Genomic DNA, 230,686 nt, shown 5'->3' on the forward strand with positions numbered 1-230,686 from the left:
GGGGGAGATTAAAAGCTTGTCCAGATTGTAAATGGGTGTTTTACGATCAATCTCGTAACGGTAGTAAACGTTGGTGCGGTATGTATGCTGAAGGAGAAGGGGGACGTGCTTGTGGTACAATCGCAAAAGTAAAAAGGCACCGGGCGAAGAGAAAAGCGAGTTCAATTTATATAAAATAGCGGAAGCTTTGCAGTATGCAATGCTTCCGCTATTCTCTTACTTTTTACACTGAACAATGTGTTGCATAACATATTTATGTTGAATGCAACTTGCTGTTTTTGCTGTATAATATGGACGATGTTGTTCTAATTTTACTCTTTGCTCCATTGTTTTCTTTTCATGGTCGGATATACGTAACATGAAAATCATCTCCTTTTATCTAACAATATAGTTAAGTAAAATAAGAAACATATTGTTAGGGTTAAGGAGGGATGCTTTGTAGCATAAGTAAAAAACACCTTCCTCTCTCAATGCGCTTACGAGGTTAGCTGTCGGACTCGGAATGTGAGAGTATCCCTACTTAAACAAAGATTCGCCCCAAGTGGTATGTGCCACAGAAATGGTTTCCCCGCTCCAAAATTTGGACTCAGCAAAAGGTTGTATATAAAATAAATTAACATATTTATCCAAAACAATCAATTTATTTTAGCTTTTTCAATTGTACAAGAACGAGGTCGTCTGGTAATGTAACTTCTTTTGTTTCTATAAAATTATGTTTCTTATATAAAGAAAGAGCAGGCGTGTTTTTCTTACCGGTTTGTACAATATAGTCTGTTGTTTCTTCATGTAGTTGAAATAGGTGTTGTAATAGTGCTGTTGCGATGCCTCTATGGAAATACGTAGGGGAAACAACGAGGCGATGAATATCAACAACAGTATCCACATATTGAAACGAAATAAATCCAGCTAACGTATCATCAATGAAGTATCCATAAAAGATTTCATTACAATTTTGAATATCCAAAATCGTGTCATATAATCGCGGAATTGAATTGTTTTGAATGTACTGTGCTTCAATTTTATATGCGGGAATTTGAACTCCTAAAATTTCCGCAGCTTCTTCAATAGAAGAAGGAGATAACTTTCGAATCAAATGAAGGCCCCCTTTTATGAAAAGAGTGAGAACCTTATATTCTCACTCTTTCGTATCGTTATTTTTTATATTTTTACAAGTAATTGATTGGCATATTGACGTGCCCATTGATCAGCTGCTAATACTTCTTCTAATGAAGGGTTTGCAATATTATGATGAGCTTCTAATGCAGAATAGATTGTTTTTTCAATGTCAAAAAATGAAATTTTATCTTGTATATATAAAGCATTCGCAATTTCATTAGCAGCATTTAATACAGCCGGAGTTGTCCCACCGATTTTCCCAGATTCATAAGCATAGTGAAGGCAAGGAAATTTCTCTAAATCAGGTTTTTCAAAATGCAAGCTACCAACTTCTAATAAATTTAATTTTTTAAAAGAAGATGGTAAACGTGATGGATAATGGAATGCATATTGAATCGGCATACGCATATCAGATGCCCCAAGCTGAGCCATAATAGAGCCATCTACAAACTCTACAAGAGAGTGAATAATGCTCTCTTTATGAACCATAACATCGATTTTTTCATAGGGAACGTCAAATAACCAACGTGCTTCCATTACTTCAAATCCTTTATTTAGTAAGGTAGCACAGTCAATTGTTAATTTTGCTCCCATTAGCCAGTTTGGATGTTTTAGCGCATCTTTCGCTTTGAGAAGTTGCATTTCTTCACGTGTTTTATCTCTAAATGCACCGCCAGATGCTGTTACAATTAACTTTTCAATTTCTTTATTATTTTCACCATTTAAGCATTGGAAAATAGCAGAATGCTCACTATCTACTGGAATAAGGCGGCAATCATTTTTCTTTGCTAATTCTGTAACAATATGACCTGCTGCCACTAATGTTTCTTTATTCGCAATCGCAATGTCTTTTTTCGCTTTTAGTGCTTCAATTGTTGGAAGCAGTCCTGCTACACCAACGACGGAAGTTAAGACAAGATTACTATCCGGGTGTGTAGCAACTTCAATCAAGCCATCTTCTCCGTATACAACTTTTGTTTGAGTAGAAATTCGTGAGCGCATTGTATCTGCTAATTCTTTCGTACTCACACTTACAATGCGCGGCTGAAATGTTTGGATTTGTTGTTCTAGCATTTCAATATTTTTATTTGCAGTTAAACCGATAATTTGAAAATGTTCTGGGTGAGCAGCGACTACATCTAGAGCTGACGTCCCAATCGAACCAGTTGATCCCAGAATGGAAATGTATTTTACCATAATAAATCCTCCGTAATTGAATGAATCGTTTCCGTAAACTTATATGTAATTAGATAAAAAAAGGAAAATTCCTGCTTAATAAGACAGAAAGTTCTCTTTTATCTAAAAAAACACCGTGGTATAATAAGGAAGAAATAAAAGAAAAGGCAATGAAAGAGAAGAGTACATATTTGGAACTTCACAGAGAACTGATGGTTGGTGAAAATCAGTAAGGGAAAAATATGGAATGGACTCTGGAGCTGCAAGCCGAATTGAGTAGGTTTTGACGGTTGTTTCGACGTTATTCGAATCATAAAGAGAGCTATAAAATTGTAGCTAATAAAGGTGGTACCGCGGGAGTCCCTCGTCCTTTTTAGGATTGAGGGGCTTTTTTATATGTAAAAGGAGGAGTAGTTGTGAATAAAAAAGTTATGTTAACAGGGATTAAACCAACTGGACATCCGCATCTTGGAAACTATATTGGGGCAATTAAACCAGCATTGCATCTTTCTAAACATAGAGAAGGAGAAGCGTTATATTTTATTGCTGATTATCATGCATTGAATGCCGTACAAAATTCAAAGGAGTTTCGTGAATATACAAAGGAAGTAGCAGCGACATGGTTATCATTAGGTTTAGATGAGCATGTAATCTTTTATCGTCAATCAGATGTTCCAGAAATCTTAGAATTATACTGGATTTTAGCTTGCCTTACTCCGAAAGGCTTAATGAATCGCGCTCATGCTTATAAAGCAAAGGTTGATCAAAATATAGAAGCAGGGGTAGATGTAGATACGGGTATAAACATGGGATTATATACGTATCCTATTTTAATGGCTGCCGATATTTTATTATTTCAATCAAACTATGTTCCAGTTGGAAAAGATCAAATTCAGCATGTAGAAATTGCGAGGGATATTGCTTCGTATTTTAATAACGCATTTGGGGAAGTCTTTATATTGCCCGAGTATATCATTCAAGAAGAAGGAGCAATTGTACCAGGCCTTGATGGACGAAAAATGAGTAAAAGCTATGGAAATGTCATTCCGTTATTTGAAGAACCGGAAAAGCTGAAAAAACTTATTTTCAAAATGAAAACAGATTCTTCCTTACCAAGTGAACCGAAGGAACTTGAAACATTATTTATGTTGTATAAAGAATTTGCGACAGCTGAGGAAGTCGCAAAAATGAAAGAGCAATACGCAACAGGCATCGGCTGGGGAGATGTTAAAAAAGAGCTATTCCGTGTCATCAATCGTGAGCTAGAAGAGCCGAGGAAGAAATATAAAATGTATATGGCTGAGCCTCACTTGCTTCAAGAAGCAATGGAAAAAGGAGTCGAGCGGGCAAGGGAAATTGCGAGGGTGAATTTAACAGAAATAAAAAAACGGATTGGCTGTTAATGTGGAAAGGAACCAATTGATTTGGTTCCTTTAATCAAGATTGTTCTTTACAAATGTATCTAAAACTAATTTATGCACTGATCCAATATTCGTAGGGAGATCGTGGATGGGAAAGAATCGCAACTCTTTTGATTCAGCGTGATCGACGCGTAATGTTCCTTCAAAATCACGACAAATATATGTAACAAGAACACCATATACTTGATCTCCATTTGGATAAATATTAAAAAATTCTTTCCCAGAAAAATTTTGAAAAGTTTCTAACTGTTTCACGATTAACCCTGTTTCTTCAAAGACTTCTCGCTTAGCGGCTTCTTCTAACGTTTCGCCGCATTCAAGTGCACCGCCAATAATGCCCCAGCAATTGTAATCACTGCGAAGCTGAAGAAGTACTTCATTATTTTTGTTTAATATAATTACATGTGAACCTACTAAAATGAGTGGACGATTCCCAACTAAACTACGCATTTCTTCGATATATCCCATATAGACACCTGTTCCTTTATTTATATTACATACATGCAAATTGTAAGTATGTTTCGTATGAAGTAAATTTTAACTTTTCAAAAATGGGAGCAGAATGACTTGCTCTTGCCTGACATATTGCTAAAATAAGGCTATTTCCCTCTATATTAATAAAATGCTGGCAGTTCTTTTAACATCATTTCTGCCTGAGATGTTATATTACTAAACTGAATATTGGGTACCGTTCTAAAATATAAACTGCGCAGGAAAGTTTTTATATTTGTACATAGATTACAAAAATCATTGACTGGAAGTCTTGCTTTGTATTGTGGGAGCAAGTTTAATTTGACACGAATAATATCAAAAAGCTGCTTTTGTGAGAAGCCTTTTGATATTATGGAAAGAAGAGGAGTAATAATACGCTCATCTTCATCAAAATGATATACAATCGAATAAACGAATATTTTATTTAAAAGACAATGAGTTAGTTCTTCGTAATATTGCTGCGACAGTTTTGGATTATGAATAAGGGCATCAAAAGTATCCGCTGCATGAGCAACACTATGCGCCCAGCCGTGAGGATGTACATATCCTCTTAAATCAATTTCTCGGTTCATATAATCAACTAATTTTTCTTTTACAGTAATAATCGTTTCTGGAGATAAAAAATTCGTTTTATTATCTGCACATAATATTAAGGCGATTAATAACGTTGTGAAAGAACGTGTAAACACGCTATCATCATTATCATTAGAAGTGATGCCGCAATATAAGTATTGTTCTTTCAAAGTTAGCATAAGTAATTTTTCTAACTGAGCTTCATGAAAATATTCACGTGAAATGAGGTAAGAAAAGGTAGAGTAAATCAATTGATCACGTAAATAGCTGTCTAACGTTCCAATATGCTCTAGCATATGTATGCTTAATTGATTTAAATCGATATTTTGAGGCAATAAATATCCGTTTTTTTGAATAGTTTCTAACAATTGCTGCAGCATAATGGTATTCAATGATGCTCCTCCTCTTTATAACTTTATCGATAAAATCCCTTTTCTTGATGAAAGATTGCTGTTATAAATATCAAATTTCTAGTATTCTACATATTCATCAAAACTCCTGCTCATGCAATAAAAAATATGCTATTGTAATAATTTTACAGAAAGAGGTAAAAGAATGAATCAAATTGTTAATATGGAACGAGATTTCAAAGTATTAGGAGGAGAACCGCACTATATTACAATTGAAGAAAATAATACAGTTTCTTTTACAAAGGAACAAGTGACAGAGATTGTCCAATATTGGCTAGAGAAAGCAACAAATAAAGGAGTTTTACATTTACACTTTGTTATTTCATCAAAAAGTCCAAATTATACCCATTATGAAGAAGTGTTTCAACGTTTACAATTTCAGCATCAGAAAAGTTGTGTTATGGTGCTAAAAGATTTATCTGATGTTACAGATGTGGAAGTTCCGTTTACGCTGAAAACAATAGATGAAGTAGGCGAAGACGCATTTAAAGCAATTTGGTTTGAATCTATGAAGGATTCTTTAAATACGAAAGAAACGTTATCTATAGACCAATTATTATATGCTTTTCAAACAGAAATTGGCGGTAGATGGAATGAACATTGTTTAGTCGCCATTCAAGGAGAAGATCCAGTAGGTGTTATTTTGCCGCATATAGAGCCAGGTACGGTAGAAGAAGGGCGATTGTTTTATCTTGGTATTGTCCCGGAAATGCGTGGTAAACATTACGGGACAATGCTTCATGAAAAAACATTATACATTTTAAAAGAAATTGGTGCCTCATATTATGTAGGTAGCACTGACGAAATGAACGATGTCATGAAACGAGTGTTTTCTAACAATAACTGTATACAGTTAGGGAAGATAAAGAAATACACAAGGTTGATGAGAAAAGGGTAAATGAAGACTCCCCTCGAAGTATTGAAGAAATAAAACAAGGGGGAATTGGATGTTACAACAATCATTTAAAAGAATGATTCCTTTATATCCAGAAACTTTATTTTCAGACTGGCATGTAGAGCACATATCGCAGCGACAGGAGAATGAAAAGTGGGAAACGCTTTGGTTTCAGGTGATTACTCCTACAGGAATATTTCGGGTCAAACAGTTTTTTCTTGATATTATGGAACCGACTTTTCCAGACAGTTGTCTGTATCACGCGCAGGGTGAGTGTTTTCAATATAATAAACTTACCTATTGGCGTGGGATAAATTATAAAGGGTGCGATAGTTACGTCACTTCTAAGTGGAAAACACAAATTGAAATTTCTATTGATGATGGAGTTATCGAACAACAACAAATGGAGGAATTTTTATATGGATTACAGCCGATTGAATTAGAGAAAGCAAAACAAAAAATGAACTTACCATTTCATCGTCTAAGTTTTCAGGCTCAGACAGAAAAGGGTGGAGGAGAAATCAGTCGTTGCTTTGGATGGTGTTCTCCTGAAGAAAAGGAATTTGTATCATTACCGCTTCTAGTACCACGTTCATGGGATTTAGAGTCTGTTGGTTTTGGGGATAACGAAACGCAGTATGTATATTGGGATGCAAAAGAGCAGTTATATACATTATGGGCATGTCGGCATACCAATTATAGCTATTATCCTGTATCCTCATGGATAAGAAATTATAGTTCCCCGCAAAAGATTGGAAACTGCGAATACTATTTACATCCACAAAGAGGTACAGTTGTATATCAAGACTTGGGGAATGAACAAATTGCTTATGTATTTCGGGGAATACCTTGTACATCTTTTACAGATATACAAGATATGTTTTCTCTATATGTATAAATTGATTGCAGAGTGTCGAAATATGTAAGACGCGTTACCATATGTGATATAGAATAGAGATTAGAAACAATAGAGAAAGTGATAGGTGAAAGAATGGAAACGAACATGAAACAACCAAGTTTAGATGTAACAGTAGAGCGAGAAAACGAGAACACTTTATCTATAAAATGGGGTAGTGTAGAAGAATCAGTATGTGTTTATTGGAGTACATCTCCGAAGAGTATTGAAGAAAATGGAACATTATTAACGATTGTAACAGAAGCTTCTGCGGTTACAATTGAAGATCCAAACCCGGCTGTACGTGTTTATTTTCGATTAGTAACGAATAAAGGAGATCGTATTACAGTAGCAGAGCGCCGCATACCGCTGCAAGGTGCGTTTAACTTTCGTGATTTAGGCGGGTATGAAACAAAAGATGGCCGTGTGGTGAAATGGGGGAATTTGTACCGTTCTGAAGAATTAGCAGGGTTAACAGAAGCGGACATTCATTATATACATAATTTGGAATTAAAAACTGTCTGCGATTATCGTACAGATTTTGAAGTGCAACATAAACCAAACCCTGAGATGCAAGATGTTCGCCAAGTTTCTTTACCAGTTATGCAAGATTTAGCAAAAGACTTAAATATCAATGAATTTTTTAGTTTAGGAGATTTATCAATGCTTGGCAAACCAGGTGAGTATTTAGTGAAGATGAACCGAGATTTCGTGACTAGTAATGAAGCATTTGTGACATTTTTAGAGCTGATACAAGACGCAAACAACTTACCAATTGTAAACCATTGTACAGCAGGAAAAGACCGAACTGGATTTGCATCTGCATTATTATTACTTTTACTAGGTGTGCCGGAAGAGACGATCATGGAGGATTATTTACTAAGTAATGGTTTTCGTGAACAGTTGAATGAGAAAATGATGGCTTTTTTAGGAGCGCAGCTTCAAGATGAAGCAAGTATTGAGATTTTAAGTGCAATGTTTGAAGCGAGGGTTGAATATTTACAAGCGGCATTCGATGAAATTCATAATGTATATGGTTCAGTGGATCAATATGCTGAAAAAGGAATTGGACTTACGAAAGAACAATTAGATGATCTGCGCGATTTATTGTTAGAAGAAAAGTAAAATAGGAGGTAGAGATTTTAAAAAGTCATGAGATTGCTTTTTAAAATCTCTATCTTTTTTATTTTCTTTATTTTACAATTAATTTGAAAATTGTTGAAATAATCACAAAGATATCCACATTATAAATAGTATAAATAATGCAAAATTAGAAATGTAGGGGGATGGGGAAATGTTAACATGGATATTAGGGGTATTAATCATAGTAGCAGTGACAGTTATGTTGACGATTATGGTAGGAAAAAATGAAGAAGAGAATTATGGAAGTTCAACGAAAGGAAATATTAAAAGGCTTTCAATTATTTATCTTCTTTTAGGAGTAGTTTTAGCAGTTGGGGTAGCTTCGTATATATATTTTTATGGATAAGAGAACATAGAATAGTAGAAATAAAGTAAGACTTCCAGCAGTGGGGGGCTTACTGCTCGTTAATGTGGGAGGAAGAAGATTTTTTAGCATCTGATAATTCTAAAAAGTTACAAAATGCAGAAACGTATTATGTTACAATTAGAATGTAATTATTGGAAAATAAGAGAAGGGCTGGATATGAATGATTGAAATTATTAATGTATCAAAGAGCTATAATGGTAGTAAATTTGCAGTGAAAGATTTAAATTTAACAGTACCAAGTGGAGAGATATTTGGTTTTTTAGGCCCAAATGGTGCCGGGAAATCAACAACAATTAAGATGATAACAGGTATTCATTCTCTTGATAGCGGGACGATTTCGGTAAATGGAAAAGACATTGCGAAAGAGCCGCTTGAAGCGAAAAAGCTATTTGGATACGTTCCTGACAGTCCTGATATGTTTTTACGCTTAAAAGGGATTGAATATTTAAATTTTATGGCGGATATGTATGATGTTCCGAAGGACGTACGCCAAGAAAAGATTCGAACACTAGCAGAGCGTTTTAGTTTGTACGAAGCATTATCTGATCAAATCCAAAGTTACTCACATGGAATGCGCCAAAAAATTATTATTATTGGAGTTTTGTTGCATGATCCAGATGTTTGGATTTTAGACGAGCCAATGACGGGATTAGATCCAAAATCGGCATTTATATTAAAACAAATGATGCGTGAACACGCTGATAAAGGGAAAACAGTGTTCTTTTCAACACATGTGTTAGAAGTTGCTGAAAAATTATGTGATCAAGTTGCGATTATTAATAAAGGAACACTTCAATTTCAAGGGAATTTACCAGAAATACGAGAGCACTTTGAATCTAATGAATCTCTTGAAAAAATGTTCTTGGAGATGACAGAAAATGAATAAAATTTGGATGTTAACGAAAATATTATTAAAGATGAACTATGCTGATATGGTAACTGATAAGAAGAAGCGTGTTACATCTTTATTTTCATTATTAGGTCTTTTGCTTGTTGGGTTTTTATTTATCGGTCCACTTGCGAATGGTATGTATGGAGTATTAAAACAAGTTAATCAGGAAAACGTACTACTTGGCATGGGATTAGCTATTGGTAGTATCTGGATATTTGTGTTTAGTATTACGACAATTTTAACAGTGTTTTACTATAGCAATGACGTTGAAATGTTATTACCACTACCACTTAAGCCCGCCCACATTATTACTGCGAAGTTTATTACCGTTTTAATTACACAATATGTAATGACTTCGTTTATTTTATTTCCTATTTTCATTGTGTATGGATTACAAAGTGGTGCATTTATTACATATTATGTTTACTTTTTAATTGTTTACGTATTTTTCCCGATTATTCCGTTAGTTCTTGCTTCACTTCTTATGATAATCATTATGCGTTATACAAATATTGCAAAAAATAAAGATCGAAATAATATGTTTATAGGGTTATTTACTTTATTACTAGTTGTCGGTATTAATATATTTATACAATGGAAAAATAGAAGTGCTGCTTCTGGGCGATCAGCAGCAGACTTTCTTGCAAATAACCAATCTTCATTTCTAGTAGAAATGACAAACTATTTTCCAACTACATATTTTGGAGCAATGGCATTAACAGAAAGTGATTCGTGGAAAGGCTTTTTATATTTACTCCTTTTCGCTGCGATTTCGTTAGCATTTTATGTATTGTTTTTCTATGTTGCAGAACGTACATATTTAAAAGGGGTTATTGGGATTTCAAATAGTACTGCGAAAAAAGAAGTGATTTCTTCTGAAGATTTTAATAAAGCTACCGTACAAAATTCACACTGGAAAGCATATGTGAAAAAAGAATTTCGTATTTTGACACGTACGCCACAATTTTTTATTAATTGTATTGTGCAAACTTTCGTGATGCCAATTATGTTTTTCTTTATTATTTTTGTGCAAGACGGTAACTTAGCTTGGATAAATAAATTTATAAATGATAGTGAAACAACAGGTCTTGCGCTTGGTCTTGCTTTTTGTGCAGGTATGTTTTTAATGGGGTCCAACGTTATTGCGACAACATCTTTTTCAAGGGAAGGTCGTACGTGGTTTATCAATCGTTATTTACCAGTTAAGGCAGAAGGCATTTTCTTTGCGAAAGTATTTACAGCTTGGCTCATTAATACTACTATTTTAGCGATCGTTGGTCTAGTGCTTATCATTGTAGGCGGTGTGTCACCAGTATTTATTTTACTTTGGTTCTTGCTTTGTGCAAATGGGTTATGGTTAAACAATTTAATTGGCACACGCTGGGATGCGCAAACAGCTGATATTCATTGGGATAGCGAACAAAAAATGTTTAAAAGTCGTTATACTACGCTTTGGAACTTTTTTGTGAATATACTGTTAGTGGGCATTACTGTTGGCGGGGTATGTGCGTTATTTTTCTCATTAGGAGTTGGAATGTGGGGGATGTTTTTCAGTATCCTAGTTATTTTTACAATAGTAAATGTTATTGTGTCTCGTAGTTTACAACTTGGTGCTGAACGCATCCTAGCAAATATTAAATAAAGTGAAACTTCCATCAGTGAGTGGGCTTCATCACCACTGATGGAAAGCCCTCACCTATCTTTTTTGCTGTCCTTTCAATCTTAAGGTGGGGGTCTTACTGCCCGTGAATGCGGGATAAATTGTAAATCCTCTGTTATTAAACAGAGGATTTATTGTATATTACTATCGGAAAATTGCAATATGGTATAAAAGCAGCGTGTCTGACGGGATAGGTAATTTATTCGAATGAAGGATTTTATTGAGAAATTTGTATTTTAAATAAATAATAAAAAGGGATTTTTGGAAGTATATAGAAACTTATTTGGGAGGCGAAATTGTAATTTTAGGAGGCTTATTATGAAATTGAAAAAAATATCGATTGCTTCATTGGCAATTGGAGCGATGCTCTCCATTACAGCTTGCGGTACCTCGACAGAAAAAGATCAAGCAACTCAAACTAAAAAAGAACAAACAAACAATCAAGAAGAAGCGAAAACAACAAGTGCAGATCAAACAACTACGGGTAAAAACGAAGAAAAAGATTCAAAAACAACAAATGCAGATGGGAAAACTGAAACGAAATCAACGAATGCAGATCAAACAAAAAATGAGAAAACCGGAACAACTGAAACAAAATCAACAAACGGAAAGCAAAATGCTAGTGTGAAGAGTGGAGTAAAAGAAGTTGTACAGTTAATTGAAGAAGTGGACAAGCAATTGAAAGCTAATCCAAAACAAGAAGCTGTAAATAAACTTGGCAAACAACTTACTGATAAATGGGATGTAGTTGAGAAAGAAGTTGAAGCACAGCATGCAACCGATTATAAAACAATTGAGCAAAATTTATATCCACTCCTTGTTGAAATGGGAAAACAGAAACAAGATTTAAAGAAGCTAAAGACATTAACGATGAAAACAAAGCAAGATTTAAATCAACTTTTGAATAAGCTTTAATCGAAAAATGAATGCAAAATCAAATCTTATCTTATATATAGCTTATGTAATAAAAGGAGAAACGTAGCAGCAGTGTACGTCTCTCCTTTTATGATTAGTTGCAACAAATACATAAAAACATTCAGTATGCGCGGGGGGGGGCAATTCACGTCATAAATATTGTTTGAAAGTTCCATCTTCAATAGAAGCAAGAGGAATGGTTTGTTCTGTTCCTTCCTTCATATTTCGTAAAACAGCTACATTGTTATTTATTTCTTCTTCCCCGATAATAAGTACATATGGGATGTTTTCTTTGTTTGCATAGTTAAGGGCTCGTTTTAGTTTACGATCTGCCAGTTCAAGTTCTATCTTTAAATTTTCATTTGTTCGCAATGTGTGAGCAATTTTTAAACACTGTGCCTGTGTTCCGAGTGGAATGATAAAAATATCTACAGAAGAGGAGGCACGTTCTTTTTGGATAAGAGCAGTATAAATGACATCTAAACCAAGCGATATTCCGACTGTTGGATAAGGTTTATTTTTATTTCGAAATGCACCGATAATGTAATCATAGCGCCCACCACTGCCTATGCTAGAAGTAATACTACCATCCGTTAAAAAAATTTCATAAATCGTTCCAGTATACATTGTAAGACCCCGTGCAAGAAAAGGGGAGAACATTGTATTAGCTTGAACGCCTAGTGTGGCTAGGTATTGTTGAAGTTCTTGAAGCTCAGTAACTCCTTCCTTAACAAGAGAATTTGGGAACATTTTATTAAATTCAGAGAGCGCCATAGACATACATGTTTCTAACGTACTACATAACACGTCAATCATTTCGCTTTGTATCCCCCGATTTATTAAATCATTTCTTACACCGTCAATGCCGATTTTCTCAAGTTTATCTACAGATAAAATAACATCTTGTACTTGTGATTCAGGGATTTGAATTGCTTGTAACAACCCTGTTAATAGTTTTCGATTATTATATTGAATGGTTACGTCTAATTTTAATTTGTTAAAAACGTCAAGAGCCATTACCATTAATTCTGCTTCTGCTAAGACAGATTCAACGCCAACAATATCTACATCACACTGCATGAACTCTCGAAATCTCCCTTGTTTAATTGGACCGTTACGAAATACTTTCCCAATTTCATAACGTTTAAAAGGAAGGCGGATTTCTGGATTCATAGCGATAACTTTTGCAAAGGGAATGGTTAAATCATAACGCAGAGCAAGTTTGCGATTCCCTTGATCTTGAAGCGTGTACATCTCCTTTAATATTTCAGATCCTCCCCCGTATTTATAAGCCATCAAATCATACATGTTCAAAATAGGTGTTTCTAGCGGTTTGCAGCCATATGCCTCAAATATTTCTTCACAAGTCCGTTTAATTGTATTACGCAACATTTGTTCTTCTGGTAAATAGTCTTTCGTCCCTTTTACATTTTGTAAGTTCATATTTATCACTCCTTTTTGAAATAAAAAAAGCTATGCGGGTATGAAAAGACCCACATAGCTTTATAATCGCTTCGTGGGTAAACAGGAATAACCCTGTACCCGCGAAGAAAAATTTCTTCGGATACAAGGCTTTATGTATGATGATGAAGTTGGAAAGAACAATCTATTCTAAACATAAGCAATCTCTCCTATAGATTTTTAAGCATTATACTATGAATTATTTAAATTATCAAATTATACTTCAGATTAAAAAACGATTGACAAAATTAGGAATGTTTAATAGTGTATTAAGTGTACTATATGTAATAGTACACTTAATAATAAGAAGATGGAGGAATTCTATGATTGAAGTAAAGAATTTATCATACTCTTTTAAAGTCGGTAAAAAAGGAAAAGAACAATCTATTCGAGTGTTAGACAATGTTTCATTTTCTATAAATAAAGGGGAGCGAGTAGCAATCGTTGGTAGAAGTGGTTCGGGAAAATCAACTCTATTACATTTATTATCAGGGTATATAACACCAAATATGGGCAGTGTTTTCGTGCAAGATACTGATACAACAAATTTTACTGAAAAAGAATGGGCTCTATTTCGATTAGAACATTTTGGATTTGTATTTCAGAACTTTCAACTGATACCTAGTTTAACAGCTTTTGAAAATGTGGAACTCCCGCTTACACTGAAGGGAATAGAAAAGAAAGAAAGGAGAGATAGGATTTTAGAATTATTTAAAAAATTAGGATTGCAATCATATATGAATCATTATCCGAATGAATTATCAGGTGGGCAGCAACAGCGTGTTAGTATTGCAAGGGCACTTATTACAGAGCCGAAGATTATTTTAGCTGACGAACCAACTGGAAGTTTGGATACAGAAACAGAACAGGAGATTTTGCATCTGATTAAACAATTGAACGAAGAAAAGAAAATTACCTTTGTCATGATTACCCACGATGAAGCAGTGGCTTCAATTGCTAATAGGAAATTACGTCTAATTGATGGGCGTTTAGTAGATGGGGGTGTTCCATTTGAAGTTTAAAGATCAATTACAATTTGTATGGCGGAATATGAAGAAAAATAAGTTAAGAGTATTTATGACGATTTTTGCGACAACAATTGGTTGCGCATTTCTTATTGTCTTAGCCTCTGTTGGTTTTGGACTACAAAAGAGTATTACAGATGAAATATTATCAAGACAAATTGTTACGGAAATTAGTATTCATGGAAAAAAAGATAAAAAAGAAATTTCTGAGGAAGATTTAAAGTATTTAAAGCAAAGTTCTGAAATAAAAGCTGTAATTATGCGGAAATATTGGGCGTCTCACACTGAGGCTTTCTTTGAAAATCGTATTGGAAATGTACAAGCAGTAACAACGAATATGGAAGAAGAAATGAAAGCACAAGCAGAACTAGCAGAAGGCCGCCTTCCGAAAAACAAAACAGAAGTGGTGATTGGTCATAATTTCGCGAAGAGTTTGTTAACTGCGGAAGAAAAACAAGTAATAGAAAATGAGCCGGATAAAAAGGTGGCTGGTTATGAAGGGAAACTTTTAAATAAGAGTATAATTATAAAAATAAAGGATGAGAAAGGCGAAGTGAAAAAAGAATACAATTTTACAGTTGTCGGAGTTTTAAAGGCACCATCAAGAGATTGGATGGAAGACAATCGGATTTATATGAATGCAGAAACAGAAAACGAAATAAATGAATTATTTAAAGAGCACGGGGAAAAAAACGAACTATTTCATCCTGAAATAAAGGTATATGCAAAATCGTTTGAAACAGTGGCAAGTACAACAAAAATGTTAAAAGAAAAGGGATATCATGTTTATTCTGTTAGTGAAGAGATTGAACAAGTAGATACCTTCTTCTTAATTGTAAAGATTGGACTGATTTTTGTAGGTACAATTGCTGTACTAATTGCATCAATTGGAATTTTTAATACGATGACGATGGCTGTAACTGAGCGGACAAGTGAAATTGGTATTATGAAAGCCATTGGAACAAATCCAGCAATTATTAGAAGGATGTTTGTAATGGAGAGCGCAATAATTGGGTTTGGTGGTTCTTTGTTAGCGATTTTCATCTCATACCTTATTAGTTTAGGTGTAAATGAATTAATTCCAATCTTATTAAAAGAATTTGCAAAAACGGAAGCACCAAAAGGATTTATGTTTTCAATGATTCCTCCATTTCTTATTGTTATTTCTGTTTCTATTAGTATAATTATTGCAATTTTTTCTGGACTAAGGCCGGCAATAAAAGCAACGAATATTAATGTGTTATCAGCAATTCGCCGAGAAATGTAAACAAAACCTGTCTCATCTATTGAGACAGGTTTTGTTATGAAGTAATGGAAGTCAGTGTTGCGTTACTAACTTTGATTAGGTCAGCGCCGTTCATAAAAATTTGTAGTCCTCTTTTTCCGGCACTAATGCTAATTGGGTCTAGATTTGCAGCAGATTCGTCAATAAAGAGTGGATAATTTTTCTTGACTCCAAGTGGTGAAACGCCGCCGCGTATGTAACCTGTTAATCCGAGTATTTCTTTCATTGGAATCATTTCAACTTTTTTATTTTTACTTGCAGATGCCAATGCTTTTAAATTGAGCTCTTTATGCGAAGGGATACAAGCCATAATCACCCCAGTTTTATCGCCGCGAAGGACAAGTGTTTTAAAGACTTGTTCTAATTGTAAATGAACTTGGTCAGCGACATGTTTCGCATCTAAGTTCTCTTCATCCCATTCATATTTATGAACTGTATAGGCGATTTTGTGTTTATCTAATAAACGACAAGAGTTTGTTTTACTACTCATGTTACACACTTCCTTTTTTATTTCTTCTATTTAGTATACAAAATTTTGCAACATAAGACAGGGGAAATAAGAAAGGACAAGAATATGTAACATAAATTATGAAAAGAGAAGAGGGAAAATGATGTGGAGAACGACTGATCTTTATGATATCAATGAAATGGAAGTGCAAGTGTGTAAGCCATTATTTCAATCATATGGAAAGAAAAAGCAGTTTTATGGAAAAATCGCGACGGTGAAAGTAAAAGATGATAACGTACTCGTAAAAAGAGCAATAGAGACGCTACCAGAGGGAACGGTACTAGTCGTAGATGGAGAGGGTTCAACAAATTGTGCATTACTTGGTGATAACTTAGCAAACATAGCAAGAAAGCGCAATTTAGTAGGTATCATTATCTATGGATGTGTTCGCGATTGTGCAGAGCTTCGGAATATCGAACTCGGTATTTTAGCGATTGCGACGATGCCAAAGCGAAGTATGAAAGAAGGGAAGGGAGAAACAAATATTCCGCTGTCTTTTGGCGGAGTCTCTTGGATTCCGGGAAATTATGTTTATGTTGACGAAGATGGTGTAATTGTATGTGAAAAAGAAATTCATCGGTGAGTTATTATAAAAAATGAGGAGATAAAGTGAATCTTCTATTAATGTTTTTCATTCCTTATTGGGTTGTGACGAGGTCTATCTTTTTCTTGATTTCTTACAATCTTGAGATGAGGGGGGGATTCCTACAAATAGTCATATAAAAATATTGTTAATCTTAAGAAGGAAATATGAGAAATGATAGACAAAAAAATATATAAATAGTAAAATAGTACAGAATTTTGTAACATTATGGATTTGCAAGAGCGTAAAATCTATGATGTAAAACAGTGTTGTTTCCTATATAAAGGAAGCAACAGAGATGTTAAACACTTATTGAATATTTGTTTAGCTGCGTGTTTATGTGGCATCTATTGTGGGTGTTTTAAATCCCGCATTAAAGGGCAGTAAGACTCCCACTTCAGGGTTGGGAGAGAAGAAAATAGGTGGGGGATGAAGTCCCCCCACTGATGGAAGTTTCACTTTATGTGATTTATAGGAGAGGGGATGATTCATCAGTATGACGAACATGAAAAAGTGGTTAATAACGTCATTTATGACAGTTACATTGGTTGTTTTGTCTTTTGTAAATACTGTACATATTACGTTTGCTGAAGGGAATACAGCAACGTTAGCAATTGTTGGAGATTCGCAAAAAGGAATTATGCTATGTCCAAAAGAAGTTGCAATTCAAGATGGAGAGACAGCCTATAGTTTCCTGCAAAAAGAAATGGGTAATAAAGTAACGGCAGAAAACACACCATATGGTGCATATATTAAAGGTATTGATGGCTTAATGGCAGGTGCAACAAGCGGATGGACATATGAGGTAAATAATCAATCACCAATGGTTGGGGCAGATAGCTATAAATTAAAGGCTGGAGATGTTGTGGCGTATCGCTATGTTGTTGATTGGAACAATATGAGTCAAGAAACTTTGCAGCAAGTGTTAGATAAACTTGGTACATGTAAGAAGGATACAGATCAACCGAATACAGAGAAACCAAGTACTAATAAGCCAGATGCACCAAAACCACAAGAACCTACAAAAGTTGATGTAATAAAGAAAGTTGATGAAGCAATTACAAAAACTGCCCAAAAGATGATGATAGATGGTATTGATGGTGACTGGGTTATGATTGGACTTACTCAATCAGGCCAAAAAGTTTCTAAAGATGCAAAGTTTAATTATTTACAATCGATAGTAGAACGTGTAGAAGAAAAAGAAAATAAATTTTCTTCTACTGAATTAGCACGTACTATTTTAGCAGTTACAGCAGTAGATGGAGATCCAACAAACATTGCTAGTAATAACTTAATTTCAAAGTTATATAACTTTGAAAATACAAATTCTATTACAGATTACGTTTTTAGTTTAATTGCGTTAGATACAAAAAAATACGAAGTGCCAGCAAATGCAAAATGGAATCGTGACGCCTTAATTAAAGCTATTTTAACATTACAACATACAGACGGTAGCTGGGCGTATATGGGTAAATTAGAAGAACCAGGTGATGCTGATGTAACAGGAATGACCCTTGTAGCATTAGCACCATATCAAGATCAAGCAGAAGTAAAACAATCGTTAGAAAAAGCAAAGCAATATTTAGCTAGTACACAAACAGGTAAAGGTGGATTTTCATCTGGTGGTGTAGAAAATGCTAACAGTGTAGCACAAGCTGTTCTTGGACTAGCGGCAGCTAGTATCGATCCAACGAGTGCTTTATTTACAAAAAACAATTATAATGCAGTCCAAAATCTATTATCCTATCAACTAGAAAATGGTGGATTTAAATGGTTGCCAGCTGATACGGAAGAGAGTGGCATGACAACAGAGCAAGCAATGTTAGCACTTGTACAATATAAGAACTTTTTAACGGGTAAAGGCTCTGTTTATGATTGGACAAAAACAGAGGCGTCAACAAATGAAGGAAATAAACCAACTGATGAGTCAAAACAACCAGTAGCAGAAGAACCGCAAAAGCAAACGAATAAACCTTCTGCTTCAAATGATGAAAAGCAATCTGTACAAAACGATACGAAAGTAGAAAATCGTTACTTACCAGAGACAGGCATGTCAGGCGGAGGTATTGCTACGTCAACTACGTTAGGCGTATTATGTATGACCAGTGCATATGTATTATGGAGAAGAAAAGCGGCTTGACAAAATTAGGAGCAAATATTTGCTCCTAATTTTATTATGAAAGGTGTGTGTGTAAAAGATGAAATTGATGAAATGGCTTGTATTGCTAGTTTTCTCAATTAGCTTTATTGCGGGATGTAGTCAAAATGAAGTGAAAACCGACACAAAAGTTGTTGGAAAGCAAATAGAGAAAAAAGAAGAGAAGAAGCAAGAAGAGAAAAAACAGGAAGAACAAAAACAAGAAGATAGTAAGCAGGAACAAAAGCCGGCAGAAGAACAGAAACAAGCAGAGAAACAAAAAGAAGAAAAAGCTGCAGAACCAAAATCTATAGAAGAAAATCAGTCCCAAACGAAAACTGCAGAACCATCACAAAATCAACAAGAACAATCCAAAGCTGTAAATGAATCGAAAGAAACACCGAAACAAGAAAATGTACAGCAAGCACAAGTAAATCCTGTACCCACACCAGAACCAAAATCAAAACCAGAGGTAAAGACGGTTACGTTATCAGTAAGAGATGATCAAAGTACAATCTTAGGAGAAACGGAAGTAGAACTTCAAGACGGGGATACAGTCTTTAAAGTGTTAGGCCGAACATTGAAGAAAAAAGGGGTTCAAATGGAATATACAGGTTCGGGAAGCGGCGTATATGTTCAAGGTATTAATAATTTATACGAGAAATCTAAAGGTGCCGGGAGCGGATGGATGTATCGTGTGAATGGTGTTGCTGTGAATAAGGGTGCAGGTAGCTATAAAGTGAAGCAAGGCGATAAAATTGAATGGTTTTATTCATTATATTATAGGAAAGAAGATCGGTAAGGGGTAATGAAACTAGCATTTTCTTCAATGCATCCATTCATCAATTTTCTGTATTATATAGGGGTGATAATACTATGTATGGTATGTCTTCACCCTGTTTTTTTGATTGGTGCAATTTGTATGATCCTTATATTAAATATTACGCAAGGCAATGGAGAAAAATTGAGAAAAATGTTACCTAGTTCACTTTTTTTCGCTTTTATTATTACGATAGCCAATTCGTTATTAACGCACCGAGGGAGTACAATTTTATTTTATATTGGTTTTAATCCAATTACATTAGAAGCTGTAATATATGGATGTACAATGGCGTTATCATTGATTGTTATTATGTTTACGTTTACTTCTTATAATGAAATGATATCGAGTCATAAGTTTTTATACTTATTTTCCCGTATTTCACCGAAGGCAGCATTACTCACGATGATTACAGTACGCTTTGTACCTTTATTTATGAGACGTCTTACTCATATTACCCTTGTACAAAAAACAAAGGGAGTTCAAGTGGACGTGGGCTCTTTGAAAGAAAGGGCGCAGAACGGCATGAAGCTTTTACAAGTATTATTAGTTTGCTCATTAGAAGAGGCCCTACAAACTGCTGATTCAATGCAAGCACGTGGATTTGGAGTGACGAAACGAAGTACATATATTGGGTATCGTATGGGCCGCAGAGATTGGTTTGTTCTTAGCTTGTTCGTCATTTTATTTGTATGTTGTCTTTTTGGTGTAAGTAAGGAATATGGAATTTTAACAATCTATCCAAAAGTAGAGGCGCTTTTTTTAGATCGGAATGATCTATTTGTATTTATTCCATTTCTTATGTATATAAGTCTACCAATTCTAATGGAAGGAAGGGAGTGGTTATGGTGGCGCATGCAGAAATAAAAGAGTTGTCATTTACATATACAGATGAGGAGTCTGCTGCTTTATGTAATGTATCTTTATCTATTTCCCATGGAGAATTTGTTGTATTAGCAGGCCGTTCTGGTTGCGGTAAGACGACGCTATTAAAACATTTTAAAAAAGAACTTCTCCCAATTGGTATGAGAGAGGGCAACATGTATTATGATGGAGCATCCTTAGAAGCAATACCAGACTTATTATCGGCTCAGGAAATCGGTATGGTATTTCAAAATCCAGAGAATCAGCTTGTGATGGATACGGTAATTCAAGAACTTGCATTTTCATTAGAGAACATCGGCTATGAAACAACTGTCATTCAAAAAAGAATTGCTGAATTAATTAGTTTTTTAGGATTTCAAGATATGTTGCATCAATCTGTACATACGTTATCTGGAGGGCAAAAGCAGCTTGTAAATTTAGCTGCTGTACTTGTTTTACAACCTAAATTGTTGTTGTTAGATGAACCGACAGCACAGTTAGATCCAATTGCAGCAAAAGATTTTTTAGGACTATTGAAACGAATTCATGAAGAATTAGGAATTACAATTATTATGAGTGAACATCGTTTAGATGAAGTAGTTCCTCTTGCCGACCGAATTGTTTTTATAGATGAAGGAACTGTTGTGTATGATGGAAAGCCAAATGAAGTGATACCAGAAATGTGGAAAGTAGAAGCGTTTCGTCCATATATTCCGCAAATCCCACGGTTGTTTTTAGAGTGGAAGGCTGAACATGTTCCGTTTACCGTTCGTGATGCACAAAAACAAATTCGTCCTATTTTAAATGAGTTTCGGTGTGATATACCATTACAGCATATAGAAAAAGGGGATGTAATACTACAAGCAAAACATGTTTCATTTCAATATGAAAAGAATGGACCGTTCATTTTACAGGATTTGACGTTGAATGTTAAACAAGGGCAATGGACAGCGCTTGTTGGAAAAAATGGTACTGGGAAATCAACGCTATTAACGCTTCTAGCAGGAGTGCAAAAGTGTCGCAGAGGAAAAGTAGTTTGGGAAGGAAAGCCCATTCATAAAGTGGAAGCGAAAGAACGCTTTCAAAAAATCGGTTATGTATCGCAGTATCCTTACTATCATTTCACCCATGATACTGTTTGGGACGAGTTGCTTAGCCGCGCAGAAGAACTATATAAAAGGGAAGCAAATGAAAAAGTAGAAGAAATGCTTCGGAAGTTTTCAATCTTTCATATTCGTAATCGCCATCCGCATGATTGCAGCGGTGGGGAACAGCAATTAATTGCTCTTTGTACAGTATTATTATTAAAGCCAAATCTCTTAGTATTAGATGAACCGACAAAGGGACTAGATCCAGGGAAGAAAGAAGAACTGGGGAAGTTGTTTCAACAACTACAAAGAGAAGGAACGACAATTGTTATGGCGACGCATGATATTGAATTCGCAGCAAAATATGTGGATAACTGTATTATGTTATTTGATGGGAAAATTATCATGGAAGAAACACCGGCGCGCTTTTTTAGTGAGAACTTTTTTTATACAACGTCTATTAATCGGTTTATTCGTAAACAATTGCCGTATGCTTTAACGTGGGAGGATGTGTTTGAGGCGTGTCCAGAAGATATGCTTGTATCGTTTTAGCTATTTTAACCGTATTGATTAGTACACTTTTATTTACATCATTTGTGGCGGACCAATACTACATATGGTGCAGCATTTTCTTTTTAATTATGATTATGCTACCATTTTATGTGCGTTTTGAGAGAAAAGCTTTTGTTTCACGTGAAATTGTACTGGTAGCTGTTCTAGCGGCAATTGCAGCGATTAGCCGGGTTCCGTTTTCAATCATTCCAAGTGTACAACCAACATCGTTTGTGATTATTGTATCAGCAATTGTATTTGGCAGTGAGACTGGTTTCCTTATCGGTGCAACAGCTGCCCTTGTTTCTAATATCTTTTTAGGACAAGGACCTTGGACACCATGGCAAATGTTTTGCTGGGGTATGATGGGGTTTTCGGCAGGATTATTGCGGCATACGTGGATGATGAAAACTTTATGGGGAAGAGTCCTCTTTGGCTTTATCGCAGGATTTGCTTTTAACTGGATAATGAATTTATGGTTCCTTATTGGCTTTTTGAAAGAATTAACATGGGATACTTTTATAAAAGCATATATGACAAGCTTTTATTTTGATCTAGCCCATGCACTTTCCAATGTCCTTTTTCTTTGGATGTTTAGTACATCCTGGCTTAAAATATTGACACGCTTTAAGAGGAAGTATGGCATATTAGAGTAAGGAACTATCACTTACGTAAATAGTGAATAAATTTTTCTTGTACGACATAAATATATACAGTAGGATCGCGACTTACATATTCGTTTGCCTTTTGAGACACTTCTTACATTCAGTAGGAGGTGTCTTTTTTATCTTGAAAATTTAATTAAATAGCGATTCGATATAATCACTAAATACGATAATGACAGGTAAAAAGAATGGGTTTCACTTTTAAGTGTGAATGAGAAGAAGATGAAAGAAAATACTCCAAAGAATAGTGAGAGTACTGATATAGTCTTTTAAAAAAGAAGATAACCCCCCAGGGGATTATCTTCTTTTTGGTTTTAGTATATTGATAAATATTTTGTTGTATATTCAAAGTAACCACTATATGAATTATCTCTGAATAATGTATTTTTTTATTGTAAAATCAAAACGTTTTTCCATGTTCTTCTTGAACAGAGTTTAGAGCATCTGATTGTTTCATGAATGTTTTACCATGTTCCGCCTGTAATGTGTTTGAAGGAGTATACCCAATAAGTCCTGTTAGTAGTAAAGTTAATCCGAATGTAATTCCAAAAAATTTAGCTGTTTTTTTCATTATTTTAAAGCCTCCTTATCTTGTAGTTTTTGTTCGGCTTCGTGTGACTTGTAAAAATATTGACTTGCTTTATCTGATTGATTAGAAGCATAAAACTTTAAAGCCAATTGTTTAGAGTAGTCATGTACGAATCCTAATAAATCTTCTTGCTCAAAGTATTGAATTCCTTCTTTAATTATTATTTCAAATGTACTAGTTGGTGATTTTGTATTTAATGCATGAAGGATGGAGAAGTGGTGTTTATATTCAATTGCTTGTAAACGATTACAAATTTCCAATCCCTTTTCAATTAATTTATTTGTTTCTTTAGTATGACCTAATTTAAAATGTTCTCTTGCCAATAGAAAGGTACATTTATAATCAGTTTCAGAATCTTCAATAGAAGCAGATAAATTTCTAATAGCAGCCTCAGATAAGTTTTGCTCAGCATATAAGAAGCCTAAATTATGTCTGATTTTTAGAGCAAGTTGTGTATTTTTCTTTTTATTAACAATATCTAAAGCATTTATGAAATATTCTTCAGCAGCTTCATATTGACCTAAAGAAGTGCATGTAAGTCCTAAAATATTGGTACAACCAGCAATATTAATTTCATTTCCTAATAAATTTTCATAATATTTTTTGGCTTTTGTTGCATAATTGATAGCCACAAGTGGTTGACGAATTTGATAGTTGAATGCTGCGAATTTGTAGGAAAATTCAGCTTTCTCAGCTTCTTCAGGTATATTCTTTAGTAACTCTTTAGCATTGTTAAAGTACTCGTTAGCTTCTTTAAATTTACCAATTTCAGTAGCATGTATTGCTTTAAAAAAATAATAGTAATATGTTAAAAAATTGTCAGCTGGTTTTTCAAAGCTGTTTATTTTTTCTGACAAAATTTTTGATTCTCTAAAATCATTTATAAGTAATTGATATCTAAACTCTAGTAAAGAGTAGTAGAATAAAATATTTTGATTTCCCTCGATGTTATCAATTTTTTCCTTTACATCATTTCTAATTTCAAGTGCAAGAACAGTATTTTGATTACGAATTGAATCGTGCCATTTATTTAGTAGAGATGTAATTTGTTCTATCGCAACTTTTGTAGTCTCCATTCATAAACCCTCCTAATTTATATTTATTCAATTGTATCAAGTTTTAAAATATTTAGTTATTGAGAAATTTTTTTCTTTTACTAAGATTTTAAAGAGGTCTAAACTTGGTTAAAGGAGAGGGGAAAAGAAGTGATTGGAAGTCAAGGAAAAGGGAGCGAAGAACCGATTGTTCAAAGCTGAATGTCGGCAGCGAGTATATATTTTCTCGATTATGATGGGAATGAGTTAGAATTTATTTCTTTGTTATTTGATGGGCCTAACGATCATGAATATTACCATATTTAAGTGAATGGGAGAAGGAGATAGAGAATAAAAGGGTTTGAGGAAAAAATTTTATAATGAAAAAAGATTACAGTGTGTTGTTGTAACTGGAATTGTTCAATTAAAGACACCTAAAGACACCTAAAGACACCTAAAGACACCATGGTTTGTCATTACGTTTATTCCAAGCTGCATTCGAGCTATCGTTTTGTATGGTAAAAAAGTATCTGTTTTAAAAGTGGGTGTGTGGGAAATCGTCAATTCAATTTATTTTTTCATTGCTACTATAGTGTTATTTCAATTTACGGGCTGATATTAAGTAATAAAAAAGTAAGCATGATTCATATGTGCTTACTTTTTTTTGTAAGGCATTTTTATTCTTGAGATAAAACTTCAGCTGTACTATCACATTGATGCAGTGCATGTTGAACAGCTTGTAAAGATTGTTCAATGCGTTGACGATTATCTGATTTCTCAACTGTTTGTAAGGCATTTTGTAAACAATTCTTTGCTTCGTGTAAAGCTTGGCAAGAATCTTGAACGTGACCACGTGCATTTTTTTGCATGACTGCGCCTCCTTTGGTCTTATACATTTGTAGTATGAGCAAAACAAAATAAAATATCAGAGCAGTCTAAAAAATAAATCCTGATTATTCTTATGAGAATTGACTTTTTAGGTTATATTCATTATAGTAAGAGATAAAGTGAATATTTTCTTATCCAGAGAGGTGGAGGGACTGGCCCGATGAAACCCAGCAACCACGATGTAGGTGCTAATTCCAGCAGAACAGTTTTGTTCTGACAGATAAGAAGGAAGAGATATGTACCGCTTCTTCTTATCGAAGAGGTTTTTTTATTGCAAAAAAAACCGATAATGAAAGATGGACAACGAGAAGAAAGGAACGAGCATGTTATGACACTTGAGAAATATATTACACTACGTAATGCAATTTATAAATATATGGAAGAGAAGGAAGAACCGATTACATTATTAGATATTCAACAACATATTGCAGCAGAACATGAAGGGAAATTTGCGAAGAAGATGCTGCAGCAATTTTACTTACTACGACTGCTAGATGAACTAAAATTAGATGGGAAAATTACGTTAGCAGAGCAACATAAATGTATAGATGATAAGGGGATATATTACATTGTAAAATAACAAAAAGGGGGTTACTCTCCTTTTTTATAGTATTATTTATTTGAAAATTCATTTTGTTCGAAGAGCGTTATGTAGATAAAAAGACTGTGTTATGCAGTCTTTTTACAAGAGAATGGTGCTGAGTGTGTAGTGTTAAAAAATTAAATGTGCCCCTAAAGATGAGCGTTTTCGGCTAACAAATAAAAAGGACACCATCGCCGAATAGGTGTCAGTTGTTTTGTCAAAGAGGCTTGCCCCTTGACATGTATTAGAATAGCATGTGAGCGTAGAAAAAGTCAAAAGGGAATTAAAGGAAGGTGTTGTTTACAATGAACATATTAATTGTATATGCACATCCAAACTCTTATAGCTTCATCGGTGCCATTTTGAAACAAGTGAAAAATAGTAAACAAGAAAAAAGAGAGAAATGGCTGCAAGAGATATATGAAAAGGCAACAAGATTATGAAAAATAGGGAACTGATTTACAAAATTGCGAATGTATGTAAAAGAGAAGATGATTTGTTTTTTTCTTATCTGGATTGTTTACTTGGTATAAAGGAGAATAGTAAGCAATTTTCTAAAGTCAAACAAGAAGTGCGAGAAGAATATCTTATAAGAGGTATTTGTGAGAGAGAAGTAGACATATTAGTAGAACAAAGTGAACAAGTTGTAGAGTTGTATATACCTAAGTTGCTCCAATGGAAATTTTTACAGGAAAATGTTCATTATATAGAAGAGATCTGTTCTATGGTATTTCAGTTAAAACCGTTATGTTTTTCAGAAGAACAATGGAAATATGTAATTACAATTATAGAGAAAGAGCTGTCATGAGACAGCTCTTTTCGTAACAAAAATTTAGGGATTTGAACTTAATTAGAGGACTCTCTCTGCAAGTATTCAGCAATTTGCAAATACATTTTGCTATATGCGGATTGTATTTCTCCATTATGATTCGCATTGGAAGAAAAATGAACGATAACCATATGTGCAGTTGGGTCGATATATAATCGTTGTCCATAACTGCCTAGTACTTCAAAGGCATTATGTTCATTGTGGGAGATCCACCACTGATTATGATATGAATATTCTTCGCCATCGCCAACAGGGAGATCGTATTTTTTAATATCCTTAATTTCTTCAATTATAGAAGAAGAAATAACTTGTTTCCCGTTATATACACCATTGTCTAAAATCATCTTTCCGAATCTCACCATATCTCGTGCAGTGGTATTTAATCCTGCACTTGCCTGTTCCACTCCAGTTTTGTCAACAACGTAATATGCATTTTCTTCTGCGCCAATTGGTGACCAAATCCGTTCACTTACTAAATCTGCGAGTGATTTTCCTGTTACAGTACGAAGGAGCCAGGCTAGTGTTTCAGCAGAACCGTTATTATATGAAAATGTTTCCCCTGGAGCAGCGGTTTCATTTGCTTCTAGTAACATGTCGTATATTGTTGTCGGTCCATTATAGTATTTACCACGAGGAAGAAGATTGCTTGCTAAATATAATTGTGCATCTTGGTTATCTAATCCAGCCTGTTTAAAACCGTGAGTTGGATATTTTGCTGAAACTTGCATATCTAAAAGTTGTTGAATTGTTGCGATTCCAAATGGTGTTCCTTGTAACTCTTTTACATATGTTTCAGCAGTTGCATTGGGTTGTAGCTTTCCTTCTTCAATGAGTGAATTAACGAGCAGTCCTGTAAATACTTTTGCTACTGATGCCATACCGTGCGGTTCGTTTTCTTTATATCCATGAAAGTACCGTTCATATACAAGCTTTCCATCATGTAAAACAATAAAGGCATCTGTTTTATGTTTTTCTAATAATTTCCGAACCGTGGTATTATTTTCATCTTCATCTGTGATTTCTAGATGATCTAGATTTTGCAAATTAGTTGGAATTGAGGATACATAATTTTGATTTTTAACAACAACTTTTGTTGATGTTAATTCACACATATGTGAATAAGACCAACGGAGATAAGGATCTTGTAACCAATTTTTTTTCGTTACTGTTTGTCTTGAAGAAAAACTTTTATTTGGATTGAATAACGTAAATCCCATACCAGTCAAGATACATAAAAAAATCAAAATGATTAAAATGAGCGGGGATTTTTTTAGTCTCATAATAAGCCTCCTTCTAGTTTTATTATAAGAGATAAGCCTATTGAGAAGCAAAAAAAAGGAGAGTAAACGTAGAAGTTTACTCTCTCTTATAGGATTAAGCAGATAATTTTTCTTGCGTTGTTTGCTTTTTGAACTTTTGTTTCCGTCCATGAAGAATATAGTAAATCAGTAATGTAAATGCAACGATAATGGAAGAAATAAAATACATATGATGATAACTTGAATGTGCTGCGATAATTCCTAGAACGAATGAACCAATACCAATCCCTGTATCGAAGAATGAGAAATAAGTGGCTGTCGCAGATCCGCGTCGATGATCTGGTGCAACACTAACTGCAATTGTTTGGAAGCTTGGAATTAGAGTTCCATATCCAAAGCCGATAAGTACGCCAGAAGCTAGTAACCAAAATGGAGTATGCGATTGGCTTAAAACGAACATTCCAATCATAAAGATAATAATTGATGGATAAATGAGAACATTCTCTCCGAACCGATCGAATATTTTTCCTGAAAATGGCCTGGAAATAACAACTACAATGGCATATACAACAAAGAAATAACTGGCAATATCTGCCATGCCGAGCTCTTTCGCATAAACGGGAATAAATGAAAGAATACCGCTATAAGCAAAGGAAAGTACACAACCTGTAAGGGCAATAGGAATTGTTGAAGGCTCAATTAAATCTTTCCATTGCATACGTTTCTTTTCGTTATTGCCTGATGTTTTTTCGTCAGGAATATTTACTAATAGTCCGCATAAAAAAGCAAGTATAGAAAATATAGAACAAAGGATAAATAAACCTGTAAACGAGAACTTGGAAATGATTGTTAAACCTAAAAAAGGACCGATAACCATCGGTAAGCTCATAAATACTCCATAATAACCAAGTGCTTCACCGCGCCTGTGGGGTGGTGCTACATCTGTTATGATTGTACCAGTAGCTGTTGTTGCCATTCCAAATCCGATGCCATGAAAGAAGCGAAGAGCAAGCAGTAAGAATAAGCTTTGTGCACCAAAGTACATGATTGTTGCAGCTAAAAATAACGAAAGGGAGATGAATAAAATCTTCTTCCTTCCTAAATCATCAAGCCATTTCCCTGTAAATGGTCGGCAGATTACAGAAGAAATAAGAAACACTGTAGCGACAAGACCCATTTCTTCAGGCTTTCCTTTTAATCCGTCAATAACATATACAGGTAAAGTGGTGATAAGCATATAAAATGTTAAAAAGAGAAATAGACTACTCAAACATGTTCCAATAAAGTCTTTCGTCCAAAGTCTTTGACTTTCCATAGTCATCCCTCCAATTTTTAATCAAGATTTTGAATTACTTTTTGTAGTACGTGAAAAGCAAGGCGTAGTTCTTCCTCGCTAATATCTTGTAATGTCTTTTTCTCAAATGAATCTACTTCTTCCTGCCAACTTGGTATCATTGCAATTGCTGTTTCTGATAAAGAAATGAGTTTCTCGCGTCGATCTGTTCCCTCAGTTCGAGTAATCCATTCCATTAATTCCATGCGTTTTAAAGTACGGGTCATTGTTGGAGATTCAACGTTTAAATAATGACACAATTCTGTTTGTGTACAAGGTCCAGTTTGATTTAGCCTGAAGATCACAGCCCACTGCGCACTGTATAAACCGGTTGGGGAAACACGCTCATTGAAGTGTTTAGAAAATTTCCGAGCGGTTTGGCTGACAGTGTGAAAAAAGTGTTGTTTTTCGTCCATAGTGTATTCCCTTTCTAATTAGTTACCTAGCTAACTATATCTATTTTTTTCTGAATTGTCTAGTAGTATATTGCTATGCTTATGTGAAAAATAAATTAATTTCAGATTGAGAACATACATTCTGCGTAATATGATTAAATTAGAATTTTCTGTTTTTTCGTTATTGATAATTTTAAAGGGGGAAGCGAATAATGAAACCGACCATTATGAAATCAGTAGCATTATCAAATGGAGAAACAATTGCTTATCAAGAAGCGGGAAGTGGAACAGAAATAATAGTGCTTATTCACGGGAATATGACATCTTCACAGCATTGGGATTTAGTTATCGAACAACTACAAAATTCTTATCATATTTATGCCCTTGATTTACGAGGTTTTGGCTTTTCGACTTATCATCATCCGATTGATTCATTGAATGATTTTACAGAAGATGTGAAGTTGTTTGTAGATGAACTGCAATTAAAGAATTTTTCATTAGTCGGGTGGTCAATGGGGGGAGGAGTTGCTATGCAGTTTGCAGCAGCTTATCCGATGAATGTAAATAAACTCATATTGGTAGAATCAGTAGGCATGAAAGGATATCCGATTTTTAAGAAGGATATAAATGGTCAACCCATTGTATATAACCTTTTAAAAACAAAAGAAGAAATAGCCGAAGATCCTGTTCAAATTGCACCTGTTGTTGAAGCTTTAAAACAAAAGGATAAGCAGTATTATCGCAATGTCTGGAATTTACTTATTTATACGCATCATCAACCTAGTTCGGATCGCTATGAGAAATATCTTAATGATATGTTGACGCAGCGCAATTTTGTTGATGTAAATTATGGACTTGTAACATTTAATATATCCGATGAACATAACGGAGTTGTACCTGGAAACGGGGATATGAATCGCATTCAAGTACCAACATTAGTTCTCCAAGGTGATCGTGATTATGTAGTACCAAAAGTAGTTGGTGAAGAGTTGGCAAAACATTTACCAAATGCAAAATTGGTCATGCTAGATGATTGTGGACATTCTCCATTTATTGATTGTTTAGATGTGTTTATCAATGAAGTAATTACATTTTTGAAAGAGTAGCTACATTGTTTCCTACTTGTAAATACGAAATGTATCCTGTAATAGAATGTTGTATATGCTTATTCAGAAATTATATTTTTAAACATTCTCTCAAGTGTATGGGAAGGCTGAAAGCTAGAAGTATGGACTTCTAGCTTTATTTTTGTGGAAATTAAGAGTATACGATTTATGGATAAAACATCTATAATAAAGGATGTGAGTTTATCGAGGGAGCGTAATAAAATGGGTAGAAAGTATACGTTTTGGATTATGGTTGGAATTGTTGCGATTTCCGGACTTTCACAAGGTATGTTGTTACCGGCAATTGCAATGATTTTTGAGAAAGAGGGAATTAGCTCAAGTTTTAATGGCATTCATGCAACGGCATTATATATTGGTATTCTTGTTATTTCACCTTGGCTTGAGAAACCGATGCAAAAATTTGGAATGAAACCGCTTATTGTAATTGGAGGATTTCTTGTTGTTGCAGCATTATTTGTATTTACGCAAACATTTTCTTTTTGGGTATGGTTTGTTCTTCGTTTTTTAGTTGGGGTAGGGGATCATATGCTACATGTTGGAACGCAAACTTGGATTACGACAACAGCAAGTCCGCACAAAGTAGGGAAACAAGTGTCTATATACGGAGCATTTTTTAGTATCGGCTTTGCGCTGGGGCCTTATTTAGCAAGTACAGTACAATACGGTATTGCAACACCATTTATTGTATCAACTGTCCTCTGTTTAATAGGATGGTTATTGTTGATTCCAACGCAAAACGCATTTCCTGACCAAGGAGAATTGAATCAAGAAAATGAATCATCTTTGCAGCGATATAAGCAAGTATGGATAATAGGGTGGATTGCGCTACTTGGACCCTTAGCATACGGAGTATTGGAAGGGATGCTTAATAGCAACTTACCAGTATATGCGATGAGGAAAGAGTGGTCCGTTGAACAAATTTCATTTTTATTGCCAGCATTTTCGATTGGTGGAATTGTTACGCAAATCCCACTTGGTATACTTAGTGATCGTCTTGGAAGAGAGCGTATTTTAACATGGGCGTTTAGCGTCAGTACAGTGATTTTTCTATTTGCAGCTATATTCGATAAATATTATTGGCTTGTATTTATATGTATGTTGCTTGCTGGTATGGTTATTGGATCATGTTTTTCACTTGGACTTGGTTATATGACAGATTTATTATCTAAACATTTATTACCAGCAGGAAATATTTTGTGCGGAATTGCTTTTAGTATCGGAAGCATTACTGGGCCTGTATTAGGTGGACTATTTATAGAGAAAATACAGTATACAAGCTTTTTCTTTGCCGTTATGATCATAATGGCAGTCATTTCAATTGTTTATGTGACATATATGAAAAGTCAAGCAATGATAAGGAAAGTAGAAAGTAGGTAAAACAATGACAAAGCAATTAAAAAAGAAAAAATTTGAAGTATTGCCAGATGAAACGATTACACAGTGCCTAGAAAGAATGGAAAAGGAGGGCTACGCACCGTCTCGTCGTATGGAAGAACCTATTTTTCATGAGGTGAAAAGAGATGGAAAAACGGTTGTAGAACCTTGTGGACGAAAAATAATTTTTGAAGGAAAGATAAAAACGGTATAAAGTTCAACGTTATATAAATACAAATTAAAAAATCGACATAAAAACCCTTTTTCTTTTTAGGTGGGTGAGAGCATCTAGCCATGCATAGAAGCGGTCAGGGACCTTTTTCTGCCACATGCAAGGTTTAAAACAGGGGGAGAAAGCGAGTACGGGTCATGTTGTATTCTGCATAGCAGCGACTTATATGTCTAAAAATTAAAATGGATATATAGATTGCGTGGATTTTTTATTGGAAAGTTGGCAAGTAACCGCTACTTTAAGATTCAAAGGAGATAAGTAGTAGGAGTTTTCCTTTCATGCGAAGAAGGTAATTTGTTTAAGAGAAAAAATAAATATAAAAATGGGAAAATTCAAGAATTCCATGCATATAATATAGCGAAAGGCCTTTCACCATTTTTCACCAAGGGGGCAATCATAATGAAATTTTTGTCTTACCTTACAGCAATTCTGGTGATTATTGGCGGTTTAAACTGGTTATTTGTTGCGTTAGATTTTAATCTGGTGGAAAAACTTTTTGGTTCTGTGCCAGCACTTGTTGATACTGTTTATTGGCTTATTGGTATTTCTGCATTATATCAAATTTATGACCGTTTTTTTGCAAGTAATTAGCAATTATACAATTATTATTCAAAGTGTTAAGCAGACGTGCTTAACACTTTTTTTGTGTCAATACGAAAGAGAAGTAAAGAACTTCATTAAAAAACACTTATGAGAACGGTTCCAATACTTCTTGGAATAAAATAGGGAAAACAATTTGACCGGGTATTTTATATGAGTTATAATTCAGAAAGTTTTAAAATTTATAAAAACGAAGTAGAAAGAGGGGAATATGATGCATCGAGTATACAATTTTTCAGCGGGGCCATCTATACTTCCTATTCCTGTTTTAGAGCAAGTACAAAAAGAATTACTGAACTATCAGGAAACAGGTATGTCGATAATGGAAATGAGTCATAGATCAACAGCTTTTCAGGAAATTATAGACGAAACGAAAAGTTTATTATGTGAGTTAATGAATATCCCTGAAAATTATGAAGTCCTTTTTATACAAGGAGGCGCATCTTTACAATTCTCCATGATTCCACTAAATTTAATGCACCGATATAAACAAGCGGCATATGTACATACAGGCTCCTGGTCAAAAAAAGCAATCGAAGAAGCAGAAAAAGTAGGAACGGTTTCGGTTGTTGCATCTTCTGAAAATGACCGATTTACATCCATTCCAGAATTCAATCGTACACTTCTTTCTCAAGAAATAGATTATATGCATATTACAACGAATAATACAATTGAAGGTACGCGTTATGTAAACATTCCTGAGACAGGAAAAATCCCACTCATTGCTGATATGTCTTCCAATATTTTATCTGAAGAGTATGATGTTACAAAGTTTGGACTCATTTATGCTGGAGCACAGAAAAATTTAGGACCTGCAGGATTAACGGTTGTCATCGTTCGTAAGGATTTAATTGGCGCTGCTAAATCTTCTTGTCCGACTATGTTAAACTATGAAACTTACAGTAAACATAATTCACTTTATAATACCCCGCCAGCTTTCAGTATTTATGTAACAAAACTAGTTTTGCAGTGGCTGAAAGTACAAGGAGGCGTACAGGAAATTGAAAAAAGAAATTACAAAAAAGCAGAAATTTTATACAATTTTTTAGATGGATCAAGCGTGTTCACTTCACCAGTACATACTACATATCGATCTTTAATGAATATTCCATTTACAACGTCTTCAAATGAAAGAAATGCATTGTTTATTCAAGAAGCGAAAAAGCATGGCCTTGAAGAATTAAAAGGGCATCGCTCAGTTGGCGGTATGCGTGCTAGTATTTATAACGCAATGCCAGTGGAAGGTGTACAATCACTTGTGAATTTCATGTATGCATTTGAAAAGAAGTTCAAATAAGGGGATGAAAAAATGTTTCATATTCAAACATTGAATCAAATTGCCGAAAAAGGAATTGCTACGTTTTCAAAAGAGAGATATAGAATAGGAGAAACTATTGAGAATCCTGATGGTATGTTATTACGAAGCTACTCATTGCATCATGAGGAGTTTTCAAGTGATTTAAAAGCAATTGCAAGAGCGGGGGCAGGTGTAAATAATATACCAGTAGAACGGTGTACAGAAAAAGGGATTGTTGTTTTTAATACACCTGGAGCTAATGCAAATGCTGTAAAAGAACTTGTACTTGCAAGTTTAATTATGTCATCTCGTAATGTTGTAGACGGTATTGTATGGACAAAAGGTCTGCAAGGTGAAGAAGTACCTCAACTTGTCGAGAAAGGGAAAAAGCAATATGTTGGTTCAGAAATCGCCTCGAAACGTCTTGGGATTATTGGACTAGGTGCAATTGGGGCCCTTGTTGCAAATGATGCTTTATCATTAGGAATGGACGTCGTTGGTTATGATCCATATGTTTCTGTTGAAACAGCTTGGCGATTATCAAGACAAGTGCAGCGAGCGTTTAGTTTAGAAGAAGTTTTTGCGACATGCGATTATATTACCTTACATGTTCCATTGGTTGAACAAACGCGAGGTTTTATAAATGAACATGCACTTCAAGTAATGAAAAAAGGAGTTCGCATTTTAAATTTTTCTCGCGGCGAGCTTATTGACGAAGATGCGTTGGAACGGGCGCTTCATACGGGGGCAGTGAATCATTATATAACAGACTTTCCAAACGAGCGTGTGCTGCAAATGAAAAATGTCATTGCAACGCCGCATCTTGGTGCATCTACATATGAATCAGAGGAAAATTGTGCGATTATGGCAGCACGGCAACTGCAAAGTTTTTTAGAAACGGGTAATATCCGCAATTCAGTAAATTATCCAGATGTAGACCTACCGTATATCGGCAAAAAACGAATTACAATTGCGCATCAAAATATTCCAAACATGGTTGGACAAATTACGGCATGCTTAGCGGAGCATCATATAAATATTGCAGATATGATTAATCGTAGTAAAGGCTCTTTTGCCTATACAATGATTGATATTGATAATGGGATAGATGATATTCTTAAAGAAGATATTGTGGGAAATATTAGAAACATTACAGGTGTCGTAGCAGTGCGAATGATTGTATAAAGTGGTAGGTGCTTCTAGAGTTTACTACCTATTAATGAGGATAAGGAGGAGATTTTGGTGGCAACAATTAAACCATTTCGGGCAGTTCGTCCTATACAAGAGCGAGCAAATGAAGTAGCTGCTCTTCCATATGATGTACTCAATAGTAAGGAAGCTAGAGAAACTGCAAAAGATAATCCATATTCGTTTTTGCATGTTGATAAGGCAGAAATTGACTTAGATTCATCTATTTCCCCATATGCTAATGCGGTGTATGAGAAAGCGAAGGGAAATTTACAATACTTAATTGAAGAGGGTGTGCTTATACAAGAAGAACGACCATGTTTTTACATTTATGAACTTACAATGAATGGTCGTTCTCAAACAGGACTTGTTGTTTGTACATCAATTGATGAATATATAAACGACACAATTAAGAAACATGAGCGGACAAGAGCTGAAAAAGAAAAAGATCGTATCCGTCATGTTGATGTGTGTAATGCTCATACAGGACCTATCTTTGTAACATATCGCGGGAACAATGAAATTGTAAATGTAATCGCGAATTGGAAAATAACGCATGGCCCTGTTTATGACTTTACAGCCGATGATGCAATTGGACATAAAGCGTGGATTATTCATGAAGAAAGAGTTATCGCTACATTAATCGAATTGTTTGAGGACATCCCTTCTTTATATATTGCTGACGGTCATCATCGCTCTGCATCGGCTGTGAAAGTGGGAATGATGCGCCGCGAAGCGCATGCAGACTATACAGGTGAAGAAGAGTTTAATTACTTTTTATCTGTACTTTTTCCGAAAGATGAATTAGAGATTTGGGATTATAATCGCATTGTAAAAGATATAAATGGGTTATCAGAAGTACAATTTTTACAAGCGATATCTCAAGCTTTTTATGTAGAAAAAGCAGAAGTAGCACCTTTTAAACCGACAGAGCGTCATACGTTTGGAATGTATTTGAATAAAGTATGGTATAAATTGACTGTAAAAGAAGATAGGGTTGATGAAAAGGATGTCGTAAATAGATTAGATGTATCAATTTTACAAGATCAATTATTACATACCATTTTACATATTGATGATCCGCGTACAAATGACAGAATTGATTTTGTTGGAGGAATACGAGGACTGAAAGCGTTAGAGAGAATGGTTGATGAGGAAGGATGGACCGTTGCTTTTTCAATGTATCCAACAACAATGGAAGATTTATTAGCTATTGCAGATGCAGGGGAAGTAATGCCGCCAAAATCAACATGGTTTGAACCAAAACTTCGCAGCGGTTTATTTATTCATTCGTTGGAATAGAAGAGGGAGCAAATTGCTTTCTCTTTTTTTCTTGCATATTATGTACCTATCTTATAATGTATAGTCGTACTGACTGAAGGAAAGGGTTTGATATATATGATACATATTTTGTTAGCTGATGATGATTTACATATAAGAGAGCTCCTTCGTTATCATCTTCAAAAAGAAGGGTATACAGTGTGGGAAGCAGAAGATGGAAAAGCAGCACAGTCTATATTAGAGAAAGAAACGATTCATTTAGCAATTGTTGACATCATGATGCCGCATGTAGATGGTTACACACTTTGTGAAGAAATTAGAAAATATTATGATATACCAGTTATTATGTTAACAGCAAAAGATCAGTTAGTAGATAAGGAGAAGGGCTTTTCCGTCGGGACAGATGATTATATTGTAAAGCCATTTGAACCTGCTGAAGTATTATTTCGAATGAAAGCATTATTACGCCGTTATCAAATGCTAAGTGCAGATGTCATTCAATTGCATGGAACGACAATCGATCGAAAAAGCTATGAAGTACGTTGCAAGGAACAAATCATTTTGTTGCCGTTAAAAGAATTTGAGTTGTTATCACAGCTTGCGAGTTACCCCGGACGGATTTTTTCTCGTGAAGAATTGATTGAACTTGTGTGGGGAGTGGATTTTGCAGGTGATGAACGCACTGTAGATGTCCATATTAAGCGATTGCGTGATCGTTTTTCGAAACGGACAGATGATTTTCAAATTAAGACGGTACGTGGTCTTGGATATAAATTGGAGTTGAAATAAAATGCGATCATTATATTCAAGATTTGTAATAATATCGATTGTCATTATGTTAGTTAGCAGTATGATTGGGTTTTTATTATCGAATGTGTATTATCATCTTTATTTGAAACCATATAACAGTGAAAAAATTTTAAAATACGCACAAGAAGTAAAACATTTATATGAGCAATCCGATGAACAAAATCGAGAAGAATATTTGAAATCTATTTCTAATCTCGGTTTTGAAATTTATGTAGTAGATGATCAAAAACAAGGAAAACGATATGGAAATGCATTTCGAAAAATTAATGTGAGTGACGAAACAATAGAGAGTGTATTAAAAGGTCATACATATAATGGTATTTCAACTTATCCGACACGGTTGTTTATAACAGGCTTTTTTGATAATGAACTTTTAAATAGTATTGGGATTCCAATCCAACATGATGATAAGCAGTATGCGCTCTTTATTCGTCCTGATATTCAGCAACAATTTGGTGAAATGCGTATTTTCTTTTCTGTATTATTATGTTTAATGGTTGGATTAAGTATTATTCTTATTGCAATTGCAGCTCGGTTTATTGTGCGTCCTATTCAGCTTTTTACAAATGCAACAAAAAAAATTGCAAACGGAGAGTATGAAGTAGCCCTGCCAGAATATCGAAAAGATGAAATTGGAACACTGGCTGTCAGTTTTCGTAAAATGGCAAAAAGCTTAAAGGATTTAGATCGGATGCGACAAGAGTTTGTTTCAAACGTTTCCCATGAATTTCAATCTCCACTTTCATCGATTCAAGGATTTTCGAAGACGTTACAAACAAATGAGATGAGTGAATCTGAGCGTAAGCGTTATTTGAAAATTATTGAATCAGAAAGTAGACGTATGTCTAGTTTGTGTAAACAATTATTAACGCTTGCATCTCTGGATAAAGAAGAGAGAGTTTTAGATAAGAAAACATTTGATGTTGGAAAACAAATAAGAGATGTTATTTTTATGTTAGAGTGGCAATGGCGTGAAAAAGATGTTGCAATTGAATTGGATGTTCCAGGTATACAAGTGTACGGTGATGAAAACTTACTCCATCAAGTGTGGACAAATTTACTGACGAATAGTATTAAATTCACAGAAAGTGGCGGTACCATTTCATTTTATGGAGAAGAGAAAGAATCGGAATTGTGTCTTACGATTTCTGACACAGGGATTGGTATGGGCGAAGATGAGATTGACAAGCTTTTTGATCGATTCTACAAAGTAGATGAGGCGCGAAATAGAACGATTGAAGGTAGTGGACTTGGGCTTTCAATTGTAAAAAAAATTATTGACCTTCATGAAGGAAGTATTACTGTCCAAAGTGTAAAAGGCGAAGGAACTACGTTTACAATTTATCTTCCGAAAATAACTAATAATGTTTAGGGTATATAAGTTAAAAACGACCTAAAAACCTCTTTACTTTTTAGATGGATGAGAGCATCTGACCTTGTATAGAAGCAGTCAGTTCTTTTTTACCACATGTAAGGGGAGAAAGTAAGTGCAGATTATATTTTATTTTGCATAGCAGCGACTTAGATGTTGAAAAATTTCATAGAAGGCTTGTACAAAAAGGATTGATAAAATGAAAAACCGTGGTGGAATTTTACTGCGGTTTTTTATGTTTTGTTTCAAAACATTGAATTTACTCTCCATTAGGAAGGATTTCACTTTCAGTCAAGCTTTAGATTTTATGGTATAGTGAGAAAGTATGTTTGCAGTAGAGGAAGGAGATCTAAACATGATTACATCTGCGCAAACTCCTTCATTAACAAAAACGATGAAAGAGTGGCATGAAGCGTTAACATATGAAATTAAACATTGGAAGACAGTTGGTGGAAGCAAATTATCCATTATAAATGGCCGGTTTTTATATACAGACTATGAAAGTAGCGTCTATGTATTTCAGCTTATTTCTGAAATAAGTTTACCAGACGGAACACCGATTCGAATTGAATTTGACGGTGAGGAAGCAACAGGGGAAGTACTATCTGTTCAAGGATTGGATATTGAGGTCAAACTTAATTGTTATATGCAGCAACATATACAGGAAGCAGTATTATATAGTGAGCCGTGGCAGCTGTTAGAACAGTTACAAGAACGTTTAAAAGAAGTAAGAAAAGATAAACAAAGACGTCAGCGCGTGAAACGGTTACTACAAGGAACGAATGAACCAAAACATATTGCGAAAATGAAAAAAGAGAAAAATGAACTTGCATACCGCGCTTTTTATAATGCAACAACGTACGTCTGGGGACCGCCAGGAACCGGGAAATCATACAATTTATCACGTATTATTGCAGCTCATTATCAAAGTGGAAAATCTGTTCTTGTATTAGCTCATAGTAATGCAGCAGTTGATGTATTAATGAGTGAAGTAACAAAACAAATTGAGAAAAAAGAAAAGTGGGTACCAGGAGATGTGATTCGGTATGGTTTTAGTCAAAATGACCAAATTCGTAATCATGAAACGTTACTAACTACGCGATTAGTGGAATCAACAAATGAAGAATGGGAAGAAGAGAGGCTCTATTTAGAAGAATTAAGACAAGAATTAAGACAAAAAATTCTTTCTTTTAAAGCGACTTCTGCTGAAAAAAGAAAAATGCAGGAAATAGAGGGCGATCTTCGCAAGCAAAAAGCAAAAGTGAAAGAAGTTGAAAAAGAGTATATTGAAAATGCAAAAGTCATTGGGGCAACATTATCGAAATGTGCAATCGATTCACTTGTTTACGAAAGAACATTTGATCTTGTAGTTGTCGATGAAGTAAGTATGGCATATGTTCCGCAACTTGCATTAGCAGCTTCTTTAGGAAAGCGTATTGTTGTGTGCGGAGACTTTCTACAATTACCACCAATTGCTTTATCAAATCATGAACTTGTAAATAAGTGGTTAAAAGAAGATATGTTTTATCATGCGGGTATAGTGGAAGCCGTAAATGCCCGTAAAAAGCATCCGAATTTATATATGCTGCAAGAGCAGCGGCGTATGCATCCGCATATTTCAAGTTTTACGAACGAATTTATTTATAAAAACGAAGTGTTCGATCATCCTTCTGTTATAGAGCGAGATAAAATAGCGACTTTACAGCCCTTCATGAAAGAAGCAGCGGTTTTACTAGATACAAGTAATATGGGCGCTTATTCATTAAAAGACGTAGCATCAAGCTCACGTTATAATATTTTTTCTGGATTAATAGCGATGCAGCTTATGCTAATTGGCTTAATGGATGAAATACCGTCAATTGGTATTGTAACACCATACCGTGCTCAGTCGCGCTTTTTATCAACGTGCATAAGGGAATTTCTTCAAAAAACAAAGTTCAAAAATGCACCGGTACTAGCGGCAACTGTTCATAAATTTCAAGGATCTGAGCGTGATATGATTTTGTTCGATACAGTTGATAGCTATCCGCAAGAACGACCGGGTGTGCTCTTCTTTGATCAAAAAAACCACCGTCTCGTTAACGTTGCAGTTACGAGGGCGAGAGGGAAATTTATTCAACTATCAGATTGTCAATATATGAGGAAAAATCTTTCGCGAAAACAAGCTTTATCTCATTTAACGTCTCATATACAAAGGCAAGGAGATGTGTATGATCGTACAACATTGAGGACGATTTTAGAGCGGAAGATTACGAAAAGATTACGGTGGTTTGTACAAACAAGCAAAGAAGAGACGAAAGTATTATTAAAAGATATGATCTCAGCGAAAAAGAAAATCATTGTATCTATTCCTAATTCAAGTCGTATAGATAAAAGAGTATGGCAAGCATTAGCACGTGCAGAAGCGTCGGTAATGATCTATACAGAAGGTCAAGTTCCGATAAAAAACGTACAAGTGTATCGTCAAAATAAAGTGATGCCATTTGTTATTATCGATGACGATATCATGTGGGTAGGTGCCCCATTAACATCTCAGATGATCTTTGATGGTAGTCCAGAATTTCCGTATATAACAGCAAGACTACAGGCTCCGCAAACAATTGGAGTACTAAAAGGGTTTTTAGATATAAAAATATAGAGTTTTTTTCAAAATGGATTTATATGGTATGGGAAATAAATCAAAAATAACCTCAGACAAAAGTGTCTGAGGTTATTTTGATTAAACATAGGTTGTAAAGGAATTATTTCGAATTTGTCGAATAAATGTTATGAGGTGAAAGAAATGGAATTGTTAACAGAAATAGATGAAAGTTGTAAAGAAGAAATACGATGTTGTTTATATAGGGAAGAGATGTTTCAAACATTAGCAATTCAAGGTTTGGAAAATGAACAACTTGGAGAATGGTATGTGGAGAAGGATGACAATGAAATAACTAGCATTTTGTATATAAAAGATGAAGGTAATACATATTTTACTACGTTTTGGATAAAAGACAAAACCAAACTTTTAGTTATCGCAAAACAGATCGAGTGTTTGAAAAGAAATTCTATACTTCTTGCTGGGAAGAGTGAATATGTAGAAAGTATTTTTAAGTATTTAGGGATAAAGGAGGAGATTAGTAGGGATACTCATTATGTATATGGTCAGAAATGTACGAAAGATAAAGATGTTCCAATAGTTAGAAAAGCTATTCATAATGAATATGATATATCGTTCATTCATAAATTTTTCATTCACTTTTTTCAGCCGAGTAATGAAGAACAGTTGCAGCGTTTGATCAATAAAGAAAAAATAAGCAATGATATTGAGAAAGGGATTTTTTTTGTGATGCATGACAATGTGCCAATCGGAATGGGGAGATATGGAAGTTATACAAAGAATTACATTGAATTCACAACATTTTATGTTGAAGAAAAATTTCGTGGGCAAAAATATGGAAAAATATTATTGTCTCATATGATTTTAGATTGCTTGAATTGTGGTAAAATCCCTATTTTACAAACATCTTCTAATAATATATCAGCTAGAAGTTTATACGAAAAACTCGGGTTTACAGCAGTAACAGACTATAGTTTCACATTTATCCCATATTAACGGGCAGTAAGATCCCCCACCTCAAAAATGAGAGAATCAAAGAAGAGAGGTGGGAATTGTGAATTAAGAACGAGACCAATTCTTCCTTATTTCCTCTACTACAACCTCTGGATTATCACAATGTAGCATGTGAGTTGTATTAGGAATGCATTTTACTGTTCCTCTTGTTTTCTGCTCAAAAATGTTTGCTGTCTTATCTCGATATTCATCCATGCTGCTCGGTAATGTAGCTCTTAGTAATATGATATTGGATGGCAAGTTTTCATAAATATCTGCTGTTTCGTGTTTATGCATAGCTTTAATAATATTTCCAGCTGTTATGCCTCTTGCGTGCCAATATATTTTATTGTTCTGTTCTAATCCAAAATCTTTTACTGACATTTCTATGAGCGGAGACCACCTTGTATATACTTTTTTTCACGATTGAAGAAATCTTTCCAATTATCAAACACATATTCTTCAAAATCTTTTTCATAGTACGCTACTTCTTCTTCCATAGTTTGGTTCTTAAGTCTTTTCGTTTGATAGCCACCATCAATGAGAATGGAACCTTTTACTCTTTCTGGATATTCCGCTAAATAAAATAATGATGCAAAACTTCCCCAAGAATGTGATAAAAAATAAAATTGACCAATCTCAAGATGATCAAATAAGTCGTTTAGCCACGTTGCCAAACGAGGCATTTCGTATTCTTCAGCTTGTTCAAATGGAGAAGTTTTACCGTGTCCAGGCGCATCAATTGCAATCAACCTATACTCCTCTTTAAGTTGCTCAGCAACTTCGATAAAGCTAAGACTCGTGCTGCCTAATCCGTGTAAACAAAAGATTACAGGGTTATTTTCATTGCCTCATTCTGTAATATGTACATCTGTTTTCCCGTTGTTGATAAAATAGCGTTTCAAAATATATTCCCCCTAAGTATTTTTAGTCTGATATTTTGAAGATTTATACAATTGATATTATTATATAATAGAGATGGAAAGAAAAGGGGACTGTTTTATGGAATTTATATATAATCGAGCAAAATTGCAGTTATTATCTATAAATGATGTTAGGCCATTGTATGCTATTATTGAAAAGCACCCCGACATTTGGGCATATTTAATAGCGAAAATGGATTGCATGGAAGATATGGAAAGATTAGTTGAAGAATCATTAGAAAAGTATAAAAGGGGAGTTGATCTTCCGTTTATTGTGATTGATCAAACAAAAAATGAAATTGTGGGAACGACGCGGCTATACAACATGTCAATGGATTGCAAAACAGCAGAGCTTGGACATACCTGGTACAGTCCAAGCGTTCAACGTACAAGTGTAAATACAGAGTGCAAATATATGATGCTTCGCTACGCATTTGAGGAGCTAGGAATGTTGCGTGTACAAATTAAAACAGATGCTCGCAATGAAAAGTCACAGCGGGCAATTGAAAGGCTAGGAGCAGTTAAAGAAGGTGTAATGCGAAATGAACGTAAACTTCTAAATGGATATGTGAGGGATGCGGTTGTTTATAGTATTATTTCGGAAGATTGGCCAAGTGTAAAAGAGCAATTAGAAAATAAATTAATGTGTTATAAGTAGAGGGGGATTAAGTTGCCGTATATAGAAACAGAACATTTAAAAATGATTTCTTTCACTTTAGAGTTAGTAGAGGCTACAATAAAAGGAAATGAGGAACTTTCGAAAGTAATTCCTTATAAAATTTCGGATCAGTGGCCAATGCCTGATTATGCGGAAATTTTACCGTGGAAAGCAGAGCGACTACAGGAAAATCCGGAAAGTAGTAGGTGGAGTGGTCTTATTATTCATAAAAAAGATAATACAATTATTGGCGACATGGGCTGTAAAGGTGGTCCAGATGTGAATGGGATTGTGGAAATTGGATATAGTATTGTCCCAGATTACCAAGGAAATGGATATGCTACAGAAATGGTAAAAGGTCTTGTGAAGTGGTTATTAGATCAGCAAAATGTAACGACGATTAAAGCGGAATGTTTAACAAATAATACTGCTTCTGCGAGGGTATTGGAAAAATCTGGTTTTTATTGTGTGTTACAGGAAGAATATATGAAATATTGGATTTTGAAATAACAGTTTGAGAGAAATGTCTCCTAGCATGCTAGGGGGCATTTTTTCTTACAAAATGATTACGTATTTTATATACTTTTGATTCATGATTCCATTCTGCAGAAAAATTCGCTACAATATAGAAGTTGAGAGTTTGAGAGAAATATAAGTTGTTATTGTAAATAGACCACTCATGTCAGTGTGAAATATAAAAGTCTCTTTTTATAGCAACCTCTTTTTTAGAACTGTTATATAAGAAAACTACCTTCTTTCAGATGAATGTAAATGATAAATTGACCGATTATTCGATGAAACGAATTTTTTATAAAGTATGTATGAGTTACGGGGGCTATAAGTTTATGAAGAAAAAAAGAAGTATAAAAATAAGGGTGGTGCAGGCACTCTTATTCGTACTTGGTTCCATTATTGTATTTGTTAGTTATGCGGCGTATGATATTTGGAATTATTGTTCTAAGACAGATCGAGTTGATACAGATGTGGCAGTTGTGTTAGGTGCTGCTTCTTGGAATGGGAAACCATCACCAGTACTTCGCGAGAGAATAAATCATGCTATTTCTCTTTATCAAAATGGAAATGTTAAAAAAATTATTTTTACAGGTGGTACGAAATTTGAAGCGGAATTAGAAGAAGCGCGTACATCAAAAATATATGCACTAAAGCATGGTGTGAGAGATGAGGATATTTTAATTGAAACAGAGTCGCGTTTTACAGAAGAGAATTTAAAAAATGCTCTGCAGATTGGAAAAGAAAATGGCATACAAACGTATACAGTTGTAAGCGATCCACTTCACATGAAACGAGCAATGCAAATTGCTAAGCATCTCGGTATGGATGCCTATTCTTCACCAACACCAACGTCTGCGTACCGCAGCCTAGATACAGAGTTACCGTTCTTTTTTAAAGAGTTATGCTCTTATATTGGTTATGTTGCATCCTTACCTGTTCGGTTTATAAAGGGTGATGAATAAAGGAGATTTCCTAATGTTTTAGGAAATCTTTTTTTGTTCAAAACATTGTTTTTATATCGGAATAGTGTAACAATTGAGGTGTGGATTAATATGTTTAAGGAAAAGAATGTGTAAAGTGAAAGATCAATGAACGAAATATTTAGTGTGTTATAACGAAAGAGAACTGAATGCATATAATTTTAGGATGACGTGGAAAGGGTTGATGAAATGGATTTTGTAAGAACGAAAGAGCAACAAGAGCGGCTTAGTAAATTACAACCATATATCACTCTATTTTCAAAGAGAGAACAGCAGTTAGATAAATTGTATTCATTTCCTTTTGAAAATGTAGTAGATTTAAAAGGAATTGGATATACATCATGGACAGTCCCAAAGGACGAAGGTGGGATAGGCATATCTTTATATGATTTTTTACTATTTCAAGAATACATTGCACAGGGCGATGGTGCAACGGCACTATGTATGGGATGGCATCTTGGGATTATGCATGAACTATCAGAAAATCGTTCATGGGATAAAAAAATGTTTTCTTGGCTTTGTAAGGCGGTGAAGAACGGGGCACTTATAAACCGTGCTGCAACGGAAAGAAATACGGGAAGTCCGACAAGAGGAGGAAGGCTAGAGACAATTGCAGTACGAAAAGGAGATAAGTGGATTATTTCAGGACAAAAAACATTTACAACAATGGCACCGGTATTAGATTATTTCCTTGTTTCCGCATCTATAGAAGGAACAGAAAAAGTAGGAGAATTTCTTGTTCCGTGTCGTACAGAGGGCGTTTCAATTGAGGAAACGTGGGATAGTGTAGCTATGCGCGGTACAGCAAGTCATGATTTAATTTTAGAACAAGTAGTAGTTCCGTATAAATATTTTGTTGAGAAAATCTCTCCGCGTAGTATAGAAAAGAGAAGAGGATGGCTTCTGCACATTCCGGCTTGTTATCTCGGAATTGCCCAATCAGCGCGGCAGTATGCTTTGCAATTTGCTGTAACGTATCAACCAAATAGTTTGAAAGGGCCGATTGCGACGGTGCCAAATGTACAAAGATTAATAGGAGAAATAGAATTAGAGATGATACAAGCTCGTTCTTTTTTATATAGTGTTGCAAAGCGCTATGAAGAAGAAAGTAAACAGTGTATGCAAGCCGAGATGGCAGCGGTAAAATATACGGTGACAAATGCAGCGATTTCTATTGTAGATAAGGCGATGCGTATCGTCGGAGCAAGGAGTCTATCTGAAAAAAATCCATTACACCGTTATTATTTACATGTACGCGCTGGCCTTCATAATCCTCCAATGGATGATATGACAATTTCACTATTAGCTCAGCGCGCTTTGCAAGATTTTGGTGTTGAAAAATAGGTACTACTTTCCTTTTTCGTATATAATAAAATGGACAATGTACAAAAAGGAGTTAACGAATGCTAGAAGTCATCGCAACATGTTTAGAAGATGCCAAACGGATTGAGCGTGGCGGTGGGAAACGGCTAGAATTAATTACAGCTTTTACAGAAGGTGGTCTTACACCAAGCTACGCGTTAATAAAAAACGTGATAGCTGCTGTTTCTATTCCGGTGCATGTAATGATTCGTCCGCATGCTAAGTCTTTTGTATATTCTAATGAAGAAATAGAATTAATGAAAGAAGATATTCGAGTGGCAAAAGAGCTTGGTGCAGCTGGTGTTGTATTAGGTGTTTTAAATGAAAAGAATGAAATTGATGAAGAAAAGTTGGCAAAATTATTAGCAGTAGCTGAAGAAATGAATGTGACGTTTCACCGCGCAATTGATGAAATGGCGGATTTAATAGCGGCCGTCAAAATATTGCGGAGGTCGAAGAAAGTCACACATATTTTAACATCTGGCGGACAAGGAAAAATAGAAGATAACATTTCGGTCTTGCGCCAAATGCACGAAGCAAGTGAAGGGCAAATAGAAATGATTGTTGGTAGTGGTGTCACGAAAGAAAATGTACAACGATTACTGCATGAAACAGGGATTACAGAAGCCCACGTAGGTACTGCGGTGAGAGAAGGGAAATCGTGCTTTGGTGAAGTTGTAGTTCAAAATGTACAAGAAATCGCAAAAATGACTAGTTGTTAAAGGAGATAGTGGATAGATGAAAAAGAGTGAGATTATGTCATGGGTTAAAAGTATTGCTTTCGCTTTAATTATTGCATTTGTTTGTCGAGCATTTTTATTTACACCATCGCTTGTACAAGGGGAATCTATGATGCCAACGCTGGAAAACAATGAGCGGATGGTTGTAAATAAAATTGGCTATAGCGTACAAGGGTTAGATCGTTTTGAAATTATCGTCTTCCATGGGAATGAAGGGCATGATTTAGTGAAACGAGTAATTGGGTTACCGGGAGACACAATCGAATATAAACATGATGTTTTATATGTAAATGGTAAAGCAGTAGCTGAACCATATTTAGATGAATATAAAAAGCAAATATCAGGTGAGGTGTTAACTCCTGATTTCACATTAGAAGGAATAACTGGACAAAAAACTGTTCCAAAAGGTTCTGTATTTGTACTAGGAGATAATCGTCAAGTATCTAAAGATAGCCGAGCATTTGGAGTTGTTTCTGAAAAACAAATTGTTGGGAAAGGTTCAGTAGTATTTTGGCCACTGCAGCATGCTAGAGCGTTATAATCGTGTTTGGAAGGAATCAAAACTCATTTGGAGTTTTGATTCCTTCTTTTATTTTTTAGGAAAATGTGCAATCAATATTTATGGAGTAGACGGGATACCTTATTAAGGGGAAATTTCCAAGTTATTGCGAATGCCTGTTATAATGAAAAAAGAATGATACATAGAGGTGAATGTTGTGCAGCATTATGGAGAAGTGCGTTCTATTATTAAAAGTGCTAAGAAAATTACAGTGTTAACTGGAGCGGGTGCAAGTACAGAGAGTGGAATTCCAGACTTTCGTTCAGCAAATGGTTTGTATGCAGATGCAAATGTAGAAATGTATTTATCAAGGGGATATTATAATCGAAACCCGAAAGGATTTTGGAAACATTATAAAGCAATTTTTCAAATTGATACATTCCATCAATATAAACCAAATGAAGGACATACGTTTCTTGCGCAGTTAGAGCAGATGGGAAAAGATATTGTAGTGTTAACACAAAATATTGATGGTCTCCATCAATTAAGCGGGAGTACGCATGTCATTGATTTACATGGTACGCTTCAATCTGCTCATTGTCCAAAGTGCCTTGTACAATACAACTTACAATATATGATTGAACATGAAGTGCCGCGCTGTGAAAAGTGTAATTTCATTTTGAACCCAAATGTTGTGTTATATGGAGATACATTACCGCAATTTCAAAAGGCAGTTGAAAGGTTATACGAAACGGATGCATTGCTTGTGATGGGAACGTCATTGAAAGTACAGCCTGTAGCATCCTTTCCGCAAATAGCAAAACGAGAAATAGGGGCAACAACAATACTTGTTAATAACGAACAAACAGGACAAGAACAATATTTTGATTATGTATTTCATGAAACAATTGGAGAATTTGTGAAGGGAATTATCTCAGATCAAGAAAGTCCAGAGTAAATACACTGAAGCCTAAATTGTATTATATTTGTTAGAATTACGTTAAAATTCCATCATAGTTACTAAAAAAGAGAGTTGTTGCAAAGGGGAGAGTAATTTGGGGGAGAACGAAAGAAAATTGTTAGAAATAATTGAAAATAACAGCGTAGGAAGTCGGTTTATTTTAGGGATAGATGGTTTAAGCCGTTCTGGCAAAACAACACTAGTGGAAAAGCTTATTCAAAATATGAAAGAAAAGAAGATATCGTTTCATGTCTTTCATATTGATGATTATATTGCTCAGCGTGAAAAACGTTACAATACAGGGAATGAGGAATGGTATGAGTATTATAAATTACAATGGGATACGGATTGGTTAAGTCGTAATTTTTTCAGTAAATTAAAATCAGCTAACCATCTTATTCTTCCTGTATATGATGATGAATCCGATACACATAATCGGCAGGAAGTTCAATTTTCTAATGCTTCAGTTATTATAGTAGAAGGTGTTTTTCTTCAGCGTAAAGAGTGGAGAAGCTTCTATGATTATGTCGTATATCTAGATTATCCGAGAAGTAAGAGGTTTCTTCGTGAAAGTGAGGATACACAAAAGAACATTACAAAGTTTGAGAAAAGATATTGGAAAGCTGAAGAATTTTATGTTAGTACGGAAGCTCCTGTCCAAAATGCTGACTTAGTTCTAAAAGGATAAGATAAGACAAACAACGCATTGTGTTTCTCAATGCGTTGTTTAAAAAGTATTATTTTTTCAGTGATAAACCATAAACAATTGTTTCACTCGGTGTTGTGATTTTAAAACCTGTATTGTAGTCAAGCGTCATTGTATTTCCAATGTAATCTTTTGTAAAATCGTCCATTTGAATTACGAGTTGTTCATCTTGAAATACAACATCATTTTCATTGTATTTATCAATGATTAAATCAATGTTTACATAGACAGTACAAGTGTTTCCGATACTTCCTTTTATTCTAACAATGATTTTATCTTCGTTTTGTTGCAATTTTTCTTTTGCTTTATTTGTAACACGGATATTCATATAATCACGTCCTTTTCTTAAACTCTTATTCTATTATGGCAAAAAAACAATAAAACGGCTACGTGTATAAATCCATTTTGGTTTTTCAACATATTAGTCAATGATATGCCTAACAAAAGATGACTGCTACTTGCTTTCTCGTTTTGTTTTAACTTTGTATATAGAGTTGCACAAGAAGACCTATCAACGAAAGTTGATAGGTCTTAATTGTTAAAGCTCGCATTTATCTAATGGGATAACTTTTGTTTTCTTTGTAAATTTATAGCCTAACCAAAGTATTAAGAAAAGAGGTAAGCCAATATACGAAACGAGTACACCGTTCCAATCAATAGATTTTCCCATAAATGCACCGTAGTTTTGACCAAGGATAACGATTAAGCATAATGCAAATGCAAAGATAGGACCGAATGGGAACCATTTTGCTTTATAAGGTAAGTCATTTAAGTCTTTTCCTTGTGCAATGTATGCTTTGCGGAAACGATAGTGACTAATTGCAATTCCGATCCAAGCGATGAAACCGGACATACCAGATGCATTTAATAGCCATACATATACAACACCATCACCGAATAAAGAAGCTAAGAAAGCAGCACATCCAACTAATGATGTTGCAATCAATGCATTTACTGGTACGCCGCGACTATTTAATTTTCCTAAAAATTTAGGTGCTTTACCTTGGTTTGCTAAATCCCAAAGCATACGTGCTGATGCATACATGCCGGAGTTACCAGCTGATAAAACAGCTGTTAAAATAACGGCGTTCATTACTGATGCCGCAAAGGCAATCCCGGCTTTTTCAAATACAAGTGTAAATGGACTTACTGTTATATCACTTGCTGCAAGGTTTTCGTTTGTATAAGGGATTAATAAACCGATTACGAGAATCGCAAAAATATAGAACAATAGAATTCGCCAAAAGATGCTGCGAATTGCTTTTGGGATGTTGCGTTGTGGATCTTCAGTTTCGCCAGCCGCAACTCCTAATAATTCTGTTCCTTGGAATGAGAATCCAGCTGCCATGAATACACCGATGATTGCCATGAAGCCGCCGTTAAACGGTGCATCTGCAACTGTAAAGTTTTTAAAACCAACAGGTTCTCCGCCCATAATACCGAAAATCATAAGAAACCCGACAATTAAAAAGGCAATAACAGTTACAACTTTGATAAGTGCAAACCAATATTCTGCTTCTCCAAATCCTTTAACAGATAAATAATTTAATAAGAACATAATAGCTAAACAAATGCCGCTCCAAAGCAAGGAAGGCGTATTAGGAAACCAAAACTTCATAATTAATGTAACTGCAGAGAGTTCAGCAGCAATGGTAATAGCCCAGTTATACCAGTAATTCCAACCTAGTGCGAATCCAAGTGATGGATCAACAAACCTTGTTGCATAGGTGCTAAATGATCCTGCTACAGGCATGTAGGATGCTAATTCTGCTAAGCTTGTCATTAAAAAATATACCATAATACCAATTGCAGCATAGGCGACAAGAGCGCCACCAGGACCAGCTGTGTGGACAACGCCACCGCTCGCTAGAAATAAACCTGTTCCAATTGTACCACCAAGTGAAATCATTGTAAGATGGCGAGATTTCAATCCGCGTCGTAGTTCGTTAGTTGTTTGTGCAGATTGATTTGTAGTTGTAGAGGTAACGTTAGTAGTTGCGCCGTTCATGTTCAACACTCCTTTTCTTGTAAGATAGGAAGGAGCGGGGGGAATTAAAAAAACCGCCAAAGGACTTTAGCGGAGCAATTCAAAAATAACCACCCCATCATACCTTCCGTTAAGATAGCGCCCCACGTTTACACGGTAATTTTGTAAACGTGACAGTTCTGTTCCTATTCGAAAACAGCCCCAGCATATACTCCCAGAGAAGAAGTATAAACTTCGGCAGCTTTTCCTTTTATCTAGAGTTATTGACATTCTCTGTGTCTCGTCTAGATTACTAATAAAAGCCGCAACCTCTACCTCATCGGATTGATGAGGATTTTTCTATTACTATGATTTTTAATATATGGCAATTGTAATGATTTTCTGAAAATAGTGCAAGGATTTTTTTATAGAAATAAATGGTTATTTTGGAAAAGCGCTTTCGAAATTCATCCCGGTCCTAAAAGAGTATGTATTAAGTGACTCTCTGATAAAAAAGGTTATACAATAGTTTCGTATCGTGTTTCAAAAAAACCTTTAAATTAATAGAAAATTCAGAAAAAATTTTTCGACAAATCTATTTAAAATGATTATCTTAATTTCAAGAAGTATCGTGTTAAACCTAAATTATCTTTTAGTCCTCCAATTACTTTTTTCAATATGATAAGCATGAATTATCTAGTTTTCAGAAAATTTAAATTGAAAAGAACAATTGAAAAGTAATACACTAAAAGGATAAAAATAAGGGTGGTGAGGAGATGTTACAGTTTGATCATCTTGTTCATGTCGTTCCATGCTCTCCAGCTGAGGTAATCAATCAAATGAAAATACACGGATTTCATGTAGTCCAAGGAGGAGAACATCCGAACTGGGGGACACATAATAGTTTATGTTATTTTGATTTAGCGTATATTGAGTTTTTGGCGGTGCAAAATCAAGAAATTGCAAACCAATCGGAAAATCCACTTATTCAACAAGTTGTTCAAAAGTTGCATAAAGGAGAAGGGATGCTTCAAATTGCGCTACGCACAGAACATATGGAAGTGCTTGCTGAGAGATTGATAGAACAGGGATTTCACATAAATGGTCCATTGGAAGGGAAACGGATGAGGGATGACGGCACACTCTTGAAATGGAAAATGCTGTTTATTGAACAAGAAGAAGAAGGTCCTAGATTTCCATTTTTCATTGAGTGGAGTGAATCGAATGAAAAAAGAAGGGATGATTTACAGAAAAAAGGAGTAATATCGCTTCATAACAATCAAATAATAGAAATGAAATCAGTGTTCTACGCTGTTACAAATGTAAATGAAATAAGCAAGCGCTGGAAAGATTTACTGCAAATTGAAATGAGTCCACTGAAAATAAATAAGAACTGGAATGCAATAACTCAAAGTTTTTCTCTAGGAAAAATAACAATTCAATTTTGCGAACCTATAGGGAATGGAATCGTCCAAAATCAATTAACGAAAAACGGAGAGGTACCATTTGCGATAGAATTTGAAGGAAATGAAGAAAATATGAGAGTAAGTCATATATGGAATGGTATGTACATCTTTTAGCTGGTATTAAGGTAATGAAGATTACCTAGAGTACAGATACATACTGTATTTCTAGGTAATTTGTTTGCTTTCTGTTTAGAGATAATAAAGTTGTTTAATCTCGGAATGCGAATGTTTACATATAGCCTCCCTTTTTTACACATGAAATATTGGAATATTCTTTCTTTCATTATAGAGCATACAAATAAAAGGATGGTGTGAAATTACAATTCATACCATCTTTTTGAATAACTATTTTATTTTAAAAAGGAAAAAGGAGATAGATTAACCTTTTATATACGAGACAAATGAATCGCCTGTTGCAGACGAGAGACTCCTTCAGTAATGTGATTTATATCTACTTTTCCATAAGATAGACGAATATAACCATCTTTTGCACCGAAAATACTGCCGGGCATAAAAGAAACTTGTTGTTTTAAACTTTGTATAATTAACTGTTTTTCATTGATAGGTTGATGTAATTTTCCCCATATATAAATTCCCCCTCTTGGTATAGAGAATGAGAGTTCTTCGTGAAGTGAGTGTTGCAATGCATCTATTAAAACATCTCTTTTTTGTACTAACTTTGAACGTAGTTGCTGTAAATGTGTTTCAAACGGAACGGTTTCAAAAAATTGCTGCATAAGCCATTGCGGGAAAATACTTAAGCCTAATTCCATTTGATGTCGTGCATCTGATAAGCGTTCAACAACGGATTGAGGAGCAACGAGCCAACCGATTCGTAATCCTGGTGCTATCATTTTCGATAGGGAATGAACATAAATGACTGTTCCATTTGTATCAATTGATTTTAAGGTTGAACATGTTTGTTCTTTCTTTTCTAATGTTAATAAACTAGATGGATCATCTTCAACAATCGCAATACGTAAATCTGCACATAAAGATAACAGAGCTTCTCTTCTTTTTGGATGTAGAAGCGTTCCGGTTGGATTTTGGTAATTTGGATTTAAGAAAATCATTTTAATCCGATGTCTACGGTAAAGCTCTTCTACATCATCGGGATTAATCCCGTGTTCATCAACAGGTAATGGGAAAATACGAATGCCAGCCGATTGGAAAAGAGGCAACGAATAACAATGCGATGGACTTTCAAATGCTACTGCATCACCTGGATTTAATAAACATTGCACAATAAGATGCAGTGCTTGCTGGGCGCCGGAAGTAATCATAATCGATTGTTCTGTTGCATCAATTTGTAAATGCTCCTTCATATATGTAGCAACAGTTTGTCGTAATGGTAGAAAGCCTTGTGGATGATCATAACTTAATGATTGTGTTAACGGTTGTTCGTGTAAAATTGCTTGTAATTGCTGGTGCGGAAACAAATCGCATCCAAGTTCTCCATTAGCAAAATCAATGATACTTTCATTTTGCTGCACTTGCTCACGAATATAACGAAGAAGTGGTAAGTTAGGTAAAAATGTCCCGCCCTCTACAAACCCTCTCCAATTCGGTGTGAATTTTGGTGATACGCCCCACATATGTGTGCTGACACGCGTTCCTTTTCCGGTCGTACTTTCAACAATTCCCATTGCACGTAGTTCGTTATAGGCTGTCGTAATTGTACTTCGATTCACATGGAGATGCTCTGCTAGCATACGTTCTGACGGAAGAAAACTGCCAGGTGGAAGCTCACCGTACAAAATACGTCTTTCAATATAATCAACAACTTGTTGATAAATTGGAATTTTACTATCAGTATCTAATGTCCATTTCATTTGTAGCGTCTCCTTTTTTTTCATTAAAACCATTATAGCAAATTGGCTGGGTAAAAAAACAGCCAATTGGATGGTGTTTCATTGGGCCAATTTTACTATCCTTAATGAGGGAAGGAGAGGTTTTGATGAAACAAAGGAAAATGGAAGTGCTCCTGATGTTAGTTGCTTTAGTATGGGGAGCAAACTATACGATAGGAAAATATGGAGTGGCATATATGTCATCCTTTCAATTTAATAGTATGCGTTTTTTAGTGGCATCTCCAGTTTTATTGCTAATTACTTTTATTATGGAACGCTCATTACGTATCGAGAAAAAAGACTGGCTTAGACTTTTGACGGTGGGTATTGTAGGGACTACTTTATATCAAACACTGTTTATGCTTTCCGTAAAATATACATCTGCGACGAACGCTTCATTATTGATTGCAATGTCACCGATTTTTACGGGGATTTTAGCGGTCTTACATAAACAAGAACGCTTTTCTTTAAAAATCCAAGTTGGATCACTGCTGTCATTTAGCGGAGCAGCACTTGTGTTATTAACAGGCCATACGAATCAGTCTGCATATGAATATGCGTGGATTGGAAATCTTATTGGATTAGCTGCAGCGATTGCGTGGGGCTGGTATCCGATTCTGGCACAGCCGCTTATTACGAAATATTCAGCAATGCGCGTAACTGCCTGGTCGACTTTGGTAGGAATTGTTCCACTTGTAGTTTACTGTTTTATAAATGTCGGCTCTTTAGCGTGGCCAACTGACATGTTAAGCTGGGGGTCATTAGGGTACTCTATTAGTTTTGCGACAATCTTTGGACTTGCAATGTGGTATGTTGGAATTAGTAAAATTGGTTCAACAAAAGTAATGGTTTATATGTATCTTGTTCCGTTATTCGCTGTTATATTTGCAGCCGTAACGATTGGCGAACAGGTAAACATGATACAGTCGTTCGGTGGATTGGTTATTTTCGCTGGATTATATGTTGTGAAAAAAGGAACAGTGAAGAAGCCAGTATTTAAATTAAAGAAGATAAGTTAGTATGGAAATGACTACACCGTGAGAGGTGTGGTCATTTTTTTGTGTTTAGAAAAGAGTTTTAATTTTTTGAATTGAAGGAAATGAACAGGAAGTAATATAATGGAAGGAGTACCATAGGTAAGCGTATTTTCGCTGGAATTATACTCCTTACCAAACTTCTAAATGATGAGTAGTTACAATAAAATTAAACTTACTTTTTGTGGAATAAAAGAGCCGGAAAAAGTAATTATTTTTGTTTGTGTACTAACGTTGCTTGCTTCACAGCCCATTGTTGATGATCGTGAACAAGCAACTGCTGTGCTTCAGAAGAAGATACCCAATACAGGATATAGTCATCTTCCTTAGGCACATGCTTTTCTCGTGTTTTGCTACATATGTAAAAATATCCATCATTTAAATAGTAAACGCCTTCTTTTTCAGCATAAAAGTAACGCTCAGCATTTCCAATATACTGCTGCACTTCAATTGCCCAGCCTAATTCTTCTAATAGTTCACGATGTAAGCAGCTTTCTTTTGTTTCATTATTTTCTATTCCACCGCCAGGTAAAAAGTATCTTATTCCTTTTTGGAGAACGGCTATTTTACTAGTATCTTCATTAAAAATAATTGCATAAGAGCTTGGTCGTGAGATGTATTCTATATGTTGCTTTTTCTCGCCAAAAGAAGGTTTTATGTGCATGTTTTTCACCTAATTTCATTTGTTTTAATTGAATTATCTCATATGATGATAGGAATCTGAAAAAATGAATTTTTAGTTAAAAAGGAAAATGCATCTCAATATTTAATAACATAAGTATAACTGGAAAAAGAGAGGACATGACATATGTACATAAGAAAAATTAGGTCTGAGGACTATACTACAATTCATTCTGTTATTAATGATTGGTGGGGTGGGAGACCGATGGCGGATATGCTGCCAAAGCTCTTTTTTGTTCATTTTCAAGAAACTAGTTTTATTGTTGAAATAGACAATGAAATTGCCGGATTTTTATGTGGATTTTTCTCGCAAACTTTTAAAGATGAAGCATACGTTCATTTTATCGGTGTGAATCCGCAATTTAGAAGACAAGGAATTGCATCGGCATTGTATTCTTCTTTTTTTGATGCAGTTCGTTCCAATGGTCGTCACGTTGTAAAAGCAATAACATCTCCGGTTAACAAAAAATCTATTCAATTTCATCGTGAGATTGGATTTGATATTGAAAGAGGAGATGATGAAATAGAGGGAGTGTCTGTACATACAAACTATGATGGAAAAGGTGGAAGTCGAGTGTTATTTGTAAAGTATATATAAGTGATGTAAGTAGCAAAACGATATAAAATTTTTAATAAAAATCAATATAAAAGGAAATATAAGGAGGGTTGAAATTATATTTCGAAAGGAAAGATCGCAAATGAACAAAGTTTTATACATTACTGCAAATCCAAAAACACCAGATCAATCATATGGACTATCAGTTGGACAAGCTTTTTTAGAGGTATATCGTAGCGAGGCTCCAAATGATGAAATTATTGAACTTGACTTATATAAAACTAATATTCCTTACATTGATGCTGATGTATTTAGTGGATGGGGAAAGCTACAACAAGGGACAGCGTTTGAAAATCTTTCTGCAGAAGAGCAAAATAAGGTCGTTGCAATTAATAAATTAACAGATCAATTTGTAGAAGCGGATAAATATGTATTTGTAACACCGATGTGGAATTTTAGCTTTCCACCGCTTATGAAAGCGTATATTGATACAATTTGTATTGCAGGAAAAACATTTAAGTATACAGCAGAAGGTCCTGTTGGTTTGTTATCTGGTAAAAAGACCGTTCATATTCAAGCACGCGGTGGTATATACTCAGAAGGACCAGCAAAAGAAATGGAATTTGGAGATCGTTATCTTCGGGCCATTATGAGTTTTGTTGGAATTACAGATGTGCAATCTATTTTTGTAGAAGGTATGAATCAAATGCCGAATGAAGCAGAAAATATTAAAGAAAAAGCAATTGCACAAGCGAGAGAAATTGCAAAAAAATTTGCGGAATAATTAGAAAAAAGCCCACAAATTTCTTATAATGGAATTTGTGGGTTTTTTATTTGTCAGATAGATATGGGGAGGAAATCGGGATGGATATTGTTTTTGCAGATAATGGGAAACGTTTTAATTATCGCGTAGCAGCTGTATGTATAGAAAATGGAAGAGTTCTTCTTCATCGCGGGAAGGGAGATAGCTTTTGGTGTTTACCTGGGGGAAGGGTTCAAATGCTTGAAAATAGTGAAACAGCCTTAAAAAGAGAGTTAAGAGAAGAACTAGAAGTGGCTGCAAATATAAAACGATTACTATGGGTTGTTGAGAAGTTTTTTACATATGACAACCATAAATTTCATGAAATATGTTTTTACTACGAGACAAGTTTAGAAGATTGTTCGATTCCGAAAACGGGTTCTTTCATAAGAGAGGATGGCGGGCGAGAGTTTGAATTTCAATGGGTACCAATAGAGGAACTGCATCTTTTTCATACACAACCGGCTTTTTTAAAAACAAAGCTAAAACATTTACCTGAGTGTGTGGAACATATTGTGACAACGTAAAGAAATAGGGAAATGTATGATAAAAAAGAGGATATAAAGGTATCCTCTTTTTTACGTGATGGAATGACCCATTACATATTAAAAGTAGCGGAAATCTCCTTATTTCACTTCAGCCATTGGTAAGTTTTCATGCTTAACGAAACACGCTGCAAGTAAGCCTAGACCGAGTATGGCTGCAAGTAGAATAAACGTCGTAGTGAAACTGAAAGCTTTCATAAATGTAAAAGAGATAATTGGACCAAAACTTGTTCCGGTAAATAAAATGACTGTGTACATTGATATTGCAATACTACGAGCTTTACCTCCTAATTGACCAACAAGAGAAACTAAAGAAGGTACGGAGAGTGCAATGCCACTTACAAAGACTATACTCATTACTGTTAAAAAGAATATGTTTGTAAGAAAGCCCATCGAAGCTAGGGCGAAAATGGAGAGAAGTAGCGCCCACCGAAGTACAAACAGTACGCTAAAACGTTTTGCTAATTTACCTGCTAGTGGAGACAATATCATTCCTAGGACCCCGAATGAACGAATATAAAGAAGTTCGTGATTGTTCATTTGGAAAGGTAGATTAGTTAAATATTGTCCTAAGGTGGTGTACATACTAACGAAAGACATGAGTAGAACAAACGCTATTACATAACTAAATATTAGATTTTTATTAGTAAAGACAATGCCGAGTTGCTTCATTGGCTCCCAAATATTTTTCTTTTGATTATGACTTATACTTGTTGGTAGTAACCAGAACACTATTGATGCAGTAAGAATATAAACTGCAGAAAGGGAGTAAAAAACAAATTGCCAATGAAATTGTTGGCTTACGTAAGCACTAAACACTTGACCGACGATTCCGGCAACGAGGAATCCTGTACTAATAAAACCAACAGCACCAACCTTTCTTTCGTTAGGGAATACTTCTAGTGTGTACGCTAACGCTACTGGTGAAAATGTTGCAGCAGCTAAACCTTGTAGACCTCTTAATACAACAATATATGAGAAAGAATGAACCATTCCAAGCAGTAATGAAATGACACTTAAAGAAATTAGTCCAATGCATATAATGTTTTTGCGGCCATATTTTTCAGAAATCGCACCGTAAATAAAACATCCACTAGCAAAACCTATTGAAAATATACTAGAAGTTTTAGCTGCTTGCGATAGAGAAACATGAAAATTATCACTAAACATGGTAATGAGTGGGATACTTACATATAAACTGGACATAACAACCATTCCAGTCCAGCATAATATGAGTGTCATAAGATTATAGTTGTGCTGTTTTTCAAAATCAATCGCGATCATAAAATCACCTTCACCTTTATTTTAATTATATTAACTTATAGTTAGATAACCTAATTAAATGGTCGAAAAAGAGCTACTATCGCTTTGGATAGGTAGCTGTTAATTGTTATTTATCGCCCAATTCCAAGTCGTACTTGCATATTTTCATTTAATTTCTTGATGATTTTCTCAAATACTTGGCGCTCAGTAGGATCTAATTCATCAAAAATAGAGGCACAAACGGACCAATATGTTGGCAATACTTTTTCAACAAACGTACGGCCTTCTTCGGTAATACTGACATGGATTTTTCTACGATCAAACGAGCTGGGTTTTCGTGTAACAAAGTTTCTTTTTTCCAACCAATCAATCATAGAAGTTGCAGATGCCCGCCTAATTCCTAAACGTTCAGCTATTGCTGAAGGAGTTATCACTTTGTTATCATGCAGAGTTATTAAGATTAGCAAATCAAGTTTGCTTTCTGTAATCCCGAAGTGAGCTAATTCTTGATCCATTACATCTAAGATATTATCGCTTAACCATAACATGATTAAGCCCATAGAGGCATCATTACGGTTTGTACTTGATGATGCAGAGTGATTAATAAGGTCTAAATAAGGGTGAATACCCAATTTTGGTAAGGTATCATCTGAATATGTTCCTTTTCCGTTCTTACGCATTTTCGTTATGTCTACTCCTTTGATTAGATTACCTAACTATAATCTATTCTAACTACCAGAAAGGAATTACGCAAGAGGAATTGTAGAGAAATTCATCCTTTTTTTAGGGGCTGTTATTTTAGAAGGAGAAAGATAATAAATTAGAGCATGTTTTGATTAAATCTTAATTTCTAAATTTAGACAGCAATAAGCCAAAAAAATAATGATGGCAGTTTTCACTTAATAAAATAAAGGAGAGCACATGTTGTAAATGACTAATGCATACTCTCCTTTATTTTTTACATTGCTTTCATGGAAGTCTTGAAAGCTTTTTATATTATTTTTTCTTATTAACTACCTTTTTGTAGTTATATAATGTATGCGCTTCTGTTTTGAATTGCTGAAGAAGGGTGCTATCTTCTTTCTCTCCATACCTGGCAGTACTATATGCTTCTATAATAATGTTGGACTGAATATATATGTCTTCTTCAGTTCCAAGTCTTTCCATCCACTGTTCTACTGTTTCACCACGTTGCCGATTTAAGGGCGGTTTTAATTTTTTTTCAAGTTTAAAAATTTCTTTGCGAATTGCATTATTTGGTGGTCGTAACTTTCGGTTTCGTTTTTGTATATTTTCTTGTTCTGGACCAACAACGATAGGTTCATAGGAAGACATACGCCCAAATGGGATTTCATGACGCTTTTTATATAGTTTCCGAATCACATATATCGCAATAACTACAATAATCAAGATGGTAATACATTGGATAATGAAAGGATTATATTCATTTCCTGGAAGCGGTGGAGGCACCAAATTACCTTGCGTCAAATTACTATTTAAAGAAACGTCTGTCTGCTTCCGTTCAGCTGCTAGAAATAGTGGTTTTAATATATATCCCAATCCTAAAGCAATCCATTGAAGGGCATAAGTAATACCAGTTCGTACGTAAGAGAGTAAAGGGATGAATAATAAGACAATAATCCCAATAGCTGTAATTGAGAATAAACGCAACATTTGTTGGTTCCGATTGAAACTTGTAATCCATAATGTTAGGAATGTATGCAAAATAAGTAATCCTATTTCCCATATGTTTGGAAGTTGCATATGGAGAAGAATCGAACAAAAGGACCATAGAAATGCTCCTAATAATTTATGAAATGGTGAAACATCATCTTTTGCATACACAAGAAAAAAGAAAAACGGTAATAATACGGAACTTATTGAAGAAAATAACGCCAATGAATAGCAAACAATGATTTGTAGAATGAATAGTGCTACGAACCATGTTTTTTTCTTTTGTCCAATCTTCAAAATAGGTAGTAAACAAATATGACTAACTAGCAGAAATAAAATAATGAGTACAATTTCTCCTTTTTCAGTTAATAAAGAGAGAAGGAGAAGAAGAATAAAATCATTAACGTACCGTAGCCATGTATTCAAGCTGTTCCACCACTCCTTCATCGTGAACAATATATGTTGGCTGCATTGTATGAGGGATATTATGTTTAAGGATGCCAAGGAAAAACATCGTAGACGACCTCACTCTTTTTCGCATCATATAATGCAGAAAACCCTCTCTCGGCAGTAATGTGTTATCTTCTGAAATACGTGCAAGTTCTTCCAATGCCTTTGCATAATGCATGGGACCTTCATTTAGTGTCAAGTGCAGCGGCCCATCTTCTGCTAAAATACTAATAAATAATTCAAAGGGAATTTTCTTTTTTGTTGCAATTTGACAAATGTATGTCGCATAGGAAATCAAGTCTTCTATATTTTCTTTCCATCCAATTCCTCGTTCTGATGCAAGGGATATGCAGATGGTCCAGCTATAATTTTTTACAGCTTCATATTGCTTTGCTTGTAAGCTTTGCATTTTCGCTGATGCTTTCCAATGGATGGAACGAAATGACTCCCTTTCATACTGTTTTACTCCGACAATTGACGTTTCATCATGAAAAAAAGAAAAATTTGTTCTGTAAGTGCCTAGTAATAGTTGCTGTATTTCTTGTAACCCCGCAACTTGCTTCGGGTTAGGATAGACAATAATTTCTGTTTTTAATTTATGCATAACGGGTAAATGAGCTTGAATGATGTTAAAGGGATCACCAATGATGCATTCAAACTGTTCAATTTGGAAAACGCCTCGCCTTGTCGCTGTGAACGATAAATCCCATATATTCTGTGAGCGAGCACGTTGTGAAAATGGGAAAGAAAAGAGCGTTTTTGATATTTGATCTAGACCATCGCTTGGCTGCATAACGAGCGACGGATTAATATGAAAAAAACATTTCCCATTCACTAGCGGTAATTTTGCTTCATTTTGTAACGCAACGGATAGTTGTCCGTTTTCTTCAGGAAACAATCTTGTTGTTTGTTTTTTATTCATAATTTGAAAGTGGTCTTCTATGTAAGTGACATACCGATAAATAAAAAAAGAAAATATATAATAAAACAGCATCAGATATACGATATATGACTGCGGTAAAAAAAATGTGAACAACAGTGCAATCGGGAGCGTTAATTGTGCGACACGTTTCCTCATAAGTGTGTAAACACGAAATAGGAGGGTTATCAATTTGATAACAACAACTGATTGACTGAAAGTAGGAATGAAAGCCGTCAGGTTGAGCTGAAACTACTTATCTGATACTCCTACATGCAAGGCGTGATAGTAGTCATAAATTGTATGAAGCTAGGTGAAGTCGGCTGAACAAAACCTAAGTGAGAAATCATATGGTAATGGATAGGTCGGGATGCTACAAAATATCTATGGTGAGAATGTCCAAATGGACTGGCAAACTTGCGAATGTACGGGTCTAAACGCTTAATACATTAGAAATGTGTATGTCGTCAATGACGACGTTATCTACCGAAAAGTAAGAGTAATTAATATGAAATTCGGAACATCTAACAATGAGGATGTAAAGATAACAGGCTTAAAGCAAGCACCTAAGGATATATGTATAGCTAAGTCAATCGGAACGTGGTAAGCAAGAAACTGTCACTAACGTCTACTAACAGACAGGTGTATATAAGGTTCTAACGAACCGAAAATACTTCATTCTTGTGAAGGTGGGGACACAGTACCGACGAAGCATGTAACAAATGTGGAGGGATAGTCCCTAGTCTTGTTCTTTGAAAACTAAATTAACTAGATGTAACTCACAGGATCGAGTAAGATGATGGGACTTTTCGTAAGAAAGGGGATTTAATACATCGGTGAGTACAACATTACGACATGCAGAATACTACGATATGCAAAAAGTGTTCGATGATTTATATCAACGTAGCAAAAACAATGCTACTAAAGGAATAAATTTATATAAACACATCATATCAAAAGAAAATATTCTACTGGCATATAGAAACATAAAGGCTAACACTGGCTCTAAAACTGAAGGAACAGATGGTATCACAATCGACCATTATAAAATGAAAGACGTAGATTCTTTCGTTGATAACATAAGAAATGCTCTTATAGACTACAAACCAAACGCGGTACGTAGGGTAGAAATACCCAAACCAAATGGAAAGAAACGCCCATTAGGAATACCTACAATGAGAGATAGATTGATTCAACAAATGTTCAAACAGATTCTAGAGCCAATATGCGAAGCAAAATTCTACAAGCATTCATATGGGTTTAGACCCAATAGGTCAACACATCATGCGATGGCTAGGTGTCAATTCTTGATGAACCGTGGGGGATATAGTCACGTAGTTGATATTGATATACAAGGTTTCTTTGACAACGTAAACCACTCCAAATTACTAAAACAACTATATAACATAGGTATAACTGATAGAAGAGTGCTGACAATCATCTCGAAAATGTTAAAAGCACCAATCAAAGGAGAAGGCATTCCTACAAAAGGCACTCCGCAAGGAGGAATTCTAAGCCCATTACTAAGTAATGTTGTATTGAATGACCTAGATTGGTGGATATCTAGTCAGTGGGATAATATCAAAACAAGAAAACCATATACACTACCAAATAAAAACTATCATCTATCAAAAACAAAATTGAAGAGAATGTATATAGTTAGGTATGCAGATGATTTTAAAATATTTACAAACAATCACAAATCTGCAACTAAAATATTCCATGCAGTGGAAGGTTATCTCGAGAATCAATTAAACCTTAACATATCTAATGAAAAATCAACTATAACTAACCTAAAAAGAAAATCTTCGGATTTTCTGGGGTTCTCTATTAAATTCGTTAAAAAGCGCAAAAGATATGTGGCAAACACACATGTAAGCGAGAAAAAGAAAAAGGATATCCTTGAAAAATCAAAAATAAGGATTAAAGCAATTCAAAAGAATCCATCAGGGAAAACAGTGCAGGACTATAACTCTTACGTGCTTGGCATTAAAAACTATTACAAAATTGCAACACATGTAACTATAGACTTTGCTGAAATAGCCTTTCGTCTCTCGAAAACTTTGTTTAATCGTCTAAAATCAATAGGGAAATATAAGATTCCTACCAATGCAAATGCATTATACAAAAGAACTCACAGGAATAATTATAGAACCTTTGAAATAGCAGGTAATCATGTATATCCACTAGCGGACATACAAACAAGATTCCCTCAAAGTTTCAGTCAAGACATATGCAACTACACTATAAAAGGAAGACAAAAGCTCATCAAAAGCCTAAAAGGTAACATTGCCAATGAAATGCAGAAGATGTTGCTATCCCCCAATAAAGGGCAGAGCGTGGAATACACAGATAACAGAATATCAAGATATTCCATGCAAAATGGCAAATGCGCCGTCACAGGAATCTTTTTACTAGCTGAAGATGTGCATTGCCATCATAAACTACCAAGAGATATGGGAGGAACTGATGAATTCAACAACCTAATTATTGTGTATGAATTTGTCCACAGACTGATACACGCTACAAATGTAGAGACGATTAGAAAATATATGAGATTACTTCAACTAAGTGATAGTCAATTGAAGAAAATAAACAAACTTCGTAAAGTTTGTAATCTAGTTACTTTAGTATAAAAGGATAAGATGGGGCGCTGTATGCGATGAAAGTCGCACGTACAGTGCTAAGCGGGGGAAAAGATGGAGATAACTTCAAAGTCTTACCTATCGCAACTAATGATATGAGTTTGAAATAATAATGGGATGGAGACGAGACGTTGACCATTCATGCTTGCTCAATCTCCACCGGTACATCCACCTCTTTTAAAATTGCTTCTATAATCTCTCGTTTTGTTGTACGAAGAGCACCTTCCATAGATAAAATAATACGATGCTTCCAAATGTAAGGAAGTAGGATTTGTACGTCTTTTGGTGTACAAAATTCGCGATTACGTAAAAAGGCAAGAGCTTGAATTGCCCTCACTAAAGCGAGTGTTCCACGCGGACTAATTCCATTTGCAATGAAATCATGATTACGAGTTGCATTTGCAAGTTTGATAATGTAGCTTTCTATAGGTTCTGAAACATGAACATCCTTTACTTTATTTTGTACGTGGATTATATCTTCTAGTGAGATAATTGGATGAAGTTCATCTAACGGTTTGTTCGTTCGAAAACGTCGCATCATTTGAAGTTCTTCTTCTGAAGTAGGATAGCCAATCGAAACAGTCATTAAAAAGCGATCAAGCTGGGCATCTGGAAGAGGAAATGTTCCTTGAGATTCAATTGGATTTTGCGTTGCGATTACGAAAAACGGTTTTGGAAGAGGGGTGGAGTGCTTTTCAAGTGTTACTTGTCTTTCTTCCATTGCTTCTAATAAACTGGATTGTGTACGTGGCATCGCGCGGTTAATTTCATCTGCTAATAATAAATTTGTCAAAACAGGACCAATACGCAGTTCAAATTCACTTGTTTTCGGATTAAAGTATTCAATACCCGTTACATCACTCGGTAATACATCAGGTGTGAATTGTACACGCGAAAATTGCCCGCCAATACTTTTCGCAATTGTTTTTGCCAGCAATGTTTTTCCTGTTCCAGGTACATCCTCTAATAAGACGTGTCCATCTGCTAATAAAGAAACGAGAAGGAGATCGATTACATTTTCTTTTCCAACAAAAACAGAAGAGATATTCTCTTTTAATTTATGTATCATTTGTTTCTTCCTTTCTAGTACAATCTTTTTGAATATTTTAACAAAATTTTCTGAAAAATAAAACTATTTTTCGTTATACAACAATGTAGACCATCTCTTAATGAAGAGATATAAAAATGAGAAGCCCTAGGATAAAGGGCTTCTTGTAATTTGTTTTTGTAGTATGGAACAAAGTTGTTTTCTTACATTTTTATCATAAATATCTCGAAATTGTACCCATTCATCGTTGAAGTAAATCGCGATGTGAGAGCTGAAGAAATAAGGATGCTCTTTTACTTCCTTGACATTTTCGTAAATGTATTCTTCATATCGCATAGGATTATAGTTGTCTTTTTCTTTATATATAAACAGCAGCCTATTATTTGTTATTACTATTACTCCCGGTACGGAAGGCCCATTATGTAGAAATAAAGATAGAGAACATTGTGTGTGATAAAGGATCATTTCATCTTTGTGAAGTAGGTTTTTTACTGTATTTTGTAATGTTGACATTGTATTCAGTCCTTTCTGTATATTATGATTATATCATGTGCGTTTGTACGATTTAGAAAAAAGTAATGAATAATAGGGGGGGTTTTATGGTTGAAAAACGCGATTATATTCGTTTCATCCGAGAGAAAGTGGGGTCTGAACGGATTTTTCTTAATTTTGCAGGTGGACTTATTTGTAACGAGGAAGGCGAAGTACTTTTGCAAAAACGAGGAGATAGGAATGCGTGGGGGTTTCCTGGCGGCGCAATGGAACTTGGTGAATCTGCCGAAGAGACAGCCATTCGTGAAGTATATGAAGAAACAGGGTTAAAGGTAACGGTTGAACACTTAATTGGGGTGTATACAAAATATTTCGATGAATATCCAAATGGAGATCAAGCGCAGACGATCGGATTCTTTTTTCAATGCAAGCCAGTAGGTGGGTCTTTAAAAGCAGATGGCAAAGAAACATTAGAGCTTAAGTATTTTCCAGTTGACGAATTCCCGCCACTCTTTGTGAAACAGCATGAAGATGTTTGGGAAGATTGGCTTTCGAATAAGAAGGGGTGTTTTAGATAAAGTGAAACTACCTTCAGTATAGAGTTTTACTACCTGTTAATGTCAGATAAATGTAGTAGAGGTGAGACACTTTTAATGAAAAAAATCTTTAAAAATCAGCATCGAAGGTTAGAAAGTAGGTCACCTTTTTGGATGCAATCTGCTAAAAATCGAGATGTGGTTCTTAAAGCTATTGCGAAACTAGAACAAAAGGAAAAAGCCTTCAAATAAGTGAAGGCTCTCTTTTAGATGATAAGTTAATATGTCCATCATTTAAAAACTAAAATGATTGATTTTGTGCGGGTTTAATAAATTGCTCTGGATTTTCAATTAATCCACACGCAGCGCATTGTACACGATATGTAGGACCTTGGTAGGCCATATGAAATGCACTTATATTATCATTTGTATATTCTTCTTCAATTTGGCCAGTCTGTGGATTTAATTTTACTGGTTTTACTGATTGTTCAATAATGTTGAATCGTGTGCGGTTTGTTTTACAATTTGGACAAAGCATTGGTTCCATTTTAACACACCTCCATCGTTAGCATTTGTAACTATGAAGGTATTTATTCACGAGGAAATTTTAGAAAGGATTTTTGCGTATTTTGTCAAATAGAGTAAGGATGTGAAGGAGGAAGAAATGTGAAACTTCAAATGAAATATATCATTTTATATGCGAAGCAATATGAGGACTGTATTCGTTTTTATCGTGATATATTACAGCTACCGATTAAAGGGGAGCACGGTACATATATTGAATTTGATACAGGCTCTACCATTTTGGCAATCAATAGGAGAGATGATGTTCGAGAGTTAACTGGATTACCAATTCCGAAGGCGTTATCGGAATCATCTACATTTGAAATTGGATTTGTGGTCGACGATGTTACGGAAACGATACATAACTTCAAAAAACATGGGGTAAAGGTGTTAGTAGAGCCTATTACAAAACCATGGGGGCAAACCGTTTCCTACATTTGTGATCCAGATGGAAATTATATTGAAATTTGCAGTTCATTAGACTGAGGAGGAAAGGGCATGGAGAAGTTTCCTAGTTTAGAAACAGATCGTCTGCATTTAAGAGAATTAACGTTAGTCGATGCAGATGCAATGTTTCATTATTTTGCAAAAGAGTCTGTTATTCGTTATTTTGGAATGGATTCGTTTCAAAATGTTGAAGAAGTAAAAAATGTTATTAAAAACTTTAGGAGCAGATATGAAGAAGGATCTGCATTTCGCTGGGGAATTGTCTTGAAAGGAACAGATCAACTTATTGGAACGTGCGGCTTTCATTTAATTAATAATAAACATAAACGAGCTGAAGTTGGTTATGAATTAGATGAAACGTATTGGGGAAAAGGATATGCAATAGAAGCGCTGCAAGCTATTTTGAAATATGCATTTGAAACACTTTACTATTTACGCATTTCAGCACTTGTGTATCCGAAAAATACATCATCCCGCAAATTATTACAAAAGGCAGGTTTTAAAGAAGAAGGGTTACTTCGAAAATATATGATTCAAAATGAAGTAGCGCACGATGCGATTATGTATTCGCTGCTACAGGAGGAGTGGGTAACATCACTTCAAGGTACGATGAACACGTAAAAATGAAAAAAGATAATCTGAAATCTGAACTGTACCCTATAAAATGGACGGTTTAACAAAAAATTATAAATAAAAACAAAAAAGCATTAGATATAATATTATTCTCTTTAGGCAGACAGTGTAAAAAGACCATACACACATGGATGTTACACTATTACTTGGAGGGGATTATTCTAACACTTTTCCAAATATCTGAAACCGAGAATTCAAAAACCGCTTACAAAATGAAGAACTCGTTACCGATATTACGGTAATGTATAAAATTCTGCATGTTTTATAATATCTGAAAGTAGGGTAATTCCTTGTTATAAAAGGATTCTCGACGATATCCAACTTTTTATAATGAGACGTTATGTTAACTTTACATGTATAGGATATACAAGATAAGAGTTAAGAAACAAAGAAAAAATGCTTCTCTTTATGGTGAAATTTGTTATAAAAGGAGGCGGAGTAAAATGATTGGTGGATTTATTACTTGTATAGTTGTTGCTTTAATTATGATTATTATAGGTTATCAAATTCATATAAAAAAGAAACTATGGCTCATTGCAGGTTATCAAGAAGAAACATTTGTGGGTAATAAAAAAAATTAGCAAAGATATTTGGAGTTTTTTCGTATGTTGTAGGAATCGCAACTTTTTTATTACCTTTTGGATTAGAGAGTATAGGAGATATTGTTGCCATTATTTACACTATATTAGTAGTTTTGGGAACAATATTAGTAATTGTATGGGGAAATATTATTAATAAACATTCATAAATTTAACTTCCGCTAACGATAATTATACGAACATGAAAGTCCTCCAGTTAAACAATCTGGAGGACTTTTAATAGTCTTCGAAATACATTAAATTCCAATGATGTTACGTTATGTTAACTTTACATGTATAGAATATACAGGATTCTTTGTTCAAATAAAGGTACAGAGTTATTGAAGAAGGAATTATCATTATGAAATAGTAAGTATGGAGGGAATTTATGAGGGGCAAACCAGAACTGAAAATAGAGACAGAAAAAGTTTACAAAACAAAGATGAACTCCAATAAAATGTTTATAGCACGCATTATACAAATACCTAAAGAAGAAAAACTAGACTTGGTTTTAGTTATTCAAAATCGTAAGAACAAAAGGATTATTTATAGAGAAGTCTTAGTCACAACAGACAATGATTATTATTCTTTTCGACTTGCACGGGGGAATATCCAATGGGTTTCTTTAAATACAGTTGCAGTATGGGATTGGATAGGTCATAAATTAGTGGAAGTATCAGCTATAACAGGAAAAGAAAATTATCGCATTTCTGATGAATATTCTTCAGCTTATCGGGAAAAAAGACCATAATTCCAACAGTCAGTACTTCCAATAACGTGAATTATGTATTTTTTGACCAGCGTGTTTTTTTCCAAAATGCTGATGGTACCTCTAGATGCAGAGTGCCGAAAAAAGTAAAGTAAACAAAAAATAACTCCAAAATCAACCCTTATTATATATTTTGGAGTTGCTTTACGTTTACCGTCTACAGATAGTACTGCTCTTTTTTGCATGAATTTCACGTCTTAATTGTATGAATTTTATAATTAAATCTCCAAGTGGAACCAGGAAAAATAATGATAAAACCTTTGGAACAGGGTGTTTATCGACAATACGCCCTGGTGATCTATGTATTCGGGAGTTAGGCTATTATTCACTAATGTTTTCTTAAAAAGAACTTGTAGTGATTGCTACAAGTTCTTTTTGTTAAACTCCGTTTTGTTTGTTAAGAGATATACCACACTTTTTATTCTTTACACGTTTGGATAGATTGTTGGTTGAGAAATGATTTGAATTTTTTCACATGAATCTCCAAAATGACAAATACCTGTAACATAAAAATGCTATAACAATTTTTAAATAGTAGTTTTTTATGATAAATACAGAGGTGACGTATGAAAGATAGTTTAGAATATACTCAGAAAAATGGACTAATAGTAAAGCCAATCCATTCTTTGAAACAATCAAAAAGAGGGATGTCCCGATGGAAGTTTAAGCGAGCATGTATCATTTTCCTTATAATCTTCATTTTCCCAATCGCTATTTATTTATATGCGTTTCAGTTTGAACCGAAATCATTGTCCATTACATGGACTGATATCGAAAGTCCTAATATTCCCAAAGGATTTCAAGGTGTAAAGATTGTACAGTTTTCAGACACACATTTCGGACCTAATTTTTCTCATGAGCAGCAAAAAAAGCTAGTCGATCAAATAAATGAACTGAAACCCGATATTGTAGTTTTTACAGGTGATTTAATTGATAAGTTTGCAGAGTATGGTTCTAAAAGAAAAGAAACACAAACGATTTTGTCACAAATTCATGCTCCTCTTGGAAAATATGCGGTATTTGGCAATCATGACCGCGGGGGAGGCGGAGGGTATTTGTACAAACAGTATATGGAGGAAGCGGGTTTTACTGTTTTGGCCAATGAAACGACAAAAATCAAGGCAAACAATGGTGACTATATTACGATTTCTGGTCTTGATGACTTTTTACTTGGCAAACCAAAGGTGCAACCTACCCTTCAGCATTTACAAGAAAAAGATTTTAACATACTGCTAGTGCATGAACCGGATACGGTAGATGAGGTTCTTGCATATCCAGTTGATCTACAACTATCTGGTCACAGTCATGGAGGACAAGTGCAACTTCCATTTATTGGTCCTATCATCACTACTAAATTAGCAGATCAATATGTAGAAGGATTGTATTCATTACAAGGGAAAACGAGACCGTTACAACTGTATGTAAATTGTGGTATTGGAACGACAAGAATGCCCTTGCGCTTTTTGAGTAAACCAGAACTCTCTGTCCTTTCATTAAGAAATTCATAACGTTAAGTTAAAATGAAAGATTTGTTAGATATGATGAAGTCAATCTTGCTATATTTAAAATTTGGTTGTAGTTAGGGGGATCCTGCTGACAAAAATGAATTACCCTAAAAGAATAAAAATAAGTCTTATTATTTTAAAAGACACCAAATTTTCATTTAGAAGGTGACATAAGATCTTAAATTGCTGGCGATGTGACAGGGTTTCTATTAAAAATGACACAGAATATGTATTCTGCTTCACTTTTTAATTATAATCGATAGAAAGAGAAATCAATATCGGAGAGTTCACGATGAAAAAAGGTGATAGAGAGTGCTATGGATTTTAAAATTATCTTTTGGAAAAAGGTAAAAAGAAAACGATTTATATGACTCATTTAGAAAAATGGAGGGTGTGTAGCAACGGAGAAATTTTATATAAGAAGTATTAGTTGGTATAAGAGGTAATAAGAAATGTAATTTTTGGTTCATCACCGTAACATGGGGTTGATTTTTTGAAAATGACTCATTTTTCATACACGGAACGGAGAGTGGCAACTCGGAGTGGAGTGTACATCTATCTATATGTCACCTCCGTCTTTTGGTGATGAACTTACGAAAATTATTTTTTTAGAATTCTGAACAAAATTATAAGAATAAATTATTGATGGAGGAAATATGAGCGTACTGATTGTAGACGATGAAAAGGATATGCTGCGGATTTTAAAAGCTTATTTTGAGCGAGAAGGTTATCATGTGTTTCTAGCTGAAGATGGAGAGCAGGCCCTCAATATATTTTACGGAACGAAAATTGATTTAGTGATTTTGGATTGGATGATGCCCTATGTTAACGGGCTTAATGTGTGTAAAGAAGTGAAGAAGCACAGCGATGCAAAGGTATTGATGCTGACAGCGAAAAGCGAGCATGAAGACGAGCTGATGGCACTAAACACGGGTGCGGATGATTATGTGAAAAAGCCGTTTCACCCAGGTATTTTGCTAACGCGGGCGAAAAAACTGCTGAAAGAGGATAAAGTCATATATGTACACAATATTAAAGTTGATATGCAGGCGAAGAAAGTTTATAAAGATGATGAAGATTTAGAATTGACGAAGAAAGAGTTTGAGCTTATGAGCTGTTTTTTGCGGAATCAAGGCAGTATTTTGTCACGCAAGGATTTACTGGATCTTGTATGGGGGATTGATTATTTCGGTGAAGAGCGAACGGTAGATACCCATGTGAGACGATTGAGAGAAAAAATAGGTACGGATTTAATTAAGACACATAGGGGAATGGGATATAGCATGGAGAAAGGACATGAATAGACTTGGGAGAAAATTTGCTTTTACCATTTCTATTTGTATTATTTGCATTTTTACGTTCTCTATGTTGATTACCAACTATTTTCTGCCCTACTATTATGTACACAGAGTGAAACAGGATTTGAATGCCATTTCAAAAGAAATTACATCAATGGGATACAACGATTTTATAAATTCCATGGCAGACCTGGAGAAAGAGCATAACTTGACGATTGTATATGAGCCAATTAGTAATGATGAGGCAAGTTTCAATTGGTCGCTGCGTGAACAGCTGGCAAAAAAGGGGCTGACATTGAATAAGTTTTGGGTTACGAAGGAAACATTGCAGAACGTGAAAAGCGGAACCCTTGTAAATAAGCTATACGATCAAGGGAAGCTGAAGTCGAGTTTTTTGACAAGTTATACGGTAAAGGAGGGCGTATTTATAATGGTAGGTGAATCTATCGTACATTTTAATGAAACAGCCTATATCATTAATACGTTTAACCTGTATGTCCTCATTTTTGCTATTTTTGTTCTCGTTGTATTGGTATGGATATGGTCGCGGAAAATTACAAGCCCTTTACAGAAGCTGACAGATATTTCTAAAAATATCGCCATGCTGGATTTCAAAAAAACTGATATACAAACAAATGATGAAATCGAAGATCTAGCCAATAGTATTAATGTGATGAGTGATGCGTTGAAAGCAGCGCATGAGGATTTAAATAGAAAAAACAAAAACTTAAAACTGTTCATGTCAGATATTACGCATGAGCTAAAAACACCCCTATCTTTAATTAAAGCATATTCCTTAGGCATTCAGGATGGCCTAGATGACGGCACGTATGTTCAAACAATATTGAAGCAAACGGATAATATATCTGCGTTGATAGACGAATTACTCGAATTTTCAAGGATAGAGCGGGAAGAATTGTACAAGGAGCCACTTGATTTGCTAGCTTTGTTTCAACATTGTTTGGCGAAGCATGAAATTGAAATCCAGCTCAAAGAAATTCATCTTTCAATCCAACAGGAAGATAAGCCATTATGCATTACAGCAGACCGCGGCAAGATTGAGAAGGTGCTAAACAATCTGCTTAGTAATGCCATCAAGTACACGCAAAATAAGAAAATTGATATACGATTTGAAGAAAAGGAGGATAGAATTCTTTTCATAGTGGAGAACGGTACGAATATGAAAGAAATTGAAATTAGGAACATTTGGGAACCTTTTTATGTGACTGAATCTTCACGAAGCAAAGATAGATCTGGCACCGGTCTAGGATTAACGATTGTTCAGTCTATTCTGAACCGCCATCAATTTGATTACGGTGTGTCCCTATGTGAAGACATCATTCAATTTTATATTTGTTTTCCGAAGAGTGTCTCTTCCGATAAAAAAAGCAGCTAGCCATATGTGAATGGGTAGCTGCTTTTTTTGTTATTTCACCGAGTTTGTAATATTGGTGTCACAATGTGGGCTTATAGTAAGTGACAGAAGGAGGTTTACAAGATGAAAAAGACCATTTTTTATGCGATTATTTCTATTTCATTGCTTATTACACCACTCGCTGCGTATTGTGCAAAGGATAAAAATAAGAAGGTAAATGAGAAACAAAGCTTTCCATACAGCGATTTTTCATTTGATGTTACACCAGAAACGGGTGAAATTGTTGTGGAGAAGGACGGTGTAAAGGAGAGTGCTTCTCTTCCTTTTCCAAAGAAAAAGGTTGCGGATGTAAAAAAGACAGACCGCCTGATGTCGTGGAGCTATCCAGACGATAAGATGGAAATCAAGGTAGAGAAAAAGAAATGTTATTTGGATATTACGCTGAAATCAGATGGAGCAAAACAATTCGAATGGCCAAAAGTAAGTGCAAACAGCTATACTTTACCCCTATGGGAAGGTAAGCGAATACCAGCTGATGATTCGTATTGGAAAGAGTTTTTGAAGGATGAAGAATTTTCTTTTATCGAAGATTTTTCAATGAGGTTCTTTTCATTGGATAAGTCTAAATATTCGATTGTATATATTGCGGACAATATGTTTAACGATACCATCCACTTCCATACGGATGATCATATACAATTTAGCTTCATCCATCAGTTTCCGTCCATTAACAAGAACAAGGAGTATGATTTCAGATTATATGTGACAGATTCCAATCCTACTCAAATCGCGCAAGTATATAAAAACTATATAAAGGAGAAAGGAGAGTTCAAAACACTTACGGAGAAAGCGAAAGGAAATCCGAACATCAAAAAGCTGTACGGTGCTCCTCATATATATTTATGGAATGAAAATGCGATTACAGTGGAGAATATTCATTGGAATCAGTTGAAGAGTAAACTGGATGAATCGTTTATCGCTTGGATGGAACAATTGCTGAAGCAGACAGAAGACGGCTCCACTGAGTTTGAAGCAGCTATTAGTGAATTGAATAAACAAGACTATATTGATAAATATCAAAAAAATGTAATTATTCGTTCGTTTAATAAAGTACTGAAACTAGATCAGTTCTATAATAATGCAATATTCCCGAATACGGATATCGAATCGAAAAAATTATTGGAGAAAGGAATTTCTCATTTAAGTGAACAAGAACTGTATACACTCAATAAACTACTACTAAAAAGTAAGCTTACGGATGCAGCAGATGACATCAAGCAGTGGGGCGAACAGGATTCTACTAATTTGATTGAGGACATGCATCAGTCGGGAATCAAACATGCTTGGATTGGTTTGCCAAACTGGTCAAACGGTTTAATGAACCCAAGTATGGTGAAGGAGGCAAATGATTTAGGCTATCTTATTGGTCCTTATGATTCTTATCACTCTATTCAGGAGAATGCAAGCAAAGATTGGAACACTGCTTCTTTTGAAGATAAGAGTTTATATGAAAAGGCGACCATTACAAATAAGAATGGAGAAAAAGTAAAAGGTTTCTTAGGAAAAGGAAGAAAACTGAATCCGACTCTATCGTTACCTAGTGTGAAGCAACGTACAGGTAGTATTTTACAGAATGGTATTCCATTCAATTCTTGGTTTGTAGATTGTGATGCGACGGGTGAAATATATGATGATTATTCTCCAGGCCATATTACAACGCAAGCACAGGATTTGAAGGCAAGGTTGCAAAGAATGGACTATATTGGAAAAGAAAAACATATGGTAGTTGGTTCAGAAGGTGGTAATGATTTTGCAAGCAATGATATTGCTTTCGCACATGGTATTGAAACACCTGTAATTAAATGGGATGATGAGGATATGAGAAAGAATAAAACGAGTCCATACTATGTAGGCGACTATTGGTCGTCAAATGGTGCAACACCTGAACGTTACAGCAAGACTGTGCCAATCAAACCGTTGTACCAACACATTTATCTAGATCCAGTATATTCTATCCCTCTTTATAAGCTTATATACAATGATTCGGTGATTACGACGCATCATTGGGAATGGGGAAGCTTGAAAATCAAAGATGAAGTTGGAAACAGAATGCTGTCCGAGTTATTATACAATGTTCCACCGATATACCATATCGACAAAGATACTTGGAGTACCAATAAGGATATGATCGTTTCCTATGTAAACATCTGGTCTGATTTTCATCAAAAAGCAGTGACAAAACCAATGACAAACTTTAAGATTCTTTCTGAAGATCGTTTAGTTCAATGTACGGAGTTCGGAGAGGATATGAAAATCATTGTGAATTTTTCAAACAAATCGTTTAAATATAAGGGCGAGGAGATAAAAGGAAAAACAGCTGTTATATATGATGGGCATTCCAAAAAAGTATGGGGTACATCGAAATACTAGAATGATTTTTGTTTGTGCAAGGAGAGGAAGATATCAATGAAAAGGATTGTGGTGTCAGTTCTGGTCCTAATCATTGCGGTTATAATGGCTTTCCGTGCAATCTATGAAGAGTATACGCATAAGCAGGAAGTGCGGAAAGTAAAAGAGACAATTACTCATATAGCAAAGCAGTATGATATACCGCCATGGATTCCACTTTCCATTGCTCAACACGAGAGCGAATTTAATCCGAATACTGTAGGGGACGACAGTACATCATTTGGGCTGTTTCAATTGCATTGAGGTGGATTGGCTCCTTCCAACTTGACTGATGAAGTACTGAAAGATTCAGAAGTAAACACAAAAATCGCGATGTCTCATATGGCAGATTCATATAGAAAAGGAATAAAACAAGGATTAGAAGAATTGGAACTCCTTAGGTACGTCGCAAATACTTCGGGCTGGCCCGGTAACTTAGGAACAAAATGGACAGATGAAAATATAAAATACAATAAGAGATTGGCGGAAGCATTCTTTGCTATAACTTCCAGCTAAAACTTGTAGGCGTTTATGTATTTTGGCAGTCAATGTAAAAACTCATTTATAAAGTCAGGAGATCTTCCCATTTGGGAGGGTCTTTCTTTAAAACATATGTAATTAATGTCCGCTAATGTTTATTGCGTGATTTGGTTCCATTGCTACACAGACTCCATATTTGGTCTGTAACTAAAAAGGTAAACTTTTTTACTGATATTGGTGAATCGATACAAGACAAAATCATCGAAAAAATAAACGCAGCCACTTCAGAAGATTAAATAACCATACATGCCCATCAACTTAAGATCACCTAATACCCTCATTATGAAAATTTTGTGCATTTTGCTCGTTTTTTTGTTTTGGGGTAACCTGTTCTTTTTAACTTGATGGTGATAGGGAGATACTCCTATTTGAAAACTTGGCAACACGTGATCGACTGCTCATCGAGAGTTTGAAAACGACCTTGAAAGAGAGACAAGAAGAACAGAAAATGGAACAGAAGAAAGGATTCTTTTCCTATTTTTTGGATCATGAGGACAAGCTTAAGTGTAGATTCTTATAATGTTGTTGAGTGGTCTTTTTTGATTTTTTCAACTAAATAGCAAAATAATTTAAAAACTTTATACAAAAGTCTTTTCTTGGTTGGAATTCCCTGGTAATATCTAATTTAGAGATGTAAAGAAAGGGGAATCTGTACATATGTGGAATACCTTGAAATGATTATTTAATTGGATAGAGACAGTGGCGGTCCTTAGTTCTTAAGGATGCGTTTATTTGTCTATCTTAAATCATTCAAGGGATACATGGTGTGGACAATTAAATTCCCATTGCCGAGCAGATACCTTTGTATATCTGCTTTTATTTATGGGTAAAAATACATCTCTATTGACACAATCATAGAGTCCCTAAATGGGGGAATTTTAATGAAAAATCAGTACGAAAAAGAAGAAGCACTAACAGGAGGGAATGTCTCCAATGTATATCGTTTGGGAGATACGGTTCGACGAGAATTAAAGCCTGATAGTGTTAAAATTCATACATTGCTAAAACACCTTGAAAACAAAGGCTTAAACGGTGTGCCAAAGTTTTTAGGTATTGATGAAAAAGGCAGAGAGATTTTATCCTTTATCGAAGGAGAATCTGGCAATTATCCGTTAAAAAAATACATGTGGTCGGATGAGACTTTAAAAGAGATCGCAAAAATGCTTCGTCTCTATCATGATGCGGTGAGTGATTTTTCAGTGGAAGAATGTTGGCAACCCATTGATAACACCCCGCAGCCATTTGAGGTGATGTGCCATAATGATTTTGCTATCTATAACATTATCTTTAATCGCGAAAAACCAGTAGGGGTGATTGATTTTGATTTGGCTGCTCCTGGTCCAAGACTTTGGGATATCGCCTATACGCTTTACACTTGCGTTCCTTTAAGTAGGCTTTATCATACGGAAGCAGGCGAAGCTATTTATTATGATTCGTTAAAGGATGCTGAGCGAATCAAACAAAGGGTTAAATTGTTTTTTGATTCCTATGGTATGGAGGGAATAGAAAAAGGTTTTTTAGAAATGGTATTGCTACGAGTAGAAGGATTATGTAAAACCATACAAAGGAAAGCTAAAGAAGGCGATATAGCGTTTCGAAAAATGGTCGAAGAAGGACATTATGATCATTATGAAGAGGAACTTCGATTTATTCGCGAACACGGAAAAGAGTGGATTTAAATTCATAGTTTCTTTTGGATAATCCTACCATCATATATACATTCCAAAACATCTAAGAACCCTCATAATCACTTCTAATTACACACTAATATGTAATAAATAAGCCGCTTTTTTTCTTGGAGTAGAAAAAGCGGCTTATTTTATGTTGAAATTTGCTTAGTATAAGTTAAAACAAACATTGTAAATGAATATAATCTAAAACGTTGAAATATTACGGTTTTAGTAATTTGTTTTTGAATTAGCTTTTGGTTATAAAAAATCGATTTAAGAAGCGGAATATAAAAGCACCACTCAGAGTCACTAAAAAACGTTCATTTTCGCTTGATATATCCTTTAGCGTAAGGAATTTACAGTTTCACATTCTAATACATGTCATAGCGTATGAATATCACATTTTGTCGGCGAGACCTCAGTTACACTGAATTATAGGACAGTCTTATTTTTAATGTTATTTTTAGTGATTAGAAAATACAAATTTTGGATTTACCGGGCTATTCTTTTGATTTAAAATAAGAAGTAATGTTCTGAAAAATATAAAGAGTATAAAGGTTGGAAAAATGAATGGTTTTAAAGATGGGAGATTATGATTATGAGTGAAATATTTAATACAAATATTTTTTGTAGCTCACCAATAAATCAAATAAAGGTAAAGAAAAGAGAAATAGATACTATGTTCCCAATGCCGATATTTGATCAGATTGTTAAAGAAAAAATTAAGGTTGATTTTGTACACATATCTATAGAGGAAGTCTTATTTTCTGTAGAGAATGAAAAATTAACAAAGGCAATTACAATTATCGAACAGTTAGACTATATTCCTGAAATCAATCCAGGGTGTATTAAGGTAACCATAGAAGGGGCAGCTGAATTTTCTGGGGTGCCAGGAATCGTAGCACAATTCAGTTCAGCTTTATGGAAAAAAGGTGTGAAAATCCTACAAGCAGCTGATAGTCATAAGACGATTTGGGTTCTGATAAAAGAAGAAGATAGAAAGGTAGCAGTGAATGCATTATGTGAAGCTTTCAATGAATTGAACAGATTTTGTAGGAAAATCAATAAAGATAAACTAAGTGCTGTGCCTTGTTAAAAGATATTACTGTGGATTTGAAATAAAGTTACGATGCTCATAAAAAAGGAATTAGCAAATATAGTAAATGATCGAGTGAGTTATACGGAATGTAAAAGTGAGTTTGTAAATAAGATTTTAGAAGAAGTAATGAAATCATCTTGAACTAAAAGACTATTTATAATGTAACATCCGATACCACTAATTATGCGAACGGAAGTCTTTTCAGGTCTTCTGAAGAGACTTTTAAATCTTTTGTGATACATTGGTTTTATTTTAACAAAAGATGCTTTCATATATAGAAAATAATTTTTCAGTCTACAACCATTTTTAAACAGTCTAAAACATTTTTTTAGTGAAACGGTAAAGTAGGTGAATGAATTGGTAAATTATGAACAATGTATTTATAAAATTTTTTATCTACTTGCATGACAGGGAAATTTGTAGGTAATGTATCAATTTCTATATTTTCAAAATGATGCTTCTCGTAAAACCTGTGGGCCGCTACAAACTGTAATGTCGTTCCTAAGTATATTTCTTTCACTTCTTTTGTCTTTGCCCATGCAATCGCATTATGTAATAAAAGACTAGCTGCTTGAAATATTTTTCCTCTATACTCTTTTTTTACAAACATTTTTCTCAATGCTACTTGATGATTGCCAATATCTAAAAGGGCGATAGTTCCTACAACTTCTCCTTGATAAAGTGCTATCCAAAAGTTACCGTTTCCAGATTGGTAAACGCTTTCTATCTTAAGTAAGTCAGGTTGATCCTCTTTTGAAATAGGCATATTATATTCATCTTGTTGAATGGAGAGAATTAAATCTAAAATTTGAGATTGATAGTCAGAAGAGTATTCTTGTATGGTAAGATTCTCATTCATATATAACACCGTCCGATTATAGTAGATTTTCATTACTTCTTTTATTATACAATATTTTATATTGATTATTCTAACAATTTGGTGGTGAAAAATTTCGCAATTTATTCTGAAAGTATCGGATAGGAATGTTTAAGGTTTTATAAGTAATCGAATCATAAGTGTAAAGGAGTAGGATTATTGTATGAAAAGGGTATTGTTTCTTGCTTATCCAGAATATGCTGATTTTGAAATAGCTCATGTACTATTTTTACTTAGAAAAATGGGTAAAGCGAAAATTACTACTGTCTCCGTAGATGGTAACCCAGTAGAAAGTATTGGTGGGTTATGGACCCAAGTTGAAGCTTCTTTATCTGAAATTAAACTAAATGAATTTGATCTAATTCTTATTTCTGGAGGAGATGGTATTCATAAAATATTAGATGAGGCAATTGTTAGTAAGATGCTAATGAACGCTTTTAACTTAAAAATTCCCATTGCTTCTATATGCGCTTCCGCTATTTTGTTGGGGAAGGCAGGGATACTTAACGGTAGAAGATTTACGTGTCTTCAGCATACATATGAGAATAACAAATCCCTATTTGAAACATCGATATATACGGGAGCAGATATTGAGGTAGAAAATACAATAATTACTGCAAAGGGTACTGCATTTGCAGAGTTTGCAGTAGCTGTTTGTCAATTAATGGACTTGCTGAAAGAGAAAGAAAAGTTAGATTCAACATTAAGGTTTTGTAAGGGGATAACCTCTTAACTTAAGAATCTTTTTAAAGAGAATTTCAATAAAGAAGAAATAGGGGGATAGGATGTTGGACCACTTTTCAATTATAAATATCATGTTTACTATTCTTTTCTTCGCTTTAATACTGGTATTTTTTATTTCGCTCGGTGCGTTTATACGCTCAAGACTCGTCAATCAATCTAGTCAAAGCACTCCATTAGTTGAAATTGAGAAGAAATTAGATAGATTAATTGAGATGTTGGAAGAGAAAGAGAAAAATTAACAACATGCTTGATATAACAAGTAAGAAAATATATGAAATTAGAAAAGAACAAGTGATTTGGATAAAGCAAATTACTTGTTCTTATATCGTGAACATAAATGCTGTCTGAATGGTTAACTTATAATAGTATTATATAATTCTAGGGCTTCTTTTACATTTAATCCATTTTTTACGATACTATGAATAGATTGAATCATTGCGATCGGATGTTCAGATTGCCAAATATTTCGCCCCATATCAACACCTACTGCACCTTCTTGCAGTGCATTGTATGTAATTGTAAGCACTGCTTCAATTGTGTCTAACTTTGGTCCCCCTGCAATAACTACTGGAGCTGGACATGTACTTGTTATTTTTTCAAAGCCTTCACAATAATACGTTTTAATGATATCAGCCCCCATTTCAACACATACGCGTGAAGCTAACGCTAAAAAACGTGCTTGTCGTTTTTGCAGTTCTTTTGCTACCGCAGTAATTCCAAGTACAGGTAAACCATAATCGTGCGCTTCAGATACAACATTCGCAAGGTTTGTTACAGTTTGTGTTTCATAATCAGAGCCAACAAAGACAGATACGCCAACTCCAGCCACGTTATGACGCAAAGCTTCTTTTATTGGAGTAACAATTGTTTCATTCGAAAGATCTTTTCCAACTACAGTAGCCCCGCCAGATACACGAAGAACCATAGGAGTTTTACAATCTTCTGGTATACAAGAATGAAGAACGCCTCTCGTTAAAAAAAGGGAGTCTGTGTATGGAAGAAGGTTTTTTACCGTTTCATGAGGTTGTTCCAATCCATGTATTGGTCCTAAGAAGTAACCGTGGTCAATTGCTAACATAACTGCTTTTCCATCAGGCAAAATAGTATTTAGGCGATTTTGAAATCCCCAAGTCATAGGGTATCACTCCTTAATTACAGTTTGGATTTTTTGTTTGCACAGTATCTTTTTCTTGCAAATGAGGTGATTTAATAAAGAGAGCTTTAAAATTTTGTGAAGAACGGTTGATGAGATAGTGAGATTCATGAGGTTGAACTTGTAAGACGTCACCTTGTTTAATAGGTACCTTTACGTGATTTATATAGAAATCTATCTCACCTTCTAATGCATAGAAAATTTCTTCACAAGTTGTATGATAGTGGTTTTGAAAATCTTGTCCTGGTTTAATGACAACAACACCTATATCAATATTAGGGCCCTTTACTAAATATTTTGGTCCACTATCACCGAAGCGGTAGGAGAAATCTTCTTCATTTACTTTTAACATGCTTTTCACTCCTTGTGTAACAATTTATAGAGCGCCAGGTGCAATCCACATATGAGAAGTATAGCCTTGATCAGCTAATTGGAGTTGCTGCTGATATACATTACTCCAGTTTTTGTATAGTTTTTGGTATTGTTTATGGTTTTCGTTGTTCGGTATATAAGTAGTTTCCCATTTTACAAATTGTTCAGAAATAGACTCCATTGAATGATAAATACCGGTGCCAATCCCTGCTACAATCGCTGTTCCTAAAGCGGCTGCTTCTTTGACCACTGGTACTTTTACAGGAAGACCTAATACATCAGCTACAATTTGGCACCATAATTTTCCCTTTGATGCCCCTCCGGCAAAGACTACTTCTTTCGGAAATTGACCAGTTAATTCTTCAATTAACTTTAAATTCCCATATGTCACGAAAGCAGCATTTTCTTCAATAGCTCGAAATATTTCTTTCTTCCCGCATTTTTTAGAATCTAAACTTAAATTTAAAAAAGAGGGAGACGCATGGCGCCAAGAAATATAGTTCATGACATTAGAAAAAATCGGAATGATACCGTGCGATCCAACTGGGACATGTTTTGCTTGTTCTTCTAATAATTCGTAAGCATCGATACCTAGTTCTTTTGCTTGTTGTTTTTCTTCTTGACAGAAAGCATCGCGAAACCAGCGCATAACAAGACCGGGAAAAAAGGCAATTGTTTCGTATTGCCAAAGAGCAGGAAGAACGTGACAATTTACACGAATGCGAGCGTTTGGATCTAGTACAGGATTGCTTACGTTTACTTCTTGTTGCCAAAAACTTCCGCCGCAAATGAAAGTTTGCCCGCTTTTGACAACTCCAGAACCGAGAGAAGCCATTTGCGTATCTCCGCCTCCAGTAACAACAGGCGTTCCCTCGAATAATCCAGTTTCTGCTGCGCATTGTTTTGTTACGTTTCCAATAATAGTTCCTGCTTCATTTATTTGTGGTGAGGGTATAGAGGAGAGTCTACATTGGGCTGCTAATTCTGGAGCCCAATTTCTATTTTGTAAATTGAAAATTGAAAATTCCCGTTGTACATCCATTGGAAGGGTCAACTTGTAATACGCCGCACAGTTTATATAAAATCCAATCATTTAACATAGAAATAGAATGGACTTTTTCATAAATCTCTGGTTGGTGTTTCGTAATCCACAGTAACCTTGGTAATGCACCTAAAGCGAACGTTTGCCCTGATACGGTATATATATCATGTTCAAGGCGAGGGTGTATTTGTTTAAGTTGTGTAACCTCAGCTGCCGCACGGTTATCAACATTGGCACACGCCCAAATTTCAGTACCATCCTTGTCATATAAAACAAATCCTTCACGCATGCTTGTTGCACTAATTCCTTGAATAGAAGAAGAAGGGATTCCACTTGTTAGTAGTACATCATTTGTACAGTCTTGAATAAGCTTCCAGTTTTCCTTTACATCAAAATCCATTGAACCTGGGTATCTTGAGTTTTCTATGTGAACCCATTCTCGTTGACTAACAGCAAGTTGATTCCCTTGTAAATCAAATAAGACAGCTCGGATACTACCAGTTCCAGCATCATAAGCTAATAGAGCAGTCATTATATTTCACGCTCCTTCAGTCCCGTATCTTCTCTAGTAAACGACAACGTTATTTCTATATATATGTAGCAAGGAAGCATTTTTTTGTGGGGTAAGTTGTTTTTTATAATAATAGTAAACTGTTTTCGTTAACAAATTTTCTTCAATGTTCAGTTGTGTCATGTTTTCCATCTCTTCAACATATGTACATGAATTTTTATTTATACCGTTAGCAGATGGAATTTACTTGAGAATAATAAACTTTAGATATGAAGAAAAAGATAATGCTATAAAACAGGTAGAGAAAAAATAGAGTTTGAAAAAATATTACACTCAATGCTGAACTAAGATGATTCTTCAAACCCCTTCCTTTCAAAGGAAGGGGTTATTCCATTAAAAGTTGAATACAGTAATGTTGCAAGAGGGGGAAGAACTATATGATATTTGAAAAAGAAAACCTATCCATTCGATACGTAACAGAAAATGATGTTCAAACATTATCAAACTGGCTATCAAACCCTGAAGTTTTACGCTTTTATGAAGGACGAGACAAACCGCAATCACCACAGCAAGTTCGAGAGCGTTATATAAGTGGTTTGGGAGAGAAAAGGTGTATTGTAGAATATCAAAACCAATCTATTGGTTATATACAAATGTATCCTTTAGATCCAGAATGGAAAGCGCTATACGGATATGATGAGAGAGAAAATGTGTGGGGGATGGATCAATTTATCGGAGAAACAGCGTACTGGAATCAGGGAATTGGTACAGAACTTATACAAGCTGCAATTACATATATTATGAATGAGTTTGGAGCAGTCGCAATTGCGATGGATCCAAGAGTAAGTAATGAAAGAGCAATTGGTTGCTATGAGAAGTGTGGGTTTCAAAAAGTGAAAGTGTTAAAAGAACATGAATTGCATGAAGGGGTATTGGAGGATTGTTGGATGATGGAATATAAAACGGAGGGAGAGTTTGTTAATGAAACAAGCACTTATAGTCATTGACGTGCAAGAAGGAATGTATTCAGCAGGTATTCCTGTACATAATGGCTCTGACTTATTGCAAAATTTACAGGAAGTCATTCGAAAATGTCGTACGCATGATATTCCAATTATTTATGTTCAGCATAATGGTTCTAAAGGTCATCCACTAGAAAAAGGAACAGCAGGTTGGCGCGTTCATTCTAAAATTGCTCCAATGCCAAATGAGATTATTGTAGAAAAAGAAACACCGGATTCTTTTTATGAGACGAATCTTCTTGAAGTTTTGCAAGAAAAAGGAATAGAACATCTTTTTATTTGTGGATTGCAAACGGAATATTGCGTCGATACAACTGTTCGTCGTGCGTTTAGTGAAGGGTATAAAGTAACGTTGATTCAAGGAGCGCATAGTACGTTTGATTCAGAGCAACTACGAGCTGAGGAGATCATTCGTCATCATAACAAAGTATTAGATTGGTTTGCGGATATAGTCGATGTAAAAGAAATAAAACTGATTTAGAGAAAGTTCATTGTATTTTTGTTTCATGGTAGTTAAGCCAGCATTTTTAGGAGGAATCCCTCGAAATGCTGGCTTATTTACTAGTTTTAAAAAGTAGGAGGCGTAATTGCAAAAATCACTACTGCTTTCTTTTTATATGGATTTTCCCATTTGTGTTTCATGTAAGAGGGAATTTTAACACTATCGCCTTTGTGTAAGGTTAATGTTTCTTGATTTAAAGATAGGGTAACAGTTCCTTCTAAAACAAATGCAATTTCCTCCCCTTTATGTTCCAGCGGTTTTTCGGAAGAAGCGGATTGCGGCAATAAAGTCATAAGAGCAAGCTCGAGTGCTCCGCTTAAATCGGGAGATAGTAACTCGTATGATAAGCTTTCGCTTTCAGGAAAAGTAATTTTTTTTCGCTGGTCAGCTCTAACAACTAAACTTTGAGCATTTGTATTTTCCAAAAAGAAATTAAACATAGGGATGTTTAATGCTGCAGATATTAACTTAAGAGTTTGCAGTGATGGGTTTGCGGATCCCTTTTCAATTTGACTTAACATAGAAGGAGTGATATTGACGAGTGTCGCCAGCTCCCGGCTACTTAATCCTTGTGCTTTTCGGTATTCTGCTATTTTCTCTCCAACATTTATATCATTCATGCTAATGCTCCTTTTATCCATTCTTGTTAAATTAAATTAAAATTTATTAATTTATATTTAATTAATTATGTTTATGTGTTAAATTTATTTTAATTATAATAAATAAATTTTAATTTTGAAATGATAATATAGTAGGAATGAAGAAGGGAGAATATTCGAATGAAGAAGTATGACGGCGAAGCTATACAAATGTTAAAAGAAAAGCATCCTTTATTAAATCAACTTGTTTTGACAAAGGAAGTATTTTGGGTGAATCCGAATAAAGAAGAATTTGAAACAGGAATGAAAAAAGCTCCTCTTACTAAAGATGATGTAATGGATGCGGAGGAAAGGTTAAAGCGTTTTGCGCCTTATATTGCGAAAGCTTTTCCTGAAACGAAAGATACAGGTGGAATTATTGAATCTCCTTTAGTTGAAATTTCTTCTATGAAACAACATCTAGAACAAGAGTATAATCAGCATATCGAAGGTAATGTATTGCTAAAATGTGATAGTCATCTACCGATATCAGGGTCTATTAAAGCAAGAGGCGGGATTTATGAAGTTCTGAAACATGCAGAAGATTTAGCTTTGAAACATCATTTATTAAATAAACAAGATGATTATTCTATTTTAGATAGTGATACATTCCGCGCGTTCTTTTCGAAATATTCAATCGCAGTAGGTTCAACGGGGAATTTAGGACTTAGTATCGGCATTATGAGTGCTAAATTAGGATTTAATGTGACGGTTCATATGTCTGCTGATGCAAAACAGTGGAAAAAAGATTTACTTCGCAGTAAAAATGTTACTGTTATTGAATATGCGGCGGATTATAGTAAGGCAGTAGAGGAAGGAAGAAAGCAAGCAGAAGCGGATCCAATGTGTTATTTTGTTGATGATGAGAATTCAAAAAATCTATTCCTTGGATACGCTGTAGCTGCTTCTCGTATACAAAAGCAACTGCAAAATCAAAACGTTATTGTTGATGCTGATCATCCTTTATTTGTTTATTTACCATGTGGTGTCGGCGGTGGACCTGGCGGCGTAGCATTCGGTTTGAAATTATTGTTTGGTGACCATGTACATTGCTTCTTTGCGGAGCCAACACATTCTCCTTGTATGTTAATTGGTTTACTGACAGGTCTGCACGATGAAATCTCTGTCCAAGATTTTGGTATTGATAATGTGACGGATGCGGACGGACTTGCGGTAGGAAGAGCATCAGGATTTGTAGGGAAAGTGATGGAGCCGTTATTAAGCGGGTGTTACACAGTTAGTGACGATGAGTTATATCGATTACTTAAGGCCATGGCTGATGCAGAAGGAATAAAATTAGAGCCGTCAGCATTGGCAGGTGTTTACGGGCCGGTACAACTCTTTAAGCAACAGCAGTATATTCAAGAAAATCAAATGCAAGAGAAAATGAAACAAGCAACGCATATTATGTGGGCAACAGGTGGAGGAATGGTTCCGCCTCAAATTATGGAAGAATATTATCAAAAAGGATAAAAAATTTTTTTCTAATATATTATGTAAGGGTACATCGCTTATCTAAAGTGGTGTACTTTTTGTTTTTTATAAGTTTCTTTTGGATTTCATATATTTCTATAATAAGGATAAATTTACTAAAAAGTCAGTTTCGGTTATAATCAAATTGTTTTTAAAATTAAGAAAATTAACGATAAATAAGGGGGATTATTTTGAATACAACTCAACTATCTGAACGATTTAAAAATTTCGCCAAACTAGAATGTAGAGGATCGAGTGAATTATATGAGCATTTATCCATCAAAATTTCAGAGGATGATGAATTGCTAGCGTTATGCATGAATTCTCGAGAAGGGCAGCCAGTTCCTAATTTATTATTTGGTGCGGTTCATTTTCTTTTGCTAAAAGGAAATGAACATGTTTTAAAAGAGTATTACCCGAGTATTACGAAGAATCCAAGGGAAATTGATGATTCTTTTCTTCATTTTAAAGATTTTTGCCAAGTGTATAAAGACGAAATAATTTCTCTCCTAAAGAGTAAGTTAGTACAGACTAACGAAGTAAGACGCTGTGCGTATCTGTATCCAATTTTTTGTTATATTTATAGTGTTGTCAAGAAACCGTTATCATTAATAGAAATTGGAACCAGTGCTGGTCTTCAATTGTTATGGGACAAGTATAGTTATTCATATGGGACAAACGGAATATATGGAGATAGAACCTCACATGTCCATATAACATCTGAAATAAAAGGAGATCATACACCATCATTTCTATTACCTAGTCCTCCAGTAGCTTCAAAAGTAGGATTAGACTTACATATTAGCGATTTAAACAATTTTGAAGATTATTTGTGGTTAAAATCTCTTATTTGGCCCGAACATGAAGAAAGGTTAGCGCTTTTTGAAAAGGCAGCTACATGTTTAATTGAAAATCCAGTAAAACTTATAGAAGGCGATGGAGTGGCATTACTTTCAGAAGTTGCAGAAAACCTTCCGGAAGATACTACAATTTGTATTTTTCATACTCACGTTGCAAATCAAATACCAGAAGACACTAAGTATGAACTGATAGAAAAAATAAAAATGATTGGAAGTAAACGAGACATTTTCCATCTTTACAACAATATGTGGGATCGAAAGCTGCACCTTGATTATTATCTAGATGGTGTTGAGTACAATCAAACGGTTGGAGAGACAGATGGACATGGTAGATGGTTTCATTGGAACTTGCGGTAGTATATTTGGAGGAGGTAGGAACTGTCCAAACTGATGATTTACGTCAAAAGTTGAAAAATCCATAATGGAGGTAAACTATGGAGAACGTTCCTCAATTTCTTCAAGAAAAAATTGATTTCTTACATTGTGCTAGTAGAATTGAAAGATCATCTAAAGGATATTCTCCAGATGAAAAGTATGTAGTCTATTCTGATGATAAAAAACTCTTACTAAGAATCGGAAGTTTAGAGGGGTATGAAAGAAAAAAGACGGAGTTTCAAATATTGAAAAAAATGCAAGAATATCATGTTAAATCTCCTAAGCCAATAGATATAGGAATTTTAGACGAATTGAATTCTTGCTACACAATTTATTCTTTTATTGAGGGCGTTGATGTAAAAGAGACATTAACTGTTCTTACTGATCAAGAGCAATACAAGATTGGTATTGAAGCAGGAGAACAGTTATCTAAAATGCATTTGCTTGAGGCACCTGTTCATATCAAATCTTGGTATGAGCAAGCAATGCACAAGCATTATCGATACCTTGATGCATACAGGGAAAGTGGAATAAAGATTGAAAATGATCAAAAGGTTATGAACTTTATTGAAAAAAATAAGTATTTATTAAAAGGACGTCCGAATCGATTTCAACATGATGATTTTCATTTGCAAAATATTATTGTAGACAATAATAGGTATGCTGGGGTAATTGATTTCAATAATTTTGATTGGGGAGACCCAATTCATGATTTTGTAAAAGTAGCTTTATTTCAAAGAAATGAGAGTATTCCATTTTCAATAGGGCAAATTCAAGGATATTTTAATGATAATATTCCTGAAGATTTTTGGATGCTTTATTCTATTTACGCGGGAATGGTTATCTTTTCATCAGTAGTCTGGTCATTACGTTTTGCGCCACAGCAATTAGATGAAATGATTGAAAGGCTGCATCATATACTGGAAGATCATAAAGAATTTGAAGTTGTAAAACCTTTATGGTATGAACCACATATGTTATTTTGTGAAAAGTGATAAATGAAGTGTATTGAAAGAGGGATTTGGAATTTATGCTTATTAGGTTCATTACATTGTAGTAGAGGTTGAATGAAATATTGGATTAACAAAGTAAGTGTCAAATATTGCCCACCTAACATTTGTAAATAACCCATGACGACCATTACTTTAAAATGGCTGAAAAGGTAATAAAAATGGAAATGGGTATGATTAGCTAGTTTGTGACCAAAAGGAGGAACGAATATGAACGTTGAAAGAGAAAAGTTAATAGTAGATTTAAAAAGGATAGCAGAGGACAACTATCATTTAAATAGCGCGGAAGAAGCAATGAGCTTCGCTCGCCTCATGCTCCAATATATAGGCGATACTGATCCAATCTTAAGAGACGACTTAATATACTCTACTTTTTATCAGTGGATTTGTGAAAAACAGTACTTCAGTAATGAAGAGCTAAATGAGATCGTTGATACTCTCATAGATGAAAAACATCTCTTCTTCCATATTGGAAATGAAGGTGATGATACTGTATTCACAAGGACTTTTTCAGCGCTTCTCATGGAAGTATTTTTATATTGGAATAGAAATAATACATACTTATCCATGGACAAATTTATTAAGATCAAGGATAGCATAATAAGATACTATAACGAAGAAAAAGATTTGCGCGGATATTTGGATGTTAAGGGATGGGCTCATGGTGCGGCTCATGGAGCTGATGCTATGTGTGAGCTGGTACACAGCAAAGAAAGCGATGAAAATACTAGATTGAAGGTTCTTGATTCGCTGCAGCGGGTTTTAAGCAACGGAAAGTATATTTTAAGCAATGAAGAAGACGAACGTATGACACGAGTAGTTTTCCTTATTGCAGTGAAAGCTTTGCTTCCTAAGGAAAGCATATGCCAATGGATTGAGGGGCTGGAAAAAGGCATTAGCTCAGAATACAGCAGAGAGCAGTATATTGCCAGGATTAACACCAAGAATTTTATCAGATGCCTGTATTTTTCACTAATGCATCAGCAGGATACGAAGGACATTACAGATCTTTTATTTGAGACAGAAGAAAAACTGAATAAGTTTATTCGAATAGATAAAATTTTAGTAAGTAGCTAAATATATAGATTTTAATTTTTAATTAGTATAAAAAACTAAACTTTCATATTTGCCGGTTTCTGGGCAATCAAAGTGTATAATACAGTTGTCTCTTTAAAAAATGTTTTGGACTATAGGAAAAAGTATTAGACTGAAAAAGTTGATTTCTGTACATGAAAGCACTTTTTGCTAACATAAAACCAAAGTATCGAAAAACTTTAAAAGTCCCTTTAAGTACTGAAGGGACTTTCCATTTACATAATCAATGATATTGGTAATTATAGTGGAGCACTTTTTTGTATAATTGAATTAATCAAGGTCTGTGTTAGGAGGGGGGTATCCGAGGTGACGAGCTATTGATACGATTTGTCCTTTATGATGGAATTCGTGTGTCTCGGTATGGGTTAAAAGCCATAGCGGAGTCGTACTCCATGGTTCTTTTTGCAATTTTACTTCATTTGCTATATTTTCGAACCAGCGAGCATTGAATTCATCCCAAAAACGTTGTACAACTGCATCTACTATCTCAAATCTAGTGCGAACTTTCTCTACATCCGAATGCTCAATTTCATAATCAGTAGCAAACGAAAAATCTGCTCGCTTTTGGTTAAATGCGAATGATCCAAGCCAGTATCGATAGCAATCGGCTACATGAATGTGGGTTCTAATAATATTACCGCTTCCGAAATTCGGAACTGTACTGTGCAACTTTTCTCTTCCAAAAATGTAAATAAACTTTCTCTGGTAGAGCTAATAAAGCTGTATTATTGCTTTAAAACATCTAACATTCAACATCATTCCTCTTTTATTTAACATAATCCCCGTTATCAGCAGTAGCCAAATCTCAGAAACCCATTCATACCAGGAGTTTTCCATCCTTCTGTTTACCTTCACTGTATGCAAGATTTCATACAGCCCTGTCAAAATAGCATTGACAGTTTAAACCGTTTTCGTAGTCTGCATGAAACCGTGCATATCCTTAACATATAAAATCCTCGTTTTACCGTCATATGATCTTGACATATCCCAAAAACGAAAAATTTATATCTCGACAGTTATTTATGAGAGTTTAACTTATTTTTTTCGTCTTAGGGGCAATCTATTTCTAAAGTTGATGGGCATGTGACGAGAGCTCAAAATGTATTCATTCATATTCACAGATGATATTCTTTTAGTTGGATTCTTACGCTGAAGCAGAAAGAAATTATTGTTCTTTGCGCATTAATTTGATTTTTTATGGAAAGATATACTAGTAAGTATACAATTTGAACGTTCTATTTTTTAGATTACAACAGGAGGAGAATGAATATGTCGGAAATTGAAGTAGGAGAAATTTTTACCCTTAGCGATGAGAGTAATGAGGAGCAGGAAGTTGAAGTGCTCGGAACGATGAATATCGAAGGAGCAGAATACATTGCTGTTGGCTTTGTAGAAGACATTCAAACGGAAACAGAGGAAGACATTGATATCTTCTTTTTAAAAGTAGAAGAAGATAGTGAATTCTCATACATTGAGAGTGACGAGGAATTTGAAAAAGTATCTGCTGCGTTTGAGAAAATTATGGACGAGCAAGAATAATATTGGTTGGACACAAGAGGCGGATGCATATCTGCCCTCTGTTTTTGTATATAGATGTCCGCCCCATCGCTATCAAGCTAACAAGACAAAGTACCCCCTAAAATGAAAAAGACGTTATTCTTTCAGAGGAATCATTGGAAAGGATAATGTCTTTTTTATTTTATAAATTTGGTTCTTTTAAAGATAGTTTTTGATAATACCCTAAAAATAAGAGTGCTCTAATCCAGAGCACTCTTGCTTTTACTGGTGAAAAAACTGATTAACTGAGTCCTCAGACTTCAAGTGTTCCTGTATCAGTTTCTTTAAGTCTTTTTCATTTTCAAACCCATCCAATTTATTGTTGTACCAATCTTGTAATTTCTCTTTTGTTACAGAGAATTATAATTCCATATGGTTCTTTCTTGGTCTCAAGTGAAATTTGATTTAACTCTTTGTTATGTGCCAATTGTTTTATGATATTTCCAACTGCACTGTTGTCACCTACATATGAATTCTTATATTGAAACAAATCTGTTTTTGAATCAGCATTTAGACTACATCCACTTAATAATGTCATTAGCGATAACAATGAAATGAAATAAATGGTAATCCTCTTCACAGTTTACTCACCTTTCAACTGATACTTTTATCTAATTTTACTATATTTAATAAAATACCTTCTAATAATTTCTTGTTTTAGGATTTTTCAAAGCAATCAATCTAAAGAGAATTTAGAGGGTGTTTATTTATATAAAAATAAATGATTAAGTTTTACCACAACATTGCATTTTATGTTGTAGTAAATGAGGACATATGTTGTACAAAAAATAGATACAAGCACAATAATACAGCTTGTATCTATTTTTTAAATCTTTCTCACTTTTGTTTTTTGTAAAACTTCTTTTTAATACATTGGGGGTAAGATCCATTCTTAGCTAAATCAATACTCGATTATAAAGAATCTATAGATGTGAACGAAATTAAACAATTATAATATATTAAATAATTATGTTGATTGTAGGTGAAAATCTTGGTATGGTATTATATCATATTAGGAAAAAGTAAAAGGAAGCAACATCAAGATATAAATTACGAATATCGTGTGAATAGTATTAAAAATTATGTTGTTATTTGTATAAATGGATAATATATGCAATATAAGGTACAAGGAGATAATATTATGAAAGACAAACTAAGTACAATCCCCTCATTATCTTCAAACTCTGTTTATTTAGGTGTTTTGTTAGCTGTAGTTGGAGGCTTTTTAGATGCTTATACTTTCATCAGTAGGGACGGAGTATTTGCTAATGCACAAACAGGGAATGTAGTATTACTTGCTATAAGAGCAGCTAACGGAGAATGGCATAATGCTTTGCTTTATATCCCTCCTATTTTAGCTTTTATGTTAGGGGTTCTAATATCAGAAGTAGTAAAGATTCCTCATATAAGACATGCATTGCATAGTTATAGACGCTCTATTCTTATTCTAGAATGTATTGTTTTAATCATTGTAGGGTTCTTGCCAAAAAGTATTCCTAATATCGTGATAACCGTATGTATTTCGTTTGTATCATCTTTACAGATTTCTACCTTTAATAAACTTGATAAGTGGGCCTACAATTCAACGATGACAACAGGAAATCTTCGAACTGTAACACAGGCAGCATATTTAGCGTTTATAAAACATGATCAGGAAGAGAAAAAACGATTTAATGAATTTCTTGTTATTATTATTTCATTTATACTTGGTGCACTGTTAGGCACATTTACTACCACTCATATAGGATACAGAGCTATTTGGATTGCATCAGGAATTTTAGTGATTGCTCTTATTTTGTATCATAAAGATAGAGGGTATTGGAGAAAACCTCAAATGTTGAAATGAAAAGTTTTATAATAATATTTCAACATAACATTTTGTTCGATGTGGGTTTCTTTATAAAAGACATGTGAAGTGAATTATAGTTTGAAACACAAATGACCTCAATTTGAAAAAAATCCTGAGAAATCGTAATTCTCAGGATTTTTCTTTTCGTTCAAGAGTGTAGTATTGTGAAACTCACGTCTTTATATTCGTTACCTCATTTCCGTTTTTTCGCATCAGTAACATCTTGCTCCTCAGCAAATTCAGTTCCATAAGCTAGCGACCTGTTGAAGGTGAAAGGTTTTCTTTCTATTGTTTGATAAGTAGCAATGCGATCCATTAAATAACGGTGAACAAAAACTTCTGCACCTGTAACGATAAAGGCTGATAAAATACTTCCCCAAGCTATTTGCATATAATTGTTTAAAAGTACACTCCCGAAAATCCATACACTCATATAAGTGAAAAGAAAATCAACCATCAGTGCAGCGGTATTTCCTGCTCGTGGTAAGATAATTTGATCTCCTAGCATATACGACGCGATAGTAATAAATAAACTAAAGGAAAAGATGTCAACAATTGTTGCATCAAAGAATAAATCCAAACCAATTGCAAAAGCAATCATGCAGGATATAAATTTGATAAGCATAATCGTAATATGATTCATTATTTGAACCTCTCTTTTTCTATTTAGTTTGAATGAAAAAAGGGACTTTATGCATGGGAATTTAAAATTGCAATTTTTTAGGTAGTTTCTAAAAAGACAGAAGATAAATGCGTAGTTATAAATCAATTTAATGTCTTTAGTACTTAGCCTGTTTCCTTTGTTTCCGGTTATTTTAAGTACAATTTCTAATATACGGTTAAAATTTTTATTACCTTTACTTGTCTGAATGTTAAAAAAATACAAAAGAAATGTTATATTAGAAAGAGAAAATTAACATTTTTAGGTAAGGGGGGATCGGGGTGTGGATTACTTCGGAAGTAGAAATTCCAGATGAACTCTTTGATAAACTCGAACAAGGGAAACTGGTTTTATTTGTTGGAGCTGGAGTATCTATGAAAGGCAATTCAAACTTACCAAATTTTGATGATTTAGTGGATGATATTGCTAGCGCTCTATATGTAGACAAACGTGAGGAAAATGAACCGCACGATTATTATCTTGGAAAAATTGCAAAAACGAAAGATGTTCATCAGATTGCGAAGAATCTTGTTCATGTAGCGTGTTCAAAGCCGAATCCACTACATTATTCTATTTTGCAATTATTTGCAGCTGATGAGAATGTTCGGATTGTAACTACAAATTTTGATCAGCATTTTTCAACAGTAATTGAGGAATCGAAACGTAAAGTAAATATATATTATGCTCCAGCACTTCCAACAGGAAGAGCTTTTAAAGGAGTGGCATATATTCATGGTAATGTGGAACAAGAAGAAGAAAATTTAATTTTGACCGATGGTGATTTTGGAAGGGCTTACTTAACAGAAGGGTGGGCGAGACGATTTTTAATTGATTTATTTTCTAATTATACAGTTTTGTTTATTGGATATAGTCATAATGACCCTGTTATGAAATATTTAGCAACTGGATTACCACCTAGTACGAGGCGGTATGCATTTGTTGCGGGGGGAGATAATACATATCACTGGGAGCATTTAGGGATTAAGCCCATTGTCTATCCGAATAAGACGCAAAATCATCAATCATTAGCAAAAGCAGTGCAGCGATGGGCAGAGTTAATGGGAGATAATTATATTACAAAAAGAACGCGAATTCGTGATATCGTAACGGTTCCACCATCTTTAGAGCAGGAACAACTGTCTTACATTAAACAGTCTGTAAAAAAAATTGAGACTCTTCGTTATTTTGTAGAATTTGCAAGAGACTACGAATGGGTGGAATGGTTAGAAAAAGAAGGACAACTGCGGAATTTATTTTCAGAGGAAGCTGAGCCTTCCGAGAAAGATCACTTGCTTGCAAAGTGGCTTGTTGAGCATTTTTTGGTAAGCCACCAAAATGAATTATTTCAGTTAATGTATAAAAATAATACGGAAATATCTACCCTGTTATGGAATACGATATGTACATTTTTAGTGGATATGGAACAACCGATACAGATCGTTTCGTTTGCAAAGTGGCTTTTATTATTGTTAGAAAAGGCGAAAAGAAATGAAATTTCCATCGAAAGTCTGCCTTCTTTGCTTAACAAATGTACGTACCCAGAACATAAAGAGATTATGGTTCTTTTACTGACCTGTATATTAGATGGAAAACTAAAATTGAAGCGACTTCGGCAATGGGAGCAAGAGATGCAAGACGTTATTGAGTTAGCGGAAACAAATCATCTATCAATTATCACCTTTTCAAGGCTGCAGCACATATGGGAAACCAAATTGAAGCCATATCTTTCTTATTTTTCGATCCCAATATTACAGATTGGATTAGAAAAACTGCAGAGATTAACGCTAAAACAGCAGGCACTTGAAATCCATGATTCAGTTAGTGATTCACGAAGTGCAATTGAACCTCATGAACAAGATAGCCAACCGCGTGAATTTTCGTTTTTAATTAATATAGTTAGAGATTGTATGGACTATGTTTGTGTTCATTATGAAGATAAAGCAAACTTTTATATTTCTTTTTTGGTGGAATTTGGGAACACACTCCAAAAGCGAATTGCAGTGCATAGTATGAACTATACTGTTTTTCGAACGCAAAATGAAAAAATAGAATGGTTGTTACAACATCAATTGCTGACTGATGACACTTGTAAGCATGAAGTTTTTCAATTGTTAAAGAATCATTATGAACATGCAGCTGAACAAACGAAACGAAAAGTACTGACAACTATAGTGAAACAGTTTGAAGAAAAGACGTGTTATGTTGCTTGTAACTTAATCGATTGGCTTTATTTGTGCGTACCAACTCATGAATCTACGAAGCAAACATATGAATCCATGAAACAGAAATTTCCTCATTTTTTATCGAGGCAGTTTCCTGATTTACAAGAGGAGCGGACATTACAACCAATCATATGCAATTTAACAATAGAAGGTTTGTTACATATGAAAGAGGAAGAAATGATAGGGCAAGTTCTTCAATATTCACAAGAAGGATTGGTTGAGAAACATCATTTTTTAGAAATGCTTTCAAAGGCATGTAAAACAAATGTACAATGGAGTATTTCGCTTGCGTATCAATTAATTAGATATAAAGATGTAAGTAAAGAAGTATGGTTTGTATTAATAAGAGAGTGGCGCAATAACCGGCAATTAACAGATAAAAACATACAAGAACTTTTACCATTGTTGCATCAATTTGTAAGGCAAACTACTTATCATTGGCTCATTAGTAGTTTTCTGTATGAAAAGAGCAATCAGTTAGCAGAATTTCAAGAAGATACAATTCGAGCAGTAAAACAGCTTGCTTTTTCGTTATTTCCTTATGTTATGAAAGGAGGACAAGGAAGAGTTAAAGAGCAAATGGATTACTATAGTGAGGCTGTACAGCATCCCGTAGGGAAAATAACAGCAGTTTTATTAAAACTTTTAGCATATGAACATTTATATGATCGAAATATCCATGCTTATTTGTATGTATTTGAAGAACAAATGCGGAAAAAATCATACTGCGTAAATATTATGATTGCGAGGCTAACAGCTGATTTAACATTTCTCCATCATCTCGATAAGCACTGGTGTAGAAAACATATGATTCCTTATTTAAATTTGCAGAAGAATGAAGAGGAAACAAAGTATGCATGGGCAGGCTTTGTAAATACACAAATTAATTTGCCTTTATTTATACAAACAAAGAAATATATTGCTTTTGCTGTTCGGCATTTACATTTGCTGAATGGACAAACACAAGCAGTATTTATGAAATGGTTAAGTCTTGTCTTTTTAAAGTGTATTTTATATTGGGATGAACAAGTAGATTGGTTATACTCACTTTTTATACAGAGAGAAGAGAGCGAGAAAGTAAAGTTTATAGAAAATGTATCGTATTACGTAAAAACTTTGAGTATAAAAGAACAACAAAAATTTTGGCAAGATTGGCTTGCAGATTTTTTAGTAGAACGCCCTAAAATGAGTATAATAGCAGAGAAAGAATATATTATCTTTTTGCAGTTTGTGTTATATATGGATGTTATTGCTGAAAAAGGGATTGAAACGGTTCTATCGAATTTTACTATATCTTCATTGCAAGAAGAAAAACAATCATTGAAGTATTTATTTAAACAGCTGTTAGAAAAAAGTGAGTTAATTTATCAAAGTCCAAAAGTATATGCAACATTATTTTTTGTTTTATTAACAAAGGTCAATGATGCAGAGGGTATTGAAAATGAAGTGATTCATCTTCGGCAATTGTTTGATGAGATGCACCTTGAAAATACGTTACTTGAACATATTCAAAATGAGATGATGCGCATTGGAATGATCAATCGAAACGAAAATGATTCACATTTGTTATTATGAAACATACGATGCAATGGAAAGAAAAAATAAAAAATAATGAAAAAGTGTTGACATATTTTGAAATGACATTTTATAATACAAATCATACTTAATAAAAACAACGCATTGAAGGGAACAGAGTAGTGTTTATCTCCCTGTTAAAGAGAGCTGATGGTTGGTGGAAATCAGTACAAAGATAAACGTGAATTACAGTCCTGGAGCATCTTTTTCGTAGTAAAGACATATGTCTTTATGAAGGGAAAGACGGTCAAAATGATCGTTAACAATGAAGAGAGGTAGACAAATATGTCTGCAACTAGGGTGGTACCGCGATAATAATCGTCCCTACTGATTGGATCAGTAGGGATTTTTTGCATATATGCGGACCAACCTGATAATCAAATAATAAGCGCGATGATAGGAAATAGAGTAGTGGTTGTTTCCCTGTTACAGAGAACTGGTGGTTGGTGCGAACCAGTACATAAACAAGCATGAATTACAATCCTGGAGCATCTTTTTCGTAGTAAAGGCAAAAGTCTTTATGAAGGGAAAGACGGTCAAAATGATCGTTAACAATAAAGAGAGGTAGACAAATATGTCTGCAACTAGGGTGGTACCGCGATAATGATCGTCCCTACTGATTGGATCAGTAGGGATTTTTTCATATATTTCACATGAGGAATCGTTATCAATATTAGTTTGTTATAAGTGTTAGGTTCAGAAAATAGGGAATTTTCAATCCCTTATTATATAATTTCAAAAAGATACAAGGAGGAATTTTTAATGGGAAATCATGAATTAGAACAATTACGTAAACAGGTGGATGAGATTAACTTACAACTTCTGCACTTATTAAATGAGCGTGCAAAGATTGTGAAAGAAATCGGACAGCAAAAGAAATTACAAGGTACAAAACGCTTTGATCCTGTTCGCGAGCGTGAAGTACTCGATATGATTGCAGAGAACAATGAAGGGCCATTTGAAACATCTACGGTGCAACATATTTTCAAAACAATTTTTAAAGCGAGTTTAGAACTGCAAGAAGATGATAATCGTAAAGCATTATTAGTTTCACGTAAAAAGAAACAAGAAAATACGATTGTTGATGTAAAAGGTGAATTGTTAGGAGGCGGTGCGCAAACGTTCATTATGGGGCCATGCGCAGTGGAAAGTTTAGAACAAGTTCGCCAAGTTGCTGAGGCAATGAAAGAACAAGGAATAAAATTAATGCGCGGCGGTGCGTTTAAACCGAGAACATCTCCGTATGACTTCCAAGGATTAGGAATAGAAGGGCTGCAAATTTTACGCCAAGTTGCAGACGAATTTGATTTAGCGATTATTAGCGAAATCTTAAATCCAAATGATGTAGAAATGGCACTTGATTACGTTGATGTGATTCAAGTAGGCGCTCGTAATATGCAAAACTTCGATTTATTAAGAGCGGTTGGAAAAGTGAATAAACCAGTATTACTGAAACGTGGTTTAGCAGCGACAATTGATGAATTTGTGAATGCAGCAGAATACATTATTGCACAAGGAAATGATCAAATTATTCTATGTGAACGCGGCATTCGCACATATGAAAGAGCAACGCGTAATACACTTGATATTTCCGCAGTGCCAATTTTAAAGAAAGAAACACATTTACCGGTTGTTGTAGATGTAACGCATTCAACAGGACGAAAAGATTTACTTTTACCAACTGCGAAAGCGGCACTCGCAATCGGTGCAGATGCTGTTATGGCAGAAGTGCATCCAGACCCAGCAGTTGCTTTATCTGATTCAGCACAGCAAATGGATATTCCGCAGTTCCATGCTTTCATGGAAGAGTTAAAAGGATTTAAAAATAAGTTATCGTAACTAAATATATATTGCGTTGATAGGGAAGCAGTAGTATGTATCTTCTTGTTCCAGAGAGCTGATGGTTGGTGGAAATCAGTACAAAGATATATGTGAATTACACCCCTGGAGCATCTTTTTCGTAGTAATGACGGAGGTTTTTATGAAGGGAAAGACGGTTAATATAATCGTTAACAATAAAGAGAGGTAGACATATTTGTCTATAACTAGGGTGGTACCGCGATTTTTTTCGCCCCTACTGAACGAAATCAGTAGGGTTTTTTTTATAAAATCATAAGGGAGAAATGGAAATGAGATATATAACAGCTGGAGAATCACATGGTCCGCAGTTGACGGTTATTTTGGAAGGTGTTCCGGCAGGTCTTTCTTTAACTGTAGAAGATATAAATAAAGAGCTATTAAGACGCCAAAAGGGACATGGCCGCGGAAGACGTATGCAAATTGAAATCGACACTGTGGAAATTGTAAGCGGCGTGCGTCATGGCTATACTCTTGGTTCACCGATTACATTGGTTGTGAAAAATGATGATTTCAAACATTGGACAAAAGTCATGGGTACACATCCGATTTCGGAGCAAGAAAGTAAAGAAATGAAACGAACGATTACAAAACCACGTCCAGGGCATGCGGATTTAAATGGAGCAATTAAGTATGGTCATCGTGATATACGCAATGTATTAGAACGCTCTTCTGCAAGGGAGACAACTGTGAGAGTAGCCGCAGGGGCTGTTGCGAAACAGATTTTAACCGCGTTAGGAGTAAATATTGCAGGGCATGTCCTTGAAATTGGTGGTGTAAAAGCGAAGCAAGTTCTTGGAAAATCATTAGAAGAGATGCAACTGATTTCAGAACATTCGCCTGTTCGCTGCTTAGATCACGAAGCAGAGCAAGCAATGATGGAAGCAATTGATGCAGCAAAAAGTAATGGAGATTCTATAGGTGGCATCGTGGAAGTGGTTGCGGAAGGAATGCCGATTGGCGTTGGTAGTTACGTTCATTATGACCGGAAATTAGATGCAAAGTTAGCGGCAGCAGTCATGAGTATCAATGCATTTAAAGGCGTTGAAATCGGTATTGGTTTTGAAGCAGCCGAGCAACCAGGAAGTGCTGTACATGATGAAATTTTGTGGGATGAAGAAACGGGTTACACACGAAAAACGAATAACGCTGGCGGATTAGAAGGCGGAATGACAACAGGAATGCCGATTGTTGTCAGAAGTGTTATGAAACCAATTCCTACATTATACAAACCACTGGCAAGTGTAGACATTGATACGAAGGAAGTGTTTCAAGCAAGTATTGAACGTTCCGATAGCTGTGCAGTACCAGCAGCAAGTGTAGTGGCAGAAGCAGTTGTCGCTTGGGAGTTGGCAACTGCGTTAGTAGAACAATTTGGGCAAGATCGTATGGAGTTTATTAAGCAAAATGTTGTTCAGCATAAAAAGTACGCAAAAGAATTTTAAAAAGGAGGATCTTCATGAAAGCAAAAGAACAATTACGGGTGTTGCATCCTTATAAACCAGGTAAATCAGCTTCACAAATGCAAGCTGAATATTGTGTCCATTCATTTGTAAAATTAGCTTCAAATGAAAATCCGTTTGGTTGTTCACTTCGTGTGATAGAAGGATTATTAAAAGAGTGGAATGAACATGCTTTATACCCGGATGGGGGAGCAGTAGAACTTCGCCAAATAATTGCGGAGAAATTGCATGTTAAAAAAGAAGAAATTTTATGTGGAAGCGGCCTTGATGAAGTCATTCAAATTATTAGCCGAACAATGCTTTGCCAAGGTGATAACATTGTGACGGCTGAAGAAACATTTCCTCAATATCGTCATCATGCAGTAATTGAAGGATGTGAGGTAAAAGAAGTTCCGCTTCAAAATGGAGTCTATAACTTAGATGAAATTGCGGCAGTCATGAATGAAAAAACAAAAATTGTTTGGATTTGTAATCCGAATAATCCAACAGGCACATATGTGAATGACCGAAAATTATGTGAATTTATGGAGCAAGTTCATAACGAAACATTAGTTGTGATTGATGAAGCGTATTATGAATATGTCACAGCGAGTGACTTTCCAAATACAATTTCACTTTTGAAAGAATATAAGAACCTTCTTATATTAAGAACATTTTCAAAGGCATACGGTTTAGCAGCATTTCGAGTTGGTTATGCAATTGGAAATGAAACAATCATTGAGAAATTAAATGTTGTTCGTCTTCCGTTTAATGTGTCATCACTTTCACAAAAAGCTGCAGTACTTGCATGGAATGATGAATCGTTTTTACAAAGAACAATTCGCGAAAACCGTGAAGGCTTGCAGCGATATGAACGCTTTTGTAAAGAAAATGAGATTCCATTTTATTTATCTGAAACGAACTTTATCTTTTTACCGTTAGACAATGCTCAGGAAATATACGAGCTTTGTGCACAGGCTGGATATATCGTTCGTCCATTTTTAAATGGCATTCGCATTACAATTGGTACGAGTGAACAAAATGAAGGGGTGATTAACGTGTTAACACAACACTTTAATAATAGTAGGTTTCGAGATGAGGCGCATGTGTAAAAAAGTTGTATTAATTGGGACAGGATTAATTGGTGGTTCACTTGCTTTAGCGATAAAGCGAGAACACAATGTAATCATTACTGGTTATGACATTCAAAGTGAGCGAGTGGAACGTGCGAAACGATTGAACGTAATTGATGAGGCAGGAGTGAACTTACAGACAATATGTGAAGAAGCCCATCTGATCATTTTTGCATCTCCTGTTGAAGAAACAACGAAGTTACTAAAACAACTTGCTTCGTATCAATTACGTGAAGATGTCATCGTCACGGATGTTGGAAGTACAAAAGGTAAAATTATGAATGAAGCGGAAATGTTGCTGCCGGACGGTGTTACGTTCATTGGCGGACATCCGATGGCGGGATCTCATAAAACAGGAGTAGAAAGTGCAAAGGCGCATTTATTTGAAAATGCATATTACATTTTAACACCGATGCGTCATGTTCAGGATGAGAAGGTGGAACAATTACAAGATTGGCTAAAAGGAACGCGTTCGCATTTTCTTGTGTTACATACAGAGGAACATGATTATGTAACAGGGGTTGTTAGTCATTTTCCCCATTTGATTGCGGCAGGGTTAGTGAAGCAGGTGGAGAAACATGCCGGAGGTAATCCGTTAATTCATATGCTGGCAGCTGGTGGTTTTAAAGACATTACCCGCATTGCTTCTAGCAGTCCCAAAATGTGGAGTGATATAGTAAGACAAAACCGTTCTCATTTATTACAACTATTAGAGGAATGGATTACAGACATGAAGCAACTGCAGCATACAGTTGCAGAAGGCGATGACGAAGTATTACACACTTACTTCGCAAAGGCAAAAGAATATCGTGATTCTATGCCCGTCCGCAAAAGTGGGGCCATTCCCGCTTATCATGACTTATACGTAGATGTTTTAGATAAAGTCGGTGCATTAGCGCATATTACAAGCATACTTGCAAGGCATGAGATTAGTATTACAAACTTGCAAATACTAGAAGCACGTGAAGGATTACTCGGAGTGTTACGTATTAGTTTTCAAACAGAAGAAGATCGTATGAAAGCAACGCAATCTTTACAGGATGAACAGTATCAAACATTTGAAAATATATAAAGGAAGGTGTTTTATATATGAAAATTGTACAGCCAGCTAGAGAAGGGTTGCGAGGAACAATCGTTATTCCAGGCGATAAATCAATTTCACATCGTTCTGTCATGTTTGGTGCAATCGCTCATGGAAAAACAACGATTAAGGGCTTTTTACCAGGAGCAGATTGTTTAAGCACAATTTCTTGTTTTCGTGAGATGGGGGTATCAATCACGCAAAATGGAAATGAAGTTGAAGTAATTGGAAAAGGAATGGAAGGTTTACAAGAAGCGGAGCACGTACTAGATGTTGGGAATTCCGGTACAACCATTCGTTTATTACTTGGCATACTAGCGAATACGAACCTTCATTTTTGTTTGCAAGGCGATCATTCTATTGGAAAACGACCAATGAAACGAGTTACAAAACCGCTCAGCCTAATGGGCGCAACAATTGATGGACGAGAAGACGGAACATATACACCGCTAACGATACGAGGAGGAAATCTTCAAGCAATTGATTATCTTGCGCCCGTTGCAAGTGCGCAGGTGAAATCGGCTATATTATTAGCAGGTTTAGGAGCACGAGGTGTAACAAGTGTTACAGAACCTCATGTATCAAGGGATCATACAGAAAGAATGCTTCAAGTGTTTGGCGTACAATTGAAGAGAAAGGGAACGAAAGTTTCAATAGAAGGCGGACAACAGCTAATAGGGACGAACATTCAAGTGCCAGGAGATATTTCATCAGCTGCGTTTTTCTTAGTAGGCGGAGCGATTACTCCCAATAGTAAGCTTATATTACAAAACGTTGGAATCAATCCAACAAGAACGGGAATTATCGATGTACTTATAAAAATGGGAGCAAAAATAGCAATTGAACAAGGCGATTTAGATACTGCAGAACCCGCTGCTAATCTAACAATTGAAACATCAAAGTTAACGGGAATTGAGATTGGCGACGATATGATTCCAAGATTAATTGATGAAATTCCAATTATCGCTCTTGCAGCAACGCAAGCAGAAGGGATTACGATTATTAAAGATGCACATGAGCTGAAGGTAAAGGAAACGAATCGAATTGATACAGTGGTAGAAGAACTAACAAAACTAGGGGCACGTATAGAAGCAACTGATGATGGCATGATTATTTATGGAAAAACAGCGCTAAAAGGAAATACCGTAAATAGTCATGGTGATCATCGGATTGGAATGATGCTTGCAGTAGCTGGATGCATTGCTGAAGGAGAGACACTGATCGAGGAAGCGGAGGCTGTTGGCGTATCGTATCCAGGATTTTTTGAAGAAATTGAACAATTGAGGTTAGAAACCCGATAGATTGCTATAAAATCTATCGGGTTTTCGTTTGTGAATTTTGTATTTTCTGATTATTGTGTTATATTTTAATGTGCAGTTATGAATACGCTGAAGGGAGAACGGGAGTATGGAAGTAATTCAATTATTAGAGGAACAATACCGAAAAGCAATTCGACTATCTGAATATGCTTTTCAATACAAGGTACCAGAAGATCAAATTGAAAAACGTCTTCAGCTTTTGAAAAAGTATCATCAAATATTGGGGATATTAGAAGAAAAAGAGCTTGCCGCAAAATTACACCTTATCCCGTTTGAAATATTTTTAGGTGAAGAAAAGTTCAAAATGGGTGGAATTGCAGGCGTGGCTACATACCCAGAATTTAGACGAAACGGTCATGTGAAAAAACTATTAAAATATGTTTTAGAGACGATGAGACAAGACGGTTATAGCGTTTCGATGCTACACCCATTTTCTGTTTCTTTTTACAGGAAGTATGGGTGGGAACTGTTTGCGAATCGCCTTGTATGTTCATTAACAAAAGCAGATTTAATTAGGAAAGAACATGTATCAGGAAGCATTAAACGATGTAAGAAGGACTCTCATTTGAAAGAAATTGAAATCGTATATGAGCAATTTGCGAAAAAATATTCTGGTATGTTAGTTCGAGATCGAGATATTTGGTTGAATTTTGTCTATAGTGATCTAAATGCCGCTGTTTATTATAATCAAGTGGATGAGCCAATGGGTTATATTTTGTATAAAGTAGAAAGCTCTAAGATGAAAGTAGAAGAATTTGTACCATTAAACAGCGAAGCTAGAATGGGTTTATGGAATTTCATTTGTCAGCATGATTCAATGGTTCAGGAAATTGAGATGATTGTGCATGAAAAAGAGCCATTACTATTCTCACTACAAGAGCCGCGCATTAAAGCGGAAATAAAACCTTACTTTATGGTTAGAATTGTTGATGTTGAACGTTTTATTAAAAAATATCCATTTGCTTGGGAACATCATGAAGAAGAGGTTATTTTACATATTTCAGATTCATTTGCACATTGGAATAATCAAACGGTAGTTTTACGAAATAAAGAAGCAGTAATCATAAGTGAAGAAGAAGCTGTAGCATTAAAAGCAAAGGGAGTACATGTAAACATTAATACTCTGTCGACTGTGCTTTTCGGTTACAAAAGTCCATGGGAATTATATCAAATTGGTAACATTTCAGGAGTGGAAAAAGACATAAAACAATTTGAAAACTTGATTCCTTCTCAGCAACCATTTATTTATGATTTCTTTTAATCATTTATAGAGAAAGAATATAAAAAAGCGCTATGTGAAAGTAGCGCTTTTTATGTTCATTAAAAATTAAAAGTTCCATCAATATTTTCTATACATTGTAGGGATGTGATAAAAATGATAACTGACGTGTGGATGTGTTACCGGAAAGTGAATATGTGGATATTGCCACATGAATGGCGTTGTAATTCCTACAACGGGACTTGGTGTATGAAAAGCGACAATGTGAACGGAAGGAGTTGCTACATGAATGCCAGCAACAACTCTTGTTGGAAAGAGATTCATAATAAGTTCACTCCAATAGGCCGTGTATACAATAGTATATTCTTTTGTTTGTTTGAAATGTTTGCCCTTTTTTCGCTATATAAAATTCCCTCCAGTTAAACAGCCCATTTTTTCTTTTAGCTCTTTTTTCTTTTCGGTAAGTCAGGAGCCTGCTTCATTGTGTCAACAACATGCATGACCGCGAAATATGGATGTTTTAAAATCATTTTCGGTCCGCTCTTCTTCATAACATCTTTAACAAAATCTTTCATATCTGGTTTATAACAATGAATTTTGCAATTTTGACATGCTGGCTTCTTCTCTTGAAATGGACATTTTGATAAACGAAAATAAGCATACTCTTTTAACTTCTGACATTCTTCACATATAGTATCTTGTTTATGTTCGTTTTTACAATACATATCAATCATAATGCTAATTGTTTTCTCTTCACGTTCAATTCGATTCATGGCTAGTGCCTCCCGTTCCAAAGTTTTTCTGCTTTGATTATAAGACTTTTTTAGAGAGTTTACATGAATTTTCATTGACAGTTTTTCTAATATTTATTTCCTACGAATTATTAATGGAGAATGTCCCTACCAATGATAATCAGCAGTAAAAGCGAACGCATTAAGACTTAAATAAATATCCTTCTTTTTCTTACGAGCTTCGGATGTTTAAATCACTGGAGCGATAAGCTTCCACTCGATTCTTCCACGCTATGGATTGATCTATTTTAGCCATAAAAAATCTTCTTTCCGTCCTGTACGTAAGGAGATTATGATATGGAACTGATTCTATCGGTAGGTGGGGACAGTTTGACGCTTACTTTAGATGTGCGTATTCAAACACTTCGTTCTCGTTTAGGTAACCTTGCATTTCAGTTGAATTGTCTTTTGTTTTATTTCAAACAAAAAATACGAATTTACAGTGTTAAAAATCTTAATGTATGCTCTCGCTTCCTCTACTTAATTTTATTGAAAAGGATATATTTTCCTGAATATCAAAATACATTTATAGAAAAATGCTGAGAGGGGTGTATGTGATGGGTTTCCCGCCTCAACAACAAAGTAGACCTGGCATTGAATCATTAATGATCCCTAGACCTATATTTGATAACCAAAATTACAAACCAGCCTGTAAGCTTATAAATAAGGTAGCGCTTATAACTGGTGGGGATAGTGGAATTGGAAGAGCTGTCGCTGTAGCCTTCGCGAAAGAGGGGGCAGACATTGCAATCTCATACCTCAATGAACACAGCGATGCAAAAGAAACAGAATTCTACGTCAAAAGGTATGGCCGTAGTTGTATTAGCATTCCAGGTGATATTGGGTATGAGCAGCATTGTCAACAAGTTGTAATGCGAACGATTCAGCGATTTGGTCGTATTGATATTTTGGTGAATAATGCTGGTGTACTATACATAAGGAACAGTCTACTTGATGTAGATTCGAATCAACAAGCAAGCACCTTTCGTACAAATGTCTTTTCGCAGTTTATTCTTACGCAAGCTGCTTTGCCATACATGAATTCAGGGAGCTCCATAATAAATACAACATCCCTTAGTGCCTATCATGGAGATCAAGATGCAATTGACTACGCAGCATCTAAAGGAGCCATTGTTTCATTTACACGTTCTTTGTCATTGTCACTGGCATCGCAAGGGATTCGAGTTAATGGTGTGGCCCCAGGAGCAATTTGGACTCCATTAATTCCATCTTCTTTACCTCCAGAATGGCTTACTACATTTGGAGACCATGTTCCTATGAAGCGAGCAGGTCAACCGTTTGAAGTGGCACCTGCTTATGTATTCTTGGCCTCCGATGATGCATCTTACATATCTGGACAAATTTTGCACGTGAATGGTGGAGCAATTGTAAACAGCTAAATACTTACACAACTAAAGAGTCATTTATAAAATGACTCTTTAGTTGTGTAAAGATCCGTTAATTGTTTACTTGTAATAGTTTTCTTTATATCAATAATTTTTGCTATTTAATTTTTTGTGGAAAAAATACGAAAAAAAGCTTTGAAAAGCTTTTTATACGAAAATAGAGGAGCATATTTATAAATAGATTCATATTTCAAAACTTCAAAATTGGAAGTTTTGCGCTGAAACTTTAAAACGTTGGAAGCATCTCGATTGTTATGGTGGTTCATGTATTAACATCTCCTTTCATCACTTTTTAATTATTACTGATATTTTATGGGAAAGAATGTATAATTTACATACAATTAATAAGTTGTTTCAGAGAGATTACTTTCTTTTTATTGTTAAATTAGTGGGTTGTGGTTATGAAAATAAAGGGGAGTTGTATATGGATCAAATTGATTCAAAAATATTAGAATTACTACAAAATAACGGTCGTATGTCAATGGTGGACTTAGGAAAAGAAGTAAATATGACTCAACCAGCTGTTAAGGAAAGAGTCCGGAAGTTAGAAGACAAAGGGGTTATCGAGAATTATCGAGCTGTTGTCTCACAAAAAAAGTTAGGAAAGGATACAACTGCGTTTATTCTTTTTCAAGCAAATAACTGTAATCAATTTGTTGAGTTTTGTAGACAGTCACCGCATGTCATTGATTTATATAGAATAAGCGGACAATATAACTACTTGCTAAAAGTAGCGACAAGTTCATCAGAATTACTAGAGACCTTCAGTGATTCTTGTAATAAGTATGGTCGTCCGACAATTTTGATGGTATTGTCTACGCGTTTTGAACAAAAAGTTATGCTTCCTGAGCTTCTTTCAGAATAGGAATATATATTTGTTGGAAGAGAATCGTATTGAGACGACGTGTAATGTATATGATAGTGAAGTAAAATTTATGAGAGAAAGGCGAGGAAATTGCTTTAGGAAGCTATTTGATTTCCTTGCAGAAAATAAATCCATCGTTACTATTTATTCAAATTCTACTATAGAATAGCAAGAGTCTAAAATAAGTGAGTCGTAAACTGTAAATCTTAAGGGAATTGACGAGGAAACGCTGAAAACAGCAGTAGTCAAGGAGAAAGACGCAGACATGAGCATACGCAGTAATGGGAGAATTGATGCATAGCGTAAACTGTTAAATAGTGAAATAATTAGAGTTAACTCATAAAAAAAGACCTAATAATATAGGTCAGAAGAATAGGGTAACCACATATTAACATTTTTGTCAGTGAAGGTCTATACGTATCGTATTGAGAAAAATAAAAACGACTTGTGCCGAAAATATGGGGATAAACAAACGACTACGACTGCGTGAAGGGCTACAGGATAGAAATCTACATAGAAAAGTTGATCCTACATTGCTTATATTTTTAGTTTTAACAATTCGGATTGTTCTGTTTTCTTTCATGCCCAAGCGTCAATCTCGATTTTAAAGATAGGTGCAGCTTATGCGACTACATAAATCATTTTCGTACAAGGAAGGTGACCACTAAGAAAGTCACTTATTACTTCCTTTCTTTTATCAGAATCAATTTCTTCAACCAAATAAAAAACTAGCTTCGTCAAATCTTGGATACTCATGTTAGCAGATTCAAGATTTTTTCAGATATTGTCTATTGCTAGTTGCATTTGTTCTACTGGATCTTCAAGTACAGTTCCATCTACTCTCATACCTAATTGTCCAGATAATGTTAACCATCTATTGGGACCACTTACTTCAATTTGGTGTACAAAAGGAGCTACTGGTAAATGAATTTCTTTTGGATTTCTAAATATTTTCATATAAACAATCTCTTATTGTAATATTTTAATCACTTTTTCTTGTTGCTTTATCATGTTTAATAGCATTTATTTGATCAAACTTTATTTAAAAGTTAAAACAAAGGTATTATTTGATGGAGGTGTAATATGAAAAAAGCTTATGTAATGTTGGATGTTTGGAATGTCAGTACATTATAGCAGCAAGAAAAAAACTAAACAAAATCATTATCTTGTAGAAAAGGGGAATGTGAGATGTTGAATTTGCAAGGAAAATACAATGAAGCAAAAGTATTTACTAATCATGTTGAAGAGAGTGCTATGGGGCAAATTATTGACCTTTGTAACCAGGAGTTCGTCAAAGACAGTAAGATTCGTATTATGCCAGATACACATGCCGGAGCTGGGTGTACGATTGGAACAACAATGACAATTCAAGATAAAATCGTACCAAATCTCGTAGGCGTAGATATAGGCTGTGGTATGGAAGTCGTTGTAATTAATAAGAAAAAAGAAGAGATTAACTTTGATCAATTAGATGACACAATTCGTAAATACGTTCCAAGCGGTTTTAGTATCCGAGATAAAGAACATAGGTTTTCAAAAATGATTCATTTTGACGAAGTGAGAGCACCATTTACGTTACAACGTTCTCAAAAGAGTATTGGTACCCTTGGAGGAGGAAATCATTTTATTGAACTTAATGAGGACGAAAAGGGGAATGTATACATTGTTATTCATAGCGGTTCCCGTAACTTAGGAAAACAAGTAGCAGAGTACTATCAAAACTTCGCATATGAGCAACTGATGAGTGTTCAATCTGTTAAAGACGAAATCATTGAGCGATTAACAAAAGAGGGTAGACAAAAGGAAATACATGAAGCCTTACGAAAAGTGAAAAAACCTAATGTTCGCAAAGAACTAGCTTATTTAGAAGGTCAAGGATTCAGAGATTACATGAATGATATGAAGATTGCTCAAAAATATGCTGAATTAAATCGTAAAGCGATGAGTGATGAAATCGTCACTAGAATGGATTGGAAAGTAACTGATCAATTTACTACAATCCATAACTACATAGACATGGAAAATATGATTCTACGAAAAGGAGCCATTTCCGCTCAAAAAGATGAACGAGTAATCATTCCAATCAATATGAGAGATGGTTCAATTATCGCATTCGGTAAAGGGAATCCTGATTGGAACTTCTCTGGACCACATGGAGCGGGGCGTATTATGAGTCGAAAGAAAGCGAAAGAGGTACTTAACTTAGAAGACTTTCAGAATACAATGACTGATGTTTGGACGACTTCAGTTGCCGAAAGTACTTTAGACGAAGCACCGATGGTATATAAACCAATGGATGAAATTGTAGCAAATACTAAAGACACAATTGATATCAAACGTATTATAAAACCGATTTATAATTTTAAAGCTAATTAATTTAGAGATGTAGTATATAAACTACGGAGGTGTCTCCGTTCACTTCTATACTCAACACTTGGTATCTTTTCACTACTATAATGTCCTTTTAACAGTTTTCCTCCTAATTGAATTAACTTTACTGTCTGTTCACTGATATAAAAAGGATTAACTTCATAGCTACCTGGATTTGTGTCCAAAATATTGACTCAAGTCCAGTTATATTTAGTTAATTATATTATGGTGGAATATTCCTCTAACTATATTTTTAAGAGGTAATTAGTTTGGGAGTTTTCTATCATGTTTCGAATGATGAATTAGTAGAAGGAGCAATATTAGAATCTAGATATGGTCAACAAATAATTGATCCAAATACTTTCACATATAAGAACTTATTAAGGATGGTAATTGTATGTTTTTTTTCAAAAATATCAAAAAGTTAAAGAAGGAGCATTATGTACTAAAGGAAATGTACCATGAAACAAAGGATAGAGAGCATTCTTTAATGAAGGAATTAGAACGCTTGGCAGAAATTGAAGCAGATGGCAAATTTATTGAATCTATGCTGAAACAAGGTTATATAATTGATGGTATTGAGATTAATAAGACTAATATGAAATATTATGTGTGTGTTACTATGGATAGTGGGAGCATCACTATATCATTAAGAAATAAGAATCTGAGCCATTCATATCCAAGGTTATATGCGAACTTTGTTAAAGATCTTTATAACCCTTATATCATAACCTGTTACATTGTTGATGTGTTTGCAGTAGAAGAGAATATTGGAAATGGTTCTATTTTAATGAAGTATATAATTAAATGGGCTAAAAAAATGAAAGCATGTGAATTAAACGGAATGCTTTCAAATGTTGATATAGAAAAGTTTGATAAATTAGAGAAGTTTTATGAAAATAACGGTTTTACTGTTAAGTTTAATGAGGCAAGAACAAGTGGTGGAATAGAATTAAAGCTTTAGATGTGTATGTGAGTGTCAAGTAACAATAAATCCGACTTATATTAGATTGAGTCGGATTTTCTTTAGTTTATAACATGATGAAACTAGAACTTTGATTACCTTCTTCTATACATTCAATAAATATTTCTCCCCATGAATCTAGTAAAACTGTTGTTGAGTTGAACTTTCCTTTAAAATATTTTTTATCTTCTTGATAATTCAATAGTTGAAAGGATTCATAGTCATCAAACGAACTTCTCAATTCCCAAATTTTCATTTTTACTCTCCTTTGCTATTTTTCTAGTATAAATAAGATTACTCTTTTTTCGGTTTATTTAATCTTAATTCACCATTCAATAATTTTAGGGGAAGTAAAAATATAGACATCCAACTCTGAATTTCGAATTCTTTTGTTCCTTTGGAAATAATCATATCTCTATTCTGCCTGATAACGTCTCCTGCTATATTTTGTATATCAGATATTGACAAATCTTTGTTTAAAAATGATTGTTCTTTTTTTACTGAACCATCCCAATGATCTGGATGATGTCTGTCTAAAACATGTTTCATGCCTTTTTTATCAAACATTATTTCGTTTCCATCAACATGCCATTTTTTTGATTACTAGTCTCGAAGAAATGCTCGAAATGATACCGGATGAGATATTGCAGAAACGTTACCGAAACATCGTATATAACGCGCCTTGGTTGCTAAAACGGTATTCATGAGTTTCGTGGTATGACGAAAGATGAGCAAGTAGCTTTTTTAAGTTTGAAAGAGGGAGTATTAGATGATATGATATCGAATTTAGAGGGAGCGCTAGTATAAACGTAATAATAAAACCGCCCTTGAGGACGGCTTCTTTTTGTGTTATTTCCTTAAAGTTCTACGCTTTCTTAGTTTTTCTTTAATATATTTTACATTATTTATGCCTAGACGAATTGAAGCGATGATAAGGTAAATCATTATAATGGAGTAGACAACAATCCAAATCGTATAAATGTATGTATCTTGGTACCCATTTTCAGCAAGCCAGTTAGTAACTAGCATTCCGCCGAAGTAAGACGGAATTGTTAGCAAGCTTACGTCTCTAGGATCGGTTGCAAGATAAATCATAAGAAATAGAAAAGCAAGGGCGCCTATTGTATTTACATTATCAAAAATCATCATCGAAAATCACCTGCTTTACGATTAATAACATAGCAACAATTCATTATTTTCATTCAATGAGCGTTAACTTCTTACATCTTCCGCAAATAAGTTGTTCCGCAGTTTTTCATAACTCCATAGTATTACTCCTTATGCTAAGTATATCAAACGTTAAGGGAAATTTATCCAAATATTAGTTGGAATCACGGTTTTGTAAGTAAATTTCATACTCTGCTAACCATACCAGCATCAAGCTCTTTAATTCAATTGTTTCAATCTCGCAAGTATTCTCTTCTTCTTCATAATAACGATGAACAATTTTAGTATAATCTGTTCGTATTTTCAGATCGCAGCTATTTCCACCTATTTCAATATGGTTAACTTCGCCATTTAATACTCTATTAAGATATTGTAGACCATGCTCACTATGGATATCATCTTCTAACAAATCTGAAACTAAAGAAATTTCTTTTGGAAGTTCAATTCTTAAGATATTTAAAGGACATATATAAATTTTATATTCATATTTCATAAACTAACTTCACCTCTTATATCAATCAATAAATTGGATATACTGAAATTATTCTTCTGTTTGAGTCAATAAATAACCTAATCTTCATACTGTTAGAAGTTGTACCACTCCATCTACTTTAATCTTTGCTTCATATACTCCGTATTGTTTGTAGTTGTGAGGTAAATGTAAAAAGACCTCCTATTATGGGGGGGGCGCTTTTTACTAAGTATTTTTTAATGCGTGTTTTACCGTTTTAACTGTTTGTTCGAGCCATTCCAATGGTGTTATTTCTAATCCTTCAAAATATATTCTATCTGCAGAATACTGTATGTACTCATTTTTTTATCGCAATAATTACTTTGAATAAATTCAGTTAGAAAAATAATAGCATCTTCTAAATACTCTTTCGGTGCCTCTTCTAGTAATTCTTGGAGTGCTTCTTCATAGAAAGTATCTTGGTGAAAATTACTCCCTAAAAATTGAAATACCTCTTCATCTTCGAGATTGTTTTTAAGTAACATAATTCCCCTCCGTCCCCAGTTGAAATTATAAGCCGAGAGGATAAATATATAAATACCTAAATGGAGAGCGCAGTATTTTTGTTGTGTTTCTTACGTTATAATTTTTTCCTATGTATTTGTATAATGGCTGTCTAAATCGTAATGTAATATATACAGTAAATGGGTTATCTTACATGGGGCATCTGTCCTTTTTGTTAATTTTAAATGTAAATAATTTGAGTGTTATCTAAGGAAATGGAAGGAAAGTATTGAAATGGTTAGGGGACGAGAGTTACCGTTTGGATAATGATAATAGTTATTTCGATAGAGTTTTAATATGTTCGAAAATATAAAGGGAATAAGCTATTAATCTAAAAATAGATACGTAGTTTTTGTCGTAAATAATCCGCTAATAATTCAGTAAACTTAAGTGTTTAACATATCTATTGTCTTTCCTATATTTACTACGGTATAATGTGGATACAGTTTAAAATACGCGAATCGTAATCTGTCTTTTTTATTTAACGCGTGAGAAAACGCTGAAAGCAGCGGTATTACTAGGAGGAACTAAATGATTACAGTAAGTAACGTAAGTTTACGTTTTGCAGATCGTAAACTTTTTGATGATGTTAACATAAAATTTACACCAGGTAACTGTTACGGTTTAATCGGAGCAAACGGTGCTGGTAAATCTACATTTTTAAAAATTTTATCTGGTGAAATTGATCCATCAACAGGAGATATTCATATTACACCAGGTGAGCGATTAGCTGTTTTAAAACAGAACCACTTTGAATATGAAGAATTCCCAGTTTTAGAAACAGTTATTATGGGGCACACGCGTCTTTATGCAGTAATGCAAGAGAAGAATGCGATTTACATGAAGGAAGATTTCAGCGATGAAGACGGTATGCGCGCAGCTGAGCTAGAAGGTGAATTTGCTGAGCTAAACGGTTGGGAAGCAGAGTCAGAAGCGGCAATTCTTTTAAAAGGACTAGGCATAGGTGAAGACCTTCATGCGAAAAAAATGTCTGAGTTAACAGGGGCAGAGAAAGTAAAAGTATTACTTGCTCAAGCGCTATTTGGTCAACCAGATATTTTATTACTGGATGAGCCTACGAACCATTTAGACTTAAAAGCAATTCAATGGTTAGAAAACTTCTTGATGAACTTCGAAAACACAGTTATCGTTGTATCCCATGACCGTCACTTCTTAAACAGAGTATGTACGCACATGGCGGATCTTGACTTTGGTAAAATTCAACTTTATGTTGGTAACTATGATTTCTGGTATGAATCTAGTCAATTAGCATTAAAATTAACACAAGATGCAAATAAGAAAAAAGAAGAGAAAGTAAAAGAGTTACAAAACTTTATTGCGCGTTTCAGCTCGAACGCTTCAAAAGCGAAGCAAGCAACTTCACGTAAGAAATTATTAGATAAAATTACATTAGACGATATTAAACCGTCTTCTCGTCGTTATCCGTTCGTTGGCTTTACACCAGAGCGTGAAGTAGGGAATGATTTATTATCAGTGGAAGGTCTTTCTAAAACAATCGATGGTGAGAAAGTATTAGATAACGTGTACTTCACTGTTAATAAAGGTGATAAAATTGCATTCGTTGGACGTAATGAAATTGCAATTACGACTTTATTTAAAATTTTAGCAGGTGAAATGGAACCGGATAGCGGTTCATTTAAATGGGGCGTTACAACATCCCAAGCGTACTTCCCAAGAGATAACTCTGAGTACTTCGATAATAGCGAGATGAACTTAATTGAATGGTTACGCCAATTCTCACCGCAAGATGAGTCTGAAAGCTTCTTACGCGGATTTTTAGGTCGTATGCTATTCTCCGGTGAAGAAGTAAAGAAAAATGTTTCTGTTCTTTCTGGAGGAGAAAAAGTACGTTGTATGCTTTCTAAAATGATGTTAAGTGGTGCAAACGTATTAACATTCGACGACCCAACAAACCATTTAGACCTTGAGTCTATTACAGCATTAAACAACGGTTTAATGGCATTTAAAGGAACGATTTTATTTACATCTCATGACCATCAGTTTGTTGAAACAATCGCAAATCGTATTATTGAAGTAACACCGAACGGTTTAGTTGATAAACAATCGACATATGATGAGTATTTAGAGAACGAAGAGCTTCAGAAGCAAGTAGAAGCTATGTATAAAGAAGCAAAATAAATAGTAACATCCCCTACAATAAGGGGATGTTTTTTTGTTTCATTTTTAAAATTTCTCCTTTTAATTTGTCACAAGTATATGGATCAAATCGTTTTAAGGCTAAAGGGGGAATTAAGATGAAACATATTGTTATTTTAGGCGGAGGATTTGCTGGAATTAATTTGTTAAATGGATTAAAGAAAGAGTTGGGTCATTTAATAGGAAGAGAAGTCAAGATTACGTTAGTGGATAAAAATTCGTTTCATTTTCGGAAGGTTTTATTGTTTAAGTCAGTTGTTGAAGATGCGGATTTGAAAGTTCCATTGAAAAGGTATTGTACAGATGGAGTGGAATTTGTTAAAGGAGAAGCGATAGCTTGTAATCACTTTGAAAAAGAAATAGAAATAAAATTGGAAGATGAAGGAATAAGAACAGTGCAATATGACTATCTTGTATTAGCTCTAGGGAGTGTCATTCAAGAAATTCCTAGTACGTTAGGCGGGACAACATTAAGTAGTGTGAAGACTGCCGTAGACGTAAGACAAAAATTGCTTTCTTTAATTCAATTAGCAAAAACAGAAGAGAACAAAGATGCTAGACGGGAACTATTGCGCATCGCTATTGTTGGCGGTGGGATTACTGGCATTGAGACATCTGCAGAAATATGTGTTTGGTTTAAAAAAGAAGTCCAAAAAGTAGGGCTTAATCCAGATGAGGTAGAAGTTATTTTGTTTGATTCAAAAGAACATTTATTACGCGGGGTTCCGGTAAAAGTAAGTGAACGATTAACATATGAACTTAAAAAGATCGGAATAAAATGCATCCCTAAAACAAGAGTGAAGAAATTTGAAAATGGTCAGTTGCTTTGTACAAATGGAACAATATATGCAGCAGGAGAGTGTGTTTGGACACCAGGTGTGAAAGTGAATCCTATCATTCAAACATTTCAGCTTCCGTTGTCGAATGAGAACCAAATATTAGTTACTGATACGTACAGTATAAAAGGATATTCACATATATATGCAATCGGAGACTGTGCAAGGGTTGTTGACCAAAAAACGAATCAAGTAGATGGAATGACGTGTAAAGAAGCGATTCCACAGGCGACGAGATTAGGTAAAATTTTAAAGAATGAGATATATGGAATTTCTAACTCTGTTACTCACAAAGCGTACCCTGTAAAATTATATTGTATTAGTCTTGGACCTAATAACGGCTTTGTTTGGGTTCAAAAATGGGGAATGGACTTTATTTTATCAGGGAAAATTGGTGCTCGTATTCGCGAAAAAACATGGGATCAAGCTAGTTTACTTGTCTAACCGAAATAGAAAGCGAGGATTTTTTCTATGGAAAACGCTGAACTAAGTCAACTATATATCAAATATAAACCTCTTCTTTTGTCACTTGCTTATAAAATGACAGGTAGTGCTGCTGATGCAGAAGATATTATTCAAGATGTGTTTATAAAGTTGAATGAATATGAAATGAAGCACAGCTCAAATATAAAAGCATTTCTGTGTAAATTGGTTACGAACCGCTGCAACTAAGCCATTTTATGGTGCAGTGCGTGTACAACAACTTCTTATTGCTTTGGCAACTAAATTTCTTACGAATCAAGAAGAATACTCAATAATGCAAACAGAGGTGAATGGCTGTCCTGGAGTTGTAATCAGAAATCGCACTGGAATACAGGCTGTAATGAGTTTTGAATTTGAAGGGGTTAAAATTAAATCTATTTATACTATTTTAAATCCCGAAAAGTTAAAACATTTCCATATTAATATAGATCTAGCGGATTAAAAATGCGTTAGAAAAGGGCTGATTCTTATAAGAATCAGCCCTTTTATTCATGTTAAATTCGTTTATCATGCCAAAAGTTTACTTCGAAATGTTCGTTTTCATTATAACTTTCAAACTCATAGCCTTTTTCTTTTAGCCCTTTAATAATAGCAGATACAGCAGAAACAGATTGTAGGTGAATATCGTGTAAAAGAATGACTTCTCTGTTTGTTTTTGCACCTGCAATTACATTTTCTGTGATTTTAGCAGAAGCAGCATCGACTGGCATTTTATTATATCTCCAATCTACAGAGTCGATAGTCCAGTCCCATACTCGCAAACCATTTTCAGCAACTTGATTTCGCAATGCCTCAGTAAGGCCTGAGGAACCGTATGGTGGACGTGTTAATTTTGGAGCTTGTCCAATGATATTAGAAATTAATTTTTGGTCCTCTTTCATTTCGTTCACATAACCGCCTTGCTTGTAAAGCTTCGCGTAATCATGTGTCATACTATGCATGCCGACATAGTGACCTTCAGCCAATTCGCGTTTTACTAAATCTGGATATGCCTTAACATTAGATCCAATAAGGAAAAAAGTAGCTTTCACATCATTTTGTTTTAATATATCCAATAATTGAGCGGTGTACTTTCCTGGTCCATCGTCAAAAGTAAGATAAGCTACTTTTCTAACTTGACCGTTGTATTGTTGAGGTGCTTCTTTTGGAGCTAGTGCAGTTTGTATTTCACTAACTAGTTGAACAGGTTGTGAAGAATCTTCTGTACTAGCTTTTACAATGTGATTTGATCCGATTGATGCTCCGTATATGCATGAAATTCCTACACACATAATAAGAGTTCTTTTAAATAAAGTTACGAGAGATGATTTGTTACGCATAAATGTCCTTCTTTCTATTTCTAATAATCCCATTCTCTCTCATTCTATTATATTAAGAATTTTATGTATAGTACTGTAAAAAAATATATTTACAAGTAAAGAAGGGATTTGTGAAAAGGATGCAAGATTTTTTGGATTTTGTTTATTAATTGTGTAATGAATTCATACATATTAAAGACATATGCTTTTGGGATGGAGTGGAATTATGAAGGTCTTTCATTTTAAGGATAAGAAATTCTCTTTTTTTCAACAATTTATACAAAGGAAAAACTTTAATACATGTGAAATTTTTATGGGAGCTATTTTTCAAAAACAAAAATATAAAGAAGGAAACGGGCAAAGTGATGAAGGAGAAAGAAATAGAGAAAAATACTTTCGTCCGTCATGCTTCCCCGTTCTAAATAATCGTTTCAACTATCAGTTTTTTGATCCCTTCATTGATAAAAAATACAGTCAAATCATTCTTCCTCCGTCGCTTATGAATTCACCAGAAAATACAATCATTCATTATTTCAGTGTTTTACGAGAAGCTGAAAATCTAACCAAAAATAAAAAAGGAGGGTGCGGGACTGTTGGACTGTCAAAAATACCGTATCCAATTGCTTATAATTTTTTTACAAGTCAATATCAAGAAAAGGTTTCCTATAAAAGCTATTTCCGTTCGTTCGAAGGAATTGGACATATCAATTTTATAAAACTAGCACCGTTACATCGAGATAAAAAACATCCGAAGGCAAGTCATTATTTCTTTGAAATTGAAACAATTGAAGGTTCGGCTAAAGGGATTACTTATTTCGCTTATTATTACGGTTATATTTATATTGAAAAGGAAGGCAATTTTTACAAAATTGATGATATTGAACTATACGGTGAGGATTTCTTATGTGCAGCTTATCCCTTTTGGCAACATAGCGCAGAGGTGGTCGTTGATACGAAGTTCGGAAATTGGTGTAAACTTGTGAAAGAAAGACTTCCAACAAAGCAAGAAGGTTATACGAAACAGATTGATGTGAGTGGAATTTATGGGAACAAATATCGCTTTATATTTTTTCAACTAACAAATGATACAGATATTTTGGCCGCACAATATAAAAAGAATAGTCAAGGACAATGGGAGTTTATTGATATCGATTCTGAAAAATGTTTGTAGTTTAATATAAGGTGAAAAGCCAACAATGAATATAGGTCATGTTTTATTTTGCACCGCAGTATATGTCGAATAATATAATAAAGAAAAATTTATTAGAAATTTATTTTTATCTCGTATCCTTTCAATATAGCTTGAAAGGAGAATTCTATGAGAAAATTGTTTAAAGTATTAAAAAATATATTTGTTGGGTTCATTGCGGTTATTTTACTTGTATCAGTATCTGCATGTATATATCATAACTACCAATTAAGTAAGGAAGCAGCATTAATTAAAAATAAGGGAACGTTAGTTAATATTAATAACAAAAAAATGAATGTATATAATGAAGGTAGTGGTGATGATACATATGTATTTATGTCTGGTTCTGGGATTGCTTCTCCTGTTTATGAAATGAAAGGAGTATATAGTAAGTTTTCAAAAGAAAATAAGATTGCTGTAGTAGAAAGAGCGGGTTATGGGAACAGTAATGTTTTTAACGATGGAAGGGATATTGGTAAAATATTAGATCAAACGAGAGAAGTGCTTATTAAAAGTGGAAATAAACCACCTTATATTTTAGTTCCGCATTCAATATCGGGAATAGAGGCTATTTATTGGGCACAAAAATATCCTGAGGAAATTAAGGGGATTATTGCGTTAGATATTGGTTTACCTCAGCAGTATGTGAAATATAAAAGCGAAGTGGATAAGTCAACATTAAAAATAAGAGGAATAAATCTCTTAACAAAAATGGGTATTCATCGGCTTCTACCTTCTACTACTTATAATCCTGAAGTGATTCGACAATCTTTTTTAACTAAACAAGAAAAAGAAATTTATAAAGCAATATCGTATAAACAGTTTTTTAATGATGATATGAAACAAGAGCTCTTACATTCTTACGAAAATAGTAAAAAATCCATTAACCTTCCGATACCAAAAGAAACACCTATATTATTTTTAGATGCAATTGCTGATCAATATAAGAACTCGAAATATACAATACAACATTATAAAGATTATAAAGAATTTGCAGAACAACTTGAAATAGCGGATGTTATAAAATTGAGGGGGACGCACAGCATTTATTTATATCAGGCTGATGAAATATATAAGTTTTCTAAAGAATTTATCAACAAAAAAGTGAAATGAAGGTTTGCATAATGAAGGGATATCATATTTTAATAGTTGAAGATGATTTGATGATAGGTGATTTATTGCAAAAAATTTTGCACCGCGAAGGGTACAATGTATGTTGGAAGAAAGAAGGGGGAAATATTAATGAAATTATCCATGAGATAGATTTAGTCATAATGGATATTATGTTGCCTGGTGAAGATGGCTATCAAATTACAAAGAAAATAAAAAATCTTGGATTAAATATTCCAGTTATTTTTCTATCCGCTCGAAGTGATATAGATAGCAAACTCCAAGGGTTGACAATCGGGGAAGATTATATGATAAAGCCTTTTGATCCTCGAGAGTTGTTATTAAGGATACAGAAAATGCTAGATAATCAATATGGTACTTTTACACAAATCAAACATGTATATATTGATGCAGAACATAAAAAGGTTTTCAAAAATAGCTTGCATAATGAAGTTGTATTTACCGCGATTGAACGTAAAATATTCTTTTATTTATATGAAAATAAGGATAGGATTTTAACGAAAGAACATTTTTTTGATTACTTATGGCAACTTGAAGACCGGAATCCAAATATCGTGAATGTACATATAAAAAAAATTAGAACAAAAATTAATGATACAAACGGGGAAATTATTCAAAATATATATGGAGAAGGGTATCGATTAAATACCTATATGAAGAAATGAAATTAAAGAAGAAATACCAGATGTTATTATTTACCGCTATTAGTAGCGTACCATTGTTATTGCTATTGATTAGTGTCCTAATGTCAGTAATCTATGATGGTGTATTTAAAGCGAAGAACAAACACATTCCTTTTCATGAATCATTTGCATATCCTACAATGCTAGTTATCTTTTTTGTATCACTATTATTGTTAGCCGTTTTATTCTCGAAATCCATTAATTCGCTATTAAATAAAATAAATATATTAAATACAACGATTCGGCATTTAGCTAGCGATAAAAAGCTCCCGAATAAATTAGATGTGAAAAGTGATGATGAAGTAGGGGAATTAATTAGATCAGTAAATTTATTAATTGAAAGAACTACATATCGAGAATTAGAGCTTAAACAGCAAGAGGAAATGAAAAAGGAACTTTTAAATAAACTAAGACATGATATTAATACGCCTTTAACAGCAATGAGATTACAATTATTTTATTTAGAAGATCAATATCCTGGCCAAACACAAGTACTAGAATCGTTATATCAACAAATACAGTATATTGCTGAATTAACCAATGAATTTAAATTACAATCCACAGAGACGTTAGAGAATTCTTATATTGTAAATGATGATGTGAATATACATGATTTACTAGAAATAATGGTTAAAAAGTGGAGTTATCTGTATAGCATGCACGACATCGAATTAGTATATAATTCAGGTAATAAAGATTTAATATGGACCAGTAACGATTTATGGCTTCAAAGGTTGTTTGATAACATTTTTCAGAATACGTTACAACATTCAAAAGCGAAAAAACTTGTGGTAACGATTGAAAATAGTGTTGTCTCGATTGGAGATAATGGAATTGGTTTTGATATGAATGGTGAAAGTACGGGACTTGGATTGAAAATAGTTGAGGATATATGCAGACTGCTCAATATCAAATATACTGTACAGTCAAATAAAGAGGGAACTATATTTTATTTTACTACCATTGAAAAAATATATAAACCGAACTTTTCATAAAATACAAAATTAAAAAGAATCGATATGGATCACTTTTTGATCAACATCGATTCTTTTTAATTTGTGTGAAATATGCGGGTCTGATTTTTTCAATAAAACTATATAAAGATTATTTATAAATTTCACATACCGTATTGTATTTTAATATAGGAAAAACAAAAATAATGTCGAATATATCATGAGTGGTAATAAGTAGTAAAGAATATATAAAATAATAAACGAATAGGAGACATACATATGGAACCAGTAGAGGCAGCTAAACAAATTCTTGCAATTCAATTTTCAAATTGTGACGCGGCTCTTTTAGGAGGAAGTATTGCTAGGGGAGAAGGAACGAAAACTTCTGATTTGGACATTATCATTTTTGATAGTACGCTTTCTTCAGCATATCGTGAATCTTTCAGAGCTAACGGATGGCCTGTTGAAGTGTTTGTACATAACTTTACGTCTTATAAAGACTTTTTTGCGAGCGATTGTAAACGTGGCCGTCCCTCATTACCACAGCTCGTTGTAGAAGGAATTGTGTTAAAAGATATAAAAGACATCATACCGGCTATAAAGAAAGAAGCGCAGCAACTATTAGAAAAAGGACCTGAACCTTGGACAAAAGAAATGATACAACAAAAGCGTTATTTCATTACAGATGTATTAGACGACTTTATTGGCGCAGCAAAACGAGAAGATGAATTGTTTATCGCAAATCATCTTGCGGATCTTGTTCATGAGTTTGTATTACGAATGAATAATTGTTGGACAGGACAATCAAAGTGGTTTATGAAAACTTTAAAAAAATTTGATGAACAGGTTGCTGCAGAGTTTGTAACTGTGTTTGAAAAGTTTTATAAAACAGGAGAGAAGGAGCAAGTTATTACATTTGTGAATGGTATTTTAGATATGTACGGAGGCCGACTTTTTGAGGGGTTTTGTATTGGGAAGGTTGAGAAGTAATGAGGCTTAATAAACTTTTAATAAAGGATGTACAACAATTCATTCCTTCTACTGTAGAAATAGGATTGTATTTATATGACACGAAAACAAAGGAAACGCTATGTATAAATGAAAATAAAAATTTCCCTTTAGCAAGTTTGGCAAAATGGATTGTTGGGAGCATTGCTTTTCAGAAAAGTAAGCATATAGCACCTATAACAATTAAAGAAGTTATTAGTAAACATTCGAGAAAAGCATACGATTCTATTTTAGAAAGAATTGATATAAGAAAGATTAATAGTGAATTACAGCATATGGAACTCGATATACTCGTTAATAAGGATAATATGAGTATAACTAAAAATTGTGGAACACCCGTTAGTATATTTCAATTCATGAAATTCTTATATCAGTACGAAAAAGATAATATGCTTGTTTTCGAATCTTTAAAAGAACAAGAAGATCCAGATGGTTTTCGATTCTCTAATGATGAACATGAATGGCTACATATGACTGGTGGGCTTGAAACAGTTTGTAATGATGCAGGTTATTTATATTTAGAAGATCGAGTGCTATTTTGTGTTGGTTTTGTCCAAGCAATCGATGAAAATACAGAATGGTATCAATTAGAGCAAGTGCTGAAAAATATAGGAGAACTAATTGTACAAACATATAAAAAGGGGGAATGATTATATGTTTAATTTACCGAAAATTCAATTAAGAGAACTGTCACTAAATGATATAGAAGATCGCTATCAATGGTCTTTAGATAAAGAAGTAACGAAGCATTTAGTTGTTCCAGATCAATATCCACCATTTACACGGGAAGATACGAGAGGATGGATTGAAATGTGTATCAATCGAACAAATGGTTATGAACAAAGAGCAATTTGTTCCGAAGATGGTGTACATATTGGTTGGATAGATTTGAAAAATTTCGATAGAACAAATAAAAATGCAGAGCTCGGAATTGCCATTGGTGATAAACGATATTGGGGAAAAGGATACGGAATGGTTGCTCTATACGAAATGCTGGAAATTGGCTTTGAAGAGTTCGATTTAGAAAAAATTTGGCTTCGAGTAGATGCAGATAATACGAAGGCGATGAAAAGTTATGAAAGAGCTGGATTTGTATGTGAAGGATTAATGAGAAAAGATCGACTGAGACAAGGAGAGTTTATCGATCGTTATCGTTTTAGTATGTTAAGAGAAGAGTTTTTTGAAATTTTGCGGAGTGATAAAAATGCATTTTATCAAAAATAATAAAATATCTGATGAAGTAATAAATAGATGGCAGGATATATTTGTTCCTAGTGAAGACTATTTTTTCTTTGAAAAGAAGCCAGCATTTTTCAAGGTAGATGAGAGGAATGCAGTTCATATTCATTTAGATAGTGGAACAAGTTATGCGTAATTTAGAGCAAGATGGTCGCCTTATTATACATAAAAAAAGAAAGAAGCGTATTGAAAATATATAGATTTGATGAAGAAGTTGGAAAGAAAATAGGTGCTTTTTAGGAAAAAGGAGAAAAGTATGAGACAAGTACAGCTACTGGTTTGAGGGAGATTGTAACAGAAGAGAAGGTCTATCAGTAAATATGCCAATACTACAAAAGTAGCATATATATTATCCCTCTTTAAGTGGATTTTTTTACTTAGTATATCTTATACACTAGAAGTAAATAAACATTGTGAGGGATGCTATATGATTACACATTTTGCAGATATAGAATTACAAACATTATCTATTGAAGGCGTAAAACAAGTATATGCTGATATTCTGCAATTTTCGATTGCAAAGCAAACAGAAACGTACATTCAATTTCAAGTTACTCCTTTTACAACCATTAGCTTCAAAGAAATATTAGAACCAATTGCACCGACTCATTTTGCTTTTCAAGTACCGTACTCTTTGTTTGATGAAATCGCATTGTGGCTCACACAATCGGGTGTCCAAATTTTAAAAGATAAACAAGGAGAAAAAGTTACACATCATTCTAAGGTAAGTAAAGCCGTATATTTTAAAGACAGTGATGGAAATATTCTTGAGATTATTTCACACGAATATGTACAAGAAGACGTTTTACAAAGAAATGGTCCTTTGCAAGTTATGTATGTTCGAGAAGTCGGATTTCCAGTTCCGTCTGTTCCTATGTTTCGAAAATGGCTAAAACATACATTACAAATGAAGACGATGCATGATCAAGATATATTCAATTTTGTAATTGGAGGAACTGCACATGCTGTTGTTGTGAAAGAAGGAAGGCCGTGGATTCCAATTGATATGAGAGCATTAATGCCAACAATGAATATTACTTTTGGAACACCAGATTTAGAGTTTATACAAAATGTAAACAGTAAAGACCATACATTATATTTTAAGAAGCATTCTTATACTATTACGTTGAAACATGTACCAGAGTTTTTACACGCTATTTCGAAACAATTGCATTTACCATTATCTTTGTAAACTAAGGGGGAATTTAAAATGAAGGAAGCTGCTTTATACGTAGAGAAAAATAAGAATTGCTATATTTCAACTAATAAAGATTTGTTACAAATGGATTAGAGTTATAAACTTATAGTGTAAATAGATTCTTTAGAAAATGGGGGATACATAGATGGCTCAAATATTAGTAATGGGTGGTACGCAGTTTGTCAGTGAAGCGTTAGCAAAGTTTTTCATTTTTAAAGGATATGAAGTAGATATTTTCACTAGAGGAACACGTGACATTGCGTATAAGGGAGTACGTACACATCTTAGAGGAGATCGAAATGTTCCCTTAGACATAAAGAAAAACATTTCAGATAAACAGTATGACTACATTTTTGATATTACAGCTTATCATAAAAATCATGTAAAAACATTGCTTGATAATATAGATAGAAGTAAATTAAAGCGATATGTACTGTGTAGTTCAGGAGCAGTATATGCCCCTTCTACTCAAGTGTTATTTGAAGATTTTGAGCGAGCAGAAAATTACAATTGGAGACAATATGGACTCGATAAAAATGAAGCAGAAGATTATTTATTTTCCTTACATAAACAAGAAGGATTTCCGATTACAATTTTTAGACCTTCGTATATTTATGGAGAAGGCAATAATCTGTATAGAGAGGCGTACATATTTGATCGCTTGACAAAAAAACTTGCTATTCCTATTCCAAAACATGTGGGTCCAGTGCAATTTGTGCATATTGATGATGTCGTTCGAGTGATGGAAAGTGTAATAGGATCAGAACAATCTAATGGACAAGCTTATAATTTGTCGTATCCAGAAGATATTACATGGAAGACACTCGTTGATACAGCAAGTAAAATAGTTGGAATAGAAGCACATACTATAGAAGTAGATGAAACAATATTAAATCCTACCATTTCAACACGAAATTATTTTCCGTTTCGAAATGTTACTTACAGAATGAATATTGAAAAATTAAGTGCACATCATTTATATGTCCCGCAACTTGATTTACAGGCCGGTCTACAAAAGGCGTATCATTTTTATCAAACTGAAAATGTTCAGTTAAGTGATGCAACTATGAATAAAGTTGATGAGGTACTTCGTATGTTTTCATTACAGAAGTAATAAAAACATAATGATGTTATGTGAACTAAATATCATTTTATAAATATAAAGGAAAAGGTCTAATTTTGTAGAACCTGTCTAAAGGCAGATTTATATTTTTATGTAAGAAAGGATGTAGCCGGATGATTAGAATGTTAACGGAAGTGGATGCAGAAGAATATTGGGATTTACGCTTAGAAGCATTGCAAAAAAATCCAGAAGCATATGTTACTACATATGAAGAAGCAATCAAGAAAGAAGAGCCAATTCAAGAAGTTATAAGAAATTTACAAGGGGAACATAGCTCTACATTTGGTGCTTTTGATGAGAATAATAAGTTAATAGGGGTTGTAACACTATTAACCGAATCAAGAGCAGCACTACGTCATAAGGGGCATATTGTTGGAATGTATGTAAGTGCTCAAAGTAGAGGGAGAGGATATGCACGTAACTTAATAGATGAAGTCGTGAAAAAAGCAAAGGGGTTAACTATCGAACAAATTAGCTTATCAGTCGTTTCAGATAATATTGCAGCAAAAAAATTATATCAATCAATTGGGTTTGAATCGTATGGTGTAGAAAAAAAGGCATTGAAAATGGGTGAAGTATATAGGGATGAAGAATTTATGGTATTATTTTTGTAAGAAGTGAAACTACGTAATGTTGGATTATATAAATCCATTTTCCAAAAAGAGTTAAATTGGTAGAACGACATGTTCGTATCCCGAAAAAACAGGAAAAAGAAAATCATATGGAACTGATTTTTACAGTTGGTATAAAAGAGATTAATGGAATTGCTCAAGTTGTGTTTAGAATTTTTCGCGATGATCAAGAAATTTTTGTGGCTCAACAAGGAATAGAATCTAATGACTCAGAACAATTTTATATCGTAACATTTCAAGCGATAGACACGAATGTAAAAGCTGGTTCTCATACGTATCGTGTAACTGTTGGAAATATTACTAATAGTCCAACAACAGCTGTTGTTGGACCAATTTCTTTTAGCGCTTTAGCTATCGCACACGACCATGAATGTTACGAATTAATATATAATGAGTACAAATGGAAGGCGTCTTTACAGTATTTAGGAGGGCGGATTTCTTTTCCCGTCCTTTTTTGAATGAGATGATAAGAAAATTTATTCTTTACTTTTTATAGCTTCTTTTAGTATTTCAAGGGTCTGCTGTAACCATTCTATAGGTGTTATGTCTAAAATTTCGAAATGTATTCCATCTGCACAACGCTGAATGTAGTTATTTTTTTCTTTATCTTCATAATCGCTTTTAATAAAGTCAGTTAAAAAAATGATAGCGTATTTTACTATCTAATAGATTAACACAAGTTGCAATTATAGTTTTTATCTCATCTTCATCAAAAATTGTATTGTTATAAGGATCCATTCCATATAAAGGCTGCGTATCAAAAGAAACTTTATTTCTAATATGATATAAATGGATTTGAAGTTCATCATTGAATTCAACACATAGTGCCTAAATGATGCTTTTAAATGTATATATGAAACCTGTTCAATTTAGTATAGGTAATTTTATTACTTTTTGAGAATGTATTACTATAAGTTTTATGTCAAAAATTGATTGAGTAAAAGAATATGAACAAAAGCCGATGCCCTTAATATATAGGGAAATCGGCCTTTTCTTTATAAAATTTTCCTTAGCGTACGCTAAGGAAATTTCAATCTTTTTGCAGACTGTGTAAGCTGCTAGTCGAGAAAGCTAACTTTTGGGTATAATAATAAAGAGATTTATCAATTTATAGTATCGGTTAGGAGCTCAGTAGATATGAAAACAGTTGTTGTCGTAGGTGGAGGTATTACGGGACTCTCTACTATGTTTTACTTAGAAAAATTTAAAAAGGATTACAATATAGATTTAAAATTGATCCTTGTAGAAAAAGAGGAATATTTAGGCGGAAAAATTCACAGTGTAAAAGAAAATGATTTTATTATGGAAACAGGAGCAGATTCAATTGTTGCTCGAAATGAGAATGTGATGCCTCTTGTAAAAGAACTCAATCTAGAAGATGATATGATATTTAACGAAACTGGGATTTCTTACATTTATTCAGAGAATACGTTACATCCTATTCCCGCTGATACAGTATTTGGAATCCCTACAAGTGTAGAGTCATTGTTTAACAGTACGTTAGTCTCAACGAAAGGGAAAATTATTGCACTGAAAGATTTTATTACTAAAAACAAAGGCTTTACGAAAGATACATCGCTTGCTTTATTTTTAGAAAGCTTTTTAGGAAAAGAATTAGTTGAGAAGCAAATTTCTCCTGTCCTTTCAGGGGTATATTCTGGTAAATTAAATGAACTTACAATGGCGTCTACATTACCATATTTACTTGATTATAAAAATAAATACGGCAGTATTATTAAAGGGTTTGAAGTGAACAAAAAACAATTCCAGGCAGCTGGAAATAAAAAGTTTTTATCGTTCAAAGGAGGACTCTCTACGATTGTTAATCGGTTAGAAGAGGTGTTGACTGAGACGGAAATACGAAAAGGAGTAACAACGACGAATGTAAGTAGAGTCGGTAATGGGTATGAAGTTTCTTTTTCGAATCAAGAGAAACTAAAAGCGGATTATATTGTTTTAGCTGCTCCTCACGATATTGCACAAGCAGTATTAAATTCTGCCGAATTAAACAGTGATTTCAATAAATTCAAAAATTCATCTCTTATTAGTATTTATTTAGGATTTGAAATACCTGATAATCAATTACCGGCAGATGGGACAGGCTTTATTGTTTTAGAAAATGGTAATTTATATTGTGATGCTTGTACATGGACAAGTAGGAAATGGAAGCATACATCAAATAAACAAAACTTATTAGTAAGAATGTTTTATAAAAGTTCAAATCCAGAGTATGAAAAGATTAAAAATAATAGTAAAGAAGAATTCATTCAATTTGCTTTATCTGATATTAAAAAAAGTCTTGGAATTCAGGGTGAGCCGCAGATTGTTGAAGTTACAAACTGGAAAGACTTAATGCCAAATTATCATTTAGAACATAATCAGGCAGTTCAATCTTTGAATGAGAAATTGTCAGCTACCTTTCCAAATGTTTACTTAGCTGGTGCTTCATATTATGGTGTAGGCATTGGGGCTTGCATAGGGAATGGAAAGAATACGGCAGATAAGATTATGAAAGCATTACATAATTGCTCGGAGTAATGCGGGAGATAAACTGCCCGTAAAAGCCCGATTGGTGAGGGCTAATAATCAGTGGGGGATGAAGAACCCCACTGATTAAGGTTTCACTTTATATTTTTGATAAAATCCTCCTCTAGTATAAGAGGAGGATTTCGTACGTTGTTGTACCTATATAAACCCATTTTAATTTTTCGATATATAAGCCGCAGTAATGCAAAATGTAACATGACCTACACTCACTTTTTCCTTTTGTTTTAATGGAAACAGGGCCTACCTATTTCTATATGTGGTCAAATGCTATCGTCCCCTGAAAAGAAAGGAGGTTTTATGTCGTTTTTTTAAAATTGTATATAGTGGGTTCTTTCAAGTTTACTTAATAAGTCTATTAATGTAAAAGATGATCCACAAAAATTAGCAACAGTTGAAGCGACGCAATCTGGTGAAATATTATTCGCGCTATGTCACGAATTAATATTATTATCAGCACCGTTTCCATCAACCTTGTCTTAGATTGGAATGAGCCTTGTTATCGCAGGAATGATTTTACATAGTTTTGTGGCGGTTATGGAGAAAAAAGAGGAGGAAATATCAGCATGAGAGGATGATCTTTTAGAATCATCTTTTTTGTTTTTAAAGGGAGAAATTATGAATGATAAAAGGTAGCTCCTTTTCTAGATTAAAAATTAAGAAAAATATGATAATATATAAATGGAAGATAAAAGAAATTTCATTAAAAGGTATAGGGGATTTGTTATGAAAATAAACGATATAATTGCTAAAACAAAAGTGCCAAGCACAATTCATACACTTGCAAGTGATTTACGAGAATTAGGTGTTACAGAAGGAATGAATGTTATTGTACACTCTTCACTTAGTTCGATTGGTTGGATAAGCGGAGGGGCTTTGGCGGTAGTAGAGGCTTTAATGGAAGTAGTTACAGAAGAAGGAACAATTATGATGCCGACTCAAACGAGTGATCTATCTGATCCAAAAAATTGGCAAATGCCACCTGTTCCAGAAAGTTGGTGGAAAATTATTCGAGACAATGAACCACCGTTTCATCCAGAAACAACACCAACACGAAGTATGGGGAAAGTGGTGGAGTGTTTTCGTACATATCCGAATACAAAAAGAAGTAATCATCCGTTACATAGCTTTGCAGCATGGGGGAAACATGCAAAACAAATGATTGATGGACACAGCCTTGCTCCTAGTTTTGGAGAACAGTCACCTTTGGGGAAAATGTATGATTTAGATGGATATATATTATTAATAGGAGTAGATCATGATTCAAATACATCACTTCATTTATCTGAAGTTCGTTCGCAATATCGAGAAAAAGTTCAAGTTGGAGCACCGATTATTGAGAATGGAGTTCGTGTATGGAAAGAGTATGAGGAATTTGACTATGATTCTGATGATTTTGAGTCATTAGGAAAAGCATATGATGAAACCGGATCAGTTATATTTGGGAAAATAGGGAACGCATCATGTAAATTAATGAAGCAACGAGAAGCGGTTGACTTTGGAACGGAATGGTTTTTAACACAAAAGCAAACGAAGCAAATATGTAACTAAAGGATGGAGAACATGAAGGGGAAAAAGGTACTGATAACAAGTGGTGGCTGTTTAGAAAAATGGGATGAAGTACGTGGGCATACGAATTTATCGACAGGAAGAATGGGAAGGTTTCTTGCTGAAGAAGCATTGAAGGCTGGGGCTTCTGTTATATATTTACATGGTTACTTTGCAGAAAAACCTGAAGAGGCTAATAACCTTTCTTCTCATTGTTTTGAAGGAATTATCGATTTACAAGATAAAATGAAGCAAATTATTACAAGTGAAAAAGTAGATATTGTAATTATGGCGGCAGCTGGATCGGATTGGGTTGTTGATAAAATTGTTGATCAAGAAGGAAATGTTATGGATAAGCTAGGGAAGTTATCAAGCGATATACCGCCAGTTATTCATTTTAAGAAAGCTCCAAAAGTATTAGCACAAATTAAACAATGGGATCCGGGTGTTATGTTAGTCGGATTTAAATTAGAGAGCGGTATAAGTCAACAAGAGTTAATAACGAGAGCACAAATCCGAATGGAAGGTGCACAAGCAGATTTTATGGTTGCGAATGCTTCTAACGCACTATACACCTTTGAAACAAATCACTATATTATTACTAGAGATGGTGAAGTTCAAGTGTGTCCGGGAAAAGCAAATACAGCTAGCAGTCTTATCAGTAAACTTGCGATGATTGATTCTGAAAAAGAACAAGTTGTTATTCATTAATGAGTGTTAAGAAAGAATACATATTGTAGGGTGAGAAGATGGAAAATCTATTGAAGAAAGCAATTCAATTACGCAATGAGAATAAATTCGCTCAATCAAGAGAGATATTATTAAGTTTAACAAACTTTACTCAAAATCCAGAAATCTTGTATCAATGCGCATGTACACACGATGCTATGGGGATGGAAACGGAAGCCGTTTCTTATTACGAGAAAGCTATTGAACTAGGTTTAGAAGGAGAAAGTTTGCGAGGTGCTTATATCGGTTTAGGAAGTACATATCGCTGTATTAGAGAGTATGAGAAAGCGATTGCTACATTAGAAGAAGGAATCAAACTGTATCCGGATGATGACGCCATGAAAGTATTTTTATCCATTGCAAAGTACAATGTACAATCTCATGAAGATGCGATGAAACTGCTGCTAGAAGTGGTAGTGAAAACGGAAGGTGTAAAGAACTATGAAAGAGCAATTACATTTTACAAAGATCATTTAAATGAAATTTTCAAATAGAAAGGAATAATTGCATGAATCATCCTATATCGAAGAAACGATACTTAATTTGGTTTGCTATTACGAGTTTGATTATCCTTTCCAATATTCTTCTTTATGCACTACCTATAATGTCGCCTTTGCCAAACCGAGTAGCACTTGCTTCTCTATTTGATTTTATACTTACTATTCCAATCGTTACTTACATACTGATTATAAGAAAGCGATATTCACTAAAATATATTTTCCTTGTGATATTTGCAGGTTATGTGGCTGCAAGATTTATTATTCCTAATCAGTATTTTGAATCTTATTCATTTATCACATATATAGTAGTAGCTGGGGAAATTGCATTTCTTTGCTTAGAGCTGTATCTTTTTTACAAAATAGCAAGAAAACTACCTGCGATTGTTCATTCTTATAAGAAATACAAGCTTGCGTATCCATCTTTTTCATATGCAATCGATAGAGCTGTATACGATTCCGTTTTCAAAAATGTCGCTGTGAATGTATTGTTATCAGAGTGTAAGCTGTTTTATTACGCGTTATTTTCTTGGTGTAAAAAAATACCTGCAGGTTCAGGAATGTTTACATATCATAAAAAAACAGGTGTAATTGCATTTAATATTATGCTCATACATGCAACTTTAATTGAATCAATCGGTTTTCATTATTTTCTTCATCAATGGAATCCGCGTGTAGCATGGATTTTGCTAATTTTAAATATTTATGCTGTGATATTTTTCTTAGCAGAAATACAAGCAATTCGTTTATGTCCATATGTTGTAACTGATAAAGAGCTTATTTTACAAGTTGGGTTGACGAAACAGCTTATCGTCCCATTTTGTAAGATTCAAAGCATACGTCATAATAAAGGAGCATTACCTTCTGAAATTGAACGAAAACAAATTTTTGATGCGACAGTAAACGAGTTTATGAAAGAACCAGCAAAACTCGAAATCGTATTGGTAAAGCCAATGCAGGCAACTATGTTTTATGGGTTTCAAAAAACAGTAACAAGGGTTCACATCAATGTGGATGATGAGAGAGCGTTCTATGATACCGTTATGAATAAAGTTCAAGAGACAATCAGTCGTCAATCATAAAAGCTGACCATACAAGAATCCTTACCAGCCGAACATTTAATCTTTCAGCAGGTAAGGATTCTTTAGTAATACTTATTTTTTAGGAATAACGACAAATGCATTTGGAAGATATCGCATCCCTACAGACGTTTCGGTTGCTGGTTTTAATTGTAGCTTTCCTTTATAAATCATCGTTGTGGAACCTCCACCGTCTAGGGCAAATGCATCTATACACCCATATTTTTTGAAAAGAGATACCATATCTCTCATGGAAGCACCACGATGGTTTTTGTTCCAATAAAACCTTCCATCGGTTACAATCATGATGACATTCCCTCGATCATCTTGCCCGATACCTGTTCGTGGTGCCCAGCCAAACGCTTCCTCAATTTGATTCGTCACCATATTTTTCCATCCACAATCAATTGTGGTCCGAATGCAACGGCCTGTGTTACGTTCATATGCTTTAATTCATTTATAGAATACATACCTGTAATGAATTGTCCTTTTTTGGTGAATCCACAAACAAGATTACGTGTATCTTGACTAAATCCAGGCTCTGAACGAATTATTCCATCAGATAGTGCGATTCCAATAATTTGTCCACCACGCCCAACACCTCCTGGATCTATAAAGCCTCCTGCATTGATACCTGCAATAGCTTCATTTTGTTCAATGAGATCAGATAACGGTTGTCCTTGATCGTGATATTTCGTACTTACTAAATGAATGGTAGTTGGGTCATTTACTTTCATTACCTTTGCTGTGAAATGCGGATCTTCAATGGTCTCTACAGTTACAGAAAAAGGTTGTTTTTTACGAGAAAATAAACCATTAAGAAGCTTTGATTTTTGTGTTGGGGGTGTATAAATAGCAGTTTGTAGTTGGTGAATCTCGTCTTTCGACAGGAGTAATCTTGCAAATTGTGGATGTTGTGATGACAGAATAGAGCCTCCTATCATTTCACGCAGTTTGTGACCGGAATTTGTAGCATACAACCAAATTACTCCTCCTGTAAGAACAATGAGAGTGATTATACTTATTTTTTTAATACCCTTTTTTATCCGATTCTTCATATGACTACCTACTTTTTTCTTAGTATGTCACATTTGTTATTTCTCAACACAATAAAATAACCGGCATGTACAAAGCTCGCCGGTTTTCATCGTAAAGAATTGAAAATTATGATAAAATGAAAGAGTAACTCATGGTCAGAGTGGTTGTTTTGTTATCACTTCTCTAAGTGTTGGGGGGTGATAAATTGAGTGAACTTTCGTTGCTTTTGCAAGGCGGTCTTTTTCTCGTTGCATTGCTAACGTTTGTTGTGTTATTGATCGACAAGCTCAAAAAATAACAACCCACTCTACGCCAATAGAAGGTGGGTTGTTTAATTCATGAGAAACAAATAGGATAATGAATAATCCACTCTGCTGAGTTATATGGGACTAGTGTGTTGCCGCACGCTAGTCTTTTTTTATTTATATGCTAATTTAGTTTATTTATGTGATTGTATCGCTCTTTTCATTGTTATTATAGCACAATCTTGTTTACATAAAAAAGGAGAGCGTACGTTCTTCTTTTTGGAAACATATCGATTATTTTTTAAGATTGAATTCCGTTTGCTGGCTTGAATAATCCATTCATATATTCTTTTAAACTTTTTCTATAAAACATTTGGTTGACTGCATCATTTATACCAACAATTGGTGACGGAAGATTGTATCTTTTTTTCGATAAATGAACAACGACATCAAAAACATCAAAGAGGCGAATAAAGCAAAATAATCCATCTTTGTCGCTTAATAAAATGAAATAGTGGTTTTCACAATTGGTATTTAATGTGTTCCATAATGAACTTTTGCTTAACTCTCGTACAATATTTCTTTCTTTTAATTCAATGAAATCTATGTTAGATAGAATGTTAGAAATAACAACTGCATCGGGATCGTGAAAATAACCATCTATTGTATGTACAGCAAACAAGTAAGCCATTTTCAATAAACTCATCTTATATTTGCGGTTATCAAGGAGTAATTCACGTTGAATAGAACCCGCAACTTTTGTTACTCGCTCTTCTTTCCAAATTTCATCATGAAGTGAGATATCGTGTCTTTTACATAGTTTCATAATGAGAGAATTTGAAAATCGTAACTCAGCACTATCCGGTTCTTCATTTGCATATTCTTCTTCATTATATATATCAAGAAGAAGAGGAGAATCAATTTGATGTTTAAGTTGATCTATTTTATACTGTATTAATTTATGGCTAATTAATAGACGATCAATACTTGCTATTTCGTTTTCATGGCATGTTTCACACACCGTGTTGATATAATAATATCCACATAACACTTCTGGAATTACATATTGTTCTGTACATTGTTTATCATTTCTACAAATACTGCATATTGGCATAGTTATCACCTTTTAGTTGCAAATTTTTATCTTGCTATGTACGGACAATAAAACCCTCACCTCAAGAATTTGAGATACGCAAAGGAGATAGAGAGGGAATAACTGCCCGTAAAAATTCGTTTGATTCAACTAATAATCAGCAGGGAATGAAAACGCTGCTGACAAAAGTTTTACTTTGTATGTCTTTATTGTAGTGTATTTATTTATGTATTGGAATATAGATCGAGGAAATAACATATAAATTTTTGCTTCGATTTGTTACAATGATAGAAGAAATTTAAAAGGAGGCACTTTTTTGAAATCAAAAGTTCATTTTTGGACATTAGAAGTATTGATGGTTGTAGTGATTATTTTTATCTGTACAAAAATTTCGTTTTTATTTCAACCAATCGGTATTTTTATTTCCACTTTATTTTTCCCTATTTTAATTGCTGCATTTTTGTATTTTATGTTTAATCCCGTGCTGCTTTTTTTAGAGAACAAAAAAGTACCGCGCAATTTAGCAATTTTGTTACTGTATGTCTTTATTATTACATTAATAGCTGTTGCGGTCGGCGTTGTAGTTCCAACTGTATCTCATCAGCTTATGGAATTAGTAACGAATATGCCAACGTATATTAAAGTGGGGAGAGAATACATAACGGATTTATCGAATCATAAGCTATTTCAATGGCTTACAACACAGGATTATGTTTCTCTAGCAACAATAGAAAAGAATGCTCTTACTTATTTGAAAGAAATACCCAATACGCTTACAGCGAGTGCAACTGCATTATTTGGAATTATTACAAATGTTGCGTTAGTTGTTTTCACAGTTCCATTTATTTTGTTTTATATGTTTAAAGATGGTCATAAATTCCCCGGATCAGCAGTTCGTTTTTTACCAGAAACGTACCGTGAAGAAGGGCTTCGTCTTTTTAAAGAAACAAATGAAACCCTCGCGGCGTACATTCAAGGCCAAGCACTCGTTTGTTTATTTGTTGGAGCTTTCACGTTTGTTGGTTATTTAATCATTGGGCTTCCTTATGCTTTTATTTTTGGGATTGTGGCAGCAGTTACGAATATTATTCCAAATTTAGGTCCGTTTATTGGAGCAGCGCCAGCTGTTATTGTTGGACTATTTGTATCGCCAATGCAGGCGGTATGGGTTATTGTTGTGGTAACAATTGTTCAGCAATTTGAGAGTAATATTTTATCACCGCGAATTATGAGTGAGAAACTAAATATTCATCCTTTAACAATTATCATGTTAATTCTAGGTGTCGGAAATTTTGCTGGAATTATTGGGATGATTTTAGCTGTACCAACCTATGCTGTATTGAAAACAATTATTTCAAACTTAGTAAGACTTTTTGAATCGAAAAAAAATAAGAAATAGAAAGAAGGCCGGTTACAGAGTGTAACTGGTCTTCTTTCTTTCTCAATGTAAATGTAATATATATATAATTAAAATATACGTATGGTTGATTTGACTTTCGGCCGTTTCATATCGTCAAAAATTTGTATTGAAAATTATTTACGATAGCAGTATTCTATACATATTCAAACATTTGAAGATGTATAGAATACTGCTGAATTTTTTAAAATTATAAGTAAGTAATGGAGGCGTTTGAATGGGAAATGAAATGCAACAGTTTAAGGCTGACTTTTTTAAAGCCTTATCACATCCTTTGCGGATCCGTATTCTTGAATTATTGTCAGAGGGTGAAAAAAGTGTAAATGAACTCCAAAGCATTCTTAATAAGGAGGGTTCTGCCGTTTCACAACAATTGAGTGTACTACGTGCAAAGAACATTGTTGTTGGTACAAAAGATGGGAAACGAGTTTTATATTCTCTTCGAGATCCAATGATTATGAATTTATTAGAAGTTGCACGAGCGATTTTTAATAATCATTTAATTGATACGATTTCAATGTTAGAAGAAGATGATAAAACCATAGTAAAGGAGGGGGTTGAGTATCGAAGTTAAGAAAGATGTTATTATTCAACATGGAATTGAAATATTTCGCTCAGTAGGAGCACATCATGTTTGTGATGTTTGTATTAAAAGTGGGAATTCTTGTTGTTTTGCATGCCAGCATTTACAAGATAAAGTTGGATGTCAAAAGAGAAATACATCTTGTACAGCCTGGTTATGTGGGATTCAAAGTTTTTTATTTGATAGAATAGGATTACTGGATGAATGGAAGAGTTTTTGGAGTGAAGTTCCAGGTCAAATGTTTCGTAGAGATCGTACGCCAGATAAGGTATGGATTAAATCCTTTATCGACACAGAGAATCTAGATAGCCGAGAAGGAGAGCTTTTAGCAGAAAGGTTGAAAAACTATGTGCAAGAGAACGGAGATATAGGTGAATTAGAACGTCATTTGAGTAAAACGTATAGTCAATACTAAGCTAATGTTTTCCTTATATAAGAGCATGAAAAATGTATTTACAATTCAAATTTATTAAGAGGTAATTAATTTTTCAGAAACAGCAAGATTTATTAATAATAGAAAAGAAGGGTTTATAATGAAAGGGTTATTTACAGGAAGATTTGAAGGATACTCATTGGGGCACTTTCAAAAGGATCTTCTTTCAGGAACGATTGTCGGAGTTGTTGCGATTCCGCTTGCTATGTCTTTTGCTATAGCTTCTGGAGTTAAACCAGAGTATGGGATTTATACAACATGTATTGCTGGAATTCTTACAGCGCTATTTGGTGGTTCAAGATATCAAATTGGAGGGCCGACAGGTGCTTTTGTTCCGATTCTTTTAAGTATTGTAATTACCTATGGATATGAAAATTTGTTACTGGCAGGTTTATTAGCCGGAATTCTTTTATGTCTAATGGGTATATTTAAATTGGGCTCTTTAATTAAGTTTATCCCGCGCCCTGTAACAGTTGGTTTCACATCAGGTATTGCTGTTACTATTTTTACGGGACAAATTGCTAGCTTTTTAGGTTTAACAGGTATAAAAAAGCATGAGGCATTTATAGCAAATCTGAATGAAATCTTTATTCATATTGATACCGTCAATTTTTACAGTATTATAACAGCTTTCATTTGTCTTATTGTTATACTCGTAACACCAAAAATTTTCCCAAAAGTACCTGGTTCACTAGTAGCCATTGTAATTTCAACTTTAATTGCAACGGTATTTTTTACGGGCCATGTACCAACTATTGGTACAGCTTATGGCACGATACCCAATACACTTCCGCAGTTTCATGTGCCAGAAATCACATTAGAACGGATCAAACAGCTGATGGGTCCGGCGTTTGTAATTGCGATGCTCGGCGGCATTGAATCTCTTTTATCCGCTGTCGTGGCAGATGGAATGACAAATAGTAAACACAACAGCAATAAAGAACTTATTGGTCAAGGAATTGCTAATATTGTCACGCCGTTATTTGGGGGAATTCCAGCAACTGGAGCCATCGCCCGAACAGCAACTAATATTAAGAGCGGAGCTACTTCGCCGATTTCAGGTGTTATTCATGGAATCTTTGTATTATTAATACTTTTATTACTAGCTCCGTATGCTTCGCATATTCCACTTGCTAGTATGGCTCCTATTTTAATGGTAGTAGCTTGGAACATGAGCGAACAAAAACATTTTGCTCATATCCTTAAAATGAAGAGTGGGGATTCTCTTGTATTAGTTGTAACATTTTTGTTTACTGTATTTACGAGTTTAACAACAGCTGTAGAAATCGGTCTTATTTTAGCTATTATTTTATTTACAAAACGTATGAGCAACATGCTAGTCATATCTAAAGTGCTTCCAGACCATTCAAGAAAGAATGAAAAATTGTTACCGCATGTGGTGAATAAAACTCATGATTGTCCGCAAATTAGTATTTATACAATAGAAGGTCCATTATTCTTTGGTGCTGCTCAAACATTTGAACAAAACATTTTAGCAACTATTCATTATAAACCTAGAGTTTTAATTTTACGAATGGGAAAAGTTCCTTTTATTGATACTACAGGAGAGTCTTACTTTAGAAGTATTGTTCATTCTTTTAAACAACAAGGTGGTATACTTCTAGTCTCAGGTATTCAATCTGAACTAAAAACAACCTTAATTAGAAATGGATTGTATACTGAAATTGAGGAACAGAACTTCTTTGAGCATACAGGGGACGCAATTAACTACGCTTTAGAACATTTGGATACGAAAAAATGTTTAGGTTGTAAACATTTTGCATTTCGTGAATGCAGCCAACTTTCTCATCAACCTCAGAAAGTGAATACATTAAAAGATAAAGTAAATGCATTAGATTTTTAAAAAAGTAATAAATAAAAGTTGTGAACAAGGTTGCTTATATTTTTTTAAAGCAACCTTGTTTTTTGTTTGTAGATCAGATTTTAACCGATAAAAGATTGGTTGATAAGAACATTTTACTAATTTAAAAATGGATTCCTCTCGAACTATTCAAACTGTATTCCTGCATGTTGCAAGCTTGACAGAGATAATTTTCAATAACTCCATTTATTCATAATCTAATCCTAAAAAATACGTATTTTGTTATGCGGAGTCTACCTCTACAATCCAAATCATAATTTTCCACTTAGATAAAATCATTTTAACTATCTCCTTTCATCGCTATTTAGTATTCAAGATTACAGATGGTTATAAAACGATATTTGTCGATCTTTTACTTCGTCTACAATTTGTTGAACACGTTGTTTATGTTCAAGTTCTTCTTCAGATAGACGAGCTTTTTGAATCGTAATCGTTAAAAAGAATACGTGAAATGTCATATTATTTTTAACTCCCTTCAAATGTGTAAAATTGTAAGAATGTGAAAATCGCACAAAAAAGCCACAGGAAGACAGAGTGCTCCTGCGGCAAGTCATGAAAAAGCCACAGGAAGGCATTCGACCTCCTGTGGCAGAATAATTTAAATCATAGTAAACACGATTTTCAATTCTCCATACGGATGGTCGAACATTTATTTAATTGTGAAACAGGTGCTACATTTACAGTTACTTTCATCATTTCATTCGACCTCCTTTGGGAATTTTTTCTTACGTAAGTAAGTATATACAATTGGGTACCGCTTGTAAACCCTGAAATTTAAAAATAGGATAAATTTTTCGAATTTTGATAAAAATGCACAGTTTTAAAGAGAAATTTCATTATGAACGACGAATAATTAGTATAGGAGAAATATTTGCAGGACTAAATATACGCTTATTTGCAAGTCGATATCCTAATGAAGTAGCAGGAATTGTATTAGTTGATGCGGTACATGAAAATCGATACTTGAAAGAGGAAATGCATACAGATAGATCGCAGCAATACATAAAAGGCTTAAAACAGATGAGATTAGGATATATCACATCTACTATTGGTTTGCTGCGCTTAATAAAAATACCAGTAGGAGGAAGAAGTCTTCCAGCGCAAGTTCAAAATCATGTAAAACATGTAGGATATACTCCTGGAGCATATGAAGCGGTTTATAAAGAAATGTTATATAGTGAAGAATCAGCGAAACAAGTAAAACGAGCAGAAAATTTACGTGAAAACTTGCCGGTAGTTATCATAAGTTCTAACAATGCAGATCCTATATGGAAAGAGCAGCAGCAACTATTATGTGGATTAACGAGCTGTACGAAGCATATTCAAACAGAGAATGGTCATTCGATTCAATTAGAGAATCCAGAGATCGTGATAAACGCTATAAAGGAATTATTATAGTATGAGTAGAAAAGCTAGGACGGTTGTTTATAATTAGACAGAGTATATAAATACAAATTGAAAAACCGACATAAAAACCCTTTTTTTTTTTGGGAGGATGAGAGCATCTGGTCGTGCATAGTAGCGGTCCTGTTGTATTCTTCATAGCATCGATGTATATGTCGAGAAATAAAAATGAATTTATATAGTATAGAGTGTGTAAGATGCTCGATGTTTCTATGAAAAAAGAGAAACATTGAGCTTTTTTTCATAGATTTCGCAACTAAAATTACAAATGGGAAAATATACAAATTCTAAGTGAAAAATATGTATAAAAAGAATACACTTATAGAAGGAGGGATGGGGGATGAAGGATTGGAAAGATGATATTGTTAGAATACTTGGAGTATGGTCTTTACTTGCTGCTTATATCGTTTTAATGATGACGATGCGTTACTCATGGGCGACGGTTTATCAAAGTTTAGCCGTACTAGGGGTACCTCTTCTTGCACTTGGGGGCTATTTTGTAATAAGGAATGTAATGTTTGCAAATGTGCTGTTTATAAGAGGGATGTGTGTAACGATCTATCTAGCTTATGCGTGGTCATGCTGGATGTTTCAAAACATTTACGGTATAGAAAATGAAGAGTTATGGCTTTCAATTAGTTGGTTACTCCCGGTGTTATATTTTTATATAACTGATAAAAAAGCGGAGTGGTATGTGCTGAGTGGCGGAGCATTGTTTTTCTTTTTATCAAATATCGATGAAATAACATGGTTTGCTTTCACGGACAAGTGGCAATCTACTATGATAACTGTTGCTTCCGTTATATGGTACCGATTCGGAAGGGAAATGGCAGGACGTTTTGTATTTTATACAACTAGTTTATTAGGATTGTGGACAGTGTACCTTGAACGATTATACGATGGAGGAGAACCAAATTATTTGATAAAAGTAGTGTGTGCAATTTTCATGACAGTTGTATACATTACGGTATTCAAAAAAATAAAAGAAAGAAATTTGTATAAAATAACAACTGGTGCAATCTTAACAGCATGGTCATTGTATGCATTGATAGACATTACAAATCTATTTGTAAATTTAACTATGAATATTTCTTATCTATTGATGGGACTTGTCGGTTTGTTTGTTGTTATTTCACAGCAATATCTCACTTGGCAAGAAAAAAAGAATCAAACGAACATAAACCATCGGAAAATAGGAGAGTACGTGCTATATGTTTTCGTAAGCTCAATAGGTAGTATTCTATTTCTTGCGAGTCTTTACTTCATTTTATCGGAAACAGTAAGAGAAAGCAGCATAATCATGATTGTAAGTGCTACGCTAAGTGTGCTTGGAATTTTGGGCTATAAAAAAATAACAGCAAAATTTTTGCGGATATTTTCATTTGTTTTCGCTATCATGTCGGGAATTACAACACTTATAACAGATCACCATTACATATGGGGATTGTTGTATGCTAGTTGTATATTTGGGTATTGGCTATTCGCAAAGCATAAGGCAGAACAATATAGTTTATGGTGGCTATTGGAAGGAATTATAGTAAGTGAATGTATGAGAGATGCGGAATATACAACAAGTATGAGTTATCTCGTATTTATTCACATTGGATTTTTCATATTTGCGATTCTGCGGAAAAATAAATGTTTATTACGAAATAGCGTTGGATTTGAAATGATATATGTCTTTTTCTATTTGTTAGCGAAATACGAAGGGGCGGATCCTTGGTTTATTGTAAGTGCACACGGTGGATATATAATACTTCTTGTACTAGGCATGTTGTATGTGAGAGATACTGTAATCAAGCGGATTGGCGTTGTTATCTATTTGTTTACGAATTTTATTATGTATGAGACAAATTACATTGGAAACTATGGATTGAGCTGGATGCTGTTTCTGGCAGGGATTATATTGTTATTAACAAAAAACCAGCAAAAACAAGAAAATATTATTAAACTTAACAGAACATATAAGAAAAAACACGCATGGTTAGTAGGTATACTTTCTAGTTTCATTTTACTTGGTACTATTATACAACAAGAATGGAACTATTATAATAGTACTGTTGTATTACTGAAACTGGAAAATCAAGTTGAGAAATTAGGCAATATGAAAAAAGTATGGTTTTCTTTGAAAATAGAAGCGGAAGCAAACGAGATGATGTTGAATCGTGAAACGAAAAAAGAAACAAAAGTACCTGTGTTTATAAAATTAAAGAAAGATCAAGGGAAGGATTATCATTTAGATCAAATAAAGCTCGGTGACTACCCAAAAGAAAAAGGAATTTGGATTAAAGGATATATGAATTATGGATTTGTTACGATAGGGAGTAAAAGTGAAGTTCCTGTTAGCCTCGTGAAAGGAGAAGGAATGTATGCGAAAGTCCAAATTGCGAAGAACGGAAATAGTAGAGTAATCGGAATTCAATGATATTAATGATGGAATTGAATATGCTAAATAAAAATCGATTCCTAATTAGGGAATCGATTTTTATTTGAAACTTTAATAAGCTTTCTTAGTATTGAGTGAAATTGTCGTTTACGATTTCTATTTTCATTGAACTAAGAAAGCTGTATATGTTAAAATGAAAAAATGACCATTAGAAATCTTATTGATTTACCCATGTATTTATCCATAATAATTGTATCAAAAAACAACTGTGTTTGTCAAACTTTTGGTCAAATTATTTTGTCGACAAGGAGTGACAATATGGAGAAGTATGAACAAGAGTGGAAGAGAGAACAAAAACGAATAGAGGAAGTTGTCAAGAAAATTAAAGAGCGCGTAGAGAGTCTACAACAATATGTAAGTAGCGGAAAAAAAGAGGTAGTTCATATTCGGAAAAATTTTTGGAATGATGTAACAGCTAACTTTGATAATGCTGAAGAAGCCGTTGAAACAGCGGCAAGTATAAAGCAACAAGTAGAATTGTTAGCAGAAAGAGAACGCAGTCACTATCATGCTGATAAACAACTTACCATGTTAAAACGACTAGAACTATCTCCGTATTTTGGAAGAATTGATTTTTTAGAAGAAGGTGAAAGAAGTCCAGATCAAATTTATCTTGGTATTCATTCGTTTTTTGATGAGAGTACAGAACAATTTCTAGTATATGATTGGAGAGCACCAATATCTAGTCTATATTATGATTATTCGTTAGGATCGGCCGTGTATCATGCACAAGATGAAATGATTACAGGGGAAATAACTGTTAAGAGACAATTTCTCATTCGTAACGGTCAAATGAAAAGTATGTTTGATACCGGAGTAACGATTGGTGACGCGTTATTACAAGAAGTGTTAGGGAAGAATGCCAATACACAAATGAAAAGTATCGTTTCTACAATCCAGAAAGAACAAAATCTAATAATTCGTAATGAAACGAGTCGTTTACTTATAGTTCAAGGAGCAGCAGGGAGCGGAAAGACATCGGCTGCATTGCAGCGTGTGGCCTATTTACTATACCGATATCGAGATACATTACATGCAGATCAAATCGTTCTTTTTTCTCCTAATTCAATGTTTAATAGTTATATATCGTCTGTTCTCCCTGAATTAGGAGAAGAGAATATGAGACAAACAACCTTCCAAGAGTATTTAGAGGAGCACATCGAAAAAACTTTTACTATAGAAGATCCATTTACACAAATAGAATATGTACTTGCAGGCAAAGAAGACTCAGAATACTTATTACGCATGCACGGTATTCAATATAAAGCAAGTGCACATTTTGTAAAGATTGTAGACTGTTATGTGAATTATTTAAAACAAGATGGAATGATTTTTAAAGATGTGAAATTTCGCGGGAATGTATTAATATCGAAAGAGGAAATTCGAGAAAAATTTTATTCTTTCCCTCAATCTATGCGAATTCCGAATCGAATAAAATTAATTTCTGAGTGGTTATTAAAAGAATTAAAGAATAGAGAGCTGTTAGAACGAAAAGAACTTTGGGTAGAAGAAGAAATACAGCTATTAGATAAAGAAACGTACGCTAAAATTCATAAAAAACTACAACGAGAGAAACGATATGACGCTAATACATTTGATGATTTTGAACGTGAACAACAATTGTTAGCTGCAATGATTGTAAAAAAACATTTTAAACACATTCGTAAACGCGTGAAAAAGTTTCAATTTATTCATACAGCTTCTATTTATTTACAGTTATTTACTGATCCGCTATTTGTAAGAAAATTCACAGATTCTAACAATTTACCGTCAGACTGGAAAGAAATATGTGAAGAAACGGCTAATCGCATACGTAATTTTAATATGGCTTATGAGGATGCGACGCCTTATTTATATTTAAAAGATCAGTTGGGGGATTTACAAAAAAATACATCTGCAAAGCATATATTTATTGATGAAGCACAAGATTATTCGGTATTTCAATTTACCTTTTTGAAACGATTATTTCCGCATAGTAAAATGACAGTACTTGGTGATTTTAATCAGACGATACACACACATGCGACTGAAAATGAATTTTCGCAACTATATACTTTATATGGAGAGGAAAAAAGTAAGAAGATTGAACTTAATCGTAGTTATCGTTCAACAAAACAAATTATTGAATTCACAAGGCAACTGATTCCAGGAGGAAACTGTATTGAACCCTTTGAACGCGAGGGGAGAAAACCGGTTATAACAGCGGTAGAAACAGATGAGGAATTACATCAAAGCATTGTAAATCGAATTAAAAATTTGAAAAAAAATAATCATAAAACGATAGCGATTATTTGTAAAACTGCCGAGGAAAGCAAAGCGGCATATGGCATATTGCAGCAACAGGAACAAATGCACCTTATCGAAAAAGAAACAGCTTCGTTTGATTCCGGGATACTTATTGTGCCTTCATATTTAGCGAAAGGCGTAGAGTTTGACGCTGTTATTATTTATAACGCTTCAAACCAACAATATAGAAAAGAAAGTGAACGTAAGCTTTTTTATACAGCTTGCACACGTGCTATGCACGAGTTATATATTTATTATAAAAAGGAATTAAGTCCTTTTTTATCAGCAGTTAATGTAAATACGTATATTCAGGATAAATAAACGAAACAGAGGTCAGGCTATGAAGCCTGACCTCTGTTTCGTTTACATTTTTATATGGTGGAAGGGAGATTTCGTTGGATTAAATTTCCGTACATCACACATAATAATCCGTAAGAAATTCCAATGATATAGGATGGTTAAAATGTGGAAAACAATAGTTGCCTATCTTCCAGAATGGAAAGTATTTGGACAAGCTTTTATTGTATTGTTCGTCCCATATGTGATTTCAAAAATCTTTAGTTGGATCCATACATTAGAGGAAAAGTAACGGAATGAATGATTCGTGTATTCATTCTTAAGTCAACCATAGAAGACTTACTTTATTAACATCCTCTCAGTCTGATAAACATTTGCATGTGATGCCAAAAGTGGTGATTGCTGGTGAAGTTTAAGTTTAGGCTGTCATTAAATTTGGATATACATTAAGCTTTTTTAAGAGAAAGAGTGATAAGAATGAGAGAGCAGGAGTCAACAAATCAACAAATGAACAAAACAAAGAAAATGTGTGAAGGTGAGCAAGGAATGATGTCCAATCAAAACTCATCTGAAAAATTTATAGGTAACTTTACGTTGGATTTAGAACTTATAAAGCAGGAAATTACTTTTAACTCGGATGTACACTTTCGAGAGTTTAACATTGGCCGTACAGGTATTCGGGCTGCGATCATTTTTGTAGATGGTTTGTCAGATAAAGAGCTCATTGATACACATATTATGAAATCATTAATGAATGATTTTTATGAAGAATATAAACATGATTCATCTTATACGAACGGGACGGTTTCAAAAGAGTTTATTATCGAGCAAGTCCTTTCTATTAGTGAAATAAAAGAAGTTCATGATATTAAAGGGTTGATGTCAAAAGTATTGACAGGGTCAACGGGACTATTAATTGATGGGTCATCAGAAGTATTGATTCTCAGTACAACAAAAGGAAGAACTCGGAATATTGAAGAACCTATTTCAGAGGTATCAGTCCGAGGTCCGCGAATTGGTTTCACAGAAATTTTAAGCGATAATACCGCTCTATTACGACGTCATGGTGAAAATGAAGGCTTATCATTAATAAAATTCCAAGTAGGGAAGCGAGCAAAAAAAGAACTTGTTGTCGCTTATATGAATGAGATTGCTGATTCAGAATTAGTAGAAGAAGTGAAGAGGAGAATTCAAAAAATTGACATTGATAATGTACCAGAATCAGGTTATGTAGAGCAGCTCATCGAAGATAATTATCTCAGTCCGTTTGCGCAGGTGCAGAGTACGGAGCGCCCTGATCGTGTCGTTGCTGCATTGATGGAAGGGCGGGTTGCAATTTTATTAGATGGAACGCCTTTTGTGTTAATCGCTCCAGTTACATTTAGCATGATGATGCAATCTCCTGAAGATTATTATGAACGTTGGATACCAGGTACTCTCATCCGCGTATTACGTTTTGGAGCAGCTATCATTTCTCTTTTTGCACCTGCCCTGTATATTTCCTTTATCTCGTTTCATCCTGGATTGATTCCGACTAAGTTAGCCATTTCTATTTTAGGAGGACGAGAAGGTGTTCCATTTCCTGCATTTATAGAAGCACTTCTTATGGAAATAGCTATCGAAATTTTACGAGAAGCTGGACTTCGTTTGCCAAAACCAATTGGTTCGGCGATGGGAATCGTTGGCGGATTAATCATTGGGCAAGCTGCGGTGGAAGCAGGGATTGTTAGCCCTATGATGGTTATCGTAGTAGCTGCAACGGCCATTTCTTCCTTTGCTCTCTCACCCTATAGTACAGCGATTCCAATACGTATACTGCGTTTTGTAGGCATGTTTTGCGCTGCCTTGTTTGGCTTGTACGGACTCATTTTGTTTTTTCTCTTCTTATGCAGTCATTTGGTGAAGCTGAAGAGCTTTGGTGTGCCATATGTTAGTCCAGCTGTTCCTTATCGATCAAGTGATTGGAAAGACTTTATCGTTCGCGTCCCATTTCAGATGATGAAACGTCGCCCGAAGATGCTGCATCCGAAAGACCCAATACGAAAAGGATAGTTTACTTTGAAGAGGAAGTGACCAGCGATGATTACCGATCCTAAAGATCGAATTGAGACTTCACAAGCGGCAGTCATTATGATCAACTATGTACTTGCGTCAGGTATTCTCACCTTACCTAGAACAGCTGGCGAAAAAGTGAAAACACCAGATGTCTGGATAACTGTTATTTTAGGCGGATTGATTGCGATGGTTATGGGAGTGATTATAGTCAAATTAAGCCAACAATTTCCCAATAAAACATTTTATCAGTACAGCCAAGACATTGTAGGAAAATGGATAGGCGGCTTACTAAGTCTATGTATTATCATTTACTTTTTTACGCTTTCCTCATTTGAAGTGAGAGTACTGGAGGAAGTAACAAGTTTCTTTTTACTGGAAGGAACCCCTGGCTGGGCTATTATTATGACGTTTATGTGGGTGGGTCTCTATTTGATGATAGGTGGCATCAATCCAATGGCTCGTATGTTTGGGATTATATTTCCGATTACAATCTTCATTTTTTTGTTAACGGCTTTTATGAGTATCGGAATATTCGAGATAGATAATCTCCGGCCGGTATTAGGATTAGGTATTATGCCAGTACTAAAAGGGATTAAAACAACAACTCTCGCTTATTCAGGTGCGGAAATCATGTTGCTCCTGTTGGTGTTTATGGAGAAGCCAAACAAAGGTGTAAAGGTTGTATTAGTTGGAATTACTATTCCTTTGATCTTTTATGTAATTACTGTTGTGATGGTAATTGGAGCTTTTTCTATCGATGGAGTAGTAACGAGAACATGGCCAACGTTTGATCTTATGAGAAGTTTTGAAATCCCCGGTTTAATATTTGAAAGGTTTGAATCTTTATTACTTGTAATATGGATTATGCAAATCTTTTCAACTTATACAATTTGTTACTATGCGGCTGCATTTGGCTTGGCTCAACTTTTTAAAAAGAACATTCATTCGTTTTTGTATGGATTACTGCCAATCGTTTACATCCTTGCTTTAATTCCTAAAAATACGAATGATTTATTCAAATTTGGTGATATGATTGGGAATACTGCTTTTTGTTTATTCGGTGTATTGCCAATTTTTCTTCTTATGACTGTGAGGTGGAGGAAACGAAAAAATGAAACAAAATCATAAAAATATACGATTCCTCCTTATTTTATCGTTGGTATTTTTACTTTTTTCTCTTACAGGATGCTGGAGTAGTCATGAAATTGAGGAGCTTGGTTTTGAAGTCGGTTTAGCATTTGATAAAGGAAAGGAGTCGGCTACTGAAAAAGGACTAGAAGAAGAAGGAGGTGGATATGCAAAAAAGAACCTGATTACCTCCACCTATCAATTTGTGAAACCGCAAGCATCAGGTGGAGGGGGGAAGGGCGGGGCCTCGCAAGGGAAAGCTTATACGAATGTTTCCGAAACTGGAGATTCTCTTCATCAAATGATTCGTGAAGTTTCATTAAGAAGAGATCGCCCTGTAATTTTTCATCATACGAAAGTGATTGTTATTAGTGCAAATCTGGCGCGTACGTATAGCTTAAAAAAAATAATGGATATTTACCTTCGTGATAATGAAATTCGACCAAGTTGCCTTATGTTAATTAGCAAAGGCCGAGCTAGTAAGACGCTAGAAATGAAGGAAGCAGGGGAAATTCCAGCGCTTCGCCTGTATGGAATTGCAGATAATCAATATAGAACGTCAAGAATTTTGCCTCCTGTTCCTCTTGCTAAATTGCCAGGAAAGATGCAGTCAGAATCCAGTTTTCTTTTGCAAAATGTTATTTCATCAAAAGGAGAAGTGAAATTTTCGGGAGCTGCTATCATAAAAGGAAAGACAAAAAAATTGCATGGTTTTTTGTCTGAAAAGGAATTGGAAGGCTTAACATGGATAACAGGGAAAGGGAAAGGTGGTCTAGTAAAAGGTATTGATAAAGAGACAGGCCAGCCGATTATGTATGAGGTTGTGTCTATGAAAAGTACAATCACCCCACATGTTAAAGGAAACAAAATTTCTTTTGATGTAAAAATCGAATCAGAGGGTCGTATATCTGAAAATTGGGTTACTTCGGGAAATCCTTTTAATAATAAATTTCTAAGAAGAGCAGAAAAAGCTGCTATACAAGAAGTGAATCGACTAGTAGATCACACATTAAAAAAGATACAAAAAGAATATGAAGTTGACGTTGCTGGCTTTGGAAACAGATTAAGAATTAAGAACCCAAAAGTATGGGAAAAGGTCAAAAAAGATTGGGATAAAACATTTAGTAAAGTTCCAATTAAATATAGCGTAAAAATAAACATTAAAGATTATGGAGCAAAAGGATCTTAATAGAAGAGAAAAGAACAGTGCGTGTAAATGTCACTGTTCTAATTTTTGTAAATCTAAATTGGATTTCATTGCATATACACTAATAATTTATCTACACTGACTATGGTTTTCTTATTTACAGTGACATGGGCTTTCCCAAGGATGAATCCACTCTTATTACGAATAACTTCATAATATAGATCTAATCGATCACCAGGCTGAACGGATTCTAAAAAATCTACTCCCTCAAGTGATGAAAGAAATCCAAATCCATCAGTATTTTCCACGCTGACAAATGCTCCGAGTTGTGCAATTGCTTCAACAATTAACATGTGTGGCATCGGCGTTTGCAATTCGGTTATAAACCATTCGTTACAACTTATATTTTTATAACCTTTTACCTATTTTCCTGACTCCATTTCAACGATGCCATCGATCATTAAAAATGGATACCGGTGTGGGAGTATGCTTTGAATATTAATATTACTCATGCATGACCTCCTTGATTATATTTAGATAAGAGAGAAGAACAGTGGATGTGTTCTCGTATTCTTTTTATAACGCCACTTGCTTTCTTCACATGTGGTAGGGAAAGGCCTTAACTGCTTTTACGCACGGTCAAGTACTCTAAAGTGGTTTTTATGTCGTTTTTTTAACTCGTATATATAGAAAAGGGTAGAAAAAGTGTAACTAATTTTTGATTAAAGCACTCTCACTAGAAAAAATGCCGCTATTTTTAATGTTGTTAACTACTTGTTTTAATTTTTCTTCATTTTGAACAAGGGCAATGCGAACAAAACCTTCTCCATGTGGGCCAAATGCATGACCTGGTGTAACAACGACATTGGCACGATTAATTAATGCATATGCAAATTCCAAAGAAGTATAATCTTTTGGAACTTCTGCCCATATAAACATGCTTCCAGCAGGCTTTTCAACATGCCAACCCGCTTTGGCTAGCCCATCAATAAATATGTCTCTTCGTTTTTGATAAATTTTCCGATTTGCTGCGCAATATGCAGTACCTTCTTTTAAAGCAACAGTTGCTGCTTTTTGAATTGGAAGAAAGACTCCATAGTCTGTATTTGATTTAAATTGGTTGAGCGCTCCGACGATTTCTTCATTTCCAATTATGTAACCAATACGGCTACCAGCTAAGCTATAGCTTTTAGATAAAGAGTTAATCTCCACACCGACGTCTTTTGCTCCAGGAACTGAGAGGAAGCTAATAGGTTTTTGATCATCATAATAGAATTCAGAATAAGCGAAGTCATGAACAACGATAATATTATATTCTTTTGCAAAAGTAATCACATCAGTAAAAAATGATTCCGTTGCCATTGCTGGTACTGGATTACCTGGAAAGTTTAAAATCATCATTTTTGCTTTTTGAGCAACTTCTTTTGGGATTGAATGTAAATCAGGAAGAAAATGATTTTCTTTTTTTAACGGCATAAAATACGGAGTTGCTCCTGCCATCGCAAGACCTGTCGCATATGCTGTGTAACCTGGATCTGGAACAAGAATAATATCGCCTGGATCAGCAAAAACCATTGGTAAATGAACAAGTCCGTCTTGTGATCCCATTAATAATAAAACCTCATTATCAGCATTTAAAGTGACATGATGATGTATCTTATAATATTCTGTTACGGCTGCGTGAAATTCTTGTGTACCAGTTAAAGTATATCCATAATTAGTCTTTTCGTTTGCTGCATTTACAAGTGTATTTATGACAATATCAGCAGGGGGCATATCCGGGTTTCCGATACTTAAATCAATAATTGCATGACCTTCTGCTATTTTCTTTTTTTTATATGTTGCTAGTTCACTAAAAATTGATGCTTGAAATGCTTCCATTCGATTTGCTAGCGTGAAATTCATGAATAACGCCTCCTAAAATACTGGTGTTGTAGTTATAACTTGTCTTGGAATTCTTATTATTTTATTTTTCTGAAAACACATACAAATATATTTTATCATTTTTTATGAAGATGTAAAAATAGTGTTGGTTGTAAAATTTCCTTTACCGTATATTTTATTTTAAAAATAATACTTACACAAAAAAAGAAGTTCTTAGAACATATGTTAACTTTGATTTTTATAACTAATTTTCGTAATTATGGAAATAATAGAGAGTGTATATCAACAAAAGGAGAAATACAAAATGAAGCAAATTCCTATCGGTGTATCAAATCGACATATTCATGTGACAAAAGAAGACTTAGAAAAGCTTTTTGGAAATGGCTATGAGTTAACGGTAGCAAAGGAGCTTTCTCAACCCGGAGAATTCGCAGCTGAAGAAACAGTTACGATTAAAACTGAGAAAGCCGAAATTGCGAAAGTACGAATCCTAGGACCTGTTCGCAAATTTACACAAGTAGAGATTTCAAAAACAGATGCTCGTCATCTTGGCATCAATGCCCCGCTTCGCTCTTCAGGAAACATTGATGGGACACCTGGTATTACTTTAATTGGTCCAAATGGTGAAGTTCAAATTGATAAAGGTGTAATTGTCGCTGAGCGGCATATTCATATGACAGCACAAGATGCAGCGCAGTTTCAAGTGAGCGATGGACAATATGTGAGTGTTAAAGTTAAAAGTGAGAGAGGATTGATTTTTAATCAAGTATTAATCCGGGTGAAGGATACATATGCTTTAGACATGCATATAGATACTGATGAAGCAAACAGCGGAAACATAAAAACAGGAGATTTCGGTGAACTAATTATATAATAATGAAAGCCATCTCAAAAATGAGATGGCTCCTACATATTCGGTGTTTGGGAAGTATCTTTGCTTAGTTGTTTTTGCTGTAAAACCGAAATGAAAATAATAAATAAGGAAATAACACCAAAGATAAGCACCATATACTGCAATCCAATTGTATCCAAGAAAAAACCAGTTCCAAGTAAAACAATTTGGAACATTACACGATCAAACATATTACGGAATGAGAATATTCGTCCATGGTAGCTTTTATCAATTTTCGTTTGGAAAATTGTTGACATAACAGGAAAGAAGCAGCCCACACTAAAACCAAACATACCAAAAGAGACAAGTGTCATCCATTTTATATCGCTGAAATAGAGAGATAAATGGGAGAAAGCAATGCAAAATGAAAAAATATACAGTAACTTATATGATGAAACACGTTCGGATAAACGTTTAATAACAAATGCACCAAGCATAAATGCTAGACCTTCAATTGTATAAATAAACCCTTTAATTGTTGTGTCATGCTGCATTTCACTAATATTTATAACCATTAAATTAAAACCGCCAATAAATAAAAGTGGAATAATACTTAAAATTAAAGCACGAAATGCAATTGGGATTTCTTTTAAAATACGAAATACTTCCATAAAACTTGTATTTTGACGTTGCTTTTCATTTGTTATATTTGTTTTTGTATCTTCAAAGTTTAAGAAAAAGGTAGAAAAGAATAATAGTGCGTATGCAGCCATCGAAAAAGCGTACATATATTTTAAACTCATTATAACGAGAAGAACACCGCCAAGCGATGTACCAACAATACGAGCAATCGTTGCGATATTCATATGAATCCCATTCATTTGTAATAGTTCATGCTCCTGAACGATAAGAGGGATAACAGATTGCAGTGCAGGGAAGTAAAAAGCTGCAGAAATTTGAATGGTGATCATAAATAAAATCATAAATGCAATGCTTTCATAATGAATAGCAAAAAACATAAAAATAACGCTTATGACACGACCAAACCCTGCATATAAAAGTACTTTTTTCTTGGAATATTGGTCAATAAATCTTCCGGCCATGGGACCAACAAGAACGCCAGCTAATAAACCAATAAACATAATAACGGACTTCATAAAATCAGATGGAACATGCTTTTGCATGAATTCCAAATTTCCTAAAATCCCAAGCCATAAACCAACCCCAGCAATAAATTCACCGGTGAGAACAACCCATACATTTTTATTATGCCACATAGAATAACCTCTCAGTCTCTAATTGTAGTAAAAACCGTATATAAAACCTCCTTTTTCATACTATCCTATAACTTCATTTTTTGAGTTAGAGTATATATTAAAGGTTTAAAAGAGGATTTTCAATTTTTTTGATTTAGAGGTTATTTCTGTTGCTGATAGCGCAACGTATTACTCCATTTTAAAATAAATTGCTATTTCACCTATTGAAAATGGTAATTATATCCATTATAATTTACTTACCGGTAAGTAAATAAAAAGGAGATTAAAAACCATGTCAATCAAATATGAACAAATTTTAGAAGTCGCATATAAATTATTTGCCGAAAATGGATTTGAAAGAACTAGTTTATCTATGATTGCAAAAGAAGTAGGTGTGACTAAACCTGCAATTTATTATTACTTTTCTTCAAAAGAAGAATTAATGAAAGAATTGTTTAAAGTAATTATAAAAGAAATAAATTTCTCTAAATTTTTTTCAATTTCTAACTATAGTAAAGAAAATTTTGAAACACAGCTTATACATGACGGAATTCATATGATACAAGTTCAAGAAAAAGACGTCTATTACTCCAAAATATTAAATGAATACGTTATGTTGAGCATGCGCGAAGAAAAGTATGGAAACTGGCTACAGGAAATATTACAGGATTATTTAAAAGGGTTTATTGAAATTTTACACTTTGGAGCTGAAATAGGAGTACTAAAAAATGAAAAAATTGAAGCGAAGGCACAATTGCTAACTTTAGTTGTAGAGGGATTAGATAAATATGTAGGAAGTTCATTCAATCTCCATGCGGAAGAAATTTGGAGGTTAACGGTAAAGAGTATTTTATAAAGGGGAGTAATACTATGGTTGAAAAATCAAAAAGAATAACAGGTTTCGATTTTGCTAGGGCACTTGCGATATTTGGAATGGTCATTGTGAATTATAAACTAGCAATGGGAGCAGATGGTAATGGGGCAGCGTGGATTATTTATTTCACAGGCCTTTTTGAAGGAAGGGCGTCTGCAATATTTGTTATTTTGGCTGGAATTGGTATCTCTCTTATGACCAAACAAGCACGCGTAACGAAAGATCCTACTCTTATAAATAAGAGTAAACATACAATTTGGAGAAGAGCGATATTTTTATTCATTCTGGGAATATTCTTATATACAATCGGCTGGAGCGCTGATATATTACACTATTATGCATTTTATATGTTTCTATCCTCTTTTTATATTGTCGCATCAAATCGTACTCTTCTATATTTTTTCATCGGAATTTTAACTACAGCACAAATTTTTCAACTTATATTTGATTATACGAAAGGCTGGGATACAACTTTCCATGAATACCCTGCGTTTTGGACACTAGCAGGTTTTTGGCGTAATCTCTTATTCAATGGATTTCATCCTATTTTTCCTTGGTTTTGCTTCTTATTACTCGGTATGTTGTTAGGAAGGCTAGATTTTGCACGAAATGATATAAGAAAAAAATTATTATGGTATTCTTCTTTTTCATTTCTTGTATTAGAAAGTCTTTCGTTTTTTTTTATTAAAACAATAAGTCCCTATATAGGCGGAGATATTGCAATATATATCTTTTCCACAAAACCCATGCCTCCAAATCTATTTTATATTTTATCTAGTTCAAGTACGGCTATTATCGTGATTATCTTATGTATATATGTCTCAGAAATTTTCACTAAAAATGTAATTATAAAATCTCTTATTCTAACAGGACAAATGGCATTAACACATTATATTGGTCACGTCCTCTTTTTATTTCCTTTAGTAGCTGGAAATTTGTTAGAAAATCAAACTCTATATATTTCGCTTATGTGGTCTATTGTTTTCTTTATAATTGCAATTGTTCTGTCCTATATTTGGCGATCTCGTCTTACGAGAGGACCAATCGAATTACTCATGAGAAAATATAGTGATTAATGATTGAGAATATGTCATATTTTCTATCTTGTGAGATTCATAGTAATCGATATACTTGATAGAGTGGAATATATTTAGCAGGGAGCAATAACAATGATTCGTGTACGTATTGAAGGAACAGAAACTGAAGTTATGCGATTTTTAAAAGATATGCCTGAGGTGCCTGGATATGAAAGAACATATTCACGTGAACCACGAAAGGGAAATAATCCGAAGTATACAAATAGCAAGAGTGTTTTAGCATATCTCACATATAAGCAAATAAAATAACCGATCCTATTTAGGATTGGTTATTTTATTTTATATAAGATAGAGAAGAAATATACTTATAGCCTTAATGAGTAGGTAATGAGGTTTATATGGAAATACGACGAACACAGAATGTTAATTTTTATATTTTTCAACCAATAAAATACAAAAATATATTGACTATTTAATTGAGAAACATTATCATTTTAATTGTTATATTGATAGTGATAATCATTATCAATAAATTAATAATAGATAAATGAAGCCCTAAAATTTATTTCTTAATTACCTACATCTTAGGAAAGGAAAATAGCTATATGAATCTTACAGGAAAAGTGGCACTCGTTACAGGCGCTGCCCAAGGTATTGGAGAAGCAGTAGTACGCATATTTGGTGAGTATGGTGTACAAGTTGCTGCTGTAGATAAAAATATAACTGCACTAGATAAACTTGTTTCTGACCTAACTGCTAAAGGTGTTTTTACGAAAGCGTTTGCCGTAGATGTTAGTGACAGCGCATGTGTTGAAGACATTGTCAATCAAATTGAAAATGAAATGGGACCAATTGAAATTTTAGTTAATGTCGCTGGCATACTTCGCATGAGTCCCATTGATTTGTTGAGCGACGAAGAGTGGAATGAGGTTTTTTCAGTTAATTCCACTGGAGTTTTTTATGTATCTCGTTCAGTGAGCCGACGCATGATGTCTCGCAAGTCTGGTTCGATTGTAACAGTGGGCTCAAATGCTGCATCTGTACCACGAATGCATATGTCCGCCTATGCAGCGTCTAAAGCAGCGGCAACAATGTTTACAAAATGTCTTGGTTTAGAGATGGCTAAATATAACGTTCGTTGTAACTTAGTTTCTCCAGGTTCAACATATACTGAAATGCAGCGGCTACTTTGGAATGATGAAAATGGAGTTGAAAAAATCATTGCAGGTTCGCAAGATACGTACAGATTAGGAATTCCATTAAACAAAATAGCAACTCCTTTAGAAATTGCTGAAGGAGTTCTGTTTTTAGTTTCAGATAAAGCAAGTCATATCACAATGCATAATTTGTGTATTGATGGCGGTGCTACTTTAGGAGTCTAAATTTAAATAGAGGAGGCTGTAAAATGATGAATCATACAACTGCTTTAAGGGAGTTAGCGCCAAAGCTATTAGATGACTATAAAGCTGAATCTTCTTTCTTTTTTGCTTCACCTTATCGAACCATACTTGCCGAAGGAGTGTTTACTACAGTGAAGCATAATCAAGTAGAAAATTTTCCAGAGCTTGTTCATGCTGTACTAAGTAATGCAAAGCAAGCGGGCCATCGTAATCCAATTGTTGTAGGTGCTTTACCTTTTGACAGACAACGACCTGTACAGCTTGTTGTACCTCAGGAAAGCAGGGTTGCTGATTGCTTACAATTCGCTGCTCAAGATCAAGTCCAGCTGTCTTCTACACTTACATATGAAATGAAACCTGTTCCATCACCTGCAGAATATATGCGTGGTGTAGAACAAGGATTAGCAAAAATAAAAGCAGGTGACTTTAAGAAAATTGTTCTATCTAGATCACTGGATTTGAATTCTCCAGAAAAGATTAATATTCAAAAGATACTTCGTGATTTAGCGAAGCACAATAAACACGGATATACGTTTGCGGTAGATTTACCGAAGAGTGAAGAGGAAAAGAATAGCGATATTTCACTAGAACGTAGTCGCACACTTATAGGAGCTAGTCCAGAGTTACTTGTTTCACGTAATGGAATGCAAGTCGTTTCTAATCCTCTGGCAGGATCTAGACCTCGAAGTGAAGACCCTGTAGAAGATAAGAGACGGGCAGAGGAACTACTTTCTTCAGCTAAAGATTTGCATGAACACGCTGTTGTTGTTGAAGCAGTAGCTGCTGCATTACGTCCGTACTGTCGTATATTATACGTTCCGGAAAAGCCATCATTAATAAATAGTGAAACGATGTGGCATTTGTCTACAGAAGTAAAAGGAGAATTATTTGATACATCCGTTTCTTCATTAGAACTTGCACTTGCGTTGCATCCCACACCGGCTGTTTGCGGAACTCCAACTGAAAAAGCTAGGGAAGCTATTAAAGAAATTGAACCGTTTGACCGAGGATTTTTCACTGGGATGCTTGGCTGGAATGATTTAAATGGTGATGGTGAATGGATTGTTACCATTCGATGTGCGGAAATTGAGGAGAATTCACTTCGTTTATTCGCGGGAGCTGGTGTTGTTGCAGATTCAAAACCCGTGGAAGAATTAGCCGAAACATCTGCTAAATTTCGCACGATGCTACGTGCCATGGGATTGAATAATGAATTACTGGAGGGATAAACGATGTTAACAGGATGCTGCGAGTGGCCGAAGGAATTTGCAGATCAATATAGAGAGAAAGATTGCTGGCGCGGGGAGACGTTTGGAAAAATGCTACGAGAACGTGCAGAAAAGCATGGTGATCGAATTGCAATTACAAGTGGAGACACGTATGTAAGTTATGCTGAACTTGATAACAAAGTAGATCGTTTAGCTGCAGGTCTTCGAAGTTTAGGAATAAAGCAAAAAGATCGAGTTGTTCTTCAATTACCTAATGTTGTGGAATTTTTTGAAGTATGTTTTGCGCTCTTTAGGATTGGTGCGCTTCCAGTCTTTGCATTGCCATCACATCGAAGTAGTGAGATAAGTTATTTTTGTGAATTTGCTGAAGCAACGGCTTATATTATTTCTGATAAACAGCTCGGATTTGATTATCGCAAGCTTGCTAGAGAAGTAAAAGAGAAAGTACCAACGTTACAACATGTCATAGTTGTAGGAGAAGAAGAGGAGTTTGTAGGAATACATGACCTCTATATGGACCCAGTCAATCAGTCCCAAGTACAATCTAATGATGTAGCGTTTCTACAATTATCTGGCGGAACAACGGGGTTATCTAAATTAATTCCACGAACACATGATGACTATATTTATAGCTTACGAGCAAGTGCTGAAATTTGTAAATTGGATAAAGCCAGTGTGTATCTAGCTGTACTTCCTGTTGCACATAACTATCCACTTAGTTCACCGGGAGTTCTTGGAACATTATATGCCGGAGGAAGGGTAGTGCTTGCTTCTGGAGGAAGTCCTGATGAATCTTTTTCTCTTATCGAAAAGGAACGCGTTACAATAACAGCACTTGTACCACCACTTGCGATGGTATGGCTTGATGCAGTAGCGTCTCGAAATAATGATTTATCGAGTCTTCAAGTTTTGCAGGTGGGTGGTGCGAAATTTAGTGCTGAAGTTGCTAAGCGTATACGCCCGGCATTTAATTGTACATTACAACAAGTTTTTGGTATGGCTGAGGGATTAGTGAATTATACGAGATTGGATGATTCAGAAGAAATCATTATTCATACGCAAGGAAGACCGATGTCCGAGTTTGATGAAATTCGTGTCGTTGATGAAAAGGATCATGATGTGGCGCCAGGACAAGTAGGGAGTTTGTTAACTCGTGGACCTTATACAATCCGTGGTTATTATAAAGCTGAAGAACATAACGATAAATCATTTACTTCCGATGGATTTTATCGCACTGGCGATCTTGTCAAAGTAAATGAGCAAGGTTATCTAATAGTGGAAGGGCGCGATAAGGATCAAATTAATCGCGGCGGCGAGAAAGTTGCTGCTGAAGAAGTTGAAAATCATCTTCTAGCTCATTCAGCTGTACATGATGTAGCAATTGTATCCATGCCAGATGATTATTTAGGTGAACGTACTTGTGCCTTCGTAATAGCACGCGGACAAGCACCAACTGTCAGTGATTTAAAAATGTTCTTAAGAGACCGTGGGATTGCAGCATATAAAATTCCAGATCGTATCGAGTTTGTAAAATCATTTCCACAAACTAGTGTAGGAAAAGTAAGCAAAAAAGAATTGCGTAAAGTTATTGCTGAAAAACTTAATTTTACAGTGTAGTCATAGATTGTCTATAAATAATTTTAATAATACTCGGAAGGAAGTGATTAGATGGCTATTCCGGCTATCTCAGTATACACAATGCCAGTAGAGGCAGATTTACCAAATAATAAAGTAATGTGGAAGCCAGATCCTAAACGCGCAGTTCTTCTCATTCATGATATGCAAGAGTATTTTTTGGATGCATATCATGCAGCGGAATCACCGAGAGTAGAACTTATTTCAAATATTCAATCAATCAGAAAAATATGTAAAGGACTTAACATTCCTGTTATTTATACAGCGCAGCCAGGTGGACAAACAATAGAACAAAGAGGATTATTGCAAGATTTTTGGGGGGCTGGCATTCCTGATGGGCCTCATAAGAAAAAGATTGTAGATGAACTTGCTCCAGATAGGGATGATATTTTCCTTACAAAATGGAGATATAGTGCTTTCAAGAAAACAAATCTTTTAGAAATTTTACACGAACAAGGGCGTGATCAGCTTATTATTTGCGGGGTATATGCGCATATTGGATGCCTTTTAACAGCGTGTGAGGCATTTATGGATGGGATTCAGCCATTTTTCATTGCTGATGCAGTTGCTGATTTTTCACAAGAACATCATAAACAAGCTTTGCAGTACGCATCTGATCGTTGTGCAGTAACTTTAACAACAAATTCATTATCGAAATATTTAGAGGATTATAACGACACTTCTTCGATAGAGAGAGATTCAAGATTTACATTACAACGAGTACATGAGCAAGTAGCGGAATTGCTTCGTGAATCACCATCTGCTATTGGAGAGGAGGAAGATTTATTAAATAGAGGACTCGACTCAATTAGAATTATGAGTTTAGTAGAGAAGTGGCGCCAGATGGGGGTAGAAGTTACATTCGCAGATTTAGCTGAACGTCCAACAATTTCTGAATGGTTTCATTTGTTGTCTTCTCAAACAGAAAAGATGCTGTCAAATACGGATAACATGATAAAGGAGTAAGTACGAATGTCTAATTATCAAGAGGTTCGCTATTCATTGTCAGGTGCGCAAACAGGTATGTGGTTTGCGCAGCAACTTGATCCAGAGAATCCAATTTATAATACTGGTGAGTATATAGAAATACATGGTGCAGTAGATACAAAAATATTTGAGGTAGCAGTGCGTAAGGTTGTAATGGAAACTGAATCTTTACATGTTCATTTTGAGGAAGATGAAAACGGGCCATGGCAAGTTATTGAGAATTCTCCTGAATTTCATATGCATATAATCGATGTTAGTGGAGAAGAGAACCCGATAAAAGCCGCTGAAGCTTGGATGGAATTAGATTTATCTAAGCCGATTAACTTGAAAAAGGACAGGCTGTATACAGAGGCGCTTTTTAAAGTTTCTTCTAATCGTTTCTTTTGGTATCAGCGCATTCACCATATTGTAATGGATGGCTATGGTTTTTCGTTACTTGCAGAGCGAGTAGCAAAAGTGTATACGGCATTAATGAGTAATCAATCGTATGATGAGCGTTCATTTGGACACTTACATACTATGTTAGAGGAGGACGCAACATATCGTACATCAGAACAATTTGAGAAGGATCGTGATTTTTGGTTAGAACGCTTTCAAGATCAACCCGAAGTAGTAAGTTTGGCAGAACGCGCTTCTAGAACATCAAGAGCATTTCTTCGTCAAACAGCCTATCTGTCTCATTTAAGTACAGAATCTTTGCAAAAGGTTGCACATAAGTGCAGTGCAAGTTGGCCGGAGCTTATTATAGCCGCAACTGCAATCTATATTTACAAACTAACAAGTGCAAAGGATGTAATTCTAGGTTTACCGATAATGGGACGATTAGGATCTGCATCTATTAATGTTCCTAGTATGGTTATGAATGTAGTCCCGTTGCGCTTATCTATAAGCTCCGATTTGAGTTTTGCTGAGGTTATTCAAAATGTTTCTCATGAGATCCGTAATATACGCCTTCATCATAAGTATCGTCATGAGGAATTGCGACGAGATTTGAAATTATTAGGAGAAAATCAAAGGTTATTTGGGCCAATGATTAATGTAATGCCATTTGATTATGGTCTAAACTTTGCAGGAAATCGTGGAATGAAACATAATCTTTCAGCAGGACCAGTTGATGATCTTTCAATAAATGTGTCAAATGAGTTTGGTGGAAACGGCTTAAGGATTCATTTTGACGCAAATCCTGAGGTGTATAACGTGGAAGAGCTACTAATTCATAAAATGAGATTTGTGAATCTTCTGGAAAACATCTTGAATTTTCAAGTAAATTCACCGATTGGAAAACTAGAACTCTTACTTCATGAAGAACGTAAGCAAGTTTTGGTCGAATGGAATCAAAATACGAAGGAAGATTCATTCATAAGTGTACCTGCTCTCATTGAAAAACAAGTAAGTAAATCTTCTGATTCTACTGCTGTAGTATGTAATGGGGTGGAGCTTACCTATAAAGAATTAAATGAACAGGCAAATCAACTTGCTCATTTCTTGCTAGAACAGGGCGTTCAATCTAAACAATTCGTAGCGTTAGCATTTCCAAGATCTGTAGAGATGGTTATTGGGATGCTAGCAGTTCTTAAGACAGGTGCAGCGTATTTACCGATCGATCCAGAATATCCAGAGGATAGAATTACGTATATACTAAGCGATGCGCAGCCTGTTTGTATCCTAACACATTCTTCTGTTTTGGCTAATTTACCGAATGAGGGTCACACAACAATAGTTGTATTTGATAATAAGGATACAAAAGAGGAGTTAAGAGGATATCCGAAAAGTAATCTAGATTCATTTGATAGCGTATCACTTTTAAATCCTGCATATACAATTTATACTTCGGGGTCAACAGGTAAGCCAAAAGGTGTAGTTGTGCCAATGCAAAGCTTAAGTAACTTTTTATTGGCAATGCAAGATCAATTCTCATTACATGCAAATGACCGTTTGTTAGCTGTTACAACTTTTGCGTTTGATATTTCCGCTTTAGAAATCTATTTACCACTTATTAGTGGATCGAGCGTTCAAGTTGCTAAGAAGGAAGCAGTCCAAGATTCGACTGTATTAACAGAGATTATTCAAAAAGAAAATATTACAATTATGCAGGCTACACCAACACTTTGGCATACACTTGTAACGGATTATCCAGAAAGGTTAATAGGACTTAAAGTTCTTGTTGGTGGTGAAGCGCTTCCTTCTAATCTAGCATGTAAGTTAAAAGAATTAAATTGTCATGTTACCAATCTTTATGGACCAACTGAAACAACAATTTGGTCAACTTTAATGAATATGGAAGAAGAGAACGGTACACCTTCTATTGGAAGACCGATTTGGAATACGCAAGTATTTGTACTAGATGCAAGTCTACAACCTGTGCCACCTGGAGTAATTGGTGAATTGTATATTGCTGGTGCTGGACTGGCAAATGGATATTTAGGAAGACCTGATTTAACAGCTGAACGGTTTGTTGCTAACCCATATGGACCACCCGGCACACGCATGTACCGTACAGGTGACCTTGTCAAATGGCGTATGGATGGTTCATTAGATTATGTTAGTCGTTCCGATCATCAAATTAAGATTCGTGGGTTCCGCATTGAGCTAGCTGAAGTGGAAACGGTATTGCAGAAACATCCTCATGTAGAACAAGTAATTGTAATCGTTCGTGAGGATCAACCTGGTGAGAAACGCTTAGTTGCTTATATTGTACCTCATGTTGAAGGAAGCTTTGACTCTGCAGAGTTTCGGACGTATGCTGCAGAAAACTTGCCAAGTTATATGATACCATCGGCGATTATGATTTTATCTGAATTGCCGTTAACACCGAACGGAAAAATTAATCGTCAAGCATTGCCAGCACCTAATTTTAATTTATTTGTTAGTGAACGCGTAGCTAGAAATCCAAAAGAAGAAATTTTATGCGATTTGTTTGCAGAAGTATTGAATCTAGCGAGGGTTGGAATAGATGATAACTTCTTTGAAATAGGTGGCCATTCTCTATTAGCTGCTCGTTTAATGAGCCGTATTCGTGAAACGTTAGGTGTAGAATTAAGGATTGGAAAACTATTTGAATCGCCAACTGTTGCTAAACTTGTTAAACAGCTAGATAGTGCTCAAAGTGCAAGACCAGCCGTTCAAAAAGTGGAACGTTCCAAGGAAGTACCACTTTCTTTTGCGCAGCGTCGTTTATGGTTTTTAAACTGTTTAGAAGGTCCAAGCCCAACTTACAATATTCCGGTAGTGATTCGGATGTCCGGAGAATTAAATCACGAGGCTTTACAAGGCGCATTCTATGATGTTGTCGATCGGCATGAGACGCTGCGAACAATTTTTCCAAATACGCTTGGTATGTCACACCAGCAGATTTTGGAGACTATTGATGCTATACCGAATCTCATAATTACACATACAACTGAGTCAGAATTACCTGAATTACTTGCTGAAACAGTACGATATAGCTTTAAACTGGCAGAAGAGCCCGCTATTCGAATTCAGCTTTTTGAAATAAACCCCAATGAGCATGTACTACTTATATTATTACATCATATTGTTGGCGATGGCTGGTCTTTAAATCCGCTATCAAGAGATCTTGCTGCTGCCTATCAAGCGCGTTGTCAAGGTGAACCAGTTCAGTGGAAGTCACTTCCGGTGCAGTATGCGGATTACGCTCTTTGGCAGCAGGAGTTGTTAGGAAATGAGAGTACACAAGATGGGCTTATTTCACAACAAATTGATTTTTGGAAAGAAGAGTTGAAAGATTTACCAGAGCAAATTGAGTTACCTATAGATTTTCAGCGTCCCGCGGAAACGAGTTACCGCGGAGAAACGATACATTTCCATTTGAATTCTGAGTTACATGAACGATTATTAGAGCTTGCTCGAAAAAATAGTGTTAGCTTATTTATGGTCTTACAATCTGGCCTTGCAGCATTACTTACACGGTTAGGAGCCGGAACTGATATTCCAATAGGAAGTCCAATTGCCGGACGTAATGATGATGCTCTCGGAGATATTGTTGGATTGTTCGTAAATACACTTGTTTTACGTACAGATACATCTGGAGATCCTAGCTTTAGTGAGCTTTTAAGTCGTGTACGTAAGGTCAATCTTGCAGCATATGAACATCAAGATGTCCCATTTGAAAGACTTGTTGAAGTATTGAATCCCATACGTTCGAGAAATAGTCATCCACTATTTCAAATTATGTTAGCTTTTCAAAATACACCAGAAGCTACACTAGATGTGCCGAATTTAGAAACAATCATTGAGATTGAAAGTGTTGGGTCATCAAAATTTGATCTTACTATTGAATTAAGTGAACGTAACACTGCTGAAGGTACACCAAATGGCTTACACGGTTTAGTTGAATACAGTACAGATTTATTTAAACGCGAAACAATAGAAAAACTCGCTGCACGTTTATTGCGATTGTTAGAAAATGCTGTAGAAAATCCAGATCAACCGATTGGATGTTTAGAAATCTTAATACAAGAAGAGCGTCAAACAGTACTACAAAAATGGAATAGTGATGTTCAGCTTATACCTGAAATGACTTTACCAAAATTATTCGAAAAGCAAGTTCAACGTACACCAGAAGCTACTGCAGTAGTATTTGAAAATACTAAAATAAGTTATGCAGAGCTAAATAAGAAAGCAAATCAGCTCGCACGCCTATTGATTGCGAAAGGTGTTGGACCAGAAAAAATGGTTGCTTTAGCAATGTCAAGATCGTTAGAAATGGTTGTCAGCTTATTAGCAGTTCTGAAAGCTGGTGGTGGATATTTACCGTTAGATCCTGATTATCCATCCGATCGTATCGCGTTTATGTTAAATGATACAAAACCTACTTGTGTCATTACAAACACACAAGTAGTAATTGATTGTGGCAAGATACCAAAAATTGTAGTTGATGATTCGAAAATAATTGGAGAATTAAGTAAGCATAGCGAAGAGAATATAGGAGATATAGAACGAATACAACTGTTATCACCTTTACATATCGCCTATGTTATTTACACATCAGGTTCGACAGGTAGACCAAAAGGTGTAATGATTCCTCATCAAAATGTCTTTAGACTGTTTGAAACAACAAATCATTTGTTCCAATTTCATTCAGAAGATGTTTGGACAATGTTCCATTCTTATGCTTTTGATTTCTCAGTTTGGGAAATTTGGGGACCGTTATTGTATGGGGGACGTCTTGTTGTTGTACCACACACTGTGACCCGTTCACCTAAAGAATTTTTAGATCTACTTGTTCGTGAAAAAGTAACAGTTTTAAATCAGACACCATCAGCATTTTATCAACTTATGCAAGCGGATCGTGAAAATATTGAAGCGGGGCAAAAACTTTCTTTACGCTATATTATCTTTGGCGGTGAGGCACTGGAACTTAGTCGTTTAGAAGATTGGTATAGTCGTCATCCGGAAAGTTCACCTAAACTTATCAATATGTATGGTATTACAGAAACAACTGTACACGTGAGTTATATTGAACTTGATCAAAATGTTGTATCTTTACGAGCAAATAGTTTAATAGGATGTAGTATACCAGATCTTAAAGTTTATGTATTAGATAACTATTTACAGCCGGTACCACCAGGAATAGTAGGAGAAATGTATGTCGCAGGGGCAGGGCTTGCCCGTGGTTATTTAGGACGTGCGGGATTAACTGCTGAACGATTTATAGCAGATCCATATGGAAAACCTGGTACCCGCATGTACCGTACAGGAGATTTGGCACGTTGGCATCAAGATGGCACATTAGATTATATAGGACGTGCAGACCATCAAATTAAAATTAGGGGTTTTCGAATTGAACTAGGTGAAATTGAAGCAGTTATTATGCGGCACCCTCATGTTGAACAAGTGGCTGTTATTGTACGTGAAGATCAACCTGGTGATAAGCGTTTAGTGGCCTATATTGTTTCTTCAGAACATAATGTTCTTGATACAACTGCAATGCGCCAGTATGTAGGACATAGTTTACCTAATTATATGATCCCATACGCTTTCGTTATGATAAGTGAATTACCTCTAACTCCAAATGGCAAGTTAGATCGTAGAGTATTACCGGCACCAGAGTTCACAACATCTACAATAAGTAGAGGACCACGAACACCACAAGAGGAAATATTATGTAATTTATTTACAGACGTTCTGAATTTACCACGAATTAGTATTGATGATGGTTTCTTTGATCTTGGTGGTCATTCATTACTTGCGGTTCAGTTAATGAGCCGAATTAGAGAAGCACTTGGAGTAGAATTGAGTATTGGGAACTTGTTTGCGGCACCAACAGTTGCTGGGCTTGCTGAAAGACTTAAGATGGGAACAAGCCAAAGTGCACTAGATGTAATTTTGCCATTAAGAACAAGTGGGGAACAATTGCCTATATTCTGTGTGCATCCAGCAGGTGGACTAAGCTGGTGTTATGCAGGATTAATGAAGTCTTTAGGGACGAATTATCCAATTTATGGTGTACAAGCGCGTGGTATTGCAAAAAATGAAGAACTACCAAAAACATTAGAAGAGATGGCTACAGATTATATTGAACATATTCGTGAGGTTCAGCCGTACGGCCCATATCGCCTATTAGGTTGGTCTCTTGGAGGAAATGTTGTTCACGCAATGGCGACCCAATTACAAAATCAGGGAGAAGAGGTTGAACTGCTTGTTATGCTTGATTCTTATCCAGGTCACTTCCTACCGAATACAGATGCACCTAGTGAGGAAGAAGCGCTCATTGCATTACTGGCATTAGGTGGATATGACCCAGATAACATGGATGGAAAGCCTCTTGATATGGCGAACGCTCTTGATATACTTCGCAAGGATGGAAGTGCGCTAGCTAGTCTTGAAGAGGAGACGATTTTGAATTTAAAAGAAACATACGTAAATTCTGTCAGTCTTTTAGGGAAGTACGTTCCAAAAACATTCCAGGGTAACCTTTTATTCTTTAGATCAACAATTATACCAGAATGGTTTGATCCAATTTCTCCAGACACATGGCATAGTTACATAGATGGAGAAATTGAACAGTATGAAATTGATTGCCGTCATAAAGATTTATGTCAGCCAGGGCCACTTACAGAAATTGGGCAAATATTAGCTGGTAGATTACAAGAAATGAGAGGGGCAAGTAAAGTATGACGAATCCATTTGAAAATGATAACTTCATGTATAAAGTGCTAGTAAATGAGGAAGGCCAGCACTCTGTCTGGCCAGCCTTTCTTGATGTACCATCTGGTTGGGATGTTGTTCATGGACAAGATAGTAGACAAGCTTGTCTAGCATATATTGAATTACATTGGAATGATATGCAGCCAAATCATCTTCGCTCGCTTGCATGCATTCCAGCAGAGAAGTAACAATGAATTTGAAAATGAATCCGAAAATTGTTGTTAGTGTTGTGTATGTAGTTGCTATGTTTATGGCTTCCATGGACGCAACGATCGTAAATATAGCTTTGCAAACGATTAGTCGTGAATTACAAGTTCCGCCTTCAGCAATAGGGGCTGTTAATGTTGGCTATCTAGTGAGTCTTGCTATAGTCCTACCCATTTCTGGATGGCTTGGAGATCGATTTGGTACAAAGCGAGTATTTTTAATTGCGCTTTCTATATTTACAGCTGCTTCTGCACTATGCGGAATTGCTGATAATATTATTGCTTTAAATATATTTCGGATGATACAAGGTGCTGGCGGAGGGCTATTGACACCAGTCGGAATGGCGATGTTATTTCGAACATTTTCTCCACAAGAAAGACCGAAGATTACAAGGTTTATTGTTTTCCCAATTGCTGTTGCTCCGGCAATTGGACCGATTATTAGTGGGTTCTTTATAGAGCATATGTCTTGGCGATGGGCATTTTATATTAATCTACCTTTTGGAATAATGGCTTTACTATTTGGTTTGTGGTTTTTAGTTGAGCATATTGAAAAAACTGCTGGCCGGCTAGATTTACCTGGCTTTATCCTTTCGGCATTAGGTTTTGCGATGTTGATATATGCAATGAGCCAGGGACCATCGAAAGGTTGGGGCTCTCCAGAAATAATAGGGACAGGGTTAGGTGGACTTTTACTTATCGTACTCTTTATTTTAGTTGAGCTTCGTGTAAATCAACCACTGCTGGATTTTCGCTTACTACAAGATCGACTATTTCGGAATATGAGTCTCATTTCGCTATTTACAGCTGCTGGATTACTCGGCATGTTATTTGTATTCCCGCTTATGTATCAAAATGGATTACATGCGTCAGCGCTAGAAACAGGTCTTACTACATTTCCTGAAGCGGTTGGATTGATGATTGCTTCCCAGATTGTACCTTGGTCTTACAAAAAGTTTGGTGCACGTAAGTTGATTTCTTCCAGTTTACTATGCGCAGCAATCGTATTTATTTTGTTAAGCTTCGTAAATCAGGAGACAAACCCTTGGGTTATTCGAATATTACTTTTTCATATAGGTTTTTTCCTAGGTCACTCTGTAGGATCTGTTCAATGTTCAGCTTTTCATAATATTTCCCCATCCTCAATGGGGAGAGCAACAACCATTTTTAATGTACAAAATCGGTTAGGTTCTGCTATCGGTGTTGCAATTCTTGCGAGTCTGCTGGATGTTTTGGGGAATGATACTGTCGGTGAAACAGGAACTGACAATACTAGTATTGCAGCGTATCAAATTACTTTGATTGGTGCTGCTATATTTCTTTTAGTAGCATTGTTGATTGCATTAAGAATTCGGGATGCAGATATGATACGAACAGTACATAAGGAACAACCAATTCATTCAAAAGCAATAGCGAATGAGTAACGTATTGTAAAAAATATTATCCAGACTAAGCAAAAAGTTTGGATAATATTTTCACTCAAGTATTGTACGAGAAAATAATATGGAAGTTTCCTTTATAAAATATAGGGAATGTGAAAGTGAGTGATTTTTTATGAAAGATTGGGAGGTTGGTGATTCCGTACCACTACTTACTAGAGATAGCTGTCAAATATGGTGGGCGCGAATTACAGACATACAACCATGGCATTATGACTTATTAAATGAAACAGAACGAGAAAGAGCAAATTTATTTCATCATTCCCATGATCAAGCAAGGTTTATTATTGGATGTGTGATTAGTAGATTAGTATTAGGTGTGCAGATTCAGATGTTGCCTTATCAAGTCCCAATAGACCGTACCTGTTCTAATTGCAAACTACCACATGGACGGCCACAATTACCTAATGGAATGCCGCATTTTTCTGTATCGCATTCAGGCGAAATAGTAGGAGTTGCATTTACTGCGTCAACACCTGTGGGGTTTGATGTAGAACAATTGAAACCAAAGCTTGATGTGGCGACAATGTCTGAAGGAGTACTAACGGATCTAGAATTCGCTCAAATTAAAAAGTTAACAATAGAAGAGCAAGTAAAAGGATTTTTAATATATTGGACAAGAAAAGAGTCATTTTTAAAAGCAACAGGAGAGGGGCTTACTATTCAACCTTCTAATGTTAGTGTGTCTAGTCCAGCCTCTTCTCCTCAGTTACTTTTATTTAAGAATAAACCAGAACTTGTAGAAAGTACTTCGATGATAGATTTGTATCCAGAAACCGATTATGTCGCAGCTCTTTCTATACTAAGTAAAGATGTAAAAGAAATTAGACAGTTTCATGCAAAGCAACTTTTAGATAAAAATTAGAACATGACTGTATCCTATTAGAATAAGTTGGTTTTGATAACCGTTATTTCATTATTTATAAAAGAGGTGTTTGTTATGTTGGTTATAGAGAGTGTAAAAAGAGAATCCAGTAATAGTAGATCAACTAAAATAATAAAAGATCTACTATTCTCTAACAATGAATCAACTAAAGTACTGTTAGAAAAAATACTGAAGGATACTGTTCAGACAAATATAGTTGAACAAGATATGATTGAGAGAAAGTTCATTCCGAAAGAAGCAAGGAATTTTTTTGATATCAATGGGACATTTCTTTATAGATTATCTTCAATTCATTATAACGGGAAAGTACTATCTGAGAGTGTGGCTTTTGTTGATGCAGCTCTTTTACATGAAAGCCTTACAGAAAAATTAGAAGCGAGAAATATGTTCATTGAAAATATCATACAACGAATACAAGCACGAAGAAATATTTTATATCAAGGTTATCAACCTTCCGGAAATATTCTTGAGTTATGTAACGGATTTTCACTGGAATCTAATATATTCCCTACAATAAAATATCAAGTCGTGCAAAATTCTAAATGTACTTTTTATATTTGTGAAGTATTCCATTTAGACAATATACATAGCGCAGTATACGAAAATTTGTGAATCTTATAAAAGGAAAGTTTTCATCCATAGAAGAAAATACATGAAAATAGATAGAGGGAGTGGTTTACAAATGGGTAATCAAGCATTAGAACAATTACGTAGCGAAATGGATGAAATTAATTTGCAATTATTACACTTATTAAATAAGCGAGGTACAGTTGTTCAGCGAATGGGACAGCAAAAGAAACGACAAGGCATGAAACGTTTCGATCCAGTTCGTGAACGTGAAGTACTTGATATGATTGCAGAGCATAATGAAGGACCATTTGAAACATCTACAGTGCAACATATTTTCAAAATGATTTTTAAGGCGAGCTTAGAACTACAAGAAAATGATAATTGTAAAGCATTGCTGGTTTCGCGTAAAAAGAAACAAGAAAATACGATTGTTGATATTAAAGGTGAATTGTTAGGTAGCGGCATACAAACGTTCATTATGGGGCCTTGTGCAGTAGAAAGCTTAGACCAAGCTCGTCAAGTCGCAAAGGCAATGAAGGAACAAGGAGTTACATTAATGCGCGGCGGTGCATTCAAACCGAGAACATCTCCTTATGATTTCCAAGGATTAGGAGTAGAAGGACTGCAAATTTTACGCCAAGCAGCAGACGAATTTGATTTAGCGATTATTAGTGAAATTTTAAATCCAAATGATGTGGAAATGGCACTTGATTATGTGGATGTGATTCAAGTAGGTACTCGTAATATGCAAAACTTCGATTTACTAAGAACGGTTGGAAAAGTGAATAAACCTGTATTACTAAAGCGCGGTTTAGCAGCGACAATTGATGAATTTGTAAATGCAGCTGAGTATATTATTGCTCAAGGAAATGATCAAATTATTTTATGTGAGCGTGGTATTCGTACATACGAGAGAGCAACGCGTAATACATTGGATATTTCTTCCGTACCGATTTTAAAGAAAGAAACGCATTTACCAGTTGTAGTGGATGTAACGCATTCAACAGGAAGAAAAGACTTATTATTACCAACTGCGAAAGCAGCATTGGCAATTGGTGCAGATGCTGTTATGGCAGAAGTACATCCAGATCCGGCGGTTGCGTTATCAGATTCTGCGCAGCAAATGGATATTTCGGAGTTTCATGCATTCATGAACGAGTTAACCAATTTTAAGAATAAGTTATTGTAGTTAATAAAAATAGAGGTAATTGTGTAAATAACACAAAAGGGGAAATAAAATGAGGTATATAACAGCTGGTGAATCACACGGTCCGCAGTTGACAGTAATTTTAGAAGGTGTTCCTGCAGGTCTATCTTTAACTGCAGAAGATATAAATAAAGAGTTATTAAGACGCCAAAAGGGCTATGGCCGCGGAAGACGGATGCAAATTGAAACGGATACTGTGGAAATTGTAAGCGGCGTGCGTCATGGCTATACTCTTGGTTCACCGATTACATTGGTTGTGAAAAATGATGATTTCAAACATTGGACAAAAGTCATGGGTACACATCCGATTTCGGAGCAAGAAAGTAAAGAAATGAAACGAACGATTACAAAACCACGTCCAGGGCATGCGGATTTAAATGGAGCAATTAAGTATGGTCATCGTGATATACGCAATGTATTAGAACGCTCTTCTGCAAGGGAGACAACTGTGAGAGTAGCCGCAGGGGCTGTTGCGAAACAGATTTTAACCGCGTTAGGAGTAAATATTGCAGGGCATGTCCTTGAAATTGGTGGTGTAAAAGCGAAGCAAGTTCTTGGAAAATCATTAGAAGAGATGCAACTGATTTCAGAACATTCGCCTGTTCGCTGCTTAGATCACGAAGCAGAGCAAGCAATGATGGAAGCAATTGATGCAGCAAAAAGTAACGGAGATTCTATAGGTGGCATCGTGGAAGTGGTTGCGGAAGGAATGCCGATTGGCGTTGGTAGTTACGTTCATTATGACCGGAAACTAGATGCAAGGTTAGCGGCGGCTGTCATGAGTATGAATGCATTTAAAGGTGTTGAAATTGGCATTGGTTTTGAAGCAGCAAGGCGACCAGGAAATGCTGTACATGATGAGATTTTGTGGGATGACGAAATGGGTTACACGCGAAAAACGAATAACGCTGGTGGATTAGAAGGCGGAATGACAACAGGAATGCCGATTGTTGTTAGGGGTGTGATGAAACCAATTCCTACATTATATAAACCACTAGCAAGTGTAGATATTGATACGAAGGAAGTATTTCAAGCAAGTATTGAACGTTCAGATAGCTGTGCAGTACCAGCAGCGAATGTAGTGACAGAAGCAGTTGTCGCTTGGGAACTGGCTGATGCATTAGTAGAACAATTTGGACAAGATCGTATGGAGCTGATAAAGAATAATATTGCTCAGCATAAGAAGTATGCGAAAGAATTTTAAATGAAACAATAAAAGTCGCTATTTCTATTTTTAAGAGATAGTGACTTTTATTGTTACATGAATTAAATAAGATGTAGATAATCTAAAATGTTTTTTCCAATTAAAAAGAGAGTTACTGCGATAAATAATATTCTGACATACGATACACCTTTTTTAATCGCGAAGTTGGATCCTACAAGAGCTCCTAAAATCATAGCAATCCCCATCGGAATTCCATATGAAAAATTCACAATATCTAAGTATAAAAACATGATGAGAGCGGCAATGTTACTACCAAAATTAAGAACTTTTGCATTACCGGCTGACTGAATAAAATCAAACCCAATCATTAAAAAGGAAAATAGCAAAAACGAACCAGTTCCAGCCCCAAAGAATCCGTCATAAAATCCAATAATAAATACTGTTACCGCAAATGCTGCTCCTCTTTTCCAGTTCATTCCTTCATATGTAGAATCTTTTCCCCAATCTTTTTTCAAAATTGTATAGATAGCAACTGTAATTAGTAATACTAGCACTAATGGTTTTAATACTTGTGAGGAAATATGCTTTACCACATATGCACCAAAAAACGAACCAATTACAGTCAAAGGGAATAATTTAGATACAAGTCGAAAATTAACTTTACCTGATTTAATAAATGATATTGTACTTGTTAAAGCTCCCATTGAACTAGCTAATTTATTCGTAGCAATTGCTGTTGAAGGTGGCAATCCTGTAAATAGTAAGGCCGGTATAGAAATCAAACCACCACCTCCAACTACTGAATCGATGAATGCAGCTAAAAAACCAGATAGTACTAAAAAAGCTAGTGTGTATAAGTTTAAATCTTCCATAGTAACTACTCCTAAAATAGTATTTTGTTATTAGAGAAAGGTTCTAATTATTAGTCACTATTAAAGTAGTGACTAAATATATGTTAGCAAAATCATAAGTATTTGTGAATAAAAAATTCGAAAATAATGACTAATAAGGAAAGTTGAGAAATCAAATTTAATTAGATGTTAGCAATTGATAACGAAATAGAAATCATTTACTAAAATGTTTTTTAACGATACTATTAGCTTTAGTAGTTAAATATTTAACGTTATTTTAAACGCTTATATAGGAAGGTTATTATGGAAAAAATCTTACAAAAAGTTCAATCGCTAGGTTTTAATCAATACGAAGCGAAAGCGTATGTAGCCCTTGTATATTTAGGGGCATCAAGCGCTTATCAAATAAGTAAACAATCAGGTGTTCCTCGTGCTCGGATATATGAAGTGTTAGAAGGATTAGAAAAAATGGGTGTGGTGATGAAAGAAGAAGTAAATGAAGCTACACAATATTCTCCTTTGCCTGTTGATGTATTTCTAGAATCAATTAAACAAAAATGGGAAGATACATATACATCTGTACAACAAGAATTAAAAGCAGTTGAAAGTCAAAGGCCAAAAACTGATCCGCGTGTTATAACGATAAAGGGAGAAGAAACGATACTTTCATTTTGTCGCATTCTACTTCGCCGAGCTCAAAACAGAATTATAATATCTATGTGGAGGACAATGTATGAAAAGCTTGAAGATGACTTACAAGAGATGCAAAAAACTTGTAGTCTAAAGGGAATTGTTTTTCAAGTTGAGAATCCATTGCCAAATTTAGTAATTCATCGTAAGACCGATTATGTAGATAACATCGGAGAAAAAAAGTGGTTTATTATTTCTATTGATGGCAAAGAAATGATTTACGGTCACCCTGTAGAACAAAATGAAAATACCTTTTATACAGATGACCCTGTACATGTGTCACTATTAGAAAATTACATATGGCATGATGTATTAGTGAATCGATTAATGCAAGAAAGTAAAGAGAATTTACAACCTTGGATTTCTGCAGAAAGAGAAAAGTTTTTTAATTAATGATTTCCACATATTACTCGATAAAATGTAGAGATCCTATAGAAATGTTTACGGAGATCGCTTAACGTTTATTATAAGCGGTCTTTTTTAGTATACATTTTGTAAGTGAATAACATTAAAATACCTCATCTTTTTTTCTTCCACATAATTTCTTGTAATTTCCTTTCATTTTATGTTCGAAATTTTAAAAAAGTCTCTGAAATTGATAAGCTATAAACTTCGCACTTCAAATAAAATTTTTTATAGTTATTGCGAGAGAAAAAATTTTCTCAAACGTTATATAGAGTGTAAAAGCTTTTACAAAAATGTAAGGAGAGTTGTTACATGAAGTCTAATGATACAAATTTTATACGGCGATTACAGCGACAAAAAGAAGACGCACTCGAATTCATAGTCGATATGTATTTACCGCTAATAAAAGGAATTACTTATAAAATCCTTGCTCCACTTGAAAATAAAGGAGTCATAGAAGAATGTATAAATGATGTATTTTTGTCCATTTGGAACAATTCGAAAAAGTTTCATGGAGATCAAACTGATTTTAAGAAATGGATTTGCGTGATTGCGAAATTTAAAGCGATTGATTATTATCGAAAGGCTGCAAATAATATAGAACTTCCTCAAAATTATATGGATTTGAATGCAGAAAAGTCACCTGAAGATGAACTGATTTTAATAGAAGACCGAAATGAACTCATAAAGTTAATGAATCAGTTAGAGCCAATCGATAGAGAGATTTTTATTATGAAGTTTTTTCTAGGTTTAAAAACGGAAGATATAGCACAAAAATTTGGTTTAACTAGAGCAGCTGTAGATAATCGGATTTATCGGGGGAAAAAGAAACTGCATAAAACTGCTACAAATCTTAATTTGGGAGGTAGTGTAGTATGAAAGATATTTATGAATTGTTAAATGATGTAGATATAGATGAAACGGAATTTAAAGAAATGGAAGTAAGTGAACTTGAAAAGGCAAAGGTGAAACGCACTTTAAAACAATCTATATATAAGAAGAAACATACAAAAAGTTGGAAAGTAAAAATCGTTGCAGCTACAATTATTGTTGGTTTATCAGCTACTACTTTTGGATTAGCATTTCCTACTTATGCAGGGAGTTTACCTATAATGGGTGATATTTTTCGCTTTTTAGATAATGGGAGAACAGGTCTTTACGGTGGTTATAAAGAGTTTTCAACTGAAATGAATATGACAAAAGAAAGTAAAGATATTAAAGTTACTATTAATGATGCGGTTTTTGATGGGAAAACAACAACATTTACATATTCTATAGAAAGTGAACAAGACTTAGGGGATAAACCTGTTATATTCGATAATTTAAATTTAGTGGGGGCAGATGGAATGACAGGAAGTTCTCAAATTTCAAAAGTTGCTGAAAAGAAGTATGTAGGCTTGGTAACGGCTACTCATCAAAATCCAAAGAAAAAAGATTCTATAAATGTAAGATGGAATGTAGAAGGTATAAAAATTTCAGATCAGGAGAAAGAAATTAAAGGAAATTGGAATTTCGCTTTTAATTTAAAAGCAATAGATAATAATGAGAAGTCGATTAACGGTAGTGTAGAAAAAGATGGTGTAAAAGTAAATATGGAGAAGTTAACAATAACACCGATATCATTCATTGTTTACTACAACCAAGAAGTTTTTAAAGAAGTTAGAAAGAAATGGGATGATGTGGATATAGAGTTAGAAATTAAAGATGACTTAGGAAATCAATATTCGGGGGAAGGAAACGGAGGAACTGGTAAAGATCCATATAATATTAGCTGGAGTAAAACGTTTCAAAAGCTTGATAAAAATGCAACTAAACTAATCATAAGCCCTCATGTTAATTTACGAATTCATACTCCTGATAATCATGGAGGAGTAGAAATGACAGGAGGAAAAGAAAAGAAAATCTCAGTGCCAGAAAAATCTGGTGGAGAGAAGAATTTTGTTTTAGAAGATATAGTGATTGATTTAAAGAAATAACAATATTCTATGAACATTTTAGCGTATTTTTCCATAAAAATGTAGCATAACTAAACGTAAGTAATTACACATTTGATATGTTAACAATTTTAAGGGGGAATTAGCGCATGGCATTTTTATGGTCATTAATTGTTGGCGGTATTTTAGGTTGGTTTGCAAGCTTAATTATCGGAAGAGATGTTCCTGGTGGTGTAATTGGTAATATTATTGCGGGGATCATTGGATCCTGGATTGGTACATCGCTTCTTGGTAAATTCGGCCCTGTGATTGGCGGCTTTTCAATTGTCCCAGCCTTAATTGGTTCCATTATTCTTATTTTTATCGTTAGCTTTTTGCTTCGGATGATGAAAAAGTAAAGTAGGAGGACTGTTTACTAGTGTAAGCAGTCCTTTTTCGTTAATTTTGTGTTATATTCATAAATCTGTTATGCTAAGGGCATAACATTTGGAGGTGTCAACATGAAAGAATTTACAGTTAATTTTCATCAAGAAGATAATGCAAAAGCAACGACTGTTTATAAATTAAATGAAGATGATTTTAATAAAGCTACAGAAGGCGGTACGCGTCATCTGTTTGATTTAGATACAAACGTAGGTTTTTTTGTTTTCTTCGATGCAGAAGATGCTGAAGGTAATGAGCAATATTTAATGCTTCAATATGAAGGGGATCATGAAGAACCAAGCGCGTGCTACGGTTTTGATTTAAAACTATTTTATCAATTTGTAGCTCTGTATTTAAATGATCTTGAATTCCAAGGTGAAACAGATGAAGAAGAGGAAGAATACGGTCCAATTCATCATTTGGCACATTTACTTTATCACATCGTAGAAGACGGAAAAGAGATTGAAGCTTAATTACATAAGAAAGGCTGCCCATTATGCGGACAGCCTTTTTGTTTTGTCTTGTTTTAGAATATAAGTTATAAAGAGATACTGACATGTGCCGCCGATGATAAGAAAAACGGCACACATATTAAACAAGAAACTCCCACTAAAATGTTGTAATAATAACGCTCCAGCTGCTGGACCGAGCATTCGTGAAATATCCCAGTGCGTACCGTAAATCGAAAAATATATGCCTCGCATATGTTCTGGTGCTAATTCAGAAACGAAACGTAACAAATGATTTAAAGCGATACTTTCTCCTATTGTTAAAATTAGTAGTGTAAAAAATAGTAACCATAATGTATTGGAGTAGCCGTAGCCAATCGCGGCAATCGTATAGCAAATATAAGAAATAACAATAATTTTTTGCATAGAAAATTTTTCTGCCCATTTTACGACTCCTACTTGCAAAACAATCTCCATAATGCCTTTACAAGTAGCCATAAATGTAAAAACAAACATAAAATTAGTGAATAATTCCTTTTCGGCATATAGTCGATAGTTTGTTTCCATTTGCGCATAGAAAAAACTGATAGGTAGCATAAAAATCATAAGCCCAAACACACTATAATGTCGCGATAGAAAATTTCTCCAATTCGTAGGTGTAGTTTTTTGTTCATCATGTTGGAAAAGTGGAGCTGTTTCGGGAAGTTGTGTCCATACAAGAACTGAATAGAGAAATAAAGCAGTAGCTTCTAAGATAAAAAGAATAATTGGATTATCATTGTAGAATAGATATCCAAGTGCAGGACCAACGATTGTTCCGACTGCTCCAACCGTTTGAATGAGAGCAAATACTTCAGCCTGCTTTTCTTTCTCTGTTACATCTACAATTTGCGCCCGCTGTGCAGGGATATAAAGAGAACGCCCTAGACCATTCATAATGTAAAAGAGAGCAAATAGTATAACGGATTCGGCGAAAATAAAACCAGTCATAGCACATGCTTGTAAGAGTAGTCCAGTTAGAATAATTCTTTTTCGTCCATATCGATCTGTTATGCTGCCGCCAAAAAGTGTAAAGAGAATTTCACTAAGCGGTTGTAGACCAAAAAGTAACATAGTAAACAAGGCGTTTCCATTTAATGCTTTGTTTACATATAAGATAAAAATAAGTGCGAGCATTGCTCCGGTTATACTTGTTAATAGTTCTCCAAATAACCGAATCCATATTGGTTTACTGTAACGTTTTGCAAATGTCATCATTTCATTCTCTCCTTTCTATATGGAAATTTTATGATGGAAAGGAAAGAGGAAAAAGAGTAGAATGGAGCAAAGAAATTTTTCATCTTTTAGGGGGATATGCATGGTAATTTTGGATCATTACATACAGCTTTGGCTTCAGTATGCAAAAGGGAGAAATCTTGGGGACAACATAGAAATATCGCTGCAAGACATTTCAAAATCATTATATTGTACAGATCGAAATAGTAAATTCACAATAAAAAAACTAGAAGAAATGCAATGGATTTGTTGGTTTCCAGGACGGGGAAGAGGAAATCGATCGAAAATCGCTTTTTTACAAGATCCTGCATCGCTTATTTATGAAAAAGGAAAAGCATTAGTAAAACAAGGAGAAATCAAAAGTGGAAAAGCATTTATTCAAACATATGCAAAACATTTCCCTTACATATTAAAACAATTCCAAACATGGATTGACACACTTTTTGGATACCACATTGAACAGTCACCTCAAGGAAGAATTGATGTTTTACGTTTAAACATGCGCATACGGCCAATTACATGTTTAGATCCGATGTATGTGACACTCCGTTCTGAGTGCCACATTGTTAAGCACGTTTGTGATACGCTTGTTCATTATAATGAACTGACAAATGAAATTGAACCTCGCCTTGCTTTCTATTGGGAATACAATCATACACATAATATATGGACATTTTATCTCCGTAAAGGCGTTCATTTTCATAATCAAAAAACGTTTACTGCACAAGATGTTAAGTATACTTTCAATCGTTTTTTAAGTACAAAAGATAATCCTTATCGATGGATGCTGCAAGATATTAAAAGTATACATATCGTAAGTGAATATACAATCGAAATTCACTTACAAAGAGAAAATGAATTATTTTTACATATTTTAGGAGGGGAACATTGTTCTATTGTTTCGGAATCATATGTAACAGAGAATAATGCATGCCTATTAAATGGAACAGGTCCATTCAAACTTGTTAAAAATGATGATGCACTTCTTATTTTGGAAGTAAATCCTTTATATTTTCGTGAACGCCCATTTCTTGATCGTATTGAACTATGGTACTCACAAGATTTAAGCAGTTATAGTGGTTATGAGGTATTATTAGGTTCTTTACAGCATGATAGAAAGAATGTTCAAAAAGAAACGTCTCAATTAGAAGCGAATGTAACATACATAACACTCAATACAAAAAAACAAGGTCCCATGCAACATATAGGTTTTAGGCAAGCTGTACAACAAATTATCAATGGCAAGAAAATATTAAATGATTTAAGAGGGGAACGAGAAGAAGTAGCAACGAATTTGTTATTAGGGAAAACAATCGAAATAAATAAAGAAAGTTCAATTAAAGAGTTATTGAGAATTAGTGGATATAGTGGGGAAACATTATATTTATATACTTTTCAAGAGCAAGATCACGTTGAGGATTCACATTGGATTCGAAGGGAATGTGCTAAGTATGGAATTAAGATAGAACTATCTTTTTTAGATGCACATGAACTTCTTACACTTCGAACAATAGAAGAAGCTGATTTGATTCATGATAGTGCTACAATAAGCGAGCACACTGAATTAAGCTATCTATATTTACTACTAACGACAAATAGTTTTCTTCATCAGCATAGTTCTTTCAATTTAAATGAAAAGTTGAAACGTGTATTTAAGGAACAAAATCAGAGTGTACGAATGCAATTGTTAGGGGAAACAGAACAGGAGCTCTTAGAAAATATTCATATCATTCCTTTGTATCGTAACAATATGACGATACATACGCATGAGACAATACAAAATGTAGAAATTAACTCCCAGGGCTGGATTAATTTTTATCATATTTGGTTTAAACATACACATAACGTAACAATGTAGTAAAACAAAGTATTCATAACCCATCATTTCTTCGAACGTTATACGATGAAATGATGGGTTTATTCTTTAATATAGGGAGGATAAATCTATACTAGTGATAGCGCTTATTATAGTTTGTTTTTCATAAAGATAGGAAAACATTCCTTCACAGTGTAACAATGTTATGTTACACTGAATAAAAAGAAGGGAGAGCAAAATTTTGAGCCAGGACTTAATTTCGAAAAAAGATTTGTTAGATCTTACAGGGATTTCCTATGGTCAGCTATATAGGTGGAAAAGAAAAAACTTAATACCCGAAGATTGGTTTGTGCGAAAATCAACGTTTACAGGGCAGGAAACGTTTTTTCCGAAAGAAAAGATTTTAGATAGAATAGAAAAAATACAGACGATGAAAGAAAATTTGTCTCTTGATGATTTGGCTGACATGTTCTCACCAAATGTGAATGAGGTTTGTTTAACAAAGGAAGGAATTATACAACGTGGAATCGCTTCAGAGTCAGTAGTTAATTTCTTTATAGAACAAAATCAAGAAATGGCTGAATTTCGTTTTGCAAAAATCCTTTTTATTTATATTTTAGAAAAGGTGCTTCAGTCTGGAGAGATTAGCCTTGAAGAAGGAAAAATGATGTTACATGTTTTAAATGAGCACTATGAAATGATGAAGAATAAACAGGGTGAACTTATTTTCATTCGAAAATTAGGTATTTCAACATGTTTCTTACTTTCGAATGTAGAGGATTTATATTTTGATCAAGGTACGAAAATCGTTTTACGTTTACCTTTAATGATTTGTACAGAAGAATTAAAAACAAAGTTATTATGATGGAGGGAAAATAGTGAAAACAGATGACTTGTTAATTAATGGATATGGAACGTCGAATGGAGGACAGTTTCGCAATGTACAATTAAATGGAAAAGGGACTGTAAATGGGGATGTAGAATGTGTGGATTTTGAATGTAATGGTTCTGGTCATGTAAATGGAGATATAAAAGCTGAGACAGTAAAAATAAGCGGTTCTGGAAAGATAAATGGAAAACTAGATGCCATGCAAATGAGCATTGAAGGCAGCGGCAGTATACAACAGGATGTGGATGTACGGAAAATAAAAATTTCCGGCAAAGGAACAATTGGAGGGCATGTATCTGGTGAGGACATGAATGTTAGCGGTAAAGCAATCATTGATGGGAATTGTGAAGTAGATACATTCAAATCAGAAGGACAATTTATCGTGGGTGGCTTATTGAGTGCAGATGATATTTTTATTGATATGCACGGAGAATGTAAAGCAAAAGAAATAGGTGGTCAAACGATTAACATAAAATATAGGAAATCTGCTTTAAGTTGGCTCTTTGAAACAATGTTTACTACTCGGATGGAAACTGAGTTAATAGAAGGGGACAATATTATAGTTGAGTATACAAATACGAACACGATTCGAGGTAACAATGTTACGGTTGGCCCCAATTGTGAAATTAATCTTATTGAATATACAGGAGTTTGTACAATCGATGAAAACGCTAACGTAAAAGAAAGTCGAAAAATTTAAATTTTTAATAGAAAGGGAAAGATAGCATGAAAGAACAGTATAACCTTAGTTTAAATGGTTCTGGTAATTCATCGGGTGGTATCTACAAAAATGTCAAAATTCGCGGAGAAGGAACGATTTTGGATGATATTGATTGCGATGTGTTTAAGACGTATGGAGCGAGCGAAGTGCAAGGAAATGTAAAAGCACACACGGTAACTGTGTTTGGAGAAACGAAAATTCGTAGAGATTTGCATTCAGAAAATGTGAAGATTAACGGTAATCTTGAAGTTGGTGGTTCGGCAGAAGTGAAACGTACAAAAGTACGAGGGATGTTTGACATTGGTGGGAATTTTACTGGCGAAGAGGTCGATGTAACGGGTGGAATAAATGTGAAAGGAAATTTAGAAGCAGAGAATTTCATATTAAATGGCGGTTTTACAATTACAGGTATGCTGAATGCTGGAAATATTAATATCATTATAAGGTATGAGCACAGCAATGTAGAAGAAATAGGCGGTGAGAAAATTACAGTTCGAAAAAAATCATCGTTCTTTCCTTTCTCGAAACACGGAGGATATCTTCAGGCCAATGTAATCGAAGGAGATGAAATTTATCTTGAATATACAAAAGCTGATGTTATTCGAGGTAACAATGTTACGATTGGTCCAGGGTGTGAAGTTGGAGTAGTGGAATATCACGAGACTTACAAAAATGCGAATCAATCACTTGTGAAAGAATATAAACAAATATAGTGGAATACGGAAAACTATGATTTAAGAACCGTTTTTTCGTGTATTACCTCAATAAAGAAATCGATGAAAAACACTCCCTTCATTTGAAGAGAGTGTTTTTATTATTAATGATTCAGAAACCTAAACTGAAATTATTCTTCGATAATTTCGTATTCTTCATCTGCTAATAATAAAATTTGTAACTTCTTACCTTTATTATGTACTTCTATTACATCATACGTTCCTAATTTTTTCATTTTATTTGCTGAAGCATTTACCATTCCTTCAACAGAGTCGATTAAAATATCTTCTTCAACGTAGGATTTAGGTAAAGACATATCTTCAGTTTCTAATACACATGCATATAAGTTTTCTAAATCAGTAGCTGATGGGTTTAATTCCTCAACATCAATAATATTTTTTATTGCATCTACATGTTCTTCTTTCGGTTGATATACTTTAATTTTAGCCATATTCTATTCTCCTTTATTTCTTAATCTAAGAGGCTATATATTATTATAACGTTTTTTATGAAAAACATGAAATAGTAATATGAATGTAAGTGAAGAAATAATATTTTTATCCCGCATTAACGGGCAGTAAAAGTCCGATTGGTTCAACTAACCATCAGTGGGAGATGAAAAAGTTCTCCACTGATGGAAGTTTCACTTTATTCGATTTTTTATTTATACTTGAGAAAAAAGTCATTGTTACTTCTTTGTGTGAATACAATATAGTAGAAACATGATATATAATATTTTTCACTTTCTTAATTTTTGTATTACATATATAATTTAGAAGAGACGAATCCGACTGTTTATTTATAAAAGAATTGAGGTTTACAAACAATGACAATAAAAATTATTACAGATAGTGCGGCGGATTTACCGAAGGAGCTGCTCCATACTTATGATATAGAGGTTATTCCTCTTCGTGTATATGATGAACAAGAAAATGAATTTATTGACGGGGTAACACTAGATCCAATTGACTTACTTCGAAATATGAGAGAGGGAAAAATATATAGAACATCTTTACCTTCTTTAGAAAAAATCCAAGAGGTATTTACTACATACGCAAAACAAGATGTCGCATGTATTTATTTAGCTTTTTCTTCTGAGCTCTCTGGCACATATCAATCCTCTGTTCTTGTAAAAGAGGAAGTAAAAGAAAACTACCCTAATTTATCTTTAGAAATTATTGATACAAAATGTGTATCAACTGGTCAAGGATTAATCGTAGTAGAAGCTGCAAAAATGGCACAAGGCGGAGCTACTAAAGAGGAAATATTAAACCGTATTGCTTTTATGGCTAATCATATGGAGCACATATTTACGGTTGCGGATTTACAATATTTAGTTCGTGGTGGGCGGTTAAGTAAAGTAGCAGGGTTTATAGGTGGCTTATTAAATATTAAGCCTATTTTAAATGTAGAAGATGGAAAACTTATTCCGCTTGAGAAAATACGCGGCCGGAAGAAAGTATTTCAGCGTATAGTAGATATTATGGAAACAAGGGGTAAAGACCTTGGGAATCAAACAATTGGAATTTCGCACGGCGATGATTTAGAAAGTGTAAACATTTTAACAGAAATGATTGCCGAAAAATTTGGATGCAAAGTATTTGTAGTAAATTCGATTGGTGCGGCTGTTGGAGCCCATGCTGGTCCGGGAACATTAGCTATCTTTTTCTTAAATGAAATATAAGAAGGGAAAAGTCTCTTAAAATAAGAGGCTTTTTCTTTTTTTGTTAATAACAGTTATTCATACAACTGTTTCGTTTTTTGGATCATATGTACTTTGGAAAATGAAATCCCTTATGTAGTGATAATAGATATACGTAATATTTTTAAGGACAAAACAATGATTTTAATATATAATTTTTATATATTAAATATTGTTATTTAGACGTTTAGAATTTATTTTAAGGATGTATACTCATGAAAAACATTGATTTTATTCTTGAAAGTGATGAGGTATTAAAGCCCTCAGAACGACTTATTTTATTACTATTAGAAAAACATAGAATACTATATACAAATGATTTACTTGTATTATCGAATTTATCGTATAAAACATTAGTGGATTCTCTAACAACACTCGTTATGAAGTCTTATATAATTAAGGAAACTGGAAAAGGACGCAATCAAAATAGATATAGTTTAATATAAAAAATTATTGTAAACTAAAAGAGGGAGAGTTATAAATATACTCTTCCTCTTTTAATGTTAAAATTCATCATCACTAATTAAATTCCCAGCGTCATGATCTTTCATTAATCGTTGCTTCAAATAATTCTCTTTCGTTGTTCTATCATCTTTATGCCCAACAGCTGCCGCAATGATATGCGGTGGTAATTGTTTATAGTCATATAGGTATTGAACATAAAAGTGGCGAAAGAAGTGTGGGGTTATTTTTTCATTTTTTGTAAACGATAAACATGTTTCTTTTATAATTTTGGTAATGTATTGTGACAGATAATTTTCTTTATATTCTGTGTGATTTTTTGTTTGGAAAATTGTACCACCATGCTTGATTCCTAGCTCAATTGGCAAACGGCGCCGTATTCGAAAAGAAGTGATTCGTTCAAACACAGCTTTATTAATGGGTACGATTCGTTCAGAATCTCCCTTTGTATTTACATAAAGATAATATCGATTGCGTAATGAATCATATTCTAAATCTTCCCATTTTGCATGCGCAATTTCGGCAACACGTAATCCAGTTGTTGCTAATATGGAAAGCAGGGCATAATTGATAGGATTATTTTTATAATAGGAAAGCAATTGTTTTACTTCTTCGTAAGATAACTCTCTTCTTGGTTTATGTTTTTTCGTTATCGTTGTACTTAGTATATCAATGTACAAAGGCTCTTTAATATATTCAATTTCATATAACCACTTTAGAAAAGAACGTGTAATGCGTAATTTTCTACTTATTGTTGATGGCTTATAGGTTTCATTTGATTGATAGGAAATAGCTTCTTCAGCAAGCCATTTTTGATAATTACGAATATGTCGTTTTCGTAAATTGATCCAAACTTTACCTTCTATGAAATGTTCCACATCCATTTGTAAAAATTCCATATGCTCTTTAATAAAAAAATAAAATTGTGATAAATCTCTAGAATAAAGAAGACGAGAGGTATCTTTTACTCGTCTTTCTTTATCAAAATGCGTTTGTCGATTTAAATAATAGTACAAAATTTCTTCATCAGAAAAACCGTCGTATGAATATGTATGCTGACGTTCATTTTGCTCTTTTCGATTTTCAGCTTCTTTTATAAAATCTTCGTTCCATATTGCAATCGTATTTGCAAATTTTTCATTATTACTTTTATTATATAATAACGAATATTGATTATGAATTGGTATAAAGTTAAATTTCATATTATATCAAATCCTTATTTGTTTCATTTATAGTAAGAATAAAAGAAAATAAAATATATCTAATATTTATTTTAAAGTGCATTTAAATAAAATACAATATTAATTCTTAACCATAGAAAATCACACATTTTCTATGGTTAAGAATCTATTTGTAAATATTAATTTTGATAAGTTGAATTAAAAAATATAAAATTTAATTTAAATATAAAAAGAGTTCACGTCTGTTAATACTATAATTATAGTTTTGTGTTTATATGTGTTATAATAAGTTTATATTGTATAAAATTTATCTTTTAAGTTCAATTATATTTAGTTTTGATTAGAAAGGATTTATCTTTATGTACGATCATACATACGAACAATATATGGATACAAATGAGGTAAAAGAATATTTACGTATTTCAAATTTCACATTTAAGAAATTAATGAAAGAACATAAATTAACGCCAATTAATAAAGACACGTGGCGATTAGACGGAAGTTTTTTGTTTCGAAAAAATGAGGTTACTACATTACAATCTCAGTTACGTATAGAAGGAATTACGTTAAACCAAGCAAGTAAACAGTTTCATGTTAGTATGTATCAATTATGGAAATGGATTGAAGAAGGGGAGTTATCCTATACAATTCAAATGCATAGAAATAAAGAAACAAAGTTTGTACAAGAAGAAGATGTAAAGAGTTTGGCTGAAAAATTAGATGATACCAATAGCCTTTATACATATTCTCGAAAATATAATGTTGTTTTATTTCAAAAATTTATACATGGGAATACAATTGCACGCATAACCTCTATTCCAAAAAGGGGAGATATTATCGTAACAGATGAATTTGGAAATGAGATGACATTGCAGCAGGCAAAAGAAGGGGGCTTTTTTGCAGCATACCAGTTATCAGATAAGCCGAGAAGCCACCATCAAAAATTCGTGAAGTTTCGCTTTTTGAAAACACACAATTTACGAAGCGATATTTTTCAGCGAATGGATTTCTTATTGCAATATGTATCACCAAGAAACATTCGAATTTCAGAAGAACACAATTTTTGGATTGTTGAAATTCGCCAATCACTTATTCAAGTTCCTATGCAAATTCAACAAGAGTGGATCGATTCTCTTATGCCATACATAATAGAAGGGAAATTAGTAAAACGTCCTAATAATAGTATTTACTTAGATAGTAATAGTGTTACGAAAAGTATTGTACTTTCTTCATCAGAGTATCAATCTATCTCAAATATTGTAAATGAAGAAAAGATCTCAATAGAGGAATTTATTACTTCAGCGATTCGAGAAAAGTTAGATCGTTATATAATAAAATACTAAAAGACTTATTATGTTACAGATAAGTCTTTTTTTATACAAAAATACCCAAAATCTCTTAAAAATGACCCTTCAGATTCCTTTTTAAGAGAAGATAATGTATAGAGTAATACGATAAGGTTCAATCCCTATAAAAATTCGTAAATGACCTTATAGAACCCTCAAATTAATTCGTTACCTTTAAAAACACAAGAAGTTTACATAATAATTTTATGTATTAGAAGATTGTATAAAATAGCAAAGAATCGATAACATTTTCTTATACATCTTGAAAATGATAATGTAATGTGATTATTTTGCAAACTCGTTTATTATGGATGATATAAATGGAGGATAGCTATGGAAATTCAGATTGTATTATTTGATGGATTTGACGAATTAGATGCGATAGGACCTTATGAAGTATTAAAACGGGCAAGTGAGTTTGGAGCGAATTTCGATGTAAAAATGGTTTCATTACATTTGAAGTCGGTGACTGGATTTTATGGTTTAAAAGTTGAAGTGAATCAATTTCTTAGTGAAGACAACTGTCCAGATATTTTAATTGTACCAGGTGGTGGATGGAACCATAAAGGTGAGAAAGGAGCACGGATAGAAGCAGATAAAGGTGTATTACCTAAATGGATTGCTAAGTTTTATGAGAAAGGATCTATCATTGCTGGTGTTTGTACCGGAGGAATGTTAATGGCTGTTTCAGGCATAACAGCAGGACGGAAAATAACGATGCACCATCTTGCGCAAAAAGAACTGGCATCATACGGCTGTGAAGTACTAGGTGCTAGAATTGTTGATGATCATGACATTATTACTGCAAGAGGAGTAACATCCGGCGTTGATTTAGCTCTATGGATTATTGAACGTTTTGTAGGTTCTGAAGTAGCGTATTCCGTTGAAAGAAGACTGGAATATGAAAAAAGAGGTACTGTATGGCGAAGAACATAATTTAAATTTGCAGAAGACAAAAAGTAAATTTTTAAGGGAATCGGCACTTTATAATGAAGTGCTGATTTTTTATTTATACAGCTATTCATCGGCTACAAAATAAAAAAATGAGAAATATAGCTTTCTATATGTAAAATCAAATGATATAATTTCAATTAAAGTGTAATAATACACTTTAATTGAAAGGGGAGGATAAATTGAAAAGAGGTAAGATGATAATTTCTCTAGTGATATACACAAGCTTATTAACGGTTTCTATACATACATATACAAAACAACTAGCTCAACCTGTTATAGCAGACGCAGGACGATTACTTCCGACAAAAGTTAAACGAATAGAGAGCGTTCAAGATGAAAAGAAGTTACAACAATTGGTTCGGGACACAAACACTTCGAATGAAAAACTCTCTATTGCTGGGATGCAGCATACGCAAGGGGGGCATACATATTATCCAAATAGCACTGTTTTAGATATGAAGAGTTACAATAAAATATTAGACTTCAATCCAAAGCAAAAAAGAATTAGGGTGCAGAGCGGTGCAACGTGGAATGATATTCAAAAGGTAATTAATCCATATGGTCTTGCGATTCAAGTCATGCAATCACAAAATATCTTCACGATAGGTGGTTCTTTAAGTGCAAATGTACATGGGCGAGATATTCGGCATGATGCACTTATAGATACAGTGGATTCATTTCGATTATTAATGGCAGACGGAAATATTAAAAATGTAAGTCGAAATGAAAATGCGGAATTATTCTCTCTTGTAATAGGTGGATACGGTTTATTTGGAGTTATTCTAGATGTTACATTAAATTTAACAGAAGATGAACTATATCAAATACGAACTAAAACCATAAACTATCATGATTATACTTCTTATTTCAAGAAACATGTTGAAGGTGACGAGAGAGTGCGTATGCATTTAGCTCGTATTTCTGTTGCACGAGATTCATTTTTACGGGAAATGTATGTGACGAATTACGTTCTTGTTACGAATCAAGAAAAGCGAGAACAATATAGTACTTTAAAAGAAGAGACAAATGTTGCTCTGCCAAAGTTTTTTCTTGGATTATCAAGATATAGTGACAGGGGAAAAACTTTGTTTTGGAACATCCAAAAGAAATATTTTGAACATGCGAATGGATCTTATGAAACTCGAAATAACGTCATGAGATCAGATAGTGCCTTTATGGAGTATGAAAATCCGAATCAAATAGAAATTTTACAAGAGTATTTTATTCCAGTTGATCACTTTTCATCGTATATAGATGATTTAAGAAATGTACTAGAACAAGAAGAACCTAATGTTCTGAATATTACCATTCGATATGTAACAAAAAATGAAAATGCGGTTTTATCCTATGCGAAAGAAGATATGTTTGCTCTTGTACTTCTTATCAATCAAGGACGTTCTGAAGACGAAATAAAAAAAACAAAAAAAGTAATTCAGAAGATGATAAACGTTACTTTACAGCATGATGGAAGCTACTATTTGCCGTATTATCATTATCCAGACAAGCAGCAGTTTCAAAAAGCTTATTCACGTTCAAATGAGTTTTTTCAAAAAAAGAGGAAATATGACCCACAAGAACGGTTTGTTAATTTATTTTACAAGGAGTATGGTCAATGACATATAGAAGATTTGTAGTTTCACAAAGTCTCATTATGATGGCAGGGGGTATGGTGTTTCCTTTTTATGTATTACTACTAAGAAGCGTAGGAAACAGCTTTTCACAATTTGGCTGGGCATATGGTTTATTTGCGTTAACATCAGCACTTGCCTATCCTCTAATTGGGAAAATCTCTGATCGGTTTGGTGATAAAAAACTGTTAATCGTATATTCATGGTCAATGGCTGTTTTAATGCTATGTTTTCCGATCGCTACAGAAGTTTGGCATGTATATATTTTACAAATTTTAATGGGATTGTTAGGGGCTATACAGAAAAATGCAGAAAAAACATCGCTTGCACGAAAGGTAGAGCGTCAAGAAGCTGGATATGAAATTGGAAAATATCACGTCTGGACATCTTTAGGGGCAGCGATAGCTATTATTTTAACAGGATATTTAGTTGATTTTTTAACGATTGGAACAATTTTTTATATCGCTTCTATTCTATATATGATAAGTGGTATCGTACTTTGGAGGACAAACAGCGAAACCACCTATAACCGATAACACTTGTTATCGGTTATAGGTGGTTTACAATGGTTTAATTCACATTTAAATGCTGTAAAAATAACGTAGCTGATACGTAGCGCTTCGCTAATCTTTGTACATAAGCAGTATGAACAGATAACGTTGCAATAACAATTGTATTTCGAATGGCTTCGCGTTGTTCCATGTTTATATGCTCAATTTTAGCTGCCAACTGATCGGCATGTTCTTTAATTGTTTGTTCAATAGTATAAATCGTATTCGTTGTATTGAATTGAATGTAACCTCGTTGATTCAATTTTTCAAATAGAGAAGAGTAAAAAACGTATAATTGTATAGGGTTAATTAAATCATCAGTGCGATCTGCAGGGTCATTCACGATAAGCTTTAATAACTTTCGAATGGAGTCAAAATCGAGCGCTGTTTTTAAATCTTCTACAATAAATAATAAGGCCGCTTGTTCAATTGAATATTTTTTCCCCTTTTGCGGAGAACCGATCATTTCTTTTATATCACGTTTCACCCAATTTTGCAGTGCCGTAACAGAAAAGTTAGTATTTTCAATTTGATTCCCAAGAGCTACAATTTCATTTAAAGAGAATCCAATATCTGTTTCTTCTATTTTAATAAGCTTTTCGAAAATGGGTGATAGTGCAGTTGTAATAATAGCTGTAAAACTTTGGCCGTTCTCAATATCTTCTCTATGTGACTTTGCCCAGGCTTCTTGTAAAATTGCAAGAGGCTTTTTTATATTCCATCCTCTAAGAGAAAGAAGGAGCATCGCCATTTCGTTTCGTGTGAGATGAAATGTTTCCATCTTTTCACCTCCAATAATATAAAAGTTCTTATGAACTTATATTATGCATTGTTCTATATAAAGTCAATTGTATTTTCATGATTGTTCGTGTGGTTAATCAAGTTAATAATTTTAATAAATATCTCTTGATTATTCCAAAAAAAGTTCATATAATAGGTTCATAAGAACTTTTTAATTAACTTTAAAAAATATCTATCTTTTTCATGATTTAATAGAAGGATAGATATGATATATATAATAGAAGGAGAATGAATTGTATATGTTAAAAAAAATAGTTACAATATTGACAGCATTTATGTTTGTCTTTGCTGCAGGTAGTTTCATTTCAGTAGATAGCGCTTATGCAAAAAGCTATAAATCTGGTAAAAAATCATATACTCCAAGTTCAAGTCAAACACAAAAATCAAAGGTAGATTTGAATAAAAAAGATTCTAATGTAAATGCAAATAAAACAACAGATTCAAAAACAAAAGCAACAAATACAGCACCAAAAAGTAATAAAGGTAGCTTTATGAAAGGTCTTTTACTTGGTGGTCTTGGTGGTTTATTAATGGGTAGCTTATTTGGTCACATGGGAGCTCTTGGTTCTATATTAGCATTTATGGTGAATATGCTAGTAATGGCTGGAATTGTAATGTTAGCAGTTCGCGCATTTAAATACTTTAAAAATCAACGTAAAAAACAGGTGGAAGAAGCAGCATGGAAACGATAAAAATATCTGAACAAGAGCTGATTAACGCACTTTGTGTATATATTGCACAAAAACGTCAAGTTGCTCCGGAACAAGTGTCGGTGGAACTAATGTACGATGACGATTATGGTTTCTCAGCTGAAGTAGAAGTAAACGGCCGTCAGCAAATTTTAATTCAAGCAAATTTAATTGAGGCACTTCGCTTATGGCTTGATATGGAATATAACATTAATCCATTTGCTGCAAGATTACAGCTTGAGTTACATGATGAAGAAGGTATTATCGCGCTTGTGAATTTAAATAATTCTTATGAGTAACAAAAAATAGCTGTTGAGATATAACAATCTCAGCAGCTATTTTTTGTTAGTAAAAGAACATAAAAGTTATATTGATTAAAGATGCCCTATAAGGAACTCATAGAAGTATGCGGAGCGGCTAGGGATGAGTCAAACTGTTATACTTGTGCAGGAATGCATGGAAGAATTGTGTTAACAATAGTATTAATAAAACACCTTGATTAAGAAGGTGTTTTATTAATATCTATAGATTGAATAAAGGTATCTACTATTTTATTAAATTTGTCAGCTTCTTCTAAAAATGGACAATGGCAGCTATCTTCAAAAATGATAAGCTGAGAGTTTTGAAGATTCTTGTGTAAATGTTCGCCTGCTGCAACCGGAATGAGCTTTTCTTCTCTGCCGAAGCAAAGTAAAGTAGGGGTGGTAATTTGAGCTAGGTAGTCTCGATAATCCACAACAGACTGGTCAAACAAAATAGCACTTGCGACAGATTCTGGGATAGTTGTCACTTCTTTTAATATCCACTCAAAATCATTTTTAGAAAGAGGATTTTTGAACATTAATGATATAAATTCTTTCAAGAAGTTAACTCGATTCATTTGTATTTCTCGCATAATATGAATAAGGGCTGGAAGATCAAAAGCCCCAATTGGAAAGTCAGTCCATTTGAAATCAGAAGCTAGTTCATCTACGATAACAGAAGCTTTCACGTTACTTTCACCAAATTGTTTTAAATATTCCCAAACAACAAATGCACCCATAGACCAGCCAACTAATACAACGTTTTCAAGAGATAATTTTTCGATAAAAGCATGTAAATCACGAGCATAGTTTGCAATGGTATGCCCAGATTGAATGTGTGAAGAACGGCCATGACTTCGCAAATCTAGTGAAATCGCGCGGTGATTTTCACTAAAATACGGTAGCTGTTTATGAAAAAAGCGGCTGCTCATCCAAACTCCATGTACGAATATAATTGGGGTTCCTCGGCCTAGGTCTTCATAATATATATTCGCATCATTATCAAGTTTGATATAAGGCATGTTCGTAAACCTCCTTTTTACAGAAAAAATAAGTTTATATATTCGAAAATATGCTTCATTTCAGCTGTGTATTCAAAGATTCTAAAAAAATACCATCGCCTTTTTTACAAAATAGTCATATATATCGGTACAAATCTCTACTTTTCACGTAAATTCAAAAGAAACATTGATTATTTCAAAAAAAATTCGCATAAAATATTGTCATATCCTGCCCTTTAAGATATCCTTTTGTAGAGAGGTGAAATCATGGAAAAAGTACTTATTTTCGGGCATAAAAACCCAGATACAGATGCAATTTGTTCTGCAATTGCATATGCAGAGCTAAAGAAAGAATTAGGAATGGATGCTGAGCCTGTTCGTTTAGGCGAAATTAGCGGTGAAACTCAATTTGCTTTAGATCATTTTAAAGTAGAAGGACCGCGTTTTGTTGAAACAGTAGCAAACGAAGTGGACAATGTTATTTTAGTTGACCATAACGAACGTCAACAAAGTGCGAATGATATTGAGTCTGTTCGTGTATTAGAAGTAATCGACCATCACCGTATTGCTAACTTTGAAACGAGTGATCCTTTATACTACCGTTGTGAGCCTGTTGGTTGTACAGCTACAATTTTAAATAAAATGTACAAAGAAAACGGCGTTGCAATTCGTAAAGAAGTTGCAGGATTAATGTTATCTGCAATCATTTCTGATTCTTTACTATTTAAATCTCCAACTTGCACAGACCAAGACGTAGCAGCAGCTCGTGAATTAGCTGAAATCGCTGGTGTAGATGCTGAAAGCTACGGTTTAGACATGTTAAAAGCAGGTGCAGATTTAAGTGGTAAAACAATGGAACAATTAATTTCACTTGATGCAAAAGAGTTCCAAATGGGCGATGCAAAAGTTGAAATCGCACAAGTAAACGCTGTTGATACAAATGACGTTCTAGTACACCAAGCAGAACTAGAAAAAGTAATTTCTGCAGTAGTAGAAGAAAAAGGTTTAGACCTATTCTTATTCGTTGTAACAGACATTTTAACAAACGATTCTGTCGGCCTTGCCATCGGTAAAGCAACACAAGCTGTTGAAAAAGCATACAACGTAACGTTAGAAAACAATACAGCTACTTTAAAAGGTGTTGTATCTCGTAAAAAACAAATCGTTCCTGTATTAACAGAAACATTCCAAACTCTATAAGAGAAGTTTTGGATGAAAAGGAAAGAACAAGCAGATATACAGTCTACTTGTTCTTTTTTGTTATATATATCCATTTTAATTTTTGACATATAAGTCGCTGCTATGCCGAATACAAGATGATCTGCACTTGCTTTCTCCTTTTGTTTTAAAACTTGCATGTGGGCTGTTGCTTTGAAATAAAGTTTGATCAGAAATACCTCACAAAACAGCATTTTACAATATTTCATTTGACTTTTTCAAAAGGAAGTTTAAATGACCTAGATATAAGGAATTCCAAAATTGTCTATTATAGTCATCATCATTTATTAATATATTATTATCTAATTCCACTAATTTGTTCTTTAATTCACGAAAAGTTTTTATTAGGTCGCGATCCTTGTATTGTTCCTGCTCTATTAGTTGAACCCAATAATCTTTAAAACAATTGAAGCAGCAATACATCTTCTCTATGGAAGAATTGACAAAATTTCTTTCTACTCTTTCCGTAATTTCATGTTCTAACTCATATATTTCTCCTGTTGGCTGGTAGATTGTAATTAGATTACCTGAATCCATATTGCTCCCAATAACGAGGTATGATTTAAACTTCTCTAAACTTGCTAAAAACTTTTCTGCATATTCTTTATCTAATATAGATAAAGAAAAATCATTTTGTTTTGTCCATTCTACTACATCTAAAAGAAAACCATTAGAATAAGTATAAAAATCCACATTGAGACATTCGAATTCATTTTCTTCAATTTGATGATTAAGTATAAAATTTTTACTATCCATGGGTAAATTTAATTTGTCTATTTCCAATGTCTTTCCTCCAAATCTTAATGTTTAATATTTTCCTTCGCTTCTTCACAAACTCATTTAAATTTTAACATAAGAACTAATTTTCTTTAATGAAATTGCTTCGTAGTCTGGCCCCATTGCTGAACAAAAAAATCCTGTACAACACAGGATTTTTGATCAAACTTTGTTTTAAAGCCACAAAGAACGAGCTATTGTATAATACAAAGTAAAGGCATCCTCATTTAAGTATCTAAAAAGTAATTACCGTATTGTACATCGAAATAAAAACAGTATGATGTTAGTTAGAGTCTTCTTAATGGGCAGGCTCTTCTGCATAGCCGCAATCTATGTGTCGAAGAAGTAAAATAAATTCATATAATTACTTATGCGATTTCTTAAAAATGATAATGAAAAAATAAAGCAGGTTATATAGGATTGAGAGAGAAAAGAGGTAAGAAGATACGAATGAAAAGACTATGCATAATTCCATGTGGAAAAAAGAAGATTTGGGATAAGTGTCCTGATATTGGGCCGAAAGAAGCAAGAGAAGTGTACATTAGCCCATTCGGAAAAGCGTGCCAAGTGTATGCTTCTCAATTTTTTACACACTGGGTTATTTTATCTGCAAAGCATGGATTTTTACTACCAACCGATATAGTGAAAGAAAACTATGATCTTGCTTTTAATTCGAAAGGAAGTGAGATTATGAATATAGAACAACTAAAAAAACAAATGATGGATAAAGACCTGCTAGACTTTGATGAAATTGTTCTGCTTGCAGGAAAGAAGCATAAAAAAGTAGTGACAAAGTTATATCCAGAAGAAATCATCTCTTATCCATTAGAAGGCTGTAAAGGGATTGGATATATGTTGCAGCGGCTGAAGATGGCAGTTGAAAATCATAACGAGATTCAGTAAATGTAAAAAAGTTTAATTAACGTGGAAGTTAAAAAAATAAAGGGGCATTTGGGAACCCCTTTATTCTAAAGAGAATTTTCATTTAGATCATTCTAAATGTTGGTAATAATTTATCACTTGCTCCATAAGATTTCTGATCTCTTTTACTGGTGGTTTTTTATCGTATATATCTATATGTGAAGAGTAATAATTTAAATTTCTAACAAGGCCTTTTCCGATTTTTTCTTTTAGGAAAGGGAATATTTGTCCAGTATAGTCTTCAAGAGATTTACAATAATATTTTTCATCTAAATAAATACTATATTTACATGTTAGCTCTACTAGTGGGTTACCTTCAAAATCATATACATCTTTAGAGTCAAAAATGTCTATTAGTGCAAATCTATCATTAAGATAAACTTTTTTCTTTTTTTCAGGCTTATTAGAAAGAATAAAAGCGATACCTATTGCATTAATCAATATGATGCCTCCTATAAATATAAAGTGAAACTCTCATCGGTCCTCACCAATTGGACTTTTATGTGCAGCACATCTCCTGTCTAATCCCCTTGCCCTTTGTTGAATTTTGAGTAGGGGGATCTTATTGCCTGTTAATGCCTTATAAAAAAAGATACTAATAAAATATATCGATATTTGTTAAATGTAAAGGGGGAAAGTGTAGTTAGAGGAGAAGTAGAGAGTACAACGACTTTTGACTAATGGTATAATACTAATAGATGAAAGACTAAGAAAAGCAGGTGAATCCTTTTTGTTTACTAAAGCACAAGAACTTTTAGCTTCCTATTTTGGCTACTCGTCATTCCGTAGAGGGCAGGATGAAACAATTAAAAATATATTGGATGGAAAAGATACTGTTTGCATTATGCCAACAGGCGGCGGGAAATCTTTATGCTATCAAATTCCAGCATTAGTGTTAGAGGGAACAACATTAGTTATTTCTCCACTTATTTCTCTGATGAAAGATCAAGTTGATACCTTAACTCAAAATGGTATTCCAGCTACATATATTAACAGTTCTATTTCAATTACAGAAGCAAATCAGCGCATTCAGTTAGCGAAACAGGGACATTATAAATTGTTATATATTGCACCGGAACGTCTTGATTCGATTGATTTTATTGATCAACTCATTGATATGAATATCCCATTAATTGCAATTGATGAAGCCCACTGTATTTCACAATGGGGACATGATTTTCGTCCGAGTTATTTGCATATTCATCGTGTACTTGATTACCTTCCAGTTCAGCCAATCGTACTTGCATTGACAGCAACAGCAACGCCACAAGTACGCCAAGATATTTGTAGTGCTCTAGGAATTGCAGAACAGAATACAATTATGACGACTTTTGAACGAGAAAATTTATCGTTTTCTGTTGTGAAGGGACAGGACCGTGATACCTTTTTATCAGGTTATATTCGTCAAAACAAAAAAGAAGCGGGAATTATTTATGCAGCGACGCGTAAAATTGTTGATCAGCTGTATGAAAAGTTAAATAAAGAAGACGTTTCTGTCTCGCGTTATCATGCTGGTATGAATGATAACGACCGAAATGAACAACAAGAACGTTTTTTACGAGACGAAGTAAATGTAATGATTGCGACATCTGCATTTGGTATGGGAATTGACAAATCGAACATTCGGTATGTAATTCATTATCAACTTCCAAAAAATATGGAAAGTTACTATCAAGAAGCAGGACGTGCTGGGCGTGACGGATTAGATAGTGAATGTATCTTGCTATATTCACCGCAAGATGTGCAAGTACAACGCTATTTAATTGATCAGTCAACAGGAGCGTCTCGATTTTCAAATGAACTAGAAAAATTGCAACATATGACTGATTATTCCCATACCGAAAATTGCTTACAATCATTCATTCTACAATATTTTGGTGAAGAGCCACAGCAAGATTGTGGCCGCTGCGGTAATTGTACAGACGATCGAAATAGTGTTGATGTTACAAAAGAAGCACAAATGGTATTGTCATGCATGATTCGAACAAATCAACGTTTCGGTAAGCAAATGATTGCCCAAGTATTAACAGGATCAAAAAATAAAAAGGTGATGGAATTTAATTTTCACACGTTACCGACGTACGGACTGCTGTCAAATCAAAGTACAAAAGAAGTGAGTGAGTTCATTGAGTTTTTGATTTCGGAAGAACTGATTGCAGTGGAGCATGGCACATATCCGACATTAAAAGTAACAGCTAAAGGTAAAGAAGTTTTACTTGGGAAACAACTTATTTTCCAAAAAGAAAGAGTGGAAACAAAACAAATAGTGAAAGATCATCCACTATTCGAAGAGCTACGTCATGTGCGTAAAGAAATTGCCCAAGGTGAAGGGGTACCACCATTTGTTATTTTTTCTGATCAAACATTGCAAGATATGTGTGCAAAACTACCGAAAACACAGGAGGAAATGTTAGAAGTAAAAGGAATTGGGGAACATAAGCTTGATAAATATGGTAATATATTTTTACAAGTTGTCACAAATTTCCTCGAACAGCATCCCGATATAGAAGCGATGATAACGACAGAAGTGATAATAGAACGAAAGCAGTCAAAAAAGGCAATGAAAAATTCTCATCATGCTACATATGAGATGTATAAACAAGGGAAAGAACTTTCTCAAATTGCCGCTGCGCGAGAATTGTCTTTGCAAACGGTAGAAAATCATTTAATTCGTTGTTTTGAAGAAGGAATGGAAATAGATTGGCCAAGTTTTGTTCCGAAAGAATACGAATCTATGATTGCGACCGCAATAGAGAAAGCTGAGGGTGGATTGAAAGCTATTAAAGAGCAGCTTCCTGACTATATTAGTTATTTTATGATTCGTGCTTATTTACAAATGAACAAATAATTACTTGTATGAAGTCATTTCATGTCACTTCTAATTTGTCTAGATGTTTCATACGCTAAAGAGTATGAGAGATTTGAAAGGGGAGTAAGGTATGAATAAATTAATATTTAAACAATTTCGTATGACAAGAAGTTATTTTATTAAAAACGTAGAATCACTTTCGAAGGAAATAGTAAATGTACAGCCAAACGGTTTTAATAACACGATCCAATGGCATATCGGCCATGTATTAACAGTTGCTGAACAGTTTATGCTTGGCTTTCCACATAAAACGACCCATCTTTCCGTAAATTATATTGAATTATTTGGAAACGGTACAAAGCCGGCTGATTGGAAAGATGATGTACCTACTGTAGATAAACTCATTATAGAGTTGAAAGATCAGTTAGTTCGTCTTCAACAAATTCCTGCTGAACGGTTAAATGAAACGCTGGAAAAACCATTTATGGGACTTGAAACTTTTGGAGAACTAGCAGGTCTTACGTTAATGCATGAAGCAAATCACTTAGGACAAATTCAAGCAATGAAGCGTATCATTGAACATACAGGTGTAAAGAATTAGTAAACTCCCGAAAAATTAATTAGTGACTTTCAAAAGGAGTTATTCTCAGTGAGATAGCTCCTTTTGATTTTGCAAAAACACTCAATACAAAAGTTATGGTTAACGAGTGCCTAAAAGAACAAGTTTCTTCGGCAACGTGGGTTAAAGAGTTAATATAGATTTTTTTAGAAAATCTCTCTAAACACTTGACTTATAAGTTTCATTTTTAATACAATTAATTTTCGACTGAAAATTCCAACGAATGGGAGGGGATTCCAAAAATGAAAGACATGTATGAACTAGAGCTAGAGAAATTAAATCACACACTTTCACAAATTAATTACCAATTGGATAAGCTAGAAAATATACCGGTTTATCATGGAGAAAATTTTACAGAACAAGTACTTGAAACTATGCGAGAATCTAATCGTCAAAGACTTCGTATTGCCAGTGAAGAACCTTATTTTGGACGATTAGATTTTCAAGAAGAGGGACATGCGCAGCCAGCACCTGTTTATATTGGTAAAGTTGGTGCTTCTGATGAAGAAACGCAGCAACCGATCGTTGTTGATTGGCGGGCACCTGTTGCCAGTATGTTTTATTCATTTACAGGAGGAGAAGATGCAGCTTTTTATGATTCTCCAGAAGGAATCGTTAAAGGAATTGTTTACTTAAAACGCAATATTGCTGTTAGGAAGCAAACACTCGAACGTGTTGTGGATACATATGTAAGGGGAAGTGAGGATCTGTCACTAGCAGATGATTTTCTTCTCTATCGCTTAGGGGAAAATAAAGATAACAAATTAAAAGATATTGTTTCAACGATTCAAGCAGAACAAAATGATATTATCCGTGCTGAAAAAAATGTCCCTCTTATTATTCAAGGTGTTGCAGGTAGTGGGAAAACAACGATTGCTCTGCATCGTCTTGCTTTTTTAATTTATCAATATCATGAGCAACTCAAGGCTGAGAAAATGATTGTTTTTGCACCTAACAGTATATTTCTCGATTATATTTCCAGTGTCTTGCCAGAACTTGGTGTTGGCAATATTCATCAAACTACGTTTCAAGACTGGGTATTACATACTTTAGAAAATAGTGTTTTTGTAAAGAATACTGATAAACAACTACAACAAGCATTCTCCATTTATAAAAACAAGCATGAAATCATGGCTGGTAAATTAAAAGGTTCAATCGAGTTTCAACTATTTATTAAACGAAGTCTGTCTGACTACGAGAAAAACATAGTGCCAACGAAAGACTTTGAACCTTGGGATGGTTCCGTATTGCAAGGAAAGGTAATTCAGCAATGGTTTGAAGCAGAATATAAACATTATCCAGTTGGGAAGCGAAGAGAGCGAATTGTCGCTCGCATGAAGCGTTGGATTGAGATGGAACTCAAAATGATTTCAGATACAAATAAAAAGAAACAACTTAAAAAACAAGCAACGCAAAGAATGAACAGTTATTTAAAATGTTGGCCCAAGGTGACTGCACTATCTTTTTACAGTATGTTGATGAAACAAGAAAATATTTTCAGTGTGTTGCCAGCTGAAATTGTACAAGAAACAGCAAAAAGCTGTCGAAAAAAAGAATTGGCACTAGAAGATTTAGCACCGCTCATTTATATTCATCACTATCTAGAGGGCATAAAACTTGGACAAAAATTTCATCATGTCGTAATTGATGAGGCGCAGGACTTCTCACCATTTCAACTGTTTATTTTAAAAGAAATAACACTTGGTAATTCCTTTACCATTTTAGGTGATTTATCACAAGCTATTCATGAGTATCAAGGAATTGACGATTGGGAACAGTTCCAAGATGTATTTGATCACAATGCACAGTACTTTGAATTAACGAGAAGTTATCGGTCAACAAAAGAAATTATTAGTTTTGCAAATGAAGTGATTCAAACGGCAAATATTCCAGTAGGTCTTGCTAATCCTGTGTTTCGCAGCGGTGAAAGTGTAAAAGTTGTCTCAACAAATGATCAATTGCAATCTATTCTATCTACTGTAAAGACCATGCAAGAACAAAATGTAAAAACGATTGCGATTATCGGACGTACAGAAGAAGAATGTCGTGAGATATATGGGAAACTCACAGAAGCTGGTATTTCTACAAATATAATAGAAGCGAATCAAAGCAAATATGAAGGCGGTATTTCAGTCGTTCCTGTTTATTTAGCAAAAGGATTAGAATTCGACGCAGTACTACTTATGGATGTAGATGCAATTCATTATAAACAAACAAAGCAAGATGCTAAATTGTTATATGTCGGGTGTACTCGTTCCCTACATGACTTATGGATTTTTTATTCAGGGACATGTTCACCTTTAATTCAACAAATTCCAAAAGAGTTGTACGAAGAAAGGATAGATGATTAATTAAGAAGGAAATGAAATTAAAAGCTATAGCCCTGAAAGTACACTATGTTTGACGGTACTTTTAGGGCTATAGCTATTTTCATGAGTAGTTCGTTTTAAGAATATAATAAATAGTATGTTTATTCGGATGGTCTGGGTCCTGCATCCATCCCTGAGTTTTCTACTGTTAAAACAGGACGAACTGTCATATCTGCATTTATATATACTTGACATGATAGACGTAAGTGATCCTCTACACCTTTTTCTGCAAATACAGATTTTTCAATCTTACCAGGTTCACAAAAATTACCTTCTAAAATTTCTACACGGCAAGTTGTACATTTCACTTTCCCGCCGCAGCGATGAAGAATATTCACACCATTATCTTCTAGCGCCAACACTAATTTTGTTCCTGTTTTCACTTCAAAAGTTCCTTTTCCTGGAACGGTTATTTTTGGCATTTTATACTCTCCTTATATAAAATATGAATAAGATAATTATCACCTTACCCTGTAAGAGGTAAACATAAGAACGACAATATTTCTTGGATGAAAAACTTATTATAAAAAATTCATAACACCCGTAACTTTTTTCTTTTTTTAATCGTTTATTAAATAAGCGCGCTTAAAAGGAGTGATCACTTTGAATACGAAAAGAAAGATGATTTCACAATCTAATGTAGAAATGCAACAATTAAATAGATCTATCATTATTAAACATTATGCGGAACTGAAGCGTTATTGTACATTTTTAACAAAAAGCACATGGGACGGAGAAGATTTGGCACAAGAAACAATATGTAAAGTATTGAAGAAATATATGAATGAAGATTGTAACCAAAGTATTTGTTTAACGTTGCTATACAAGGTGGCTCGTAACCAATGGCTGGATCATATGCGGACAAAAGCTTATGAAAAAGAAAGTAATAAAGAAGCTTCTTATGAACCTCATGAAAATGTTGCTGAATTATATGATTTAATCGAAATAATGCTATCTTGTTTAAATGAAATGCAAACTGTTATTTTCTTATTAAAGGATGTGTTTGAATATAGGTTAGCTGATATCGCGGCCATTACTTCCATGTCAGAAGGAGCAGTAAAAGCTTCCTTGTTCCGAACACGTAACAAACTGAAGACGATACAAGAAGAGGAACGTTTTGTAACCTCCAAAGACATGGAAGAAGAAACTGAAATACTTGTAAAGGCAATACAACAACAAAGGCCAGAGTTATTCGTAAAACTCATACCAACACTGCGATTTTCAAAAATCTCACAACAACAACCATTACTTTTATTACACAAAAGGTCTTCATACAACTGCTTTTCATGTGCTGCTTAAACTAAAATGGTGGAGGGATTTTTCATGAGTGTAATTCCTTATGTGATAGAACAAACGAAACTTGGGGAACGTTCGTATGATATTTATTCCCGGTTACTAAAGGATAGAATTATTATGATTGGGCAAGAAATTAATGATCAAGTTGCTAATAGTGTTGTGGCTCAATTATTATTCCTAACGGCAGAAGACGCAGAGAAGGATATATCTATTTATATTAACAGTCCTGGTGGTTCAACTTCTGCAGGTTTTGCCATTTTAGATACGATGAATTATATTAAGCCGGATGTGCAAACCATTTGCATTGGTTTAGCAGCTTCGTTCGGAGCGTTATTGTTATTATCGGGAGCAGCAGGGAAACGCTTCGCTTTACCAAATAGTGAAATTATGATTCATCAGCCGCTCGGTGGAACGCAAGGGCAAGCGACTGAAATTGAGATTTCAGCAAGACGGATTTTGAAATTAAAAGAACATATCAATCAAATTATTGCCGATAAAACAGGGCAGCCAGTTGAGAAAGTAGCAAAAGATACAGAACGGGATTATTTTATGAACGCAGAAGAGGCGAAAACATATGGAATTGTAGATGGGATTATCGGTTAAAGCTGAAAAGAGGTTATTGAACCATATCGTTCAATAACCTCTCATACTGTTGAAAAACAATCTAGTCAATATTTTGAATAAGTTTCACCTTATATAAAGAGTAGAGAGAATCAACCAAACATTGCTATTGTACAATGTTTGGTTGATTTTTTTATTTTGGAAAAGATGCAAGTGCTTCTAACCAGTAAGTCACTAATTTTGAATTCCAGCGGTCTTCATGATAAATCGCATAAATATGCCGTTGTAATATTTATTGATATTTGTGGTATTTTACCCAATACAGTTCCGAGTATTGTTATGGTTGTAGGGCTCATTTTATTTTGGAACGCACCATTTATGCCGCTTCCAATTTATAATACATCGGTTATGGTTATCGTTACATATGTTGTACTCTTTTTGCCATACACGGTGCAATATGTGAAAGCTTCATTAGGACAAATTGATGATTCGCTTCTATATGCTGGAAATATATTTTCTGGAAGCCCATTATATATATTTCGGAAGATTATAATGCCACTTATTGTTCAGGGTATTCTAGCTGGGTAGGCCATGACATTTATTATTTCTATACGAGAATTGGTAGCATCACTTCTTGTAGTACCGCCATCTGTGGAAACATCAGCAACATTTATTTTTGCACAGTTTGAACAAGGGAATGTTTCAGTAGGCATGGCTATGGCTGCCGTTTCAGTAGGGCTAACTATAATTTGTTTGTTACTTCTTCAATATTTACAAGAAAAAAGAAAGGAATACGTTCATGAGAGTGAAAGTGTGGGGAGGAGCTGGAGAATATGGACGGTCCTGCTACTTTACTCGTTCATGCATCTAAAAACGATACTGATCAATTACAAAAGAAATTAATGGAATGTGGATTTAAACACATCTATTCGGCTACTTTAGCTGAAGAAATAAGTTTTAAAAAAGAGGTTGTTGAATATAACGCTCAATAACCTCTTTTTGGTTTTTCAAGGATTAACAGGCAGTAAAATTCCGTTGTTAGAAGTTTTGCGCTATAAACAATTGAATTTTCCTAATTAATGGAATAGAATGAAAATATTATATATTCTTCGTTACTAATATATAAAATACATATTATTTAAGGGGTCTACAATGCAAAGAAAAAGACTAAGAGATTTAGATATTAATATTGGAAAGTTAAAACCTGGAACATGTAATGCAATTACAGATGTAGAGGGTGTAATCGTCGGTCACAAAACGATTTTAGATGAGGATGTTTGTTCCGGACTTACCGTTATTCTACCTAACAACGGGAATCTAACTGGATCGCATTTTCCAGCAGGCTTTTTTTCTTTTAATGGAACGGGTGAATTCACAGGAAGTCATTGGATTGATGAAACAGGTACTTTAGTAACTCCGATTGTTTTTACAGGTAGCCATTTACTTGGATTAGCACATCATTTTCTGTCGCGTGCTACAAGAAGAATTGAAAATTTAGAACCTTTCTCAAATGGAATAGTAGCAGAGACGTGGGATGGATGGTTAAGTGACTTAGAAAAAACATCCATGACATACGAAGATTTAGAAGAAGCAATCTTTCATGCTAAATCTGGCGTAATCGAAGAAGGAAATGTTGGCGGCGGTACAGGGATGATTTGTTTTGAATTTAAAGGCGGTATCGGTACTTCTTCTCGCATAATTGAATGTGAATCCGGGACTTATACAGTCGGTGCTCTTGTACAAACCAATTTTGGTAGAAGAGAAGATTTTATTATGAATCATAAACCCGTTGGCAGTATATTAAATGAAATGGAAGTGCCATTACCGTGGAGTACCCCGGAAAATGCAGGTTCTCTTCTCGTTACAATAGCAACGGATGCACCGTTATTACCTTCACAATGCGAAAGAATATCAAAAAGAGCATCGCTAGCAATGGCTAAATTAGGTGGTATCGGAGAAGAAGGTAGCGGAGATTTCTTCCTGACCTTTTCAACGGGGAATTGTTATTCTTACGATAATGAAACACCTTATCCTATCAATATGTTTCCATCAGAACAGTTAGATTTTATTTTTGAAGCAGCGATTGAATCTGTTCAAGAAGCAATTGTTAATTCTATGTGTATGGCAGAAACGATAACAGGACAAAAAGGGAGACAAGTACATGCATTGCCGTTAGAGCGTTTAGTAGAAATCTTAAAATCTTAAATTGGCAATGTATTATCACCGACAAGGGGGGCTTTATGTTTTATAGACGAAAGTTTTATATTGTAAAAAGTGAGTTTGTCGAGATTTTTAACAGGCATTTTAATGAAACTAATTTACCAAATCAACTTAAATATGGCTCGCGGCTAATAGGCCGATGGATGAAGGATAATGGTGATGATACTGTAGAGGTTTTTGCAATATGGGAATATGATAGTTACGAGGATTATGTAGAAATTGAATCCAAAGTTAGAAGTGACGAGGCTCATCTTAAACGCATTCATGACTGGTACGAAAAAAATGGCGGAAGAGAGCATGTATTAAAGGAATATATACTAGAAATGAGAAATGAAGCCTTAGAATCAACTGTAATGAGCGATGAGTAATATATGAACAATAATTTCAAGTATTCTATCTTCGTCAAACAGGCATGATTGTTGAAGAATCATTAGATTTATACAATTTTATTTTCACTTTACAAATAGGGGTGTATATATGTTTTCTCATAATCAAAGCTGTTTTATTTGTAAGAAACACGAAGGAAGTATTTCCGTACCAGGCGATGTTATTTATGAAGATGACTTTGTCTATGTTGGACATGTTTATTGGGAAGAAAAAGAAACATATTTAGGCTATCTGATGATTGATATGAAAAGACATACACCAGGATTGGCGGAATTAAATGAAAAAGAAGCGCAAGCATTCGGGCTCATTGTTAATAGAGTAAGCCGAGCTTTAAAAAAATGCGAAGGCGCAGAACATATTTATGCATTTGTATCTGGAAATGGCGTACCACATATGCATATGCATCTTATCCCGCGTTATCCGAACACACCGCAAGAGTTTTGGTCTCCAACAAAAATTGCAACTTGGCCAGGGGCGCCTCTAGGAAGAGAAAAAGAAATCGAACAATTATGCGAAAGGATCAAAATGTATTTGGTGAATGAATATGAATATAACGGATAAACCTCAGCAGTTTTCGTGGGTAGGGAATGAAGAGATGTGTATCGATCAAGTGAAAATTGATCAATGCGACGATGTAATCATCGGGAGATATGGCGGAAACAAAGCCGCTGGTGCTAAAAAAAACGAAGATGGAGCATTAGTATGGGCCTATGATGACTGGGAATTTGCTATGATTTTAGATGCCCATTATAGTGCGGAAAGTACAGCGCTACTAGTGCAAACGATGCAAAATGAGTTTTTAAATTTAAAAGAATTGTTAGATGAACCGATAGAAACGGTATTCCAATCCGTGGAAAAATATATATTATCTATTTTTCAATCTGAATCATTTCAACAATCTTGCCAGCGTATAAAAGGAGAAACAGCTTGTTTAATTTGTGTACGAAAAGCAAATTATCTTTGGTGGTTATCCGTCGGGGACTGTGTAGTATATCTTCTGCATGATGAATTACATAAATTAGGTCAGTACACTTTGAATCAACGAAACTTCTATGAATGGGTTGGCTTTATCAATACATTTTCATTGCCAGTACCTTGTTATTCATCTGGAGTTCGAGAATTGCGTACAGGACATAACCGTATTGTAATGGTGACAGATGGTCTATTGGAATGCGGGGAACATTATTACGAAAAACAATGCAACATATATACTGATCTCTATGGAGATAAAGAGAATACACAACTAACCAATCGCATTGAGAAGGTATTACAGCATGTACATGAGCAGCGTGGAAGAGATAGTGCGACGATTATAAGCTGGGATTATACAAATTCATTACCATCTACTTATCCAAGCGATCAAATATTTCAAAAGTAAAGCTTAATACTTATAAAGAAGGGGAGTAACATGGATCTTGAAATAGCTTTTGAAGAATTTCCGATTCTGGAATCTACGAATTTAGTATTAAAGAAGATTGAAGATGTTCATTTGCAGGACGTATATACAATCTATAGTAACGATAAAGTATTTGAATACTGTGGAATTATCCCGAAACACAATTTGAAGACAGTAAGTAAAATGATTCAGCACTTTGAGAGAGACTATAACAAACAAAGTAGAATTAAGTGGGGGATTTTTCAAAAAAATAATAGTGATACATTAGTTGGAATTATTGAAGCGATGGATTTTAATCGAAAGGTAAATATGGTCACAATCGGATACTTTTTAGCGGAAGAATACTGGGGGAAAGGGATTACATCTGAAGCAGTTCATGCAGTTGTGAAGTTTTTATTTGAGGATGTCCATATAAATAGAATACAAGCTGAGGTTATGCCAGCAAATGATATATCAAAGAAGGTACTTGTGAAGAACGGATTCCTAAAAGAAGGCTTATTAAGACAAGCTACTTTATGGTCCGGAAAGGGAATTGTCGATTTAGAAATATATAGTTTTCTTCAAGAGGATTATAAATGATATAAAATAATAAAATTTTGTTACAAACACATTCGTGGCCTTTATCGTAAAAATAACTATACAAATTAATTTTGAGGAGGCCATAAACGTTTACAATTTCTTTATGTGTAATGGCATTAGGTATTTTCATTATATTTGTAGGATATTCTATACGAAGAAAAGGGAATGCTTCATTTATCACAGGAAACAATAAAACCTTTGTTCCAAAAGATGAAAAGAAATTAACTGAACGAATAGGTATAGTTGTATTTTCATTTGGCGTTGAGACTGTATTGTTTCCGGTGATCTTTCACATGATTCATGGTATTGAAGGGTACTATTTTGCAATATTAGCTTTACTTCATATAATGGTTGTATTTTTTTCATGTTTTTCGACCAAATGGAAAAGCAGCGCTATCCAAAGAAGGAATAGTTATATAAGCCGAGGATCTTCACCAATGAAGATCTTTTTTACATTGAATAACATTAATATAATTACATTCCCTTTCATTAACTTTATAGTGATAAGAAACAGTCATCATTTATTCTCAACGTTTGTAATAAAATGATACAAGAACACTCATAATTAACGGGAGGAAGAGGAATGCACCAAAACGATCGGAAAAAGAAAGGGAACGACTTTTCCAAAATAATTCCCCATTCTCTTTTAGATGTAAAAAATGAACTAAAGAAAAAATGTGAAAACAAACAGCTTCCCGTTAAAACATGGAAGTTAACAGAAGAAGAAATGATGCTAATTCATAAAATTAAAGAACAAACAAGTGGGCACAACAAAAATAATGTGACGCGAACGCACGCTTATTATCGTTTTTACCTTCGATACCCAGAAATACAATGGGCATTGCTTGGACATATGGTATCGCGTAATGGCGGTTGGAATATGACCGATTTAAAAGGGGAGTTATATACTAGACTATTGTCAGAAAAAGATCAACTCACCTTCTTTTCTTTTTTAGAACGAGGTAACTGGTTAATCTTCCAGGATGTATATCCGCAATTTTTGTTGTACGAACAAAGTGTTAAAAGATCAAAAAATTTGTTTTATCTTCTACCCTTTTTTTATGTATCGACGTTTATGGAAACGATCTGGAACTATTTTTGGAGAACAGGTGACCGCTATACATTAGCCATTGCGACCGTTATTAATGAACAAAGCTATTTAGAAAAAAGGGTTATTCAAAATGAACATTTTAAAAAGACTGTACTGAATAGCATTGTATTCAAACTTTACGATTTTTCCCGCTTTAATCATATTCTCTTTCCATTTTATAAAGATGAGACTAAACAACAAACACTGCTATTCGGTGATACGATGAAACATTTTACCTCTCTCCATGAACGAATTCTACTTGGAAAACGATTATACTCACTATTATTTCGCCGCGAAAACATCTTACAAAGAGTATTAAACTGGGCTCATGATTATCCACATACTGGTTCAAGAAAAGACTACTGGCCGCATTTGTTTTATGATGTAAACGAATCATTCTCTCGTGCCCTTTATGAGCGCCGAATAAAAAACTGCCAATTAAGAAAAGGTGCGAGTCGCTTATATAGCCCACGATTAATATACGCATGGAAAGACCTTAATCATAAAGAAGCGGAAAGTGAAGACTGGTTTGAAGACTGGCGCATTATGGAGTATTTAATTGATAAGGGAGAAAGTACAGATGGAAAGATTTATAACGAGTACTGCAAAACGCTTGAAAAAATTGAGCTTGCCATCTTGGTCAAAAAAAATGTCTTGCTCCGAGAAGAAGCAGGGGAGGAATAACCTGAAAGCTATTGTAGCCACGATCATTGTCTCTTGTTTAATCGGAACATATTTAGACTTATTATTTGTCAATAAACAAATGTATGCCTTTCCAGTGAGACCATTCCCGCATATATTTACAATTAATATCGCATTTACGTTATTCATATTACCTACTTCCACCGCTCTTTTTGTGTGGATTATGAAAATGTTACCTGCATTTTCAAAAATCATATTTATCATTTTGATTGGACTTTGTATGAGTATTTCTGAACGATTTGCAGAGCAACTAGGATGGTTCGTTCATAGCGAAGCATGGCATCATTCATATTCCTTTTTGGGATACATGATTTTCCTGCTTTTTATATGGAAGTTTTATCGTTGGTTTCAATAACAGGAAATTGCGTTAAAGAGATCTAAAAATAAACAAATAGATTGTTCGAAATCCTGTATTGAAATTTAAATAAGATTTATTAAAAAACTATCTGTTCAATGAAAGGAATGAATAATGTTATTAAGTTAACGAGTGCTAATTAAGCAACTGTATTTATTTTCAATAACGCGCATTATATTGATTTTACATGTATGATACATAAAAACGCTGACTTTTTATCATCAGCGTTTTTTTTTTTTTTTTATATAATTTTTCGGCATATCCGACATACAACTTGAACACTGAAAGTTGTGCCACTCTTCGTTCCATGTATTGAAAATGATTCACTTTCAAAAAATTAACCTCATGTTACGGTGATAAACTAATAATTTTAATAGTGATATATTATGTTAATTGAAAATGTATAGAGCTTATATTTTTGAATAAATAAAGACAGTAGCACAAGAAAACATGCTCTTTTTACATTTAATATACAAAATACAAAAAAAGGAGCTTGATTATTCATGCCATTAAAAAACAGAGGCTTCTTTATTCCTGTGGCATTTCCTATTGAGATTCCAGAACCTATTCCAAAACCTATACAATCAACCGAGCAGACCGGATTTGATTATATAGTGATTGGTGCTGGAACTGCCGGAGGGGTAATTGCCAAAGAATTAACAGATGACAAAAGTACTTCTGTATTAGTGCTTGATGCAGGAGCAAATATGACGAATGAGCTAAGTAGTGCTTCCATTACAGATGCAATTAATTTAGCCAGCGATAATAAGTTTACCTTTAATGTTACTTCTAATCTAGAGAAAATCATTGAACGTTCGCTTTTTTCACAAAATGGTCGGGGAATTGGGGGAAGCTCAAAAATTAATAACATGTATGCAGTGCGCGGGAGTAAAGAACTTTATGATAAATGGGGAGAACTTGTTGGTGATCAATGGAGTTACAACAGGATTCGTTCCTTATTTATGAGAAATGAGACCTATATAGGGGCAACACAATGTTCTAACGAGAGGGGAACGGAAGGTCCTATTTTTGTTAGACAGCAACTTATTCCTCCTCATGGGCTGATAGAAACCTTGACTAACGCAACCGCAAAGGTTTTGGGTATTGACATTGTTGAGGACTATAATACAGGTGTAAGAGATTGTACATTTTACAAATCACAATATACCCAACAGCAAAAAAATGGTCAATTTGTTCGTTCATCGACAGCAACAGGATATTTAAATGACAATATTGTTAGTCAAGGAGACCCGTTCCATCCAGATGGGTTTGGGGTTGATGGAAGAAAGTTGGTTATTTTAGCTGAAACAACTGTTAATAAAATCTTATTTAAAGAAATTCAGGGGCTGAACATTGCGGTTGGTGTTGAGTTTGTCAAGAACGGTATTTCACAAAGAAGGTTTGCAAGAAAAGGCATTATCGTCTCTGCAGGATTTTTTTCCTCAGTCATTCTACAACGTTCAGGAATCGGCAGATCGTGCGATTTAGCTAAAGTAGGTATATCAACATTAATAGAGAGTCCAAATGTGGGTTACAATCTACAAACCCATGCTTATGTTGGACTGGGAGTTAGAGTGGAGACATCTCAACTTGTATCGATATTATCAGCTGATCCTGACCAGCCTATTGCCCTAGGTGCTTTTAAAGCAGAGAATCCAGCGAGTCTGGAGGGTCGTCGTCTCCAAATGTTAGGGGCCCCCGTACCTTTATTTCTTCCCATTCAAGAGGTGATCAGTAATGGTTGGAATTTTGATGGATCCAGTGATACCAATATCATGAGTTTTGGCATTTTAGATCTTAACCCGAAAAGTAAGGGTACGATTATGGTAGCACATAGCAATCTTGAAGCTTCTCCATCGCTTACCTTCAATCCGTTGCAAAATCGTGATGATCTAGAATTTCTTCTGGATCAATATATCAATACTTACAATATTATTCAGCATGCTCGAACTCTTAATAACGGCATAGGTGAGGTTGTATACCCTCCGGAAAATATCTTCAAGACAGGCGCACGAAAGCAACTTGAGAATTATGTTAGGGCGTCTTATTCGAACTTCTTTCATTTTGGAGGGCAATGTAAGATGGGAAGAACGATTCAAGAAGGAGTAGTAGATGGATTCCTCAACGTCTTTGGTACAAAAAATCTTAAAGTTGCTGATCTTTCCATTTCGCCTATTTTACCAGATGGCAACACTTCCATCGCTGCTCAGATGATTGGTTTAAATGCGGTACGATTTATCCGTGAAGATCCTCGCCCTTACGTAGTAGATGATAAAGAATTTGAGAATTATAAGGAATAGCACACACATTTTAATGTTTTTATACGCTAAGAGATTCTCAAAACTCGATGTTAGAGGGAGAAGGAACAATCTTGCCATAAAGTACAAAATAACTTACAGAAAAGGCAATAATGAATTTTCGATATTCCATAAGATACACAAAGATTAGTGATAAAGGCCCATGGAGGCATGACGGGAATTGTGATACAAGATTTGATATAACTGTTCCTAAACGGTCTTTATGTTTTGTGGTGTAACAGGATTATGAATCGTAGCAAAATATTGCTTATTTTTCTTCATATGTTACAAAGAAACTAAGAGGAAATGAAAAAGTAGGAATGCTTCTAAATGAAATAACAGGGATGATTTTTATCGGTATGGGGTTGAAGCTGCTTCAAGCAAAGGCCCCTCAATAAAAGCCTACATTATAAATAAGTGCCCCTTGCAGGAAGTTTAAATGAAAAGAAAAAGCCTCTTTAGTTGAATCTTAAAGAGGCTTTCGCTATATAAAACATTTATTTTACTACTTTCTTAAGTATAATTAGTCACACATCTTATACTTAATTATCGAGTTTTATAACTCAATTCGCTCTACAAGATTTTGAATTTGTTCTTTTGGAGCATTCATACAAATGCCTCCGTGATAACAAATGACCGATTCGATATCAAAATCTAAATATTTCTCTAAAGAAGCAAGGGCTGTATTCATGTCTAACGTTGTTCTCTGAACAGGTCTTTGTAAAGAACCATCTATACATATCATTGCATCACCAGCAACAAGAGTTTTACTTTTCTTTACATACAGGCTAACATGTCCCGGAGTATGTCCTGGTGTATGAATCACTTGAATGCCTCCGCAATACGGAAGTTCTTGTCCATCTTCTAAAGTTTGATTTACGTTACATTTAGGAGGATTTGCATACAACAATTGTATTTCTTTCGGAAGAGATGCCCACGCTTCTTTGTTCATGCGTCCAGGATCTGTTTTTATAAGCGGGAATTCCCCCTCGATATATGGTTTATCAAGCTCGTGTGCATACACATTGATTTTATTAGTGGATGCTTGTAGTAGTTCTGGAAGGCTTCCGATATGGTCTATATCTTGATGTGATACAATGACTGCCTTTAAGTTTTCAAAAGGAACTCCTAAAACATTCATCGCAGTATGTATTTGTTCCAACTGACAAGGCATACCGGCATCAATCAAAACAGCTTCTTCATCATCCCAAATAAGTGTAGGATGTAAGATAAAACCTTGTATTTTTAATTCAAGTGTGGAAACTCCATTTGAAACCTTCATTGATTACGCCTCCTTGATAAATGTGTTTGTATAGTAATTAATACTACATATGATAATTTACCACGTCTTATGAATGTAATCAATTATAAAATATTAATTATAACACAAATAAATTTATTTGTCAAGTTATTATTAATTTTTATTATTAAATTTAAGCAAAGAGGATTTCCAAACTATATCTAGAATAAGAAAAAGATATTTTTAGACAAGGAGATGTTTACATGGATCTTATATCAAACGTTAAAGGGATTGTTTTAGACTTAGATGGTACGTTACTAAATTCACAAAAAGAAGTATCTAAAAGAAACTTACAAGCTATTCGAGAATGTTATAGAAACGGAATAACTGTTATTTTTGCGACAGCAAGACCCCCGCGTTCAGTAAATGCCTTTCTTCCACAGGAACTTCAAGAAATGGCGGCGTTTGTATATTACAACGGAGCTTTAATCATTGATAAAACATCAGAGTACAAACAACATTATCCAATTGAATCAGCTATTACAGATGAAATTTTTGAATATGTAATTACTCACCATTCAGATGCTTGTCTTTCTATCGAATCTGAAGATACGTGGTATAGCAACAAGATGCTAGATTATAGTAAAGCTATGAATGCAATTGTAAATCCAATTGTAGTTTCGTTAGATGAATTGAAAGAAATGAAGGCTTCAAAATTATTAATCACACAATATCCGTATTATGAGAAATTACATAAACAATTTGAACATAAAGTAAACACTGTATGTACCGACTCGGGAACTTTAATTCAAATTATGGCCAAAGGTGTTTCGAAAAAACAAGCTATAATGGATCTTTGTGTTCAAAGTCAAATACCTATGAGCAGCATAATGGCATTTGGTGATGATTGGAACGATTTAGATCTTTTCCATGCGTGCGGTTTTCCAATTGCTATGGAAAATGCAATACATGAACTAAAAGAACTAGCATATGTTGTTACGAAATCTAATGATGAAGATGGTGTAGCAGAAGTGTTAGAGAAGTTAATTTGTACTGTTAGTAATAGTTGAAGATGTATTTGAAGAAGGGAATTAGCGAATGTGGAAAAGAGAATTGAACAAATAATAGAATTTTTACGAATAATAGATCTGTTCAAATCGATTGAAAGAAAAACAAAAGTTTCTAATACTAATCGTCATGAAAATGATGCAGAACATACATGGCATATGTGTATGTTTGCTCTATTATTACATAAAGAAATAGAAGAGGAGATTAATTTTGAAAGAGCTTTAAAATTAATCTTAATACACGATCTTGGTGAAATATATGCTGGTGATACTTATGCGCATGATTCTGTCGCTAGAATAAATAAGAAACAAAGAGAAGAAGAAGCGATCAAAAAGTTATTTCGTGAGTTGCCAGATGATTTAGAAGCTGAATTTCACGAACTTTGGAATGAATACGAAGCAAATGAAACGAAAGAAGCAAGGTTTGTTCAAGCGATAGATAAAATGCAGGCATTTACACAAAATGTACATACAAATGGGGAGGTATGGCAGGGAAATAAGGTAACCTCTGATAAAATCATTAAATACAATGAGAAGTGGGCCAAACAAAGCAAGACATTTGAAGATATATTTCATTATTTTTGGAAAGTTGCTGAAATTAAAGGAATATTTTATACAAAAAAAGAGGATTAAGTCCTTCGATAACGGGTTCGGTTTTCGAGCACAAAACACAAAATAGCATACTAATTAACAAATTGGTTGGACATGCTTACATCGTCTGTTGTTGACCCTGAAATAAGTGATTATATTTTCTGGAGTGATGAAGAATTAACCGCCAGAGAAATTATAGACAAAGCATTGGCTTATAAACCATTATAATTATAAAGTGTGTTGCTCCAAGTAGAGTTAACGCTCTTTTTTAAGAATGAATTGTGTGAAATCAATATTTTTAGAACTTTGTTTGAGTTTGGTCTTTAATTTTAATTGAATAAGACAATAAAAGACGCTCAGAGTTTTTTTCAACTCTGGGCGTTTTCATATGCTAATTATAATGTGATTTTGCAGGTCAATTCGGTTTCTAATTTTATTGTGAATTTATCTTCTAAGTATAATTTTGTACTCCAAAACTGACCCCGTTAGTCTTTTGAATCAAATCCATCTTATATCTTCATTGATATATGGGTAATTCGACAAAAGATAAAGACGCTTCGACGATGTTTGGCATTCCGATTGTACCAGTAGGAGCTAACAGTAGTCCATTTTCAAATCAGTTCTCTTATTTGTTGACACTATTTAAATCGCCTTAAAACAAGAAACTCCCACCATTTCCACGGCAGCAGATTTTTTAATAGAATCATTAGCTTTACACCTTTTCCAATTGGATAACGTAAAGTTGGATGCTGTGATTGTGCAATACTTACGATTTTCTCAGCAACATCTTGTGGATCTCCAAAATTCTCGCTTCCGTTATGAATATGTTGTTCAATTTTCTTCATGTATTCTTTGTAAGGAGACTCAGATTCGGAGTTAGCTTCCGCAAGTTTTTGTCCTACTTCCCAAATGTTTGTGTTATATGATCCTGGTTCAATTAATGAAACATCAATTCCAAACGGTTTTACTTCTAAACGAAGAGATTCACTCCAGCCTTCAAGGGCATATTTAGACGTAACGTAAGGGGAGAGGCCAGGGAACCCTATTTTTCCACTGATGCTACTAATATTAATGATTTTTCCATGTTTTTGTCTTCTCATAATCGGAAGAACAGCTTGCGTTACTGCGATGGCTCCAAATACGTTTGTCTCAAATTGCTTACGATACTCTTCAATTGGAATTTCCTCGACAAAACCCCCACTTGCATACCCTGCATTGTTAACAAGAATATCTATCTGTCCAAGATTGTTAATAAAAGTTGTAAATTCCCTAATAGACTCTTTGGAAGTTACATCTAATTGATGAATATTTATATTTTGTTCTATATGTAACGATGTAGCATGTTTCATTAATTCGGTTTGTTTTTCAATGTTTCGCATCGTAGCGATGACAAGATAATTTTTTTTAGCAAATTCTAATGATGTAAGAAGTCCAAATCCGCTTGATGAACCTGTAATAATCGCGATTTTTTCAGTCATTTGTTTCTCACTTTCTATTGAAATTAAGTTTGATTTCATCATATCGAAAGGAGGAAGGGGAATACAATAGATTATTTACATAGACATATTCGATATTTTCACTTAAAAAAGTAGATTTTTAGGGAATTTGCTTTTTATATGTCAGAATATGCGCTTACCGGGGAAATAATAGGGAAATGCTATTTCCAATAAGTAATAACCTAGAATTACGAGATATGAAAATGTATGGTATAGAATAGATACTTTAAAAGGCTTGTTTTATATTTATACGGTACATTTTAAGAATAAAGCCCGCCCATATACATTTCCGTTAATGTATGTACAATGTCTTCGAGAGAAAATTCTCGTTCATTTCGTACAATTTCCCATAAAAACATTTCATTCGCAAAGAACCAACTTCTCGCTGCTAAAAAACAATTCAAATCGTTACGTGCTAAACCGCCTCTTTGTGAATATGTAATATCTTGAACAATTCGTTCAATAAAACGTTCTCGAATAGTATTCCATCGATTTCGAACTTCTTTAGAAGTACCAATTGCTTCTTCAACAACTTGTAGTAGTTGCCTCTCCGTTTCTGCCATTTGTAAAAACGCATGAACTTGCTTTTGAATCATATGATGAGCTTCTTTCCTTGTTGTTGGTTGAAAAACATGTTCTGCAATCACATAAAATTGATTCATCACATCCTCCATTAAAACAATGAGTAAATCATCTTTATTTTTAAAGTATACATAAGCTGTTCCATATCCTGTTTCAGCTTTTTTTATAATTTGGGAAATGGTTGTTTTTTGGAATCCTTGTTCGATAAATACTTCACGGCCAGCCAGTAATAATTTCTTTTTTGTTTCTAGTGAACGGCGTTGTCTTGCCGAAAAAGTAGCTTTAGTCATATGTACCACACCTTTATACTGAAATATCAGAAAAATCAACTTTATTGTAGAGGAAACAGTAATATAATGTCAACTGACATTATGTCATTGACGCTATGTCAGTTTCGATGATATATTTTAACTAATTAGAATTAAGGGAAAATTCAAAGGAAGGTGACAGAATGTACGCAAAACCATTTGAACCATCTTATGAGTATGCTCGTCAATGTGATCAGTATGATGAGCTTGCATCGTTTCAACATGAATTTTATAAAAAAGAAGGAACTATATATTTAGACGGAAATTCACTTGGACTTTTGTCAAAACGAGCTGAGCAGTCTTTATTAACATTGCTAGATTCATGGAAACAATTCGGTATTGATGGTTGGACAGAAGGGAAGTATCCTTGGTATTTCTTATCTGAGCAATTAGGTGAATTAAGTGCTCCTCTTATTGGTGCTACGCCCGAGGAAGTAATTGCAACCGGTTCCACGACAACGAATTTACATCAAGTAGTTGCTACGTTCTACGAACCGAAAGAAGGAAAAACAAAAATCCTTGCTGATGAATTAACATTTCCATCTGATATTTATGCTTTGCAAAGCCAAATTCGTTTAAAAGGATTGGACCCTAATGAGCATCTTGTTCAAGTAAAAAGCAGGGATGGAAGAATGCTACATGAAGAAGATATCATTGCAGCAATGACAGAAGATATTGCACTCATAGTACTTCCAGCCGTGTTATACCGAAGCGGACAAATTCTAAATATGAAACTTCTTACGGAAGAAGCACATAAACACGGTATTCATATCGGCTTTGATCTTTGCCATTCTATCGGTGCTATTCCGCATCATTTTGAAGAATGGGACGTCGATTTTGCAGTTTGGTGTAATTATAAATATTTAAATGCAGGACCTGGCGGCGTTGGCGGTTTATACGTAAATAAAAAACATTTCAATCGTCTACCAGGGTTAGCAGGTTGGTTTGGCTCCCGAAAAGATAAACAGTTTGATATGGAGCACGAACTTACACCAGCTGAGCATGCTGGTGCTTATCAAATCGGAACACCGCACGTATTAAGTGTTGCACCGCTTATCGGTTCTTTAGAAATTTTTAAAGAAGCAGGTATTGATCGCTTACGACAAAAATCCTTGCATATGACACGCTATATGATAAACCTTATACAACATGAATTAGTAGATATGGACTTTACACTTGGTAATCCGTTAGAGGATGAAATACGAGGCGGACATATTTATTTAGAACATAACGAAGCAGCAAGGATTTGCAAAGCATTAAAGGCAAAGGGAATTGTTCCTGATTTCCGCGCACCAAATGGCATTCGTTTAGCTCCTGTCGCTTTATACAATACATATGAAGAAGTATGGAACGCTGTACGAATTTTGAAAAAAATCATGGTAGAAGAGGAATATAAACAATTTGAAAACAAACGAGAGGTTGTGGCATAAAGATGAGAGAAAACAAGTGGATTGATATTTCACAACCTCTAAATAATGATATTGCCACCTGGCCTGGCGATACACCTTTTTCCTATGAAGTTTCATGGACAAAAGAGCAGAGCGGCTCTGTTAATGTTGGGAAAATTTCAATGAGTATCCATACCGGTACACATATTGATGCGCCGTTTCATTTTGATAATGATGGTAAAAAAGTAAGTGATCTAGACATTAACGTCTACGTTGGCCCTGCTCGAATTATAGATGTAACAGGTCACGAAAGCATCGGAGAAAAAGAACTCGAAAAGTATGATTTAGAAGGGGTTAATAGATTATTATTGCGAACCTCATCAAAAACAAATCCACATGTATTCCCTGAAATGATTCCGTATTTACGTGCGGATCTTGCGCCCTATCTTTATGAAAAGGGAGTACGTCTAATTGGTGTGGATGTTCCGTCAGTGGATCCGCTTGATGATAAAGAATTAGCAGCACACCATGCGTTATTTGAACACGGTATTCATATTTTAGAAAATGTTGTTTTAGAAAATGTACAAGACGGAGACTACGAACTTATTGCTTTGCCGCTTGCGATAATAGATGCAGACGGTAGTCCAGTGCGTGCTGTATTAAAACCATTATAAAAAATAAGTATATACTGCATAGAGAGGATGTACACATATGAGCGAGAATGAAAAAGTAATTATGGAAAAGGGGATTCATACAGATTTTCGTAATAACATGACTTACGGGGAATATTTACAACTTAATAGTCTGCTATCAAGTCAAAAGCAATTGTCTGATCATCATGATGAAATGTTATTTATCGTGATTCACCAGGCAAGTGAACTTTGGATGAAATTAATTTTACACGAATTAGAAGCAGCTATTGAATCTATTAAAAATGATAATCTTGCACCTGCTTTTAAAATGCTTGCACGAGTTTCAAAAATTCAATCGCAAATTATTCAGTCGTGGGATATTCTTGCTACGCTGACACCGTCTGAATATATTGAGTTCCGCGATTCGCTTGGTCAAGCATCTGGTTTTCAATCTTATCAATATCGCATGATTGAATTTGCACTTGGTTATAAAACACCACATGTTCTTAAAATCTATGAAAAAGATGAAGAGTTACATGCACGTCTACATAAAGCACTTCATACACCGAGCCTATATGACGTTGCAATTCAAACACTTGCAAAAGAGGGCTTTCTAATTAACGAAAGTGTTCTTCAAAGGGATATTACACAGCCGTATGAGGTCGATGCAACAGTAGAAGCAGCGTGGTTAGAAGTGTACTCAGATGTGAAGAAATACTGGGATTTATATCAATTAGCTGAAAAGCTAATCGATATTGAAGATTGGCTACAGCAGTGGCGCTTCCGTCATATGAAAACGGTAGAACGTATTATCGGTCATAAGATAGGCACTGGCGGTTCTTCAGGCGTTTCGTATTTAAAACGTGTGCTTGATCAATCATTTTTCCCAGAGCTTTGGGCTATTCGTACAAAACTATAAACGATTAAACAATAAGCATAAAAGTTTTCTCTATGAAAAAGCTTTTATGCTTATTTTATAGTGTTACAAAAATGATGTTGTGGGTTATTGAAATACTCTTAGCTTTGTTAAGATCACTGTATGGTTTGTCTAAATCTTGGTGCTATTAATTAAATTTGAATGTGTTCGGAAATTATAAAATTGTGATATATCCTTCTGTTCCATGCACACGAATTCGTTGCCCATCTTTTATCAATTTGGTAGCGCTTTCCACCCCGACAACTGCTGGTAAGCCATATTCACGTGCGATAACTGCTCCATGGGTCATCAATCCACCAACTTCGGTGACTAGGCCTTTTATGGATACAAACAATGGTGTCCAGCTAGGGTCAGTAAAGGAGGTGACTAATATATCTCCATCTTCTAGATTAGCATCTTCCATGTTTAAGATAACACGTGCTCTTCCCTCTATAACTCCGGAAGAAACAGGTAGACCTATAATTGCTTCGGCCGGGAGATTTTCTCGTTTGTACTCACCTGCAATAATTTCACCATCAGACGTGATAACACGTGGGGGAGTTAGTTTTTCGTATAATTTGTACTCGTCTTTTCGTTTGCTGATAATCTGATAATCTAGTTTATTTGTGCGTACGACTTCGTGAAGTTCTTCAAAAGTCAGATAGTATATATCTTCTTTTTCATGAATAACGCCCTCTTGTACGAGTTGTTCGGCTTCTTTCAGTAAAGCCTGCTTATAAACGAAGTAGCGATTAATCATGCCGTATTTTGGATATTCCCGATAACCGATGAAATTCCGGATTAGGTGGATCATTCGTTTTGCTTCTTTGACTTTTTGTTCACCATCCGGTAATTGCTTCAATCGATCTAATAACTCTTGTTCTTTTTTCAAAGCTTCCTGTTGCCCTTGCTCAAATTTCCGATTGCTAGCATTAGGCTCAAAGTTTTTAATGTTATTAAGAATCATAGGGACAAGTGTAATTGGTTTTTCACTCCATCGAGTTCTAGTAATATCGATTTCTCCGGCACATCGCATTCCATATTTGCAGAGATAATCATAGATAGCGTCTTGGGCTTCCCGTCCACCATCAAACTTGACCAGGTCATCCAAAAAGTTATCATCTTTTACATGTTGTAAATAATCAATTACTTCTGAATAAGGACGAATCACATCTGCAACATCCAATAGTGCCAGACCCATTTCCGAAGTAATATTGTTTGGTACAGATTGAGAAAGCGTATCTGCTACGTTTTTTTCACCTAACCACTTGCTCATTTTTTCATTGATCCATGTTGAAGCATCCATAGCAGCCATAAACACGGCTGAACTTTGTGGGTCAAATAAAATCTTTTTTAATATCTGGATATCTTCCAAAATAAAAGTAAATAAATCCAATCCTAATTTCGTTTGGATGTTTTGTTTTAACTCTTCTATTGATGTTTGACTACTCTTAATCAAATCAGAAACGATTGTCGGATCGTTTTCAATTTGTGCCCTAGAATCCGTAGACGACACACTTTTATTGCTTTTACCGGAACTCTGTTCTTGCTTATCATTTAGTAAAGATTTTATGAAATCTCCTCTCTCTATTATGGTCATAAGTGAGTCTTTCATGAGCGGATCGTGTTGTCCCATGGCATCTAATAACATTTTTCTGCTGTCAAGTGAAGCTAGCATATGTGTGACATCAACAAACAACCTTCCACCAGCTTTACGCATGGGTGCATTAGTCGTTAACAGGAAAAAAGACAATCCCAGTGGTTTCATGGGATCGGTCATCATTTGTTGATGACCAACAGATACATAAACGTGATTTTCTTGATCATTCGCTTCAGGGATAGGGTACAAAGTAGTGATTGGCCGACTCTGGACAATATAAAATGTATCATCAACCAAACACCATTCGATATCTTGCGGGCAACCAAAATAAGCTTCGATCTGTCTTCCTGTGCGTGCTAGTTGTAAAATTTGTTGTTCAGTAAGTGTTTGCGTCTTTTGTTGATCAGGATCAATCTGTTGTGTCTCTGTTCCGCCTTCTTTTCGTCCATAGATTGCCAATTTTTTGGTTGCTATCATCTTATCGACGATTTCCTCTTCCTGTACTTTATAACAATCGGGAGATACCAAGCCAGAGACCAGTGCTTCTCCAAGTCCAAAACTGGCATCGATTGATAGCAGCTTTCGGTTAGAAGTAATTGGATCAGCGGTAAATAAAATCCCTGAGGCCTGTGGGAAAACCATCTTTTGAACGATAACGGATAAATAAACTTGCCTGTGGTCAAATCCATTTTGCATACGGTAAATTACCGTGCGAGCCGTAAATAAGGAAGCCCAACATTTGTTGATATGCTGCAAGATTGCTTCTTTGCCGATGATATTTAAAAAGGTATCTTGTTGACCAGCAAAAGAGGCATGTGGTAAATCTTCAGCAGTCGCACTAGAACGCACCGCATAAGCATGTTCATCACCAAGCTGGGAGAGATAGTGAGTAACTGCTTTTACAACATCGGAAGGAATTTCTACTTCCATAATGAGTTGTCGAATCTTCCTGCTAATTTCACCAATTTGATCTCGATCTTGTACTTTTAGCATTGCTAGTCGATCTAACAATGCATGATACGTTTCGTTTTGCTCGATGGCTTTTTGATATCCCACTGTTGTAACACAAAATCCTTCTGGTACTTGTATTCCTTCAATTTTTGATAATTCCCCTAAATGTAACCCTTTTCCGCCGACAAGCAAAAGCTGCGTGTTTTCCATTTCTTGAAACCCGAGAACCAAAGAACTCATTCTGCATCTCTCCTTACCATCAATGTTCTATTGATTTTAGCAGTAGTAAATGAGAATAAACAGTCTATATTAACCATTTCCTACATGTTATAATTAAGTTAGGAAGAGTGCAAAAAATAGCTAGACCTTAGCATAAAGTAAGCTGATGTCCCCGTTCACTCCTCGAAAGCAGCTCATGTACCTTCTAACCCACAATGAATATGACTACAATCAACTTTTCCATTTAATCTGTTTATTTCCTCAAAAATATCACCTTTTTAAATGTAACCCTGCTTCATTTGTTTTAATTCTTAAGTTGATGGACATGTTGCGGTAGCCCTAGAAAAAATCTACTCTTTTTTGTTTCTCATTTTATATTCCGTTATAATGGTCAAATTAGCGCTAAGTAGTAATGGAGGAGTTTCTATTGAACTTACCAGAATTAGAACATGCATTTAAAAAGAAAAAAGTAAATGCTTTTCTCGTTTATCGAAAAGGTGAAATCGTTACAGAATATTATAAAACAGAGAAATGTGCACAAAATCTATATAAAATTAATTCGATAACAAAAAGCGTTATCTCTATTCTAATTGGCATTGCAATTGAACAAGGATATATCAATAGTATACATACACCCATTGTAGAGTGG

219 protein-coding genes, 15 pseudogenes, 3 riboswitches and 4 other annotated features (2 of these 241 only partly in view) are annotated in these 230,686 nt (G+C 34.5%); of the genes and pseudogenes, 171 read left to right on the forward strand and 63 right to left on the reverse strand.

Annotated features, from left to right (window positions below):
- A protein-coding gene (locus tag AB1280_RS05080) for a CGNR zinc finger domain-containing protein (RefSeq protein ID WP_272187915.1) crosses the window boundary here: on the forward strand, nt 1-179 show its 3' end. 343 nt of this gene lie to the left of the window's left edge; the window shows 179 of its 522 coding nt (coding positions 344-522); its start codon lies off the left edge, out of view; the stop codon is at nt 177-179.
- A gap of 37 nt (nt 180-216) precedes the next feature.
- On the opposite strand, the gene AB1280_RS05085 is transcribed toward AB1280_RS05080, so the two are convergent.
- From AB1280_RS05085 to AB1280_RS05095, 3 genes are all read right to left on the reverse strand, one after another.
- Nucleotides 217-360 (reverse strand): hypothetical protein, encoded by a 144-nt coding sequence (locus AB1280_RS05085; protein ID WP_098917096.1) that lies wholly within the window; start codon nt 358-360, stop codon nt 217-219.
- Nucleotides 361-457: 97 nt separating this feature from the next.
- A riboswitch (cyclic di-AMP (ydaO/yuaA leader) is annotated at nt 458-602 on the reverse strand.
- A gap of 38 nt (nt 603-640) precedes the next feature.
- Nucleotides 641-1,093, reverse strand: coding sequence for a GNAT family N-acetyltransferase (locus AB1280_RS05090; RefSeq protein ID WP_429755077.1), 453 nt, complete (start codon nt 1,091-1,093; stop codon nt 641-643).
- A gap of 65 nt (nt 1,094-1,158) precedes the next feature.
- A complete protein-coding gene (locus tag AB1280_RS05095) occupies nt 1,159-2,313 on the reverse strand; it encodes a 1-deoxy-D-xylulose-5-phosphate reductoisomerase (RefSeq protein ID WP_429755078.1) in 1,155 nt (384 codons plus the stop codon).
- Nucleotides 2,314-2,453: 140 nt separating this feature from the next.
- Nucleotides 2,454-2,667 (forward strand) — a binding site (T-box leader).
- Between the two features lie 41 nt (nt 2,668-2,708).
- Between AB1280_RS05095 and AB1280_RS05100 the strand changes: the two genes are divergently transcribed.
- Nucleotides 2,709-3,695: a tryptophan--tRNA ligase gene (locus tag AB1280_RS05100; protein ID WP_429755079.1), complete on the forward strand. Its 987-nt coding sequence runs from the start codon at nt 2,709-2,711 to the stop codon at nt 3,693-3,695.
- Nucleotides 3,696-3,725: 30 nt separating this feature from the next.
- On the opposite strand, the gene AB1280_RS05105 is transcribed toward AB1280_RS05100, so the two are convergent.
- Together AB1280_RS05105 and AB1280_RS05110 are read right to left on the reverse strand one after the other, a co-directional pair.
- Nucleotides 3,726-4,181 carry an NUDIX hydrolase gene (locus AB1280_RS05105; protein ID WP_272187537.1) on the reverse strand — a complete coding sequence of 152 codons (456 nt, stop codon included), beginning with the start codon at nt 4,179-4,181 and terminating at the stop codon, nt 3,726-3,728.
- 146 nt (nt 4,182-4,327) lie between these two features.
- The gene (locus tag AB1280_RS05110) at nt 4,328-5,170 is read right to left on the reverse strand and encodes a DUF2785 domain-containing protein (protein WP_429755080.1); all 843 of its coding nucleotides are present in this window, start codon (nt 5,168-5,170) and stop codon (nt 4,328-4,330) included.
- A gap of 163 nt (nt 5,171-5,333) precedes the next feature.
- Between AB1280_RS05110 and AB1280_RS05115 the strand changes: the two genes are divergently transcribed.
- The 7 genes from AB1280_RS05115 (at nt 5,334) to AB1280_RS05145 (ending at nt 11,955) form a co-directional block, all read left to right on the forward strand.
- Nucleotides 5,334-6,086: a GNAT family N-acetyltransferase gene (locus tag AB1280_RS05115; protein WP_429755081.1), complete on the forward strand. Its 753-nt coding sequence runs from the start codon at nt 5,334-5,336 to the stop codon at nt 6,084-6,086.
- A gap of 49 nt (nt 6,087-6,135) precedes the next feature.
- A complete protein-coding gene (locus tag AB1280_RS05120; protein WP_429755082.1) occupies nt 6,136-6,981 on the forward strand; it encodes a hypothetical protein in 846 nt (281 codons plus the stop codon).
- Nucleotides 6,982-7,086: 105 nt separating this feature from the next.
- Entirely contained in the window at nt 7,087-8,103 is a 1,017-nt protein-coding gene (locus tag AB1280_RS05125) for a tyrosine-protein phosphatase (protein ID WP_429757280.1), read from the forward strand.
- A 169-nt stretch (nt 8,104-8,272) separates the two neighbouring features.
- Nucleotides 8,273-8,467, forward strand: a complete 195-nt coding sequence (locus AB1280_RS05130) for a hypothetical protein (RefSeq protein WP_429755083.1) — start codon at nt 8,273-8,275, stop codon at nt 8,465-8,467.
- 181 nt (nt 8,468-8,648) lie between these two features.
- Nucleotides 8,649-9,374 carry an ABC transporter ATP-binding protein gene (locus AB1280_RS05135; protein WP_429755084.1) on the forward strand — a complete coding sequence of 242 codons (726 nt, stop codon included), beginning with the start codon at nt 8,649-8,651 and terminating at the stop codon, nt 9,372-9,374.
- Nucleotides 9,367-11,022 (forward strand): putative ABC transporter permease subunit, encoded by a 1,656-nt coding sequence (locus AB1280_RS05140; RefSeq protein ID WP_429755085.1) that lies wholly within the window; start codon nt 9,367-9,369, stop codon nt 11,020-11,022. The genes AB1280_RS05135 and AB1280_RS05140 overlap by 8 nt, the downstream gene beginning before the upstream one ends.
- Before the next feature lie 336 nt (nt 11,023-11,358).
- Nucleotides 11,359-11,955, forward strand: coding sequence for a hypothetical protein (locus tag AB1280_RS05145; protein ID WP_272187544.1), 597 nt, complete (start codon nt 11,359-11,361; stop codon nt 11,953-11,955).
- Between the two features lie 150 nt (nt 11,956-12,105).
- Here AB1280_RS05145 and AB1280_RS05150 read toward each other — a convergent pair whose 3' ends face one another.
- Entirely contained in the window at nt 12,106-13,398 is a 1,293-nt protein-coding gene (locus AB1280_RS05150) for a histidine--tRNA ligase (RefSeq protein ID WP_429755086.1), read from the reverse strand.
- 341 nt (nt 13,399-13,739) lie between these two features.
- Here AB1280_RS05150 and AB1280_RS05155 point away from each other — a divergent pair, with 341 nt between their 5' ends.
- Together AB1280_RS05155 and AB1280_RS05160 are read left to right on the forward strand one after the other, a co-directional pair.
- A complete protein-coding gene (locus tag AB1280_RS05155) occupies nt 13,740-14,438 on the forward strand; it encodes an ABC transporter ATP-binding protein (RefSeq protein WP_429755087.1) in 699 nt (232 codons plus the stop codon).
- Nucleotides 14,419-15,708, forward strand: a complete 1,290-nt coding sequence (locus AB1280_RS05160; RefSeq protein WP_429755088.1) for an ABC transporter permease — start codon at nt 14,419-14,421, stop codon at nt 15,706-15,708. The genes AB1280_RS05155 and AB1280_RS05160 overlap by 20 nt, the downstream gene beginning before the upstream one ends.
- Before the next feature lie 34 nt (nt 15,709-15,742).
- On the opposite strand, the gene ybaK is transcribed toward AB1280_RS05160, so the two are convergent.
- The gene (ybaK, locus tag AB1280_RS05165) at nt 15,743-16,216 is read right to left on the reverse strand and encodes a Cys-tRNA(Pro) deacylase (protein WP_272187547.1); all 474 of its coding nucleotides are present in this window, start codon (nt 16,214-16,216) and stop codon (nt 15,743-15,745) included.
- Between the two features lie 121 nt (nt 16,217-16,337).
- Here ybaK and rraA point away from each other — a divergent pair, with 121 nt between their 5' ends.
- From rraA to AB1280_RS05195, 6 genes are all read left to right on the forward strand, one after another.
- Nucleotides 16,338-16,817, forward strand: a complete 480-nt coding sequence (gene rraA, locus AB1280_RS05170) for a ribonuclease E activity regulator RraA (protein ID WP_429755089.1) — start codon at nt 16,338-16,340, stop codon at nt 16,815-16,817.
- Between the two features lie 496 nt (nt 16,818-17,313).
- Nucleotides 17,314-18,957, forward strand: coding sequence for a DUF4430 domain-containing protein (locus AB1280_RS05175; RefSeq protein ID WP_429755090.1), 1,644 nt, complete (start codon nt 17,314-17,316; stop codon nt 18,955-18,957).
- Nucleotides 18,958-19,015: 58 nt separating this feature from the next.
- A complete protein-coding gene (locus tag AB1280_RS05180; RefSeq protein WP_429755091.1) occupies nt 19,016-19,756 on the forward strand; it encodes a DUF4430 domain-containing protein in 741 nt (246 codons plus the stop codon).
- Between the two features lie 6 nt (nt 19,757-19,762).
- Nucleotides 19,763-20,641 carry an energy-coupling factor transporter transmembrane component T gene (locus AB1280_RS05185; protein WP_429755092.1) on the forward strand — a complete coding sequence of 293 codons (879 nt, stop codon included), beginning with the start codon at nt 19,763-19,765 and terminating at the stop codon, nt 20,639-20,641.
- Nucleotides 20,620-22,278: an ABC transporter ATP-binding protein gene (locus tag AB1280_RS05190; protein WP_429755093.1), complete on the forward strand. Its 1,659-nt coding sequence runs from the start codon at nt 20,620-20,622 to the stop codon at nt 22,276-22,278. The genes AB1280_RS05185 and AB1280_RS05190 overlap by 22 nt, the downstream gene beginning before the upstream one ends.
- Nucleotides 22,248-22,934, forward strand: coding sequence for an ECF transporter S component (locus AB1280_RS05195; protein ID WP_429755094.1), 687 nt, complete (start codon nt 22,248-22,250; stop codon nt 22,932-22,934). Before AB1280_RS05190 ends, AB1280_RS05195 begins: the two co-directional genes overlap by 31 nt.
- A gap of 409 nt (nt 22,935-23,343) precedes the next feature.
- Here the strand turns inward: AB1280_RS05195 and AB1280_RS05200 are convergent, their stop codons facing one another.
- Together AB1280_RS05200 and AB1280_RS05205 are read right to left on the reverse strand one after the other, a co-directional pair.
- Nucleotides 23,344-23,514 (reverse strand): hypothetical protein, encoded by a 171-nt coding sequence (locus AB1280_RS05200; RefSeq protein ID WP_429755095.1) that lies wholly within the window; start codon nt 23,512-23,514, stop codon nt 23,344-23,346.
- The gene (locus AB1280_RS05205; protein WP_429755096.1) at nt 23,514-24,608 is read right to left on the reverse strand and encodes a tetratricopeptide repeat protein; all 1,095 of its coding nucleotides are present in this window, start codon (nt 24,606-24,608) and stop codon (nt 23,514-23,516) included. Before AB1280_RS05205 ends, AB1280_RS05200 begins: the two co-directional genes overlap by 1 nt.
- Before the next feature lie 105 nt (nt 24,609-24,713).
- Here AB1280_RS05205 and AB1280_RS05210 point away from each other — a divergent pair.
- Together AB1280_RS05210 and AB1280_RS05215 are read left to right on the forward strand one after the other, a co-directional pair.
- Nucleotides 24,714-24,931 (forward strand): annotated as a pseudogene (locus AB1280_RS05210) (hypothetical protein); the annotation flags it as partial.
- A 98-nt stretch (nt 24,932-25,029) separates the two neighbouring features.
- Nucleotides 25,030-25,182 (forward strand): annotated as a pseudogene (locus tag AB1280_RS05215) (YwiC-like family protein); the annotation flags it as partial.
- Nucleotides 25,183-25,243: 61 nt separating this feature from the next.
- Here the strand turns inward: AB1280_RS05215 and AB1280_RS05220 are convergent.
- Entirely contained in the window at nt 25,244-25,435 is a 192-nt protein-coding gene (locus AB1280_RS05220; protein ID WP_272187558.1) for a hypothetical protein, read from the reverse strand.
- Nucleotides 25,436-25,582: 147 nt separating this feature from the next.
- Nucleotides 25,583-25,681: riboswitch (SAM riboswitch) on the forward strand.
- 101 nt (nt 25,682-25,782) lie between these two features.
- Here AB1280_RS05220 and AB1280_RS05225 point away from each other — a divergent pair.
- The 3 genes from AB1280_RS05225 (at nt 25,783) to AB1280_RS05235 (ending at nt 26,845) form a co-directional block, all read left to right on the forward strand.
- Nucleotides 25,783-26,034: a hypothetical protein gene (locus tag AB1280_RS05225; RefSeq protein WP_272187918.1), complete on the forward strand. Its 252-nt coding sequence runs from the start codon at nt 25,783-25,785 to the stop codon at nt 26,032-26,034.
- A 308-nt stretch (nt 26,035-26,342) separates the two neighbouring features.
- The gene (locus AB1280_RS05230) at nt 26,343-26,480 is read left to right on the forward strand and encodes a hypothetical protein (protein ID WP_429755097.1); all 138 of its coding nucleotides are present in this window, start codon (nt 26,343-26,345) and stop codon (nt 26,478-26,480) included.
- Nucleotides 26,477-26,845 carry a group-specific protein gene (locus tag AB1280_RS05235; protein WP_429755098.1) on the forward strand — a complete coding sequence of 123 codons (369 nt, stop codon included), beginning with the start codon at nt 26,477-26,479 and terminating at the stop codon, nt 26,843-26,845. Before AB1280_RS05230 ends, AB1280_RS05235 begins: the two co-directional genes overlap by 4 nt.
- A gap of 38 nt (nt 26,846-26,883) precedes the next feature.
- Here AB1280_RS05235 and AB1280_RS05240 read toward each other — a convergent pair whose 3' ends face one another.
- The 3 genes from AB1280_RS05240 to AB1280_RS05250 all read right to left on the reverse strand — a co-directional run bounded on the left by AB1280_RS05240 (nt 26,884) and on the right by AB1280_RS05250 (nt 29,874).
- Nucleotides 26,884-28,146 (reverse strand): serine hydrolase domain-containing protein, encoded by a 1,263-nt coding sequence (locus tag AB1280_RS05240; protein ID WP_429755099.1) that lies wholly within the window; start codon nt 28,144-28,146, stop codon nt 26,884-26,886.
- Nucleotides 28,147-28,240: 94 nt separating this feature from the next.
- Entirely contained in the window at nt 28,241-29,440 is a 1,200-nt protein-coding gene (locus AB1280_RS05245; protein WP_429755100.1) for an MFS transporter, read from the reverse strand.
- A 17-nt stretch (nt 29,441-29,457) separates the two neighbouring features.
- Nucleotides 29,458-29,874 carry a MarR family winged helix-turn-helix transcriptional regulator gene (locus tag AB1280_RS05250; protein WP_429755101.1) on the reverse strand — a complete coding sequence of 139 codons (417 nt, stop codon included), beginning with the start codon at nt 29,872-29,874 and terminating at the stop codon, nt 29,458-29,460.
- A 188-nt stretch (nt 29,875-30,062) separates the two neighbouring features.
- On the opposite strand from AB1280_RS05250, the gene phaZ reads away from it, so the two are divergent.
- The 11 genes from phaZ to AB1280_RS05305 all read left to right on the forward strand — a co-directional run bounded on the left by phaZ (nt 30,063) and on the right by AB1280_RS05305 (nt 42,729).
- Entirely contained in the window at nt 30,063-30,959 is an 897-nt protein-coding gene (gene phaZ, locus AB1280_RS05255) for an intracellular short-chain-length polyhydroxyalkanoate depolymerase (protein ID WP_429757281.1), read from the forward strand.
- A 222-nt stretch (nt 30,960-31,181) separates the two neighbouring features.
- A complete protein-coding gene (locus AB1280_RS05260; RefSeq protein ID WP_429755102.1) occupies nt 31,182-32,357 on the forward strand; it encodes an MFS transporter in 1,176 nt (391 codons plus the stop codon).
- A gap of 4 nt (nt 32,358-32,361) precedes the next feature.
- Nucleotides 32,362-32,568 (forward strand): NETI motif-containing protein, encoded by a 207-nt coding sequence (locus AB1280_RS05265; RefSeq protein WP_429755103.1) that lies wholly within the window; start codon nt 32,362-32,364, stop codon nt 32,566-32,568.
- Nucleotides 32,569-32,985: 417 nt separating this feature from the next.
- Nucleotides 32,986-33,177 (forward strand): DUF378 domain-containing protein, encoded by a 192-nt coding sequence (locus AB1280_RS05270; protein ID WP_272187566.1) that lies wholly within the window; start codon nt 32,986-32,988, stop codon nt 33,175-33,177.
- Between the two features lie 223 nt (nt 33,178-33,400).
- Nucleotides 33,401-34,483, forward strand: a complete 1,083-nt coding sequence (serC, locus tag AB1280_RS05275) for a 3-phosphoserine/phosphohydroxythreonine transaminase (protein ID WP_429757282.1) — start codon at nt 33,401-33,403, stop codon at nt 34,481-34,483.
- Nucleotides 34,484-34,495: 12 nt separating this feature from the next.
- Nucleotides 34,496-35,668 (forward strand): 3-phosphoglycerate dehydrogenase family protein, encoded by a 1,173-nt coding sequence (locus AB1280_RS05280; RefSeq protein ID WP_429755104.1) that lies wholly within the window; start codon nt 34,496-34,498, stop codon nt 35,666-35,668.
- 57 nt (nt 35,669-35,725) lie between these two features.
- Nucleotides 35,726-36,973 carry a DUF1015 domain-containing protein gene (locus AB1280_RS05285; protein ID WP_429755105.1) on the forward strand — a complete coding sequence of 416 codons (1,248 nt, stop codon included), beginning with the start codon at nt 35,726-35,728 and terminating at the stop codon, nt 36,971-36,973.
- 90 nt (nt 36,974-37,063) lie between these two features.
- Nucleotides 37,064-37,741: a response regulator transcription factor gene (locus AB1280_RS05290; protein ID WP_429757283.1), complete on the forward strand. Its 678-nt coding sequence runs from the start codon at nt 37,064-37,066 to the stop codon at nt 37,739-37,741.
- Nucleotide 37,742: 1 nt separating this feature from the next.
- The gene (locus AB1280_RS05295) at nt 37,743-39,134 is read left to right on the forward strand and encodes a sensor histidine kinase (RefSeq protein WP_429755106.1); all 1,392 of its coding nucleotides are present in this window, start codon (nt 37,743-37,745) and stop codon (nt 39,132-39,134) included.
- A 325-nt stretch (nt 39,135-39,459) separates the two neighbouring features.
- Entirely contained in the window at nt 39,460-41,772 is a 2,313-nt protein-coding gene (locus AB1280_RS05300; protein ID WP_429755107.1) for an AAA domain-containing protein, read from the forward strand.
- Between the two features lie 144 nt (nt 41,773-41,916).
- Nucleotides 41,917-42,729: a GNAT family N-acetyltransferase gene (locus AB1280_RS05305; protein WP_429755108.1), complete on the forward strand. Its 813-nt coding sequence runs from the start codon at nt 41,917-41,919 to the stop codon at nt 42,727-42,729.
- A gap of 63 nt (nt 42,730-42,792) precedes the next feature.
- Here AB1280_RS05305 and AB1280_RS05310 read toward each other — a convergent pair.
- Nucleotides 42,793-43,631, reverse strand: a pseudogene (locus tag AB1280_RS05310) (alpha/beta hydrolase).
- A gap of 97 nt (nt 43,632-43,728) precedes the next feature.
- Between AB1280_RS05310 and AB1280_RS05315 the strand changes: the two are divergent.
- The 8 genes from AB1280_RS05315 to AB1280_RS05350 all read left to right on the forward strand — a co-directional run bounded on the left by AB1280_RS05315 (nt 43,729) and on the right by AB1280_RS05350 (nt 50,050).
- Nucleotides 43,729-44,307, forward strand: coding sequence for a GNAT family N-acetyltransferase (locus tag AB1280_RS05315; protein ID WP_429755109.1), 579 nt, complete (start codon nt 43,729-43,731; stop codon nt 44,305-44,307).
- Between the two features lie 12 nt (nt 44,308-44,319).
- Nucleotides 44,320-44,817 carry a GNAT family N-acetyltransferase gene (locus AB1280_RS05320; RefSeq protein WP_429755110.1) on the forward strand — a complete coding sequence of 166 codons (498 nt, stop codon included), beginning with the start codon at nt 44,320-44,322 and terminating at the stop codon, nt 44,815-44,817.
- 335 nt (nt 44,818-45,152) lie between these two features.
- Complete coding sequence (locus AB1280_RS05325; protein WP_272187575.1) at nt 45,153-45,782, forward strand: YdcF family protein; 630 nt, start codon at nt 45,153-45,155, stop codon at nt 45,780-45,782.
- A gap of 207 nt (nt 45,783-45,989) precedes the next feature.
- Complete coding sequence (locus AB1280_RS05330; RefSeq protein WP_429755111.1) at nt 45,990-47,144, forward strand: acyl-CoA dehydrogenase family protein; 1,155 nt, start codon at nt 45,990-45,992, stop codon at nt 47,142-47,144.
- A gap of 59 nt (nt 47,145-47,203) precedes the next feature.
- Nucleotides 47,204-47,884, forward strand: a complete 681-nt coding sequence (locus AB1280_RS05335) for a copper homeostasis protein CutC (RefSeq protein WP_429755112.1) — start codon at nt 47,204-47,206, stop codon at nt 47,882-47,884.
- Between the two features lie 16 nt (nt 47,885-47,900).
- On the forward strand, nt 47,901-48,443 hold the full coding sequence (gene lepB, locus AB1280_RS05340; RefSeq protein ID WP_429755113.1) for a signal peptidase I: 543 nt from the start codon (nt 47,901-47,903) through the stop codon (nt 48,441-48,443).
- A gap of 175 nt (nt 48,444-48,618) precedes the next feature.
- Complete coding sequence (locus AB1280_RS05345) at nt 48,619-49,359, forward strand: NAD-dependent protein deacylase (protein WP_429755114.1); 741 nt, start codon at nt 48,619-48,621, stop codon at nt 49,357-49,359.
- A gap of 97 nt (nt 49,360-49,456) precedes the next feature.
- A complete protein-coding gene (locus tag AB1280_RS05350) occupies nt 49,457-50,050 on the forward strand; it encodes a kinase (RefSeq protein ID WP_429755115.1) in 594 nt (197 codons plus the stop codon).
- A gap of 49 nt (nt 50,051-50,099) precedes the next feature.
- Here AB1280_RS05350 and AB1280_RS05355 read toward each other — a convergent pair whose 3' ends face one another.
- Both AB1280_RS05355 and AB1280_RS05360 read right to left on the reverse strand, forming a co-directional pair.
- Nucleotides 50,100-50,396 (reverse strand): iron-sulfur cluster biosynthesis family protein, encoded by a 297-nt coding sequence (locus AB1280_RS05355; RefSeq protein ID WP_429755116.1) that lies wholly within the window; start codon nt 50,394-50,396, stop codon nt 50,100-50,102.
- A gap of 210 nt (nt 50,397-50,606) precedes the next feature.
- Nucleotides 50,607-52,076, reverse strand: a complete 1,470-nt coding sequence (locus tag AB1280_RS05360; RefSeq protein ID WP_429755117.1) for an amino acid permease — start codon at nt 52,074-52,076, stop codon at nt 50,607-50,609.
- A 107-nt stretch (nt 52,077-52,183) separates the two neighbouring features.
- Nucleotides 52,184-52,377: riboswitch (Lysine riboswitch) on the reverse strand.
- A 433-nt stretch (nt 52,378-52,810) separates the two neighbouring features.
- Here AB1280_RS05360 and AB1280_RS05365 point away from each other — a divergent pair.
- Nucleotides 52,811-53,614, forward strand: a complete 804-nt coding sequence (locus tag AB1280_RS05365; RefSeq protein WP_429755118.1) for a VOC family protein — start codon at nt 52,811-52,813, stop codon at nt 53,612-53,614.
- 272 nt (nt 53,615-53,886) lie between these two features.
- Here AB1280_RS05365 and AB1280_RS05370 read toward each other — a convergent pair whose 3' ends face one another.
- A complete protein-coding gene (locus AB1280_RS05370) occupies nt 53,887-55,332 on the reverse strand; it encodes a PLP-dependent aminotransferase family protein (protein WP_429755119.1) in 1,446 nt (481 codons plus the stop codon).
- 125 nt (nt 55,333-55,457) lie between these two features.
- Here AB1280_RS05370 and AB1280_RS05375 point away from each other — a divergent pair, with 125 nt between their 5' ends.
- Nucleotides 55,458-56,369 carry a DMT family transporter gene (locus AB1280_RS05375; RefSeq protein ID WP_429755120.1) on the forward strand — a complete coding sequence of 304 codons (912 nt, stop codon included), beginning with the start codon at nt 55,458-55,460 and terminating at the stop codon, nt 56,367-56,369.
- A 226-nt stretch (nt 56,370-56,595) separates the two neighbouring features.
- Here the strand turns inward: AB1280_RS05375 and AB1280_RS05380 are convergent, their stop codons facing one another.
- Nucleotides 56,596-57,048: an NUDIX hydrolase gene (locus AB1280_RS05380; protein ID WP_429755121.1), complete on the reverse strand. Its 453-nt coding sequence runs from the start codon at nt 57,046-57,048 to the stop codon at nt 56,596-56,598.
- A 144-nt stretch (nt 57,049-57,192) separates the two neighbouring features.
- Between AB1280_RS05380 and AB1280_RS05385 the strand changes: the two genes are divergently transcribed.
- From AB1280_RS05385 to AB1280_RS05395, 3 genes are all read left to right on the forward strand, one after another.
- A complete protein-coding gene (locus AB1280_RS05385; RefSeq protein WP_429755122.1) occupies nt 57,193-57,663 on the forward strand; it encodes an N-acetyltransferase family protein in 471 nt (156 codons plus the stop codon).
- Between the two features lie 100 nt (nt 57,664-57,763).
- Nucleotides 57,764-58,405 (forward strand): FMN-dependent NADH-azoreductase, encoded by a 642-nt coding sequence (locus AB1280_RS05390; protein WP_429755123.1) that lies wholly within the window; start codon nt 57,764-57,766, stop codon nt 58,403-58,405.
- Between the two features lie 80 nt (nt 58,406-58,485).
- On the forward strand, nt 58,486-58,950 hold the full coding sequence (locus AB1280_RS05395; RefSeq protein ID WP_429755124.1) for an NUDIX hydrolase: 465 nt from the start codon (nt 58,486-58,488) through the stop codon (nt 58,948-58,950).
- A gap of 99 nt (nt 58,951-59,049) precedes the next feature.
- Here the strand turns inward: AB1280_RS05395 and AB1280_RS05400 are convergent, their stop codons facing one another.
- The 4 genes from AB1280_RS05400 to AB1280_RS05415 form a co-directional block, all read right to left on the reverse strand.
- Nucleotides 59,050-60,252, reverse strand: coding sequence for an MFS transporter (locus AB1280_RS05400; protein ID WP_429755125.1), 1,203 nt, complete (start codon nt 60,250-60,252; stop codon nt 59,050-59,052).
- 110 nt (nt 60,253-60,362) lie between these two features.
- On the reverse strand, nt 60,363-60,911 hold the full coding sequence (locus AB1280_RS05405) for a MarR family winged helix-turn-helix transcriptional regulator (RefSeq protein ID WP_429755126.1): 549 nt from the start codon (nt 60,909-60,911) through the stop codon (nt 60,363-60,365).
- A 316-nt stretch (nt 60,912-61,227) separates the two neighbouring features.
- Nucleotides 61,228-62,331, reverse strand: coding sequence for a DUF4018 domain-containing protein (locus AB1280_RS05410; protein WP_429755127.1), 1,104 nt, complete (start codon nt 62,329-62,331; stop codon nt 61,228-61,230).
- Nucleotides 62,306-63,433: a DUF58 domain-containing protein gene (locus AB1280_RS05415; RefSeq protein ID WP_429755128.1), complete on the reverse strand. Its 1,128-nt coding sequence runs from the start codon at nt 63,431-63,433 to the stop codon at nt 62,306-62,308. The genes AB1280_RS05410 and AB1280_RS05415 overlap by 26 nt, the downstream gene beginning before the upstream one ends.
- A 677-nt stretch (nt 63,434-64,110) precedes the next feature.
- On the opposite strand from AB1280_RS05415, the gene ltrA reads away from it, so the two are divergent.
- Entirely contained in the window at nt 64,111-65,910 is a 1,800-nt protein-coding gene (gene ltrA / locus AB1280_RS05420) for a group II intron reverse transcriptase/maturase (protein ID WP_429755129.1), read from the forward strand.
- A 148-nt stretch (nt 65,911-66,058) separates the two neighbouring features.
- On the opposite strand, the gene AB1280_RS05425 is transcribed toward ltrA, so the two are convergent.
- Both AB1280_RS05425 and AB1280_RS05430 read right to left on the reverse strand, forming a co-directional pair.
- Nucleotides 66,059-66,988, reverse strand: a complete 930-nt coding sequence (locus AB1280_RS05425) for an AAA family ATPase (RefSeq protein ID WP_429755130.1) — start codon at nt 66,986-66,988, stop codon at nt 66,059-66,061.
- A gap of 126 nt (nt 66,989-67,114) precedes the next feature.
- On the reverse strand, nt 67,115-67,480 hold the full coding sequence (locus AB1280_RS05430) for a PH domain-containing protein (protein WP_429755131.1): 366 nt from the start codon (nt 67,478-67,480) through the stop codon (nt 67,115-67,117).
- 86 nt (nt 67,481-67,566) lie between these two features.
- Here AB1280_RS05430 and AB1280_RS05435 point away from each other — a divergent pair, with 86 nt between their 5' ends.
- Together AB1280_RS05435 and AB1280_RS05440 are read left to right on the forward strand one after the other, a co-directional pair.
- Nucleotides 67,567-68,037: an NUDIX hydrolase gene (locus tag AB1280_RS05435; protein ID WP_429755132.1), complete on the forward strand. Its 471-nt coding sequence runs from the start codon at nt 67,567-67,569 to the stop codon at nt 68,035-68,037.
- A 75-nt stretch (nt 68,038-68,112) separates the two neighbouring features.
- The gene (locus tag AB1280_RS05440; RefSeq protein ID WP_429755133.1) at nt 68,113-68,247 is read left to right on the forward strand and encodes a hypothetical protein; all 135 of its coding nucleotides are present in this window, start codon (nt 68,113-68,115) and stop codon (nt 68,245-68,247) included.
- A gap of 49 nt (nt 68,248-68,296) precedes the next feature.
- Here AB1280_RS05440 and AB1280_RS05445 read toward each other — a convergent pair whose 3' ends face one another.
- The gene (locus AB1280_RS05445; protein WP_429755134.1) at nt 68,297-68,542 is read right to left on the reverse strand and encodes a DNA alkylation repair protein; all 246 of its coding nucleotides are present in this window, start codon (nt 68,540-68,542) and stop codon (nt 68,297-68,299) included.
- Between the two features lie 119 nt (nt 68,543-68,661).
- Between AB1280_RS05445 and AB1280_RS05450 the strand changes: the two genes are divergently transcribed.
- The 11 genes and pseudogenes from AB1280_RS05450 (at nt 68,662) to AB1280_RS05500 (ending at nt 80,918) form a co-directional block, all read left to right on the forward strand.
- The gene (locus AB1280_RS05450) at nt 68,662-69,045 is read left to right on the forward strand and encodes a VOC family protein (RefSeq protein ID WP_429755135.1); all 384 of its coding nucleotides are present in this window, start codon (nt 68,662-68,664) and stop codon (nt 69,043-69,045) included.
- Between the two features lie 12 nt (nt 69,046-69,057).
- Complete coding sequence (locus AB1280_RS05455) at nt 69,058-69,627, forward strand: GNAT family N-acetyltransferase (protein WP_429755136.1); 570 nt, start codon at nt 69,058-69,060, stop codon at nt 69,625-69,627.
- Between the two features lie 455 nt (nt 69,628-70,082).
- A pseudogene (locus AB1280_RS05460) lies at nt 70,083-70,387 on the forward strand (DUF3784 domain-containing protein).
- A gap of 218 nt (nt 70,388-70,605) precedes the next feature.
- On the forward strand, nt 70,606-70,968 hold the full coding sequence (locus AB1280_RS05465) for a hypothetical protein (RefSeq protein ID WP_429755137.1): 363 nt from the start codon (nt 70,606-70,608) through the stop codon (nt 70,966-70,968).
- A gap of 584 nt (nt 70,969-71,552) precedes the next feature.
- Nucleotides 71,553-72,494 (forward strand): metallophosphoesterase, encoded by a 942-nt coding sequence (locus AB1280_RS05470; RefSeq protein ID WP_429755138.1) that lies wholly within the window; start codon nt 71,553-71,555, stop codon nt 72,492-72,494.
- 653 nt (nt 72,495-73,147) lie between these two features.
- Nucleotides 73,148-73,795: a response regulator transcription factor gene (locus tag AB1280_RS05475; RefSeq protein WP_429755139.1), complete on the forward strand. Its 648-nt coding sequence runs from the start codon at nt 73,148-73,150 to the stop codon at nt 73,793-73,795.
- A complete protein-coding gene (locus AB1280_RS05480; RefSeq protein WP_429755140.1) occupies nt 73,788-75,185 on the forward strand; it encodes an ATP-binding protein in 1,398 nt (465 codons plus the stop codon). Before AB1280_RS05475 ends, AB1280_RS05480 begins: the two co-directional genes overlap by 8 nt.
- A gap of 102 nt (nt 75,186-75,287) precedes the next feature.
- Entirely contained in the window at nt 75,288-77,594 is a 2,307-nt protein-coding gene (locus AB1280_RS05485) for a glycoside hydrolase (RefSeq protein ID WP_429755141.1), read from the forward strand.
- Between the two features lie 36 nt (nt 77,595-77,630).
- Nucleotides 77,631-78,128, forward strand: a pseudogene (locus AB1280_RS05490) (transglycosylase SLT domain-containing protein).
- Between the two features lie 905 nt (nt 78,129-79,033).
- Nucleotides 79,034-79,831 (forward strand): phosphotransferase, encoded by a 798-nt coding sequence (locus AB1280_RS05495; protein ID WP_429755142.1) that lies wholly within the window; start codon nt 79,034-79,036, stop codon nt 79,829-79,831.
- Between the two features lie 589 nt (nt 79,832-80,420).
- The gene (locus tag AB1280_RS05500) at nt 80,421-80,918 is read left to right on the forward strand and encodes an ACT domain-containing protein (protein WP_429755143.1); all 498 of its coding nucleotides are present in this window, start codon (nt 80,421-80,423) and stop codon (nt 80,916-80,918) included.
- Between the two features lie 331 nt (nt 80,919-81,249).
- Here the strand turns inward: AB1280_RS05500 and AB1280_RS05505 are convergent, their stop codons facing one another.
- Nucleotides 81,250-81,780: a GNAT family N-acetyltransferase gene (locus AB1280_RS05505; RefSeq protein WP_429755144.1), complete on the reverse strand. Its 531-nt coding sequence runs from the start codon at nt 81,778-81,780 to the stop codon at nt 81,250-81,252.
- A 181-nt stretch (nt 81,781-81,961) separates the two neighbouring features.
- Between AB1280_RS05505 and AB1280_RS05510 the strand changes: the two genes are divergently transcribed.
- A complete protein-coding gene (locus tag AB1280_RS05510; RefSeq protein ID WP_429755145.1) occupies nt 81,962-82,531 on the forward strand; it encodes a DJ-1/PfpI family protein in 570 nt (189 codons plus the stop codon).
- Nucleotides 82,532-82,586: 55 nt separating this feature from the next.
- Complete coding sequence (locus AB1280_RS05515; protein ID WP_429755146.1) at nt 82,587-82,781, forward strand: DUF4083 family protein; 195 nt, start codon at nt 82,587-82,589, stop codon at nt 82,779-82,781.
- A 113-nt stretch (nt 82,782-82,894) separates the two neighbouring features.
- On the opposite strand, the gene lsrF is transcribed toward AB1280_RS05515, so the two are convergent.
- From lsrF to AB1280_RS05535, 4 genes and pseudogenes are all read right to left on the reverse strand, one after another.
- Nucleotides 82,895-83,677, reverse strand: coding sequence for a 3-hydroxy-5-phosphonooxypentane-2,4-dione thiolase (lsrF, locus tag AB1280_RS05520; protein ID WP_429755147.1), 783 nt, complete (start codon nt 83,675-83,677; stop codon nt 82,895-82,897).
- A 13-nt stretch (nt 83,678-83,690) separates the two neighbouring features.
- Nucleotides 83,691-84,047, reverse strand: coding sequence for a cupin domain-containing protein (locus AB1280_RS05525; RefSeq protein WP_272187613.1), 357 nt, complete (start codon nt 84,045-84,047; stop codon nt 83,691-83,693).
- Nucleotides 84,048-84,071: 24 nt separating this feature from the next.
- Nucleotides 84,072-85,641 (reverse strand): annotated as a pseudogene (gene lsrK, locus AB1280_RS05530) (autoinducer-2 kinase).
- 42 nt (nt 85,642-85,683) lie between these two features.
- Nucleotides 85,684-85,812 (reverse strand): annotated as a pseudogene (locus AB1280_RS05535) (sugar-binding transcriptional regulator); the annotation flags it as partial.
- Between the two features lie 245 nt (nt 85,813-86,057).
- On the opposite strand from AB1280_RS05535, the gene AB1280_RS05540 reads away from it, so the two are divergent.
- Nucleotides 86,058-86,627, forward strand: coding sequence for a GNAT family N-acetyltransferase (locus AB1280_RS05540; RefSeq protein WP_429755148.1), 570 nt, complete (start codon nt 86,058-86,060; stop codon nt 86,625-86,627).
- Complete coding sequence (locus AB1280_RS05545) at nt 86,602-87,123, forward strand: cysteine hydrolase family protein (protein WP_429755149.1); 522 nt, start codon at nt 86,602-86,604, stop codon at nt 87,121-87,123. The genes AB1280_RS05540 and AB1280_RS05545 overlap by 26 nt, the downstream gene beginning before the upstream one ends.
- Before the next feature lie 86 nt (nt 87,124-87,209).
- Here AB1280_RS05545 and AB1280_RS05550 read toward each other — a convergent pair whose 3' ends face one another.
- A complete protein-coding gene (locus AB1280_RS05550; protein WP_429755150.1) occupies nt 87,210-87,764 on the reverse strand; it encodes a helix-turn-helix domain-containing protein in 555 nt (184 codons plus the stop codon).
- A gap of 159 nt (nt 87,765-87,923) precedes the next feature.
- Between AB1280_RS05550 and AB1280_RS05555 the strand changes: the two genes are divergently transcribed.
- The 4 genes from AB1280_RS05555 (at nt 87,924) to AB1280_RS05570 (ending at nt 92,577) form a co-directional block, all read left to right on the forward strand.
- On the forward strand, nt 87,924-89,255 hold the full coding sequence (locus AB1280_RS05555) for a D-serine ammonia-lyase (protein WP_429755151.1): 1,332 nt from the start codon (nt 87,924-87,926) through the stop codon (nt 89,253-89,255).
- A 188-nt stretch (nt 89,256-89,443) separates the two neighbouring features.
- A complete protein-coding gene (locus AB1280_RS05560; RefSeq protein ID WP_429757284.1) occupies nt 89,444-90,472 on the forward strand; it encodes a DUF2332 domain-containing protein in 1,029 nt (342 codons plus the stop codon).
- 77 nt (nt 90,473-90,549) lie between these two features.
- A complete protein-coding gene (locus AB1280_RS05565) occupies nt 90,550-91,485 on the forward strand; it encodes an aminoglycoside phosphotransferase family protein (RefSeq protein WP_429755152.1) in 936 nt (311 codons plus the stop codon).
- A gap of 225 nt (nt 91,486-91,710) precedes the next feature.
- Entirely contained in the window at nt 91,711-92,577 is an 867-nt protein-coding gene (locus tag AB1280_RS05570) for a DUF2785 domain-containing protein (protein ID WP_429755153.1), read from the forward strand.
- 288 nt (nt 92,578-92,865) lie between these two features.
- Here the strand turns inward: AB1280_RS05570 and AB1280_RS05575 are convergent.
- Nucleotides 92,866-93,311: pseudogene (locus AB1280_RS05575) on the reverse strand (DinB family protein).
- 553 nt (nt 93,312-93,864) lie between these two features.
- Between AB1280_RS05575 and AB1280_RS05580 the strand changes: the two are divergent.
- Nucleotides 93,865-94,134 (forward strand): DUF1292 domain-containing protein, encoded by a 270-nt coding sequence (locus AB1280_RS05580; RefSeq protein WP_429755154.1) that lies wholly within the window; start codon nt 93,865-93,867, stop codon nt 94,132-94,134.
- Between the two features lie 334 nt (nt 94,135-94,468).
- Here AB1280_RS05580 and AB1280_RS05585 read toward each other — a convergent pair whose 3' ends face one another.
- Nucleotides 94,469-94,732 (reverse strand): DUF4825 domain-containing protein, encoded by a 264-nt coding sequence (locus AB1280_RS05585; protein ID WP_429755155.1) that lies wholly within the window; start codon nt 94,730-94,732, stop codon nt 94,469-94,471.
- A 561-nt stretch (nt 94,733-95,293) separates the two neighbouring features.
- Between AB1280_RS05585 and AB1280_RS05590 the strand changes: the two genes are divergently transcribed.
- Nucleotides 95,294-95,998 carry a YoaK family protein gene (locus AB1280_RS05590; protein ID WP_429755156.1) on the forward strand — a complete coding sequence of 235 codons (705 nt, stop codon included), beginning with the start codon at nt 95,294-95,296 and terminating at the stop codon, nt 95,996-95,998.
- Nucleotides 95,999-96,194: 196 nt separating this feature from the next.
- Here the strand turns inward: AB1280_RS05590 and AB1280_RS05595 are convergent, their stop codons facing one another.
- Nucleotides 96,195-96,644: a YndM family protein gene (locus AB1280_RS05595; protein ID WP_429755157.1), complete on the reverse strand. Its 450-nt coding sequence runs from the start codon at nt 96,642-96,644 to the stop codon at nt 96,195-96,197.
- 299 nt (nt 96,645-96,943) lie between these two features.
- Here AB1280_RS05595 and AB1280_RS05600 point away from each other — a divergent pair, with 299 nt between their 5' ends.
- The 7 genes from AB1280_RS05600 (at nt 96,944) to AB1280_RS05630 (ending at nt 108,552) form a co-directional block, all read left to right on the forward strand.
- Entirely contained in the window at nt 96,944-100,459 is a 3,516-nt protein-coding gene (locus tag AB1280_RS05600) for a DUF4020 domain-containing protein (protein WP_429755158.1), read from the forward strand.
- Between the two features lie 96 nt (nt 100,460-100,555).
- Nucleotides 100,556-100,788, forward strand: a binding site (T-box leader).
- A gap of 55 nt (nt 100,789-100,843) precedes the next feature.
- Nucleotides 100,844-101,077, forward strand: a binding site (T-box leader).
- A gap of 144 nt (nt 101,078-101,221) precedes the next feature.
- Nucleotides 101,222-102,298 (forward strand): bifunctional 3-deoxy-7-phosphoheptulonate synthase/chorismate mutase, encoded by a 1,077-nt coding sequence (locus AB1280_RS05605; RefSeq protein WP_272187631.1) that lies wholly within the window; start codon nt 101,222-101,224, stop codon nt 102,296-102,298.
- 7 nt (nt 102,299-102,305) lie between these two features.
- Nucleotides 102,306-102,538: a binding site (T-box leader), on the forward strand.
- Nucleotides 102,539-102,588: 50 nt separating this feature from the next.
- Nucleotides 102,589-103,761 carry a chorismate synthase gene (gene aroC / locus AB1280_RS05610; protein ID WP_429755159.1) on the forward strand — a complete coding sequence of 391 codons (1,173 nt, stop codon included), beginning with the start codon at nt 102,589-102,591 and terminating at the stop codon, nt 103,759-103,761.
- 14 nt (nt 103,762-103,775) lie between these two features.
- On the forward strand, nt 103,776-104,870 hold the full coding sequence (gene hisC / locus AB1280_RS05615; RefSeq protein WP_429755160.1) for a histidinol-phosphate transaminase: 1,095 nt from the start codon (nt 103,776-103,778) through the stop codon (nt 104,868-104,870).
- On the forward strand, nt 104,863-105,963 hold the full coding sequence (locus tag AB1280_RS05620) for a prephenate dehydrogenase (protein ID WP_429757285.1): 1,101 nt from the start codon (nt 104,863-104,865) through the stop codon (nt 105,961-105,963). The genes hisC and AB1280_RS05620 overlap by 8 nt, the downstream gene beginning before the upstream one ends.
- Before the next feature lie 17 nt (nt 105,964-105,980).
- Entirely contained in the window at nt 105,981-107,273 is a 1,293-nt protein-coding gene (gene aroA / locus AB1280_RS05625) for a 3-phosphoshikimate 1-carboxyvinyltransferase (RefSeq protein WP_429755161.1), read from the forward strand.
- A 106-nt stretch (nt 107,274-107,379) separates the two neighbouring features.
- Nucleotides 107,380-108,552 (forward strand): GNAT family N-acetyltransferase, encoded by a 1,173-nt coding sequence (locus AB1280_RS05630; protein WP_429755162.1) that lies wholly within the window; start codon nt 107,380-107,382, stop codon nt 108,550-108,552.
- A 78-nt stretch (nt 108,553-108,630) separates the two neighbouring features.
- Here AB1280_RS05630 and AB1280_RS05635 read toward each other — a convergent pair whose 3' ends face one another.
- The gene (locus AB1280_RS05635) at nt 108,631-108,834 is read right to left on the reverse strand and encodes a hypothetical protein (protein ID WP_272187637.1); all 204 of its coding nucleotides are present in this window, start codon (nt 108,832-108,834) and stop codon (nt 108,631-108,633) included.
- Between the two features lie 116 nt (nt 108,835-108,950).
- Nucleotides 108,951-109,358, reverse strand: a complete 408-nt coding sequence (locus AB1280_RS05640; protein ID WP_429755163.1) for a nitrous oxide-stimulated promoter family protein — start codon at nt 109,356-109,358, stop codon at nt 108,951-108,953.
- Between the two features lie 500 nt (nt 109,359-109,858).
- On the opposite strand from AB1280_RS05640, the gene AB1280_RS05645 reads away from it, so the two are divergent.
- Both AB1280_RS05645 and AB1280_RS05650 read left to right on the forward strand, forming a co-directional pair.
- A complete protein-coding gene (locus AB1280_RS05645; protein WP_429755164.1) occupies nt 109,859-110,701 on the forward strand; it encodes an SDR family oxidoreductase in 843 nt (280 codons plus the stop codon).
- Between the two features lie 430 nt (nt 110,702-111,131).
- The gene (locus tag AB1280_RS05650) at nt 111,132-111,572 is read left to right on the forward strand and encodes an Lrp/AsnC family transcriptional regulator (RefSeq protein WP_272187640.1); all 441 of its coding nucleotides are present in this window, start codon (nt 111,132-111,134) and stop codon (nt 111,570-111,572) included.
- A 621-nt stretch (nt 111,573-112,193) separates the two neighbouring features.
- Here the strand turns inward: AB1280_RS05650 and AB1280_RS05655 are convergent.
- A pseudogene (locus AB1280_RS05655) lies at nt 112,194-112,529 on the reverse strand (RidA family protein).
- A gap of 231 nt (nt 112,530-112,760) precedes the next feature.
- Between AB1280_RS05655 and AB1280_RS05660 the strand changes: the two are divergent.
- The gene (locus AB1280_RS05660; protein ID WP_429755165.1) at nt 112,761-113,948 is read left to right on the forward strand and encodes an RtcB family protein; all 1,188 of its coding nucleotides are present in this window, start codon (nt 112,761-112,763) and stop codon (nt 113,946-113,948) included.
- 391 nt (nt 113,949-114,339) lie between these two features.
- Nucleotides 114,340-114,906 carry a hypothetical protein gene (locus AB1280_RS05665; protein WP_429755166.1) on the forward strand — a complete coding sequence of 189 codons (567 nt, stop codon included), beginning with the start codon at nt 114,340-114,342 and terminating at the stop codon, nt 114,904-114,906.
- Between the two features lie 88 nt (nt 114,907-114,994).
- On the opposite strand, the pseudogene AB1280_RS05670 reads toward AB1280_RS05665, so the two are convergent.
- The 5 genes and pseudogenes from AB1280_RS05670 to AB1280_RS05690 form a co-directional block, all read right to left on the reverse strand.
- A pseudogene (locus AB1280_RS05670) lies at nt 114,995-115,162 on the reverse strand (imm11 family protein); the annotation flags it as partial.
- A 38-nt stretch (nt 115,163-115,200) separates the two neighbouring features.
- A complete protein-coding gene (locus AB1280_RS05675; RefSeq protein WP_429755167.1) occupies nt 115,201-115,473 on the reverse strand; it encodes a hypothetical protein in 273 nt (90 codons plus the stop codon).
- A gap of 282 nt (nt 115,474-115,755) precedes the next feature.
- Complete coding sequence (locus tag AB1280_RS05680; RefSeq protein WP_429757286.1) at nt 115,756-116,052, reverse strand: hypothetical protein; 297 nt, start codon at nt 116,050-116,052, stop codon at nt 115,756-115,758.
- A 175-nt stretch (nt 116,053-116,227) separates the two neighbouring features.
- On the reverse strand, nt 116,228-116,566 hold the full coding sequence (locus AB1280_RS05685) for a hypothetical protein (protein ID WP_272187645.1): 339 nt from the start codon (nt 116,564-116,566) through the stop codon (nt 116,228-116,230).
- Nucleotides 116,567-116,770: 204 nt separating this feature from the next.
- Nucleotides 116,771-117,069: pseudogene (locus tag AB1280_RS05690) on the reverse strand (hypothetical protein).
- Between the two features lie 550 nt (nt 117,070-117,619).
- Here AB1280_RS05690 and AB1280_RS05695 point away from each other — a divergent pair.
- The 4 genes from AB1280_RS05695 (at nt 117,620) to AB1280_RS05710 (ending at nt 121,027) form a co-directional block, all read left to right on the forward strand.
- A complete protein-coding gene (locus AB1280_RS05695) occupies nt 117,620-119,248 on the forward strand; it encodes an ABC-F family ATP-binding cassette domain-containing protein (protein WP_272187647.1) in 1,629 nt (542 codons plus the stop codon).
- A 116-nt stretch (nt 119,249-119,364) separates the two neighbouring features.
- A complete protein-coding gene (locus AB1280_RS05700) occupies nt 119,365-120,546 on the forward strand; it encodes an NAD(P)/FAD-dependent oxidoreductase (RefSeq protein ID WP_272187648.1) in 1,182 nt (393 codons plus the stop codon).
- Nucleotides 120,547-120,573: 27 nt separating this feature from the next.
- Nucleotides 120,574-120,774 (forward strand): sigma factor, encoded by a 201-nt coding sequence (locus AB1280_RS05705; RefSeq protein WP_429755168.1) that lies wholly within the window; start codon nt 120,574-120,576, stop codon nt 120,772-120,774.
- Between the two features lie 85 nt (nt 120,775-120,859).
- Nucleotides 120,860-121,027: a hypothetical protein gene (locus tag AB1280_RS05710; RefSeq protein ID WP_429755169.1), complete on the forward strand. Its 168-nt coding sequence runs from the start codon at nt 120,860-120,862 to the stop codon at nt 121,025-121,027.
- A 52-nt stretch (nt 121,028-121,079) separates the two neighbouring features.
- On the opposite strand, the gene AB1280_RS05715 is transcribed toward AB1280_RS05710, so the two are convergent.
- Nucleotides 121,080-121,904, reverse strand: coding sequence for a peptidoglycan-N-acetylglucosamine deacetylase (locus AB1280_RS05715; protein ID WP_429755170.1), 825 nt, complete (start codon nt 121,902-121,904; stop codon nt 121,080-121,082).
- A gap of 292 nt (nt 121,905-122,196) precedes the next feature.
- Here AB1280_RS05715 and AB1280_RS05720 point away from each other — a divergent pair, with 292 nt between their 5' ends.
- From AB1280_RS05720 to AB1280_RS05805, 18 genes and pseudogenes are all read left to right on the forward strand, one after another.
- Nucleotides 122,197-123,054 carry a hypothetical protein gene (locus AB1280_RS05720; RefSeq protein WP_429755171.1) on the forward strand — a complete coding sequence of 286 codons (858 nt, stop codon included), beginning with the start codon at nt 122,197-122,199 and terminating at the stop codon, nt 123,052-123,054.
- 147 nt (nt 123,055-123,201) lie between these two features.
- Nucleotides 123,202-124,185, forward strand: coding sequence for an alpha/beta fold hydrolase (locus AB1280_RS05725; protein ID WP_429755172.1), 984 nt, complete (start codon nt 123,202-123,204; stop codon nt 124,183-124,185).
- Between the two features lie 11 nt (nt 124,186-124,196).
- Complete coding sequence (locus AB1280_RS05730) at nt 124,197-124,868, forward strand: response regulator transcription factor (protein ID WP_429755173.1); 672 nt, start codon at nt 124,197-124,199, stop codon at nt 124,866-124,868.
- On the forward strand, nt 124,865-125,881 hold the full coding sequence (locus AB1280_RS05735) for a HAMP domain-containing sensor histidine kinase (RefSeq protein ID WP_429755174.1): 1,017 nt from the start codon (nt 124,865-124,867) through the stop codon (nt 125,879-125,881). Before AB1280_RS05730 ends, AB1280_RS05735 begins: the two co-directional genes overlap by 4 nt.
- A 237-nt stretch (nt 125,882-126,118) precedes the next feature.
- Nucleotides 126,119-126,829, forward strand: coding sequence for a nucleotidyltransferase domain-containing protein (locus AB1280_RS05740; RefSeq protein WP_272187656.1), 711 nt, complete (start codon nt 126,119-126,121; stop codon nt 126,827-126,829).
- Complete coding sequence (locus AB1280_RS05745; RefSeq protein WP_429755175.1) at nt 126,829-127,497, forward strand: serine hydrolase; 669 nt, start codon at nt 126,829-126,831, stop codon at nt 127,495-127,497. Before AB1280_RS05740 ends, AB1280_RS05745 begins: the two co-directional genes overlap by 1 nt.
- Before the next feature lie 4 nt (nt 127,498-127,501).
- Nucleotides 127,502-128,071 carry a GNAT family N-acetyltransferase gene (locus AB1280_RS05750; RefSeq protein ID WP_429755176.1) on the forward strand — a complete coding sequence of 190 codons (570 nt, stop codon included), beginning with the start codon at nt 127,502-127,504 and terminating at the stop codon, nt 128,069-128,071.
- Nucleotides 128,052-128,222 carry a hypothetical protein gene (locus AB1280_RS05755; protein WP_272187659.1) on the forward strand — a complete coding sequence of 57 codons (171 nt, stop codon included), beginning with the start codon at nt 128,052-128,054 and terminating at the stop codon, nt 128,220-128,222. Before AB1280_RS05750 ends, AB1280_RS05755 begins: the two co-directional genes overlap by 20 nt.
- A gap of 291 nt (nt 128,223-128,513) precedes the next feature.
- Nucleotides 128,514-129,278, forward strand: coding sequence for a VOC family protein (locus AB1280_RS05760; protein ID WP_429755177.1), 765 nt, complete (start codon nt 128,514-128,516; stop codon nt 129,276-129,278).
- A 151-nt stretch (nt 129,279-129,429) separates the two neighbouring features.
- Complete coding sequence (locus AB1280_RS05765; RefSeq protein WP_429755178.1) at nt 129,430-130,398, forward strand: NAD-dependent epimerase/dehydratase family protein; 969 nt, start codon at nt 129,430-129,432, stop codon at nt 130,396-130,398.
- Nucleotides 130,399-130,520: 122 nt separating this feature from the next.
- The gene (locus tag AB1280_RS05770; protein WP_272187662.1) at nt 130,521-131,021 is read left to right on the forward strand and encodes a GNAT family N-acetyltransferase; all 501 of its coding nucleotides are present in this window, start codon (nt 130,521-130,523) and stop codon (nt 131,019-131,021) included.
- Nucleotides 131,022-131,077: 56 nt separating this feature from the next.
- Nucleotides 131,078-131,497, forward strand: a complete 420-nt coding sequence (locus AB1280_RS05775; protein ID WP_429755179.1) for an exosporium protein C — start codon at nt 131,078-131,080, stop codon at nt 131,495-131,497.
- 679 nt (nt 131,498-132,176) lie between these two features.
- A complete protein-coding gene (locus AB1280_RS05780) occupies nt 132,177-133,577 on the forward strand; it encodes a protoporphyrinogen oxidase (protein ID WP_429755180.1) in 1,401 nt (466 codons plus the stop codon).
- Between the two features lie 369 nt (nt 133,578-133,946).
- Nucleotides 133,947-134,153 (forward strand): annotated as a pseudogene (locus AB1280_RS05785) (multidrug resistance efflux transporter family protein); the annotation flags it as partial.
- A 156-nt stretch (nt 134,154-134,309) separates the two neighbouring features.
- On the forward strand, nt 134,310-135,134 hold the full coding sequence (locus tag AB1280_RS05790) for an aminoglycoside N(3)-acetyltransferase (protein ID WP_429755181.1): 825 nt from the start codon (nt 134,310-134,312) through the stop codon (nt 135,132-135,134).
- Between the two features lie 12 nt (nt 135,135-135,146).
- Nucleotides 135,147-135,842 (forward strand): phosphopantothenoylcysteine decarboxylase, encoded by a 696-nt coding sequence (locus AB1280_RS05795; protein ID WP_429755182.1) that lies wholly within the window; start codon nt 135,147-135,149, stop codon nt 135,840-135,842.
- A gap of 38 nt (nt 135,843-135,880) precedes the next feature.
- Entirely contained in the window at nt 135,881-136,354 is a 474-nt protein-coding gene (locus AB1280_RS05800; RefSeq protein WP_429755183.1) for a tetratricopeptide repeat protein, read from the forward strand.
- 14 nt (nt 136,355-136,368) lie between these two features.
- Entirely contained in the window at nt 136,369-137,439 is a 1,071-nt protein-coding gene (locus tag AB1280_RS05805; protein WP_429755184.1) for a hypothetical protein, read from the forward strand.
- Nucleotides 137,440-137,511: 72 nt separating this feature from the next.
- Here the strand turns inward: AB1280_RS05805 and AB1280_RS05810 are convergent, their stop codons facing one another.
- Together AB1280_RS05810 and AB1280_RS05815 are read right to left on the reverse strand one after the other, a co-directional pair.
- On the reverse strand, nt 137,512-137,823 hold the full coding sequence (locus tag AB1280_RS05810; RefSeq protein WP_429755185.1) for a phosphodiester glycosidase family protein: 312 nt from the start codon (nt 137,821-137,823) through the stop codon (nt 137,512-137,514).
- On the reverse strand, nt 137,817-138,494 hold the full coding sequence (locus tag AB1280_RS05815; protein ID WP_429755186.1) for a phosphodiester glycosidase family protein: 678 nt from the start codon (nt 138,492-138,494) through the stop codon (nt 137,817-137,819). Before AB1280_RS05815 ends, AB1280_RS05810 begins: the two co-directional genes overlap by 7 nt.
- A gap of 185 nt (nt 138,495-138,679) precedes the next feature.
- Here AB1280_RS05815 and AB1280_RS05820 point away from each other — a divergent pair, with 185 nt between their 5' ends.
- Nucleotides 138,680-138,772: a putative holin-like toxin gene (locus AB1280_RS05820; RefSeq protein WP_090996886.1), complete on the forward strand. Its 93-nt coding sequence runs from the start codon at nt 138,680-138,682 to the stop codon at nt 138,770-138,772.
- Nucleotides 138,773-139,020: 248 nt separating this feature from the next.
- Here the strand turns inward: AB1280_RS05820 and AB1280_RS05825 are convergent, their stop codons facing one another.
- Nucleotides 139,021-139,833 carry an HNH endonuclease gene (locus AB1280_RS05825; protein WP_429755187.1) on the reverse strand — a complete coding sequence of 271 codons (813 nt, stop codon included), beginning with the start codon at nt 139,831-139,833 and terminating at the stop codon, nt 139,021-139,023.
- 295 nt (nt 139,834-140,128) lie between these two features.
- Here AB1280_RS05825 and AB1280_RS05830 point away from each other — a divergent pair, with 295 nt between their 5' ends.
- The 4 genes from AB1280_RS05830 to AB1280_RS05845 all read left to right on the forward strand — a co-directional run bounded on the left by AB1280_RS05830 (nt 140,129) and on the right by AB1280_RS05845 (nt 144,109).
- Nucleotides 140,129-141,211, forward strand: coding sequence for an AI-2E family transporter (locus AB1280_RS05830; RefSeq protein WP_272187674.1), 1,083 nt, complete (start codon nt 140,129-140,131; stop codon nt 141,209-141,211).
- A gap of 235 nt (nt 141,212-141,446) precedes the next feature.
- Entirely contained in the window at nt 141,447-141,803 is a 357-nt protein-coding gene (locus tag AB1280_RS05835; protein WP_020061802.1) for an ArsR/SmtB family transcription factor, read from the forward strand.
- Nucleotides 141,787-142,227: a DNA mismatch repair protein gene (locus AB1280_RS05840; RefSeq protein WP_272187676.1), complete on the forward strand. Its 441-nt coding sequence runs from the start codon at nt 141,787-141,789 to the stop codon at nt 142,225-142,227. Before AB1280_RS05835 ends, AB1280_RS05840 begins: the two co-directional genes overlap by 17 nt.
- A gap of 118 nt (nt 142,228-142,345) precedes the next feature.
- Complete coding sequence (locus AB1280_RS05845; RefSeq protein ID WP_429755188.1) at nt 142,346-144,109, forward strand: SulP family inorganic anion transporter; 1,764 nt, start codon at nt 142,346-142,348, stop codon at nt 144,107-144,109.
- A 335-nt stretch (nt 144,110-144,444) separates the two neighbouring features.
- Here AB1280_RS05845 and AB1280_RS05850 read toward each other — a convergent pair whose 3' ends face one another.
- Nucleotides 144,445-144,585: a YrzI family small protein gene (locus AB1280_RS05850; RefSeq protein ID WP_272187678.1), complete on the reverse strand. Its 141-nt coding sequence runs from the start codon at nt 144,583-144,585 to the stop codon at nt 144,445-144,447.
- 343 nt (nt 144,586-144,928) lie between these two features.
- Here AB1280_RS05850 and AB1280_RS05855 point away from each other — a divergent pair, with 343 nt between their 5' ends.
- The 7 genes from AB1280_RS05855 (at nt 144,929) to AB1280_RS05885 (ending at nt 154,932) form a co-directional block, all read left to right on the forward strand.
- Nucleotides 144,929-145,525, forward strand: coding sequence for a hypothetical protein (locus AB1280_RS05855; RefSeq protein WP_429755189.1), 597 nt, complete (start codon nt 144,929-144,931; stop codon nt 145,523-145,525).
- A 346-nt stretch (nt 145,526-145,871) separates the two neighbouring features.
- A complete protein-coding gene (locus AB1280_RS05860) occupies nt 145,872-147,956 on the forward strand; it encodes a hypothetical protein (RefSeq protein WP_429755190.1) in 2,085 nt (694 codons plus the stop codon).
- Nucleotides 147,957-148,235: 279 nt separating this feature from the next.
- Nucleotides 148,236-150,584 (forward strand): RNA polymerase recycling motor HelD, encoded by a 2,349-nt coding sequence (helD, locus tag AB1280_RS05865; protein ID WP_429755191.1) that lies wholly within the window; start codon nt 148,236-148,238, stop codon nt 150,582-150,584.
- Nucleotides 150,585-150,726: 142 nt separating this feature from the next.
- Entirely contained in the window at nt 150,727-150,852 is a 126-nt protein-coding gene (locus AB1280_RS05870; protein WP_272187683.1) for a hypothetical protein, read from the forward strand.
- A 254-nt stretch (nt 150,853-151,106) separates the two neighbouring features.
- Complete coding sequence (locus tag AB1280_RS05875) at nt 151,107-152,612, forward strand: spore germination protein (protein WP_429757287.1); 1,506 nt, start codon at nt 151,107-151,109, stop codon at nt 152,610-152,612.
- A gap of 27 nt (nt 152,613-152,639) precedes the next feature.
- Nucleotides 152,640-153,743 carry a spore germination protein gene (locus tag AB1280_RS05880; RefSeq protein ID WP_429755192.1) on the forward strand — a complete coding sequence of 368 codons (1,104 nt, stop codon included), beginning with the start codon at nt 152,640-152,642 and terminating at the stop codon, nt 153,741-153,743.
- Complete coding sequence (locus AB1280_RS05885; protein WP_429755193.1) at nt 153,727-154,932, forward strand: Ger(x)C family spore germination protein; 1,206 nt, start codon at nt 153,727-153,729, stop codon at nt 154,930-154,932. The genes AB1280_RS05880 and AB1280_RS05885 overlap by 17 nt, the downstream gene beginning before the upstream one ends.
- A gap of 65 nt (nt 154,933-154,997) precedes the next feature.
- On the opposite strand, the pseudogene AB1280_RS05890 reads toward AB1280_RS05885, so the two are convergent.
- Both AB1280_RS05890 and AB1280_RS05895 read right to left on the reverse strand, forming a co-directional pair.
- Nucleotides 154,998-155,393: pseudogene (locus tag AB1280_RS05890) on the reverse strand (3-hydroxyacyl-ACP dehydratase FabZ family protein).
- Between the two features lie 208 nt (nt 155,394-155,601).
- Nucleotides 155,602-156,795 (reverse strand): LL-diaminopimelate aminotransferase, encoded by a 1,194-nt coding sequence (locus tag AB1280_RS05895; RefSeq protein ID WP_272187686.1) that lies wholly within the window; start codon nt 156,793-156,795, stop codon nt 155,602-155,604.
- 283 nt (nt 156,796-157,078) lie between these two features.
- Between AB1280_RS05895 and pduL the strand changes: the two genes are divergently transcribed.
- On the forward strand, nt 157,079-157,648 hold the full coding sequence (pduL, locus tag AB1280_RS05900) for a phosphate propanoyltransferase (protein WP_429755194.1): 570 nt from the start codon (nt 157,079-157,081) through the stop codon (nt 157,646-157,648).
- A 32-nt stretch (nt 157,649-157,680) separates the two neighbouring features.
- On the opposite strand, the gene AB1280_RS05905 is transcribed toward pduL, so the two are convergent.
- A complete protein-coding gene (locus AB1280_RS05905; RefSeq protein WP_429755195.1) occupies nt 157,681-158,883 on the reverse strand; it encodes an MFS transporter in 1,203 nt (400 codons plus the stop codon).
- Nucleotides 158,884-159,154: 271 nt separating this feature from the next.
- On the opposite strand from AB1280_RS05905, the gene AB1280_RS05910 reads away from it, so the two are divergent.
- The 14 genes from AB1280_RS05910 to aroC (AB1280_RS05975) all read left to right on the forward strand — a co-directional run bounded on the left by AB1280_RS05910 (nt 159,155) and on the right by aroC (AB1280_RS05975) (nt 178,706).
- Nucleotides 159,155-159,718 (forward strand): TetR/AcrR family transcriptional regulator, encoded by a 564-nt coding sequence (locus AB1280_RS05910; protein ID WP_272187689.1) that lies wholly within the window; start codon nt 159,155-159,157, stop codon nt 159,716-159,718.
- Between the two features lie 14 nt (nt 159,719-159,732).
- The gene (locus tag AB1280_RS05915) at nt 159,733-160,812 is read left to right on the forward strand and encodes a DUF418 domain-containing protein (protein ID WP_429755196.1); all 1,080 of its coding nucleotides are present in this window, start codon (nt 159,733-159,735) and stop codon (nt 160,810-160,812) included.
- Nucleotides 160,813-160,905: 93 nt separating this feature from the next.
- The gene (locus tag AB1280_RS05920; protein ID WP_272187691.1) at nt 160,906-161,082 is read left to right on the forward strand and encodes a DUF3970 family protein; all 177 of its coding nucleotides are present in this window, start codon (nt 160,906-160,908) and stop codon (nt 161,080-161,082) included.
- Between the two features lie 296 nt (nt 161,083-161,378).
- Complete coding sequence (locus AB1280_RS05925) at nt 161,379-162,155, forward strand: 2,3-dihydro-2,3-dihydroxybenzoate dehydrogenase (protein ID WP_429755197.1); 777 nt, start codon at nt 161,379-161,381, stop codon at nt 162,153-162,155.
- Nucleotides 162,156-162,181: 26 nt separating this feature from the next.
- A complete protein-coding gene (gene dhbC / locus AB1280_RS05930) occupies nt 162,182-163,402 on the forward strand; it encodes an isochorismate synthase DhbC (RefSeq protein ID WP_429757288.1) in 1,221 nt (406 codons plus the stop codon).
- A 3-nt stretch (nt 163,403-163,405) separates the two neighbouring features.
- Entirely contained in the window at nt 163,406-165,019 is a 1,614-nt protein-coding gene (locus tag AB1280_RS05935) for a (2,3-dihydroxybenzoyl)adenylate synthase (protein WP_429755198.1), read from the forward strand.
- A gap of 51 nt (nt 165,020-165,070) precedes the next feature.
- Complete coding sequence (locus AB1280_RS05940; RefSeq protein WP_429755199.1) at nt 165,071-166,003, forward strand: isochorismatase family protein; 933 nt, start codon at nt 165,071-165,073, stop codon at nt 166,001-166,003.
- 6 nt (nt 166,004-166,009) lie between these two features.
- Complete coding sequence (locus AB1280_RS05945) at nt 166,010-173,164, forward strand: amino acid adenylation domain-containing protein (protein WP_429755200.1); 7,155 nt, start codon at nt 166,010-166,012, stop codon at nt 173,162-173,164.
- Complete coding sequence (locus AB1280_RS05950) at nt 173,161-173,382, forward strand: MbtH family protein (protein WP_272187697.1); 222 nt, start codon at nt 173,161-173,163, stop codon at nt 173,380-173,382. The genes AB1280_RS05945 and AB1280_RS05950 overlap by 4 nt, the downstream gene beginning before the upstream one ends.
- Nucleotides 173,383-173,384: 2 nt before the next feature.
- A complete protein-coding gene (locus AB1280_RS05955) occupies nt 173,385-174,824 on the forward strand; it encodes an MDR family MFS transporter (protein ID WP_429755201.1) in 1,440 nt (479 codons plus the stop codon).
- 130 nt (nt 174,825-174,954) lie between these two features.
- Entirely contained in the window at nt 174,955-175,704 is a 750-nt protein-coding gene (locus AB1280_RS05960; RefSeq protein WP_429755202.1) for a 4'-phosphopantetheinyl transferase family protein, read from the forward strand.
- A gap of 75 nt (nt 175,705-175,779) precedes the next feature.
- Nucleotides 175,780-176,337, forward strand: coding sequence for a cold-shock protein (locus AB1280_RS05965; RefSeq protein WP_429755203.1), 558 nt, complete (start codon nt 175,780-175,782; stop codon nt 176,335-176,337).
- 70 nt (nt 176,338-176,407) lie between these two features.
- A complete protein-coding gene (locus AB1280_RS05970; protein ID WP_429757289.1) occupies nt 176,408-177,484 on the forward strand; it encodes a bifunctional 3-deoxy-7-phosphoheptulonate synthase/chorismate mutase in 1,077 nt (358 codons plus the stop codon).
- Nucleotides 177,485-177,533: 49 nt separating this feature from the next.
- Entirely contained in the window at nt 177,534-178,706 is a 1,173-nt protein-coding gene (aroC, locus tag AB1280_RS05975) for a chorismate synthase (RefSeq protein ID WP_429755204.1), read from the forward strand.
- Nucleotides 178,707-178,768: 62 nt separating this feature from the next.
- Here the strand turns inward: aroC (AB1280_RS05975) and AB1280_RS05980 are convergent, their stop codons facing one another.
- On the reverse strand, nt 178,769-179,539 hold the full coding sequence (locus tag AB1280_RS05980) for a sulfite exporter TauE/SafE family protein (RefSeq protein WP_272187702.1): 771 nt from the start codon (nt 179,537-179,539) through the stop codon (nt 178,769-178,771).
- Between the two features lie 282 nt (nt 179,540-179,821).
- Here AB1280_RS05980 and AB1280_RS05985 point away from each other — a divergent pair, with 282 nt between their 5' ends.
- From AB1280_RS05985 to AB1280_RS06005, 5 genes are all read left to right on the forward strand, one after another.
- Nucleotides 179,822-180,601, forward strand: a complete 780-nt coding sequence (locus AB1280_RS05985; protein ID WP_429755205.1) for a TrmB family transcriptional regulator — start codon at nt 179,822-179,824, stop codon at nt 180,599-180,601.
- Nucleotides 180,602-180,925: 324 nt separating this feature from the next.
- Nucleotides 180,926-181,492: a sigma-70 family RNA polymerase sigma factor gene (locus tag AB1280_RS05990; RefSeq protein ID WP_429755206.1), complete on the forward strand. Its 567-nt coding sequence runs from the start codon at nt 180,926-180,928 to the stop codon at nt 181,490-181,492.
- Nucleotides 181,489-182,589 carry a DUF4179 domain-containing protein gene (locus AB1280_RS05995; protein WP_429755207.1) on the forward strand — a complete coding sequence of 367 codons (1,101 nt, stop codon included), beginning with the start codon at nt 181,489-181,491 and terminating at the stop codon, nt 182,587-182,589. Before AB1280_RS05990 ends, AB1280_RS05995 begins: the two co-directional genes overlap by 4 nt.
- A gap of 107 nt (nt 182,590-182,696) precedes the next feature.
- Entirely contained in the window at nt 182,697-182,945 is a 249-nt protein-coding gene (locus AB1280_RS06000; protein WP_272187707.1) for a GlsB/YeaQ/YmgE family stress response membrane protein, read from the forward strand.
- A gap of 102 nt (nt 182,946-183,047) precedes the next feature.
- Entirely contained in the window at nt 183,048-183,443 is a 396-nt protein-coding gene (locus AB1280_RS06005) for a cytosolic protein (protein WP_272187708.1), read from the forward strand.
- A 21-nt stretch (nt 183,444-183,464) separates the two neighbouring features.
- Here AB1280_RS06005 and AB1280_RS06010 read toward each other — a convergent pair whose 3' ends face one another.
- Entirely contained in the window at nt 183,465-184,676 is a 1,212-nt protein-coding gene (locus tag AB1280_RS06010; protein ID WP_429755208.1) for an MDR family MFS transporter, read from the reverse strand.
- Nucleotides 184,677-184,776: 100 nt separating this feature from the next.
- Between AB1280_RS06010 and AB1280_RS06015 the strand changes: the two genes are divergently transcribed.
- The 4 genes from AB1280_RS06015 to AB1280_RS06030 all read left to right on the forward strand — a co-directional run bounded on the left by AB1280_RS06015 (nt 184,777) and on the right by AB1280_RS06030 (nt 188,833).
- Complete coding sequence (locus AB1280_RS06015) at nt 184,777-186,552, forward strand: ABC transporter substrate-binding protein (RefSeq protein ID WP_429755209.1); 1,776 nt, start codon at nt 184,777-184,779, stop codon at nt 186,550-186,552.
- A gap of 199 nt (nt 186,553-186,751) precedes the next feature.
- The gene (locus tag AB1280_RS06020; protein WP_429755210.1) at nt 186,752-187,375 is read left to right on the forward strand and encodes a YhbD family protein; all 624 of its coding nucleotides are present in this window, start codon (nt 186,752-186,754) and stop codon (nt 187,373-187,375) included.
- 13 nt (nt 187,376-187,388) lie between these two features.
- Nucleotides 187,389-188,099, forward strand: a complete 711-nt coding sequence (locus AB1280_RS06025; RefSeq protein ID WP_429755211.1) for a polymer-forming cytoskeletal protein — start codon at nt 187,389-187,391, stop codon at nt 188,097-188,099.
- A 26-nt stretch (nt 188,100-188,125) separates the two neighbouring features.
- Nucleotides 188,126-188,833 (forward strand): cytoplasmic protein, encoded by a 708-nt coding sequence (locus AB1280_RS06030; protein ID WP_429755212.1) that lies wholly within the window; start codon nt 188,126-188,128, stop codon nt 188,831-188,833.
- Between the two features lie 131 nt (nt 188,834-188,964).
- Here AB1280_RS06030 and AB1280_RS06035 read toward each other — a convergent pair whose 3' ends face one another.
- Nucleotides 188,965-189,285, reverse strand: a complete 321-nt coding sequence (locus tag AB1280_RS06035) for a hypothetical protein (protein WP_429755213.1) — start codon at nt 189,283-189,285, stop codon at nt 188,965-188,967.
- A 375-nt stretch (nt 189,286-189,660) separates the two neighbouring features.
- On the opposite strand from AB1280_RS06035, the gene AB1280_RS06040 reads away from it, so the two are divergent.
- Entirely contained in the window at nt 189,661-190,518 is an 858-nt protein-coding gene (locus tag AB1280_RS06040; protein ID WP_272187716.1) for a DegV family protein, read from the forward strand.
- 233 nt (nt 190,519-190,751) lie between these two features.
- Nucleotides 190,752-190,982, forward strand: a complete 231-nt coding sequence (locus AB1280_RS06045; protein WP_272187717.1) for a hypothetical protein — start codon at nt 190,752-190,754, stop codon at nt 190,980-190,982.
- Between the two features lie 57 nt (nt 190,983-191,039).
- On the opposite strand, the gene AB1280_RS06050 is transcribed toward AB1280_RS06045, so the two are convergent.
- Nucleotides 191,040-192,200 (reverse strand): tyrosine-type recombinase/integrase, encoded by a 1,161-nt coding sequence (locus tag AB1280_RS06050; protein ID WP_429755214.1) that lies wholly within the window; start codon nt 192,198-192,200, stop codon nt 191,040-191,042.
- A gap of 338 nt (nt 192,201-192,538) precedes the next feature.
- On the opposite strand from AB1280_RS06050, the gene AB1280_RS06055 reads away from it, so the two are divergent.
- The 4 genes from AB1280_RS06055 to AB1280_RS06070 all read left to right on the forward strand — a co-directional run bounded on the left by AB1280_RS06055 (nt 192,539) and on the right by AB1280_RS06070 (nt 196,643).
- Complete coding sequence (locus tag AB1280_RS06055; RefSeq protein ID WP_272187719.1) at nt 192,539-193,522, forward strand: DNA-binding protein; 984 nt, start codon at nt 192,539-192,541, stop codon at nt 193,520-193,522.
- 336 nt (nt 193,523-193,858) lie between these two features.
- Nucleotides 193,859-194,461: a DJ-1/PfpI family protein gene (locus AB1280_RS06060; protein WP_429755215.1), complete on the forward strand. Its 603-nt coding sequence runs from the start codon at nt 193,859-193,861 to the stop codon at nt 194,459-194,461.
- 197 nt (nt 194,462-194,658) lie between these two features.
- Nucleotides 194,659-196,095, forward strand: a complete 1,437-nt coding sequence (locus tag AB1280_RS06065; RefSeq protein ID WP_429755216.1) for an FAD-binding oxidoreductase — start codon at nt 194,659-194,661, stop codon at nt 196,093-196,095.
- The gene (locus AB1280_RS06070; protein WP_429755217.1) at nt 196,092-196,643 is read left to right on the forward strand and encodes an MFS transporter; all 552 of its coding nucleotides are present in this window, start codon (nt 196,092-196,094) and stop codon (nt 196,641-196,643) included. The genes AB1280_RS06065 and AB1280_RS06070 overlap by 4 nt, the downstream gene beginning before the upstream one ends.
- Before the next feature lie 34 nt (nt 196,644-196,677).
- On the opposite strand, the gene AB1280_RS06075 is transcribed toward AB1280_RS06070, so the two are convergent.
- A complete protein-coding gene (locus AB1280_RS06075) occupies nt 196,678-197,439 on the reverse strand; it encodes a DUF1836 domain-containing protein (protein ID WP_429755218.1) in 762 nt (253 codons plus the stop codon).
- A gap of 259 nt (nt 197,440-197,698) precedes the next feature.
- Between AB1280_RS06075 and AB1280_RS06080 the strand changes: the two genes are divergently transcribed.
- Together AB1280_RS06080 and AB1280_RS06085 are read left to right on the forward strand one after the other, a co-directional pair.
- Nucleotides 197,699-198,151 carry a hypothetical protein gene (locus AB1280_RS06080; RefSeq protein WP_272187725.1) on the forward strand — a complete coding sequence of 151 codons (453 nt, stop codon included), beginning with the start codon at nt 197,699-197,701 and terminating at the stop codon, nt 198,149-198,151.
- Nucleotides 198,139-198,447, forward strand: a complete 309-nt coding sequence (locus AB1280_RS06085) for a YxcD family protein (protein ID WP_272187726.1) — start codon at nt 198,139-198,141, stop codon at nt 198,445-198,447. Before AB1280_RS06080 ends, AB1280_RS06085 begins: the two co-directional genes overlap by 13 nt.
- A gap of 200 nt (nt 198,448-198,647) precedes the next feature.
- Here the strand turns inward: AB1280_RS06085 and AB1280_RS06090 are convergent, their stop codons facing one another.
- A complete protein-coding gene (locus AB1280_RS06090) occupies nt 198,648-199,472 on the reverse strand; it encodes an alpha/beta fold hydrolase (RefSeq protein ID WP_429755219.1) in 825 nt (274 codons plus the stop codon).
- 246 nt (nt 199,473-199,718) lie between these two features.
- On the opposite strand from AB1280_RS06090, the gene ppaC reads away from it, so the two are divergent.
- A complete protein-coding gene (gene ppaC, locus AB1280_RS06095) occupies nt 199,719-200,651 on the forward strand; it encodes a manganese-dependent inorganic pyrophosphatase (RefSeq protein ID WP_429755220.1) in 933 nt (310 codons plus the stop codon).
- A 213-nt stretch (nt 200,652-200,864) separates the two neighbouring features.
- Here ppaC and AB1280_RS06100 read toward each other — a convergent pair whose 3' ends face one another.
- A complete protein-coding gene (locus AB1280_RS06100) occupies nt 200,865-201,452 on the reverse strand; it encodes an SUKH-4 family immunity protein (RefSeq protein WP_429755221.1) in 588 nt (195 codons plus the stop codon).
- 444 nt (nt 201,453-201,896) lie between these two features.
- Between AB1280_RS06100 and AB1280_RS06105 the strand changes: the two genes are divergently transcribed.
- Nucleotides 201,897-202,349, forward strand: a complete 453-nt coding sequence (locus AB1280_RS06105) for a DUF6884 domain-containing protein (protein ID WP_429755222.1) — start codon at nt 201,897-201,899, stop codon at nt 202,347-202,349.
- 87 nt (nt 202,350-202,436) lie between these two features.
- Here AB1280_RS06105 and AB1280_RS06110 read toward each other — a convergent pair whose 3' ends face one another.
- Complete coding sequence (locus AB1280_RS06110; protein WP_429755223.1) at nt 202,437-202,808, reverse strand: cytoplasmic protein; 372 nt, start codon at nt 202,806-202,808, stop codon at nt 202,437-202,439.
- A gap of 289 nt (nt 202,809-203,097) precedes the next feature.
- On the opposite strand from AB1280_RS06110, the gene recQ reads away from it, so the two are divergent.
- The 3 genes from recQ (at nt 203,098) to AB1280_RS06125 (ending at nt 208,146) form a co-directional block, all read left to right on the forward strand.
- Complete coding sequence (recQ, locus tag AB1280_RS06115; RefSeq protein WP_429755224.1) at nt 203,098-205,215, forward strand: DNA helicase RecQ; 2,118 nt, start codon at nt 203,098-203,100, stop codon at nt 205,213-205,215.
- Between the two features lie 91 nt (nt 205,216-205,306).
- Entirely contained in the window at nt 205,307-205,777 is a 471-nt protein-coding gene (locus tag AB1280_RS06120; RefSeq protein WP_429755225.1) for a DinB family protein, read from the forward strand.
- A gap of 260 nt (nt 205,778-206,037) precedes the next feature.
- Complete coding sequence (locus tag AB1280_RS06125) at nt 206,038-208,146, forward strand: HelD family protein (protein WP_429755226.1); 2,109 nt, start codon at nt 206,038-206,040, stop codon at nt 208,144-208,146.
- Nucleotides 208,147-208,265: 119 nt separating this feature from the next.
- On the opposite strand, the gene AB1280_RS06130 is transcribed toward AB1280_RS06125, so the two are convergent.
- Nucleotides 208,266-208,586, reverse strand: a complete 321-nt coding sequence (locus AB1280_RS06130) for a 2Fe-2S iron-sulfur cluster-binding protein (RefSeq protein WP_429755227.1) — start codon at nt 208,584-208,586, stop codon at nt 208,266-208,268.
- A 181-nt stretch (nt 208,587-208,767) separates the two neighbouring features.
- Between AB1280_RS06130 and AB1280_RS06135 the strand changes: the two genes are divergently transcribed.
- The 13 genes and pseudogenes from AB1280_RS06135 to AB1280_RS06195 all read left to right on the forward strand — a co-directional run.
- On the forward strand, nt 208,768-209,463 hold the full coding sequence (locus AB1280_RS06135; RefSeq protein WP_429755228.1) for an RNA polymerase subunit sigma-70: 696 nt from the start codon (nt 208,768-208,770) through the stop codon (nt 209,461-209,463).
- A 9-nt stretch (nt 209,464-209,472) separates the two neighbouring features.
- Nucleotides 209,473-210,063, forward strand: a complete 591-nt coding sequence (clpP, locus tag AB1280_RS06140; protein ID WP_429757290.1) for an ATP-dependent Clp endopeptidase proteolytic subunit ClpP — start codon at nt 209,473-209,475, stop codon at nt 210,061-210,063.
- A 249-nt stretch (nt 210,064-210,312) separates the two neighbouring features.
- Nucleotides 210,313-210,810: pseudogene (locus AB1280_RS06145) on the forward strand (ABC transporter permease); the annotation flags it as partial.
- Between the two features lie 44 nt (nt 210,811-210,854).
- Nucleotides 210,855-211,013 (forward strand): hypothetical protein, encoded by a 159-nt coding sequence (locus tag AB1280_RS06150; RefSeq protein WP_429757403.1) that lies wholly within the window; start codon nt 210,855-210,857, stop codon nt 211,011-211,013.
- A gap of 160 nt (nt 211,014-211,173) precedes the next feature.
- Nucleotides 211,174-212,226, forward strand: coding sequence for a P1 family peptidase (locus tag AB1280_RS06155; RefSeq protein ID WP_429755229.1), 1,053 nt, complete (start codon nt 211,174-211,176; stop codon nt 212,224-212,226).
- 35 nt (nt 212,227-212,261) lie between these two features.
- Complete coding sequence (locus tag AB1280_RS06160) at nt 212,262-212,609, forward strand: NIPSNAP family protein (protein ID WP_272187740.1); 348 nt, start codon at nt 212,262-212,264, stop codon at nt 212,607-212,609.
- A 109-nt stretch (nt 212,610-212,718) separates the two neighbouring features.
- Nucleotides 212,719-213,189, forward strand: coding sequence for an HIT family protein (locus AB1280_RS06165; protein WP_429755230.1), 471 nt, complete (start codon nt 212,719-212,721; stop codon nt 213,187-213,189).
- The gene (locus tag AB1280_RS06170) at nt 213,167-214,006 is read left to right on the forward strand and encodes a protein phosphatase 2C domain-containing protein (protein WP_429755231.1); all 840 of its coding nucleotides are present in this window, start codon (nt 213,167-213,169) and stop codon (nt 214,004-214,006) included. Before AB1280_RS06165 ends, AB1280_RS06170 begins: the two co-directional genes overlap by 23 nt.
- 30 nt (nt 214,007-214,036) lie before the next feature.
- Entirely contained in the window at nt 214,037-214,603 is a 567-nt protein-coding gene (locus AB1280_RS06175) for a GNAT family N-acetyltransferase (protein ID WP_429755232.1), read from the forward strand.
- Between the two features lie 583 nt (nt 214,604-215,186).
- Nucleotides 215,187-216,377, forward strand: a complete 1,191-nt coding sequence (locus AB1280_RS06180; protein WP_429755233.1) for a DUF2515 domain-containing protein — start codon at nt 215,187-215,189, stop codon at nt 216,375-216,377.
- Nucleotides 216,343-216,750 carry a CBO0543 family protein gene (locus AB1280_RS06185; protein WP_429755234.1) on the forward strand — a complete coding sequence of 136 codons (408 nt, stop codon included), beginning with the start codon at nt 216,343-216,345 and terminating at the stop codon, nt 216,748-216,750. The genes AB1280_RS06180 and AB1280_RS06185 overlap by 35 nt, the downstream gene beginning before the upstream one ends.
- A gap of 503 nt (nt 216,751-217,253) precedes the next feature.
- Nucleotides 217,254-219,050 (forward strand): GMC family oxidoreductase, encoded by a 1,797-nt coding sequence (locus AB1280_RS06190; RefSeq protein ID WP_429755235.1) that lies wholly within the window; start codon nt 217,254-217,256, stop codon nt 219,048-219,050.
- 260 nt (nt 219,051-219,310) lie between these two features.
- Nucleotides 219,311-219,445 (forward strand): annotated as a pseudogene (locus tag AB1280_RS06195) (LysE family translocator); the annotation flags it as partial.
- A 158-nt stretch (nt 219,446-219,603) separates the two neighbouring features.
- Here AB1280_RS06195 and AB1280_RS06200 read toward each other — a convergent pair.
- On the reverse strand, nt 219,604-220,329 hold the full coding sequence (locus AB1280_RS06200; protein WP_429755236.1) for an MBL fold metallo-hydrolase: 726 nt from the start codon (nt 220,327-220,329) through the stop codon (nt 219,604-219,606).
- Nucleotides 220,330-220,550: 221 nt separating this feature from the next.
- Here AB1280_RS06200 and AB1280_RS06205 point away from each other — a divergent pair, with 221 nt between their 5' ends.
- A complete protein-coding gene (locus tag AB1280_RS06205; RefSeq protein ID WP_429755237.1) occupies nt 220,551-221,357 on the forward strand; it encodes an HAD family hydrolase in 807 nt (268 codons plus the stop codon).
- A gap of 30 nt (nt 221,358-221,387) precedes the next feature.
- The gene (locus AB1280_RS06210; protein WP_429755238.1) at nt 221,388-221,987 is read left to right on the forward strand and encodes an HD domain-containing protein; all 600 of its coding nucleotides are present in this window, start codon (nt 221,388-221,390) and stop codon (nt 221,985-221,987) included.
- A gap of 596 nt (nt 221,988-222,583) precedes the next feature.
- Here the strand turns inward: AB1280_RS06210 and AB1280_RS06215 are convergent.
- Both AB1280_RS06215 and AB1280_RS06220 read right to left on the reverse strand, forming a co-directional pair.
- A complete protein-coding gene (locus tag AB1280_RS06215) occupies nt 222,584-223,423 on the reverse strand; it encodes an oxidoreductase (protein ID WP_272187931.1) in 840 nt (279 codons plus the stop codon).
- Between the two features lie 278 nt (nt 223,424-223,701).
- Nucleotides 223,702-224,313 carry a TetR/AcrR family transcriptional regulator gene (locus tag AB1280_RS06220; RefSeq protein ID WP_429755239.1) on the reverse strand — a complete coding sequence of 204 codons (612 nt, stop codon included), beginning with the start codon at nt 224,311-224,313 and terminating at the stop codon, nt 223,702-223,704.
- 161 nt (nt 224,314-224,474) lie between these two features.
- Between AB1280_RS06220 and kynU the strand changes: the two genes are divergently transcribed.
- Genes kynU through kynA form a run of 3 tightly spaced genes read left to right on the forward strand, consistent with a single transcriptional unit; the run spans nt 224,475 to nt 227,270 of the window.
- Nucleotides 224,475-225,761, forward strand: a complete 1,287-nt coding sequence (gene kynU, locus AB1280_RS06225; protein ID WP_429755240.1) for a kynureninase — start codon at nt 224,475-224,477, stop codon at nt 225,759-225,761.
- Nucleotides 225,762-225,763: 2 nt separating this feature from the next.
- A complete protein-coding gene (gene kynB / locus AB1280_RS06230) occupies nt 225,764-226,393 on the forward strand; it encodes an arylformamidase (RefSeq protein WP_272187758.1) in 630 nt (209 codons plus the stop codon).
- A 37-nt stretch (nt 226,394-226,430) separates the two neighbouring features.
- Entirely contained in the window at nt 226,431-227,270 is an 840-nt protein-coding gene (kynA, locus tag AB1280_RS06235) for a tryptophan 2,3-dioxygenase (protein ID WP_272187759.1), read from the forward strand.
- Nucleotides 227,271-227,442: 172 nt separating this feature from the next.
- Here the strand turns inward: kynA and ppsA are convergent, their stop codons facing one another.
- A complete protein-coding gene (gene ppsA / locus AB1280_RS06240) occupies nt 227,443-230,058 on the reverse strand; it encodes a phosphoenolpyruvate synthase (protein ID WP_429755241.1) in 2,616 nt (871 codons plus the stop codon).
- 391 nt (nt 230,059-230,449) lie between these two features.
- Here ppsA and AB1280_RS06245 point away from each other — a divergent pair, with 391 nt between their 5' ends.
- A protein-coding gene (locus tag AB1280_RS06245; protein ID WP_429755242.1) for a serine hydrolase domain-containing protein crosses the window boundary here: on the forward strand, nt 230,450-230,686 show its start. The gene runs 687 nt beyond the window's last position; the window shows 237 of its 924 coding nt (coding positions 1-237); it begins with the start codon at nt 230,450-230,452; its stop codon lies off the right edge, out of view.

The organism is Bacillus sp. S10(2024) (assembly GCF_050473865.1).
Lineage (GTDB): Bacteria > Bacillota > Bacilli > Bacillales > Bacillaceae_G > Bacillus_A.

Coding starts and splice junctions, on each gene's coding strand:
- AB1280_RS05085 (WP_098917096.1), bottom strand. CDS start 360: ATGTTACGTATATCCGACCATGAAAAGAAAACAATGGAGCAAAGAGTA.
- AB1280_RS05095 (WP_429755078.1), bottom strand. CDS start 2,313: ATGGTAAAATACATTTCCATTCTGGGATCAACTGGTTCGATTGGGACG.
- AB1280_RS05105 (WP_272187537.1), bottom strand. CDS start 4,181: ATGGGATATATCGAAGAAATGCGTAGTTTAGTTGGGAATCGTCCACTC.
- AB1280_RS05115 (WP_429755081.1), top strand. CDS start 5,334: ATGAATCAAATTGTTAATATGGAACGAGATTTCAAAGTATTAGGAGGA.
- AB1280_RS05120 (WP_429755082.1), top strand. CDS start 6,136: ATGTTACAACAATCATTTAAAAGAATGATTCCTTTATATCCAGAAACT.
- AB1280_RS05125 (WP_429757280.1), top strand. CDS start 7,087: ATGAAACAACCAAGTTTAGATGTAACAGTAGAGCGAGAAAACGAGAAC.
- AB1280_RS05130 (WP_429755083.1), top strand. CDS start 8,273: ATGTTAACATGGATATTAGGGGTATTAATCATAGTAGCAGTGACAGTT.
- AB1280_RS05135 (WP_429755084.1), top strand. CDS start 8,649: ATGATTGAAATTATTAATGTATCAAAGAGCTATAATGGTAGTAAATTT.
- AB1280_RS05140 (WP_429755085.1), top strand. CDS start 9,367: ATGAATAAAATTTGGATGTTAACGAAAATATTATTAAAGATGAACTAT.
- AB1280_RS05145 (WP_272187544.1), top strand. CDS start 11,359: ATGAAATTGAAAAAAATATCGATTGCTTCATTGGCAATTGGAGCGATG.
- AB1280_RS05150 (WP_429755086.1), bottom strand. CDS start 13,398: ATGAACTTACAAAATGTAAAAGGGACGAAAGACTATTTACCAGAAGAA.
- AB1280_RS05155 (WP_429755087.1), top strand. CDS start 13,740: ATGATTGAAGTAAAGAATTTATCATACTCTTTTAAAGTCGGTAAAAAA.
- ybaK (WP_272187547.1), bottom strand. CDS start 16,216: ATGAGTAGTAAAACAAACTCTTGTCGTTTATTAGATAAACACAAAATC.
- rraA (WP_429755089.1), top strand. CDS start 16,338: ATGTGGAGAACGACTGATCTTTATGATATCAATGAAATGGAAGTGCAA.
- AB1280_RS05175 (WP_429755090.1), top strand. CDS start 17,314: ATGACGAACATGAAAAAGTGGTTAATAACGTCATTTATGACAGTTACA.
- AB1280_RS05180 (WP_429755091.1), top strand. CDS start 19,016: ATGAAATTGATGAAATGGCTTGTATTGCTAGTTTTCTCAATTAGCTTT.
- AB1280_RS05185 (WP_429755092.1), top strand. CDS start 19,763: ATGAAACTAGCATTTTCTTCAATGCATCCATTCATCAATTTTCTGTAT.
- AB1280_RS05190 (WP_429755093.1), top strand. CDS start 20,620: ATGGTGGCGCATGCAGAAATAAAAGAGTTGTCATTTACATATACAGAT.
- AB1280_RS05200 (WP_429755095.1), bottom strand. CDS start 23,514: ATGAAAAAAACAGCTAAATTTTTTGGAATTACATTCGGATTAACTTTA.
- AB1280_RS05205 (WP_429755096.1), bottom strand. CDS start 24,608: ATGGAGACTACAAAAGTTGCGATAGAACAAATTACATCTCTACTAAAT.
- AB1280_RS05220 (WP_272187558.1), bottom strand. CDS start 25,435: ATGCAAAAAAATGCACGTGGTCACGTTCAAGATTCTTGCCAAGCTTTA.
- AB1280_RS05225 (WP_272187918.1), top strand. CDS start 25,783: ATGACACTTGAGAAATATATTACACTACGTAATGCAATTTATAAATAT.
- AB1280_RS05230 (WP_429755097.1), top strand. CDS start 26,343: ATGAACATATTAATTGTATATGCACATCCAAACTCTTATAGCTTCATC.
- AB1280_RS05235 (WP_429755098.1), top strand. CDS start 26,477: ATGAAAAATAGGGAACTGATTTACAAAATTGCGAATGTATGTAAAAGA.
- AB1280_RS05240 (WP_429755099.1), bottom strand. CDS start 28,146: ATGAGACTAAAAAAATCCCCGCTCATTTTAATCATTTTGATTTTTTTA.
- AB1280_RS05245 (WP_429755100.1), bottom strand. CDS start 29,440: ATGGAAAGTCAAAGACTTTGGACGAAAGACTTTATTGGAACATGTTTG.
- AB1280_RS05250 (WP_429755101.1), bottom strand. CDS start 29,874: ATGGACGAAAAACAACACTTTTTTCACACTGTCAGCCAAACCGCTCGG.
- AB1280_RS05260 (WP_429755102.1), top strand. CDS start 31,182: ATGGGTAGAAAGTATACGTTTTGGATTATGGTTGGAATTGTTGCGATT.
- AB1280_RS05265 (WP_429755103.1), top strand. CDS start 32,362: ATGACAAAGCAATTAAAAAAGAAAAAATTTGAAGTATTGCCAGATGAA.
- AB1280_RS05270 (WP_272187566.1), top strand. CDS start 32,986: ATGAAATTTTTGTCTTACCTTACAGCAATTCTGGTGATTATTGGCGGT.
- serC (WP_429757282.1), top strand. CDS start 33,401: ATGCATCGAGTATACAATTTTTCAGCGGGGCCATCTATACTTCCTATT.
- AB1280_RS05280 (WP_429755104.1), top strand. CDS start 34,496: ATGTTTCATATTCAAACATTGAATCAAATTGCCGAAAAAGGAATTGCT.
- AB1280_RS05295 (WP_429755106.1), top strand. CDS start 37,743: ATGCGATCATTATATTCAAGATTTGTAATAATATCGATTGTCATTATG.
- AB1280_RS05300 (WP_429755107.1), top strand. CDS start 39,460: ATGTTTGCAGTAGAGGAAGGAGATCTAAACATGATTACATCTGCGCAA.
- AB1280_RS05305 (WP_429755108.1), top strand. CDS start 41,917: ATGGAATTGTTAACAGAAATAGATGAAAGTTGTAAAGAAGAAATACGA.
- AB1280_RS05315 (WP_429755109.1), top strand. CDS start 43,729: ATGGAATTTATATATAATCGAGCAAAATTGCAGTTATTATCTATAAAT.
- AB1280_RS05325 (WP_272187575.1), top strand. CDS start 45,153: ATGAAGAAAAAAAGAAGTATAAAAATAAGGGTGGTGCAGGCACTCTTA.
- AB1280_RS05330 (WP_429755111.1), top strand. CDS start 45,990: ATGGATTTTGTAAGAACGAAAGAGCAACAAGAGCGGCTTAGTAAATTA.
- AB1280_RS05335 (WP_429755112.1), top strand. CDS start 47,204: ATGCTAGAAGTCATCGCAACATGTTTAGAAGATGCCAAACGGATTGAG.
- lepB (WP_429755113.1), top strand. CDS start 47,901: ATGAAAAAGAGTGAGATTATGTCATGGGTTAAAAGTATTGCTTTCGCT.
- AB1280_RS05355 (WP_429755116.1), bottom strand. CDS start 50,396: ATGAATATCCGTGTTACAAATAAAGCAAAAGAAAAATTGCAACAAAAC.
- AB1280_RS05360 (WP_429755117.1), bottom strand. CDS start 52,076: ATGAACGGCGCAACTACTAACGTTACCTCTACAACTACAAATCAATCT.
- AB1280_RS05365 (WP_429755118.1), top strand. CDS start 52,811: ATGTTACAGTTTGATCATCTTGTTCATGTCGTTCCATGCTCTCCAGCT.
- AB1280_RS05370 (WP_429755119.1), bottom strand. CDS start 55,332: ATGAAATGGACATTAGATACTGATAGTAAAATTCCAATTTATCAACAA.
- AB1280_RS05375 (WP_429755120.1), top strand. CDS start 55,458: ATGAAACAAAGGAAAATGGAAGTGCTCCTGATGTTAGTTGCTTTAGTA.
- AB1280_RS05380 (WP_429755121.1), bottom strand. CDS start 57,048: ATGCACATAAAACCTTCTTTTGGCGAGAAAAAGCAACATATAGAATAC.
- AB1280_RS05385 (WP_429755122.1), top strand. CDS start 57,193: ATGTACATAAGAAAAATTAGGTCTGAGGACTATACTACAATTCATTCT.
- AB1280_RS05390 (WP_429755123.1), top strand. CDS start 57,764: ATGAACAAAGTTTTATACATTACTGCAAATCCAAAAACACCAGATCAA.
- AB1280_RS05395 (WP_429755124.1), top strand. CDS start 58,486: ATGGATATTGTTTTTGCAGATAATGGGAAACGTTTTAATTATCGCGTA.
- AB1280_RS05400 (WP_429755125.1), bottom strand. CDS start 60,252: ATGATCGCGATTGATTTTGAAAAACAGCACAACTATAATCTTATGACA.
- AB1280_RS05405 (WP_429755126.1), bottom strand. CDS start 60,911: ATGCGTAAGAACGGAAAAGGAACATATTCAGATGATACCTTACCAAAA.
- AB1280_RS05415 (WP_429755128.1), bottom strand. CDS start 63,433: ATGAGGAAACGTGTCGCACAATTAACGCTCCCGATTGCACTGTTGTTC.
- AB1280_RS05425 (WP_429755130.1), bottom strand. CDS start 66,988: ATGATACATAAATTAAAAGAGAATATCTCTTCTGTTTTTGTTGGAAAA.
- AB1280_RS05430 (WP_429755131.1), bottom strand. CDS start 67,480: ATGTCAACATTACAAAATACAGTAAAAAACCTACTTCACAAAGATGAA.
- AB1280_RS05435 (WP_429755132.1), top strand. CDS start 67,567: ATGGTTGAAAAACGCGATTATATTCGTTTCATCCGAGAGAAAGTGGGG.
- AB1280_RS05440 (WP_429755133.1), top strand. CDS start 68,113: ATGAAAAAAATCTTTAAAAATCAGCATCGAAGGTTAGAAAGTAGGTCA.
- AB1280_RS05445 (WP_429755134.1), bottom strand. CDS start 68,542: ATGGAACCAATGCTTTGTCCAAATTGTAAAACAAACCGCACACGATTC.
- AB1280_RS05455 (WP_429755136.1), top strand. CDS start 69,058: ATGGAGAAGTTTCCTAGTTTAGAAACAGATCGTCTGCATTTAAGAGAA.
- AB1280_RS05465 (WP_429755137.1), top strand. CDS start 70,606: ATGAGGGGCAAACCAGAACTGAAAATAGAGACAGAAAAAGTTTACAAA.
- AB1280_RS05470 (WP_429755138.1), top strand. CDS start 71,553: ATGAAAGATAGTTTAGAATATACTCAGAAAAATGGACTAATAGTAAAG.
- AB1280_RS05475 (WP_429755139.1), top strand. CDS start 73,148: ATGAGCGTACTGATTGTAGACGATGAAAAGGATATGCTGCGGATTTTA.
- AB1280_RS05480 (WP_429755140.1), top strand. CDS start 73,788: ATGAATAGACTTGGGAGAAAATTTGCTTTTACCATTTCTATTTGTATT.
- AB1280_RS05485 (WP_429755141.1), top strand. CDS start 75,288: ATGAAAAAGACCATTTTTTATGCGATTATTTCTATTTCATTGCTTATT.
- AB1280_RS05495 (WP_429755142.1), top strand. CDS start 79,034: ATGAAAAATCAGTACGAAAAAGAAGAAGCACTAACAGGAGGGAATGTC.
- AB1280_RS05500 (WP_429755143.1), top strand. CDS start 80,421: ATGAGTGAAATATTTAATACAAATATTTTTTGTAGCTCACCAATAAAT.
- AB1280_RS05505 (WP_429755144.1), bottom strand. CDS start 81,780: ATGAATGAGAATCTTACCATACAAGAATACTCTTCTGACTATCAATCT.
- AB1280_RS05510 (WP_429755145.1), top strand. CDS start 81,962: ATGAAAAGGGTATTGTTTCTTGCTTATCCAGAATATGCTGATTTTGAA.
- lsrF (WP_429755147.1), bottom strand. CDS start 83,677: ATGACTTGGGGATTTCAAAATCGCCTAAATACTATTTTGCCTGATGGA.
- AB1280_RS05525 (WP_272187613.1), bottom strand. CDS start 84,047: ATGTTAAAAGTAAATGAAGAAGATTTCTCCTACCGCTTCGGTGATAGT.
- AB1280_RS05540 (WP_429755148.1), top strand. CDS start 86,058: ATGATATTTGAAAAAGAAAACCTATCCATTCGATACGTAACAGAAAAT.
- AB1280_RS05545 (WP_429755149.1), top strand. CDS start 86,602: ATGAAACAAGCACTTATAGTCATTGACGTGCAAGAAGGAATGTATTCA.
- AB1280_RS05550 (WP_429755150.1), bottom strand. CDS start 87,764: ATGAATGATATAAATGTTGGAGAGAAAATAGCAGAATACCGAAAAGCA.
- AB1280_RS05555 (WP_429755151.1), top strand. CDS start 87,924: ATGAAGAAGTATGACGGCGAAGCTATACAAATGTTAAAAGAAAAGCAT.
- AB1280_RS05565 (WP_429755152.1), top strand. CDS start 90,550: ATGGAGAACGTTCCTCAATTTCTTCAAGAAAAAATTGATTTCTTACAT.
- AB1280_RS05570 (WP_429755153.1), top strand. CDS start 91,711: ATGAACGTTGAAAGAGAAAAGTTAATAGTAGATTTAAAAAGGATAGCA.
- AB1280_RS05580 (WP_429755154.1), top strand. CDS start 93,865: ATGTCGGAAATTGAAGTAGGAGAAATTTTTACCCTTAGCGATGAGAGT.
- AB1280_RS05590 (WP_429755156.1), top strand. CDS start 95,294: ATGAAAGACAAACTAAGTACAATCCCCTCATTATCTTCAAACTCTGTT.
- AB1280_RS05595 (WP_429755157.1), bottom strand. CDS start 96,644: ATGAATCATATTACGATTATGCTTATCAAATTTATATCCTGCATGATT.
- AB1280_RS05605 (WP_272187631.1), top strand. CDS start 101,222: ATGGGAAATCATGAATTAGAACAATTACGTAAACAGGTGGATGAGATT.
- aroC (WP_429755159.1), top strand. CDS start 102,589: ATGAGATATATAACAGCTGGAGAATCACATGGTCCGCAGTTGACGGTT.
- hisC (WP_429755160.1), top strand. CDS start 103,776: ATGAAAGCAAAAGAACAATTACGGGTGTTGCATCCTTATAAACCAGGT.
- AB1280_RS05620 (WP_429757285.1), top strand. CDS start 104,863: ATGTGTAAAAAAGTTGTATTAATTGGGACAGGATTAATTGGTGGTTCA.
- aroA (WP_429755161.1), top strand. CDS start 105,981: ATGAAAATTGTACAGCCAGCTAGAGAAGGGTTGCGAGGAACAATCGTT.
- AB1280_RS05630 (WP_429755162.1), top strand. CDS start 107,380: ATGGAAGTAATTCAATTATTAGAGGAACAATACCGAAAAGCAATTCGA.
- AB1280_RS05635 (WP_272187637.1), bottom strand. CDS start 108,834: ATGAATCTCTTTCCAACAAGAGTTGTTGCTGGCATTCATGTAGCAACT.
- AB1280_RS05640 (WP_429755163.1), bottom strand. CDS start 109,358: ATGAAAATTCATGTAAACTCTCTAAAAAAGTCTTATAATCAAAGCAGA.
- AB1280_RS05645 (WP_429755164.1), top strand. CDS start 109,859: ATGGGTTTCCCGCCTCAACAACAAAGTAGACCTGGCATTGAATCATTA.
- AB1280_RS05650 (WP_272187640.1), top strand. CDS start 111,132: ATGGATCAAATTGATTCAAAAATATTAGAATTACTACAAAATAACGGT.
- AB1280_RS05660 (WP_429755165.1), top strand. CDS start 112,761: ATGTTGAATTTGCAAGGAAAATACAATGAAGCAAAAGTATTTACTAAT.
- AB1280_RS05665 (WP_429755166.1), top strand. CDS start 114,340: ATGTTTTTTTTCAAAAATATCAAAAAGTTAAAGAAGGAGCATTATGTA.
- AB1280_RS05675 (WP_429755167.1), bottom strand. CDS start 115,473: ATGTTTGATAAAAAAGGCATGAAACATGTTTTAGACAGACATCATCCA.
- AB1280_RS05680 (WP_429757286.1), bottom strand. CDS start 116,052: ATGATTTTTGATAATGTAAATACAATAGGCGCCCTTGCTTTTCTATTT.
- AB1280_RS05685 (WP_272187645.1), bottom strand. CDS start 116,566: ATGAAATATGAATATAAAATTTATATATGTCCTTTAAATATCTTAAGA.
- AB1280_RS05695 (WP_272187647.1), top strand. CDS start 117,620: ATGATTACAGTAAGTAACGTAAGTTTACGTTTTGCAGATCGTAAACTT.
- AB1280_RS05700 (WP_272187648.1), top strand. CDS start 119,365: ATGAAACATATTGTTATTTTAGGCGGAGGATTTGCTGGAATTAATTTG.
- AB1280_RS05705 (WP_429755168.1), top strand. CDS start 120,574: ATGGAAAACGCTGAACTAAGTCAACTATATATCAAATATAAACCTCTT.
- AB1280_RS05710 (WP_429755169.1), top strand. CDS start 120,860: ATGCAAACAGAGGTGAATGGCTGTCCTGGAGTTGTAATCAGAAATCGC.
- AB1280_RS05715 (WP_429755170.1), bottom strand. CDS start 121,904: ATGCGTAACAAATCATCTCTCGTAACTTTATTTAAAAGAACTCTTATT.
- AB1280_RS05720 (WP_429755171.1), top strand. CDS start 122,197: ATGGGAGCTATTTTTCAAAAACAAAAATATAAAGAAGGAAACGGGCAA.
- AB1280_RS05725 (WP_429755172.1), top strand. CDS start 123,202: ATGAGAAAATTGTTTAAAGTATTAAAAAATATATTTGTTGGGTTCATT.
- AB1280_RS05730 (WP_429755173.1), top strand. CDS start 124,197: ATGAAGGGATATCATATTTTAATAGTTGAAGATGATTTGATGATAGGT.
- AB1280_RS05735 (WP_429755174.1), top strand. CDS start 124,865: ATGAAATTAAAGAAGAAATACCAGATGTTATTATTTACCGCTATTAGT.
- AB1280_RS05740 (WP_272187656.1), top strand. CDS start 126,119: ATGGAACCAGTAGAGGCAGCTAAACAAATTCTTGCAATTCAATTTTCA.
- AB1280_RS05745 (WP_429755175.1), top strand. CDS start 126,829: ATGAGGCTTAATAAACTTTTAATAAAGGATGTACAACAATTCATTCCT.
- AB1280_RS05750 (WP_429755176.1), top strand. CDS start 127,502: ATGTTTAATTTACCGAAAATTCAATTAAGAGAACTGTCACTAAATGAT.
- AB1280_RS05755 (WP_272187659.1), top strand. CDS start 128,052: ATGCATTTTATCAAAAATAATAAAATATCTGATGAAGTAATAAATAGA.
- AB1280_RS05760 (WP_429755177.1), top strand. CDS start 128,514: ATGATTACACATTTTGCAGATATAGAATTACAAACATTATCTATTGAA.
- AB1280_RS05765 (WP_429755178.1), top strand. CDS start 129,430: ATGGCTCAAATATTAGTAATGGGTGGTACGCAGTTTGTCAGTGAAGCG.
- AB1280_RS05770 (WP_272187662.1), top strand. CDS start 130,521: ATGATTAGAATGTTAACGGAAGTGGATGCAGAAGAATATTGGGATTTA.
- AB1280_RS05780 (WP_429755180.1), top strand. CDS start 132,177: ATGAAAACAGTTGTTGTCGTAGGTGGAGGTATTACGGGACTCTCTACT.
- AB1280_RS05790 (WP_429755181.1), top strand. CDS start 134,310: ATGAAAATAAACGATATAATTGCTAAAACAAAAGTGCCAAGCACAATT.
- AB1280_RS05795 (WP_429755182.1), top strand. CDS start 135,147: ATGAAGGGGAAAAAGGTACTGATAACAAGTGGTGGCTGTTTAGAAAAA.
- AB1280_RS05800 (WP_429755183.1), top strand. CDS start 135,881: ATGGAAAATCTATTGAAGAAAGCAATTCAATTACGCAATGAGAATAAA.
- AB1280_RS05805 (WP_429755184.1), top strand. CDS start 136,369: ATGAATCATCCTATATCGAAGAAACGATACTTAATTTGGTTTGCTATT.
- AB1280_RS05810 (WP_429755185.1), bottom strand. CDS start 137,823: ATGGTGACGAATCAAATTGAGGAAGCGTTTGGCTGGGCACCACGAACA.
- AB1280_RS05815 (WP_429755186.1), bottom strand. CDS start 138,494: ATGAAGAATCGGATAAAAAAGGGTATTAAAAAAATAAGTATAATCACT.
- AB1280_RS05825 (WP_429755187.1), bottom strand. CDS start 139,833: ATGCCAATATGCAGTATTTGTAGAAATGATAAACAATGTACAGAACAA.
- AB1280_RS05835 (WP_020061802.1), top strand. CDS start 141,447: ATGGGAAATGAAATGCAACAGTTTAAGGCTGACTTTTTTAAAGCCTTA.
- AB1280_RS05845 (WP_429755188.1), top strand. CDS start 142,346: ATGAAAGGGTTATTTACAGGAAGATTTGAAGGATACTCATTGGGGCAC.
- AB1280_RS05850 (WP_272187678.1), bottom strand. CDS start 144,585: ATGACATTTCACGTATTCTTTTTAACGATTACGATTCAAAAAGCTCGT.
- AB1280_RS05860 (WP_429755190.1), top strand. CDS start 145,872: ATGAAGGATTGGAAAGATGATATTGTTAGAATACTTGGAGTATGGTCT.
- helD (WP_429755191.1), top strand. CDS start 148,236: ATGGAGAAGTATGAACAAGAGTGGAAGAGAGAACAAAAACGAATAGAG.
- AB1280_RS05870 (WP_272187683.1), top strand. CDS start 150,727: ATGTGGAAAACAATAGTTGCCTATCTTCCAGAATGGAAAGTATTTGGA.
- AB1280_RS05875 (WP_429757287.1), top strand. CDS start 151,107: ATGATGTCCAATCAAAACTCATCTGAAAAATTTATAGGTAACTTTACG.
- AB1280_RS05880 (WP_429755192.1), top strand. CDS start 152,640: ATGATTACCGATCCTAAAGATCGAATTGAGACTTCACAAGCGGCAGTC.
- AB1280_RS05885 (WP_429755193.1), top strand. CDS start 153,727: ATGAAACAAAATCATAAAAATATACGATTCCTCCTTATTTTATCGTTG.
- AB1280_RS05895 (WP_272187686.1), bottom strand. CDS start 156,795: ATGAATTTCACGCTAGCAAATCGAATGGAAGCATTTCAAGCATCAATT.
- pduL (WP_429755194.1), top strand. CDS start 157,079: ATGAAGCAAATTCCTATCGGTGTATCAAATCGACATATTCATGTGACA.
- AB1280_RS05905 (WP_429755195.1), bottom strand. CDS start 158,883: ATGTGGCATAATAAAAATGTATGGGTTGTTCTCACCGGTGAATTTATT.
- AB1280_RS05910 (WP_272187689.1), top strand. CDS start 159,155: ATGTCAATCAAATATGAACAAATTTTAGAAGTCGCATATAAATTATTT.
- AB1280_RS05915 (WP_429755196.1), top strand. CDS start 159,733: ATGGTTGAAAAATCAAAAAGAATAACAGGTTTCGATTTTGCTAGGGCA.
- AB1280_RS05920 (WP_272187691.1), top strand. CDS start 160,906: ATGATTCGTGTACGTATTGAAGGAACAGAAACTGAAGTTATGCGATTT.
- AB1280_RS05925 (WP_429755197.1), top strand. CDS start 161,379: ATGAATCTTACAGGAAAAGTGGCACTCGTTACAGGCGCTGCCCAAGGT.
- dhbC (WP_429757288.1), top strand. CDS start 162,182: ATGAATCATACAACTGCTTTAAGGGAGTTAGCGCCAAAGCTATTAGAT.
- AB1280_RS05935 (WP_429755198.1), top strand. CDS start 163,406: ATGTTAACAGGATGCTGCGAGTGGCCGAAGGAATTTGCAGATCAATAT.
- AB1280_RS05940 (WP_429755199.1), top strand. CDS start 165,071: ATGGCTATTCCGGCTATCTCAGTATACACAATGCCAGTAGAGGCAGAT.
- AB1280_RS05945 (WP_429755200.1), top strand. CDS start 166,010: ATGTCTAATTATCAAGAGGTTCGCTATTCATTGTCAGGTGCGCAAACA.
- AB1280_RS05950 (WP_272187697.1), top strand. CDS start 173,161: ATGACGAATCCATTTGAAAATGATAACTTCATGTATAAAGTGCTAGTA.
- AB1280_RS05955 (WP_429755201.1), top strand. CDS start 173,385: ATGAATTTGAAAATGAATCCGAAAATTGTTGTTAGTGTTGTGTATGTA.
- AB1280_RS05960 (WP_429755202.1), top strand. CDS start 174,955: ATGAAAGATTGGGAGGTTGGTGATTCCGTACCACTACTTACTAGAGAT.
- AB1280_RS05965 (WP_429755203.1), top strand. CDS start 175,780: ATGTTGGTTATAGAGAGTGTAAAAAGAGAATCCAGTAATAGTAGATCA.
- AB1280_RS05970 (WP_429757289.1), top strand. CDS start 176,408: ATGGGTAATCAAGCATTAGAACAATTACGTAGCGAAATGGATGAAATT.
- aroC (WP_429755204.1), top strand. CDS start 177,534: ATGAGGTATATAACAGCTGGTGAATCACACGGTCCGCAGTTGACAGTA.
- AB1280_RS05980 (WP_272187702.1), bottom strand. CDS start 179,539: ATGGAAGATTTAAACTTATACACACTAGCTTTTTTAGTACTATCTGGT.
- AB1280_RS05985 (WP_429755205.1), top strand. CDS start 179,822: ATGGAAAAAATCTTACAAAAAGTTCAATCGCTAGGTTTTAATCAATAC.
- AB1280_RS05990 (WP_429755206.1), top strand. CDS start 180,926: ATGAAGTCTAATGATACAAATTTTATACGGCGATTACAGCGACAAAAA.
- AB1280_RS05995 (WP_429755207.1), top strand. CDS start 181,489: ATGAAAGATATTTATGAATTGTTAAATGATGTAGATATAGATGAAACG.
- AB1280_RS06000 (WP_272187707.1), top strand. CDS start 182,697: ATGGCATTTTTATGGTCATTAATTGTTGGCGGTATTTTAGGTTGGTTT.
- AB1280_RS06005 (WP_272187708.1), top strand. CDS start 183,048: ATGAAAGAATTTACAGTTAATTTTCATCAAGAAGATAATGCAAAAGCA.
- AB1280_RS06010 (WP_429755208.1), bottom strand. CDS start 184,676: ATGATGACATTTGCAAAACGTTACAGTAAACCAATATGGATTCGGTTA.
- AB1280_RS06015 (WP_429755209.1), top strand. CDS start 184,777: ATGGTAATTTTGGATCATTACATACAGCTTTGGCTTCAGTATGCAAAA.
- AB1280_RS06030 (WP_429755212.1), top strand. CDS start 188,126: ATGAAAGAACAGTATAACCTTAGTTTAAATGGTTCTGGTAATTCATCG.
- AB1280_RS06035 (WP_429755213.1), bottom strand. CDS start 189,285: ATGGCTAAAATTAAAGTATATCAACCGAAAGAAGAACATGTAGATGCA.
- AB1280_RS06040 (WP_272187716.1), top strand. CDS start 189,661: ATGACAATAAAAATTATTACAGATAGTGCGGCGGATTTACCGAAGGAG.
- AB1280_RS06045 (WP_272187717.1), top strand. CDS start 190,752: ATGAAAAACATTGATTTTATTCTTGAAAGTGATGAGGTATTAAAGCCC.
- AB1280_RS06050 (WP_429755214.1), bottom strand. CDS start 192,200: ATGAAATTTAACTTTATACCAATTCATAATCAATATTCGTTATTATAT.
- AB1280_RS06055 (WP_272187719.1), top strand. CDS start 192,539: ATGTACGATCATACATACGAACAATATATGGATACAAATGAGGTAAAA.
- AB1280_RS06060 (WP_429755215.1), top strand. CDS start 193,859: ATGGAAATTCAGATTGTATTATTTGATGGATTTGACGAATTAGATGCG.
- AB1280_RS06070 (WP_429755217.1), top strand. CDS start 196,092: ATGACATATAGAAGATTTGTAGTTTCACAAAGTCTCATTATGATGGCA.
- AB1280_RS06075 (WP_429755218.1), bottom strand. CDS start 197,439: ATGGAAACATTTCATCTCACACGAAACGAAATGGCGATGCTCCTTCTT.
- AB1280_RS06080 (WP_272187725.1), top strand. CDS start 197,699: ATGTTAAAAAAAATAGTTACAATATTGACAGCATTTATGTTTGTCTTT.
- AB1280_RS06085 (WP_272187726.1), top strand. CDS start 198,139: ATGGAAACGATAAAAATATCTGAACAAGAGCTGATTAACGCACTTTGT.
- AB1280_RS06090 (WP_429755219.1), bottom strand. CDS start 199,472: ATGCCTTATATCAAACTTGATAATGATGCGAATATATATTATGAAGAC.
- ppaC (WP_429755220.1), top strand. CDS start 199,719: ATGGAAAAAGTACTTATTTTCGGGCATAAAAACCCAGATACAGATGCA.
- AB1280_RS06105 (WP_429755222.1), top strand. CDS start 201,897: ATGAAAAGACTATGCATAATTCCATGTGGAAAAAAGAAGATTTGGGAT.
- AB1280_RS06120 (WP_429755225.1), top strand. CDS start 205,307: ATGAATAAATTAATATTTAAACAATTTCGTATGACAAGAAGTTATTTT.
- AB1280_RS06125 (WP_429755226.1), top strand. CDS start 206,038: ATGAAAGACATGTATGAACTAGAGCTAGAGAAATTAAATCACACACTT.
- AB1280_RS06130 (WP_429755227.1), bottom strand. CDS start 208,586: ATGCCAAAAATAACCGTTCCAGGAAAAGGAACTTTTGAAGTGAAAACA.
- AB1280_RS06150 (WP_429757403.1), top strand. CDS start 210,855: ATGGACGGTCCTGCTACTTTACTCGTTCATGCATCTAAAAACGATACT.
- AB1280_RS06155 (WP_429755229.1), top strand. CDS start 211,174: ATGCAAAGAAAAAGACTAAGAGATTTAGATATTAATATTGGAAAGTTA.
- AB1280_RS06160 (WP_272187740.1), top strand. CDS start 212,262: ATGTTTTATAGACGAAAGTTTTATATTGTAAAAAGTGAGTTTGTCGAG.
- AB1280_RS06165 (WP_429755230.1), top strand. CDS start 212,719: ATGTTTTCTCATAATCAAAGCTGTTTTATTTGTAAGAAACACGAAGGA.
- AB1280_RS06170 (WP_429755231.1), top strand. CDS start 213,167: ATGAATATGAATATAACGGATAAACCTCAGCAGTTTTCGTGGGTAGGG.
- AB1280_RS06175 (WP_429755232.1), top strand. CDS start 214,037: ATGGATCTTGAAATAGCTTTTGAAGAATTTCCGATTCTGGAATCTACG.
- AB1280_RS06180 (WP_429755233.1), top strand. CDS start 215,187: ATGCACCAAAACGATCGGAAAAAGAAAGGGAACGACTTTTCCAAAATA.
- AB1280_RS06185 (WP_429755234.1), top strand. CDS start 216,343: ATGTCTTGCTCCGAGAAGAAGCAGGGGAGGAATAACCTGAAAGCTATT.
- AB1280_RS06190 (WP_429755235.1), top strand. CDS start 217,254: ATGCCATTAAAAAACAGAGGCTTCTTTATTCCTGTGGCATTTCCTATT.
- AB1280_RS06200 (WP_429755236.1), bottom strand. CDS start 220,329: ATGAAGGTTTCAAATGGAGTTTCCACACTTGAATTAAAAATACAAGGT.
- AB1280_RS06205 (WP_429755237.1), top strand. CDS start 220,551: ATGGATCTTATATCAAACGTTAAAGGGATTGTTTTAGACTTAGATGGT.
- AB1280_RS06215 (WP_272187931.1), bottom strand. CDS start 223,423: ATGACTGAAAAAATCGCGATTATTACAGGTTCATCAAGCGGATTTGGA.
- AB1280_RS06220 (WP_429755239.1), bottom strand. CDS start 224,313: ATGACTAAAGCTACTTTTTCGGCAAGACAACGCCGTTCACTAGAAACA.
- kynU (WP_429755240.1), top strand. CDS start 224,475: ATGTACGCAAAACCATTTGAACCATCTTATGAGTATGCTCGTCAATGT.
- kynB (WP_272187758.1), top strand. CDS start 225,764: ATGAGAGAAAACAAGTGGATTGATATTTCACAACCTCTAAATAATGAT.
- kynA (WP_272187759.1), top strand. CDS start 226,431: ATGAGCGAGAATGAAAAAGTAATTATGGAAAAGGGGATTCATACAGAT.
- ppsA (WP_429755241.1), bottom strand. CDS start 230,058: ATGAGTTCTTTGGTTCTCGGGTTTCAAGAAATGGAAAACACGCAGCTT.